Source organism: Sinorhizobium sp. KGO-5, assembly GCF_036245905.1.
In the GTDB taxonomy this organism is placed as follows: domain Bacteria; phylum Pseudomonadota; class Alphaproteobacteria; order Rhizobiales; family Rhizobiaceae; genus Sinorhizobium; species Sinorhizobium meliloti_A.
The window spans coordinates 294,440-470,000 of sequence record NZ_BDIZ01000001.1; the positions used below are offsets into that span (position 1 = coordinate 294,440).

Here is a 175,561-nt window from a genome sequence, read left to right on the forward strand (position 1 = left end):
TTCCTTGAAAGGACCGGCCGACTACGTTTCGCAGGCGGACCGCAAGGCCGAGCGGATCATCCGTGAGGAGCTCATGAAGGCTCGCCCGACCTACGGCTTCCTCGGCGAGGAGGGCGAGGAGATCAAGGGAACGGACGGCGCCCATCGCTGGATCGTCGATCCGCTCGACGGAACCACCAATTTCCTGCACGGCATTCCGCATTTCGCGATCTCCGTCGCGCTCGAGCGCCAGGGCGAGATCGTCGGCGCGGTCGTCTTCAACCCGGCGACGGACGAGCTCTACACCGCCGAGCGAGGCGGCGGCGCCTTCCTGAATGATCGACGCCTGCGCGTCGGCGCGCGCAAGGCCCTCTCCGATGCCGTGATCGGGACCGGCACGCCCCATCTCGGCCGCGGCAATCACGGCAAGTATCTGGTCGAGCTGCGCCACGTCATGGGCGAGGTCGCCGGCATTCGCCGCATGGGCTCCGCCTCGCTCGATCTCGCCTATGTTGCGGCCGGCCGCTTCGACGGCTTCTGGGAACGGGACCTTGCCGCCTGGGACATGGCTGCCGGCCTCTTGCTCATCCGCGAGGCCGGCGGGTGGTCCACCGATGCCGAAGGCGGCAGCAAACCGCTGGAAGCAGGTTCGATCGTCTGCGGCAACGAGCATATCGCAAAGGCGCTTCGCGAGGTGATCCAGCGCCCGATTCCGTCCAAGTAACGGCAATATAGTTCGCCCGGAACGGTGCAACGTTTCCGGGACGGCAACATGCATAAAACAGCAAGCTGAAGCGCGCCGTATGTTTTCGATTTGAATGCGACGCGCTTTAGTGCCGTGCCCTTTGTTTTCCCTTCAATTCGGCGCAAACTTCCACTAGTCTCCGGGCCAATACGGATGGCCTGCGGCCATCGGCAGCACCGCTCTTCGATCGTCTCCGATTTGGGAATGGTGCAGCGATTCAGAGTGATGCGGCCGGCCTCTTGTTCGTCGGACAGGCGCGGAAACTGCCGCAAAACCGGGAGACTGGCGAACTTATGGCGAAACTGAATCTGTCCGGGTGGCGCGATCGCGAAGACGTGGAGGAGGACTACGGTCCGCACAAGCTTTCGAGCCCGATGCCCTATTTCTGGACGATGGTCCTTTTCCTGATCATCGTCGGTTTCGTCGCTGCAATCCTCTTCCGCCAGGCAAGCGAGGCCTTCGCCGGCAATCCCGGCCTCAACGGGCTGATCCTGGGCGTGCTCGTGATCGGTATCCTGCTGGCGTTCAACCATGTCCTCAGTCTCAGACCCGAGGTTCGCTGGTTCAACTCCTTCCGTGCCGCCGGCAGCGCCGATAAGGTCGGGCGCGATCCGGTGCTGCTTGCGCCAATGCGTGCTCTCATCGGGGGGCGCCAAACGACGGCAATCTCGACGGCCGCGCTCCGGTCCATCCTGGATTCAATCGCTGCGCGCCTCGACGAGTCGCGCGACATCACCCGCTATCTCGCCGGACTTCTCGTTTTCCTCGGCCTGCTCGGCACGTTCTGGGGCCTGCTCGGCACCATCGGTTCCATCAACACCGTGATCCAGTCGCTGGATGCGGGAAGCGGCAGCACCGACGATCTCCTGAGCTCCCTCAAGAGCGGCCTTTCGGCGCCTCTCACCGGCATGGGAACGGCGTTCTCCGCCTCGCTCTTCGGTCTTTCCGGTTCGCTCATCGTGGGCTTTCTCGATCTGCAGGCGGGACGCGCGCAGAATCGCTTCTATACGGAGCTCGAGAATTGGCTTTCGTCGGTAACCGACGTCAGCTCCGGTTTTTCCTCGCCGGGCGACATGACCGACGGCGCTCCGGTGGAAGAGCTGCGGCGGCTCACCGACCAGCTTACGCGCCTGACGCATGACGGCGGCGTGAACCAGCGCACCACCGCGGCCATGGCGAGCCTCGCCGAAGGCATCCAGGGCCTCGTCAAGAACATGCGCGGCGAGCAGCAGATGCTGCGCGACTGGATCGAGGCGCAGCAGGAGGAAGCCAAGGCGATGCGCAAGACGCTCGACCGGCTGACGGCGCGCATCGGCCAGGCCGACCGGATCACCGTGCAAAGCGAGAAGGCCGCAGGACAGGCGAAGCTCAGCCGCATCGAAGACGGCGGAGGGGATTGACCATGGCGCTTTCCCGACGCCGCGATCCGCGGGCGATCAACTACTGGCCGGGCTTCGTCGACGCACTCTCGACGCTGCTCATGGCGATCATGTTCCTGCTCAGCGTTTTCGTCACCGCGCAGTTCCTGCTCGGCCGGGAGATCAGCGGCAAGGACGAGGTGCTCAACCGGCTGAACAGCCAGATCAACGAACTCACCCAGCTCCTGGCGCTCGAGAAAAGCGGCAAGCAGGATCTCGAGGATTCGCTCGCCAACCTGCAGGCGTCGCTTTCACAGTCGGAAGGCGAGCGGTCCCGCCTGCAGGCCCTGCTCGACCGGGGCGCCGGCAGTGCCGAAGTCGCCGACGAAAAGATCGGCCGGCTTGGCTCCGAGCTCGAAAACGAGCGGCAGGTCAGCGCCCGGGCCATGAGCCAGATCGAACTGTTGAACCAGCAGATCGCAGCGCTTCGCAGCCAGATCGCCGCCATCGAAGGCGCACTCCAGGCATCGGAGGCGAAGGACGATGCCTCGCAGGCCAAGATAGCCGATCTCGGCCGCAGGCTGAACGTCGCCTTGGCGCAGCGTGTCCAGGAGCTCAACCGCTACCGTTCGGACTTCTTCGGCAGGCTGAGGGAAATCCTGTCGGATCGGGAAAACATCCGCATCGTCGGCGACCGTTTCGTGTTCCAGTCGGAAGTGCTCTTTCCATCGGGCGGCAGCGACCTGAACCCGGAAGGGCAGACCGAGATGGCGAAACTTGCGACAGCCCTTCTCGACCTTGCCAAGGAGATCCCGGCGGAGATCAACTGGGTGCTGCGCGTGGACGGCCACACGGACGACGTTCAGCTGTCGGGGATAGGGCGCTTCCGGGACAATTGGGAACTGTCGTCCGCCCGCGCGACGTCCGTCGTCAAGTTCCTGATCTCGAAAGGCGTCCCGGCCGACCGGCTGGTGGCGGCCGGCTTCGGGGAGTATCAGCCCATCGCACCGGGCGAAAGCCAGGAAGCACGCGCGCAGAACCGCCGCATCGAGCTCAAGCTCACGGAGAAATAGGCGCGGGCGAGCCGACGAACAGTGCTTCTGCGCCGTGATCGAACTGGAGCCGTGCAAGCTTCGCATAAAGCCCGCCCTGGCGGATCAGCGATTCGTGGGTTCCTTCCTCGACGATACGGCCGTGCTCCATTACCAGAATGCGATCCGCCTTGAGCACGGTGGCGAGCCGATGGGCGATGACGAGCGTCGTACGCTCCTGCATCAGGTTCTCAAGCGCCTTCTGCACCAGCGTTTCGCTCTCCGCATCGAGCGCCGAGGTGGCCTCGTCGAGAAGGAGGATCGGAGCGTTTTTGAGGATGGCGCGGGCGATCGCGATGCGCTGGCGTTGACCGCCCGAAAGGGTCACCCCGCGCTCGCCGACCAGCGTGTCGTAGCCCTGGTCCAGCCTGCCGATGAACTCTTCGGCCTGCGCCGCGACGGCGGCGGCGCGCACCGCTTCACGGCTTGCGTCCGGCACGCCGAAGGCGATGTTGTCGTGCACCGAGGTGGCGAAGATGGTCACGTCCTGAGGCACGATCGCAAGTCTCTCCCGCAGATCCTCGGGATGGACGGCGCGTATGTCCGTACCGTCGACGCGGATGGTGCCTTTCGCCGGGTCGTAATAACGCAGGAGCATCGAGAAGACCGTGCTCTTGCCGGCGCCGGACGGGCCGACGATGGCCACCGTCTCGCCCGGTCTTACCGCAAAGCTCAAGCCTCGGAGGCTCTTATAGTCCGGCCGGGCGGGATAGGCGAAGTGGACACCGTCGAACTCCACCGCACCGGCGGCAGGGACGGGCATTGCGACCGGATGCTCGGGCGCCCCGATCTCCGGCACTTCGTTCAGCAGCTCGTTCAGACGCTCGGCGGCCCCCGCCGCCTGAGAGAGCTCGCCCCACACTTCCGAGAGTGCGCCGAGGCTGCCTGCCGCAAAAACGGAATAGAGCAGGAACTGACCGAGCGTCCCCGCGGAAAGCGAGCCCGCCAGGACGTCCCGCGCACCGAACCAGAGCACGGCGACGACGCTTCCGAAGACCATGGTGATGGCAAAGGCGGTCAGCACCGAGCGCGCTTTGGTCGCAGCGCGCGCGGCGCGATAGGCCGCCTCCACAGCGCTGCCGTAGCGCGAGCGCGCGCTCTCCTCACCGTTGAAGGCCTGCACGGTGCGGGTGGCGGCGATCGCTTCCCCGGCATAGGCGGAGGCGGCCGCGAGCATGTCCTGCGCTTCGCGGGAACGCCGGCGTACCGAGCGTCCGAAGCCGACGAGGGGGAAGACGATGAGGGGGATCGCCGCAAGCACGAGGCTCGAAAGCTTCGGGCTCGTATAGACCATCATGCCCATTGCGCCGAGACAGAGGATAAGGTTGCGCAGCGCCACCGATGCCGTCGCACCCACTGCCGACTTGATCTGAGTCGCGTCGGCCGTCAGCCGCGAGACGATTTCGCCGGACTGATTGACGTCGAAGAATGAGGCCGAGAGCTGCATGACGCGTGCGAAGACGTCGCGTCTGAGATCGGCGACGATGCGCTCGCCGAGCGAGATCACGAAGTAATAGCGGGCGGCACTGGCAAGGGCGAGGACCACTGCAAGCACCATCAGCATGGAGAAATAGGTGTTGATGAAGCCGGAATCGGAGCTGGAGAAGCCGTGATCGATCATCCGTCGAACGGCCAGCGGCAGGGTCAGCGTGGTGGCCGCTGCGACGGTCAGAGAGACGGCGGCGCCGATCGCGAGGCCGCGGTAACGTGAGAGATAAGGCAGCACGGTTGCGAGCGGGCGGATGGACCTGCGCGCCGGCGGTTGTTTTTCTTGTCTTGGCACATAGCCCCCCGTTCGCCTGTCACGGGGCCACAGGCCTGTGCGCCGCCGAGGCGCCAGAGCTGTGCGACTGCGATCTGCTGGCGCCCCGGACCGTGCCGATCCGACGAACCATGCAGAGATCACAAGTCTTCCGCGCGGCACTTGTTATCCCGCAGACCTTCATGTATAGGCACGGCATCGAATTGGGAAGCCGCGGCCCAAGAGCGGTCTGCGGCTTCATTTACGTGTTCGGTCCCAAAGTCGCAATGCCTTGCGACAATTGGACCCTGGAACTCTAGGAAGATTGTTATGAAGGCAGACATCCATCCCGACTACCACACGATCAAGGTTGTCATGACCGACGGCACCGAATACGAAACCCGCTCGACCTGGGGTACGGAAGGTGCGACCATGAACCTGGAAATCGACCCCAAGTCGCATCCGGCCTGGACCGGCGGCAACCAGCAGCTCGTCGACCGCGGCGGCCGCGTCTCCAAGTTCAAGAAGCGCTTCGAAGGCCTCGGCCTCTGATTTCAGCCGCTCGACAGCGTGTTTCGAAGCCCGGCATTGCCGGGCTTTTTTGTTGGCTGCCGCTCTTTCCTGCCCGGCTTTGGGCAGGTGCTTTGTCGCTCAAGTCGTCCGTGCATGGATTCTTAGGCTTGACCCTGGGCTTGACCCGAGGATCCAACCGCAATCACGCCCGCGCCAACAAAAAACCCGGCACATGGCCGGGCTTTGGCTTACAGCGGCAGGATTCTGCCTCGCTCAACTCGCTCCGAAGGCCGTCTGCAGCAGCTTTATCTGCGCCTTGACGCCGTTCTGGTTGTCCGGAACGAAGGTCGTCGCTTCCTGCGGCCGATAAATCTCGCGGTCGAGCAATGCGACCCGGTTCTGCAGCCGGAGCGACCGCTCGATGAGCTCGCGGAAGCTCTCCGGCAGATCGTTCCAGCCCGGCGCGCTGCGGTCGACGTTGAAGCTGTCGAGTCGCACCTTGCTCTTTTCCGACAGCACCTGCTCGCGGCTCATCTCGCCATTGTTGACGGCGCGCTGCAGCAGGAGCCATGACGCCATCTGCATCAGCCGGGTGGTGAGGCGCATCGACTCGGCAGCATAGAGAACGGATGCCATGCGCGGCAGCACCTTGGCGGCGGTGCGTCCAGGGCCATCGAGATAGCTTGCCGTTTCCTCGACCAGGCCCATCCCTTCAGCGTAGAGCGCCTTGAACTGCGCCGAAGACGCAGCGTGACCGGCGAAACTGACGGTATTCAATCCTCTTTCGGACATGCCTGTATTCCCTGGTTCCAACGCATCACAACTGTCAGGAAACGGGCGGCTCTGGGAAAAGTTTCCTGAGGCCCCTCCATGCTCGAAGAATGATCCCATACCGCATTCCGCGCAAGAGCATTCTTAAGAAAGGGTTAATCTCCACACTTCTTTGGAGACCGCCCTGTCGCAAAGCAAAAAAAGAGCCGCGTGAAGCGGCTCTCAAGGTAAAACAGGGAGAAAAATCAGACCCATTCGCCAGTCGGTGAAATTGTCTGAGTCCGGAAGGACCGGATGCTCGGACAATCGCAGAAAATGCTTAATTTGCGGTTAAAGCCTAAGCATTCTTCTGGATTAAAGTGCCGAACCATTCCATCCCGCGCTCACCGGAAAAGGCTTTCGGCGGCCGAACGGCTCGCCGACTTGCGGTGCCTTTCCGCTTCGAGTCTTGCAATTTCCTCCGTCAGAAGCGCGATGCGCGCGGTCAGTTCGTCCACGGAGAGCAGCGAAAGATCGCTGCCGATCTCGTGCTCGGTCTTCTTTTTCGGTTGGTCATCGTCAAACAGGCTCATTCGATCTCTCCTCTTCCTGGGGATCGTCGGCGCCTTCGTCCGGCAGTTCCTCCAGCGGAGCCGCACGCGGCGAGAGCTGCAGGCTCTCCGGCGTCGTCGCCGTGCCGGCATTGACCGGCGAGAAGTTTTCGCGCTCGGCCGCGGGCACCGGTGCGCGCCGGCGGCTGCGGACGATCGCATAGGCAGTGATGAGCATATGCGCACAGGCCGTGATCATGAAGAGGCCATAAGGCCCGCTGGCGGTCATTATCGGCCCGCCGATCGTCGGGCCGATAATCGTGCCGATGCCGTAGAGCAGCAGGAGCCCGCCCGAAACCTTCACGAAATCCTCGGGGGTCGCGAAGTCGTTGGCGTGGGAAACCGCGATCGGGTAGAGCGCATTGGCGGCTGCGCCGTAGATCGCGATCAACGTCAGAACGATCCAGACCTGGCCGGGCTCGACGAGGAAGATCAGGAGGCCGGCGAAAGCGCCGACCCCGGCGAGCGCGGCAAGCACATAGCGGCGGTCGATGCGGTCGGAGATGCGGCCGGCCGGCAGTTGCATGACGGCGCCCGAGAAGATCGCCACGCTCATCATCGCCGCGACGGTGCTGTCCGACAGCCCGGCCTGGCGGCCGAAGACCGCGCCGAGCGTGCCGAAGGCGCCGTTGGCGATGCCGATGAGCAGGATGCCGAGGAAGGAAACCGGCGAATTGCGGTAGAGGCCGCGCAGGTCGAGGCGGACCTGTTTCAGCGGCTGCGGCGAGGCGGCCCTGGACAACAGCGTCGGCAGCATCGCTACGCAATAGAGAATGCCGCAGATCATGAAGAAGAAGGTCGTGGACGTCTCGCCGAAGGGAATCATCATCTGGCCGCCGACGACGCCGAAAAGGGTGATGGCGATATAGAGCGAGAAGATCACGCCGCGGCTCTCATTGGTGGCGCGCTCGTTCAACCAGCTTTCGATGATCATCGACGTTCCGGCAGTGGAGAAACCCGTCACCGCGCGCAGCGCCAGCCACCAGACCGGGTCGATCAGAATGCCCGTCAGCAGCGAAACGATGGCGATCAGGGCCGTGAACACGCTGAAGGCGCGCACATGCCCGATGCGCTTGACGACATTCGGAGCGAAGAAGCAGCCAAGTACGAAACCGGTGGCCCAGAGCGTGCCGAACAGACCGAGTATGGTTGTCGGATAGCCCTCCGCGGTGCCGCGCACCGGCAGGAGCAGGCCCTGCAGACCGTTTCCGAGGAAGAGAAACAGGGTGCCAAGCAGCAGCGCGGCAACGGGAAGCAGGTTATTTCTCATCGTCCACCCGGAATTCGTTCGCCCTTCGGCGTGTCGTGACGAGGACCGCCGCTCTGCCGATGGAAATCAATACCACCGGTCATTGCAAATCGACGGCGAAAACAATAGCCCTCTATGCGACGAAAAGTGACGTCCGTATGACGTCGCTCCCATTGCAGCGGATCTTCCCGGAAATGAGCGAATGTCAAAGGCACTGACGGTTCTCCTGCTGCTGGCCATGTGCGTCCAGCTCATCAAGCCGCTCGGCTATCCGGGACTGAGGCAGCGCCGCGATTTCTGGAAGATTGCCGTCTTCGCCATCGTCGTGATGATGGTCACGGTGCTCGTGCGTCCCTGAGCCTCCTGCGTGCCGCACGAGATTTAGAAATCCGGCGGCTTCGGCGTTCCTTGAGAAACAGCAACTTGGGAAAGGGCCGCGCTATTGTCGCGCTCAAGTTGCTCTATCTCCGCACGACATGACGACAGGAAAAGGTTAAATTACCGTGCTCGGCCACAAGATGAAGATCGAGGCTCTGTTGGAACGTCGTCTCACCGCCATTCTCGCAGCCGATGTCGTGGGCTACAGCCGCCTCATGGGAGCGGATGAGGCCGGCACGCTCGCGGCGCTGAAGCGCCATCGCCGCGAGCTGCTGGAACCAAAGATCGCCGAACATAAAGGCCGAATCGTCAAACTGGCGGGAGACAGCATGCTCGTCGAGTTTTCGAGCGTGGTGAACGCCGTTGCCTGTGCCGCCGCGATTCAGCGCGGCATGCTCGCCTGCAACGAAGGCTTGCCGAAGAGCAGGCGCATCGAACTCAGGATCGGCATCCATCTCGGCGACGTGATCGTCGAGGACGGCGACATCTTCGGCGATGGCGTCAATGTCGCGGCGCGCCTCGAAGGGCTTGCCGATCCTTCCGGCATCGCCGTTTCTGCGTCCGTGCGGGACCATGTCGGCTCGAGACTCGATGTCGGTTTCATCGACAAGGGCGAATACAGCCTGAAGAACATCGCATCGACCGTCCGCGTCTATACGGTGTCGCTCGGCGGCAATTCGCTCGGCAAGCGTGGGGAGCCGTCCGGCGTCGTCGACCGCGGCTACGAACTATCGATCGCCGTCCTGCCCTTCACCAATATGAGCCATGATCCCGAGCAGGAATATTTCTCCGACGGCATTACAGAGGACGTCATCACCGACCTTTCGAAGATTTCGCGCCTGCACGTCGTCGCCCGCAACACCGTCTTCACTTACAAGGGCAAGTCCGTGAAGGTTAAGCAGATCGCCCATGAACTCGGCGTTCGCTTCATCCTCGAAGGCAGCGTGCGCAAGGCGGGCGGGCGCGTGCGCATCACCGGCCAGTTGATCGACGCGCAGACCGGCGGGCATCTGTGGGCCGACCGCTACGACCGCGATCTGACGGATATTTTCGCGATTCAGGACGAGATCACTCATGCCATCGTCGACCAGCTCAAGATAAAGCTTCTGCCGGAGGAAAAGAGGGCGATCGAAAGCGACCCGACGACCTCGGTGGAGGCCTATACGTACTATCTCCGCGGTCGTCAGTTCTCCCATACGTGGACCCGGCCCTATCTGCTGCTCGCACGCCGCATGTTCCTGAAGGCCGTCGAACTCGACCCGAACTATGCGCGTGCCTATGCCGGCATCGCCGAGTGCGAATGTGCGATCAGGGACTGGCACGAAAAGGAGTTCCCGCTGGAGAGCATACTCGACATGAGCGCCAGGGCGCTCGCGCTCGATCCGAACCTGGCGGAAGCGCATGCCTCGCGCGGGCTCGCATTGAACCACCACGGCCAGACGGAGGAGGCAAGCCGTGAGTTTCTGCAGGCTCTGGCGCTCGATCCTTCGCTCTATGAGGCGAATCTCTATTATGGCCGTTTCCTCTTTGCGCAGGGCCGATTCCGGGAAGCGATCGGGTTCTTCGAGCGCGCGGCGGAAATCCGGTCGGACGATTACTTTTCGCCGATCCATTTGATGGGTTGCCACCTGTCCCTTGGTATGGAGACCGAGCGCCAGCGCTGGGCGCGGATCGGCATCGAAAGAGCGCAAAGCGCAATGGAGCGGAACCCCGAAAATGCCAGCCCGGCGCATCGCGGTGCATTGGCGCTGGCGCATATGGGCGAGGCGGAACGTGCGAAAGAATGGGTATCTCGCGCGCTGGCGATCGATCCGGACGATATCGTCGCGCGGTACAATGCAGCCTGCGTCCATTCGCTCCTCGGTGAGGGCGAGCGCGCGCTGGAACTGCTGGAAACCGTGGTGCCGCTGAGCTCCAGCTACCATGTCCAGTGGTTCAACCAGGATCCGGACCTGGACCTCATACGCGACGATCCGCGCTTCCGCGCGCTCCTCGACGCGCTCACAGAGTGCAAGGTCGGGAGGCGCTGAACATTCCGGCGATCAGATCAAGATCTCCCCGCGCATCGCCGAAACGCAGTCGCCCGAGACGCTGACGTTGCGGACTGTGCCGTTCCTCTTGTCGACACCGACCGTGATGAGGCTGCGGCGCCCCATTTCCACGCCCTGTTCGATGACGAGTTCGGCCTTCGCGTCGGCCTCGGGAAGCAGCGAGACGAGGTAAGCGCCGAGCGCCGCCGAGGCGCTGCCGGTTGCCGGATCCTCGATGACGTTGTCGAGCGGAGCGAACATGCGTGCCCTTATATGGCCGGGCCGCTCGCGCGTATGGGCATAGAGAAACAGGCTGAAGCTGTCTTCCGCAAGCGGATAGCGGCTATTCGCCTGCTCGAAGGCCGAGACGTTCGGCCGCGCTGTCGAAAGGGCTTCGACGTTGCGCACCTCAGCGACCGAGAAGGGCAGACCGACCGAAATGCGCACCGGCGGATGAGTTCGGTCGACGAGGTCGTCCTGGCGCAGCGATGCGCAGGCGGCAATCGTCGCGGCGTCTATGGCGGGTCCGATTTGCAGCGCCTGCGGGGCGACGATCCTTGCGCCCGTGACGATGCCGTCACTGCCGAGAAGAGTCACTTCGACAAGGCCCGCCTTTTCCTCGAAACGCAATGCGCTGCCCGGCTTGCGGCCAAAGACTTCCCGTTGCCGGCCGAGCACGAAGGCTGTGCCGACATTCGGGTGGCCGGCGAAAGGCACTTCGGTCGTCGGCGTGAAGATGCGCACGCGCGCGGTGTTCTCCGGATTTTCGGGCGGAAGGACGAAGGTGACTTCGGAATAGCCGAACTCCGTGGCGATCGCCTGCATCTGGGCGTCGCTCAAGACCCGTGCATCCGGGATGACGGCAAGCTGATTGCCGGCGAAACGGTCGGTCGTGAAGACGTCGACGGTAATGAAGGAGACGGTGTTCATGGGGCCCTCCGGTCGGTCGCAGATGGCGTAGATTTAAAGTCGTCGCCGGCGCCGCTGAACAGCGAACTTGTCTCCCTGACAATTGTCGAGGCAGCAAGGGGGCGCCATAAAAAAGGCCCGGCGGCATCGCTGTCACCGGGCCTCTCCTCGCTCCCTCTAACTATTCTGGCGCTCAGGCGGCTTTTTCGAAGTCCTTCGTCCAGCTTCCCTTGGCGGCGAGGCTGCACATCTTGGCGCGATGGGCGAAGGCGCGCTGGCCGGCCGCGACGTTTTCCGACTTGCCGCCCCAGGCATTGAGCGCTTCCTGCTGCAGTGCCCGGCCATAGGAGAAGGTAAGCTTCCAGGGCAGGTCGTGCGCCGCGTTCATGGCTGAAAGGTGCGCCGTCGCCTCTTCGGTCGACTGGCCGCCGGAAAGGAAGGCGACGCCGGGAACAGCCGCCGGAACGGTGCGCTTCAGCACCTTGATGGTGCGTTCGGCGACCTCATCGACGGACGCTTTGCGCGCCTTCTTGCCGTCGATCACCATGCTCGGTTTCAGGATCATGCCTTCGAGGCTGACGCGGAGTTCGCCAAGTTCCTCGAAGACGGTGCGAAGGACCCATTCGGTGACCTCTTCCGAGCGCTCGATCGAGTGATCGCCGGGGGCTCCATCCATCAGCACTTCCGGCTCCACGATCGGTACGATCTTCGCCTCCTGGCACAGCGCGGCATAGCGGGCGAGCGCATGGGCATTGGCCCTGATCGCGCCCCAGGTCGGAAGAGCGTCGGAAATCGCAATCACGCCCCGCCATTTGGCGAAGCGGGCGCCGGCTTCATAATATCTGGCAAGGCGGGCGGCGAGCCCGTCGAGGCCTTCGGTTACCGTTTCGTTCGGGAAATGGGCCATCGGCTTGGCACCGGTGTCGACCTTGATCCCCGGGATCGAGCCCGCATTGCGGATGACGTCGGTGAGGGGCGTGCCGTCGGCAGCCTTCTGGAACAGTGTTTCCTCATAGAGGATGACGCCGGAGATATACTCGCGCATCGCATCGTCCGAGCGCAGCAGCATCTCGCGATAGTCGCGGCGCGACGTCTCGGTGGACTCCAGGCCGATGCTGTCGAAGCGCTTCTTGATCGTCGCGGTCGACTCGTCGGCCGCAAGCAGGCCGCGGCCGTTTGCCACCATGGCAACCGCAATGTCTTCCAGTCTTTCGCTCATATTCTTCTCCTACACGCAGCGCTGACCAGCAATCGGAACAGCGAATGAAACCAATCTCGGAGCGAGGCGCAGAACCGTCTTTCGCGCCCCGGGAACAAAGCCGCGTTAACAGAAGATACCGTGCGGGAAAATGGCAGTAAAACGGGCTAAAACGATTTAAATAATTTTAATCGTTTGAAAAATCGTGATTATTTTGGGTGGCTTAGTTCCGGCGCGAAGGTGCATGTCACCTGCATGACGAGGCGTTCGAATCTGGATCAGCTTGTCGGGTTCGGCTATCGAGGCGATAGGCGCGTCGCATGAGTAATCAATGCGACGCACCTTGCATGCAGAGCACCGTAGCGGGGCTCAGTTCCGCTGCCGGAGAATATCGACGCCCGGCAGGGGCTTGCCTTCCATCCATTCGAGGAAGGCGCCGCCGGCGGTCGAGACATAGGTGAAATCGTCCGCGACCTCGGCATGATTGAGCGCTGCGACCGTGTCGCCGCCCCCGGCGACGGAGACGAGCGAGCCTGCGCGCGTGCGGGATGCCGCGTGTTTCGCGGCTGCCACGGTCGCCCTGTCGAACGGCGCGATCTCGAAGGCGCCGAGCGGGCCGTTCCACACGAGGGTTTCGGCGCGGGAGATCCATTCGTTGATGGCATCGATCGATTTCGGCCCGACGTCGAGCACCATGGCGTCGGCAGGGATGGCGTTGATATCGACGGCCTCGTTGTCCGCACCGGCCTTGAACTCACGGGCAACGACGCCGTCGACCGGAAGAACGATTGCGCATCCCGCTTCCGAGGCGGCCGCGAGGATAGCCTTGGCGGTCTCCGCAAGATCGTGCTCGCAGAGCGACTTTCCGACATCGACGCCTTGCGCCGCGAGGAAGGTGTTGGCCATGCCGCCCCCGATGACGAGCGCGTCGACCTTCTTCACGAGGTTCTGCAGAAGGTCGATCTTGGTCGAGACCTTGGCGCCGCCGACGATCGCAACCACCGGGCGCTTCGGATTGCCGAGTCCCTTTTCAAGCGCTTCGAGCTCCGTCTGCATGGTGCGGCCGGCATAGGCGGGAAGGTGATGAGCAAGCCCTTCGGTCGAGGCATGGGCGCGATGGGCGGCGGAGAAGGCGTCGTTGACATAGATGTCGCCATTGGCGGCGAGCGCCGTCACGAAGTCCGGATCGTTCTTCTCCTCGCCTTTGTGGAAGCGGGTATTCTCGAGCAGCAGCACTTCGCCGTCGTTCAATTCGGCAATGGCGTTGGCGGCCTTGTCGCCGATGCAGTCGGCAGCGAAATAGACGCGCTGGTCGAGAATCTCCTCGACGGCGGGGGCGATCGCCTTCAGCGACATGCCGGCGACGGGCTCGCCCTTCGGCCGGCCGAAATGCGCGAGCAGAACGACTTTCGCGCCCTTCTCGGAGAGTTCGCGAATGGTCGGCGCCACGCGCTCGATGCGGGTGGTGTCGGTCACCTGATTGTCCTTGACAGGCACGTTCAGATCGACGCGCACGAGAACGCGCTTGCCGGCGATGTCGGTCAGATCGTCGAGAGTCTTGAAAGTCATCAGATGGTCTCCGGTGATAGTCTCTGGAATAGGGTAGGGTAGTCGATGACGAGGCCATCCTCGTCCACTGGCAGGTCCGCCGTGAAGCTGCCGTCCGCCGCCTCGTAACGGTAGAGTTTGCCGTCGTCGAGGCAGGTGTAATGCTGACCGTCGACGGTCGGTTCGAAGCTGTCGAAGGGCACGTAAAGCATGTCGAGCCTGGCGGTGCCGGATTGCCGGGTGAGGCCCAGGCGGCGGATCGGCAGCGTGTTCGTAAAGGGCGTGCCGGCGAGGTCGATATCGACGCAGCCGTCGAATTGCGGCAAGGCCGTTCCGTCTGCTTTGCGCCAATGGCCGTGCCCATCGGACATGAGGTGCAGCCTCAGCCCTTGGGTCGTCTCTATGAGAAAGGAAAAGACGCGCCAGGCGGCATCGCAGTCGATCCGGTAGCGGACGCCATAGGCCGTTGCGCCGCGTTCGCCGATGAGAACGCTTTCGGCGCGGATGGCCGCGCCGAGCGATGTGTCGAAAGTCCTGAGCGTCAGATGTTCGAGCCCTTCCCCTTCGAGCGGGCGCCAGCGCACCGTCGTTGAGGAAAGGGCCCGGAACATCGGTCTTAGAGGAGCTTGCTCAGGGCAACCGCCGTATCCGCCATGCGGTTCGAGAAGCCCCATTCATTGTCGTACCAGGACAGGATCGACACGAACTTGCCTTCCATCACCTTGGTCTGGTCCATGTGGAAGACCGAGGAATGCGGGTCGTGGTTGAAGTCGACCGAGACGTTCGGCTGAAGCGTGTAGCCGAGAACGCCCTTGAGCGGGCCGTCGGCGGCAGCCTTGATGGCGGCGTTGATCTCTTCCTTGGTCGTCTCGCGCTTGGCGACGAATTTCAGGTCGACCACCGAGACGTTCGGGGTCGGCACGCGCACCGAGATACCGTCGAGCTTGCCCTTGAGCTCCGGCAGAACGAGGCCGACCGCCTTGGCCGCACCCGTGGAGGTCGGGATCATCGACAGCGCCGCGGCGCGGGCGCGGTAGAGATCCTTGTGCATCTGGTCGAGCGACGGCTGGTCGTTGGTGTAGGAGTGGATCGTGGTCATCATGCCGTGATCGATGCCGATGGCATCGTGCAGCACCTTGGCGACCGGTACCAGGCAGTTGGTCGTGCAGGATGCGTTGGAGATGACGAGATGATCCTTGGTCAGCTTGTCGTGGTTGACGCCGTAGACGACGGTCAGGTCCGCACCGTCGGCCGGGGCCGAGACGATGACGCGCTTTGCGCCGGCTTCCAGGTGAGCGGCTGCCTTGTCACGGGCGGTGAAGATGCCGGTGCACTCCATCGCGATGTCGACGCCGAGTTCCTTGTGCGGCAGTTCCGCCGGATTGCGGATGGCGGTCACCTTGATCGGCTTGCCTTTGTTGATGACGATCGCGTCGCCGTCGACCTTCACGTCGGCCGGGAAGCGGCCGTGGATGGAATCGAAGCGCAGCAGGTGAGCATTGGTCTCGACCGGACCGAGGTCGTTGATGGCAACGACTTCAATGTCGGTGCGGCCGGATTCGACGATGGCGCGGAGAACGTTACGGCCGATGCGGCCAAAACCGTTAATGGCGACTTTCACTGTCATATCGGGTCTCTCCCTGTCAGAATGCGTGGGGTGGAAAGGAGGGCATCGGGGAATGTCCTCCTGGCTTGATCAGGACAGCTTGGCTTCGGCGGACGCAACCACGACTTCCGGCGTAATGCCGAAGTGCTTGTAGAGATCCTTGTAGGGGCCCGAAGCACCGAAGCTCGACATGCCGATGAAGATGCCGTCATTGCCGATGAAGTGGTCCCAGCCCTGGCGGATGCCGGCTTCGACGGCGATCTTGACCGGCGACGTGCCGATGATTGCCTGCTGGTAGTCTTCGCTCTGCTCGGCGAAAAGCTCGAAGCAGGGGACGGAGACGACGCGCGTCGCAATGCCCTTGGCGGTCAGCGTCTGGCAGGCCTTGACGGCGATCTCGACTTCCGAGCCGGTGGCGAAGATCGTCACCTGCGCATCGCTTGCGGAGATCAGGTCATAGGCGCCGCGGGCGCAGAGGTTCTGCTCCTCATATTCCGTGCGCACCGCCATCAGGTTCTGGCGGGTGAGCGCAAGACCGGAGGGGCGCTTGCGGTTTTCCAGGGCAAGCTGCCAGCATTCGGCGGTCTCCGTCGCATCCGCGGGGCGGAACATCAGAAGGTTGGGGATGGCCCGAAGCGCGGCCATGTGCTCGACCGGCTGGTGGGTCGGCCCGTCCTCGCCGAGACCGATGGAATCATGCGTGAGCACGTGGATGACGCGGATGCCCATGAGCGCGGCAAGGCGGATCGACGGGCGGCAGTAATCCGAGAAGATCAGGAAGCCACCGGAATAGGGGATGAGGCCGCCATGCAGCGCCATGCCGTTCATTGCGGCCGCCATGCCGTGCTCGCGCACGCCGTAGTGGATATAACGGCCGGAGAAATCGTCCGGGGTGATGGAGTGTGTCTGGCTCGTCTTGGTATTGTTGGAGCCGGTCAGGTCGGCGGAGCCGCCGATCGTCTCGGCAAGTACGCCGTTGATGACTTCCAGCGCATCCTCCGAAGCCTTTCGCGTCGCCGGCGAGGGCTTGGTCTCGGCAAGCTTCTGCTTGTAGGCGCCGATCGCCGAGGCGAGGCTGCCTTCGAGCTCGCCGGAGAAGCGGCGGACGAACTGCGCCTTCTTCTCCGCCTCTGCGGCTTCGAGCCGCTCTTCCCATTCCTTGCGCGCCTTGGCCGACCGCAGGCCTGCGATGCGCCAGGCGTCGAGCACGTCGGAGGGAACCGTGAACGCTTCGGCTTCCCAGCCGAGCGCCTTGCGGGTGGCGGCGATTTCCTCGGCGCCGAGCGGGGAGCCGTGGACCTTGTGCGTGCCGGCCTTGTTCGGCGCACCGAAGCCGATCACGGTCTTGCAGGCGATCATGGTCGGTTTGTCGGACTTCTGGGCTTCCTCGATCGCGGCGGCGATCGCTTCGGGATCATGGCCGTCGATGGCGATCGTGTGCCATTTGCTGGCGCGGAAGCGGGCGTGCTGGTCGGTCGAGTCGGCAATGGAGATCGGACCGTCGATCGAGATGTTGTTGTCATCCCAAAAGACGATCAGCTTGTTGAGCTTCAGGTGGCCGGCAAGCGCGATCGCTTCCTGACTGATGCCTTCCATCAGGCAGCCGTCGCCGGCCAGCACATAGGTATAATGCTCCATCAACTCGCTGCCGAACTCCTCGCGCAGCTTGCGTTCGGCGATCGCCATGCCGACGGAATTGGCAATGCCCTGGCCGAGCGGACCGGTGGTCGTCTCGATGCCGGCGGCGTGGCCGTATTCCGGATGGCCCGCCGTGCGCGAACCCAGCTGGCGGAAGTTCTTGATCTCGTCGATGGTGATGTCGTCGTAGCCCGTGAGGTAGAGCAGCGAATAGAGCAGCATGGACCCATGGCCGGCCGACAGGACGAAGCGGTCGCGGTTCGGCCAGGCGGGGTTTTTAGGGTCGAAGCTCAGATAGCGGGTGAACAGCACTGTTGCGATATCGGCGGCGCCCATCGGGAGGCCGGGGTGGCCGGAATTTGCCTTCTCGACGGCGTCCATGGAGAGGAAGCGGATTGCATTCGCCATCCGGTCGTGTTTTTCGCGAGAGATCATGACTGTTCCGTTTGCGTTCGGTGGTCAGGGGACGGTCTCTATCCTCCAAAGACCGCATGAGAAGCGGCAGACACATAGCAGGTGCGTGAGCCGAGTCAATAAATACGGGCCCTCCGCGACCAAATGCGGCGGCCCCCGCGCGGTGTCTCTCGAACGGCAGGAACGCCGCCGGCCGGTTGCCGGTTCGGGAGGCGAAATCGACCATCCACAGCTTCCGCAGTTCAATGCCGCGCTTGGCATTGTTGAGACTTGCGTAATAGGTTTAAAAAGAAAAGGGCCGAAGTGATGAAAGCTCTACGATTCGGCCTTGGAGCGAGGCCCGTCCAGGCAAGGTGCAAGCGCTCCGCACTTTGTTTTAGGGCAGGGCGAAGCCGCTCCCCCTAGAGAGGTATCGGAAGACATGCCGGCAAAGACGGTCAAGGCGGCGATCGACGAGTTGCGCAACGCGGTTCAGTCACTTGAAATCGCGATCGACGGCCGCTTCGACAAGGAAAAGGATGTGAGCGAGTTCGAAGGCGAGGTCAGGCGGGTCAATGAGGACCGGTCTCGCCTGGCACAGGAACTCGACCAATCCCAATTCCGCGCCAACCGGTTGGAAGAGGTCAATCGCGAGGTATCCCGTCGTCTCGTGACGGCGATGGAGACCATTCGCGCGGTGCTGGATCGCTGAGGTTCTGAACGTATGGCGCAGGTGACGGTAACGATCGACGGCAAGGCCTATCGCATGGCCTGCGAGGAAGGGCAGGAAGAGCACCTCGGCGACCTCGCGACCAGGTTCGACCAGTATGTCGGCCATCTGAAGGCCCAGTTCGGCGAAATAGGCGACCTCAGGATCACCGTCATGGCAGGCATCATGGTCATGGACGAGTTGAGCGAGGTCAATCGCCGGCTGAAGAGTATCGAGGCCGAAGTGGACGATCTGAAGAGAGGCCGCGACACCGCGCTTTCGGATCACACGAGAAGCGAGGAGGCGCTTGCCTCGGCGCTCGGTGAAGTGACGGCGCAGATTCAGGACATCGCCGCCAAGCTCAACGGGCGGCCGACTCCCCCGGCAAATTGAGTCCGGCCTGCGATTTCGCAGAAATTATGCAGCTCCACGGCATCCGGCTCTGGTGAAAAGCCCCGGGACGCTCTATATCTGCCGGGCGATCTGCGCTTCCCGACAGGAACCACAATCCCCGGGGCCATACACGATCTCAAGGGAACTGTCCCTGGCCGGACCCGTGGGTCCGGGCATACGGTGCCCACCTACCTAGTAGGTACCCGGGATCGTAAACTCTCCATCGGTCGTCGTGGATCGCACTTCTTCCCTTTCCTTCTCGCTCGGTGCCCGGAACGCGCGGCGGATTGCATCCGCCATCGCCTCGACCGTCGGCGACCGGTTCCCGCGTCTCGTCCGCAGCACGACATTCGACATATCGATGATGCCGAAGCCATCCGCCTCGGTAAGCTCGCGGCAGCCGGGCGGTATGGTGCTTCGCGACAGGGGCGCAATGGCGAGGCCTGAAACGACGGCGGCGATGAGCCCGCCGCTCGTGCGGCTCACATAGGCGACGCGGTTCTCGATATTCCGGGTCGTCAGGCTGCGCAGGGCCAGGTCGTCGCACCAGCCGCCTTCCGCATAAGTATAGGTCGCGATGGGCAGGGGCTGCCGCAAATGGGTGCCATGCTGCTCGGAGGTCGCCCAAACGGTTGGGTTTACCATCAGAACCTCGCTGCGGGTTCGTCCGCCCGGCTCGAAGACGACGGCGATGTCGAGTTCTCCGGCCGCGAGCGCTGCCGAGTTGGCCATGGAGGTTTCCTGACGCACCGTCACTTCGACGCCGGGATGAATGGCCGCGAAAGCGCCGAGCGCCTTCGGCAGGGTGGAATTGACATATTCCTCGGAAATCCCGATCCGGACGGACCCGTCGAGCGCCGGTGAGCGCATCGCCGCAGCCGTATCGTCGAGAAGGGTAACGATCCGGCGCGCATTGTCGACAAGGCGCCGGCCCTCAACGGTCAGTATCACGCCACGCGAATGGCGTTCGAAGAGCGCGGATCCGATGAGATCCTCAAGCCTGCGGATCTGCATGCTGACGGCCGATTGGGTGCGCCGCACCATGTCGGCAGCGCGTGTGACATTGCCGGTGTCGGCCACCGCCAGGAAGGTTCTGAGCAGGTCGCTGTCGAGCGGTGCGGTCATGTCGCTGCCATAAGAAATGCTGATGACAGGCATGGTTGCAATTCATTTGTCACATGTCAAGGACGGCGCAAAGATGGACCTGTCGCCATCCTTCCGAGGTCCTCGCCATGCCCGTTCTGGTCGTCTCAGCACAGCCCGTCAGAAGCTCCTCCCCGCCGCTTGCGACGGCCCTTGCGCGCTGGCGGCTGTGGCTTTCGCTTCGCACGCAATGGGCGCTGGTGAGCCGCCGCGGCGACCGGCACCTTCTGGCAGACGCCGCTATCCCCGCCACGTATCGCCTCGGATGCGAGGAAGACCGGCGCCACCGTGACGCAGTCCGGCATCTGCACTGGATGCTCTGAGGCAACTTCCTTCGAGAATTGGCAGCCCTAAGCCATTGTGGCACACGCACGAGTCGCGAAGTATTGCGAAAGCGGCGCCCGCATGGTTCCGCTTCGGGGTCGTTTTGCGCTATGGCATGGCGTTGAGGTTGATCACCGCGGCAATATTCGCCCGCAGGGGAAGGTTGGATGTCACCCAAGGATCTGAAAGCAGCTTTGAGGAAGGAGCGCCTGGCGCTCCGCGATGCCATGCCGGCGGAAGCGCGTATCGAGGCGAGCCTTGCCATGGCCGATCATGCGGCCGAGGTCATCGCGCTCGATCCCGGACACGTCGTCTCGGGCTTCTGGCCGATCCGTTCGGAGGCCGACGTCCGGCCGCTGATGGTGCGGCTCAGGGATCGCGGTGCGCGCCTCTGCCTGCCGGTGATCCTGGACAGCAAGGCCATCGTGTTCCGGGAACTGCTCGATGGCATCGCGGTCGTCGAAACCGGCTTCGGCACCACCGGCCCCGGCCCCGATGCGCCGGAAGTCGATCCGGACATCATGCTCGTACCGCTCTCGGCCTTCGATGCCGTGGGCCATCGGATCGGCTATGGCGCCGGCTATTATGATCGGGCGATCGACCGGCTGCGCCGCAAAGGCCACATGCCGCGCCTGATCGGGATTGCATTCGACTGCCAGGAAGTGGCATCAGTGCCGGCTGAACCGCACGACGTGGCGCTGGACGCCGTATTGACGGAGAGCGGTTTTCGGCATTTCTGAGCGGGATGAGGATTTTGCGCGGATTCCGCCACATCCTGCTTAAAATTCATTGAACCGACCACGTGCATGAATTGGAGTCGATCCAGATTGCCTTGGTCCAAGCGGGATTGAACGGCATGCGACTTCTGTTTCTGGGGGATATGGTGGGCAAGACGGGCCGCATGGCCGTCTGGGAGCGCCTCCCGGGACTCGTGAGCGATCTCAAGCTCGACTTCGTCATCGTCAATGGCGAGAACGCTGCCGGCGGATTCGGCATAACCGAAGACATCTTTCTCGAGACGATCAGCGCCGGTGCCGACGTAGTGACCACCGGCAATCACGTCTGGGATCAGAAGGAGGCGGTGGTCTTCTGCGAGCGGCACGATCAGTTCCTGCGGCCGGCAAACTATCCTGGCGGGACTCCGGGTCGCGGTTCCAATCTCTTCTTCGCGCGAAACGGCGCCCGCGTTCTGGTTGCCAATGTCATGGGGCGCGTCTTCATGCATCCCGAGCTCGACGATCCCTTCAAGACGGCCGAGGCGATCCTCGACGCCTGCCCGCTCGGCGAGCAGGCCGATGCAGTCGTCTTCGATTTTCACGCCGAGGCCACGAGCGAGAAGCAATGCTTCGGCCACTTCGTCGACGGGCGTGCCAGCCTGGTGGTCGGCACGCACACCCATGTGCCGACGGCGGACCATCAGATACTCAACGGTGGCACCGGCTATATGAGCGATGCCGGCATGTGCGGCGACTACGACTCGTCCTTGGGGATGGACAAGGAAGAGCCGCTCAACCGCTTCATCTCGAAGATGCCCAAGGGTCGCTTCGAAGCGGCATCCGGCCCGGCGACCATCTGTGGCGTCGGGATCGAGATTTCGGACCGGACGGGGTTGGCGGAAAAGATCGCGCCGCTCAGGATCGGCCCGCGCCTAGCTGAGACGATCCCGCAATTCTGGGTTTGAGCGGCTGGGCTTCCTCCGTCTGCGCATCCATTTCCGGATGCGGGCGCTCTGTTCGGATCTCCTTTTTTCAAGGGTGACAGACCCGCCAAATGGTGGCAGGTTAGCGACCAAAATGAGAGCCGCACCGCACGCGGCCGCTATTCGTAAGTTTCCATGCCAATAATTGAAACGGGATGCGGTCGGAGGCGCTCATACTTTCGCTCATCCCGGCGTACAGCGCCGCGCGTTCCTCAGACGCGCAGAGGTCGCTGCAGCATTTTGATTGCTGCATGTGTCTTCCTTTGACCGAAAACGATCAAGGGAAACATGCAGGTAATGCAGCCGGAGTTCCATAGCGTCGCAGCTCGGTCGGGCGCACAGAGTCGCTGTGGCGCTCCGGTATCCAAAGGCGCCGCACCAATTGCAGTCCCGGTGCCGGCGATCTGACGTTCAGATATCTGGAGAGCGTGCATGTTGCGAAAGTGGCGTCTGCCGGCCATCGCCGGCTTTTTCGTCTCCCTTCTCGTTTCGGTCCCGGCAGGCGCGCAGGATGCGCAGTTGCCGACGGTGACCGTCGCCAAACCGGTCGTGCGCGATGTCGTCGACGCCGACGAATTCATCGGCCGCTTCGAAGCGGTCGACCAGGTCGCGATCCGCGCACGGGTCGGCGGCTATCTCGATCAGGTCTTCTTCACCGACGGCGCCATGGTGAAGAAGGGCGACAAGCTCTTCGTCATAGACCAGCGGCCGTTCCGCACCGCCCTTTCCCAGGCGGAAGCCTCGCTCGAGGCTGCGCGATCGACCCTTGTCTTCGCGGAGACCACGTTCAAGCGAACGGAATCGCTCGCGGGATCGGGCACGCTCTCGGTGTCCAGGCTCGATGACGACCGCCGTGCGCTGCTCGCGGCCCAGGCGAATGTGCGCGGCGCCGAGGCGGCCGTCGAGCGCGCAAAGCTGGATCTGGATTACACGACCATCACGGCGCCGCTGAGCGGACGCGTCGACCGGCGTCTCATTTCCCCCGGCAATCTGGTACAAGCGGACCAGACGGTGCTGACGACGATCGTCTCGCTCGATCCGATCGATTTCTATTTCGACGTCGACGAGCGCCGGCTGCTCTCCTATGCGCGTACGGCTCGGGACCGCGGCAGCGCTTTGCAGGAGGGGGCGGGCTCCATCCCGGTGCTGGTCACGATCGCCGACGCCAACGAGCCGCCATTCGAGGGCAAGCTCGACTTCGCGGAGAACCGGGTCGACAACCAGACGGGTACGATGCGGGTGCGCGCGCGCCTCGCAAACCCCAAATTGATCCTGCAGCCCGGCCTGTTCGGCCGCGTAGAAGTGGAGGGATCGAACACCTACCGGGCGGTTCTGGTGCCTGACGAGGCAATCGCCGCCGACCAGAACGAACGCATCGTCTACACGGTCGGCGAGGATGGCAGCGTCGCAACCAAACCGGTGCGTCTTGGTCCCAGGCTCCACGGTTACAGGGTCATCCGCAGTGGCTTGACGGGGGAGGAGACGATCGTCGTCAACGGTCTCATGCGCGTCCGGCCGGGCGTAAAGGTCAAGCCCGAGCTCATCGTCCTGCCCCCCGAGGCCGCGCAATCGGCGGAGAATGCCCAATGAGGTTCGCGCATTTCTTTGTCGACAGACCGATCTTCGCGTCGGTGCTTTCGATCGTTCTGCTGATCGTCGGCAGCATCGCCTATTTCCAGCTTCCGGTGGCGCAGTATCCGGAGATCGCGCCGCCTACCATCGTCGTGCGCGCCTCCTATCCGGGCGCGGATGCTGAGACCGTCGCCAATACCGTTGCCACCCCGCTCGAGCAGGAGATCAACGGCGTGGAGAACATGCTCTACATGTCCTCCTATGCCACCGCTGACGGCTCGATGGCGCTGACGATCACCTTCAAGCTGGGGACCGATCTCGATCAGGCGCAGGTGCTGGTGCAGAACCGTGTCTCGATCGCCGAGCCCCGGCTTCCCGAGGAAGTCCGGCGCATCGGCGTAACCACGACGAAGAGCTCGCCGGACCTGATGATGGTCGTTCATCTGCTTTCGCCGAACGACCGCTATGACCAGCTTTATGTTTCCAACTACGCCCGCACGCGCATTCGCGACATATTGGTCCGGCTGGACGGAGTCGGCGACGTTCTTCTGTTCGGCGAGCGTGAATATGCGCTGCGCATCTGGCTCGACCCGCAGAAGCTCTCCGCCTACGGCATGACTGCAGGCGATGTCGTCTCCGCGCTGCGCGAGCAGAACGTCCAGGTCTCGGGCGGATCCATCGGCGGTCCGCCGATGTCGAGCGACAGCGCCTTCCAGTATACGGTGACCACCGACGGCCGCTTCAGCGACGCTCGCCAGTTCCGCTACGTCATCGTCAAAGCGACCGAAGAAGGCAGGCTCGTCCAGTTGCAGGACGTCGCCCGCATCGAACTCGGTGCGCGCGAATACGTGACCAACAGCTATCTCAACGGCAGCCCCGCCGTCGCGCTCGGCATCTTCTCCCGCCCCGGCAGCAATGCGCTCGCTGCGGCCGACGCGATCCAGGCGACGATGACCGAACTTTCGCGGGACTTTCCCGAAGGGCTCGAATACAGGATCATCTACAATCCGACGGAATTCATCTCGGAATCCATCGACGAGGTCTACAAGACGATCGGGGAAGCCGCGCTCCTCGTCGCTCTGGTCGTGATCGTGTTCCTGCAGTCGTGGCGCACGGCGATCATTCCGATCGTCGCCATCCCCGTTTCGCTCGTCGGCACATTCGCGCTTCTCTATGCCTTCGGCTTTTCACTGAACATGCTGACGCTGTTCGGCCTGGTTCTCGCGATCGGCATCGTGGTCGACGACGCTATCGTCGTTGTCGAGAACGTCGAGCGCAACCTTGCGCGCGGGATGACGCCGCGAGAGGCGGCGCATGTGACGATGGACGAGGTGGGCGCCGCGGTCATCGCGATCTCGCTCGTCCTGACGGCAGTGTTCGTGCCGACCGCGTTCATTCCGGGTATTGCCGGGCAGTTCTACCTGCAATTTGCGGTGACGATCGCAGTCGCGACGGTGATCTCCGCGGTCAATTCCCTGACGCTCTCGCCGGCGCTTGCCGCAATCCTGTTGCGGCCGCACGAGAACCACGAGCATGAGAGCCGCAATCCCCTGACGCGGATCGGCCGCGGTTTTGCCAACGGCTTCAACCGCGGCTTCGACCGCATGGCCGATGGGTATGCATGGACGGTGCGCCACCTCGTCAGGACGCGGATCGCCTTAGCCGGGGCGCTCGTCGTCTTCGTCGCCCTGCTCGGAGCCACCTGGTACATGGCACAGGTCGTGCCTCGCGGCTTCATACCCACGATGGACCAGGGCTATGCCATCGTCGTCATTCAGCTTCCGGACGGTGCCTCTCTCGAGCGCACCGATAAGGTCGTCCGGCGGGCCTCGGAGATTATCCGGGAGGTACCCGGCGTAAAGGATGCTGTCGCCTTTGCCGGTTTCAACGGCGCGACCTTCACCAATGCATCCAATTCCGGCGTGATATTCACGCCCTTCGACAGCTTCGAAGAACGCCTCGAGCAAAAGCTGAGTGCGGAACAGATCATCGGCCAGATCTTCGGTGCGATGCAAGGCATTCAGGAGGCTTTCATCATCGCCGTTCCGCCACCCTCCGTGCGAGGCATCGGCAATTCGGGCGGCTTCAAGATGCAGATCATGGACCGCCAGAGCGCCGACATGCGCCGGGCGCTCGGGCTCGCCCATCAGATGATGGGAGCGGCCAACCAGACGGAGGGGCTGACCGGCGTCTTCACCACCTTCACGGCCTCCAGCCCGCAATTCTTCCTGGCGATCGATCGCGACAAGGCGCGGGCGCTGAACGTGCCGATTCCCAACATCTTCGAGACACTCTCGATCAATCTGGGGACGTCCTACGTCAACGATTTCAACGCCTTCGGCCGCGTCTATCAGGTCCGTGCCCAGGCCGACCAGCAATTCCGGCTGGAGCGGGAGGACATACTTGCGCTTAAGGTACGCTCCGCCTCGGGCGCCCTGGTGCCGCTCGGCACGCTCGTCGAGATCCGCGATACGAGCGGACCGGCGCTCGTCCAGCGCTACAACATGTATGTCTCGGTCCCCGTTCAGGGCAATCCGGCGCCGGGCGTTTCGACGGGCAGCGCCCTCGACAAGATGGAAGCGCTTGCAGGTCAGATCCTGCCGCAGGGCACCACCTTCGAATGGACGGAACTCGCTTTGCAGGAGCGCCAGACCGGCAACACTGCGGTCTTCATCTTCGCGCTTTCGGTGGTCTTCGTTTTCCTGGCGCTCTCTGCGCAATACGAAAGCTGGGTGCTGCCGCTGGCCATCATCCTGATCGTGCCGCTTGCCGTGCTCGCGGCGCTTCTCGGCGTTTCGATCCGGGGCTTCGACAACAATGTGCTGACCCAGATCGGGCTTATCGTCCTGATCGGTCTTGCCGCGAAGAACGCGATCCTCATCGTGGAATTCGCCCGCCAGGGCGAGGAGGAGGGCAAGACGCCCATCGAGGCGGCGATCGATGCGAGCCGGCTCAGGCTGCGGCCGATCCTGATGACCGCTTTCGCCTTCATCCTCGGCGTCGTGCCGCTGGTCATCGCCACGGGACCCGGCGCCGAAATGCGCCAGTCGCTCGGCACGGCGGTCTTTGCCGGCATGCTCGGGGTCACCGTCCTCGGCCTGTTCCTGACGCCGGTCTTCTATGTGGCCCTGCGCTCATTGCGGCGCAAGCGTGCACCGGCTGCCGCGCCGGCGCCGGCGCCGGGGGAGTGAAGAGACCGGTGCATCGGCAATGACGCAATTGTGAGCGGCCGCCGGTCGTTAGACGCTGGACGCGACCGCGACCTTGAATGATCCTGCGTGCCGCCCGGCATGAGCAGCAATGCGCTATGCGGGCGGAGTACCAGAGCAAGTTTTTCTTCCCGCACATGCGAGAGGTGAAGGATGCTGCTGCGATACCTTGCCTACACCGTGACCGTCATCTGGATAATCCATGCGCTCTGGCCGACACCGGCGCACGCGCAGCAGGCGGAAGCCCATGTGAGCCAATGCCAGGCGATCGCGGCAGCCACGCCGGCGGCGACGTTCGCCAGCTTCTCGGCCCCCGCCGCCGCTCCCGTGGCCTCTGCCGACACAAGCGAGGTGACGATCACCTTTCTCGGTCATTCGACCTTCCTGATCGAAACGCCGGGCGGAGTTTCGATCGCCACCGACTACAACGGCTGGTTCCGCACGCCGTCCCCGCCAACGGTGGTGACGATGAACAGGGCCCATTCCAGTCATTACACCCTGGCGCCGGATCCGGCGATCCGGCATGTCCTGCACGGCTGGGGCGACAACGGCGAGCCGGCGGATCATGACCTCGTCGTCGGCGACGCCTATATCCGCAATGTGACCACGGATATCCGTTCGGGTTTCGAGGGAATGGAACGGGACGGCAATTCGATCTTCATTTTCGAGATTGCCGGGCTCTGCATCGGCCATCTCGGCCATCTGCACCACGAGCTCGACGAAAGCCATTACCGGCAAATCGGCCGGCTCGACGTGCTCATGGTGCCGGTGGACGGCGGTCTGACGATGGGAGCGGAGAGCATGAGCCGCGTCGTCTCGCGGCTGCGCTCGGCGCTGATCCTGCCGATGCACAGGCCCATGACCAACAACTTTCTGGCGATGTTCGGAGACGACTTCGACAAGCGCTTCGCCACGGAACCTTCCGTGAAGGTGTCGCTGCGCTCCCTGCCGAGGAGACCGCTCATCTATGTCCTGCAGGGTGTTTGAGGACCGCCGCAGCGCATTTCCGTCTCCTGAAAACACGACGCGCCTGCTGGACTGGACGCGGCAATGAAACTATAAGGCGCCCGATCTCACCAAAATCACGCATGCAGAGGGCGTCATGGCTGGCCATTCACAGTTCAAGAACATCATGCACCGCAAGGGCCGTCAGGATGCGGTGCGCTCCAAAATGTTTTCCAAGCTCGCGCGCGAAATCACCGTCGCAGCAAAAACCGGCCTTCCCGACCCGACGATGAACCCGCGCCTGCGTCTGGCGATCCAGAACGCCAAGGCGCAGTCGATGCCGAAGGACAATATCGAACGCGCGGTCAAGAAGGCTGCGGGCGGCGATGCCGAGAATTACGAAGAAGTCCGCTACGAGGGCTACGGCCCGGGCGGCGTCGCAGTCATCGTCGAGGCGTTGACGGACAACCGCAACCGCACCGCCTCCAACGTACGCTCCACCTTCACCAAGGCGGGCGGGGCGCTCGGCGAAACCGGTTCGGTTTCCTTCTCCTTCGATAGGGTCGGTGAAATCACCTACAAGCTTTCCGCCGGCGACGCCGACAAGGTGATGGAAGCGGCAATCGAAGCGGGTGCCGACGACGTCGAGACCGACGAGGAAGGCCACACCATCACCTGCGGCTTCGAGGATATCGGCGAAGTATCGAAAGCGCTCGAAGGCACGCTCGGCGAGGCGGAGACCGTAAAGGCCGTCTGGAAGCCGCAGAATACCGTGCCGGTGGATGAGGAAAAGGCACAGTCGCTGATGAAGCTCATTGACAATCTCGAAGATGACGACGACGTCCAGAACGTCTATTCGAACTTCGAGGTCTCCGACGAGGTTCTGGCGAAGCTTTCCGCCTGAGCGTTCGGAATATCCGTTGCAATTGACCCGCATCGCTCCGAGCGATGCGGGTCAATTGCTGTTCGCGTCAGGCGGCGGCGAGATCGCGTTGCGCTTGGGCAAACAGCTTCACCGACCGCAACCGCGCTTCCATGTCGAAGATCGGCATTGAGACGATCAGCTCGTCCGCCCGGGTGAGATCCACGAATGCCTCGATCTTTCGGCGGATCGTCTCGGGGCCGCCGACCACCGCGTAGCTCATTGCATGGTCGACGAAAATCTTCTCGTCCTGGCTCCAGAGGCCGTCCATCGATTTGACCGGCGGCGGGAAGCGCCCGCGGGCATTGCGGCGAAGCGCGACGAAGGATTGCTGCATGGAGGTGAAGAGGTGGTTCGCCTCATCGTCGGTGTCCGCGGCGACACCCATGACGCCCACCATGACATGCGGCTTGTCGAGCTGGGGCGACGGGGTGAAGCGCTCGCGATATATTTCGAGTGCGGAAAGCAGCATGTCCGGCGCAAAATGCGAGGCGAAGGCGAAGGGAAGGCCGAGCATGCCGGCGAGATGGGCGCTGAAATGGCTCGAACCGAGCAGCCAGATCGGCACGTTCGAATCCGCGCCCGGAACGGCGATGATCTTCTGGTCTTCGGTCGCCGGGCCGAGCAACGCCTGCAGTTCGACGACATCGTTGGGGAAGTTGTTGGCGCTCGCCTCCATGTTGCGGCGGAGCGCTTGCGCCGTTCTCATGTCCGTGCCGGGCGCGCGGCCGAGGCCGAGATCGATGCGGCCGGGGTAAAGCGCCGCAAGCGTGCCGAATTGCTCGGCTATGACGAGCGGTGAATGATTGGGCAGCATGATGCCGCCCGAGCCGACGCGGATCGTCCGCGTGGCCGAAGCCACATGCGAAATCACGAGAGACGTCGCGGCGCTGGCAATGCCTTTCATGCCATGGTGTTCGGCCAGCCAGAAGCGCTCATAGCCGTTCTCCTCCGCGGTGATTGCCAGCCGCCGCGAATTTTCGAGCGACTCTGCGATGCTGCCCCCTTCGGTGATGGGCGACAGGTCGAGAATGGAGAAGGGGATCATGGCGGGGCTTTCAATTAAGAGAAATTGATCTTCCGCAATGTAGGTTCAAGTTTCCTTACGCCAAGGGTGCACCGGCGCTTTTAGGCAAGGCGCGACCATTTCTGTGCAATGTTTTTGTTTTGTTCACTTTTTGCTGGCAGCGTCCCGCCGACCGAAATAGGGTGAAGCATGCAGACTACGATTCGCATCATCGGCATCGATCCGGGCTTGAGGCGCACCGGCTGGGGGGTCATCGAAACACTCGGCAATTCGCTGCGTTTCGTCGCTTCCGGCACCGTCACTTCCGATGGCGAGATGGACCTTGCCTCCCGCCTCTGCCAGTTGCATGACGGGCTTGCCGAGGTGGTGCACGGCTATCAGCCGCACGAGGCCGCTGTCGAACAGACCTTCGTCAACAAGGACGCGACGGCGACGCTGAAGCTCGGCCAGGCGCGCGGCATCGCCATGCTGGTGCCGGCCCGGGCGGGCTTGAGGGTCGCGGAATATGCGCCAAACGCCGTCAAGAAGGCCGTGATCGGCGTCGGCCACGGCGAAAAGCAGCAGATACACATGATGCTGAAGGTGCTGATGCCCAAGGCCGAGTTCAAAGGCAACGATGCCGCCGACGCGCTCGCCATCGCCATCTGCCACGCCCATAACAGGCAGGCGGTGACGAGCCGCCTTGCGGCGCTTGCGGGGTAGGCCGGGCAACGGCATTTCTTCAAAGACGACGGACCAACACCATCCAGAGAGACCAGATGATCGGCAAGCTCAAGGGCACGATAGACGAGATCGGCGAGGATCACGTGGTTCTCGACGTGCATGGGGTCGGGTATGTCGCCCATTGTTCGGCGCGTACGCTCGGAAAGCTCGGAAGCGCCGGAGAGGCGGCCGTTCTCTTCATCGAGACCTATGTGCGCGAGGATCAGCTGAAGCTGTTCGGGTTCTTGAGCGCGTTGGAGCGCGAATGGTTCCGCCTGCTTCAGAGCGTTCAGGGTGTGGGATCCAAGGTGGCGCTGGCGGTGCTCTCTACGCTGACCCCCGGGGAACTCGCCAACGCGATCGCCTTGCAGGACAAGACGTCGATCTCGCGCGCGCCGGGCGTGGGTCCGAAAGTTGCCGTGCGTATCGTCACCGAACTCAAGAACAAGGCTCCGGCCTTTGCCGGCGAGATGGCACCGTCGATCGGCCTGAAGCAGGAGCTCGGCGAAGGCGTTGCCGCGGCGCCGGTTGCGGACGCGGTCTCGGCGCTCACCAATCTCGGCTATTCGCGAGACCAGGCGGCCAACGCCGTTGCGGCTGCGCTGAAAAACGGCGGGGAGGGCGGCGACAGCGCCAAGCTGATCCGCCTCGGCTTGAAGGAGCTGTCGCGGTGAGGAAGCGGCGAGCCTTCCTGCGGCCACAAAAGCATTGGAGTAGAGGGACGCTGGCCGTTCTCGCTGGATTGATCCGGGCGCCGCTATTATGGTTGAGCGCGGCAGCGACGGTGACCGCGCCTCAACGCCGGTGCCCCTATGGCCGCGGACAGCCCGAAACGGAAGCAATGACATGAGCGAAGCCGCACGTCTGATCGCGCCGGAAAAGCGAGGCGAAGACCTCGATGCGACCATGCGCCCGCAGACGCTCGACGACTTCACCGGCCAGGCGGAAGCGCGCGCCAATCTGAAGATTTTTATCGAGGCGGCGCGCAATCGCGGCGAAGCGCTCGACCACGTACTCTTCGTCGGCCCGCCCGGGCTCGGCAAGACGACGCTGGCGCAGATCATGGCGAAGGAGCTCGGCGTCAATTTTCGCTCGACTTCCGGGCCGGTGATCGCCAAGGCCGGTGACCTTGCGGCGCTGCTCACCAACCTCGAAGAGCGCGACGTGCTCTTCATCGATGAAATCCACCGCCTCAATCCGGCCGTCGAGGAAATCCTCTATCCGGCCATGGAGGATTTCCAGCTCGACCTCATCATCGGCGAGGGGCCGGCGGCCCGTTCGGTGAAGATCGATCTCGCGAAGTTCACCCTGGTGGCGGCGACGACGCGCCTCGGACTGCTGACGACGCCGCTGCGCGATCGCTTCGGCATCCCCGTGCGGCTCAATTTCTATACGGTCGAGGAGTTGGAGCTGATCGTCCGGCGTGGCGCGCGGCTGATGGGTCTCGGCATGACCGACGAAGGCGCGCGCGAGATTGCCCGCCGTGCGCGCGGCACGCCTCGCATTGCCGGCCGTCTCCTGCGCCGGGTGCGCGACTTCGCCGAAGTCGCACGGGCGGAGGCCGTGACGCGGAAGATTGCCGACGAGGCGCTGACCCGGCTGCTCGTCGACAGCATGGGTCTCGACCAGCTCGACCGGCGGTATCTGACGATGATCGCCCAGAATTTCGGCGGGGGGCCGGTGGGGATCGAGACCATCGCCGCCGGGCTTTCCGAGCCGCGCGACGCGATCGAAGACATCATCGAGCCCTATCTGATCCAGCAGGGCTTCATCCAGCGCACGCCGCGTGGTCGCGTGCTCACGGCGAATGCCTGGAAGCATCTCGGCCTCAATCCGCCACGGGATGTCGAGGCAAGCCAATTCCGGCTGACGCTCGAGGACGATTGAAATGATCACCCGGCGGGGCTTCATGAAGGTCCTCGGCGGTGGATTGGCGAGCGCCGTGGCCCTCGGCAGCTACGCCTTCGCCATCGAACCGCTTGCGCGTCTGAGGGTGGCCCGCTACGCCGTGACGCCACCGGGCTGGACGCCCGGCCTTAAGCTCCGCCTGGTCGCGCTCGCGGATATTCACGCCTGCGAACCCTGGATGTCTGCGCGCCGCATCACATCCATCTGCGAGCGCGCCAACGACCTCGGCGGCGACGTGACAGTCCTTCTCGGCGACTACGCTTCCGGCATGAATCTCGTGACGCGGTATGTCCATGCGAGCGAGTGGTCGAAGGCGCTTGCCACGCTCACGGCGCCCCTTGGCGTCCATGCGATCATGGGAAATCATGATTGGTGGGAAGACATGACGGCCCAGAAGAACGGCGGCGGCGATACCTTCGGCCATCGGGCATTGGCCGGGGTCGGCATTCAGGTGCACAGCAATCGCGCGGTCCGCCTTGAGAAGAGCGGCTTCCCTTTCTGGCTCGCAGGGCTCGAGGACCAGCTTGCGCTCCTGCCGGGACGGAAATGGAAACGCGCGTGGATGGCTGGGCTCGACGATCTCGATGGCACGCTTGCACAGGTGACGGACGAGGCGCCAGTGATCCTGCTCGCGCACGAGCCGGACATTTTTCCGAAGGTGCCCTCGCGGGTCGCATTGACGCTGTCCGGTCACACCCATGGCGGACAGGTGCGCTTTGCCGGCCACTCGCCCGTCGTGCCGTCGCGTTTCGGTGACCGGTACGCCTATGGTCATATCGTCGAGCATGATCGCAACCTCATCGTCTCGGGCGGCCTTGGCTGCTCCATCGCGCCGATCCGTTTCGGCGTGCCGCCGGAGATTGTGGTCGTCGATCTCGGATGAGTGGAAATCGCCCCCATCCGCCTGCCGGTCACCGTCTCCCCGCAAGTTCCCGGATCGTCGCAGCCAGTCTTTCCCTTCCGCCCGGCATCCAGCCGAGAGCGCGCAGCTTCTCCGTCGACATCGTCTTGAATTCGGCGGCTTCCGCTGCCGGCGGCAGCGGGTGCGGACAGCCGGTTGCGGCCTGGAGAAAGGAAAGAATCTCGCGGTTGTCGGTCAGCACGTCGGAGACGTTGAACACCTGACCGGATATTCTCGCCGGTTCGGTCTCGAGCATGAGGCGGACGGCCTGGGCGACATCGTCGCCATGGACTTCCGTGCCGATGCGCCCTGGTACCGGCCGGCCGGCAATGTAATCGGAAAAGAGATCGCTCCACTTGTGTTCTCGTCCCGAGCCGGCGGGACCATAGACACCGGTGACTCGCAGGCTCGTCGTGACGAAACTGTGGTCGGTCATCGATTTCAAAGCGTTCTCGGTGGCGAGCTTTACCTGTCCGTAGAGCGTGTCCGGAGCGGCAGGTGAGGTCTCTGCGACAAGGGGCGGCGCCGTGTCGCCGTAAACCGCGCGGCTCGACAGGAAAACGCAGCGGCGTACGCCGGCGGCGCGCGCTTCCTCGAAAAGGCGAACGGAGCCGTCGAGATTGGCGCGGCGGAAACCCCGGGGGTCATCACCCTCGCCTCCGCGATATCTGCCCTCGACATGCTCGAAGGCGGCATGGACGAAATAATAGATATCGCCGAACGCGCCGGCCTGGTCCGCATCCGCATCGAGACACAGAGGCACATGGGACACCCGTTGCGAATACAAGCCAGCAGGGGGCGGAGAGCGCCCGCCGACCGTGACTTCATAACCGTTTGCCAGCAGGTGCTCGACGATGAAGCGGCCGACGAATCCGGTGCCGCCGGAGACGAGAACGCGGGTCATGGCGACGTCGGACCCGCCTGCGGCGGATTGGCAAGACCGGCAATATCCGGAATTTGATTGCCGGTCAGATAGGCGTGCCAGAGATCGATCAGCGGGCGCAGCACGTCCGCGCGCGGATGATCCTTCTCCCACGGCTTTTCATACTGGTAGTGAAGCACCCCGATCGAGCGCCAGTCCCAAAGCCCAGGCAGGTTGAACCACACATATTGCAGCATGTTCATCGTCACCGGCAGTCCATGCCAATCGGGGAAGAAGCTTTGCAGAAAGGTCTGGTCCGTGCGCGGCCAGAAGGCGTCCGGCGCATCGAGGGCCGCGAGCATCTTCTCGAAGGTCGCGACGGCCGGCTCGGCGACGAAGACGCCGGAGTTCAGGCGGTGGAAGTCCGCGAGACTCTCATAGACGTTCGGCGCCGCGGCAAATTCCGGATAGAGAAACAGCTTGTCGATGTTGCGCAACACGATCGCGTCGGCATCGATGAAGATGCAGCGTTCGTATTCCACGAGTTGCCACAGCCTTATCTTGCAGAAATTGTCGAGCGGCGAATGGAAATCGGGCTTGCGACCTTTGGTGAAGGGTGCCTGCTCATGCACGTTGCGGCGTTGATGCCGGGCGTTGAATTCGTCCGAGAGCGGCAGCAGATCGGTTTGGATCAGGCGGCAGTCGAATTCGCGCAGCGGCTCGAGAGCGGCGGCATCCACCCCTCCGGTGTGGAGCACGACGATATCGGCGGGCGTGCGGGTGAGGCGGATCGATCTGAGCAGGGCCCGCGCACCGAGCGCGTAGTCGCTATTGGTGACGAGCGTCACGAAAGCGTGGCGCGCAGTCACCGTAGAGGAGGGGCTGAGCCCCTCCGGACTGGCGAAGACGCGGCTCATGAAACGGATTTCAGCCGCTTGCCCTCCGGATCGTGGTTGATCAAGGGGGCGATGTCCTTCGTCCAGGCGGAAATGGCCGGCACGCGCGAGCGATCGACGCGATAGGCGAATTTCTTCGCCACATCGACGATCTCCGAAAGCAGTCCGTCTTCGAGCCGAACCGGATTGAGGCCGAGCGCGAGGAATTTCTCGTTCTGCACCACGAGCTCGTTCTCGGCCGCTTCCTTGCGCGGATTGGGAAGCCAGGCGATTTTCGCGCCGGTCATGCGTGCGACCATCTCGGCGAGATCGCGGATGCGATGCGTTTCCGTCATCTGGTTGAATATCTCGACACGGCTGCCGCGCGCCGGCGGGTTCTTGAGCGCGAGTTCGATGCAGCGCACCGAGTCCTGAATATGGATGAAGGCACGCGTCTGGCCCCCGGTTCCGTGAACCGTCAGCGGATAGTCGATTGCTGCCTGGATCAGGAAACGGTTGAGGACGGTTCCGTAATCGCCGTCGTAGTCGAAGCGGTTGATGAGCTGCTGATGACGCCGCGTCTGTTCCGTATGCGTGCCCCAGACGATGCCCTGATGCAGATCGGTGATCCTGAGGCCGTCATTCTTCGCATAAAACTGGAAGAGCAGCTGATCCAGGCACTTGGTCATGTGATAGACGGAGCCCGGGTTGGAAGGATAGAGGATTTCCTGGTTCACCGTCTCTCCGCCCATGGTCTCGATGCCGACGGGCAGGTAGCCTTCAGGGATCGCGGCCCCGATCGTGGAATAGCCGTAAACGCCCATCGTACCGAGATGCACGAGATGCGCATCGAGGTCGAGTTCGACCAGTGCATTGAGGAGGTTGTGGGTCGCGTTGACGTTGTTGTTGACCGTGTAATTCTTGTGCCTGTCGCTCTTCATCGAATAGGGAGCGGCCCGCTGCTCGGCGAAGTGGACCACCGCATCGGGCCGATGCTCCGCCAGCCAATTCTTCAGGAGTTCGTAGTCGCGGGCGAGATCGATCAGATTGAAGTGGATACGCCGGCCGGTTTCGGCGTGCCAGATCCGCGTGCGCTCCTGGATGGAATCCATCGGCGTCAGAGATTGCACGCCGAGTTCCGTGTCGATCCAGCGGCGGGAGAGATTGTCGAGGATGTGAACGTCGTGGCCCGCATCGGACAAATGCAGGGCGGTGGGCCAGCCGACGAAACCATCACCGCCGAGGACTGCGATCTTCATGCACGATTCTCCTGCTCGGGAAGAGGACAGGGTCCTGATAGGATAGGATTGTGACAAAGCTGCAGTGCTTGCAAATGTCTTTTTGTTCCTCCACAGGAAAACGCGAAAAATCCTCCCGGAGAATGCCATGTCACTGATTTCGCTTGCCGGCGAGCTGACCGAGACCGGCCACCGACTGATCCAGCGGGTCTATTACGAGGACACCGATTTTTCCGGCGTCGTCTACCATGCGCGCTATCTGCATTTCATGGAGCGCGCCCGGACCGACTATCTGCGGCTTCTCGGCGTCGAGCAGGCGTCGCTGGCGATCGAAGGCGACGTGGAAGGCCTCGTCTTCGTCGTCCATCGTATGGAAATCGACTTCAAGGCGCCGGCGCGCATGGACGACGTCCTGACCATCGAGACCGCGACCGAAAAGGCCGGCGGCGCAAAAATGATCCTGCAGCAGCAGATCAGGCGCGGCGACGCACTGCTGATCGCGGCCAAGGTAATCATTGCGGTCATCAACGGTCAGGGGCGGCCGAGGCGTCTGCCGGAGGCACTGGCAACGAAATTCCTTGCTGCGCAGGCGGCTTCCGGGTGAGCGGCCGGCTCACTCGACCGAGTTCAATATCTTCTTCGTCAGCGACTGACTGATCTTGCCGATCTCCCGCCACGGATCGGTTCCGGATTCTATCCGCTCGACAATGTCCGGAATGTGAAACCCGTTGGCGGCCTCGAGCCCTTGGAGTTCGTCCCAGCCGACCGGAGTGGCCACCGGTCCGCCGGAGCGCGCGCGGGTGGAATAGGGTGCGATCGCCGTGGCGCCGCGATCGTTTCTCAGCCAGTCTATGAAAATCCTTCCCTTGCGCTTCGCCTTCGACATGGTGGCGACGAAATTATCCGGATCGCGCTCGGCAATAGATCGCGCGAGCGCTTTGGCGAAGCCTTTGGCCTCCTCCCATTCGGCATGGGGGCGGAGCGGAACGATGACGTGGACGCCCTTGCCGCCGGTCACCATGGGCACTGTCTTCAGGCCGATCTCGGCGAGCTCGTCGCGAAGCTTGACGGCTGCCGCCTTGACCGTCTCGAAGTCGACGCTCGGATCGGGGTCGAGATCGAAGACCAGACGGTCGGGTTTCTCCAGTCGATCGATGCCTGAACCCCAGATGTGAAACTCGAGCGTTCCCATCTGCACGGCGGCGACGAGGCCCTTGGCATCGTGGATGTACATATAGTTCTCGGTGTCGCCCGATGACTCGGTGATCGGCACTTCCCGGATCGCCTCGGGGAAGCCGTCGCTCGCGTGTTTCTGAAAGAAGCAGTGCCGATCGCCGCCCTGCGGGCAGCGCACCAGCGAAACGGGGTGATCGGCGGCAAAGGGGAGCATCCTCTCGGCGACGACGGCATAATAGCGGGCGAGATCGATCTTGGTGATGCCCTGGCCTTCGAAGAGCACCCGGTCCGGATGCGAGATGCGGATACCGAGGACATCGCCGTCTCCTTGCACAGCCGGCGTCTTGCGCGGCTTGGCCGAGGTTTTGCTTTTGGCGGTCTCCGGCTCCGCTTCCGCCGGCTTCGCTGTCTCCAGTTTCACGGCCCTGGCCTCCTTGTCCTCGCGCAATCCCTCGAATGAACCGTGGCGGACATGTCCGTCAGCCGTGAACTCGGCGAAATCCACCTCCGCCACCAGGTCCGGCTCAAGCCATACCGAATTTCGCATTCTCTCTCGCGGCACGCTGTCGAAGGGCGACGTGTCGCGTCTGCGCTTCGCGAAGGCCGCAGCGAGTTCCTTCATCGTCTTCCCGTTGAATCCGGTGCCGACGCCGCCACGGTAGATCAGCTTCCGGCCTTCGAACGTCCCGACAAGAAGCGAGGCAAAGGCACGTCCTTTCTTCGAAGATGGGGTATAGCCACCGATGACGAACTCCTGGCGCTTCGTGCATTTCACCTTCAGCCAGCTTCGGCTGCGCCCGCTGCGATAGGGGGCATCCGCCTCCTTGGCGATTATACCCTCCTGGCCTGCCTTGCATATCGCGGAAAGCACGTGCTCGCCATTGCCGCGGACATGCTCGCTGAATTGTATGGTCGAGGTGGTGCCGAGCGTTTGGAGCAGCGCTTCGAGCCGTTCCTTGCGTTCCACGAGCGGCTTACGGCTCAAATCCTTGCCGTCGAGCTCGATGAGGTCGAAAGCGTAAAGCCGTGTGCTGGCCCCCGTTCTAAGCGCTTTCTGCAAGGCCGAGAACGTCGATCCGCCTTCCGACAGCGCCACCACTTCGCCATCGATGAGGGCCGACCGGCAGTCGAGTTCGGCAAGGGCCGCGGCAATTGCCGGGAACTTCTCGGTCCAGTCGAGGCCGTTGCGCGTGTAGCAGCGCACGGTGCCGGCGCCGACGGCGCAGACAAGACGGTAGCCGTCGAACTTGGCTTCGTTCAGCCATGCATCGCCGGCAGGCACCTTGGTCACCAGAGTCGCCAACTGCGGTGCCTTGAAGGCGGGCAGCTTACCGGAGGCTTTTCGCGTGACAGGCTTGGCCGCATTGCCGGTTTCGGCGATCGCGCCGGCCTTGAGATTGGCCGCGATGCTCTCGTTGGAATGCCAGACCCGTGCCTGCTTCTCGCCTTTGCCGTTGGCGATCTCCTCCATTGTCCGGCCGGTGACGATGCTGGTGATGTTCTCGTTGATCAGGCTCTCGCCGTCTTCGGAGGCGATCTCGTCCTTTTCCTTGACGAGCAGCCAGTTCTCGCGCTTTTCGCCTTCGCGCGGCCGCATGCGCACCAGGGCCCAGCCGCCCTTCATTCGGCTGCCATGCAGCTTGAAGGAGATCTTGCCCTTCTTCAAGGCTTTCGACGGGTCATCCTCCGGCTCCCACCAGCCGGTATCCCAGAGCATCACGGTACCGCCGCCGTACTCTCCCTTCGGTATCGTTCCTTCGAAATCGCCATAGGCAAGCGGGTGGTCTTCGGTGCGCACGGCCAGGCGCTTGTCTTCGGGGTTGAGGCTCGGGCCGCGGGTCACCGCCCAGCTCTTCAGCACGCCCTCCCATTCCAGGCGGAAGTCGTAATGCAGGCGGGTCGCAGCGTGCTTCTGGACCAGAAACCGCATCCTGTCGTCCCCGCTGCGCCGCGCGACCGCACCCTTGGGTTCGCTGGTCCGCGTGAAATCGCGGCGCCGGTTATATTCGGAAAGCGGTTGATTGCGAGCGGCCATGGATCGTCAGCCCGATTTCGGCTGGAAGGCTGTATGTTTCGGGGGCCAGGGGCTCATGGCACCGAAACGTGCGACCCGGTGCGAAGTTCCGTATCGCTCAAGCTCAGTCGAACTGCGCGCGCGGTAATACTCCCTTAACCATAATGGTGTCTTAATCCGTGTATCAGGATTTGTGCAGTGCACGTCATCCTTTGACCAAAATTGACGGCAAGAAGGCAGGCTGACGCGAGTAGATCGCAATGCCGCGATCGGTGGCAATACCGGGGCATTCCTGCTGCAGGACGTTTGGGCGACCCGGTCTCGAGCATGAGTTGCTCTGCCGGGTGTTTGGATTCGGGGACTGAAATCGATGGAACAGGTTGGATTGGCCGCGACGAGCGACGTGACCCTCTGGTCGCTCTTCATGCAAGCGGGCTTGGTCGTGAAGCTGGTCATGCTGGGGCTCATCGCCGCCTCGGTCTGGACCTGGGCGATCGTCGTCGACAAGAGCCTCAATTACGGGCGCGTCCGCCGGCAGCTCGACAATTTCGAGCAGGTATTCTGGTCGGGTCAATCGCTGGAGGAGCTCTATCGTACCCTCTCGGACAGGCAGACGAGCGGAATGGGCGCGATCTTCGTTTCGGCCATGCGCGAATGGAAGAAAAGCTTCGAGCGCGGCGCGCGCGCGCCGATCGGCCTGCAGATGCGTATCGACCGCGCCATGGACGTGACGCTCGCCCGGGAATCCGAAGCGCTCGAGGCAAGGCTCGGCTCGCTGGCGACGATCGGCTCGGCTGCACCCTTCATCGGCCTTTTCGGTACCGTCGTCGGTATCATGACCTCGTTCCAGGCCATCGCCGGTTCCAAATCCACCAACCTCGCCGTCGTAGCGCCCGGTATCGCCGAAGCGCTGCTGGCGACCGCCATCGGTCTGCTCGCCGCTATTCCTGCCGTTATCGCCTACAACAAGTTCACCGCGGATGCCGGCAAGCTGACGGCACGCATGGAAGCCTTTGCCGACGAGTTCTCCGCCATCCTGTCGCGGCAGATCGACGAGAAGCTGCAGCCTTCTCGTCAGGCCGCGCAATAACGACCTCAAAGCACGGAGACTACGCTGATGGGTATGGCAGCTGGCGGAGCCAAGGGGTCGGGCGGCGGGCGCCGCCGCCGTGGCGGCAGAAGAAGCGCGATCAGCGAGATCAACGTCACGCCGCTCGTCGACGTCATGCTGGTTCTCCTCATCATCTTCATGGTGGCCGCGCCGATGATGACGGTCGGCGTGCCGATCGATCTGCCGGAAACGCAGGCGAAGGCCATGAACGCCGATACCCAGCCGATCACCGTTTCGGTCAACCCGGCGGGCGAGATCTTCCTGCAGGAGACTCCGATCGCGATCGACGAGGTCGTGCCGAAGCTCGAGGCGATTGCCACGACCGGCTACAATGAGCGCATCTATGTGCGCGGCGACACCAGTGCCGATTACGGCACCGTGATGAAGGTGATGGCACGCATCTCCGCGGCAGGCTTCAAGAACCTGGGTCTCGTAACGCTTCAAGAACAAGAGAAGTGATCGTCCGAATGAAGGGCAGTATCGCTACATCTGCTGTCCTCCACGCTCTGGTTCTCACCTGGGCGCTGGTGTCGCTTGGCAGCCCGGCCGATTTCGAGGTCGCGGATGTCGAGGCGCTGCCGGTCGACATCGTGCCGGTCGAGTCGATCACGCAGATCCAGCAGGGCGACAAGAAGGCTCCGGCCAAGGAAAAGGCATCGCCCGTTCCGACCAAGAAGCCGACGCCTGTCGAAAACGCCGAGAATGTCGGCGAGAACGACGTCGACCTGAAGACGCCGCCCACGCCCAATGTCAAGCCGGTCGAAAACGAGTCGGCCGCAGCGCCGCAGAAGACCGAAAAGGCACCGCCGACACCCGATCCGGTGAAGGAAGCGATCGAGAACGTCGAGGAGAAGCCGGCGGCCGAGCCGGCCACGGAAGTGGCGGCACTCCCCGAACCCAAACAGGAAGTAAAGCCGGACACGAAGCCGGAACCGGCACCGGCGGAAGAACAGCCTGCGGAAAATCCCGAGGCCGAGGCTCTGCCGGACAGGGTGCCGACGCCGCAGTCGAAGCCCAAGGTCGAAAAGCCCGCGCAGACGGCCAAGACGCCCGAACGCAAGAAGGACGAAGCCAAGAAGGAGCAGAAGAAGGCGTCCTCCCAGAAGGAGAGCGACTTCAATGCCGACGAGATCGCGGCGCTGCTCAACAAGCAGGAATCCTCCGGCGGCGGCGCCAAGCGCTCGACCGAGGAGGCGGCCCTCGGCGGCAAGAAGACGACGAGCGGCAATACGCTTTCGCAGAGCGAAATGGACGCGCTTCGCGGCCAGATCCAGAACAACTGGTCGATCATTCCCGGCATGGCCGACGCGGCGGATGTCCGCATCAAGGTAACGATGCGGCTCGACCCGAACGGCGACCTGATCGGCGAACCGGAAGTGGAAGCCAGCGGCGGCTCGGATGCGGCGCGGCGGGCACTCATGGGTGGTGCACGCCGGGCCATCCTGAAGTCTGCTCCCTTCAAGGGGTTGCCGGCCGACAAATACGATTCGTGGAGCGAGGTCGTGGTCAACTTCGACCCGAGCTCGATGCTCTAGACAGGTTGGGCTGGTTGTGGGCGGATCATTGCGCCTCATCCTGCTCGGAACACGAAAGGCTGAAAGGCTTTATGGAAATGCTGAGACGCAATTTTTTCCGCCTCCTGATGGTGCTGGTCGCCGGCTGCGGGCTCATTGCCTCGCCGGCAAATGCGCTCGTCGAGATCAACATCAACAAGGGTAACGTCGAGCCGCTGCCGATCGCGATCACGGACTTCCTGCAGGGCGATCTCGCCCGGAAGATCTCCGACGTCGTTGCCGCAGACCTGAAGCGCTCCGGGCTCTTCGCGCCGATCGACAAGGGCGCCTTCATCGAGAAGATCTCCAATCCCGATGCCGCGCCGCGTTTCGAGGACTGGAAAGTGATCAACGCGCAGGCGCTCGTCATCGGCCGCGTCACGCAGGAAGGCGACGGCAGGCTGAAGGCGGAGTTCCGCCTCTGGGATACCTTTGCCGGCCAGCAGATGCTCGGTCAGCAGTTCTACACCCAGCCGGAGAACTGGCGCCGGGTCGCCCACATCATCGCCGACGCGATCTATGAGAGGATCACCGGCGAGAAGGGCTATTTCGACACGCGCATCGTTTACGTCGCCGAAAGCGGGCCGAAGAACGCGCGCAAGCGCCAACTTGCCATCATGGACCAGGACGGGGCCAATTCCCGGGCGCTCACCAATGCCAACGACATCGTGCTGACGCCGCGCTTCTCGCCGAACCGTCAGGAAATCACCTATATGTCGTTCGAGAACCAGCAGCCGCGCGTCTATCTGCTGCAGCTCGAAACGGGGCAGCGCGAGGTGGTCGGCAATTTCCCGGGCATGACCTTCGCCCCGCGTTTCTCCCCGGATGGCCAGCGGGTGATCATGAGCCTGCAGCAGGAAGGCAACGCCAACATCTATACGATGGATCTGCGCTCGCGCACGACGACGCGGCTCACCAATACCGCGGCGATCGACACCTCTCCTTCCTATTCGCCGGACGGCAGCCGGATCGTCTTCGAAAGCGACCGCGGCGGCAGGCAGCAGCTCTACGTCATGGGCGCCGACGGCTCCGGCCAGACGCGCATTTCCTTCGGCGACGGCTCCTATTCGACGCCCGTCTGGTCTCCACGCGGCGACCTCATCGCCTTCACCAAGCAGTCCGGGGGCAAGTTCTCGATCGGCGTCATGAAGCCGGACGGTTCGGGCGAACGCATTCTCACCACCGGCTTCCACAATGAAGGCCCGACCTGGGCGCCGAACGGCCGCGTTCTCATGTTCTTCCGCCAGAACGCCGGTGCGGGCGGTCCGCAGCTCTATTCGATCGATCTGACGGGCTACAATGAACAGCTCGTCCAGACGCAGGGCTTCGCCTCGGACCCGGCCTGGTCGCCGCTGATGGAATAGGGCCGCCGGCAGGCCCGATCGAGAGAATTGATGAGATTCAAAGATTTCGGGCCGATACGGCCCGAAATTCTTCGTGATCGCGCGTCCACAGTTATGGCAGGGAATGAGGCGAATGTGCCGCTTTCTCGCCGCAAAGTGCTGGTGTAGCAGGCGCCCCGACGCACATTGTCGATTTGTTAACCATATCCGTTGAAAAGCAATTAACCGCTTCCGGTTACAGTCTGGCAACCGTGAATTTGACACTTCTCAAGGAGACCCGGCCCATGAGCCGAATTGACACCCCGGCAGCAAGCCGCATGCAGACCATCGCCCGCAATCCGGTCATGATCGCGCTCGTCATGACGCTTGCCCTTGCTGGCTGCGCTTCCAAGAAGAACCTGCCGAACGATGCTGCCGGCCTCGGACTCGGCGCAGGCGCGGCGACCCCGGGCTCACAGCAGGACTTCACCGTGAACGTCGGCGACCGCATCTTCTTCGATACCGACTCGACATCGATCCGAGCCGACGCACAGGCGACGCTCGACCGCCAGGCGCAGTGGCTGGCAAAATATCCGAACTACGCAATCACCATCGAAGGCCATGCCGACGAGCGCGGCACCCGCGAATACAACCTCGCGCTCGGCGCCCGCCGCGCTGCCGCGACCCGCGACTATCTCGTCAGCCGCGGCGTCCCTGGAAACCGCATGCGCACGATCTCCTACGGCAAGGAAAAGCCGGTCGCCGTTTGCGACGACATCTCCTGCTGGTCGCAGAACCGCCGTGCCGTTACCGTTCTCGGCGGCGCCGGCAGCTGATTATTCGGCATCGGGGGGATTCGAGGGGCGGCCTGCGGGCCGCCCTTTCTTTTTTACCACACTTTGGCCGAACTCCGTTGCTTTTTCACGGGAGTTGGAAAACTGTGCGGCACCCCACCTCGGATTCGACGAATGTACTGCGCAAGGCGATTCAGGGGCGGGAGAATCGGTTACGAACAGGACAAATGAAATGAAGAAATTTGTCGTGGCAGGACTGCTTGGCCTCGTGACCCTTGCGGGTCTCGGCTCTACAGCAGATGCCATGCCGCTTTCCGGGCTCTTTGCCCGTACGACGCAGACCGATGCCGGCAGCAAGGGCAACCTTCCGGTAATGAAGGTGCAGTCATCCGATATCGCACGGGTCGGTCAACTCGAGGAACAGATCCGCTCTCTCAACGGGCGTATCGAGGAAATGAGCTTCCAGCTCCTGCAGATGCAGGAGCAGATCCGGAAGTTCCAGGAGGACAACGAGTTCCGCTTCCAGGACCTGGAAAACGGCAGGTCCTCCTCCAAGAAGAGCGGCGCGCTTGAAACGCCGAAATCGAATGATCAGGCGTCCGTCACCCCCGGGGTGACGGATAGCCGGCCCTCGGGCGCTCCGGCTGCCGGCGGCGCCGATAGGGCGGGTGTCGATCCCAGCGGGCCAGGCGCAGCGCCTGCGCCGACGACGCTGGGTCAGATCATCTTCGACGAGAACGGCAATCCCGTCTCTGCAACGGCGGGCGTTGAGCCCGGGGCCAACGCGACTCTGCCCGGCGTCGACACAGGACTTGCGACCCAGGGCGGCGGCCTCAACGACAATCCGGGAAGCGTGTCGGACAGCGGACAGGCGACCGCGTCTCTCAGCGATCCGGGCGATCTCTACCAAGCAGGCTACAGCCACGTGCTTTCCGGTGATTACAGCATCGCGGAGCAGGAATTCCGCGATTATCTCGATGCCTTTCCAAGCGGCGACAAGGCGGCGGATGCGAGCTTCTGGATGGGCGAGGCACAGTATTCGCAAGGCAAGTACAGCGAGGCGGCCAAGACCTTCCTCAACGCGCATCAGAGCCACGGCAAGTCACCGAAGGCTCCGGAAATGCTCTTGAAGCTCGGCATGTCCCTCGGCGCACTCGACAACAAGGAGACCGCCTGCGCCACGCTGCGCGAGGTCAACAAGCGCTATCCGAAAGCATCACCCGCCGTGAAGGCGAAGGTGGCGAGCGAGCAGAGCCGTTTCGGCTGCTGAGGCGGGCCAAGATGCCCCATGCCGTCCTCGATACGGCCCGAAATTTTCTCCGATCCTTTATCAGGCCCTGCAGGATTCTGGTTGCCGTCTCCGGTGGCAGCGACTCGATGGGGTTGCTTGTAGCCCTGCATGCGGCGATCGCCGCAGATGAGCGCCGTGGATTTTCCCTTGCCGCCTGCACTGTCGACCATGCGCTGAGGCCGCAGTCGGCTCGCGAAGCAGAAGATGTGGCGGCTTTTTGTGCCGCGCTCGGTATTGCCCACCGCGTGTACCGCTGGGAGGGCGCGAAGCCGTCGACCGGCATTCAGGCGGCGGCTCGAAACAAACGCTACGAATTGCTGGCCGAGGCCGCGGGGGCGCTTGGCGCCGATTGCATCGCGACCGGTCATACGCGCGACGACCAGCAGGAGACCGTCGCCATGCGCGTTGCCCGCGGCAGAAGCGATGGTGCTGGAGACGGGGGGCAGGGCGAAGGGCATGGCGCCGCCGGCATGGCCGCGGCCATGTTGTACGGACGGCGGATCTGGGTGTTGCGGCCGTTTCTCGGCTTGGCGCGCGCCGACATCCGCAGCTTTCTCCAGGCATGCGGCGTCTCCTGGATCGACGATCCGAGCAATGCCAACCCCGCCTTCGAGCGGGTCCGGGTGCGTGCCCGGATAGCGACATCCCAGGGGATGCCGACGCCCTTGTGCAACGGGCGCCAGCGCGCCGCCTCTTCCGCCAGAGCCGCCGCCCTGATCGAGAAGCGCATCCGCGTTCACGAGGCGCTCGTCGCGGAGATTTCGGCACGGCATGCCGGGGAGATCGACGATGCGGACTGGCGCCGTGCGCTCCTGACGGTCGCGTCGGTTCTCGGCGGGCGCGACCACATGCCCGCTCGCGCCACGGTGCAGCGGCTTTCGCAGTTCCTGCGATCGGGTGAGCCTGGCCGCATGACGGCGGGACGGGTCGTCTTCGACCGGCGGGCATGCGGTCTCTATCTCTATCGAGAGGCACGCAATCTGCCGGGGCTCGCCGTCGGACCGGGCGGGCAGGGCATTTGGGATGGGCGGTTCACGGTAAAGAGCGGCGGGTCAGCGGTTACGGTCGCCGCGGACGCTTCGGGGAGGCTGTGGACTCAGAGGCTTATTGACGCAGGGCTGCCGACGGGGATTGCCAAGCGCGGATCCACGGTGGCACCAGAAATCGCGTCGGCGGACGGCGCGGGGCTCGCCTTCGGCGAGGCTCCGGCGAAAGTCGAGTACCACATCCCGCTTTACGACACCTTTTTGCCGGGTTTCGACAGGATCATGGCGGATGCGGTCGCCGTGTCGTTTGGGCGTGATCGATACCCCGCGCCGCCGGTGCACGATGTTTTGATAGAAATGGAAACGTAACCGGCGGTTTTCCTTGGCAAGGTCACCCCGGACACCTATGTTAGGACCAACAATACAGTCCGGCGAATGCGCGGGCTGCGACAGGTTCCGGGGAGTTCGATGAACCCTAATTTTCGAAATTTTGCCCTTTGGGCAATCATAGCGCTTCTCCTGATAGCGCTATTCAGCATGTTCCAGCAGCCGACCGAACGAGCAGGCTCGCGTGAAATTCCATTCTCGCAGTTCCTCAAGGACGTAGACGCGAGCCGCGTGAAGGACGTGGTGATCACCGGTTCGAAGGTGATCGGCAGCTACACCGAAAGCGGGGCGACTTTCCAGACCTATGCGCCCGCCGTCGACACGGCGCTGACGGAGCGGCTGGAAGCCAAGGACGTCACGGTCACGGTTCGGCCGGAGACGGACGGCTCGTCGGGCTTCCTCAGCTATATCGGAACGCTGTTGCCGATGCTCCTGATCCTCGGCGTCTGGCTGTTCTTCATGCGGCAGATGCAAGGTGGCTCGCGCGGCGCGATGGGTTTCGGAAAGTCCAAGGCAAAGCTTTTGACGGAAGCGCATGGCCGCGTGACCTTCGACGACGTCGCTGGTGTCGACGAGGCCAAGCAGGATCTCGAGGAAATAGTCGAATTCCTGCGCGACCCGCAGAAGTTCCAGCGCCTCGGTGGCCGCATCCCGCGCGGCGTGCTGCTGGTCGGACCACCCGGCACCGGTAAGACGCTGCTTGCCCGCTCGGTCGCCGGCGAGGCGAACGTCCCCTTCTTCACGATTTCGGGTTCGGACTTCGTCGAAATGTTCGTGGGTGTCGGCGCATCGCGCGTCCGCGACATGTTCGAGCAGGCGAAGAAGAACGCCCCCTGCATCATCTTCATCGACGAAATCGATGCGGTCGGCCGCCATCGCGGCGCCGGTCTCGGCGGCGGCAACGACGAGCGCGAGCAGACGCTGAACCAACTGCTGGTAGAGATGGACGGCTTCGAGGCGAACGAGGGCATCATCCTCATCGCAGCCACGAACCGGCCGGACGTGCTCGACCCGGCGCTTCTGCGTCCGGGCCGCTTCGACCGCCAGGTCGTCGTACCGAACCCGGACATCAACGGCCGCGAGCGGATCCTGAAAGTGCATGTCCGCAACGTGCCGCTCGCACCGAACGTGGACCTCAAGGTGCTGGCGCGCGGCACGCCGGGCTTCTCGGGCGCCGATCTCATGAATCTCGTCAACGAGGCTGCGCTGATGGCGGCGCGGCGCAACAAGCGCCTCGTTACCATGCAGGAGTTCGAGGACGCCAAGGACAAGATCATGATGGGCGCCGAGCGCCGCTCTTCGGCCATGACCGAAGCCGAGAAGAAGCTGACCGCCTATCACGAGGCGGGCCATGCGATCCTCGCGCTCAACGTGCCCTCGGCCGATCCGTTGCACAAGGCGACGATCATTCCCCGCGGCCGTGCGCTCGGCATGGTGATGCAGCTTCCCGAGGGCGACCGCTACTCGATGAGCTACAAGTGGATGATCTCGCGCCTCGCGATCATGATGGGCGGACGCGTTGCCGAGGAACTGACCTTCGGCAAGGAGAACATCACCTCCGGCGCATCCTCCGATATCGAGCAGGCGACGAAGCTTGCCCGGGCGATGGTGACGCAGTGGGGCTTCTCCGACCAGCTCGGTCAGGTCGCCTATGGCGAGAATCAGCAGGAGGTTTTCCTCGGCCATTCCGTCGCGCAGCAGAAGAACGTTTCGGAATCGACCGCCCAGAAAATCGACAACGAAATCCGCCGGCTGATCGACGAGGCCTATGAGACGGCGCGCCGCATCCTCATCGAAAAGAACCATGAATTCGTGGCTCTCGCGGAAGGATTGCTCGAATACGAGACGCTGACCGGCGACGAGATCAAGGCTCTGATCCGCGGCGAGAAGCCGGCGCGCGATCTCGGGGACGACACACCACCGCATCGCGGCTCTGCAGTGCCTTCAGCCGGCACGAAGAAGGAAGCCGGCACCAAGGGCGAGGAGCCCGAAGGTGGGTTCGAACCGCAGCCGCAATAGGTTCCCACACATGCGCAAATCCAATGCCGCCGCTCCGGAAGGAGCGGCGGCATTTTTGGATGCTCGCGTTTCAGTGCAACAGTGGTGCGCCCAAGCGTTGCTCAGGGAAAGATCCGGTTGTAACGCGCTGTAATGATTTCTGATGTTATGATCGGTGCCGTATATTGCGGTTTTATGGCAAATATGGCGCAGATTTGCGGGCGGGTCGCGGAACTATGAAAACCAAGAGCGGAACACGCAGGCGCACGCGGCCGGCACAAGAGGCGACGCCGAAGCAGGACAATGGAGTTTTTATGAAGCGCAGATATTTCGGCACCGACGGCATTCGCGGCCAGTCCAATATATTTCCGATGACGCCGGACCTCGCCATGCGGGTCGGCATTGCAGTAGGAACGATTTTCAGAAACGGCGCTCACCGCCACCGGGTGGTGATCGGCAAGGACACGCGCCTGTCCGGCTACATGCTCGAGAACGCGATGGTCGCGGGCTTCACGGCAGCGGGGCTCGACGTCTTTCTGCTCGGCCCGATCCCGACGCCCGGCGTTGCCATGCTGACACGGTCGCTGAGGGCCGATATCGGCGTGATGATCTCCGCCTCGCACAATGCGTTCCGCGACAACGGCATCAAGCTCTTCGGGCCCGATGGCTACAAGCTCTCGGATGACATCGAACAAAAGATCGAAGAACTGTTGGAGCAGGATATGTCCGGGCAGCTGGCCAAGCCGGAGGATATCGGCCGGGCCAAGCGCGTCGACGGTGACATCTACCGGTATATCGAGCAAGCCAAGCGGACGCTGCCGCGCGACGTCACGCTGAAAGGTCTTCGGATCGCCATCGATTGCGCAAACGGTGCCGCCTACAAGGTCGCGCCCTCCGCCCTTTGGGAACTGGGCGCCGAAGTCGTTACGATCGGAACCGAACCGAACGGCGTCAACATCAACCTTGAGTGCGGATCGACGCATCCGGCGGCGCTTCAGAAGAAGGTGCACGAGGTGAGGGCGGATATCGGCATCGCGCTCGACGGAGACGCCGACCGTGTTCTGATCGTCGACGAGGAGGGGGCGGTCATCGACGGCGACCAACTCATGGCGGTCATCGCCGACAGCTGGGCGGCAGATGGCATGCTCAAGGGCGGCGGCATTGCCGCGACCGTCATGTCGAATCTCGGCCTCGAACGCTACCTTCAGGCGCGCCGGCTCAAGCTCCACCGCACCAAGGTGGGCGATCGCTACGTCGTCGAGCAGATGCGTCAGGACGGCCTGAACGTCGGTGGCGAACAATCGGGCCACATCGTACTTTCCGATTTCGGCACCACCGGCGACGGCCTCGTCGCGGCGCTGCAGATCCTCGCGGTCGTAAAGCGCCAGGGCAAGACTGTGAGCGAAATCTGCCGTCGTTTCGAGCCCGTGCCGCAGGTCCTGAAGAACGTTCGCGTTGCGGCCGGCAAGCCCCTGGAGGATGCCGGCGTGCAGCAGGCGATCGCCGATGCGGAGGCGCAGCTCGCCAAGAACGGGCGGCTGCTCATCCGGCCCTCCGGCACCGAACCGCTGATCCGCGTCATGGCGGAGGGCGACGACCGCGGTCAGGTCGAGCGCATCGTCGACGAACTCGTCAACGTGATCGGCGGCGTGCGCAACGCTGCCTGATTAGAAATAGCCGCTGCCCCTCATCCGCAGGCGGATGTGGGGCAATCGCTGTACGTAAATATACCGACCGAATACTTCCAAAAGTTAATATTCAAGGTAAATTTTTGTAGTTAATCAGGGATTAACCTTTCCCCTTCATCATGCGTCGAAGCATACAAAACGGCTGCGACTATGATCCGTCAGCCGTTCAAGAATACACTAATGTATTGGGGTTGGGGCATGAAGAAGATTTTTAGGGGCGTTGCTGCGGCTCTGCTGAGCGGCACGCCGGTTTATGCAGCGGACGTCTATCAGCCGCCCGTAGAAGCACCGTTCGTCGAGCAGCCGGTGGAGGTGGTCGAAGCCAGCGGCTGGTATTTGCGCGGCGACGTCGGTTACGCGTGGAACGATTTGCGCGGTGCCCACTATTTCCAGGGCTCGAACAGCAATCTGGTCGATTTCGACCGCGCCGATGTGGATGATTCCTACGTCCTTGGCGGCGGTGTCGGATACCAGATCAACAGCTATCTGCGTGCCGACGTCACGCTCGACTATCTCGGCGAGTCCGACTTTAACGGCTCTACCAGCGGCGGTTGCGGGGTTGCCGTCAACTGCGTCTCGAACGATGTCGCATCGATGTCCGCCTGGAGCCTGCTGGCCAATGCCTATGTGGACCTCGGGACCTACGGTGCCTTCACGCCCTATGTCGGTGCCGGTATCGGTGGCACCCGGGTAAAGTGGGGAACCCTGCGCAACACGAGTTGCGACGTTACGGATCCCGGCAACTGCGACCCGACGATCGAGCACAAGGGCGAAAGCGATTGGCGCTTCACCTATGCGCTGATGGCCGGTACCGCCGTGGATCTCACCTGCAATCTCAAGGCCGATGTCGGCTATCGCTTCCGTCATATCAACGGCGGCAACATGTTCGGCTACAATCTCAACAGCGGCCCGGCCTACGACAAGGACATCTATGTGCACGAGGCGCGCGCCGGCCTGCGCTATTCCTTCGGCAACAATTGCGAAGCGGCCTATGTGCCGCCGGCCGAGCCGATCGTATATAAGTGATCCGGGCTAAGGCCTGTTGAGATTCGGGCCACCGCCGCCGCTTGTTTGATCGCCTCATCCCTGTGACAAGCACAGGGACGAGGCAGAGGCCAGATTGCAGTCCTGCGAAAAGTTCCCTACAGCGCCGCGCGTCTTATGAGACGCGCGAATGGCGCTGTAGCCCTTTGAGCTGCTGCATGTTTTTGTCCATTGACCGCTTTCCATGTTCCTAAGAGACATGGTTAACCCGTAGTTAACCCGTGCCTGCAATAGTTAACGCGAATGGCCAGCTTCACGCTGCAGCGCTTTGCGTCTCCCCATATATGCGCAAGCCCGCAGCACCTGGCCGAGCGAAAGGGCATGGCATGGATTGGCGACGGGGATTTTGCAGCATGGCATTCTGCGCCGGCCTGTTGGCGCCGTTCTCTGCACAGGCCGCCGACGAAGAACTGCTCGACGCGCCCGAGATCACGATTTCGCCGGAAACGACCGGCGGCGGCCTTTATCTGCGTGGCGACATCGGCTACGCAGCCTGGCTGGACGAGGGCGATCCCTTCTACCGCTCCTCTGGCGGCACGGGAGCCGTTTCCTTCGACGACGCGCGCTTCGACAAGCCGGCCTCCGCCACCATCGGCCTCGGCTATCAATTCACCGACGTCATTCGTGCCGATCTAACGGCCGAATATTTCGAGGGCCGCTTCGACGGGACGTCGCTGTCCGCCAGTCCGTGCGCGGGCGAGGGCGCGGGGACGAGGTGCGCTCTTTCCCATAGCGCCAATTTTTCCGCGCTCGGCCTGATGGCAAACGGTTATGTCGATCTGGCGACGCTTGCCGGTTTCACGCCGTATCTCGGTGCCGGCATCGGAGCGACCCGGATCGACTGGAAAACGACCCATGAGACCTCGACCTGCGTTGGGGCAGGCGGGGCCTGCTCCGGGGCGGCGGGCGGTGCTTCCTACGGCGGGCGGGACAGCTGGCGCTTTACCTATGCCTTCATGGCGGGCGCCTCCTACGACGTCACGGATCGGCTGAAGTTCGATGCCGGCTATCGCTATTCGCAGATTGCGGATGGCGACATGTTTGGCTCCGGGGGCGCGGAGGGCTATGACGACGGACTGTCGCGTCATGAGTTCCGCGTCGGGCTGCGTTTCGCGCTTTGGTGATGCAGTGCCGGTTTGCTCGAAACGGCAAAAGTTTCTTCAAACGCGACGCGACCGCTTGACTTCCTCTCCGAGCCGCAATATTCCCGGCGGCGGGACACCCCTCCCCAACGAGGGGCTTCTATCTGAGAGGATAGCATATGACGAAGCCTGCCAAGCCGGCCATGCGCCCGGCCAATACTCATTTTTCTTCTGGTCCTTGCGCCAAGCGTCCCGGTTGGACGCTCGAAGCTCTCTCCGATGCCCCGCTCGGTCGCTCGCACCGAGCAAAGATCGGAAAGACAAAGCTCAAGCAAGCGATAGACCTCACCCGCGAAATTCTCGAAGTTCCGGCCGATTACCGTATCGGTATCGTGCCCGCTTCGGACACCGGTGCCGTTGAGATGGCGCTTTGGTCGCTGCTCGGCGCCCGCGGCGTCGACATGCTGGCGTGGGAGAGCTTTGGTGCCGGCTGGGTGACCGACGTCGTCAAGCAGTTGAAGCTTTCCGATGTCCGCCGCCTGGAGGCCGATTACGGCGCGCTCCCGGACCTGTCCAAGGTCGATTTCGATCGCGACGTGGTCTTCACCTGGAACGGCACGACCTCCGGCGTGCGGGTCCCGAATGCCGATTTCATTCCCGCGGATCGCAAGGGCCTGACCATCTGCGATGCGACCTCCGCCGCCTTCGCGCAGGCGCTCGATTTCGCCAAGCTCGACGTCGTGACCTTCTCCTGGCAGAAGGTGCTTGGCGGAGAGGGCGCTCATGGCGTGCTGATCCTCAGCCCCCGCGCAGTCGAACGGCTGGAGACCTATGTCCCCGCCTGGCCGCTGCCGAAGATCTTCCGCATGACCAAGGGCGGCAAGCTGATCGAGGGTATCTTCACCGGCGAGACGATCAATACGCCGTCCATGCTCTGCGTCGAGGACTATATCGACGCGCTTCTCTGGGCGAAGTCGGTCGGTGGCCTTGAGGGTCTGATGGCCCGCGCCGATGCCAATGCCGAGGTCATTCACCGTTTCGTTGCGGCCAATGACTGGATCGCCAACCTCGCGGTGAAGCCCGAAACCCGCTCCAATACGTCGGTCTGCCTGAAGATCGCCGACAATGATGTGTCGGCGCTCGACGCGGACGCACAGGCCGCCTTCGCCAAGGGGGTCGTGGCCCTCCTCGAGAAGGAAGGCGTCGCATTCGACATCGGCCATTATCGCGATGCGCCGTCCGGGCTTCGCATATGGGCGGGCGCGACGATCGAGACGTCCGACATGGAAGCGTTGATGCCGTGGCTTGCCTGGGCTTTCGAGACCCAGAAGGCGACGCTTTCGCAGGCTGCCGCCTGATCCGATGCGATCCGCTTCGCTCTCCCTGAGGGCGAAGCCTAATCCCCAATGGTTCAGACCTGTTTTTCAAGGAGGCCTTCATGGCACCTCGCGTTCTCGTATCCGATGAACTGTCGGAAACCGCTGTCCAGATATTCCGCGACCATGGCGTGGAAGTGGATTTCCAGCCGAAGCTTGGCAAGGACAAGGAGAAGCTTGCCGAGATCATCGGCAATTACGACGGCCTTGCCATCCGCTCCGCCACCAAGGTGACCGAAAAGCTGATCGCCGCCGCGACCAATCTCAAGGTCGTCGGCCGCGCCGGCATCGGCGTCGACAATGTCGACATTCCCGCCGCTTCGCGCCGCGGCATCATCGTCATGAACACGCCCTTCGGCAACTCGATCACCACCGCCGAGCATGCGATCGCGTTGATGTTCGCCGTTGCAAGGCAGCTTCCCGCCGCCGACGGCTCGACCCAGGCCGGCAAGTGGGAGAAGTCGAAGTTCATGGGCGTCGAGATCACCGGCAAGGTGCTCGGGGTCATCGGCGCCGGCAATATCGGCTCGATCGTCTGCGCCCGCGCGATCGGTCTCAAGATGCACGTCATCGCCTATGATCCGTTCCTGTCGAAAGAGCGGGCAGAGGAAATGGGCGTCGTCAAGGTCGAGCTCGACGAACTCCTCGCCCAGGCAGACTTCATCAGCCTGCACGTGCCGCTGACGGACAAGACCCGCAACATCCTGAACGCGGAGGCGATTGCGAAGACCAAGCCGGGCGTGCGTATCATCAACTGCGCCCGCGGCGGTCTCGTCGATGAAAGGGCGCTTGCCGAGGCCCTCAAGTCCGGCCACGTCGCCGGCGCAGGCTTCGACGTCTTCGAGGTCGAGCCCGCCACGGAGAGCCCGCTCTTCGGCCTGCCGAACGTCGTCTGCACGCCGCATCTCGGCGCATCGACGACCGAGGCGCAGGAGAACGTCGCTCTGCAGGTCGCCGAGCAGATGTCGGAATATCTCGTCAAGGGTGCGGTCACGAACGCCATCAACATGCCGTCGATCACGGCGGAAGAGGCGCCGATCCTGAAGCCCTTCATCCGGCTCGCGGACGTTCTCGGTGCCTTTGTCGGACAGGTCACCGAAAGCGCGATCAAGGAGATCGAGATTCTCTACGACGGCTCGACCGCGGCGATGAACACCAAGGCGCTGACGAGCGCGGCGCTCGCCGGCCTGATCCGCCCCCAGGTGGCCGACGTCAATATGGTTTCGGCGCCGGTCATGGTCAAGGAAAAGGGTGTGATCCTTTCCGAGGTCAAGCGCGACAAGACCGGTGTCTTCGACGGCTACATCAAGCTGACTGTCAAGACGGCGAACCAGACCCGCTCCGTCGCAGGGACCGTCTTCTCCGACGGCAAGCCGCGCTTCATCCAGATCAAGGGCATCAATCTCGATGCGGATGTCGGCAATCACATGGTCTACATAACCAACACCGACGTTCCCGGCATGATCGGCTTCATCGGATCTACCCTCGGCGACGCGGGCGTCAACATCGCCAATTTCCAGCTCGGCCGTGAGAAGCAGGGCGGCGATGCGATCGCGCTGCTTTACGTCGATGGCCCGGTTTCGGAGACCGTGCTCGACAAGCTGCGGGCGAACGAAGCGATCCGCCAGGCAAAGCCGCTGGTGTTCAATATCGACTGAGCCGCACTCGGGCTTTCAAATTGCCCCTTCCCGCAGGCGTCCGCAGGGGAGGGGCTTTACCATATATGTCACCGCGGCAGCTTCGGCCGGCCGCGTTCGGCAATGGCGATGCCGCCGAGGACGAGCGCCAAAGCCGCGAGATGAAACGGGTGGAATATCTCGCCGACCAGAAGGACGGAGAGAAGGGTCCCGAACACGGGAATGGCGTTGATGAACAGGCCGGCACGATTGGCGCCGATCATCTCGACGCCGCGAACATAGAGAACCTGCGACATCAGCGAGGGGAAGATCGCCGCATAGATCACGATCGCCCAGCCGGTCGCATCCGGCATGATTGCCGTACCTTTCCCGATCTCCCACAAGAGAAGCGGTATGGCGCTCAGCAGCGCCCCGAAGGCCGGGGCGGCTATGAAGCTCTGCCAATGCATTGCCGGTTTCCACCGCAGCGCAACCGTATATGCGGCATAGACGATACAGGCGAGGATCATCAGCGCGTCACCGAAATTGAAGCTCAGGCGCATGAGGCTGGCGAGATCGCCATGGGCGGCGGTAATGAGCACGCCGATCAACGTCACGGTAAAGCCTATGACCTGGGCGAGCGACGCCTTCATCTTGAAAAGCGCGAAATTGAAGATGAAGATCAGCATCGGAATGCCGGCCTGAAGGATGACGGCATTGATGGCGCTGGTGTACTGCACCGCGGAATACAGGAACGCATTGAACATGGTGAAGCCGACGGCGCCATAGGCAAGCAGCTGCAGCCAGTGCTGGCGGATCTTTTGCCAGTCACGGCGGATCTGCGGCGTCATCAGGGCCAGGATGACCGCAAGCGCGAGCAACCAGCGCAGGGTCGTCAGCATCATCGGGCTGACGTGCCCGACGGCCATCTTGCCCGCCACTGAATTGCCGCCCCAAAAGAGCGCGGTAATACCGAGATAGAAATAGGCCCTGGCGTTCACGATGATACGGTCCGTGTGGGGTGGAGGAGGATTGCCGGAATGGCACGAGAGTTCGAGATATAGGCGTTAGATCCGCGGTTTGTCATTCAAAAAGGGCTGGCCACCGTTCATAACGGGGTCGCTTTCCGAAAGACAACACAGTATAGATGCGCGGGTTTGAGAACAGCGCAACGTCCGCATGCGCGTGTAAACAGGAAGAGAATTATGACGAATGTCGTGGTGGTCGGATCCCAGTGGGGCGACGAAGGCAAAGGCAAGATCGTGGATTGGCTCTCGGAACGCGCCGACATCGTGGTGCGCTTCCAGGGCGGCCACAATGCCGGCCACACGCTGGTGATCGACGGCGTCAGCTACAAGCTGTCGCTGCTGCCTTCGGGTGTCGTCCGCCCCGGCAAGCTCGCCGTCATCGGCAATGGCGTGGTGATCGACCCTCATGCATTGCTCGCCGAGATCGACAAGCTTGCGGCCCAGGGCGTCAAGGTCACGCCCGAGAACCTGCGCATCGCCGACAATGCCACGCTCATTCTCTCGCTGCACCGCGAGCTCGACGGCATACGCGAGGACGCGGCTTCGAACAGCGGCACGAAGATCGGCACGACCCGCCGCGGCATCGGTCCGGCCTACGAGGACAAGGTCGGCCGCCGCGCGATCCGCGTCATGGATCTCGCCGACCTCGACACGCTGCCGGCAAAGGTCGATCGGCTGCTGACGCATCACAACGCGTTGCGCCGCGGCCTCGGCGAGGCCGAAATCAGCCATCAGGCGATCATGGACGAGTTGTCGTCGGTTGCCGAGCGCGTGCTGCCGTTCATGGACACGATCTGGCTGCTGCTGGACCGGCAGCGCCGCAAGGGCGCACGGATTCTCTTCGAAGGCGCGCAGGGCACGCTGCTCGATATCGATCACGGCACCTATCCCTTCGTGACCTCGTCGAATACGGTCGCAGGTCAGGCCGCCGCCGGGTCGGGCATGGGCCCCGGCGCGCTCGGCTATATCCTCGGCATCACCAAGGCCTACACGACGCGGGTCGGCGAAGGGCCGTTCCCCACCGAACTCGACGATGAGATCGGCCGCTTCCTGGGAGAGCGCGGCCATGAATTCGGGACGGTGACGGGGCGCAAGCGCCGTTGCGGCTGGTTCGATGCTGCGCTGGTGCGCCAGTCGGTGGCCGCTAACGGCATCACGGGCATAGCGCTCACCAAGCTCGACGTGCTCGACGGGCTGGACGAGTTGAAGATTTGCGTCGGCTATACTCTGGATGGACAGCAGATCGACCATCTTCCCGCAAGTCAGGCACAGCAAGCTTCGGCAAAGCCGGTCTATATCACGCTCGAGGGATGGAAAGAATCGACGGTGGGCGCCCGCAGTTGGGCCGATCTTCCGGCGCAGGCGATCAAGTATGTTCGCCAGGTCGAGGAACTGATCGGCGCGCCGGTCGCGCTACTTTCGACCAGCCCGGAACGGGACGACACGATACTTGTGACGGACCCTTTTGAGGACTAGTGTCGGCGCAAGGAAAGCGGCGACGCGGCAATTGCCGCGGGTCTGGAAATTGAGAAAGTACTGATGGCGGATTTTGTTGCAGTTATTCGCAGGACGGTCGACGGCCTGTCGGAAAACACACTGGAAATGCGAGGCAGGGTCTACGAGAAGGCGCGCGGTGCCGTGCGCCGCCAGCTCGAGAGCATGAACCCCCGGCCGTCGGACGACATGATCAACCGCCAGCTCAACAAGCTGGAACAGGCAATCTCCGAGGTTGAAAGCGAGCACGCCGAAGCCCTGCCGCCGGTCGAGGAGACCGAAGCTCTCGAGCCGGATACGCTCGAAGCACCGCCGGGCGAGGAGGCCGCCACACCGGTAACACAGGAGGCGGAGCCCGAGGCACTGCCGGCCGCATCCGTCGAAACGGAGCAGACCGCCCCAACGCCGGTCGAAGAGCCTGCTTCGGACGCCGCCCCCGAAGAGCCCGAAGATCTTGTGCAATCGGCCCCCGATGAGGAGCCGCCCGCACCGGTTGCCGAGGCCCCCACGGTCGACATGCGCGACGAGGCACCGCTTCACGAAGAGGAGCCGGCCGACGCTGCCGCCGCCGTTCCGCAACGGGATGAGCCGGCCGAGGAACAGCAACCGGCCGCCGAAGCCGATGCGCAGCAGGAACATCCTGCCCAAGACGTGACGGCCGCCGAGCCCGATCCGCAGGATGTCAGCCGCGATGAGGCTGAGGTCGAATCATATCCGGCCGAGCCGGCACCGGACGAGGCGACGCCGGTGGAGGTCCAGGCCGATGATGTGCCGGACAGGCGGGGACCATCCGAGTGGGCTTTGCCCGAATGGGAGGATACCACCCCCTCGCCACGGCCGAGCGAGGTCCCGGTCGAGCCGGAAGACCATAGGCAGGACGAGACGTCGCCGGCCGAGCCCGAGCGGCTGGGGATACATCCGGTCGAGCCGGAAAAGGCCGAAACGGAACAGCATAGCGGCGAGGCGGATGCAGCGCGCTCCTGGTCATTCGACGACAGCGATCCCTTCGCCCAAGGTACCGAAGGCAAGAAGGACCGGCCGGCCGACGAGCCGGAAATTTCCGAATGGTCGTGGCCCGTCGAGAAGGCTCCGGCCGCCGCGAACCAGGAAGAGCGTGCCGGCACTGCCTGGGATCATGTCGACGATCTGCTCGGTTTCGAGGACGACGGCCGGACGGCGAATGGTTCGGCGAGCGACAAGGACAAAGACAGCAGCCTTGCCGCGCCGCCTGCGGTTCCCGCTCGCCCCGCGTCCTATCGCGCCACGCCCAAGCCCAGCCGGTTCAGCATCAAACGCCTGGCGATCGGCGGGGCGGTCGTGCTTCTCCTCGGCGCCGGCGGCTACGCCTACTGGCAGAATAGAGAGGCGGGCAATGCCTGGCTCACGGGCATGGTCGCGAAGATCATGCCGAGCGATCCCGCCGAGACGCCGGCACCGGCGACACCCGGTGGCGAGGCCGAGCCGGCGAACCGACCGGCCGAACAGTCCGGCACCGAGGAAAATACGGCGCTTTCCGATGCTGCTTCCACCAAGTTCACCCAGCGGCTGCTTGCCGATGGAACGGAAAGGGACGAGGGACCTGCCGTCGCGACCGAGACGGCCGCTTCTCAGGAAGGCAAATCCGTCGCTGCACGGACGCATGCGGTAGAGCCGCCGAACGCCAATGCCGGCGTGCAACAGGCGGCAGCGGATCAGACGGCCACGCCGGTGCCCGGCCAGACCGCCAGCGAGGCAGCACCGCAGCCCGAGGTTTCCGTCGCCGATGGCGAGAAGATGTTCCTCTATGAAGAGAGGCTCGGCCAATCCTCGCCGACCGCGATTCCCGGCACCGTTGCCTGGTCGATCAAGGAGGAGTCGCCAGGCGGCGATGCCAAGCCCGAACCCGCCATCCAGGCGCAGATCACGGTTCCCGATCGTGGCCTCACGGCTCTGATGACCATCAAGCGCAATGCCGATCCGTCCTTGCCGGCAAGCCACGTGATCGAGTTCGTGTTTTCGCTGCCCGAGAGCTTCGAGGGCGGCGCTATCGACGGCGTCCAGCGCGTCTCGATGAAGCGAACCGAGCAGGACCGCGGCGATCCGCTGATCGCCGTTCCGGCGAAGATCACCGACGACTTCCACATGATCGCACTCAACGATTTTGCCGAAGCGGTCAGCAACAACACCGAGCTTCTGCGCAGCCGCAGCTGGATCGATATCCCGATCACCTACCGCAATGGCCGCCGCGCTCTCCTTACCCTGGAGAAAGGGCAGGGCGGAGCGGACGCCTTCAACAAGGCCTTGCAGGCTTGGGGAAGTCCCGGCAGCACAGCTTCCAGCGGGCAATAGTCTAAGGCCTGTTGAGATCCGGGCTACCCGCCGCCGCTTGTTTGATACCCGCATCCCTGTGCTCGTCACAGGGATGAGGGTTGAGAGGGTGCGGTCCCCCGGCGCGCTTCATAAACCGGGAAGATAGCGAGGCGGCGCGGAAGGTCGCGGGTCACGCCCGTGTAAAGCGTCCTGCTTCGCTTCTATGCGAGAATGTAGTAGCCGCACATCCCCGGTCCCTCATTCCTGTGCTTGTCACAGGAATCCAGCCAGACCAAGTCCTTGGGCTGGAAAGGCTCTTGCGCGCCGCAGACGCGGCGCTGCTGGATCTCTGTGATGAGGATGAGGAGAGATTGTAGCCCTCCGAAAAGTGTTCTACAGCGCCGCGCGTCTTACGAGACGCGCAAAGGTCGCTGTAGCACTTGAGCTGCTGCTCGGTCGGTACTCATGGAATTCCAGCGCATCGCCATCCGTGCCGACAAAACCCACCAGAGCTTCAACGCCATTATCCATCTCGCGGCCGCCGCCCATCCGGAAGTGCGCAGTGTCAGAATACATGAAGACATGAAAAATCCCGGCTGGATCTCCAGCCGGGACTTTCGTTGTGGGGGTGAATGCGTGGGCCTTTAAGCGCCTTCAACCACGCGCAGCGCACTGGCTCGTTCCAGCGCGGCCTTGCGCACGGCCTCCTGCACCTTTTCGAAGGCCCGAACCTCGATCTGCCGCACGCGCTCGCGGCTGATGTCGAACTCGGTCGAGAGATCCTCCAGCGTTATCGGCTCCTCGGTGAGGCGGCGGGCCTCGAAAATCCGGCGCTCACGGTCGTTCAGAACCTTCATGGCATTGGCCAGCAGTGCGCGGCGGCTCTCGAGCTCGTCCTGTTCGATCAGGATTTGTTCCTGATTGTCGTGATCGTCCACCAGCCAATCCTGCCACTGGCCGGAATCGCCTTCGCTCGCCTTGATCGGCGCATTGAGCGAAGCGTCGCCAGAAAGGCGACGGTTCATCGAGACGACCTCTTCCTCACTGACCTTCAGGGTCGTGGCGATCTCCTTCACCTGTTCCGGCTTGAGATCGCCTTCATCGAGAGCCTGAATGCGGCCTTTCAGCCGTCTCAGGTTGAAGAACAGGCGCTTCTGGTTGGCCGTCGTGCCCATTTTGACCAGAGACCACGAACGCAGGATATATTCCTGGATGGCAGCCTTGATCCACCACATGGCGTAGGTCGCGAGGCGGAAGCCGCGATCGGGCTCGAACTTCTTGACCGCCTGCATCAGGCCGACATTGCCTTCGGAAATGACTTCGCCGATCGGCAGACCGTAGCCGCGATAACCCATCGCGATCTTGGCAACGAGGCGAAGATGGCTCGTTACGAGCTTGTGCGCGGCCTTGCGGTCGTCATGCTCCTGGTACCGCTTGGCGAGCATGTACTCTTCCTGCGGCTCGAGCATGGGAAATTTGCGAATTTCGTCGAGATAGCGGTTGAGACCGCCCTCTCCAGCAGCAATGGTCGGCAAGGTATTGCGGGCCATGAAGCACCCCCTTTGTGCGTCGCCGGCCTCCGGGACGGCAGGCCGGGCCTGTGGGTCTTCATCCAAGACCCCACGAGGCTAATAGATAAGTGCGGCGAAAGCATGATTCAAGGAATCCAGTTTCACGCTGTCGTGAAACTGGAGAAAGAAATCGGCGGGTTGAAACGCCTATAAGATTGGAATCTTCACACGCAAATTCAAGGGGCTCCGACCCGCAGCGCCGCGATCAATTCCTGCATGTCCGCCGGCACGGGCGTTTCGAAATGCATGGTTTCGCCGGTCGCGGGGTGTTCGAACTGCAGCATGAAGGCGTGCAGGGCCTGTCGTGGAAAGCGGTTGACGGCGGCTCTCGCCGGTTCCGGCAGCAGATTGGCCTTGGTGCGGAAGGCCGCGCCGTAATCCGGATCGCCGATCAGCGGATGACCGATATGGGCCATGTGCACGCGGATCTGGTGGGTACGCCCGGTCTCCAGATGGCACTCGACGGTGGAGGCGAGAGAGGTGCCGTCCGGTTTCTCGTGATAGCGCTCGACCACCTCGTAATGTGTGATCGCCTCGCGTGCATCGTCGCTGTCTTCGCGTTTGACGGCCCGTTTCGTCCGGTCGCCGGCCCGCCCCAGCGGCGCGTCGATCTTGCCCTTCAATTGGCGCGGCCGGCCCCAGACTACGGCGCGATAGGCGCGCTCGAGCGGCCCGCTGCGGCCGTGGTCGGCGAACTGATCCGAAAGGTGGCGGTGTGCGGCATCGTTCTTCGCGACCACCATGACGCCGCTCGTGTCCTTGTCGAGGCGATGCACGATACCGGGGCGCTTGACGCCGCCGATGCCGGAAAGGCTGTCGCCGCAATGGTGGATGAGCGCGTTGACGAGAGTTCCCGTCCAATTGCCGGCCCCGGGATGCACGACCAGGCCGGCCGGCTTGACCAGTACGATCAGGTCGGCATCCTCGTAAAGCACGTCGAGCGGGATCGCCTCACCCTTGGGTTCGGGATCCTCCGGCTCGGGCAGGGCAATCCGGAAAGAGTCGCCGGGGTGAACCTTTCGCTTCGGTTCGGTGACGGTCGCGCCGTTGATCGAGACGGCTCCTTGTTCGATCAGGCCCTTGATGCGATTGCGGGAAAACTCGCCCGCAAGCGCTTCCGTCAGGAAGGCGTCGAGGCGCCCGGCCGCGTCATCGCCTGCCGTCAGGACTTTCCTATTGCCGGGCGCTTGTTTAAAGGGATCGTTCATTCCGTTCCAATTCCGATAGAAAGCCGACCATGACCGCAATCGAGCCTGAAGAACAGGAAGACAAGCCGCTTGATCCAGCGATGGAGAACGTCCGTCGCAAGATGGTGCGCCTGCAACTCGTCTCGGCCGGCGTGATGCTGGTGATGCTTATGGCCGTCCTCGGAGCCATTGTCTACAAGCTGACCCGCACGGACGGAAGGGCCGAGGCGGCGCAGCCGGCCTTGAGCGTGCCCGGCGATGCTCCGGTAAGCGCCATTGCGGCGCTGCCGGCCGGCTTCTCGGTGAGCAATGTGGCGCTTTCCGGCTCGCAGCTCGTCTTCTACGGCAGTCTGCCCGGTGCGGAGCCGCGTGCGATCGTTTTCGACATCAGGGCCGGCCGCATCGTTGCCGACGTCACTGTCAGGACCAATTGACGATATGACTGATCCTCTCCTTCGCATCGACGATCCGGCGGACCCGCGCATAGCCGGGTTCCTGTCGATCAAGGAGCGCGATCTGACGGGACGGCAGGGCCGCTTCATCGCCGAGGGGACCGTCGTGCTCAGGATGCTTGCGGCCGCGCATCGCGAAAGGCGCGGCATCGCAGCCGAGGCGATCCTGCTCCTCGAGAGCCGGGTGGCCGGTATCGCGGACCTGCTCGCGCAGTTTCCGCCGGACGTTCCGGTCTATGTGGCGACCGGGCGCGTCTTCGACGCGATCGCCGGGTTCAACATGCATCGCGGCGTGCTGGCGCTCGGCCGGCGCGATGCTGCGCCCGGCCGCGATGCGCTGATTGCAGGATTACCGCAGTCGAGCCTCGTGCTGGCCGCCTGCGGCATATCGAACCACGACAATATGGGGTCGCTCTTTCGCAACGCTGCGGCCTTCGGGGTCGATGCAGTGCTGATGGACTCGATGAGTTGCGATCCGATGTACCGCAAGGCAATCCGCGTATCCGTGGGGTCGGTGCTGACGCTGCCCTTCGCGCGCGAGGGTACAGCGGCGGAGCTGATCGGACGTCTTCAGACGGCAGGTTTCGTCCTCTGGGGTCTGTCCCCGCGCGGCACCGCCGACATCACCGCGATCCCGCCGGCGCCGCGCACCGCATTGCTGGTCGGCACCGAGGGCGAGGGGCTGCCCGAAACGATACTTTCGGAAATTCGCACGGCCCGCATCCGGCAACGGCCCGGCCTGGACAGCCTCAACGTGGCGATGGCGGCCGGCATCGCGCTTCATCAGGTTGCAAGCATCAACGGCAGGGTTTGAGCGGAACGGGGGCGTTTCGGCACGATCGGTGCGGATGCTGCCGCCGGCATCCCCGGCCTGATCTCATTCGGGCTCCAGCATCTCCTTCACCCGCCGCGCCAGGCTCCTTCGGCCTGCCCGCCCTTCGGCATCTTCGCCGGCAAGAAGGCCGTGTATGGGCGAGGTGTTGCCCTCGCGCGTCGCCGTCAGGGTGACCATGCCTGCTGCGATTTCGGCCATCTCCTCGCGGAGCGCCTCATCGTGAGCAGCCGATTTGGAACCGACAAGGCGTTCGGAAAGCGCTGTCGCCCGGTTTCTGAGATCGTCGGAAAGTGCGGCCGTGTCGAGGCCATCCGTCGCGGCGTCGTGCTCGTCCGCATGCTTCGAACGCTTCGCACCGCGCGTTTTGACCTGCGACCTCAAATGGGCGATCTCTGCCGCGCGTTGTTCGAGGGCACTCTCGCGATGGGCGTTGGCCGCCGTTTCGCGGGCGAGGCGGTTTTCGAGTTGATGCATGCGTGTCTCGTCCTGGGTGAGGCGCTGCTCCATTTCCCCGGCGCGGGCGGTTTCCGCCTCCAGGTTGGCGCGCAAGGTCTCGCGCTCGTCGTGGATCGCTCGCATCCGGCTCTTCAGGTGCTCGATTTCGGTGTCGCGCGCCGCAAGGTCTATCTTGAGGCCATCGAGGTCCGCGCTCTGCTTGTCGATCCGGCTCTGCAGCGCGCGGACGGTCTCGGAATGCGCGCCGTTTTCTCGTGCCGAGCTTTTGGCAGCCGCCTCCATGCTTTCCAGGCGTTGTTCCAGCCGACGGATGGTAGAGCGCATGGTGGCCGCCTCGACGTTCATATCCGCCAGCTGCGCCTGAAGTTCGGTGTTTTCGCTCACCAGATGGCGCGTGTCCCTCAGGGTCCTTTCGTGCTGCACCATCAGCGCGACAGCCTTGTCGCGCTCGCGGCGCAGCGCCTGAAGCGTCTTGGCGTTTTCGACGGCATAGGTCGCGCGCGCCGCATCCCTTTGCGCGCGCACTTCCTGCGGGCTCAGAGGCATCGTTGCCTTCAGCCTGTCCTCCGCAAAGCGCACGATGCGCCTTTGGATGGCAGGGGCGACGAGAAGGCCGATGACGACCGCCGTCAGGAAGCCCAGGGCAAAGAGGAGCGCATATTCAATCACGTGCTGGCCGTTTCAGTGTGGACCGGGTCTGCAGCAGGCAGTCATTCGCGTTCATGCAGTAAGCATGATGCGGGAAATGCTGCAACAATTACCGCAAGCTTGCACGTCTTTTCGGGCAGGGTTCATCGGCGCCGTGGCGCGGGCGCTTCAGAAGGGGTTCCAGGTCGGCTGCTGCGTCAGCTTGAGATAGCCGACATTGATGCCGAGTCTCGCGCCGATGCCGGTGCGGATCGGCACCACCACGACATGTTCGTCCGTCAGCACCGTCATGCCGACGCCGGCGACCACGTAAGCCGAACCGGAGACGCCGCCGAAGCGCTTGTAGAGAGCGGGCACGCTCGGCAGATTGTAGACGAGCATCATGGCGCGGCTGCCCTGGCCACCCCAGTCGAGCCCGAGCGACGGGCCCTGCCAGAAGACGCTGTGCTGCCCCACATTCTTGGTATGGAGCTCGCCCTCGCCATAGGTGACGCCGGCGATGAAGGCACCGGATCCTTCCTGGCCGAGGATATAGCCGTTCGGCAGACCATAGCGCTCGAAGGCGCGCTCGACGACCTTGGCAAGGCCCCCGGACGTTTCGCCGAAGAAACCGTGACCGGCGTCGACGATCTCCTGCATCGTGTACTGGCTGGAGTTTTGGGATTGCGCCTGTGCGCCAGAGGTGCCGGCGATCAGGGTGCTGGCCACCAGGGCCATCATGGTCACAATAGCGCGGACAGCCATCAGGGTGGTCTTCATCATCGGCTGCATCGTTTCCTCCGTCGGGGCGCGAAAGCGGCTCGCGCGCCGGCCGTCATGACCGGCTCTTCCATCGGCTGCGCCGTCGGTGCCGGCACGGGCCATTTTTCACAAGCATGCGCGCGGAACGCACTAGCATTTGGAACGAGTGCACCTTATCGGCTTCCAGGAACCCACCTGAAATCGGGGTGCTCCTACAATTTGAACGGATCATCTTAACAATCGGTTTACCAAATGTGATGTCATTATGGCTTATCGACATATGGCACGACCGCCCGCCTCATGATCTTACTCACGACCGTGCGGGAGCTGCGTCGGGCTTATGCGCGCCCGGCGCCGCGACAGCCCGTGATCCGGTTTGAAGCGAGCAAGGAAGAATGATGGCAAAGAATCCGAATCTGACGTTGACGGGACACGATCTGGCCGCGCTGCTGTGCAGCCGCGTCTGCCACGACATCATCTCGCCGGTCGGCGCCATCAACAACGGTCTCGAACTCCTCGACGAGGGCGGCGCCGATGCGGATGCGATGGACCTGATTCGCACCAGCGCGCTCAATGCGTCCGTACGGCTGAAATTCGCGCGCCTTGCCTTCGGGGCATCGGGCTCGGTCGGCGCCTCGATCGACACCGGCGAGGCCGAGAAGGCCGCCAAGGATTTTGCCGCCTCGGAGAAGAAGACCGAGGTCAACTGGAACGGACCGCGCGCGATCATCGCCAAGAACCGCGTCAAGCTGCTCCTGAACCTGTTCCTGATCGCTTATGGCTCGATCCCGCGTGGCGGCGTCATCGACATCACTCTGGAAAATCCGGAGTTCGACGCGATATTCACCCTCAGTGCCAAGGGGCGGATGATGCGCGTGCCGCCGAAGCTGGTGGAGCTCATCTCCGGCACGCCGGAAGAGGCGGTCGACGCCCATTCGATCCAGCCCTATTACACCGTGCTCCTGGCGGAAGAGGCCGGTATGGCGATCGACGTCGTATCGACCGGCGAAGCGATCGTCTTCACCGCTCGCGTCGTAGCGCCCGAAACGGTGAGCGCCTGAGGCGGAACCGCGCGCGGCTTTCGGCAAATCTGACCGTTTCCATCGTCTCATTGCTCTGGTGACGGGAGGACTCATTCGCTCTCCCGCATGCTTCACGACCGCATCGCTCCAACCGACGGGAAGCACCGGCGGATTTCAGCGGGCGGGTGATGCCGCGTCACCGCGGTAACTGTTTCTTTGCCAAATCCGTATAGGATTGCTTGATGGAGATGGTTTCGCGTGTGGCGAAGCGGGAAGGAGATGGACGTGCGGCGCTTGATGATTGCTGACGGATCGGATGTTGTGCGCAAGGTCGGGAAGCGCATCCTGTCGGGAATGGGATTCCTGGTTTCCGAGGCGCCGAGCAGCCTTGAAGCGCTGGTGCGATGCGAGGCCGAACTGCCGAACATCCTTATCGTCGACGCGGGCCTAGACGGTGCGCTCGACCTGATCGGCAATATCCGGCGCCTGCCTGAGGGCGCTTCGGTGCGGATCTATTACTGTGTCGTCCAGGCCGATCTCAAGAAGATGATGGCCGGCAAGCGGGCCGGTGCCGACGATTTCCTGCTGAAGCCTTTCGACCGCAAGATACTGACGAGTGTTTTCGCCGGTCAGTCCATGGCAGCCTGATACAGAGCCGCAAGCATTCATCTGCGCGGGGTTCTACCCTTGATCCCTGTTTGTGCCGGAAATTCGGCCAGCCCCGAGGCTTTGACCTGTGTGGCGGCCCCCGAAGGGCAGCCACACTCAACCGGCTTTCTCTAAGATCTCGACCATCTTTGCCCGCCAATCCGTTTCCTGCTTTCTTTCGAACACAGTGCGGGGCAGGCGAAGGGTAACCACAAAAAACCCGCCCAGACTAGGCGGGTTCGGCTGCTTTTGGGGACAGGGGGCGGATGCGGGTTTTCGCGGCCCGGTAATGCCGGAAATCAGGCGGTTTCCAGGTAGTCGCTGCCTTCCGGCTCGCGCAGCACATAGCCGCGGCCCCAGACGGTTTCGATGTAATTGGCGCCGCCGGCGGCATTGGCGAGTTTCTTGCGCAGCTTACAGATGAAGACGTCGATGATCTTCAGCTCCGGCTCGTCCATGCCGCCGTAAAGGTGGTTCAGGAACATTTCCTTGGTGAGCGTTGTGCCCTTGCGCAGCGAGAGCAGCTCCAGCATCTGGTATTCCTTGCCCGTCAGATGCACGCGCTGGCCGCCGACCTCCACGGTCTTGGCGTCCAGGTTGACGATCAGCTCGCCCGTCGAGATGACCGACTGGGCATGGCCCTTGGAGCGGCGCACGATCGCGTGGATACGAGCCACCAGCTCGTCCTTGTGGAAAGGCTTGGTCATATAGTCGTCGGCGCCGAAGCCGAGGCCGCGGACCTTGTCCTCGATGCCCGCCATACCCGAAAGGATGAGAATCGGTGTTTTGACTTTCGACAGACGCAGCGTTCGCAGAACTTCGTAACCGGACATGTCCGGCAGGTTCAGGTCGAGGAGAATGATGTCGTAGTCGTAAAGCTTGCCGAGATCGACGCCTTCTTCACCGAGATCGGTGGTGTAGACGTTGAAACTTTCGGACTTGAGCATGAGCTCGATGCTCTGAGCCGTCGCGCTGTCGTCTTCGATCAGTAGAACCCGCATAGTCTTCCCCTTTTCCGCCGCCCAAGGTTGTCGTGGCATCCTTACGCGATACGGATCCAGTCGTTGCCTGATTTGGAGGCTGCCACCAAATGGTTAACAAATTCTGATTCACTCTGGCAAGGTGTATCGAAAATGTTAAATATTTTTAGCAGTCCCCTGATTCAAAACGTAAATCTGAAATTGCGCTCCTCATGTGATATATGAGGGAATGCCGTTAACTGACTCTACCGACTCGTAAATGCTCGAAAGTCCACATTTCATGCATCAGCATTTACGGAGCCTTAAATCATCGCACCTATGATTAACGATGCCCGTAAACGAAAGGTTACCAGCGGTAGGCATTTGTTAAGGCCGCGGTCGATTTTTGTTTCCGGCTCGGTTGGGCCGGCACAACGGGCCGCAGATCGCGACGATTCCGGGAGTCCGGGATCTAAATGTGGTCGGCTAGAAGGAGTTAGAGCGGGATGCGGGCGGAGATCTTCGTCACACCTTTCCCTTATTCCGCTCGGGAACAGTAACCGGGGTCTCGGTATCCACGGGAGTATTGCGTATGAAAGCACGTGAGAGCCTAGTCCGACTGAAGGAATTTCAGGTTCGGGAAAAGCAGCGCCAGCTCAGCCAGCTTCAAATGATGATGGCCGAGTTCGAGCGCATGACCAAGGATCTGGAGAACCAGATCGTCTTCGAGGAGAAGAAGTCGGGAATTTCCGACCCTTCGCACTTCGCCTACCCCACCTTCGCCAAGGCTGCCCGCCAGCGGGCCGATAATCTCCAGGTTTCCATTCGCGAACTGAAGATGCAGCAGGATGCGGCCGAGCTCGCGCTCGAGGAGGTGCAGGCGGAATATGCGAGGGCGGCAGCGCTCGAGGAGCGGGATACGGGCGCGCGGCTGCGCGCCTGAGAGAGCAGCTACGGCACCGCGTATCTGATGAGACGCGCGGTGCCTTGGAGCGCCGTGCGTGGGAATGCACGCACAAAGAACGCTCCAACTATTGAACCGGCGCAGCGTGCTTTCGGAAAATCGATTCCAATTTTCGGGCCGATGGGTAGGACAAGGGGGTCCCTTGCACCGTCAGCCCTGGATTACATCCCGCCACTCCGGATGGCGCATGACCTGGGCGCGCATGAACGGGCAGAGCGGGATGATCTTCCAGCTGCCCTTGCGGGCCTCTTCGATCGCGTGGAGGGCCAGCGCCTGGCCGACGCCCTTGCCGCGCAAGGCGTCCGGAACGAAGGTGTGGTCCACGATTATGAGATGCGGCGACGACCTGGAATAGGTCATCTCCCCGGTGTGGCCGTCGAGCGTCGCCGTGTAGCGGCCTTTGGTATCCGTTTCTTCCTGGGCGATGTCCATCGGGCGTCCTTCGTTGCCATGCGTTGGTGGCGATACCGTAGCTGCAGCATGATGTGCTGGATGGTTTTATCGTCAAATCGGCAAAAACGAAACCGGCGGCTCGGGAGCACCCCAGCCGCCGGCTCGAATTATGGCCCTGCAGGGATCGATCAGTGGCGATATTGCTGGATGCGCGTCGTGCGCAGGCCGGCGAGACCATGGTCATTTATCGAGGATTGCCAGGAGAGGAATTCCTCTACGGTCAGCGTGTAACGCTCACATGCCTCTTCGAGGCTCAACAGGCCACCACGCACGGCGGCGACGACTTCAGCCTTCCTGCGGATGACCCAGCGCCGGGTATTGGCCGGCGGCAGGTCCGCGATCGTCAAAGGACTGCCATCGGGGCCGATGACATATTTCACGCGTGGACGCATCATTTCGGTCATGGGACTCTCTACACAAACTCAAGACCATATGGCTGTGACCTTAGCTTGCCACATTTAATAATTGCCTAAACCCTCGATAACCATTTGATCATCATTTGAGCGGCCTCGGCCACGGATGGTTCGCAAGGGCGGCTGTTCGTGACGCAAGGGAACGGCGGGCCTTCCACGACTTTTCGCCAGGCAGGCCATGCAATCACCACATTTCGCTTCGACTGGAGCGCAAGGGCGCCGGATCAAACGGGCCTCCACGTGCACGAGCCCGGGCGTCACGCAGTTTGCGGGCTCATGCCCGCGGCGCAGGGCGGCGCTCTCAGCCCCACCAGGCCAAGACCGCCTTAGTCTCCATAGCGGCGGCAACGCCGGCAGCACGGTGACCGGAATGAAGGATTCGAACGAACCGGCCTCGCGGCGTGAGGCCGAAACGAACATGCCTTTCGAGATCGACCCCGCCTCGGTACGCACGGAGTACGAGCTCCTGCATCTGCTGCGGCGGCTGATCTCGCGCTACGGCTTCGCGCATTTCATGATTGCGCGCCTGCCTCTCGCCGACGAGCAACGCTTTTCCGAGCGTCTCGTGCTGAGCAATTGGCCCGCCGAGTTGGTGCGGCAGTATGATGCCGGCGAGACGTTCCAGACGAGCGAGCTGGTCGAACGGCTGCGTCAGACGAAGCTGCCCGTCACCGGCGGCCCTGAACTCATGGAGCCCGCGGGCAAGGGCGCCGGCAAGGCCGAGGTTTTCCGCCTCCCGCCCCATGCCGGTATGGGTCACTTCGCGGTACTGCTGCACACGACCTATGGCGAGCCTTTTGTGGCAGTGCTCTCCGGCACGCGGGACGAGCCGGCCGGCGCCGAGCGTGCGACGCTCTATCTGGCGCTATTGCAGCTTTTCGAATGCCTCGAGCGCACCTTCGATGCCGGCAGCGGCGCCCGCGAGAAGCTCTCGAGCCGGGAGGTCGAATGTCTGCGCTGGGCGGCGGCGGGAAAGAGCAGCGACGAGATCGCCATCATTCTCGGAATATCCGCCTATACGGTGAGCAGCTATTTCAAGAGCGCGACCCGTAAGCTCGACGCCGTCAACCGCATGCAGGCGATCGCCCGGGCGATGCGGATGAAGCTGATCTGACGGATCGAGCGCTCGGCCGACGTTCCGCGTCCGCTCTTGCCGTGACGGGCGCAAGTTTCTATATGTCGCGGCACGGAAAAGTCTGATGCATGCCGCCCGGCACCGAGAGCGGTTTTGGGTGACTATATGCACGAAGAAAATACCGCAAGGGCGTAAACCCTTCAGAAAACGCCGCGCCGCCCTCATGTGTCGCCGTGCGGCCTCAAGCGTGAAACAGGGTGCCGGCACAGGAGCCGCCCCGGATGCCGGATTGGATCCCGTGAACAGTCTCGATTTTGACCGCAAGCCCGAAGATACGCGCGTCGTCGTCGCCATGTCCGGCGGCGTCGATTCTTCCGTCGTGGCGGGGCTTCTCAAACGCGAGGGCTACGACGTTCTCGGCATCACCCTGCAGCTTTACGACCATGGCGCGGCGGTGCACAGGGCCGGCTCCTGCTGCGCCGGTCAGGATATCGACGACGCCCGGCGCGTGTGCGAGACGATCGGCATTCCCCATTATGTCCTCGATTACGAGGCGCGTTTCCGCGAAACGGTGATCAACCCCTTCGCCGAAAGCTATATCGCCGGCGAGACGCCGATCCCGTGTGTCGCCTGCAACCAGACGGTCAAGTTCGCCGACCTGCTCGCGACCGCCAAGGAACTCGGAGCCGATGCGCTCGCCACCGGCCATTACATCCGTTCGCGGCCGAGCCCGAAGCCGCGTTATGCCGGCCAGCGCGCGCTCTATCGGCCGGCCGACGCCGAGCGCGACCAGAGCTATTTCCTCTTTGCGACAACGCAGGAGCAGATCGACTATCTGCGCTTCCCGCTCGGCGGTCTTCCCAAGAGCGAGACCCGGGCGCTCGCCGAGGAGATGGGTCTTGTCGTCGCCAAGAAGGCCGACAGCCAGGACATCTGTTTCGTGCCCCAGGGCAAATACAGCGACATCGTCTCGAAACTGAAGCCGAACGCGGCGCTTGCCGGCGAAATCGTCCATCTCGACGGTCGCGTGCTGGGCGCGCACGAGGGCATCCTGCATTACACGATCGGTCAGCGCCGCGGCATCGGTGTCGCGACCGGCGAGCCGCTCTATGTCGTCTATCTTGACGCCCGTTCGCGCCGCGTGATCGTCGGCCCGAAGGAGGCGCTGGAGACGCGCCGCGTCTACCTGCGCGACGTAAACTGGCTGGGTGACGAGGAACTGGAGGCGGCAGCCGGGCAGGGCTTCGAATGCTTTGCCAAGGTGCGCTCCACCCGCCGCCCGGCCCCGGCGGTGCTCAAGAGCGATGCCGAAGGGCTCTATGTCGAGCTCGTCGAAGGCGAGGCGGGTGTCGCGCCCGGCCAGGCCTGCGCGCTCTATTCCGGCACGGGCGAGGATGCGCGCGTCTATGGCGGCGGCTTCATCCGCAGGTCCGAGCGCGAGCCGGCCGCGGAAGCGGCGCTGAAGGCGCTTTTGCAGGCGCCGGCGGCAGCGTAAAGCGGGGGATTCCGGCGTGGCGGGAAAACATCGCTTTTTCCCGAAGACATTGCTTGACACTAGCCGGAACAGCGCCTTATAAGCCGCCCGACCAGCCAAGACGGGCTTCGTTCAGAAGCTTCACGGCACCGGCGGCGGAGTAGCTCAGTAGGTTAGAGCAGAGGAATCATAATCCTTGTGTCGGGGGTTCGAATCCCTCCTCCGCTACCATCTTTATCACCGATAATTCGGAGTCGATGACCCGTTCGCGTTCGACGAGATGGTATGGCTCAACGAGGCAATCTGAGGGAATCCCCCATTCCCTGTGAAGCTTGCGGATCATATCGACAGTGAGAGCACGCCTCTTATTCAAAACCTCAGAGGCACGCGAACGGGAACCAAAAAGCTCAGCGAGATCGGTCTGTGTACGACCGAACATCTCCATGTGGGCCTTTATCAGATCGACTGGCTCTGGTGCCTCAATGGCATAGTGCTCATTCTCGTAAGCCTCAATGAGGGTCGAGAGAATATCGAAGCGGTCTGCTTCCTCGGTCCCGATTTCCGGCTCGTTGTCAAAATACTTTGAGACCTCTGCAATAGCCCATGCAAGGTCATCATCGTTCCTGATGGCGCGAATGTTATCCATTCATTGTCTCCCGGTCTATGTCGTCGTACTCTTTATGAGTGCCAACAAACTTGATCAGCACTCTTTTGAACGGATATGCGACGTGGACGATAAGGCGATATTTGTTGCCTGAGATGTCGAATATGATGCGGTTGTCGCTCACAAAATCGACATTGGCGCCGAACATCGCCATCACATCGGCCGAAGCTGCTGCCGCTCAATCACTCGAGGGTTCTGGTTTCCTCTCCGATATGCCCGCGCCTCGCAATCGCGCGACGTCTTGGGCGTCCGCATTAGCACCCTCTCCCAGTCCACCGCATGCCAAATGCCATTCAAGGGCGGAACCAATCCGCTCCCCTGCCGTTCAGATATGAGTTTAAGCAAACTCTCAAATGAGAGCCTGGAGGAGAAGTCATGAACATCGGCAGGCTTTTCGCGGCCGGGTTGATTTTGGGCGGCGCGGCTGCTGCTGTACCTTCTGCTTCGTCAGCCCAGTCATTCGACCTGTATATCGGTCCGGACGGTCCGCAGCTGCGTGATCGCAGATACGACGATGACGACTATGATTATCGTCCGTCTCGCGGCTGCAGCGAGCGTCAGGCCATCCGTCGCGCCTATCGGCTTGGAATCCGCGATCCGGATATCCGGTCGATCACGCGGCGCGAGGTTGCGGTCGACGGCGTCGGCCGGCGCGGTCGGCTTACGACCGTCTATTTCGCAAATCGGCCGGGATGTCCTCGCATAGGTTGAGCCTCTTCTGCTAGTATAGCCGAACGGCCGCTGTCATACGGTGCCGCGCGTTTCCGGACGCACGGCGCCGTTCAGCACGCTGCAACAAACGGCAGCGCTCGGGCAACGCGGCTGCATTGTCTGTATGTATGAGCCGCGACGGAACTTCCCGGCGCCGGCTTTGTTCGCAATTCCGGGAAAGTGCGCGGCGTTTTTCGCCCGGAGTTGCGGCAACGAAAGGTTAGAGCATTGGCGGAGCGGAAATGCTCCAGATCACGATGTTTTTAGGTCTGGTTGACCCAAAAACACAACCGTGATCGATTCCAAGAAGTTGGAGCGGGATGCGGGCGGAAAATCGCTCACACTTTTCCTCATCCCGCTCCGGGTCGGTCAGGAGGATCGCATGCCGGCGCCGAAAGAGATGGATTCCGCATTGACCAGTCTTCCCTTGAGAATCGGGGCCTATATCCCCGACGATCTCCTGGAGGACTGGTTCGCCCCGGGAACGGGAATGAACCCGCCCTCGGAAACGGCTTTAACCGAGGCAGCCGCATACGGGCGGCGATTCGAGTGCGAATTCAAATATTATCCCGAGCGAAAGGAAGGGGTCTTCTGGAAATGGGTACCAGCCATCTGAACGAAGGCAATCTGGAGGCGAAGGCCATCAATGCCGTTATCGAAGAACTTCAGCGGCAGGCGGCAGAAAACCCTTCGAAGCTTCAGGTCCGCCAGGCGGGAGACAAGCTCGCGGTCAACGGAGAAATCGACGTCGACGCGGTGGTGATGGTGGTCGTGGGGTCGATGGCAGGAGGCCCTTGAGGCCCTTGAGCCGCTTTCGGCCTTTTGGCCCTATGCCCTTGTCCGAGCCGGTCCGTTTGGGCCTCGCGAGCGCGTGCCGTTCGAGCCCGCGCGAGGGGAAGGGCTCACGAAGGGTTATCCTTGTCGCCCGTGGCGCTCGGCGGATTTTCGTCGATGGTTTCGATGCCGTCGGCATTGACCTTGGTGTCCTCGATCCTGGTGGAATTGGTCGAGGGGAAGCGGTCGACATAGACGTAGAAAATCGCACTGGCGATTATGATGACGGCGGCGCCGATGAGCGCCAGTCGCTCCCAGGTTCGGGTCATGACATCACCTCCGGTCGGTCATGGTCGAAACCGCAGCCGCGCGCAAAGGTTCCGGCCCCGGGAGCGTCCGCCGGACTTGACGCGACGCGGAACCATTTGTGCCCGTCCGGCGTTAGTACCAACGCAGTTGGGAGGCGCAGGATGAAACACGCAGAAATTGGAAAGCTCGACAAATCCCAGGCCAGGCATGTCTGGGATGTGGCGGAGTATTGCAGGCGCACCGGCATCCACAAGGCCGAGGAACGCCGCCTGATCAGGGTTCTCGGGCGATTTGCATCCAGCCACGAGCTTCAGATGAACATCGTGCGTCCTCAGACGCGCATGCGCTGACATCTCCGCGTTTCCATCGCCGTCTAATCGTTCGCTGTTCCGTCGAAACAGCGATACACGCAGCAGCAGCCGCAGGAGGCGCACGTGTGGGCAACTCTCACCGGTGCAGTTCTTTTTATCAGCGGGCTTCTCTACATGGCATGGGAGGCGCTCGGGCGGCGGCGGCTGAGCCAGCCGCCGCAAGGCAATTCCAAGCAGACGCTTGAGCCGCGCGGGCAAGGGCTGCGCTTTCTGAGCCCGCTGCGCAACTGGCTGGGCGTCGTGCTCATGGTTGTCGGCGGCATTCTCCTGCTCTTCGGCATGCGCTGAAACGGCGTGCCTCCCTGTTTCCGGACGAGACAAAAACGGATGATGGCGCGGCGTTCAGGCCGGGCCGATCTCGATCAGGAAAACTTCCGATGCGATGTCGGCTGAGAGCGTGAGCGTGGCCGGCTGGACGAGAACCGCCGCGTCGAGCCCGTGCAGGGTTGCGGAAACGCCTTCGGTCACGAGCGCAACGCTGCCGCGATGACAGAAGAGAACGAGATCGCGGGCGCTCGTAGCCACCGGCTGCGAGCCCTCGACATGAATCCTGCGCACGCGGTGTTTCAATGCCTGGCGGCGTGTCATCACATTGAGATCGGTGACCGGGCCATCCGCGAGGGTCGCGGATGTCGGCAGATCGGCAGGAAAGGTGAGGGGGGCGTCCGAGGCGGTCAGCAGTTTCGGTTGCCGGCCCTCGATCGCGAGCGTCATCCCGCTACCCTCCAGGATCGACAGCGTGCGGTCGATCCCAGGAAAGATCGAGAAGGCGCCATTGGTGGCGACGGTCGCCATGCTTATGCGCCAGTCGAAATCGGCAATGGTGGCACGGTCCGGAGAGACGGCGATTTCCACCGTCTCTCCGCCGCCGTTCTTCCACGGCATATGCCTGTACTCGCTCGAGCGCAGAATTCGCATCATCGTCAGCCGAGCCATCCCATCGACGTTCCGATCCAAATGATCGGCGCCGTCACCAGTATGCTCAATACGACGCGAATATACCAGATCACGAGAAGATCGCGAAAGCTGAGCGGGATCGAGGTCGCCAGCATGCAAGGGACCGAGGCAGACAGGAACAGAACCTGGCTGACCGATACCACCGCGGCCAGGAACTTCACCTCGGGCACGGCCTCCTTGAGCAGGATAGCGGGCAGGAACATCTCGGCGAGACCGGAGGCGAGCGCCTTTGCCGCCTGCATCGGCTGGCCGAACTGCGCGAGCCAGGTGAAGGGGTAGAGCGTCAGGCCGAGAATGTCGAAGATCGGCGTGAACTTGGCGGCGAGAAGCCCGATGAGCCCGACTGCCATGATGCTCGGCAGGATCATCGCCGCCATGCGCAGTCCGTCGAAGAAGCTTTCGCGCAGCAGCGTCGACAGGCTCTTGGCGATTGCCGCCTGCTCAAGGCCGGTCTCCACGGCGACGCTCAGGCGGCTGCGCCCCGGGGGCAACGGCTGGTCCCGATCGCCCTCGTGCGCAAGTCTGGAAAGCGGCCAGATCCGGGCGGTGATCGCAGAAACGATGAACGTGACGACGAGCGTCGTCCAGAAATAGAAATTCCAGATGTCCATGAGCCCCAGCGTCTTCGCCACGATGATCATGAACGTGGCGGACACGGTGGAAAAGCCTGTCGCGATGATCGCCGCTTCGCGCACCGTGTACTTGCCTTCGCGGAACACGCGGTCGGTGATGAGGAGCGCAAGGGAGTAGCTGCCGACGAAGGAAGCGACGGCGTCGATGGCGGACCAGCCCGGCGTACGCCAGATCGGCCGCATCACGGGCTGGACGAGCACGCCGGTGAATTCGAGAAGGCCGTAGCCGATCAGAAAGGCGAGTGCCAAAGCGCCGATGGGTACGATCAGCCCGACCGACAGCACCAGCTTGTCGAAGAGGAAGGGCAGCATGTCGGGCGCGAAGAAGATCGCAGGCCCTATGCCGGCGAGATAAAGGCCGGCAAGCACCAGTCCGAGGACGCGCAGGACCGAAAAGACGGCATCGGTCGTCGTCTTGCGCCAGGTCCCCTTCACGATGGGTCCGAAGGCGCCGTACGCCATCAGCAGCAATACGAAGCCGATCGCCACCGGCCGTGCATGGGTCGATATGGCCGTTGCCGCATGGTCGAGCAGGATCGTCGACTTGCCGGCGATTTCGACCGGCACGAAGAACAGAAATATGCCGATGAGGCTGAAAAGAATGAGCCGCAAGGCTGCGCCGCCGCGCGAGCCCCCTGCCTCGGTGGTGATGTGCGTCATGTCGTCTCCTCCCTTCCCGTTCAGAGCGGGGTTACAGGCTGGCCTTCGCCGGCGCGGCTCGCATCAACAGCCGCATCCGGTCGAAGTCTTCGTTCATCGGGCGATCGTCGCGATAGGCTGGAATCGCCGAGCGTATGCGCCCGTAAAGGGCAGCAGTGCGTTGCGCCTTGCCCGGTCCCTGCGGCTGCAGCTCATAGGCCTGAGCGGACGCAAGCAGTTCGATCGCCAGAATCCGCTCGAGATTGTCGACGATCGAGAGCGCTTTCCAGGCCGCCGGTGTCGCGTGGGTGAGCATGTCTTCCTGAAGCGCGGAGGTGATGCCGCCGTCGAGGCTGGCCGGCGCTGCGAGCCGCCGGTTCTCCGCCACGAGCGCGGCAGCCGTGTACTGCGCGATCATGAACCCCGAGCACACGCCGCTGTCGCCGGCGAGGAAGGCAGGCAAACCGCTCACCAGAGGGTTCACCAGCCGGTCGATGCGGCGCTCGGAAATTGCTGCGACCTCCGCCACCGCGACGGCGAGGCTGTCCATTGCGAGGCCGAGCGCGGCACCGACGGCATGGGCCTGCGAATGCACCTCGGGTGCCTCCGGCGCACCGGCAACGGCCGGGTTGTCGGTAACGCTTGCAAGTTCGCGATCGACGATTTCGGCTACCTGGACGAAGGCGTCGCGGGCGGCGCCATGCACCTGCGGCACGGCCCTGAGACTCAGCGGATCCTGGGTGCGGGTGCCGGCAGTGCCTGCCAGCATCGGGCTGTCCGCCAGCCAGTCGCGCAGGCTTTCGCCGACTGCGTTCAGGCCAGGGGATCGGCGCAGAGCCAAGGGCAATTCGGCAAAGGCATTGGCCTGGCTGCCGAGGTTTTCGTAAGTCATCGCCGCGGCTGCATCCGCCCAGGCGAAGAGCGTTTCCGTGCGTGCGAGCGCCAGCGCCGCCAGACCGGTGGCGCATGGGGTTCCGTTGACGAGGCTGAGACCTTCTTTCGCTTCGAGCGGCAACGGCGCAAGCCCCAGACGGGCGAGGGCATCGCCGCCGCTCAGTCTTTCAGTCCCGTGCATGGCCGAGCCGTGACCGATCAGTACGAGGCCGATCGCGGCGGCGTGGGTCAGATATCCAACCGAACCACGCGACGGAATGAGAGGGATGATGTCGGCGTTGAGCAGCGCCAAGAGTGTTTCGATCGTCTCGATCCGCACGCCGGAATAGCCGTGGGCGAAGTTGGCTATCTGTGCTGCCATGACGGCCCGTGCTTCCACTCGACCCAGCGGATCTCCGACGCCGCAAGCGTGGCTCAGGATGATGTTGCGCGAAAGCGCCTGCTGGTTCTCACGGCTGATGACGACATCGCAAAGGGCGCCGACGCCGGTATTGATGCCGTAGCCGCGGATGCCGCGGTCCACCAATGCGTCGACGATCCGGCGGGCATGGGCGATCCGCCGGCGCGCGGGCGCCGACAGGTCGAGGCGGGCGCCCTCGGCGATCGAAGCGATCTCGCGCCAGGTAAGCGGCCCATCGATCGAAATCATCTCACCCATGGGTCTGCGGCCTTTCGTGCCGGCGCTGGACGAACCGGGCAACATAGTCGTTGGCAGGGTTGTCGAGGATGTCGCCCGGTGTGCCGACCTGAACGACCTGACCGTCCTTCAGGATCGCGATCTCCGACCCGATGCGCAGGGCCTCGTCGAGATCATGGGTGATGAAGACGATGGTCTTTGCAAGATTCTGCTGGAGTTGCAGCAATTGGTCCTGCATGTCGCCGCGGATCAGCGGGTCGAGGGCACTGAAAGCCTCGTCCATCAGGATCACATCGGTGTCGGCGGCGAGCGCTCGTGCAAGGCCGACGCGCTGCTTCATGCCGCCCGAGAGCTGATGGGGAAATTTCGCGTCGTAGCCGGACAGGCCGACCGTTTCGATCCATTTCATGCCGATTTCGCGGGCATCGTCCTTCGACACGCCGCGCACGCGCTGGCCGTAGACGACATTCTGGAGCACGGTCCGGTGCGGCATCAGGGCAAAGCTCTGAAAGACCATGCTGACGCGCCGCATGCGAAAGGCACGCAGCGCCTTCGCACCCAGGTCGAGGATGTTGTCGCCGTCGAAAAGGACCTCGCCGCTCGTCGGTTCGATCAGCCGGTTGAGGTGGCGCACCAGCGTCGACTTGCCCGATCCGGAAAGCCCCATGATCACGAAGATCTTTCCGGCGCCGATCTTCAGGCTGACATCGTTGAGGCCCACGCTGCAGCCGGACCTCGCCAGGATATCGGCCTTATCGAGGCCGTCCTTGAGCATGGCAAGCGCCTTCTTGGCGTCATGCCCGAATATCTTGTAGACGTTCCGGATCTCTATATCAGCCATTGCGGGCGTCCTCCGTCCGGGGTTTGCCGAAGCCTTGCGTGATGCGGTCGAGCACGATCGCGAGAATGACGATGCCGATGCCGGCCTCGAGGCCCTTGCCGACGTCGAGCGTCTGAATACCGTTCAGCACCTGTTCGCCGAGGCCGCGCGCGCCGATCATCGAGGCGACGACGACCATCGACAGCGCCATCATGATCGTCTGGTTGAGGCCGGCCATGATCGTCGGCGTCGCAAGGGGCAGTTCGACGCCGAAGAGGATCTGTCGCGGACTGCCGCCGAACGCCGTCGCAGCTTCGACGACTTCCGCGTCGACCTGGCGGATGCCGAGATCGGTGAGCCGGATCAGCGGCGGGACGGCGTAGATGATGGTCGCGAGGATAGCGGGCACCTTGCCGAGCCCGAAGAGCATCAGCGCCGGGATGAGATAGACGAAGCTCGGCATGGTCTGCATGACATCGAGCACCGGCAGAGTGATGTTGCGGACGGTGCGGCTCTTCGCGACGAGAATCCCCATGGGCACGCCGATCACTACCGAGACGATGGTCGCCATCAGCATCAGCGCGAGCGTCTGCATCGTCAGGTCCCAGAGTCCGAGGACGCCGACGGCAACCAGCAACGCGCCGACCGCCAGCGTCAGCGACCAGCGCCGCGAACTCCGCCAGGCAAGCGCCATGAAGGCGAGAATGACGAGCCACCAGGGCAGGCCGCGCAGGATCCATTCAATGAACAGAACGGCCTTCAGGATGACGGCGCTGATCGCCTTGAAGACCCAGCCGTAATTGGTGACGAGCGCCTGGATGAAATCGTTCACCGGCGCGCGGATCGAGAGATTGAGAGAGTCCGGAAACATCGGATATCGTTCCTTGTTCAGGGCGGCGGCGGGAAGCCAAGACCCTCCTGGCCCGGGGAAGCAGCCCTTTCCCTACCATCGCAACGCGCCCCGCCTGGTGGCGGGGCGCTGGCGATTGCCGGCCGGAAAGGCCGCTTTTACTTGAGACCGGCTTCGATCTTGCCGCGCGCCTCTTCCGAGACCCACTTGCTCCAGACGTCGCCCTTGGTTTTCAGGAATTCGGCGGCAGCCGCCGTGGCGTCGACCTTGTTGTCGGCCATATAGGCGAGGCTGGCGTTGACCTCCTCGAGCGGGAATGTTGCCTTTTCCAGAATTCCGACGATTTCCGGCGCTTCCGAAGCGAAGGTGCTGTTCACGCCATAGGCCACGTCGACGGAAGGGAAGGCGCAGCCTTCGTCACGTTTGCCGTTGGCACTGCTCAGTTCTTTCCAGCAGGCTTCGTTATAGGCCGGCTCTTCGAGCTGGATCAGCTTGAATTTCCCCATGATCGCGGTCGGCGACCAGTAATAGAAGAGGATAGGCTCACCCTGGAGATAGGCGGAGGTGATCGCCGCATCCAGCGCCGTTCCCGTCCCCGGCCGGAAGTTCACATAGGCCTCATCGAGCTTGTAGGCCTCGAGCTTGGCGGTGCTCACGCCCTCGCAGGTCCAACCGGAGGGGCAGTTGAGGAACCGGCCTTTGGATGGCTCCTCCGGATCGGCGAAAATCTCGGCGATCTTCGGATCGGTAAGCTGTGATACGCTTTTCAGGTCCGGCGCCTTGGCTTCGATATTGCGAGCGGGATCGCCGTGGACGACATAGTCGGGCACGAACCAGCCTTCGCTGGCACCTACGAAGGTCTTGCCGACGGCCACCACCTTCTTTTCTTCGACCGCCTTGTTCCAGACGTCCGAACGGCCGAGCCATTCCTCGGCGAAAATCTGCACGTCGTTGTTGGCGGTTGCCTGTTCGAGAGTCACGGAATTGCCGGGGATCGAGTCGACCTGGCAGTCGTATCCCTTGGCAAGGATCGTCTTCATGACCTCGGTGATGAAGGCGCCGCTTTCCCAGTCGATGCCGGCGAAGGTCACGGTCTTGCCGTCGCCGCAATAGGAAGCATTGGCGCCGCTGGCGGAAGCCGCCAGCATCAGGCCGGCGGCAGCGAAGGTGAGTCTCATTGTGCTGATCGACATGCGCATTCCCCCTTTTTTTAATCGCGATTCGATTGCTATTTGAGCTTGTTCAGAACGCACGCGAAGGCGCGATCGATGTCTTCCTCCCGGTCATGCCGTCCGTCGCGGATCTTCCATTCGCCAGCGATCATGACGTCGCGAACCGTATCCCCGCCGAGTGCGAACAGCCAGCGGTCGAGAATCTGGTTGCCGCTTGCCGCGGCGATATAGGGATTGGATCCGTCGAGAACGACGAGGTCGGCCATCGCGCCGACGCGGATGCCCGGCTCTTCCATTCCGGCGGCATGTCCGGCCGCTTGGGCGCCGCCGGCAAGCGCCGCATCGAAGATTGTCCTGCCGACGGAGGCGCCGGGCGCGGCGAGCCGGTTGCGCCTGCGGTCGCGCAGGCGCTGCCCGTATTCGAGGAGCCGAAGCTCTTCCGCGACGCTCGTCGCGACATGGCTGTCGGTTCCGACCCCGAAACGTCCGCCTGCCGCAAGAAAATCGACCGCGGGAAAAATTCCGTCGCCGAGATTGGCCTCGGTCGCGGGGCAAAGGCCGGCGACCGCTCCCGACCGGGCGAGCCGGTTCGTCTCGTCGGGCGTCATGTGCGTCGCGTGGATCGCGCACCAGCGCTCGTCCACCGGCATGTTGTCGAGAAGCCATTCGACCGGGCGCCGGCCGCTCCAGGCCAGGCAATCCTCCACTTCGCGGGGCTGCTCGGCGACATGGATGTGGATGGGGCCGCTGAGGGGAGATGATTCCAGGATCGCGCGCATTTCCTCCGGCGTCGCCGCCCGCAGCGAATGGATCGCATAGCCAAGCCTCGCGCCTGTCGCATTGCAAGCGGGCGAGAGACGATCGAGCAGCGCGAGGAAGCGGTCGGGATCGTGCAGGAAGGGACGCTGCCCCGCGCTCGGCGCAGCTCCGCCGAAATTGGCATGGGCGTAGAAGACCGGCAGATGGGTGAGGGCGATACCGCTCGTCTGCGCGGCTCTTAGTATCCGCAGCGACATTTCCGCCGGGTCCGCGTAAGGCGTGCCGTCGAGCTGATGGTGAAGGTAGTGGAATTCGACGACACGGCCGAAGCCGCCTTTCAGCATTTCCACATAGAGCTTGGCGGCGATTGCCTCGAGATCGTCCGGGTCGACCAGACCGACGGTGCGATACATCTCCTCGCGCCAGGTCCAGAAGCTGTCGTCGCCTGTTCCGGCCACTTCCGCAAGGCCGGCCATCGCACGCTGGAAGGCGTGGGAATGCAGGTTCGCCATCGCCGGCACGACGGGTCCGGACAGATGCTCGTCGCCCGGTGCCTTCGATTGCCCTGCTTCCACCGCGAGAATGCGTCCCGCGGGGTCGACGGAGATCGCGACGTCCTTGGACCAACCGGTCGGCAGCAGCGCCTGTTCGGCAAACAGTCGATGAGCGGACAAAGCTGTCATGAGCGCCGTTCCTGTGCGTGGTTGTATATGGAACTATAGATATTTTCTTGTGGCGCGCAAGCTGGAAATAAAGGAAAACAATCGCTGATTTGCCGGGCCGGCGGCGCCCGGCCGCAACGGAGCATCGCATGGCGGTATCGGGTCGTAAGAGCGACAGGGCGGTTTTCGACGACGGGCCGGTACCGCGCTATGAAGCGGTCAAGCAGTTCATCCGCAGCCGCATCGAAAGCGGCGATTGGCCGCCGCACCATCGCATACCGTCCGAAAACGATATCGTCGCCGATCTCGGAGTCAGCCGGATGACCGCCAATCGCGCACTTCGCGAACTGGCGAGCGAGGGTGCGATCACGCGGGTCCAGGGGGTAGGGTCCTTCGTGGCTGCCCACAAGGGCAGCACGGCCCTTCTCGAGGTGCGCAATATCGCCGACGAGATTCGCGAGCGCGGCCACAGGCATACCTCGCGGATCACGCTCCTCGAGGAGGAGCAGGCAAGCACCGGGGTCGCAGAGGCGCTCGGGCTTGCGACGAACGCGCGGGTCTTTCACTCGATCATCGTTCACGCGGAGGACGACGTTCCGATCCAGATCGAGGACCGTTTCGTCAATCCTGCAATCTGCCCCAATTACCTGGAACAGGATTTCACCAGCATGACCCCGAACGTCTATCTGACGTTGGTGGCGCCGATCACGCGGACGGAGCAGATCGTCGAAGCCGTTCTGCCGAAGCCGTGGGAATGCAAGCTCCTTTCGATCGGCCGCGGCGAACCGTGCCTGATGATCCGTCGACGGACCTGGTCGGAAGCTGCGAATGTGACGGTCGCGTGGCTCACCTATCCGGGTACGCGCTATCGTCTTGAAGGTGTTTCGCAGTAAGAAGGACACCTTCGCAGAGACGGGAAGGAAATGATGGAAGACGAATTGCTGAAGCGCCGCACGCAGCTTGCGAGACCGGACGTGTCGATCGAAGAGGCGCAGGCGATCCTCGCCCAACATTACGGCCTTTCCGGCGATCTTACGGAACTCGGCAGCCAGCAGGACCGCAACTACCGCGTCGACACAAGCGAGAGACGTTTCGTCCTCAAGATCGCGCGTGCCGAATATGCGCGGGCCGAGATCGAAGCCCAGAATGCCGCTTTGCGGCATGTCGCCACCAGGCCCGATGCTCCCAAAGTGCCCGAAGTGATGTCCGCTTTGAGCGGCGAGGAAATCGTTGCCGCATCCGTTCGCGAGGAAACCTATCAGTTCCGGTTGCTCACCTATCTCGACGGCACGCCTCTGACGCGCCGCAGGCACCTGGCCGTGGAAACCGTGGCGGCACTTGGCGACCTTGCAGGTCGGTTGGCCGTCGCACTCAGGGATTTCGATCACCCGGGGCTCGAGCGGGAGCTGCAATGGGACCTCAGAAGGGCGGGGCCGGTCGCGCTTCACCTGCTTTCGGCCATGAGCGACATCGATCTGCGCCAGCGCATTGCCGAGGCGATGGTCGGCGCCATGCGCAGGGTTCAGCCGCTGATGCCGGAGCTGCGCCTGCAGGCGATCCATCAGGACGTCACCGACGACAATGTCGTGAGCCGCGCGAACAGGAGCGGGCGTCTCATCCCCGACGGTGTCATCGATTTCGGCGACGTGCTGAAAGGATGGGTGGTCGCCGATCTTGCCGTTACCTGCGCATCGCTGCTGCATCACTCGGACGGAGACCCCTTCCATATCCTGCCGGCGGTGAAGGCGTTCCATGCCGTCTGCCCTTTGACGGATGCCGAATTGAAGGCGCTCTGGCCGTTGATCGTCGCGCGTGCCTGCGTTCTCGTGGCAAGCACGGCGCAGCAGCTCGAGGTCGATCCGGAAAATGCCTATGTCGAAGGCAATGCCGCGCATGAGCGGGAAATCTTCGACGTTGCCGTTTCCGTGCCTCTCGAACTCATGGAGCATGCGATCGGAGAGGGCGTGGAGAGGGCTCCGCAGCTTTCTCCGCCCGAGATGGGCGGTCGGCTGCTGCCCGAGCTCGACCCTTCGGAAATAGGCATCGTCGATCTTTCCTCGCTCGGCCCGCACCTTCCTGCCGATCGCTGGCATTACGAGGACACCGAAGCCCTGCTCCTGCAATCGGCGGCGCGCGCGGCCGGTGCCGCGGCCACGCGCTATGGCGAGTACCGGCTGACGGAAACCAGGCTCCTGCAGGCAAGCGCCCCCCGGACATTCGCCCTGCACGTGGATTTATGCCTGCATGGGCAGACTGCCGTGCACGCGCCTTTTGCCGGCCGGCTCCACCAGCGCGGCGGCAAGCTGATCTTCTCGGGCGAAGGTCTCCATCTCCATCTTTACGGCGTCGAGGCAGCCGACCTCGCCGAAGACGCGTTCGAGGCGGGAGCACGGATCGGCGTGGTCCCCGGCGATCCGTCGGCCCTGGGGTTCATGCGCGTCCAGCTTTGCACGACGCCGGAGGTGGACCCGCCCGCCTTCGCTGCGTCGCATCAGGCGGAGGCATGGCGCCGGCTGTGCCCGTCGCCCGCACCGATCCTGGGCTTCGATTGCGACGCGGCCTTGCCGGACGCGGCCGGGCTCCTCGAGCGCCGCCGCCGGCACTATGCCCGGCCGCAGAAGAACTATTACCGCACGCCGCCGCAGATCGAGCGCGGCTGGAAGGAGCATCTCTTCGACGTCGAAGGGCGCGCTTACCTCGATATGGTCAACAACGTCACGCTCGTCGGCCACGGGCATCCGCGCCTGTCGGCTGCGGTCGGGCGGCAATGGTCGCTGCTCAACACCAATTCGCGGTTCCACTATGCTGCCGTGACGGAGTTTTCCGAGCGGCTTGCGGCGCTCGCGCCGGAAGGTCTCGACACTGTTTTTCTCGTCAACAGCGGATCCGAGGCGAACGATCTCGCCATCCGGCTCGCCTGGGCCAATTCCGGAGCGCGCAACATGATCTCGCTGCTGGAGGCCTATCACGGCTGGACGGTCGCGAGCGACGCGGTTTCCACCTCGATCGCTGACAATCCGCAGGCGCTGACGACGCGTCCGGACTGGGTCCATCCCGTCGTCTCGCCGAACACCTATCGAGGCCCGTTCCGCGGGGAGGGTTCGACGGGCGACTATGTCGACGCCGTGTCTCGAAAGCTCGCGGAATTGGACGAGAAAGGCGGGAAGCTCGCCGGCTTCATCTCAGAACCGGTCTACGGCAATGCCGGCGGCATTCCGTTGCCTTCCGGCTATCTGGAAGCGGTCTACGCCATGGTCCGGGAGAGGAGCGGCGTCTGCATCGCCGACGAGGTGCAGGTCGGCTACGGGCGGCTCGGTCATCATTTCTGGGGTTTCGAGCAACAGGGCGTCGTGCCCGATATCATCACCGTCGCCAAGGGCATGGGCAACGGCCATCCGCTGGGCGCGGTCATCACGCGGCGGGAGATTGCCGATGCGCTGGAGAAGGAAGGCTATTTCTTCTCTTCCGCCGGCGGCAGCCCCGTGAGTTCCGTCGTCGGATTGACCGTCCTCGACATTCTGCACGACGACGCCCTGCAGGAAAATGCCCGCGCGGTGGGCACCCATCTCAAGAGTCGGCTCGAGGCGCTCGGGGACCGGTTTCCTCTCGTCGGCGCCGTTCACGGCATGGGGCTTTACCTGGGCGTCGAATTCGTCCGCGACCGCGAAACGCTCGAACCGGCCACCGAGGAAACCGCGGCGATCTGCGACCGCCTTCTCGATCTCGGCATCGTCATGCAGCCGACCGGAGACCATCTGAACGTCCTGAAGATCAAACCGCCGCTTTGCCTCGCCCGGGAGAGCGCCGATTTCTTCGCCGATATGCTGGCCAGGGTGCTCGAAGAGGGATGGTAGGAGAAAGGCGCCGCCGGAATTCCCTGCGGCGCCTGCTTTGATCCGCTGCATGTCGTGGTCCTTCAATCGGCTGCGATCGAAGGAAACATGCAGTAGGTCAGCGGACCGGCGGCGCGTAGATCAGGCCGCCGTGGTTCCAGAGCCTGTTGAGGCCGCGATCGATCCTGAGCGCGCTCTCCTTGCCGAGGTGACGCTCGAATATCTCACCGTAATTGCCGACCGCAGCCACCGTCTGGTAGGCCCATTTCGGATCGAGCCCGAGCGCCTTTCCGGCTTCGTTGTCGATGCCGAGGAAGCGCTTTTGTGCGGCGGTTCCGCTTTCGAGGAGCGAAGCGGCATTGTCCCGGGTGATGCCCAGCTCCTCTGCCTCGATCATCGCGAAGAGCGTCCAGCGAACAACCTTGAACCATTGATCGTCGCCCTGGCGGACGGCGGGGCCGAGCGGCTCCTTGGAAATGACCTCCGGCAGGACGACAAAGCGGTCAGGATCATTGAGCGTCAGCCGCTGCGAATAGAGCGCGGAGGCATCGGTGGAATAGACGTCGCAGCGGCCGGAATTGAAGGCCTGGATCGTCTGGTCCGCCTTTTCGAAGGCGATCACCTGATACTCGATCCTGTTGGCGCTGAAATAATCCGCCATGTTCTGTTCGGTCGTGGTGCCGGTCTCCGTGCAGACGGAGGCGCCCGAGAGCTCCTTGACGCTCTTCACGCCGATATCGCTGCGCACCATGAAGGCCTGGCCGTCATAATAGTTCACGCCGACGAAGCTCATGCCCGGATCCGTGTCGCGCGAAAGCGTCCAGGTGGTCTGGCGCGAAAGCAGGTCGACCTCGCCGGACTGGAGCGCGGTGAAGCGCTCCTTGGTCGAAAGCGGCACATATTTCACCTTCTCCGGGTTGCCGAGGGTGGCGGCCGCGACCGCGCGGCAGAAATCGATGTCGAAGCCGGACCACTCGCCCTTATCGTCCGGGGCGGAGAAGCCGAGCACGCCCTGGCTCACGCCGCAACGCAGCTCGCCGCGCTGCTTGACGACGTCGAGGGTTGCGGCCTGCGCCGTCGTGCCGGCAAGAAACGCCGTCGCAAAGAGTGCCAAAATGCCGGTTTTCATCGTCCTGTTCTCCTCCGTTATAAGACGCAATCATTGAGCTCCAGGACGCGCGTCGCGCCCGGAGTGGTCTGGTTCTTCGGTAATGCCTCTACTTCGTAATTATCCGGCTCGCGCCAGCACCGCCTCGAACGTTTCCTCGAGCACGGCGATCAGGTGATCCGCGTCGCGCTTCGAAAAGATCATCGGCGGCCGCATTTTCAGGACGTTGTCATGTGGGCCCTCAGTGCCCATCAGCACGCCGCGCTGGCGGGCTCCGTTCGCGACGGCCCGGGCGATCTCCGTCGCCGGCGCCCTGGTTCTGCGGTCGCTGACGAGCTCAATGCCGAGGAACAGGCCGAGGCCGCGAACGTCGCCGATGACCTCGTAGCGCTCCTGCATGGTCCGGAAGGCGGCGAGAAGATGATTGCCGATATCGAGCGCATTGCGGCGCAGGTCCTCGCCTTCGATGACGTCGAGCACGGCGAGACCGACGGCGCAGGACACCGGGTTGCCGCCGAAGGTGTTGAAATACTCCATGCCGTTGTCGAACGAGGCCGCGATCTCACGCGTCGTGACGACCGCGGCGAGTGGATGACCATTGCCGATCGGCTTGCCCATGGTGACGATATCAGGAACGACGCCTTGCGTCTCGAAGGCCCACCAATGGCTGCCGACCCGGCCGAAGCCGACCTGCACCTCGTCGGCGATGCAGACGCCGCCGGCCTCCCGAATCATTCGGTAGACCTCCTTGAGGTAGCCATCCGGCAGAAACACCTGGCCTGCGACGCTCGGAACGGATTCGGCGAGGAAGAAGCCCGGCGCTTCGCCTCGGGCGCGCATCGCCGCGATCAGCTCGGCCACGTTTTCGGCGAAGCGCCTGCCGTGTTCCTCCAGCGGCCAGGCGGCCGGCGCGTGGTAACTGTCCGGAACGGCCGCCACGTGAACATGCGGCTTCTGGCCCTTTCCGCCCTTGCGGCGGAACTTGTATGCGCTGAGATCGATCAGCTCCTGCGTCGTACCGTGATAGGCCCAGTCCAACACGACGGCGTTTTCTTTGCCCGTGTGCGCGCGCATCAGGCGCAGGGCGAGACTGTTGGCTTCGGAGCCGCTGTTGGCGAAGGCGGCGACGGCGAGTTCCTTCGGCATCGTGGCCGTCAGCCGCTCGGCATAGGCGACGATGTTGTCGTGCAGGTAGCGCGTGTTGGTGTTGAGCGTCCCTGCCTGCCGGGCCAATGCGTCCACCACGGCCGGATGGGCGTGGCCGATGTGGCAGACATTGTTGAAGCAGTCGAGATAGGCGCGGCCGCGATCGTCGATCAGCCACACGCCTTCGCCGCGCACGAACTTGATCGGTTTCTCGTAGGAAATCGACAGGTTCGGCAGCAGCAGCTCTTTCCGTTGCCTGATGATGTCCTCGTGGGGGCGGCCGCTCCGGTCGTAGAATTCCGGCGCGATGCCGGCAAATGTGCTCGCGTCGGGGAAGAGCTCCGCCCAGACGTCGAGATAGCGCTCCTCGCCGACGCCGAGGATGTCCGTCGCTGCGAGACTTGTGTCGGTGGAGATCTGCAGATGCAGATGCGGCGCCCAGCCGCCGTTTTCTTCCGGAGCGCCCATTTCTCCGACAAGCGCTCCCGCCTCCAGCCTGTCGCCGGCCTTCAGCCGGCTGACGGCCTCATGGGCAAGATGGCCCCATAGCGTCAGGAAAGGCGGGCAGCCGTCCGGTTCATGGCGCAGAGCGATAAGGCAACCGTATCCGAGCGGATCCTTCTCGATCTCGACGCTCGCGACGGTGGCTGCAAGCGGCGTATGGACCTGGGTGCCCGCGGCCATGAAGAGGTCAAGACCCAGATGGCGCGTGCGGCGAGTCTCTTCGACTAGGCGGGAGACGAACATCTCGCCCGAATAGACGGTGCGGGCTTCACCCCAGGGGCCGATGCCGAGCTCGACACCGGCCCTGCGGCACTGCTCTTCCCAGACCGACTGCGCGTCATGCGGCCGGCCGGCCGCCGAACTGACGGTCATCGGATGCGCCGGATCGCCGTAGGGGACGAGAGCGGCCGGATAGGCCGCGGCTGGACGATCGAGAAGCGGCAGGAGGCTCTTGCGATTTCCGACGATCCAGGAGGCGACGGCGCGGGCTCCGGCGACTGTCTCGAAACCGCAGGCCTTTCTCAGGATCGCCGTTGAGAAACGCGGGTTCATCGCATCGAGTTTGCGCAGCAGCGCCCAGGCCGGCCTTTCGCTGATCGCGAGATAAGGGTTGTCGGCGGTATGCGCCCGGCGTGATGCGGAGATCGTCACCGAGGTGACCAGCCGCATCGCAATCAGGTCGAAGAGGAGATCGACTTCTTCTTCGAGGAGTGGGTATTCGGCATGGTAGCCGTTGGCGATCGCAGCCGCAGCGCCGATCGGATCGGGGTGGTCGAGGCCGGCATAGGCGGCGGCGATCGCGACTTCGGCGATGACGGGCGCGTAGAGGGCGTCGCCAAAGTCGATGATGCCGGAAATGCGGTCGTGGTCGTCTTCATCGATGAGGACGTTCCAGTCGTTTGCGTCGTTGTGGATGACGGCGGAGCGCAGCATCGGGAGCCGCGGGGCGACCCGCTCGTCGAAGCGGTCGAGAAAGCGCTGGAGAAGAGCACGATCCTGGAGATCGGCCACATATGCGAGCCGTCCGGCAGAACGTCCGGCATTGCGGATGTCCCAGTCGAGATCGCGCAGGGCGCCCGCATGCATGAAGCCTTTAAGCGAGGCATCGAAGCGGCCGAGCATCCGGCCGAGGGAGTGAAGTGCTCCATCGCTCCGATCGGACTGTGCGAGCGGAGTTCCCGGAACCCAGGTGACCAGCCGCAATCGATGGACGATCCCGCGTCTCGTGGTCGTCGCGAGGTTCTCGCCGGACAGTGTCGGTTGCAAATGCGGAACCGGCAGGTCTCCTGCATTTTCGCCGGCGTGCTTCAGCAGCGCTGTCTGGAAGTCGCTTTCGATTTCCGGTTCGGCGCCGTTGACGATCTTCAGAATGTAGCAGCGGCCATCACCGGTATTGACCTTGAAGTTCTGGTCCCGCTCGCTGTCCAGCGGCTGAAGTGACCCATCCAGGGCGAAGTGCTGCGCGAGGAGGGCTTGCGCTTCCTCGATCGTGAAATCCGGCGTCGTTTTCAGCATGTCGTTCATGGAGACCCCCGCTCTTGTCACGAGAGTTGCACGCCCGTTCGGCATGTGCATCCGGCATTTCGCCGGTTGCACCGGCACTTTGGTTATAATAACCGTCATCTTGCCGGCGGCGCTCGACAGCCGCCCGGCAGTCCCTCTGGCCGGCCGCAGGAGGCAGGATATCGACGCGACAGACCGAACGATCCTCAGCATATTGAGCCGCGAGGCGCGTATTCCCATGAAGTCGCTTGCCGGGCGTATCGGATTGTCGCGCAGTGCGACGGCCGAGCGTGTCGCGCGGCTGGAGAAGGCCGGCGTCATTCGCGGCTATCGCGCCGACATCGGCCAGCTGGAGGAGGGGGAGATCGAGGCTTTCCTGCTGGTGACGCTGAAGCGGACGCCCTCGCTCGGCGTGCTCGACCGGCTAGCCGGGTTTTCCTCCGTCAGACGCGTTTTCTCGGTCAGCGGCCAGCTCGATCTCGTCGTGGAAGTCAAGGTCGCTTCGATCAACGCGCTGAACGAACTGCGCAACGAAGTCGCGCAGCTCGACAATGTCGAGGATCTGACAACCTCGATCGTGCTGCGCCGCGATATCGAACGAAGCTGAGCAGCTACGCTCTTCCGGACGGAAAACCGTCCGACAGTTTTCCTGGAACTGCTCTAACCCTCGCTCAGCATCTCAACCTCGCCGATTGTACGGCCGATGAGGCTTCGGCGGACGCGGCCGACATCGCGCATCGGCGGCTCGCCGAAATGGCGGGCATATTCGCGGCTGAACTGGGACTGGCTCTCATAGCCGACCTTGTGGCCGGCATCGCCGGCATCGAGACGCTCCTCGAGCATCAGCCGCCTTGCCTCCTGCAGGCGCAGTTGCTTCTGGTACTGCAGCGGGCTCATCGCCGTGATCGCCTTGAAATGGTGATGAAGCGAGGAGACGCTCATGCTGACGCGGCTTGCGAGGTCGTCGATGCGCAAGGGGCGGGAATAATGTTCCTTCAGCCAGGACACCGCGCGGCCGATCTGGTGCGGCTGGCTCTCCGTGGTCGCCATCTGGCGGAGCCTGGCGCCGTGCGGTCCGAGCAGCAGGCGATAAAGCAGTTCCTGCTCGATCAGCGGCAGCAGCACCGCGATATCATCCGGTCTGTCGAGGAGCCGCAGCAGCCGAAGCGCCGTGTCCTCAAGATCGGGTGTGAGCTTGCTGACCGTCATGCCGCGCGGCGAACCCGGGGCTTTCGCAGCCTCCGGGCCGATTGCGTCGAGGAGCGCCGGAAGCCTCGTCGTATCGATCTGGAAGGCCATGCTGAGATAGGGTTCCTCGGGCGAGGCGAGCGATATCTGAGAGAGAACCGGCAGGTCGATGGAGGTCAAAAGGTAGTCCGAGGCGCCGTAGACGAGGGTTTCCTCACCGAGCACGACACGTTTCGCCCCTTGGACTATGATCGCCAGGCTCGGCTTGTAGGCGGCGCAATTCGGCTTCGCGGAAACGGAATGCCGGTGAACGCTCAGCCCTGGTATAATCGTCCGGTGATCGCCGTCCTCTCCGGCGATCCGGGCAATGATGTCGATCATTTCCTGACGCGGCATGCGCTGTGATTCTGTCATCTTCGGTGGACTTTCCAATAGCTTAGATCCGTGCGGAGACAGGGGGTCAGATAGGTTGTCGGTGCTATTCCGCCAGCTGCCTTCGGCGATTCTCGCAGAATCGTGCAAAAGTCTTGCAGGATCGCACTAACGCAATGGCCTTGTGAGGCAGCATAGTCCGCCCTGCCGCCTGCGGTCCATAGACCGATGGGCGCGCCACTCCCAGACATGCCACTCCCAGACATGAAGGACAGACCCATGGCCATTGCAAGAGGATATGCGGCGACGGACGCGTCGAAGCCGCTCGCACCCTTCACCTTCGAGCGTCGCGAACCGCGCGACGACGACGTGGTGATCGACATCAAATATTGCGGCGTCTGCCATTCCGATATCCACCAGGCGCGTGACGAATGGGGCAATTCGACCTTCCCCATGGTGCCGGGCCACGAAATCGTCGGCATCGTCAGGGCGGTCGGCTCCAAGGTCACCAGGTTCAAGATCGGCGATCGGGTGGGGGTCGGCTGCTTCGTCGACTCCTGCACGACCTGCGCCAAGCGCGACCACGATCTGGAGCAGTATCTGCCGGGCCTGGTGGTGACCTACAACGGCGTCGAGGCAGATGGAACACCGACCCAAGGCGGCTATTCCGACCATATCGTCGTCAAGGAAGGCTATGTACTCTCCATCCCGGACAACCTTCCGCTCGACGCTGCCGCACCGCTGCTTTGCGCCGGCATCACGCTCTACTCGCCGCTGCGTCACTGGAAGGCCGGCCCCGGCAAGAAGGTGGCGATCGTCGGCTTGGGCGGTCTCGGCCATATGGGCGTGAAGCTCGCCCATGCGATGGGCGCGGAGGTTACGGTGCTCAGCCAGACGCTTTCGAAGAAAGAGGACGGGCTTAAGCTCGGGGCGGATCACTACTTCGCGACGAAGGATCCGGAGACATTTACAAAGCTCGCAGGCAGCTTCGACCTTATCATCTGCACGGTCGCGGCCGAAATCGACTGGAACGCCTATCTCAACCTCCTGAAGGTCGATGGCGATCTGGTGCTCGTCGGCATTCCGGAGAATCCGGTGCCGGTCCATGCCTTCTCGCTGGTGCCGGCACGCCGCAGCATTTCCGGCTCCATGATCGGTTCTATCAAGGAGACGCAGGAAATGCTCGATTTCTGCGGCGAGCACGGAATCGTTTCGGAGATCGAGACGATCCGCATGGAGCAGATCAACGAGGCCTATGAGCGGGTGGTGAGAAGCGACGTGCGCTACCGCTTCGTGATCGACATGGAATCGATCAAGGCGTGATCGATTCCGATAGGTGAGACGCGGGATGCGGGCGGAAACCGCACACTTCTTAATCCCGCTCTGGCGGGCCGCTGCCGCTACTCAAAGCAGCGGCAGCGGCCCGTCATTCTTGATCTCTTCCATCACCGCATAGGTCCGGGTCTCCTTGACGCCCGGGAGCGTCCAAAGCACCTGGCCGAGGAAGTTGCGGTAGGCGGCCATGTCCTCGAAGCGGGTCTTGACGAGATAGTCGAAGCCGCCCGCGACCATGTGGCATTCGAGCACAGCGGGCGCCTGCTTTATGGCGGCCGCGAACTGGTCGAAGACTTCCGGCGTCGTCTTGTCGAGCATCACTTCGATGAAGACCAACAGCCCGAAGCCGAGCTTGTGGGGGTCGAGACGCGCACCGAAGCCGGAGACGTAACCTTCCTTCAGCAGCCGCCTCAGACGTTCGCTGGTCGCCGTCGGGGAAAGCCCGATCCGGTCCGCCAGCTCCAGATTGGTAATCCGCCCGTCCGCCTGCAGGATATTGAGGATTCTCCGGTCCGTCTTGTCGATCTGGTGCATGGTCGCCTCCCGCTTTCCGTGCCTCAGGCGGCAAGCCGTGTTTCGGCGAGCTTCACCCAGTAGGAAATTCCGTGCGGAATGGCTTCGTCGTTGAAGTCGTAAGCCGGGTGATGCAGTCCCGCCGTATCGCCATTGCCGATGAAGACGAAGGCGCCCGGCCGGGCCAGCAGCATGTAGGAAAAGTCCTCGCCGCCCATCATCGGGTCGAGCGCTGCGTTGACGTTGCCTTCGCCGGCGACCGTCGCGGCGACGGCGAGCGCGTGACCGGTCTCGGCGGCGTGGTTTACGGTCACGGGATAGTTGCGGCCGTACCAGACGTCGACGGTGGCGCCGTAGGCACCGGCGATGTTCTCGGCGATCTGGCGGATCCGGGCTTCGCCGGTGTCGCGCACTTCCGGCGTCAGCGCGCGCACGGTGCCGGCGAGTACGGCCTGTTCGGGGATGACGTTGTGGGCGAAGCCGGCATTGAACTTGGTGACGGAGACGACGATGGAGGCAAGCGGATCGACGGTGCGCGAGGCGATCGTCTGCAGCGCGTTGACGATCTGGGCGCCGATGGCGATCGGGTCGATCGTCTTGTGCGGCTGAGCGGCGTGGCCGCCGCGGCCCTTGACGGTGATGGTGAACTCGTCGGTCGAGGCCATGATCGGGCCGGCGCGGCTGCCGAAGTGGCCGACCGGCATCCCCGGCATGTTGTGCATGCCGTAGACCTCTTCGATCGCGAAGCGCTCCATCATGCCGTCCTTCACCATCTCGTTGCCGCCGCCGCCGCCTTCCTCGGCCGGCTGGAAGATCACCGCGACATTGCCGGCGAAGTTACGCGTTTCGGCAAGATACTTCGCCGCGCCGAGCAGCATGGCCGTATGGCCGTCATGGCCGCAGGCATGCATCTTGCCGGGGGCCGTCGAGGACCAGGACCTGCCGCTTGCTTCGGTGATCGGCAGGGCGTCCATGTCGGCCCTGAGCCCGACGGTGCGGCCCGGGCCGCGATTGCCGCGGATGAGGCCGACGACCCCGGTCCGGCCGAGGCCGGTCACGATTTCGTCAACGCCGAATTCCCTCAGTTTTTTTTCGACGAAGGCTGCCGTATTTTCCACCGCGAACAGGAGCTCCGGGTTCTGGTGCAGATGGCGCCGCCATTCGGTCACTTCGTTCTTGAGCTCGGCGGCACGGTTTAAAATCGGCATTGTTCGTTCCTGTCGTCTGTTCGTTCACTTCGGTTCGACACGCGAGTCCCGACGCTTCAGCGTCGGCTGGAGTCTCGCCGCTGGAGTGTCCGGGCGGTGGATTGGCGCGGCAGCCCGATGAATGGGCTTTGCCATCTCCTTGCCATATAGGCTAAATAGCGGGACGATACGAGGCAACTCCGGAATTTCGAGGTTTGGATTGTGGCAATAGCACGATTCCCGTTGGGCGACAGATTGGGCAGGGTAGGCATGCTTGCGGGAGCTTGCGCGGTCGTACTGGCTGCGGCGCTGCCTGCATCGGCCAATCCGCGGCTGGTGATCGACGTCGATACGCTCAAGGTCTACGAGCATCAGGACATCTTCCAGAAATGGTATCCGGCGTCGCTGACCAAGCTCATGACGGCCTATACCACGTTCCGTGCCATCCAGGCGGGGCAGCTGACGTTGGAAAGCCCGGTGGTCATGACGAAGAACGCCGCTTCGGAGCCGCCGAGCAAGATGTTCTACAAGCCCGGCCAGAAGATGACGCTCGACAGCGCGTTGAAGATGATGCTGATCAAGTCGGCGAACGACATCGCCGTTGCGATCGCCGAGACGGTCGGCGGATCCGAACAAGCCTTCATCGACAAGATGAACGCCGAGGCGCGCCGCATCGGCATGACCTCGTCGCATTTCATCAATCCCAACGGCCTGCCGGGCAAAGGGCAATATACGACCGCCCGGGACCTTGCGGTGCTCGCGCTTACGCTGAAGCGCGAATTCCCCCAATATGCTTCCTATTTCGCGCTGGAAGGCTTCACCACCGGCAAGAAGGACTATCCCAATTACAACATGCTGATAGGCCGCTTCGATGGCGCGGACGGCATGAAGACGGGGTTCATTTGCGCCTCGGGCTTCAACCAGGTCTCCTCGGCGAGCCGCGGCGGCCGCAGGGTGGTTTCGGTCGTGCTCGGCGAAGACAGCCTTGCAGCGCGTGCCGACGAGTCGGCCAGGCTCCTGCAGATGGCTTTTACCACGGTGGGCACGGGCAAGCCCTCGCTTGCGGAGATCGTGCCGTATGGCGAAACCCGCGGGGTGGTTGCCGATATCAGCAAGGAAATCTGCTCGAAGCAGGCGGCGAAGGTGCGCAGCGAGGGGCGTGACGAGGCCGGCCGGCAGAAGCTGCTTTCACCCTATATCCACGAGATCGACCGCCCGCTGAAACTTGCCTTCGCCGGCCTCATACCCGGCAGCGACGACAAGACGGCAAAAGCCGGCAGCGATGCCACGGCACAGGGCGATGCGGTCGAGATCGCCAATGTGCCGATTCCGATCCCGCGCCCGAGCTTCTGAACGGAGTCTTTCATGAACGGTCCAATGCCGGTGGTGCCGGTCTCGATCCTCACCGGCTTTCTCGGCGCGGGCAAGACGACCCTTCTGAACCGGGTGCTCAAGGATCCGGCGCTTGCCGACACGGCCGTTATCATCAACGAATTCGGCGATGTCTCCATCGACCACCTCCTGGTCGAGGCTTCGAGTGACGGCGTCATCGAGCTTTCCGACGGCTGCCTGTGCTGCACCGTGCGCGGCGAGCTCGTCGATACGCTGGCCGATCTCATGGACCGGATGCAGACCGGCCGCATCAAGCCGCTGAAGCGCGTCGTCATCGAGACCACCGGGCTTGCCGATCCGGCACCGGTGCTTCAATCCGTCCTCGGCAATCCCGTGATTGCCCAGAATTTCCGGCTGGACGGAGTCGTCACCGTCGTCGATGCGGTCAACGGCGAGCAGACGATCGCCAATCATGTGGAGGCCATGAAGCAGATCGCGGTGGCCGACCGGCTGGTGATCAGCAAAAGCGGGCTCGCCAAAGATGAAGGGATCGGCAGGCTCGAGGCGCAGCTCAGGGATCTCAACCCGCGCGCGCCGATCATCGACGGCGACACGGAAAAGGCGGGCCGGGCCGACCTCTTCGCCTGCGGTCTTTACGACGCCTCGACCAAGGTCGCCGATGTCGGGCGCTGGCTTCAGGACGAGGCCCATGCGGACGACCACCGCCACCACCACCACCACCACCACCACCATGACGACCACCACGAAGATGGTCACGGCCATGGGAACCACCATCACGACGTCAATCGTCATGGTTCGGACATCCGCTCATTCAGCATCGTGCATGACCGGCCGATCGAACCGATGGCGCTAGAGATGTTCATCGACCTCCTGCGCTCGGCTCATGGAGAAAAGCTGCTGCGCATGAAGGCGATCGTTTCCGTCGCGGACAATCCGGAGAGGCCGGTGGTGCTGCACGGCGTGCAGACGGTCTTTCACGCGCCGGAACGGCTTGCCGCCTGGCCCGACCCGGCCGATCGCCGGACGCGAATGGTTCTGATCACCAAAGGCCTCGAGGAAGCATTCGTGCGCGACCTCTTCGACGCCTTCACCGGCAAGCCCCGCGTCGACCGACCGGATGCGCAGGCGCTCGCGGACAACCCCCTGGCGGTGCCGGGGATGAAGTTCTGACGGCTCCGGTGGGCTTGAGAAAGGAATGGGTCTTGGCCAGTTCGACCGTATTCATCAGTAACCGTAGCCAGGCGGTGCGGCTGCCAAAGGCCGTCGCCTTTCCCGAGAGCGTGCATCAGGTCGATATTCTCAAGATCGGCCGCAGCCGCGTGATCGTACCCCAGGGCAAAAGGTGGGACGATCTGTTCCCCAACGGGCCGCACGTCAGCGAGGATTTCATGAGCGAGCGTAAGCAGCCGGTGGCGGAAACGCGCGACTCTTTCTGATGCTCACCTAAATGCTCGCAGCGAAGGGCTAATTGTCGTGGCCAGCGAGTTCGTCCGCATGCCGGGTGTAAGGGTCGAGAGCTGGCTGTGACAGATCCGAAGGCGCGGTGCGCCGCCAAGCGCTCCCGCTTCGGAGCCAGCTTTTTGACACTATCCGGTTCAGGTCGGCACGGAAAACCGTGGCACATTTTTTATGTTGGTTAGCACCGCTTGCGAATGAGGAAACGATGTCCGTCTGCGAGCGGCTCAGCCTGCTCCAGCCGGTGCCCGTCCTCGTTGCAGAAATGCGGGATGTCTATCACGGCCAGGGGGTCGGTCGTTTCGATCTCGATGAGCGCGCCGGGCGCCAGGTTTTCCATTCGCTTGCGCGTCTTCAAAACGGGAAGGGGACATTTCAGCCCCCTCAAATCGTAGCGTAGCCTCGCTTCCTCGGGCATCAATTGCCCCAGAGTTTCCAGAACGGGCGCTTCTTCGGCTGCTCGGCGGGCTGCTGTTCTGGTGCTTGCGCTTGCGCATTTCCGGCGGGAGCGGCGGCCACCTGAGCATTGTCCTGCGCCGGCGGTGCTGTCTGTTGCCCGCCGGCGGCGGCTTGCGGCTGGCCCGGTGCGGGCTGTTGAGCGGTTGGCTGGCCTGCGGCCTGCTGCGCGGGAGCGCCGGCGGCGGGTGCGGCTGGCGCGGCCGCCGGCTCGTTGCGAGAGAACAGGCCCCAGAGCGACTTCCTCGCGGGCTCGGCTTGTACCGCTGCCTGCTCCACGGGGCGCTCGAGCGGGTTGGCCTGCGGCACCGGCGGGCCCTTGCCTTCGCGGGCCGCCTTTTCCAGCGCTTCCTTCTGGATCAAGGTTGCCCGCTTGGCTTCCTCGGCCTCTTTCTGTTCGGCAAGCTTCTTTTCGAGATCGCTTACCTTGAGCAGCTTGCCCGCATCGAGCGAGGTGCCGGTCGGCGCATAGGCAAGCTCGCGGCCCTTGCGCTGATCGGCGACCACCGCCTTGCGTTCGGCCTCGGTCGGCTCGTACCAGACCATGCCCTCTAATTTCTTCAAGGCCTTCTCGTAGTCGCGCCGATAGTCCTTGTCGTAGCTCGCCATCGCCATCTGCAGCGCCGGCGGCGTCGTCATCGCAGGGCACTGGCCGGCCGCATTGAACTGCCCCTCAGCCTGCTGATTGAAGACGTATTTCCTCTCGCAGACATTCACTGCCGGCGGGCGCTTGGTCACTTCGAACTGGTCGTAGCCGGCCTTCAGCATCTTCCAGAATTCGATGTTCGGATTGTCGCGGTGGCGCGCCATGTTTTCCGCCGTCATGCGGAAGGGAAAGGCTTGAAGCTGCACGCTTTCCTGGCCGCCCTTGAACGCGTCGCGCGCGAGCGCGAAGATCTCGATGATCTGCTCGTTCGTCATCGAATAGCAGCCGGCCGAAGAGCAGGCACCGTGGATCATCAGATGGGTGCCGGTGCGGCCGTTAGCCTTGTCATATGTGTTCGGATAGCCCGTATTGATCGCCAGGTAATAGCTCGAATTCGGGTTCATCTGGTGCGGATAGAGCGGGTAAAATCCCTCCGGCGCCTGCCGGTCTCCCTCCTTCATCTTAGGCCCGAGCTTGCCCGACCATGCGCAGATCTTGTAGCTCTTCAGAAGCTGGAACCGGTTCGCCGTGTTCGCCTTCCAGACTTCGAGCGTCCCTTCTTCCTTGAAGATGCGCAACAGGATCGGGGACGTCTTCTGCATGCCCAGCTCGCGCATCTTGCTGACCATCTTGCCCGAAAGCTGATACTCGGTCTTGTTCTTGACGGACGACAGGTTGACCGAATCGAGCGTCTCGTTGGTGCAGCCCGCAAGAGCGGCTGCGACAGCGGCGGTGAGGACAAGGTTCCTGAAACGCATCGGCAAAAGCCCGTTCTAGCCACATTCTATCCGTGCACGCCTGTTCCACGAAGGACAGGCGTCAACGAATCAGTACGTCATTATTCTTCACGAAATCTTAACCGTGCAGGCGCCCCCTGCGAATGGCCACCTCTCATGACCTGATGAATATGGCCAAGATTTGGCCACAGTCCGATTTCCGGTTGCCGACCGCCTGGAATAATCGCAATGGTTCGGATTGGAACGGCCCGGATCGGATCGGAACGGACCGAGCCGTGATCAGAGGTTACGGCCGATATTCAGATATTTCTGCCGCCGGTCGGCCCGCAATTCGTCGCCATTGCGTGCGGAAAGCTCCTTGAGAGCGTCGCCGATCACGGTTTCCGTGCGGCTGATGACCGCGTCCGGGTCGCGGTGGGCTCCACCGACAGGCTCCGGGATTATTCCGTCGATGACGCCGAGCGACTTCAGGTCTTCGGCGGTGATCTTCATGTTGCTGGCGGCTTCCTTGGCGCGCGTCGAGTCGCGCCAGAGGATCGAGGCCGCACCTTCCGGGGAGATCACGCTGTAGATCGCGTGCTCCAGCATGTAGACGCGGTTGCCGGTCGCAATCGCGATCGCGCCGCCCGAGCCGCCTTCGCCGATCACCACGGTGACGATCGGCACCTTGACGTTGAGGCACATTTCGGTCGAGCGGGCGATCGCCTCGGCCTGGCCCCGCTCCTCGGCGTTGACGCCCGGATAGGCGCCTGCCGTGTCGACCAGCGTTATCAGCGGCAGGCCGAAACGGTCGGCCATCTCCATTATGCGCGTCGCCTTGCGATAGCCCTCGGGGCGGGGGCTGCCGAAATTGTGCTTGATGCGCGACTTGGTGTCGTTGCCCTTCTCCTGTCCGATGACGGCGACCGGCGTGCCGTGAAAGCGGGCAAGCCCCGCCTGGATCGCGTCGTCATTGGCGAAGTTCCGGTCGCCGGCAAGCGGCGTAAACTCGGTGAAGAGGCGCGAGGCATAGTCCAGGAAATGCGGACGCGAGGGGTGGCGAGCGACCTGGGTCTTCTGCCAGGGGGACAATTTGGAATAGATCTCGACCATCGCATCGCGGACGCGCCCTTCCAATCGGGCGATCTCGTCTGATGTGTTAACGCTCTCGTCTTCGCTGGCGAGCTTCTTCAGTTCGAGAATCTTGCCTTCGAGATCAGAGATGGGTTTTTCGAAGTCGAGATAATTGTGCATCAGACGCGTTTCCGATCGTTTTTCGACAAGGGCCGCCCTGCCAAGTCATTCCATCAGGCGGACCTAATCCTGTTTTTTCGCCTGTTTGGCAAGGGGGTGATGGTTCTGCACGAGGTCGTGAAGCCGTTCTTCCAGCACATGCGTATAGATTTGTGTCGTGGAAATGTCTGAATGGCCGAGCAGTTCCTGCACGGCGCGAAGGTCGGCGCCGTTGGCGAGCAAATGACTGGCGAAGGCATGGCGCAGCACGTGCGGCGAAATCGCCGCCACCCGGATGCCTGCCCGCGCCGCGAGGCTCTTGAGGTCGCGGGCAAAGACCTGCCGCGGCAGATGGCCGGTCTTGCCATTGGAGGGGAACAGCCAGGGGCTGTCCGCACCGTCTTCCTGCAGTTGTTCGCCATAGGCGCGCATGGCGCGGATCGCCGCCTGCGACAGCGGTACGAGCCTTTCCTTGTTACCCTTGCCGCGAATTATGAGGAAACGCCCGTTCTGCGCAAGCACGCTTGCCGGAAGCGACACGAGCTCGCTGACGCGCATGCCTGTCGCATAAAGGAGTTCGATCAGCGCGTGCATGCGCAAATTCGCCATCGCATCGCCCTTGCCGGATTTCGCCTCCGCTTCCGCCTGGCCGATCAGCCGGGTGACGTGCTCGATGCTCAGCGTCTTGGGGAGTGTGCGGGCTTTCTTCGGCGCGTCGAGGATGCCCGTCGGGTCGTCCGTGCGCAGCCCCTCAGCATAGAGGAACTTGTAAAATTGCCGGAGCGCCGAGAGCCGCCGCGCTTGCGATGACGATTTGAAGCCCTGGCCTGCGAGATGGGAGAGATAGCTTCTGAGATCGTCGGCCGAGGCGTCGGTGAGCCCGGTGCCGCGCGTGCGCAGGAAGGAACGCGCGTCCTCGAGGTCGCGCTCGTAGGATTGCAGCGTGTTTACCGCCGCTCCACGCTCGGCGCTCATCATTTCCAGAAAGGATTCGACGTAGGCTGCAGACATATCCATCATTGCGGCTTGTTGACCCGTTCCGAGGGAATGCGCACCGTCACGTCCCGCTCAACCGGGTCGACGAAAGTGACGAGCGCCACCATCGCGCCATAGACCATGCCGGCCCCGACGGCGCAGATGAACAGGAAGCGGAAGAGGGTGGGCATTCAAGTCTCCTCTGCATGGCGCCGAAAGGGAACGGTACGGCATCGGATCATGCCGTCTGTTCGAAGCGTTACCACGATCGCTGCAGTCGAGCAGGGCGTTTCGCTGGCGCGGATGCGTGATCTATATGAACGGGCCCGCCCTGAAGTTCAAGAAGCCGGCGCGACACCAAGCGACGGCTTGACGCTCCCCCCCGTTTTGTCGATACCGGAGAGGAATGGGGAATTTGAAGCGCAATGAACGATGTGACCGAACCGGTTTCCGCGACGCTGGCCGAAAGAGCGAAGCGCACTCTCGGTAAGCGTAATCTCGTTTTCATCGGCCTGATGGGGGCGGGTAAATCGGCAATCGGTCGGCTGACCGCCCAGGCCCTTGGCGTTCCTTTCGTCGATTCCGACCACGAGATCGAGCGGGTCTCGCGCATGACGGTCAGCGATCTCTTCGCGACTTACGGCGAGGAAGAGTTCCGGGCGCTGGAAGCCCGCGTGCTGAAGCGCCTGCTCAGGTCCGGCCCGCGGGTGGTGTCGACCGGCGGCGGCGCCTATATCAATGAGCGCTCGCGGCGGCATATCAAGAAGGGCGGCCTGACCATATGGCTCAACGCCGAGCTGGACGTGCTATGGGAGCGGGTGAACAAGCGCGACACGCGGCCGCTTCTGAAGACCGAGAATCCGAAGCAGACGCTCGAGAACCTAATGCGCGCGCGCTATCCGATCTATGCCGAGGCGGACCTGACCGTTCTCTCGCGCGATGTGAAAAAGGAAGCGATGGTCGAGGAGGTTCTCGCCGCCATCGCCGATCATCAGAAAGCCTGAAGCCATGACCAGCCATGTGATGCCAACCGCCGAGCGCAGGGTCCGCGTCGATCTCGCAGAGCGTTCCTACGATATTCTCATCGGCTCCGGTCTGATCGCCGCGGCAGGCCGGGAGGTCGCTTCCCGGCTCAAGGGCCGGAAGATGGCGGTCATCACCGACGAGAACGTCGCGCCCCGCTACCTCGAACCGCTTATGGCGAGCCTCGGGGAAAGCGGCATCGAGGCTGTCTCCCTGATCCTGCCGGCAGGCGAGAAGACCAAGAGCTTCGAGCATCTGATCCCGGTTTGCGAGGCCATCCTCGGCGCCAGAATCGAGCGCAACGACGCGGTGATCGCGCTCGGCGGCGGCGTGGTCGGCGATCTTACCGGCTTTGCCGCCGGTATCGTCCGCCGCGGTTCGCGCTTCATCCAGATCCCGACATCGCTGCTGGCGCAGGTCGATTCCTCGGTCGGGGGCAAGACAGGGATCAATTCGCCGCACGGCAAGAACCTGATCGGCGTCTTCCATCAGCCGGACCTCGTCCTCGCCGATACCGCCGCGCTCGACACGCTGAGCCCGCGCGAGTTCCGCGCAGGCTATGCCGAGGTCGCGAAATACGGGCTGATCGACAAGCCGGATTTCTTCGAATGGCTCGAGGAAAACTGGCAGGCGGTTTTTGCAGGCGGACCCGCCCGGATCGAGGCGATTGCCGTCAGCTGCCAGGCAAAGGCCGACGTCGTTGCCGCGGACGAGCGCGAAAACGGACGTCGCGCGCTCCTCAATCTCGGCCATACCTTCGGCCATGCGCTGGAGGCCGCCACCGATTACGACAGCAAGCGGCTGGTGCATGGGGAGGGCGTTGCGATCGGCATGGTTCTGGCGCATGAGTTCTCAGCCCGGATGAATCTTGCGAGCCCTGACGATGCGCGGCGCGTGGAGGCCCATCTGAAAACCGTCGGCCTGCCGACGCGCCTGGCCGACATTCCCGGGGCGTTGCCGCCGGCCGATCGGCTGATGGAGGCGATCGCCCAGGACAAGAAGGTGAAGGGAGGCAAGCTCACCTTCATCCTTACGAGGGGCATCGGCCAGTCCTTCGTGGCGGACGACGTGCCCTCCTCGGAGGTGTTGAGCTTTCTTACGGGAAAGCACCCGCGATGACCGATGTGCTACTGGGCTTTCTGACGGAATATTGGCTGTCGCTGCTTTCCGTTATTTCCCTTCTCGTTATTTCCGCCTTTTTCTCCGGCTCGGAGACGGCGCTGACCGCAGCCTCGCGCTCGCGGATGCATACGCTGGAGAACAACGGCGATGAGCGGGCCGGCATGGTCACCCGGCTGATCGAGCGCCGCGACCGTCTGATCGGGACGCTGCTCATCGGCAACAACCTCGTCAACATTCTGGCCTCGTCGCTGACGACGAGCCTGCTGATCGGCCTCTTCGGCGATTCGGGCGTGGCGATCGCCACCGTCGCCATGACGGTACTGCTCGTCATCTTCTCCGAGGTCCTGCCGAAGAGCTGGGCGATCGCGTCGCCGGACCGGTTTGCGCTGGCGGTTGCGCCTTGGGTCCGCCCCTTCGTTGTCGTCGTGGGTCCGGTATCCTCCCTCGTCAACGCAATCGTCAGGCGCATCCTGCACCTCTTCGGCATCAATCTTTCTTCCGACTTGCCGATGCTCACCGCGCATGAGGAACTGCGCGGCGCGGTCAATCTGCTCCACCGCGAAGGGTCGGTCATCAAGGCGGACCGCGACCGGCTCGGCGGGGTGCTCGATCTCGGCGAGCTCGAAGTTTCCGACGTCATGATCCACCGGACAGGCATGCGGGCGATCAATGCGGATGACCCGCCCCAGACCTGCGTGCGCGAGATCCTCGAAAGTCCGTTTACACGCCTGCCGTTGTGGCGCGGCTCGGCCGACAACATCATCGGCGTCGTCCATTCCAAGGACCTGCTCCGGGCGCTCGCCGAGCCGAATGTGGAGCCCGAGACGCTCGATATCGTCAAGATTGCGCAGAAACCCTGGTTCGTTCCGGATTCGACCAATCTCAAAGACCAGCTCAATGCCTTCCTGCGCCGCAAGCTGCATCTTGCCATCGTGGTCGACGAATACGGCCAGGTGCAGGGGCTCGTCACGCTGGAGGATATTCTCGAAGAGATCGTCGGCGACATTGCCGACGAGCACGACATCGACATCCAGGGCGTACGTCAGGAAGCCGACGGTTCGATCGTCGTCGATGGTTCCGTGCCGATCCGCGACCTCAACCGGGCGCTGGACTGGTCGTTGCCGGACGAGGAGGCGACGACAGTTGCCGGCCTCGTGATCCATGAATCGAAGAGCATTCCGGAGGAACGGCAGGCTTTCACGTTCTATGGGAAGCGTTTCACCGTGATGAAGCGCGTGAAGAACCGGATCACCAAGCTGCGCATCCGCGCGGCCGAGGACGAGGGGCAGGTGGGTTAGGCACTTCAAAGAGACGTGCGCAACGGCGGCTCAGCGACGCACCCTCTGCCTTTTGCACTTCACCACCGCGTCGGTTCCCCCGGCGCTGCGGGTTCCACCGCCAAAGCATGGAGGCCGGCATCGAGCTCCGGCTTCAGCAGATCGTTTATCGCGCGATGGCGCGCCACACGGCTCATGCCGGTAAAGGCGCTCGAAACGATGCGGACGCGCATATGCGTTTCGCCGCCGCCGTCGAATTCCGGCTGGTGACCGGCATGCTGACCGCTCTCATTGATCACCATCAGCCGCTCGGGATGGAAGGCTTCCACGAGCTTCTCTTCGATGCGGCGTTGCAGCGACATATTTTCAGTCCCATTTCCCTGTTTTGCTGCGGGGGCTGGAGCCAGGCGGCAGCATCATCCGCGCAATGCAAAATGCCCGCACAAAGCCAGCAACATTCCGTTTTGTCAATTCTTGTTGTGGCCCTCTGCAAACCCCATAATGTGCGTCATGAAGCTCGATTCAAAATATTTCGACCGCATCCGAACGCGCCCCCGGGGTCAAGCGCGCGTGGAGCCGTCCGCGCCGGTGTGCCAATGGGATGGCTGCGACAAGACGGCGGTCCATCGGGCTCCCGTCGGGCGCAATGCCGAGGGCGAGTATTTCATGTTCTGCTTCGAGCATGTGAAGGAGTACAACAAGGGCTACAATTATTTTTCCGGCCTCTCCGACACCGAAATCGCCCGCTACCAGAAGGAAGCGGTGACCGGCCATCGTCCGACCTGGACGGTCGGCGTCAACAAGAGCGCCCGCAACGGCCCGACACAGTCGCAGACGCGTTCCGGCTCCGCCGGCGCACAGGCGCGCATGCGAGATCCTTTCGGATTTTTCAACGAGGCGCGCGCCCGACAGGCACGGCACGAGCCGCGCCTGCGCAAGCTGAAGACGCTCGAGGCGAAGGCCTTCGAGACGCTGGGCCTTGCGGCCTCGGCGACGACCGCCGACATCAAGGCGGCATACAAGGAGCTCGTCAAGAAGCACCACCCCGACGCAAATGGCGGAGACAGGGGATCGGAAGACCGCTTCCGGGCGGTTATTCAAGCCTACCAATTGTTAAAACAGGCTGGTTTCTGCTAACAACCCGGATTATGACAGAAGCACTATCTGCAGGCGAATGCGCGGGTGCCGGCGGGCGTCCGCTCTGGAGTTATGATGAGCAAGATTGACCTCGACATTTCCAACCTCCCCGACACGACGGTCTCTGTCCGGGAGGCTTTCGGCATCGACACGGATTTGCGCGTTCCGGCCTATTCGAAGGGCGATGCCTATGTGCCCGAAATCGACCCGGACTACCTCTTCGATCGCGAGACGACGCTCGCCATTCTCGCCGGCTTCGCCCACAACCGGCGCGTGATGGTTTCCGGTTATCACGGCACCGGCAAGTCGACCCATATCGAGCAGGTCGCGGCGCGGCTCAACTGGCCATGCGTGCGCGTCAACCTCGACAGCCATGTCAGCCGCATCGATCTCGTCGGCAAGGACGCGATCGTCGTCAAGGACGGGCTTCAGGTGACCGAGTTCAAGGACGGCATTCTGCCCTGGGCCTATCAGCACAATGTCGCGCTCGTCTTCGACGAATATGATGCCGGCCGGCCCGACGTCATGTTCGTGATCCAGCGCGTGCTGGAGTCCTCCGGCCGCCTGACGCTGCTCGACCAGAGCCGCGTCATCCGCCCGCACCCGGCCTTCCGATTGTTTGCGACGGCAAACACCGTCGGTCTCGGCGACACGACCGGCCTCTATCACGGTACGCAGCAGATCAACCAGGCCCAGATGGACCGCTGGTCGATCGTGACGGCGCTCAATTATCTGCCGCACGACAAGGAAGTCGATATCGTTTCCGCCAAGGTCAAGGGTTTCGTCGCCGACAAGGGCCGCGAAACGGTCTCCAAGATGGTTCGCGTCGCCGACCTGACCCGTGCCGCCTTCATCAACGGCGACCTGTCGACCGTCATGAGCCCGCGTACAGTCATCACCTGGGCCGAGAACGCCTATATCTTCGGCGACATCGCCTTTGCGTTCCGCGTGACTTTCCTCAACAAGTGCGACGAGCTGGAGCGGGCGCTGGTCGCCGAGCATTATCAGCGCGCCTTCGGCGTCGAACTCAAGGAGAGCGCTGCCAACATCGTGCTGGAAGCGACCGCCTGAAAATCGATGTGCTCGCATAACGGCCGATCCGGTTGAAGAAGGAATTGTCGTGAGTTCGAATTCCAAGGCGAAACCGACTACGAGGGAAAACGCCGCCGAACCGTTCAAGCGGGCGCTTTCCGGCTGCATCCGGTCGATCGCCGGCGATGCGGAGCTGGAGGTCGCTTTCGCCAATGAGCGGCCCGGAATGACAGCCGAACGCATCCGGCTGCCGGAGCTCTCCAAGCGCCCGACCCGCCAGGAACTGGCGGTGGCGCGCGGCCTCGGCGATTCCATGGCGCTGCGCAAGGCCTGCCACGATGCTCGGGTCCATGCGACGATGTCGCCGCAAGGGGCGGACGCGCGGGCGATCTTCGATGCGGTCGAGCAGGCGCGCGTCGAGGCGATCGGCGCACTCAGGATGCCGGGCGTGGCGGGCAACCTCTCCTCCATGCTCGATGAGAAATACAGCAAGGCGAATTTCGCTGCCATCGACGTTCAAGCGGACGCGCCGCTCGAAGAGGCGGTGGCACTGCTCGTGCGCGAGAAATTGACCGGGGAGAAGCCGCCGGAGTCGGCTGGTCAGGTCCTCGACCTCTGGCGCGACTTCATCGAGCAGAAGGCCGGTCCCGACATGCGCAATCTGGCGGGTACGATCAACGACCAGCAGGCTTTCGCCCGCGTCGTGCGCGACATGCTGTCCTCGATGGATGTTGCCGAGAAATACGGCGAGGACGATAACGAGCCGGACGAGCAGGAGAGCGAGACCGACGAGGACCAGCCGCGCAGCCAGGAGCAGGACGAAAACGCCAGCGACGAGGAAGAAGGCTCCGACGCCGCGCCCGCCGACGAAAACCAGTCTGCCGAGGAGCAGATGGAAGAAGGCGAGATGGATGGCGCGGAAATTTCCGACGACGATCTCCAGGACGAGAGCGACGAGGACAGCGAAACGCCCGGCGAGGTGAAGCGGCCGAACCATCCCTTCGCGGATTTCAACGAGAAGGTCGATTATTCCGTCTATACCCGGGAGTTCGACGAAACCATCGCCTCCGAGGAGCTCTGCGACGAGGCGGAACTCGATCGGTTGCGCGCCTTTCTCGACAAGCAGCTCGCCCATCTCCAGGGCGCGGTCGGACGCCTCGCAAACCGCCTGCAGCGCCGCCTGATGGCACAGCAGAACCGCTCCTGGGAGTTCGATCTCGAAGAGGGCTATCTCGACTCCGCCCGCCTGCAGCGCATCATCATCGATCCGATGCAGCCGCTCTCCTTCAAACGCGAGAAGGACACGAACTTCCGCGACACGGTCGTCACGCTCCTGATCGACAATTCCGGTTCGATGCGCGGCCGCCCGATCACCGTCGCCGCGACCTGCGCCGATATTCTTGCGCGCACGCTGGAGCGCTGCGGCGTGAAGGTCGAAATCCTGGGTTTCACAACCAAGGCGTGGAAGGGCGGACAATCGCGCGAGAAATGGCTTGCCGGCGGCAAGCCTCAATCGCCGGGCCGCCTCAACGACCTGCGTCACATCATCTACAAGTCCGCCGACGCGCCCTGGCGTCGAGCGCGCCGTAATCTCGGCCTGATGATGCGCGAGGGACTGCTCAAGGAAAACATCGACGGCGAGGCGCTGATGTGGGCGCATGATCGTCTTCTGGCGCGGTCCGAGCAGCGACGCATCCTGATGATGATCTCGGACGGAGCGCCCGTCGACGATTCCACCCTTTCGGTCAACCCCGGAAATTACCTCGAGCGGCATCTGCGCGCCGTTATCGAGCAGATCGAGACGCGCTCGCCGGTCGAACTGCTTGCGATCGGCATCGGCCATGACGTCACACGCTACTATCGCCGCGCCGTGACCATCGTCGATGCGGACGAACTGGCGGGGGCGATGACGGATCAGCTTGCGGCGCTCTTCGAGGACGAGAGCATGCGCCGCCGCCCGGGCGGAGCACGTCGCGCCGGTTAACGGATTTCCGGCCGCGGCCACCCGTAAGGTCATTCTTCAGATGTTCTGCCGAAACATTGCCGTGCTTTTCCTGCTGATTTCGGCTGCTGTCGCGCGCGCGGAGCCGGCGCGCGAGATCGTTCCGGTCAAGAGCCGGCAGATATCTCAGTTCAAGGTCGGCTCCGGTCAAACGGTCTTCGGCGCGCTCGAGTTCATGGGCGGCATCGAGATGACGTCGGCCAACCCTTTGTTCGGTGCGCTGTCGGCGATCCGGTTTCTGCCGGACGGCCAGTCCTTCGTCGCGGTGATGGACACCGGCCATTGGGTCGAGGGGGCCGTCATCCGCGACGATGCCGGCGGGCTCGAAGGGCTGACCGATGTCAAGGTCACGCCGATGACCGACGCGACGGGCGAAGCGCAGCTCGAGAAATGGCGCGTCGATTCCGAAGGGCTGGCCCTGCGCGAAGGTCAGGCGATCGTCAGCTTCGAGCAGTCGCCACGCATCGAAATCTATCCTTTTCCCGGCTTCGCCGAGGCGCGTCCCCTGGGGCAGATGACCCTGCCGTTCTCCGTCGAAGAGCTGCGCAGCAATGGCGGCATCGAGACGATCGCGATCGCGCCGAAGAACGGCCCGCTTCGCGGCGCGGCCGTGGTCGTCTCCGAGCGCAGCGTCGACAAGGCGGACAATCTTTTTGCGGGAATATTGGAGGGGCCGATGAAGGGCGCCTTCACGGTCGTGCGCGCGGATCCCTATTCGGTAACCGACGGCGCCTTTCTGCCGAATGGCGACCTGCTTCTCCTCGAGCGGCGATTCAATTTCGCCTCCGGTCTCGGCATGCGTGTTCGCCGCATCGCCGCGGGGGACATTCGGCCAGGCGCAGTGGTCGACGGCGACGTCATGCTCGAAGCGGACATGAGCTATCAGATCGACAATATGGAGGCGCTCGACGTCATCTCGCGGCCTGACGGCGAGATCCGGGTGATCCTGGTCTCGGATGACAACCACTCGATCCTCGAGCGAAACCTGATGCTCGAATTCCGGCTGATCAAGTGACACGGGGCCAATGCCCCGCCGCGCCAATGCTTTGAACCACGCACTTCCGCATGTGGAAGCGCTCTGAGGGTTTCAGGCCGTTGCTTTTACCGCCGGCATGGGTTTGACGACGCTCATCAGCGCGCCATAGGGAAGCAGCAGGACGATACCGCAGAGGATCTTGACCGCGAGATCGCCGAGCGCCCAGGAAATCCAGCGCGGGGCGTCGACGCTGAGCAGGCCGAGAACGGGCGCGGTTTCCAGCGCAAAGCCGTCATTCGCACCCAAGAACACGAAGAACGGGGCGAAGGCGAAAGAGAAGAACATCGCCGTATCGAGGGCCGAACCGATCAGCGAGCCCGCGAGCGGCGCCTGCCACCAGGTCTGGCGCCTGAGCCGGTTGAAGACCGAGATATCGAGAAGCTGGCCGACCAGAAAGGCTGAACCGGAGGCGATCGCGATGCGCGGCGTCGCGGCGAGAACGGAGAGCATGACGGCGACCGCAAAGCCGGCAACGACGACGCGGCGCGCGATTCGCGGCCCGAACTGGCGATTGGTCAGGTCTGTGACGAGGAAGGCGAAGGGATAGCTGAAGGCGCCCCAGGTCAGGAGGTCGCCCAGTTGCATCCCGGCGATCGAACCGGGGAGCGGATACTGGACGAGGAAGTTCGACGCCACGACCACGAAGGTCATCAGCGTCACATAAAGGTAGAACGTACGGTTGATCAGCATTTTTTTATCCTGGGTTATGCCACCAGTTGACGGATGCGCAGGCAGGTGCTTGCGCGGCGATGGACGACACGAGAAAAAGGCTTGCCGGGTAAACCCGCAAGCCTCTTCAAGATATCGGCAGAAGTACCGGCGCTATCAGGCGGCTTCGGCAGCCTTCTTCACGATCTGACGACGCAGCAGGCGGGCGCGCATGCTGAGCTCGTTCTCGTCGGCCTTCAGCAGGAAGGCGTCGAGACCGCCGCGGTGTTCGACCGAGCGGAGAGCCGCAGCGGAAACGCGCAGGCGGAAGCGCTGGCCGAGGGCATCGGAAATCAGCGTGACGTTGCACAGGTTCGGCAGGAACTTGCGCTTGGTCTTGTTGTTGGCATGGCTGACATTGTTGCCCGACTGGACGCCCTTGCCGGTCAATTCGCAACTACGGGACATGGTACACCTATTCTCTTATCGCCGCCGGACAATGCGGTAGCGGGCCCAGAGCCCAGGCCGCGTTCCTGTTGGCCATTATTGGAAAGTCGCGGTTCTATAGTCACAGGTGGCCCGCCAGTCAAGTCAAACCTTTGCATTCCCGAGCGATCGGGGCGATTTCGCCTGTTCCGCACTCATAAGCACGGCCGTTCCGGCGCGCAAGACGCATTCCAAGAGAGCGGCCGATGCGCTATCTTTTCCATGAGGACTGCGCCAGATTTCGAGCGGGCGCATTTATGCCGCAAACCGCCTGCATTCCGGGGGATTGCGACATAAATGCGCCGGCTGTCTTCGGATCGGCAAGTCGCTGAAACACTGTGAACCGCTGCATGGAGTTTTGAGCCGGTCCGGTATCAGGGCCATGCAGCAGAGAATGGGGCTTTCGGGCATGAAGTTGTGCATTGGTTTTCGCGCGCCGGCACTCCTGGCCGCCATGATGTTTTCCACAGCCCCGCTTGCTGCGGAAGTCTCGCATCAGACGGACTACAGCATCGCGCTCGCCGGCCTGCCTTTGGCGCGCGCATCGTTCCACACCGAGGTCGAAAAGAATCGCTACACGATTTCGGGAACCCTGAATTCCGCGGGCCTCGTGGATATCATCAGCCGCACCACGGGGCAGACGCGTGTCTCCGGAGTAATCGACCGCGACCATCTCCGGGCAAGCGAATATTCCATGTCCTACCGCAGCGGCCGGAAGGGCCGGGCCATCAATGTGAGCTTCCGAAACGGCAATGTCGTGCGCGCGAGCATGGTTCCGAAGCGTAATCCACTGCCGAAGAACTGGGTGCCGGTCACGAGCCGGGACATGCGCAATGTGCTGGACCCGCTTTCCGGTCTGCTCATTCCGGCAAAAGCCCGGGTCTGCCCCAACACGCTGCCGATCTTCGACGGGGAATCCCGGCTCGACATAAGACTGTCTCCGAAGGGAACGCGAAACTTCAAAACCAGGGGATTCGAGGGCGAAGTGATCGTCTGCGGCATCCGCTTCGTACCGAAGGCGGGGTACCGGAAGGGCCGCGAGGACGTCGAATATCTGCGCCGCCTGGGAACGATGGAGATCTGGTACGCGAGGGCGAACGGCGTGGACGTCTATGCTCCGGTCTATGCCCGCATACCGACGAAGATCGGAGCGGTCACGGTTTCGGCGACGCGCTTCGGCGATTGAGCCCGCCGGCGGGATTCCCAGGGCTCTTGCTGACGGGTCCCCGAGAATCGCACTCCCTCTTTCCGGAATCACCTAAGCGCGATAGATCAGTGCGATTCGGTGGGGTGCCGGCCGCGTCCGCCGAAGTCTACATGTTTGATCAGCAGGGCCGCGGAGGGGGGAATGAAGTTCAAGGCAACGCTGATCGGTTTCACCGCGATCCTCATGTGGTCGCTGCTGGCGCTCTTTACTGCCGCATCCGGCAAGATGCCGCCGTTCCAACTCTCCGCCGTCTGCTTTCTCATAGGCAGTCTGCCCGGCATCGCCGTCCTGGCGTCGAAGCCCGAGCGCCTCGCACTTCTGAAGCAGCCGGCAAGGGTGTGGATCATCGGCATTGCCGGTCTCTTCGGCTACCACTTTCTTTATTTCACGGCGCTTCGCAATGCGCCGGCCGTGGAGGCGGGGCTCATCGCCTATCTCTGGCCGCTCTTCATCGTTGTCGGCTCGGCGCTGCTGCCGGGCGAGAAGCTTCGCTGGCACCATGTTGCAGGCGCCCTTGCGGGGCTCGTCGGAACGATCCTGATCGTTGCGCGCAACGGCATCGCCTTCGATGACGCCTATGCACTCGGTTACGGCGCAGCATTCCTCTGCGCCTTTACCTGGTCCGGCTATTCGCTGATCACGCGCCGCTTCGACGCGGTATCCACCGATGTCGTGACCGGTTTCTGCCTTGCGACGTCCGCCCTGTCCTTCCTCTGCCATCTCGGACTCGAAACGACGGTCTGGCCTGAAACCACCTTCGAGTGGCTCGCCGTGGCGGGGCTTGGCCTGCTGCCGGTCGGTGCCGCCTTCTATGCCTGGGACTACGGCGTGAAGAACGGTGACATCCAGTTCCTGGGCGTTGCGAGCTATGCGGCGCCGGTGCTTTCGACCCTGATCCTCATTCTGTTCGGCTTTGCCGAGCCGTCCTGGCGGATCGTGGCTGCCTGCCTGCTGGTGACGGGCGGCGCCGTGCTTGCGGCAAAGGATATGATCTTCCGAAAGGGCAGGGCCACGCTGCCTGCGGAGTAGAACTCACTCCTCAGCCGGCCGCCAATCGGGGTGCGCCATTTCGAAGGCGGCGAAGTCGAAGCCGGGTGCGACGGTGCAACCGACGAGCGTCCACTCCCCAAGCGAAGTGGCGGATTGCCACCAGCCGGCGGGAACGACCTGTTGCGGTCTTTCGCCGCTGAGCAGGTCGGGACCGAGCCGGGTCTGCGAAGCGGGCCTGCCCGGCTCGGCGATGCTGAGCGCGAGCGGCGCGCCGGCGTAGTAGTGCCAGACCTCGGCGGCATCGTGGACCCGGTGCCAATGCGAACGGTCGCCCCGTTCGAGAAGGTAGTAGATGGCCGTCGAGTGGCCACGCGCGCCACCATTGGCGTCGCGGAATGTCTCCCCGTACCAGCCGCCTTCCGGGTGCCGGGCGAGACCCAGCGTTTCAATGATAGCCGCCGCCGTCATGTCCCGAGCCGCCATTTAAAAATTGTCCTTACGCTTTCGTATTTCCGCGAAGACGGCGGCATCGCTCGCCTTTTCCATGCCGAGCAGCGCGCGGATCTTCGGATCGCCGGCGCGCAGGAACGGGTTCGTCCGTTTTTCGAGGCCCATCGTCGTCGGCGCGGTGAAGCCGCCATCTGAGCGAGTCTCCTCGATCTCGGCCGCACGCTCCTTCAAAGCCGTATTTTCCGGATCGACCGTGACGGCGAAATGTGCATTGGCAAGGGTGTATTCATGGCCGAAATAGATGGCCGTGTCGTCGGGAAGCGCCATCAGCCGGCTCAGCGATTGCCACATCGTTTCGGCCGTTCCCTCGAAGAGACGGCCGCATCCGAGCGCGAAAAGCGTATCGGCGGCGAAAAGCAGCCTGTCCTCGGGCAAATGGTAGCAGACGTGGCCGGAGGTGTGCCCCGGCGTTTCGATGACATCGACAGGATGGCCGGCGAAGTCGAAGCGTTCGCCATGTCCCACGGATCTGTCTATGCCGGGGATCTTCGACGCTTCGTTCTTCGGCCCGATGATGGTGAGGCCGAAGCGTTCCTTCAGGCTGGCATTCGCAGCCACATGGTCACCGTGGTGATGCGTGGTGAGGATATGCGTCAATTGCCATCCGCGCCGTTCGAGCGCGTCGAGGATCGGCCGCTCCTCCGGTGCATCGATCGATGCCGTAGAGCCGCTAAGCCGGTCGTGGAGGAGCACACCGTAATTGTCGGTGCGGCAGAGAAAGAGATCGAGTTCGAGCGCGGCCATGTTTTGGTCCTCCGATCGGTGTGGGGCATCGGAAAGCGGCGATCCCGCCCGGTTCGAATGTAGCGAGGCTCGCCTTGAAGTCTACCGCCTGGAGTCTAACATGTTGCCCATGCACACCGATATCGTCGATCTCCGCCAATTCTATCACTCCGAGCTCGGCCGCATGGCGGAACAGTCGGTCAGCTCAGCCCTTGCTTCCATCTGGGCACGCCTGCCCGAGGAAAGGCTCCTTGGGCTCGGCTATGCGGTGCCCTATCTCGAGCGCTTCCGTGCCGATACGGAGCGGACCTTCGCCTTCATGCCGGCCGGGCAGGGTGCGGTGAACTGGCCGGTCGCAGACCTGTCCTCGACGGCACTGGTCTTCGATGAGGAATTGCCGCTGCCCGATGCCTCGATCGATCGCGTATTGATGGTTCATTCCCTGGAATTTGCCGAAAGCCCGCGCGAAACGATGAAGGAGATCTGGCGCGTGCTGGCGCCCGGCGGACGTCTGATCATCGTGGTACCGAATCGCCGCGGCGTCTGGGCACAGATGGAGCACACGCCCTTCGGCTCGGGGCGCCCCTATTCCCGCGGCCAGCTGACGGCGCTCTTGCGCGAGACCAACTTCACGCCCGGCGCCACGACGGAGGCGCTCTTCTTTCCGCCCTCGAAGCGCAAGCTTGCCCTTCGGCTGCGCCACGGTCTGGAACGGTTCGGCCGATCGCTCTGGCCGGTCTTTTCGGGGGTGATCATCGTCGAGGCGCAGAAGCGGCTTTATCAGGGCCTGCCGGTGGCCGCACGCGCCTCGCGCCGCGTCTTCGTCCCGGTGCTGGCGCCGCGGGGCGTGCCCAGCACGCGCAGTCGGACAACGAAAGCGCCGTAGGTCGCAGTCTGCCGCCCGTCACCGCTTTGCCTCCTCCCACCGGCCGCCGTCACGTCGCACTCGACAAATATCACCGTCCCCGGTATTGGCTGGACCGCATTCTTCCCGTGAAAGCTGGTCCGATGAATCTTGCCCTGAAAAGCCCTGCGCCGCGTTCCGGCATCCTGGACATCGCCGCCTATGTGCCGGGCAAGGAACATGCGCCCGGCGTCGCCAAGGTTCACAAGCTGTCGTCGAACGAAACGCCGCTCGGCGCGAGCCCGCGCGCGATCGAGGCTTTCCGGAAGGCGGCTTTCAATCTCGAACGCTACCCGGACGGTCAGGCGAATGCGCTCAAGGAAGCGATCGCGGCGGTTCACGGGCTCAACCCCGCCAACGTCCTTTGCGGCAACGGGTCGGACGAACTGCTCGGTCTTCTCTGCCATACCTATCTCGGTCCCGGCGACGAGGGGATCGTCACCGAACACGGATTTCTCGTCTACAGGATCCAGATCACCGCGTCGGGCGGGATACCCGTCACGGTCAAGGAGAGAGACGAGCGCGTCGATGTCGATGCGATACTCGCGGCCGTGACCGAGCGGACGAAGATCGTCTTCATCGCCAATCCGGCAAATCCGACCGGCACCTATATCCCCGTCGACGAGGTCCGGCGTCTGCATGCGGGCCTGCCCGCCGGCGTCCTGCTGGTGCTCGATGCGGCCTATGCGGAATATGTACGGCGCAACGACTACGAGGCGGGACTGGAGCTCGTTTCGTCCAACCGCAACGTGGTGATGACCCGAACCTTTTCGAAGATCTACGGCCTTGCCGGTCTGCGCATCGGCTGGATGTACGCGCCGCGCGACGTGGTGGAGGCGTTGGACCGCGTCCGCGGTCCCTTCAATCTCAACGCGCCCGCGATCGCCGCCGGCGCCGCGGCGATCCGCGATCAGGCCTTCGTTGCCGCGGCGGCTGACCACAATCACACCTGGCTGGCAAAGGTCGGTCAGGCACTGACGGATATCGGCCTGCGCGTCACCCCCTCGGTCACCAATTTCGTGCTGATTCACTTCCCTGAGGAAGCGGGCATGTCGGCCAGCGACGCGGATGCCTATCTGACGAGCCGCGGCTTCATCCTGCGCGCCGTCGGCGCCTACGGTTTCCCCAACGCGCTGAGAATGACGATCGGCTCGGAAGAAGCGAATGAGGGCGTGGTCGCGGCACTGACTGAATTCATGGGACGGAAATGATGGCTCAGCAGTTCGAAACCATAGCCCTCATCGGCATCGGCCTGATCGGATCGTCCATCGCCCGGGACGTTCGCGAGAAGCAGCTCGCCGGTACGATCGTGGTCACGACGCGCAGCGAAGCGACGCTGAAGCGCGCCGGCGAGCTGGGCCTCGGCGACCGCTACACGCTTTCGGCGGCCGAGGCTGTCGAGGACGCGGATCTCGTCATCGTGTCGGTGCCTGTGGGGGCATCCGGCGCAGTCGCCGCCGAGATCGCAGCCCATCTGAAACCGGGTGCGATCGTCACCGATGTCGGTTCGACCAAAGGATCGGTCATCGCGCAGATGGCGCCGCACCTGTCCAAGGACGTCCATTTCGTGCCCGGTCACCCGATCGCGGGTACCGAGCATTCCGGCCCGGATGCCGGCTTTGCGGGCCTCTTCCGCGGGCGCTGGTGCATTCTGACGCCGCCGGCCGGCACGGACGAAGACGCGGTCGCCAGGCTCAGGCTGTTCTGGGAAACGCTCGGATCGATGGTCGACGAGATGGATCCGGAACATCACGACAAGGTGCTGGCGATCGTTTCGCATCTCCCGCATATCATCGCCTACAACATTGTCGGCACCGCGGACGATCTGGAAACGGTGACCGAGTCCGAAGTGATCAAATACTCGGCCTCGGGGTTCCGTGACTTCACCCGCCTTGCCGCTTCGGACCCGACCATGTGGCGCGACGTCTGCCTGCACAACAAGGACGCGATCCTGGAAATGCTCGCCCGCTTCTCCGAGGATCTCGCCTCCCTGCAACGCGCGATCCGTTGGGGCGACGGCGACAAGCTCTTCGATCTCTTCACCCGCACGCGGGCGATACGCCGCTCGATCGTTCAGGCCGGTCAGGACACCGCCATGCCCGATTTCGGCCGGCACGCGATGGATCAGAAGTAGGCTACGGGAAGCCGGCTGCGAAGACCGTCGCTCACAGAGCCGGCAGCATACCGATCGGAACGAAGGCGAGGAAGGCGGTCCCGTCGCGGACGTTCAGTTTGACCGTCGTTTCGTTCTTGCCGCCGGCAAGCGCCTTCAACATGTTGGCGACGTTGTCGATCAGGTCGGTTTCGTCCGGAGCGATCTTCACGAAGTTTTCCCGCCAGGCGTCGATATTCGCAAGCGTGAGAGAGAATTCCCCCGAAATCAGCCCCTGATCATTCACCGAAAAGGGCCCGGTGAGTTTTGCGCTCATTCCGGAGCCCGCATCGAGTGTCAATTGCCGCAACTCGCCTCTGGTGCCGCGGAGCATATGGGGCGGCAAAGCACCCGCCTGAAGCCATTCTGCCTTATCCACAACGGTCAGGTCCATTGCGACATCGGCCGGTGCGGCAAGACTGGGTCCCTGGTCCGGACGCAGGTCGAGCTTTTCGATGCTGAGTGCCGCGTCCAGGTTACCGTCGTTCTGGCGCAGATGGAGCTCGCCATGGCTGGCGCCGAAGCCGAGGCCCTCGCCCGTCAGGGGGGAGCGCGCGGTGCCGGTCAGATTGTCATAGGCCACTGAGGTCCGGTCGATGCCGGAGAGGGTCGCGGCGACACTTGCGCGGAGCAGCGTCCAGTCGGCGGAAATGGTGACGCCGGGAGAAACACGGATTTCGGCAGGGCCGTCGAGCTCGAGGACCGCACGCCCGGGCTGATAGACCTGCGCCGCCGTTCGCAGGGCACCGAAGGATGCGGAGGCGCCGCGGCGCGTATCGTCGAGGCGAACCTTGTCGCAGAACAGACCGAGGCGGAAGGGAAAGCCACGCACCTCCATCTCGGCGCATTCGCCGCTGAAGCCGATCGACTGCCCCTTCGTCAGATAGGCGGTCAGCCGCTTTTGGATCTGGTCGGCGGCGAGAAACCAACCGGCGGAATAAAGGCCGATCACGAACACGATACCTGCTGCCAGCCACAAGAACTTCCTGCCGGTAGGCGATGGCTTGGCGACGGCGGTCACAGTCATGTTGTCGGGTACTCCACACTAAATCACGACGGTTTCAGGTCGGGTGGACCAGAAACTCATCTCGCTCTTGCCGCCGGGAGCGGCCTTTCGGGTGGCCGACTCCCATGCGGCGAACTAACCTTCATCCGCAATCGCGACACGGGCTATCGGCGCGACCAGTTCGATTGCAAGAGAATTGCTGCACAATTTTGTCCTTCGACCGGTACGGTCCCAGGAATTATGCAGTAAAAATTTCGGTACGCCGCAGGAGCGTCGAACACTGATTCGGTAGACTGATTCGGTGGCCGGCCGGCGGCATGTTTGAATGGCAGCGGATATGGACGAATTTTGGGTCTTTGGCTACGGGTCGTTGATGTGGAATCCGGGCTTTCGCTTCGAGGAGAAGCTGACGGCGCGCGCTTTCGGCTACCGCCGATCCCTCTGCGTGCGCTCCTGGGTTCACCGCGGGACTGAACGGCACCCCGGCCTGGTGCTCGGGCTCGACTACGGCGGCTCCTGCGTCGGGACGGCATTCCGCGTGGCGCCTGCGCAAAAGGCGGAGGTGATCGACTACCTGCGCGAACGCGAGCTGGTCACGCACGTCTACAAGGAAAGGATCATGCCGGTGCAACTTTCCAGCGGACACCGCGTGCCCGCGCTGACCTATGTGATCGACCGCTGCCATGTCCAGTATGCCGGTGCGCTGAGTGCGGAGGAGGCGGCCGCGACGGTTGCCGTCGCCGCCGGCAAGTCGGGGCCGAACAGCGAATACGTTCTCAACACGCTCGAACATCTTCGCGAAATGGGTATCCGCGACCATTGGCTGGAGGAAGTTGCCGCGAAGTTGAGGGCCGGCGGAGCTGCGTCGGTCCGGGCCTGAAGGGGAGGCTACCGTGCCCCGAGTTCGCGCAGCCGCTGTTCGGCGCTGGGCGGCAACGGCAGGTGCGGATTGGCCCGCACGGTTTCGATGAGGAGGTCGTCGCTCGCAGCCTCGGTAACTTCCACCAGCTTCGCCAGAAATGCGTCCGGATCCAGCCCGGCCTCGATCGGCGGGAGGACACGCACTTTGAAGTGGCCAGGGAAACGGAGGAACTTGCGCCGCGGCCAGAACAGCCCCGGATGCATCGCGACGGGAACCACCGGCACCTGGAGATCCCGATAGAGCCGGGCAATGCCGTATTTGTACTCCGGCGGAGCGCCGGGCGGACGGCGCGTCCCCTCGGGATAGATGATCAACTGACGCCCGGTCGCCATCTCGTTTTTCGTGCGGTCCATCACCTCAGTCATCGCCTTGCCGCGCGCGGCGCGGTTCACCGGAACCATGCGCTGCTTGACGATGTACCAGCCGAACAGCGGTATCCAGGTGAGTTCCCGTTTGAGAATATAGAAGGGATCGTCGAGCCAAGGCAGGAGCGCATAGGCATCCCAGAAGGACTGATGCTTCGGCGCGAAGATGTAGGCGCCCTTCGGAATGTTCTCGAGGCCCTCGATCTCGAAGGTCGTACCGACGATCTTCGCGAGCAGCCAATGGTTGCTGCGCGCCCAGTTCTTGGGCACGAACCAGGCCGTCTTGCGCGGCACAAGGAAATAGAACGGCGTCAGCACGATCATCTGCACGATCAGGTTAACGTAGAAGACCAGATTGAAGAGGATCGAACGCAGGATGATCATCAGGCAGACTCTCGGGTGCGGGTGCGGGTGCGCCACGCTGCCTACACGAATATGCGGCGGAGGAAAACAGCCTCGCGACGGGAGCGCCTTTCTCCGGCGGCGCTATTGCCCGGCCGGCGCAACAGGCAAGGGCTCCGTCCTGAGGCCGTTCGTCCAGCGGGCGCCCATCACATCGCGCAGCGAGGCGACGGAGTATTTGCCGTATTCGAGCAGAATGGCCTTCAGCACCAGCGGATTGCGCAGCCAGTTGGTCGTCTTGAGATCCGAATTGACGACCGGGTAGGCAATGAATTCGGTTTCGGGCCTGGCGCGGCGCAGTTCGAGCAGGCTGCGCGGCATGTGGTAATTGTTCGTCACCACGAGGATCGTCCGATAACCTCGGTTGCGGATCCACTGCGAGGTTTCGGTGGCGTTGCCGATCGTATCGATCGCCGCACGACCGATATCGACGCAGCACTTGAACAGGTCGGTCGAACTCTGCGTATTGCGCCGGATCTGGCTTCGTGTCGTCGACGGATGAACACCGGAAATCAAGAGCCGCTTTCCGGCGCCGAGTTTCAGGAGATCGACAGCCTGGTCTATTCGCTGGAAGCCGCCGGTCAGCACGACGATCGCATCCGCTTTCGGAGTGGCAGGCGGTTGCAGCGAAGCGACGGTGTCGGCGAATTGCAGGAAGCCGGCGATGAATATGGTGAGAAAGGCGAGCAGCACGAAGAAGCCGCGGCGCAGCACTTTGCGCAACAGGCTGCGGGACTGGCGACGGCGCGCGGCCCTCTCCAGCCATTTGCCCCTTTCGGCCATCCCGCTCCCGCGTAGTTCTCCCGCCTTCATGATTCTCATCACATAGCCGCAGATTGCGGCAGGGAATAGATCGATTGCGGGCAATTCATGGTCTTCCGGCCGATTTCAACCCTGAAAGGTGTCGGTCCGGCCCGGATCGGATCGGATAAGGTCGATTTCGTAGATCGTCCGCATGACTGTAAGGCGCGCCGTCAAGGTCGTCAGCAGAGCAATGACGACGATAATGGCGAAGATGCCGAGATAGCCGGTGTAACCGATGGCGAAGGTACCGAACAGAGCGGTCGCCTGATCCGTTTCAGGGGTTGCAAGCGTCTGCGACTGCCAGAAGCTCGCCAGCGCAAAGGACAGCGCAGCGAGAAGGCCGCCGGCGCCGGCGCCCTTCAGACTGATTCGGAGAAAGTGCTTCTGGAATTCGGCGGCGACGAAACTCGCTTCCGCCCCGACGAAATGCAGGACCTCGACGATATGACGGTTGCCGGAAAGGGCGCCGCGGGTGGCGAAAACCACCGTCAGCACCATTGCGGAGAAGACCAGTACCAGGACGCCGGTGCCGATCATCGTGGTCGTGCTCGCCATCGCAACCAGGCGATCGACCCAGGTGCGGTGATCATCGAGAAAGGCCTGCGGGATCGTTTCGGTGAGCGCCTTTCGCATCGCGGCGAAATCGGGGGGATTGCTCTCGTCGATCGTGATGACGACGAGCCGCGGCACGGGCAGTTCGTTCAGGTCGAGTCCACCACCGAGCCACGGTTCCAGGAGGCGCGCGGTCGCCGCGCGGTCGATGATCGTGCCGCCTGTCGTGCCGTTGAAGGTCAGGGCCAGATCACGGGCATCGGCGAGCGCCCTCTCCATGTCGAGGTTGTCGTCCGGCTTGATCTGGATGGTGATCTCGCGGGAGATCTGTGATTGCCAGCTCTGGGCGGTCGCCCGCACCATGCTGACGCCGCCGAGGGTCAGGCAGGCCAGAAAGGACATGATGGCGATGACGCACATGAGCGCGTGGCCGGAAACGTTGGCCGAAGGCACGATCGGCCCGGTCGGGCGCACGCGCATCTCGCTGCGACGCTGCTGTTGTTGCGGCGGAGGGGTAGGCTCGCTGCGGGCAACGCGGTTCTCATTCATAGATGTCGAGCCGTCCCTGTGACAGGATCATGCGCCGGGCCTCGACCTGATCCATCAAGGACAGGTCGTGCGTGGCGATCACCACCGCGGTCCCGAGCCGATTAAGTTCCATGAAGAGATTGAGCAATCGGCGCGCCATAGGCGGATCGACGTTGCCGGTCGGCTCGTCGGCAAGCAGGATCTCCGGCCGGTCGATCAGCGCCCGTGCGATGGCGGCGCGCTGCTTCTCGCCGCCGGAGAGCACGGGCGGCAGCACGTTGATGCGCTCGCCGAGTCCGACCCATTTAAGGAGTTCGAGCACGTCGGAACGGTAGCTCGACTCCTCCTTGCCGCGGACCCGGAGCGGCAGGGCGACGTTTTCATAGGTCGTCAGGTGGTCGAGCAGGCGAAAGTCCTGGAAGACGATGCCGACCCGACGGCGCAGCATCGGAAACTCCTCACGGGGAATGGAGGAGATGTTGCGGTCGAACATGCGGATGAGGCCGCGCGTCGGCTTGAGCGACAGGAAGAGGAGGCGGAGCAGCGTCGTCTTGCCGGCGCCTGACGGACCGGTGAGGAATTGGAAGGAACGGCGCGGGATATCGAATGTCAGGTCCCGGAGGATTTCCGGTCCCATGCCATAGCGCAAGCCGACGTTTTCAAAATGAATCAATGGGACAGCCCAGTCTCTCGTCACGACCCTCGCCAAATCCGCCGAAGGCCGGATTATCGCAGCTCCACCCGTCTATCAGATGCGCGACGGCCGGTGAAGCACTTGAAGCACCGCATGTCTGCCTGCACCGGTTCCGAATTCAGGAACATGCAGTAGGACTGCGCTTCTGCCAAGGCAAAACCGTGCGTGACACCAGGGTTAAGTAAGGGTTAACGTTCCATGAAAAGACGCCGCTTTCGCGGCCTCGTTTTCAAAAAATTAACCATTTCGGTTTACGTCTCGTCAGGATTCGAAGCAATGCCTTGCATCCATCGCGGATGGCATGTGCATCGAGCGAAGACGTACGGCGCTGCAGGCAAGACGTCCGGCGCCGCGTTCGGGGAGCGCCCATGCAGGCATTTCGCGCAAAGACCGCGGGCATCGACCTCATTCCACCGGAGCGCGCCTCGCGTTCGGGCGCCGCTCAGCCGAGGCGCCTCGACTATATCGATGTCGAGTTCGAAACGGTTGCGCCGACCGCACGGCGCAGCCCGTATCCGGTGTTCAACGACAAGCGCCGGGCCAGCGCCCGGCCGAAGGCCGGCGCGGAGGCCGCCCCGGGAATGCGGAGTGCAGCACGGCGGATCCTGGTCGCGGCCGGGACCAGGATCGATGCGATGTCGCCCCGGCGCTTTGCCGGCCTGGCCGCCTTTCTCGGACTTACGGTTTTCCTGCTGATCGCCGGTTTCGGGGGCGACGGACGGGCCGACATGCACCCGCTGCCGATGGAGGGCGGAAAAGGCGGTGCTTCCGATCGCTGAATGTGCTAAGCGCGGCTAAAGAAGGGAAGGCCGGTGTTCTTCCTTGCGAATGGAGATACCCGTATGCCCGTCGTCCGCGGCAAGAATATCGAAGTCCTCTACAGCGCCGAAACCATTGCGGCGAGAAATCAGGAAATGGCCGGCGATATCGTTCGCGGGCCGCACAAGGATCTCCTGGTCATCTCGATCCTGAAGGGCTCCTTCATCTTCGCCGCCGATCTGATCCGCGCCATGCATGCGGCAGGCCTTGCTCCGGAGGTCGAGTTCATCACGCTTTCGAGCTACGGAACCGGGACCGAATCCAAGGGCGTCAAGATCACCAAGGATATCGACAGCGACGTGCGTGACCGCGACGTGCTCCTCATCGACGACATTCTGGAGTCCGGCCGGACCCTTCGTTTCGCCAAGGAACTGCTCCTGGAGCGCGGCGCACGAAACGTCACGATCGCGGTATTGCTCGACAAGCGGGTGAAACGCCGCGTCGATCTCGAAGCGGATTATGTCGGCTTCGAATGCCCGGATCATTTCGTGGTCGGCTATGGAATGGATGTCGCCTACGCGTTCCGCGAACTGCCGTTCGTCGGGGTTGTGACCGGCGACGCGACGTAACCGGCGCGCCGTTTCTGTCGTGGCCCCGTCACAGGGGATCGTTCCGGCGCGCTGAATGATTAAAATGCCTCCTATCGCGTTTACCGGAATCAAACGAAAAGCTGTTTGTTTGGAAGACGTATCGCGGTCGCATGAGGCGGCGGACGATACGCAGATCCAACGGAGCGTCCATGGCATCCAATCGCCGCGCCGCTCCCCGCAGAAATAATACGGGAGGCCATGATGGCGAAAATCCTGATCACCGAGGATGAAGACGGCCTGCGCTCGTTCGTCGCACGCGCGTTGCGGCTCGACGGGCACGAAACGGTTGAAGCCGGGGACGGAGCAGATGGGCTTGCCTGCCTTCGCGATCAGCCGTTCGATCTCTTGCTATCCGATATCCGGATGCCGGTCATGGACGGCATTGAGCTTGCGCATCAGGCGTCCGCCGCTTTTCCGGCATTGAAAATCCTGTTGATGACCGGCTACGCCGAGCAACGCGAGCGTGCCGACGACCTCTCCGGCAAGGTCGTCGACGTCATCGAGAAGCCATTTTCACTGCCCGACATTCGCAAGGCCGTCGCGCTCGCGCTGGCCGCCTGACGCCGATCGTAAACCTTTGATGCGGGACGCGGGAAGAGGGGCTTCGGAGAGGCCGCCCGACCCCTCGTCCCGCAGACCCATCACCGCATGTCGAGCAGCCGCTCGAGATACTGCCGCTCCAGTTCCGGCGACAGGCTGTCACCCAACTTGCGACGGATCTCTTCGAGGATCTGCCGGGCGCGCTGCGTGTCGATCTCGTCGGGCACCTTGACCTGATCGCCGAAATCGGGGCCGGCGTTCTGCTGCCGGCGGCCGAGAGGGTCACGCCCGTTCTGGCCATATTGCGGAACGCCTTGTCCGGGACCTTGTCCCTGTCCCTGGGCTTGCATCTGGTTCATCATGTCCTGCGCTCCCTCGCGCAGGGCCTGCAGAGCCCGGCCCTGGCTGCCGACCGCCTGCTCGCCCTGGCCCTTCCCGAGAGCGCCGGCGGCACCTTCCATCTCGCGCTGCGCCTGACCGAAGCCCTTGCCGGGCTTGATGCCCAAATTCTCGAGACCCTTCTGCAGGTCGCCGAGTTGCTTGCCGAGCGATTCCTGCTGCTCTCTCAATTGCTTGAGAGCTTCCTTCAATTGCTCGGCGGTCATGTCGTCCATGGGGTTGGGTTGGCCGTTGGGGTCACTCCGCTGCCCCGGATCCTGGGGCATGTCCTGTCCGAAAAGTTCCTCGTCCTCGCCTTCGAGCGGATCGCCGCGCTGCATCCGGTCGCGCAGTGCCTGATCCAGTTTGAAAGTTTCGTCCATCAGCTGCTGCTGCCGCTGCATAAGCTCGCCGAGCTTATCCATCTGCTGCCGCATGGCGTTGTTCTGCTCGCCCATCTGCTGCTGCATGCGTCCGGCCTGGAGATTGTTCATCATTCTCTGCAGTTCGGAGAGCATCTGCCGCGCCTGATCGCGCGCGCCGGAGCGGGCCAGATTTTCGATCTGGTCCATCATCTTCTGCAGATCCTGCTGGCGCAGCACGTTGTTCATCTCGGGATTGGCGGCGACGGCGGGGTTCTTCGCGGCCTGCTCGGCGAGCGCCTGCATATACTCCTGCATCGCCTGGCGAAGCTCGTCCATCAGGCGGGCGATTTCCTCGTCCGAGGCGTTACGTTCGAGCGCGTCCGACAGCGCCTGCTGCGCGTCGCGAAGCCGCCGGTCAGCGAGCGACAGGTCACCGTCCTCGATGCCGAGCGCGATTTCCCACAGGTGGTCGGCGGCATCGCGCAGCATGTCGTCGTTCCGGGCGAGCTGCATGCGCGTGCGTGCCGATTTCAGCAGCAGGAAGTGGGTGGCGTTGGGAATCGTCTCCTCGGGATAAAGCGTCAGCGCATCGTTGAGATCGATCGCGCGCGGCAACTGGTTGGCGTCGAGCGCGAAGACCTGGCGCTGTTCTGCGACGGCAGCGGCGAGGGGTTCGAAGAAACGGCGCGCCGGCAGAACGATCTCCTGCGGCACGCTTCGTCCCTCCTGGCCGGCTGCATCACGAGCGACGAGCGTGATGCTCACGCGCTTTCCGGCAAGCGGATGCTCACTCAGATTGCGGCTCGTGGTACCCTTTGCTTCACGGGCATTGCGACGCGGCAGATCGAGGCGATATTCAGGAGGGCCGTAGAGCGGATGGGCGTCCTTCGCGGGCTCCTCGATGGGCTTTATCTCGGCCCAGGCCTGTGCGATGCCGTAATCGTCGTGGGCCAGGTAGCTGATGTCGAGCGCCGCATTGACCGTTGGATGCGGTTCGCCGTCGAAAGCGATGTCGGGCACGCTGTCCGGCGTGATCTTGAAGCTCCAGCTCTGGCCGCCGACGGAGAGCGTTCCGTCCTTGGCGATCTTGTAAACATGATTGCGGACCGCATTGGGAGTTGCCTGGGGCGTTTCCGGTTTGGCTTTTTCCGGCCCGGATGTCGTCTCCGCCTTGGCGTCCGACTGAGGGATAACCAAGGGTTCGTCGCCCGCGGCTGCGTAGCTGACCGGTTCCTCGGCCCCGGCGCCGGTTATCCGGACCGTAAGATCGCTGAACTGAGGTATCGTGATCTGAGGCTTCTCCTGCGGATCCTGCTCCTTGTCCTCGGCCGGGGCCGTCGCGTCCTGTCGACCCGTAAGAAAGATCGGCGCGCGGCCGGTATAGGCGGGCGGTGTCACCCATGCATCGATACGGATGTCGGCCGTCGCTGCCTCTTGCTCGGGCAGGCGGAAGGCATCCGAAACCAGTCCGGCGCGATTCGAATAGGAATAGGCGAAGGCGACGCAGGCAAGGAGGACGGGGACGGCCCTCAGCGCCCACGGGTCATGCCGTGCGATATCGGGGCGCGGCAGACCCGTGTCGAGTTCCCTGACCATACGCGCCATACGCGCCTGATGTTCGCGCCAGAGTGCGGCGCCGAAAGCGCCCTCCGTCGCGGGCGCATCTTCCTGCACGCGGATCGCCTGATGCGGCAGCCGGTTGCGCTCCTCCAGCATCCGGTCCGCCTCGGGCGTTTCGGGCCAGCGAATGCGGGTCAGCGGCAACAGGGAGATGAACAGCCCTATGACGAAAGCGAGAAGAAGGGCGGCATGCAGCCAGAACGGCGCAGCGCGAAAGAGGCCGACCCAGCCGGCGGAGAGAAACAGAAGAACGAGCGAAGCGGGGACGAGCATGCGCGGCAGCAGCTCTTCGGCCAGAAGAACAAAACGGGCGAGGAATCGCTTCGCCGCCAGCATCCTGGCGAACGACTGCGGTTTTGGCGTTTCATCCTGCCGGAATTGCGTCATCCGCCGAAACTTCCTTTCGATCCTTCGACCGCAGGCGGTCAATGGTCAGGATAACATTGTTTGTGGCGAAGACGAGGGCGGCCCGTAAAACAATGCGTGATCGCCGCCGGCAACCCCAATCGTGACAGCGTCGCTCGAGGTCAGTCGAGCCAGTCGGGCATCGAGTCGAGGCCGATCAGCTCGTCGTAGCCCCGGCGCGGGCGGATCACGTGGAAACGATCGCCCTTGACGAGCACCTCGGGCACCAGCAGGCGGCTGTTATAGGTTCCCGCCTGTACGGCACCGTAGGCGCCCGCCGAGCCGATCGCGAAAAGATCGCCGGGCTTCGGCATCGCCATCTCCCGGTCGAGCGCCAGATAGTCGCCGGTCTCGCAGACCGGCCCGACGACATCGGCCTTGATGCGCGGTGCGCTGGCCGCGGAAATCCTCACCGGGCGTAACTCGTGATAGGCCTCGTAGAGCGTCGGGCGGATGAGATCGTTCATCGCTCCATCGACGATGACAAAGGTCTTGTCGCCGCCGTCCTTCACATAGACCACTTCGGTCACGAGAATGCCGGCATTGCCGACGATCAGCCGGCCCGGTTCGGTGACGATCTTGCAGTCGAGGCCCTTGAGCTGGTTCTTGACGATATCGGCATAGGCGTCCGGCAAGGGCGGCGGGTTGTTGTCTTCACGGTAGGGAATGCCGAGACCGCCGCCGATATCGACGTGCTCGATCACATGCCCGTCGGAACGCAGCGTATCGACCAGTTCGCGCAACAGCTTGAAGGCGTCGTCGAAAGGCTGCAGCTCGGTGATCTGGCTGCCGATATGCATATCGATCCCGGTCACCTCGATGCCGGGAAGCTCGGCGGCGTGAGCATAGACGCTACGGGCCCGCTCCCAGGAAATGCCGAACTTGTTTTCCTTCTTCCCGGTCGAGATCTTTGCATGTGTGCGGGCATCGACGTCGGGATTGATGCGGAAGGAAACCGGCGCTCGTCTGCCGGCGCGTACGGCCCTCTGGTTCAGGACCTCCAACTCCGGCTCGGATTCGACATTGAAGCAATAGATGCCTGCCTCGAGAGCAAAATCCATCTCGCGCGCGGTCTTGCCGACGCCCGAGAACATGATCCGGCTTGCCGGAATGCCCGCTGCAAGGGCGCGGCGCAGTTCACCCTCGGACACCACGTCCACGCCTGCGCCGAGACGGCCGAGCGTTTTCAGCACGGCCTGGTTCGAATTGGCCTTCATCGCATAGCAGACCATGGCGTCCACATCGGCAAAGGCTTGCGAAAAGACCCTGTAATGGCGCTCCAGCGTGGCGGTGGAATAACAGTAGAACGGCGTGCCGACGGCGCGCGCGATCTCCGTCAGAGGCACGTCTTCGGCGTAAAGAATTCCGTCACGGTATTGGAAATGATTCACGGTCTTTCCTCGGCTCAGAGGAGGGGGTCAAGCAGGAATGGGCGGTCGTCGACGGTTTGCTTCGGTGCGACAGTACCGGCGGGCGTTTTCGTATTGATAGGTGCGGTGGCCCCCGGCCGGTCGAGGTCGCCCTTACGCCCGCAGCCGGCGAGAACCAGCCCCGGGATTGCCAGAAGAAGCGCGATTCGGGCGGCCTTCCTGAATGTCATCGTCATTTCCCTTTGCCGAAGCTGAGAGCCGATTGATCTTGGAGCGCGGGGGCGGCAGGAACATGTTCCCTGTGCCGCTCCGGTGCGATGTCTTACCGATTTTTCAGCGCCTTGTGCACCCTGTTTCTGCGCAGGAGAGAGCAGCATTCTGCAACGGAAAACCGTTGCACACTTTTCCTGAAGCGCTCTAGTTGCGCGCCCGCCACCAGGCGATCTGCTTGCGGACCTCTAAGGGCGCAGTGCCGCCGAAACTGGTGCGGCTTGCCACGGAGGCCTCGACCGTCAGGACGCCGTAGACCTTGTCCGTTATCGCGGAATTGATCGCCTGCAGCTCGGCGAGCGGGAGGTCGGCGAGGTCGCATCCTTTCTGTTCCGCAAGCGCGACGACGCGGCCGGTCACATGGTGGGCGTCGCGGAAGGGCAGGCCTGCCTCGCGCACCAGCCAGTCGGCGAGATCGGTGGCGGTCGAGTAGCCGGAGCCGGCTGCGGCCTTCATCCGGTCGGCGCGTATCGTCACGTCGCGGATCATGCCGGTCATGGCCGCGATTGCGAGTTCGAGGCTCTCGGCCGCATCGAAGACCTGTTCCTTGTCTTCCTGCATGTCCTTGGAATAGGCGAGGGGAAGACCCTTCATCACAGTGAGCAGCGCAACCAGCGAGCCGTTGACGCGCCCGGTCTTGGCGCGCACGAGCTCGGCCGCATCGGGATTCTTCTTCTGCGGCATGATCGACGAACCGGTCGAAAAGGCGTCCGACAGGCGGATGAAGCCGAATTGCGGCGTGGACCAGATGACGATTTCTTCCGCGAGCCGCGACAGGTGGGTCGCCGCGATCGCGGCGATCGACAGGAATTCGAGCGCGAAATCGCGATCGGAGACGGTATCGATGGAATTGCGCGTCGGCTCGCGGAAGCCTAACGCCTTGGCGGTCATGTGCCTATCGATGGGGAAGCCGGTGCCGGCAAGCGCGGCTGCGCCGATCGGGCTTTCGTCCATGTGCTCGATCGCGTGGCGAACGCGCGCGCGGTCGCGGCCGAACATTTCCACATAGGCCATGCAGTGATGTCCGAAGGTGACCGGCTGCGCCGTTTGCAAATGGGTGAAGCCGGGCATCACCGTGTCGGCATGCTCTTCGGCGCGGTCGAGAAAGGCAGCGATGAGACCGGTCAGCGCCTTCTCGGTCTTCTGCAGCTCCTCTTTCACCCACAGGCGGAAATCGAGCGCCACCTGGTCGTTGCGCGAGCGCGCCGTGTGGAGGCGCCCGGCGGCCGGGCCGATCAGTGCCGCCAGCCGCGCCTCGATGTTCATGTGGATGTCTTCCAGGCGGCGCGAGAACTCGAATGCGCCACTGTCGATCTCTGACAGGATCGTGTCGAGGCCGTGAACGATCTTGTCTTTGTCTTCGGCGGAAATGATGCCTTGATGCGCCAGCATCGTTGCATGCGCTATTGAGCCGCGGATGTCCTGGGCATAGAGCTTCTTGTCGAAGCCGATCGAGGCATTTATCTCCTCCATGATCGCGTCCGGGCCCGAGGCGAAGCGACCGCCCCACATCTGGTTGGAGGATTTCGTCTCGGAACTGCCGTCAGCCATCAGGATGCCCGCCTTGGAGAATGAAATGCCAGACCAGAAGAAACGCCCTCCGGCCCTTAAATTGTTCGCGCTCGCCGCCCTTCTGGGCGTGATCGCCGGTGCGGCTGCGGTATACGTGAAGGAGACGGGGTCTGGCAATGGCGGCGTCGCGCCGACGGCGGATGCGAGCTGCCCGCTGGCCGGGCAAAAGGTTGCTTCGCTCACCCCGCTGATGCGCGGTCAGGTGGCGGCGATGACGCCGGCGGACAACGCGCGCCCGATCGGCGGCCTCGATTTCGCAGGTCCCGATGGCAAGCCGCTGACGCTTGCCGCCTTTGCCGGCAAGACAGTCCTCGTCAACCTCTGGGCCACCTGGTGCGTGCCTTGCCGGGAGGAGATGCCGGCGCTCAACGCCCTGCAACAGGCGCTCGGCGGCGACCGTTTCGAGGTGGTCGCAATCAACATCGACACCGGTGCCGACGACAAGCCGAAGGCATTTCTCGACGAGGTCGGCGTTCATGCGCTCGGCTACTACCGCGATGCCTCGATGGGAGTTTTCAACACGCTCAAGAAGGAGGGGCTCGCCTTCGGCCTTCCCGCTACCTTGCTTCTCGACGAAAAGGGCTGCCTTTTGGGGTCGATGAACGGGCCGGCCGTATGGGACAGCGATGACGCGAAGAACCTCATCGAAGCGGCGCTCGCTCCGCCTGCGGGAAGTTGAGGGGGCGCCGCAGGAGCCTTCCCCTGATCTGAAAGGTCAGCGCGTCGGTACGGGCACCTCGCCCCGGTAGTCGTAGAAGCCGCGGCCGGACTTGCGGCCGAGCCAACCGGCCTCGACATATTTCACCAGCAGCGGGCAGGGGCGATACTTCGAATCCGCCAGGCCGTCATGCAGCACCTGCATGATCGACAGACAGGTGTCGAGGCCGATGAAATCGGCGAGCTGCAACGGACCCATCGGATGGTTGGCGCCGAGCTTCATGGCCGTGTCGATGGCATCGACGGTGCCGACGCCTTCATAGAGCGTGTAGATAGCCTCGTTGATCATCGGCAACAGGATGCGATTGACGATGAAGGCGGGAAAATCTTCGGCGACGGTGACGGTCTTGTCGAGATGCGCGACGAATTCCTTGGCCGCCTTGAAGGTCTCTTCCTCCGTGGCGATACCGCGTACGAGCTCCACCAGCTTCATGACCGGGACCGGGTTCATGAAGTGGATGCCCATGAACCGTTCGGGACGATCGGTCGCGGAGGCGAGCCGGGTTATGGACAGGGACGATGTGTTGGTCGCCAGGATGGCATCCGGCCTCATGACCGGGCAGACCTGACCGTAGATCTTGCGCTTGACGGTTTCGTCTTCGGTGACCGCCTCGATGACGAGATCGGCCTGCGCGAGGTCGTTGATGTCGCCTGAGCCCTTGATCAGGGAAAGCGCCCGCTTGCGGTCCTCGTCGCTCATCTTGCCGGAGGAGACCTGCCGGGCAAGATTGCCGTTGATGGTGGCAAGCCCCGCCTCGATTCGGTCCGCGGCGATATCGTAGAGCTGAACCTTATATCCGGCGGCTGCCGAAACATGGGCAATGCCGCAGCCCATCTGTCCTGCGCCGATAATTCCCACCGTCTTGATCATTGAAGCGAACACCCATGTTCAACAGGTTGCGGCAATGACGCTGCCGCAAATGCAAAATTACCGGGCCGGCAGGGCCGGCCCGGTATGATTGTTAATGCCATGTCGGCGCTTTTTCCAGCTTTTTCGTGTCGGTAGCCGGTGCGTCAAAGCGCCTTTTCGAGTTCCGGCAGGACGTCGAAGAGATCGGCGACGAGGCCGTAGTCGGCGACCTGGAAGATCGGCGCTTCCTCGTCCTTGTTGATGGCGACGATCACCTTGCTGTCCTTCATGCCGGCGAGGTGCTGGATCGCACCGGAAATGCCGCAGGCGATGTAGAGGTCGGGGGCGACCACCTTGCCGGTCTGGCCGACCTGCCAGTCGTTCGGCGCATAGCCGGCATCGACGGCGGCGCGTGAGGCGCCGACGGCGGCGCCGAGCTTGTCGGCAACCGGGAGGATGACTTCCTTGAACTTCTCCGAGGAGCCGAGCGCCCGGCCGCCGGAGATGATGATCTTCGCCGAGGTCAGTTCCGGCCGGTCGGAGGACGACAGCGCATCGGAAACATGGGCGGAAAGGCCGGGATTTGCCGCGGCGGCAACCGTCTCGACCGGGGCCGAGCCGCCGTCTTGAGCAGCGGCAAAGGAGGCGGTGCGCACGGTGATCACCTTCTTCGGCTCGCTCGTCTGCACCGTCTGGATGGCGTTGCCGGCATAGATCGGCCGTTTGAAGGTATCGGGCGCGACGACCTCGATGATCTCCGAAACCTGGGCGACGTCGAGAAGGGCTGCGACCCGTGGCATGACGTTCTTGCCGACCGACGTGGCGGCGGCAACGACGGTGTCGTAATTGCCGGCGAGCGAAGCGATCAGCGCGGCCAGCGGCTCGGCGAGATTGTTGGCGAGCGAGGCGTCCTCAGCGACCAGCACCTTGGCGACGCCCGAAAGCTTGGAGGCTTGCTCGGCAATCCCTTTGACGTTCTGACCGGCAACCAGCACATGCACGTCGGTTCCGGTCCCACTGGCGATCTTCGTTGCCGCCGTCAGCGCCTTCGCGGTCTGGTCGGAAAGGTGGCTGTTGTCGTGGTCAGCCAGAAGCAGAATGGCCATGGTAGAATTCTCCCTTTCGATCGAGCTCAACGATCCGTTCCGGATCGGAGCTCATGAGTCTGAAGTGGTTCATGCGTTTGCCCGGAAGCCGGTGTCCGCTTTCCGGACGCATGAACTTAAAGCACGCCGGCTTCGGTCTTGAGCTTCTCGACGAGCTCGGCGACCGTCTTCACCTTGACGCCGGCCTTGCGGCCGGAGGGCTCTTCGGTCTTCAAGACTTTCAGCCGCGGCGCCGTGTCGACGCCGAAATCGGCCGGGGTCTTCTTGTCGAGCGGCTTCTTCTTCGCCTTCATGATGTTCGGCAGCGAGGCATAGCGCGGCTCGTTGAGGCGCAGATCGGTGGTGACGACCGCCGGCAGCTTCAGTTCGACCGTCTGCAGGCCGCCGTCGACCTCGCGGGTGACGTTGATCTTGCCGTCGCCGATCTCGACCTTGGAGGCAAAGGTGCCCTGGGCCCAGCCGAGCAAGGCCGACAGCATCTGGCCGGTCTGGTTGGAATCGTCGTCGATCGCCTGCTTGCCGACGATGATCAGCCCCGGCTGTTCGGCCTCGGCGACTTGCCTGACGATCTTGGCCACAGCGAGCGGCTCGACCTGGTCTTCGGTCTCGACCAGGATCGCCCGGTCGGCGCCCATGGCGAGCGCGGTCCTGAGCGTCTCTTCCGCCTTGGCCGGGCCGATCGACACGACCACCACTTCACTCGCCTTGCCGGCTTCCTTCAGCCGCAGCGCCTCTTCGACCGAGATCTCGTCGAAGGGGTTCATCGACATCTTCACATTGGCAAGCTCGACGCCCGTTCCATCCGCTTTGACCCGGATCTTGACGTTGTAGTCGACGACCCGTTTCACCGTCACAAGTATTTTCATGGATTCTTTCCCTCCAAGAACGTTCGCAGGAAAATGCGCCTTAACAAGGCGGCCTGATTGTCGGTTGGCGACATCGATACGCGTTTTTGCTCCATAGACAAGCCGTTCTTCACGCTAAATCGCGATGAACCAACGCCAATTCGATATGACCGGCTTATTCATACTTACGTTTACGTACAGGTAAAAAAATCCGCTGGCAAGCGGAGCCGCAAGGCCGGCTTCTATCGGGCATCACCACCAACGCAGGGCATGCAATCCCTTGAAAACTCGACCTTTATTTCTCGGGCTCCCCTCGAAAATCAACCCGGCCGGCCCCATTGCGGAGCGGGCTTCGAAGCGCCGGCGGCTGCCGGCAACGTTTCATCGGGCGCTCTCGTCCTGTGCTCCACGGCGCGTGGAGTGACGATGATCCGATCGAACAGCGGCACACCGCGGCGTCGCAAAACGACAACGAGCAGGAGACCCGCGACGATGCCGCCGACATGCGCACTCCAGGAAACGCCGCCGCCGGGGTCGGCCACGAACATGAAGAACTGCTGGCCGATCCAGAAGGCGAGCGGAATGGCGGCGGGGAGCGGCAGCGGGATGCGGAAGAGCACGAGCACCCAGACCCGCACCTTGGGGTGCAGGAGGAAATAGGCGGCAACGACGCCGGATATGGCGCCGGAGGCGCCGATCAGCGGCGCCTCCGAGGCCGGATCGAGGAGCCCATGGGCCAGCGCTCCGGCCGCCGCGCACAGAAGATAGAAAACGAGAAATCGGAAATGCCCGAGCGCGTCCTCGACATTGTCGCCGAAGACCCAGAGGAAAAGCATGTTCATGGCGAGGTGCATGAAGTCGCCATGCAGAAACGAGTAGGTGACGAAGGTGAATTCGTCCGGAACGATCACCAGCGAGGGATCGAGGGCGGCATACTCGAAGATGATCGCGGGGATATAGCCTAGCCCGAGGATCGCAGCATTGGCGAAATCCTCGGTTGCGACGGGTCCGGTAGCGAGCCAGGCAACGAAATTGATGACGATCAGCGTGATCGTCACATACTGCATTCTTATGTGTTTCAGCTCGTTCCTGTCATGCAGCGGTATGAACATGCGATCCCCGAGACGACCCGCGCCGAAACAAAAATACGTTATCTGTTGTTGCCGGGGACCCAAAGGACATCGGCGCGCCCCTTGTCGTTCGCCCAGCGGGCCGCGACGAACAGGAAATCCGAAAGGCGGTTGACATAGGCAATCGCCTCCGCGCTGACGGCCTCGCCTTCCATCGATGCGAGTGCGACCATTTGCCTCTCGCCGCGCCGCGCTACGGTACGGGCAACATGGAGCGCGGCCGAAGCGGCGCTGCCGGCCGGCAGGACGAAGGAGCGCAGCGGTTCGAGGTCGGCATTCAGCCGGTCGATCTCCCGTTCGAGGCGCTCGACCTGGGCAGCGACGATGCGAAGCGGCTCGTATTCGGGCTTCTCGCCCGTATCCGGTGTGGCGAGATCGGCGCCAAGATCGAAGAGATCGTTCTGGACGCGCATGAGCATCGCGTCGAGATCCGGAATCGCATGCGTGTGCTGGCGGGCGAGGCCGACAAAGGCATTCGTCTCGTCAATGGCGCCATAGGCCTCGACCCTGAGGTCGCTTTTCAGGCGGCGCGGGCCGGAGACGAGGCCGGTGGTGCCGTTGTCGCCTGTCCGGGTGTAGATCTTGTTCAATTTCACCATGATGCTGTCGCTTTACCTCAGCTCGGACGGCCGCCGCCGGTCACCCAGAGCGTCAGCATGATCAGCACGATGGCGATGGCCTGGAACAGCACGCGGGCCTGCATGAGTTTGTTGGAGGTGTTGCCGCTGCCGCCCCTGGCCATGTTGAGCAGGCCGCGGATCAGCACGATCGCTACCAGGCCCATGACGAGCAGGGTCAGACCGGTAAGGAAGCTGTTCATGGCGTAAATCCTTGTGGTTCGGTCAGCCGAGACGACCGATGATGCGGTAGAACAGTGCCGCCGGCAGGAGCTTTTTGAGAAGCGCTCCCTGCCTGGCCGGCCTTGTCACTATATAATGCGGCCGCGGACGGCGTGCCGTCAAAGCGTGTTTCAGTACGGCATAAACGGCGTCGGGCCCGAGCTTGCCGGCTGCCGGTTTGCTCTCGCCGCGCAGGCGCCGCATCTGCCGCTCGTATTCCGCGCGATGGACGGAATTCTCAAGATCGATGAACCGCTCGATATAGGCGATCGCATTGGTCGTGAATTTCGAGGCGATCGGGCCGGGCTCGATCAGGCTCACGCCGATGCCGCTGCCGGCGAGCTCCATCCTCAATGTGAGCGAAAGCGCCTCGAGCGCGAACTTAGAGGCATTATAAGCGCCGCGCCAGCGATAGGGCACGAGGCCGAGAATGGACGAGCACTGGACGATGCGGCCATGCCCGCGGGCGCGCATCGCCGGGATGACGCGCCGCGTCAGGTCGTGCCAGCCGATGACGTTGGTTTCGAGCTGGAGCCGCAAGGCCTCCGTCGGCAGATCCTCCACCGCGCCGGCCTGGCCGTAGGCGCCATTGTTGAAAAGCGCATCGATTCGTCCGCCGCTCAGCGCCATCACGGCTTCCACCAGCGCGGCAATCGTCTCCGGCCGGGTATAGTCCATGATGAAGGTCTCGATGCCTTCGGCCTCCAGCGGCGCCTGGTCCTCCGGCCGGCGCACGGTCGCGAAGACCCGCCAGCCGTCCCGCTGCAGCGCCCGGGCGCAATAGGCCCCGATGCCTGACGAGCAACCGGTGACGATGATTGTGGGGCGATCCGGCATCCATGCGATTCCTGTAGAAATCCAAGCCCCATTTCCCATATTCATCGTTGGGATACAATTGAATTGCAAAGGCGATGGCTGGGACCGGAACGTGACGTCAAGGCCGTTCGCAGGTACTGCGCCGGCTGGTCCTCATCAGGAGCGGGATTGGTGAAAGAGTGGGAGACGGAATGCCGGCATTCGTTCGCATCATCTGGAAGGTCGTGTTTGATGCGCTCTGGCATTTCAGCGAGGACGATGGCTGGGCGATGGCCAGTCACGTGGCGCTTTCTTCCCTTATGGCCGTCTTTCCCTTTCTGATCTTCGGCACCGCGCTCGCCAGTTTTCTGGGCGCCGATCAGTTCGCGCAGACGGCAGTCCATCTGATCTTCGACACCTGGCCGGAATCTATCGCCAAGCCGGTCGCCGATGAAGTCGTGCGCGTTTTGACCATCCCGCGCGGCAGCCTGCTTACGATCTCCGTTCTTGCTGCAGCCTATTTCGCGTCGAACGGCGTCGAAGCATTGAGGATCGCGCTCAATCGCGCCTATAGGGTTGCCGAAAGCCGCTACTGGTATGTGACGCGGCTTGCGAGCCTCGGCTTCGTGCTCGGCGCCGTGCTCATTCTGGCCGCCCTCAGCCTTCTTCTGGTCGCGGTGCCTCTGGCGGTCCGCAATGCGGATCAGTGGTTCCCCTGGCTGGATACGCTGATGGCGGCGGTGGACGATTGGGGCTTGCCCCTGACACTGACCATGCTGACGGCAGGCTTGCTCGTCGCGCATCTGTGGCTGCCGGCCGGCCACCGCAACGTCGTCGACGTCCTGCCCGGCATCTTCCTCACGCTCGTGCTGTGGTCCGTCGGCGGCTACGCCTTCGCCTCCTACATCGCCAATTTCTCCAACTACGTGACGACCTATGCCGGGCTCGCTTCCATCATGATCGTCCTGGTCTTCCTCTACATGCTTGGCGCGATCTTCATCATCGGCGCGGAAATCAACGCTGCCATCCTGAAATACAAGGTGAAGCTCATGGTCAGGCGCAGTTTCCAGGGGGGCCGAGGAGAGTAAGGCCGCGGATTTCTCTCCTCATCGCTCGCCGAGAACCATGGCCCTGACATCCGCAGGCCTGTGCCCCGAAGCCCTGAAGGAGGCGATGCCGGTGTCGCTGTTGCTCTTCGACAGTTTCCGTCCGTCCGGCCCGAGAGCGAGGCGATGATGGTGATAGACCGGCTGCGGCAGGCCGAGAAGGCTTTGCAGCAGGCGATGCACCGATGTCGCGTGGTAGAGGTCGCGCCCGCGCACGACATGGGTGATCCCCTGCAGGGCATCGTCGACCACGACCGAGAGATGATAGCTCGACGGCGCATCCGAACGCGACAGGATGACGTCACCCCAGGCGGCCGGATCGGCGCCGACCGAGGCCGCTTCGCCCGATTGGTTCGACCCCGTTTCTCGCCAGGTGAGTGGCCCGCCGGCCCGCCGCAGGGCCTCTCCCATGTCGAGACGCCAGGCATAGGGGCGGCCGCTCGCCAGGAGAGCGGCCTGCTCGTCCGGCGTGAAGCCGCGCTCGCGGCCGGGATATAGGGGTGTCCCGTCCGGATCGCGCGGCCACGCTTGCCCCTTCGCCTCTGCCGCGGCCACCGCCGCCCTTATTTCACCGCGCGTCATCACGGCGGGATAGACGAGGCCCATCGCGTTCAAGCGCTCGAGCGCAGCGGCATAGACGCCGAGATGTTCGGATTGGCGCCGCACCGGCTCTTCCCAATCGAGACCGAGCCAGGCGAGGTCCTCGAAGATCGCCTCCTCGAATTCCGGCCGGCAGCGCGTCCGGTCGATATCTTCGATCCTCAGCAGGAAACGGCCGCCCATGGCTTCCGCCATGTCGTGATTGAGGATCGCCGACAGGGCGTGGCCGAGATGCAGGAGACCGTTCGGACTCGGCGCGAAACGAAAAACCGGTTGTTCTGGTCGTGAAATCGGCATTCTTTTCCTTTGCCATGGAAGCGTTGTAAAGATCACCCGCTTTCTACAGGGCCGTGCGTCTTGCTGCGCACCAAGGGCTCTGTAGCACTTTGTATTCCTGCATGCTTCGTCCGTAAATCGGCGACGATCCCGGACACATGCAGTGGGAGGATGCATGCGGATCATCCGCACACACGAGGATATAGAGGCCGGTCTTGCCGGTCTGGTGATGCTCGATGCCCGGCTCGAACACGTCATCGACAAGGCGGGGCCGGTACCGTTGAGGCGCACCGACCCCGGTTACCGCGGCCTCGCCAACATAATCGTCTCCCAGATGGTCTCGAAGGCGAGCGCGGCGGCGATCTGGAACCGGATGGAGGCCTCGCTCGGCGAGATCAGCGCAGACGCGGTGCTTGCGCTCGACGACGAAGATTGCCGACGCTTCGGCTTGTCCCGGGCCAAGGCCGATACGCTGAGAAGGGTCGCCGCTGCCGCGATTGCGGGCGAGATCGATCTCGATGCCATCTGCAATGCCGAAGCGGTCAAGGCAATTCACGAACTGACGGCGATCAAGGGCATCGGCCGTTGGACCGCCGAGGTCTATCTGCTCTTCTGCGCCGGCCATCCGGATGTGTTCCCGGCCGGCGATGTCGCCCTGCAGAATGCCATCGGCCATGCGCTTGGGCTCGAACTGCGACCGACGGCAAGCGAGGTCGATTCGCTCGCGGGCGGCTGGTCGCCATGGCGCAGTGTCGCCGCGCGGCTTTTTTGGGCCTATTATGCGCAGGAGATGCGCCGCGATGCGCTTCCCGTGACGCCTTGAAGAAAAAAGCGGATCCTTTGCTCCCTTTTCTTTGTGGCTTCACAATCCTGTCGCAACGCGCCTAATATAGAAGAGGCAGATGCCGAATCGCTCAGGAGAATACGCTTGACGATTGCAGTCTCACCTCAGGCCCTGCCGGCGCTCGTGTTGAACGCCGACTATAGGCCGCTGAGTTATTATCCCTTGTCGCTCTGGTCCTGGCAGGACGCGATCAAGGCGGTCTTTCTCGACCGTGTGACTATCCTCGCCGAATACGAACACTCCGTCTCGTCGCCGAGTTTCTCGATGCGGCTGCCGAGCGTCGTCTGTCTGAAGAGCTATGTCCAGCCGTCACGCCACCCGGCCTTCACCCGGTTCAACGTATTCCTGCGGGACAAATTCGAGTGCCAGTATTGCGGCTCGCCGGACGACCTGACCTTCGATCACGTGGTCCCGCGTGCGCATGGCGGCCAGACCACCTGGGAAAACGTCGTCGCCGCCTGTTCTCCCTGCAACTTGCGCAAGGGCAGCAAGCTGCCGAAGCAGGCCGGCATGTTCCCGCACCAGAAGCCCTATCACCCGACGGTTCAGGATCTGCACAATAACGGCCGGCTTTTCCCGCCCAACCACCTGCATGACAGCTGGATGGATTATCTCTACTGGGATGTCGAGCTGCAGCCGTAAGGTTAAGACGCCCGACCCTGAGCTGACGCCTTCAAGGCACCACGCAGCGCGATCGCCGCGAGGATCAGGCTCGCGATGACGTTCCAGCCTGCGAAAGAAAGCCCGAGCACGCGCAGCGCCGCATCCGTGCAGGAGGGCGCGTGCTTCGCATCCAGATCGCCGAGCAGGTCGCCGACATCGGAAGAAATGCCTTGCGCCGTGGTGGCGCAGGTCGAGGGGCCTTCCCAGAAGTGCCACTCGGCGCCCGCATGGTACACACCGAGGCCCGCACCGACCAGCATCAGTATGCCGACGCCGAGGAGCAGCGTGCGGGTGGTCCAGCCGGGCAGCTTCAGCACGCTGGTTGCGATGGCGAGAACTCCGAGCGGAATGCCGTAATAATAGGGATCGCGCTGAAGCAGGCACAGCGCGCAGGGGATATAGCCGCCGATATGCTCGAAGCCGAGCGCACCGCCGACGGTCGCCGCCATGCCGATGGTGACGAGTACGGCGCAAATGAGTTGCCGGCGCTGAGCGAACGAATCTGCAAACATGCACACCCCTCGGCGCGCGGAGCGGCGAACATGCCGCCCGGGCGCCAGTGAAATCGAACGCCGCCTTCTTAGGCAGGATCGCCGGCTCTGTAAATCGGGTCGCATGTTCGGCCGCCTGCACGCTTTTGTGATCGTATGGAGCAGCCGGCGGCACTTTTCGTGGGAGCACTCCGCCAAATTCACACGATCGGCAAAATTCGCAACTTCGCGGTTGACCGGCCCGAAATCGATCGTGTAAATCGCAAGCGCTGATATCACGCATGCCTCTAGCCCCATTGGCGGAATTGGTAGACGCGCTCGACTCAAAATCGAGTTCCGAAAGGAGTGCTGGTTCGACTCCGGCATGGGGCACCACAACTACTTTATAGTGTTGGTTTCATTGCGCTTTTATCTTCTGGCGTCTGATAGTCCTCGCGCCATTCGCAAAACTTCATCTTATTCTGATCTGTTTTCCGTCTATTCCGCCGGAGTAGTCCTCGGTTCTCGACGCGACCAATAGCTGCGCCGGCGGGCCTGTATGTCTGCGATACTTTTGAAAACAGTCGAAGAGGCACCTGCACGAGGGTTGCGAATACTAACTTCGGTTGTATTTTTACGATCAACCTCCACCTCGAGCACACGCGGCGGAGGGGGCTTATCCGGGTCGCAGTTTCACGTCTCCCGGTACTCGGTCCGGGTACTGCGTCGGCGTCTCACGGCGCGTAAATACCGGGCAAGCGCAAGTCGGACATCAGCAAGCCTAGAGCTTCATATCGAGGAAGTGTCATGACTAGATCGCTACTTGATCGACTTTTTTCAGCTGCAGCCGGCATCACAGTGGGACTGACGGTTATCTCCGTCGCCCATGCGCAGCAAGCGACACCCGCAACCCCACCAGACAAGCCAAATATTTTGGTAATCTTCGGAGACGACATCGGTTTGACGAACATCAGCGCCTATGCGGATGGCATCGTGGGCTACAGGACACCGAATATCGACCGCATTGCTGAGGAAGGCCTGCGCTTCACCGATTACTACGGCGAGAATAGCTGCACGGCGGGCCGGTCGACCTTCATTACCGGCCAGGCCTGCCTGCGCACGGGTCTCTGCAAGGTCGGTGCACCCGGAGCGCCCGTAGGGCTCCAGGCCGGTGACATCACCATAGCCCAGGCCTTAAAGCCGCTGGGTTATTCGACCGGCCAGTTTGGCAAAAACCACTTGGGCGACAGGGACGAGTTCCTGCCGACGAACCATGGCTTCGATGAATTTTTCGGTAATCTCTATCACCTCAATGCGGAAGAGGAGCCGGAAGCAGCAGCGTGGCCGAAGGACGATGAAGAATTCCTGAAGGTGTACAATCCCCGCGGCGTGGTGAAATCGTCGGCCGACGGGAAGATCGAAGACACCGGCGCGCTCAATCGCAAGCGCATGGAACCATCGACGACGAAACGACCGCCGCCGCGATCGATTTCATCCGGAGGCAGGTCAAGCAAGGCAAGCCCTTCTTCACCTGGATGAACACGACACGCATGCATGCCTTCACCCATGTCCGCGAATCCATGCGCGGCCAGAGCGGCATGCCCGGCAATGAATATGCCGACGGGATGATCGAGCATGACGGCGACGTCGGCGATCTGCTCAAGGCGTTGGACGATCTCGGCATCACGGACAACACGATCGTCGTCTACACGACCGATAATGGTCCGAACCAATGGTCATGGCCAGATGCCGCATCGACCCCGTTCCGCAGCGAGAAAGACACAAACTGGGAAGGTGCCTTCCGGGTACCGGCAATGGTCCGCTGGCCCGGGAAGATCAAGGCAGGTCAGGTCTCCAATCAGATCGTCTCCGGCCTGGACTGGTTCCCGACGCTTTTGGCGGCGGCGGGTGACCCAGACATCAAGACCCGTCTGCTGAACGGCTGGAAGCCCGAGGGGAGCACGACGACGTTCAAGAACCATCTCGATGGCTACAACCAGCTGGACTACCTTACCGGCAAGTCGGACAAGAGTGCCCGTTCCGAATTTTTCTATTTCGATGACGACGCCAACCTGGTGGCCACACGCTACGACGATTGGAAGGTGGTTTTTCATGAACAAACTGCCGGCGGAGGATTCGCCGTCTGGCAAACGCCGCTTGTGACCTGGCGCGTGCCCAAGCTGTTCAACCTTCGAATGGACCCCTATGAGCGTGCGGACCTGGTGTCCGATCAATACAACGACTGGCTTGTAAGAAACGATTTCCTGCTGGTGAAGGGTCAATTGAAGGCTGCAGCGTTCCTGGAGAGCTTCATCAAATATCCGCCTAGCCAACGCGGAGCCAGCTTCAACCTCGAAGGTGTGCGGGCCAAAGTGGACAAGGCGATCGATCAATCGTTCAAAGACCGCGGCATCGAGCAATAGCGTCGATGGCCGATCGAACCGGAAAGAACGCACCGACCCCGGTGCGTTCGCCTCTCCCCAAAATCCGCGCCCACGGTGGGCACCACCATTGAATTCCCCCGCGCTCAAATGCTAGCTGCATTGCAGCAAAACCCAGCTGCAGCAAGCTCATGCTCCCGAAGATCGAAGACTATGACGAACTCTACGGCGAATTCCGCTGGCGGATACCCGATACCTTCAACATCGGCGTAGCCGTCAGCGATGCCTGGGGCGCGCGGGAGCCGGGGCGCGTCTGTCTCCAGCATTTCAGCTCGGACGGGGCGCATCTTGCGTTGACCTATGGCGCCTTTGCCGCCCGTTCGTCCGCTTTTGCCGGCGGACTTGCCGCACATGGGGTGAAGCCCGGCGATCGCGTTGCCATCCTGCTGCCGCAGGGGTTCGAGGCGGCGATAGCCCATGCGGCAATCTACAAGCTGGGCGGCATCGCGCTGCCGCTTGCTCTGCTTTTCGGCGCCGAGGCGCTTGCCTACCGGCTGAAGGATGCGGGTGCGGCAGCGATCGTCACCAATCGCTTCGGCCATGAGCGGCTAACGGCGATCCGGGAAGAGCTGCCGGATTTGCGCCTGGTGGTGCTTGCCGACGAACAGCACGAATCCGGCACCGTGCGGTTCGGTGAACTCGTGGCCCGGGAGGGCCGATTCGATCCCGCGGAAACGAAGCCGGACGATCCCGCTCTGATGATCTACACTTCGGGGACCACCGGGCCGCCGAAGGGAGCCCTGCATGGCCATCGCGTGCTGCTCGGCCATTTGCCGGGATTCCAGTTCCATCACCACTTCCTGCCGCAGCCTGGCGACCGGATGTGGACGCCTGCCGACTGGGCCTGGGCGGGCGGTCTCCTGAACGCTCTGCTGCCGTCGCTTTTCTTCGGCGTGCCCGTGGTGTCCTCGCCGGCGCAGAAATTCGATGCGCATACCGCGTTCCGGATCATGGAGGAAATGGAGGTGCGCAACGCCTTCATCCCGCCGACGGCGCTCAGGCTCCTCAAATCCGTCGAGCGGCCGCGCGATCGCTACGCGCTCAAGCTGCGCACCGTCGGTTCGGCCGGCGAGGCGCTCGGGCGGGAGACCTTCGAATGGGCAAGGGCGGCGCTCGGCGTCGAGGTGAGCGAATTCTACGGCCAGACGGAATGCAATATCGTCATCTCCTCTGCGACCGATCTCGGCGTGGCGAAGCCCGGCTCCATGGGCAAGGCGGCACCGGGTCATCAGGTCGCGATCATCGACGGCGAGGGGCGGGTTCTGCCGCCCGGCGCGGTCGGGCAGGTGGCGATCAGGCGTCCCGATCCGGTGATGTTCCTCGGCTACTGGCGCAACGAAGAGGCGACCGAGTCCAAGTTCATCGGCGACTGGATGACGACCGGGGACCAGGGCGCCATGGACGAAGAGGGCTATTTCACCTTTTTCGGACGTGACGACGACGTCATCACGTCGTCAGGCTATCGCATCGGCCCGGGCGAGATCGAGGATTGTCTCGCCGGGCATCCGGACGTGCAGCTCGCCGCGGCAGTCGGCAAACCGGACCCGCTCCGGACCGAGATCGTCAAGGCCTATGTCGTGCTGAAACCCGGCGTCTCTGCCGGCGACGAGACCGCGGCAGGGATCCGCGACTGGGTGAAGAACAGGCTGTCGATGCATGAATATCCGCGCGAGATCGCTTTCGTCGACAGCCTGCCTTTGACCACCTCGGGCAAGGTGATCCGCCGGCTTCTGCGGGAGAAGGCGGCGGCAGAGGCGCGCGCCGTGTCCGGCGGCTGATGTTCGGCTGAAAGATCAGCGGCCTGCCAGCGCCCGGATCTTTTCACGCAGCAGCCGGGCCATGTTTCGGGTATTGCGATAAAGGTGGAGCTGCGCGGCGACCTGACGCACGTCGCGGTCGCGGTTCTGTGCCAGCCCGATCACGAGCGTGCCCATTTCCTCTCGCTCCTGCCACAGGCGGCTCATCACCGGATGATCGGGCACGGCGCAGGAGTCGGAGCGGATGATATTGGCATCGTCGAGATGCCATTCCGTGAGCTCCGCGACAAGCAGCTTGCCCGGAGAGTATTTCGCATAGCGCTCGTCATAGGCGGTCTTCCAGGCATAGGCTTCGCCGGCCATCAGCAGAACGACGATGGTCGCGATCGCCTTGCCGTCAAGATCGAGCGTGTGAATGCGGACGCTGTCGGCCTCGGCCAGATTGTTTACCGCTTCCCTCGCGAAAGCGGCGCGGAACCGGTCCATGATCATGGCGCTGCGTTCGCGGCCTTTCCAGCCGGACGCTTCGAGGACCAGGAACTCCTCCATGCGCAGGCGGATCTCATCGGGTCGGCGCGCGACATTGTAGGCCAGCGACCCCTGCCTCGCGAGATTGTTCCATTGCCGCTTCAGCTCCCTCAGGCGCTGGGGGCTCACGGCCTCGCGCAAATAGGTGGGGCCGTCCAGCAGGCTTTCGAGCATCGGCCGGCTGAATGTATCCGTCACCGTCAGCGGCAGGTTTTCGCCGATCGCAACGGCACGGGCAAGCTGCGCAAATTTGCCGTTCAACCTGATGTCCGGAAAGACGAGCACCGGCGGCAGGCCGGCGGAAGGTGCGGCCAGCGCCTCGTAAAGATTGCTGATCGTTTCGGCCGCGTCCTCCGCGTCGAGGAGGGGCGTGCCCAGCGGCCCGAATGGATTGGACCAGGCGCGAATAATGGTCGCGCCGATCGAAAAACCCGGCTTCTCTATCGAGAACGGCATGAGAAAGCGGATTCGGCTTCTCTGCTCGCTTTGGTCGCGGATGACCGCAAGCCGGATCACCCGGTCCTCGAGGCGCGGCATGGCCGGCGCGAGAAAGCGCCCGGTAAAGAAGACGTTCTGCTCGATGGCGCGATTGGAGAGAAAGTCGAGCTCCCGCTGCAGGTCGTATCCCGCTCTCGCCGGATAGACCGCGAGGTGCCGTCCGGGCCTTCCGACCATCAATGTCCGCTCGGACTGCAACGTATCGGGACCGGATTGCGCGAGGCTGCCAAGCAGGCGGTTGGCGCTGCCGTTCACGTCTGCGGGAAGGACATTGCCGATCATGGCTCAAATCGCCTCGTTCTTGTTGTTCATCGTCCCCGCGCCGGCAACAGCCAGCAGGGGAAAGCCGAAAGTGCGCCTTACGGCGAAATGCAGGATGGCTGCCTCCACGAACATCGCGCCGGCAGTGGCGGCAGCTGCGCCCGTCAGGCCGAAGACCGGGATGAGTGTCACGTTCAAGGCGATGTTGACTCCGAGCGCTGCCGCATAGAGCAGGACGCAGAGCTTTTGCCGCCCCGCCATCGTGAGCAGCGTTTCGGCGGGTCCGACAAAGGCCTTGGCGAGAATTCCCGTCAGCAGGATCGCCATCAAGGGGGCGCCCGCCGTGAACGCCGGGCCAAACAGCGAAAGCAGGATGTTGCCGGCTGCGAGTACGCAGCCGCCGATCACCAGGGATGGCCAGAAGGACCAGCGCGCGCTTTCGACGGCGATTTCCGCCAGCTGCCGGCGATCGCCTGCGGCCATTGCCGCAGAGAAACGCGGACCTGCTGCCGCCTTGACGGCGAACATCACGAAATGGACGAGCGCCATGGTCTTGGCCGCCGCAAAATAAACCGCCACATCGTCGGGTTTCAGATAGAGGCCCACAATGACGACGTCGGAATTGGTGAGCAGGAACCCGAAACCGTCGACCAGAAAAATGGGAAGGGAGACGCTGAGCCACCGCCCGAGCTCGATCTTCATCGGCCCGCGCACGTAATGGCGGCGGAGCCGCCATGCCATCGTCACGAATTGTCCGAGCGTGGTGACATAGGCCGCCCCCAGCGCAGCGCCCATGGCTGTCGTCGCATCGCGCGGAAGCCCGGCAGCGATCGCGATGACCATGAAACCGAGGATCAGCAGCGGCCGCACGAGATAGGTCGGGCTCATCGCGACGATGGGCCAGCTATGCGCCCGCGCGGTGCCGTCCAGTACGTCGCCGAGCGCGATCATCGGCAGAGTGAACAGGCCGAGATAGAGGGGAATCACATAGTAACTTTCGATGGCGGAGCCGAAGAGCCAGAGGCCGGCTCCGCCGACTGCGGCGAGAACGGTCGCGGAAAGCATCGCAAAGACCCGCGCCGTCGTGGTCAGACCGCGGATGTTCGCAAGCGCCGCGGTCGTATGGTATTCCGGCAGAAAGCGGATCACGGTCGCATGGAAACCGAGGCAGGACAGGTTTCCGAAGAGGACGACCAGCACCCAGACGAAAATGAAGATGCCGTATTCGAACTCGCCGACGAGGCGCGCAAGGACGATTTGCGAGACGAAGGCGATGGCTGCGCTGACGATACGGATCAGAAAGGCGATGAGCGCCACGCGCTGTGCACGGTTCCTGGGATCGTCCCCCGCAAGAAGCGACGCGAGGCCGTGCAAGAGAAGAGGCAGGCGATATCTCAGCGCCGACGGCAGCATTCGTCCGGCCGATTGACATACCGCCATGAACACGAGGACACCCTGACATTACGCAATACTGGGCTTCACTTCTGTCAGATCAGCGTTAACAAAGGGTTCAGCACCCTCGCTTGAGGGCGAGGAAGCCGGGCTTTTGCCCGACTTCCTCTTCAATCATGCCCGGGCGTGCCTCCTGGACAGCAACTGCCGGCGCGCGATCAGCACGACACCGGCCATTGTCGAGGCATAGACCACGAGCGGCCACGCGCTGTCGCCCGGCAGTCCGATCACGAGCAGTGTCCCCGCCGTCCCGACGATGAGGCTTTGGACGCAGAAATAGACTGCGACCGCCGAACCCGCCATGTATCCGAACCCTTCGAGCGCGCCGTTTGCAGTTACCGATCCGGTGAAGACGATGCCGACCGCCATGACCCACATCGACGCGACGAACGTCCAGGACGAAAGGGTGCCGAAGCTCTGCCCGGCGGCCAGGAGCGCCGCTCCGAGAAGCAACATGCACATGCCCCGCAGGAGGCTGCCCGAAGTTCCCCATCGGGAGACGAACCGCCTGGCAAAGCGCGCCGTGATGATCATCACGATTGCTACAGTTGCAAAGGCGAGGCTGAACTGCAGCTCCGAATATCCTGCCCTGTCGATCAGAACGCGCGGAGAGGTGGAAAAGAACACGAAAAACGTGCCCATGGCGGCGCTGAAGCCGAGGGTATAGGTCCAGAAGGCGAGGCTGCGGAAAAGGGGCCCGAATGCGCGCCGCGGCAGCGCTGCCGCCGAAGGGCGGGTTTCATGCCAGCGAGGCAGTGCCTGCACCAGCGCGATTACGGCAAATGCACCGAGCGTAACGAAGATCGAGCGCCATCCGAACCTCTCCGCCAGCATGGCGCCGCCTATCGGTCCCAGAGCGGGAACGAATGCCAGAATGGAACTGAACAGGCTGTAGATAACCGCGCTTTCCGGGCGGTCGGCATAGACGTCCCGGATCGTCGCAAAGGTGGCCACCAGGGCCGCAGATGCGCCAACCGCCTGCAGGAAGCGGAAGGCGACGAATGGTATGGCGCTGGAGGATGCCGCAAGGCAGAACGACGCCGCGGCGAACAGCATCGCTCCGCCGATCAGGACAGGCCGCCGTCCGATGCGATCGGAGACGGGCCCGAAGACGATCTGGCCGAGGCCGAGCATCACCATATAGAGGCTCAGCGTGAGCTGGACCACGGCAGGACTGGTCCCGAGAATACCGGGCATCGCCGGAACGATCGGGAGATAGATATCCATGGCCAGGGAGGCGAGGATATCGAAGGGCGCCATCAGCAGCAGCGCTGCCGGCAGCGAATAGCGCCAGACATGAGGTTTTGTAGGCATGGAAAGACATCCGCTCAAATGAGGAACATTCGGCGGCGGTCTGCCTTCGGCACGGGGGTCGGCTCGACAGACGCCGCAACAACAAGGAAAAAGCGTTGTTGCGGCTTACTTGTCCGAGGACTTTTGAGCTCCCATGCTACGGCTCCATGCACATCTTGAGGTGAGGTAAGTTGCCTGCCGTGTCAGTGGCAGGCAGACAATCGTTCGCGCGCCCGACCGGACGCGCAGCACCGCGGGTCAGGCTTCGTAAATGCCGTGGCAATGCTTGTATTTCTTGCCCGAGCCGCACGGGCAGGCTTCGTTGCGTGCGACTTTGCCCCAGGTTGAAGGGTCGGCCGGATCGCGGTTCGCAGGCGCGACCGCCAGCAGCGTCTCCCCGGCCTGCGCGAAGTCGTCCTCGCCGGTCAGCGGATCGATGTGGTGCGCCTGCATCGGTGGCAGCGGCTGCGGTTCCTCGGGCGCCTCGCGGACCAGCTCGACGCGCATCAGCTGTGCCGTGACCGCCTGACGCAGATTACCGAGTAGCGCCTGGAACAGCTCGAAAGCCTCGGACTTGTATTCCTGCAGCGGATCGCGCTGGGCGTAGCCGCGGAAGCCGATGACCGACCGCAGGTGGTCGAGGTTGACGATATGCTCGCGCCAGAGATGATCGAGCGTCTGGAGGACGACGGAGCGCTCGACATATTGCATGATTTCGGGGCCGAAACGCTCCGCGCGCTCGGCAGCCGCCTTGTCCACTGCGGCAGTGATGCGCTCGCGGATATCGTCCTCGGCGATGCCTTCTTCGGCGACCCATTCGGCGATCGGCAGGTCGAGATTAAAATACTGCTGGACGTCGGCCTTCAGCCCCTCGGCATCCCATTTTTCGGCATAGGCCCGCTCCGGAATGCGTTTGGCGACGATTTCCTCGATCACTTCGTTGCGCATGTCGGTCACCGTATCGGTGACGCTCTCCGCGTCCATCAGTTCGATGCGCTGCTCGAAAATGACCTTGCGCTGGTCGTTGAGCACGTCGTCGTATTTCAGGAGATTCTTGCGGATGTCGAAGTTGCGCGCCTCGACCTTCTTCTGGGCGCGTTCGAGCGCCTTGTTGATCCAGGGATGGACGATTGCCTCGCCTTCCTTCAGGCCGAGCTTCTGCAGCATTCCGTCCATGCGGTCGGACCCGAAGATGCGCATCAGATCGTCCTGAAGCGACAGGTAGAACTTGGAGCGGCCCGGGTCGCCCTGGCGGCCCGAGCGGCCACGCAGCTGATTGTCGATGCGGCGGCTTTCGTGCCGTTCGGTGGCAAGAACGTAGAGCCCGCCGGCGGCGAGCGCCTTTTCCTTGAGCTTCTGAACCTCTTCCCGGATCGCCTTTTCGCGCGCTTCGCGCTCCGGGCCGGGCTCGACATCGGCCAGCTCCTGCTGGATACGCATGTCGGGGTTGCCGCCGAGCTGGATGTCGGTGCCGCGGCCGGCCATGTTGGTGGCGATCGTGACCGCGCCGGGGACGCCGGCCTGCGCGACGATATAGGCTTCCTGCTCGTGGTAGCGGGCGTTCAGCACCTGGAACTTGGAGAAGCCGCTCTTCTTCAGCATATCGGCGAGAAGTTCGGATTTCTCGATGGAGGTGGTGCCGACGAGCATCGGCTGGCCGCGCTCATGTGCAGATTTGATCTCGTCGATGATCGCCTTGAATTTTTCGCCGACGGTGCGGTAGACCTCGTCGTCCTCGTCGACGCGCTTGATCGGCAGGTTGGTCGGCACCTCGAGAACTTCGAGGCCGTAGATGTTGCCGAATTCCTCCGCTTCCGTCGCAGCCGTACCGGTCATGCCGGCAAGCTTGTCGTACATGCGGAAATAGTTCTGGAAGGTGATCGAGGCGAGCGTCTGGTTCTCGGGCTGGATCTGCACCTTCTCCTTGGCTTCGAGCGCCTGGTGCTGGCCTTCGGAGTAGCGGCGACCGGGCATCATGCGGCCGGTAAACTCGTCGATGATGACGATCTCGCCGTTGCGTACGATGTAATCCTTGTCGCGGGTGAAGAGCTTGTGGGCCTTGAGCGCGTTGTTGACGTGGTGAACGATCGCCACGTTCTCGATGTCGTAGAGCGACTCGCCCTTCAGCAGGCCGGCCTCGCGCAGCATGTTCTCGAGCTTCTCGGTGCCTTCTTCCGAAAAATTGGCCGAGCGCTGCTTCTCGTCGATTTCATAGTCTTCCGGCGACAGGCGCGGAATGAACTCATTGATGGTGTTGTAGAGATCGGAGCGGTCGTCGAGCGGGCCGGAGATGATCAGCGGGGTGCGCGCCTCGTCCACCAGGATCGAGTCGACCTCGTCGACGATGGCGAAGAAGTGGCCGCGCTGCACCATCTGGGAGCGCTCGTACTTCATGTTGTCGCGCAGATAGTCGAAGCCGAGCTCGTTGTTCGTCGCATAGGTGACGTCGCAGGCATAGGCGTCGCGGCGCTGTTCGTCGGAGAGACCGTGGACGATGACGCCGGTGGTCATGCCGAGGAAGCCGTAGATGCGGCCCATCATGCCCGCATCGCGCTGGGCGAGGTAATCGTTGACGGTGACCACATGCACGCCCTTGCCGGCGAGCGCGTTGAGATAGACCGGCAGGGTGGCGACGAGCGTCTTGCCTTCGCCGGTCTTCATTTCCGCGATGGCCCGCTCATGCAGGATCATGCCGCCGATCAGCTGGACGTCGAAGGGGCGCAGCCCGAGGACGCGGAGCGCAGCCTCGCGCACGACCGCAAAGGCCGGCACGAGAATGTCGTCCAGGGTCTTGCCGCCGGCGAGCTCACTGCGAAATTCCGCCGTCTTCGCCGCCAGGGCCTCGTCGCTCAGCGCCTTCATTTCGGCTTCAAGAGCATTGATGGCGTCCACCCGGCCCTTGTAGCCGCGGACGCGGCGATCGTTGGCGGAACCAAACAACTTGCGGGCAAAGCCGCCGAGACTGACCATGCAAATGGTCCTTTCCTTATTTGTCGCCTGGTGTTTCAGGCGCGCGGTCGAAAACCACGTCACGCCGCGAAACGCCCGGAAACTGTTCTGGACGCGAGGTTGCGTGACAGATAAGAGGGGGGTCGGATTATGTCAACGCACTTGCACGGCCGGACGGCTACAGAACCGCCACATTCTGGTTGTTGTGCAGCCCCTGGGCCCGGAGGCAATCGCGCTGGCGGCCAATGGTGAAAGGTTAGAAACATGTCTAGATACAAGACCCTTGCGGCGGCACTGGTCGCGGTGATCGCGGCGGGTGTCGCCCGCGCCGAAGGGACCGACCCGGTCATTGCCAAAGTCGGGGACCAGGAAATCCACCAGTCGGAACTTGATCTCGCAATCACGAGCCTCGATCCGCAGCTCCAGCGGATGCCCGACGAGCAGAAGCGCGCAGCAGCACTTTCGGCCGTCATCGACGTGAAGCTTCTTTTGAAGGACGCCGAGAAGGAAGGGCTTCAGAACGACGAAGCGTTCAAGCAGCGCGTCGCATTCCTGACCGAACGCGAGTTGCACAACGCCTTCTTCAAGAAGCACGTGGTCGATGCCGTAACGGCGGAAGATGTGAAGGCGCGCTACGACAAGGAAGTCGCAGCAATTCCGCCGCAGGAAGAGGTCAAGGCCCGCCATATCCTCGTCAAGACCGAAGACGAGGCGAAGGACGTCATCAAGGAACTCGACGCGGGCAAGAACTTCGCCGACCTTGCCAAGGCCAAGTCCACCGACCCGAACAAAGAAGAGGGCGGCGATCTCGGCTACTTCACCAAGGGCCGCATGGTACCTGAATTCGAGACGGCCGCCTTCGCGCTGGAAAAGGGCGCCTATACGAAGACACCGGTCAAGACGCAGTTCGGCTTCCATGTGATCCTCATCGAGGACAAGCGTCCCCAGGCTCCGCCGACGCTCGAACAGGTCGAGCCGCAGGTTCGCCAGCTCGTCATGCGCGACAAGTACCTCGAGCTTCTGAATTCCGCCAAGGAGAGCACTGCCGTCGAAATCTCCGATCCGGCGCTCAAGAAGGCCTATGACGAGGCCGGCAAGCCGCAGGAAACCAAGTAATACGGCCGGGCGCCCTCTTAGGGAGGCGCGCCCCCGCGCGGAGGCTGAGGTCGCTCGCATTTGCTCCGCTCCGCCTTCAAAGATCCGGATGCCCGACGGCTGAATGCCGTTCGGGCATTTCGCACAACGTTCGAGGCTTCTGAAAAGCAGGTTCAATCCATGTCCGGTTCCGTCTCTCCGCTTGCTCCGAAAACCTTTGCCGAAATGCCGGCCCTTCGCGGCGTACGCATGGCGACCGCTGCCGCAGGGATCAAGTACAAGAACCGGACTGACGTGCTGATGATGCTCTTCGACCGGCCGGCATCCGTGGCCGGCGTGTTCACGCGGTCGAAGTGCCCCTCAGCTCCGGTCGACCATTGCCGGCAGAACCTGCCGGGCGGCATTGCGCGCGCCGTCGTCGTCAACTCCGGCAATGCCAACGCGTTCACCGGCAAGAAGGGCCGGGAGGCGACCAGGCTCACGGCCGAGGCCGCGGCAAAGGCCGTTGGCTGCAGCGAGGCGGAGGTCTTCCTGGCGTCGACGGGCGTCATCGGCGAGCCGCTCGACGCCACCAAGTTCGCCGGTGTTCTGGATAAACTTGCCGCGTCCGCCACCCAGGACTTCTGGTTCGAAGCGGCCAAAGCGATCATGACGACCGATACCTATCCGAAGGTTGCCACCCGCAGCGCCGAGATCGGCGGTGTCAGGGTCACGATCAACGGGATCGCCAAGGGCGCCGGGATGATCGCGCCCGACATGGCAACCATGCTCTCCTTCGTCGTCACCGATGCGGACATTGCGCCGGCGGCACTTCAGGCACTGCTTCAGGCAGGCGTCGAACCCACCTTCAATTCGGTGACGGTCGACAGCGACACGTCCACCTCCGACACGCTGATGATGTTTGCGACCGGTGCGGCGGCGGACGACGGCCAGGCTAAGGTCGAGGACGCGGCCGACCCGCGTCTCGACGGGTTCCGTGCCGCGCTCGACGATCTGCTGCGTGATCTGGCGCTGCAGGTCGTGCGCGACGGCGAGGGCGCGCGCAAGATGGTCGAGGTGACGGTCGAGGGCGCGGAAAACGATGCCGCCGCCAAACGCATCGCGCTTTCGATAGCCAATTCGCCGCTCGTCAAAACGGCGGTTGCGGGCGAGGACGCCAATTGGGGACGCGTCGTCATGGCCGTCGGCAAGTCGGGAGAGATGGCCGAGCGCGACCGGCTGGCGATCTGGTTCGGCGATATCCGAGTCGCAGTCGAGGGCGAGCGCGATCCGGCCTATTCGGAAGCGGCCGCGACTGCGGTCATGCAGGGCGAGACCATTCCGATCCGCGTCGATATCGGTCTGGGTTCGGGCCGCGCCACGGTCTATACCTGCGACCTGACCAAGGAATATGTCGAAATCAACGGCGATTACAGAAGCTGACACGGTTGAGGCGTTGAGAGCGGTTGCGGCCGGACGGCCGCGCGCTCTTCCCGGCCCCGCAGCATTCAAGGCTATGGACATGACAACGAACGGCAGAGAGCCGCCCGGCAACGGGGCGGGGAACGGGGAAACGGTCGCGGTCGATTTACCGAGCGTGCGGCGTCTGGAGGCCGTCGGTTTTCGCGCCTGGCCGGCCTCGTCGGTGCAATATGACGGCAGCTGGCTTATCCGTCTGACGGCGGGGCACCCTTCCAAGCGCCTGAATTCCGTCAACCCGCTGGATCCGTCCGACTATCGCGACATAGCCATCCGCCTGGAGAAGGCTCGCCGGCTTTTTGCGCAATCCGGGCGCCCCCTTACGGTTCGTCAGACGCCGCTTACGCCGCCGAAGATGATCGACCATATGGATGGCGAGGGCTGGACGTCGTTCGCGCACAGCCTGGTCCTGACGCTCGACCTGGCGGATCGCGATTTCAGCGAAGGCATCGACCATCTTCCGATCAAGGATATCGGCCGTTTCGTGGATGCCCGCATCCTGATCGGCGGGGATCCTCCGGAAGCCAAGCAGGCGCTGACCGGGATCATCAACGCCATCAAGCCCGAGTGCGGCCTGTTCCTGTTCGAGGACCGTAAGACCGGGCCGACGGCGGTGTCGCTCGTCGTCCACGACAATGATCTTGCCGGGATCATGCAGTTCGCGGTTTCCGAAGCGGTGCGCCGACGCGGCGTCGGCAGCGCTCTCCTCGACGCCTCGCTCCGTTGGGCACGTCTCAAGGGCGCAAAGAAGGCCTGGTTGCAGGTGGAGGCCGACAACCAGGCTGCGATCGAGCTCTATCGCAAGGCCGGTTTCACCGAGGTCTACCGCTATCTCTATCGAACGCCGAAGGTCTGACGGACATGCAGGGTAGGAAGATCGTGCTCGTTGCCGCCTGCGCGCTCGTCGATTCCGATGGACGCGTTCTGCTGGCGCAACGCCCGGAAGGCAAGCCTCTCGCGGGCCTGTGGGAGTTCCCGGGCGGTAAGGTCGAGAGTGGCGAGACCCCGGAGGAGACGTTGATCCGCGAGCTCGAAGAGGAGCTCGGCATCCGCACCAAAATCGCCTGCCTCGCGCCGCTCACATTCGCGAGCCACGGCTACGACGACTTTCACCTCCTGATGCCGCTTTACATCTGCCGCCGCTACGAGGGGTTTGCCGAAGGCCGCGAAGGCCAAGCTATCAAGTGGGTGCGCCCGAAGGCGTTGCGCGACTACGCCATGCCGCCCGCCGACGAGCCGCTGATCCCGTTCCTGATGGATTTGCTCTAAGAGCACTTGCGGGAAAAGTGTGTAACGGCTTTCCGTGCGGACGTGCGTAGCTTCGAAGTTGGAGCGTCAAGAACCCCGCTGTTGGTGCGCAATCCCGCGAAATTCGATAATTCGTTAATCGAACGTTTATCACCCTTGGGCAAGATGGGGTCGGTTCCGGCGCGCGTCACCTCGACGGCGCCGTTTTCGGGCAGGTGTGGTCAGGACGAGGCTTTGGGAAGGGTGCTTCGCCCGCCGCTCTTTACGTGTTGCATGAGGCTGGGATGGTGGACGAGGATTTCTGGAGGACGGTTCAGGACAAGGATCTGGTGACGAGCCAGTCCCGCCGGACAGGCGTGCTCAATCTGTCGCTGCTGTTCGGCACGGCGGTCATCGCGCTGACGCTCATCCTGACGCCGATGCTGTCGTCCAAGGGCGACAAGCGAATGCTTGCGAACACGCCGATCGACTACGACAACATCTCGACGGGCTCCATACCCTCGGGCGGTACGGCCAAGCGCTACACCGTTCGGCGCAGCGTGCTTCAGGAGATGCCGGGTGCCGTCTGCATCATCGACGCCGATGGCAGCAGGAGTGGATGCTGATCGCAGCGGAGCGCCGAAAGGCACCGCTTGCGGTTGACCTGTGGCGAGGCGACGCCTCGTTTGCCGTTGAAACGTTGCGTGCTTGCGTTGAAGCGCCGAAACGCCTCGACCTTTTGAAACGACGCACTTCGGACGGAAACCGTTATACGCTTTTCCGGCAAGTGCTCTGAGCGGCTGGAGGACCAATGGAGACGCTGAGACGCCTGTTTCGAGACCGCGACGGCGCTACGGCGGTTGAATACGGACTCCTGGCCGCGCTGATCTCGGTCGGCCTTCTCATCGGCCTGCAGAATTTCTCCGGCGCACTGCTCGGCATGCTGAGCTTCGTCACCAACACGATCGAGGCAGCCTGGACCTAGAGCATTTCAACGTGTTCATAGAAACACTCCAACCATTTGATCCAACGCACTTCCGGACGGAAGCGTTACGCACTTTTCCTGGAGGTTGCTCTAAGAGCTCAGATCACGGCTCGCCTTCATCCTTGAGTTTGTGCTCGCTCGCGCCAAGCGCGTCGGACAATCTCTGCTTCGCCGAGCCGGGTTTGAGCGGCTTCTGCTGACTCTCGTGCGGCGCCCAGCCCGAAAGATAAATGATCGAAAAGGTCGCGCGGATGCGCCCGTCCGGATCGGAGAAGCGCTGCGCGTAGATTTCTGCGGCTCTGAGAAAGAAGCGCCGCGGCATCGGCTTGCGGTTGCGCGACGCCAGCGGGTTCGTCATGCCCATTGCGCGCAAGTCGCGGATGAGGCCGAAGACCGAATCGTAGCGGACGGTGTACGTCTCGGTATCCGCCACCGGCAGGGCAAAGCCCGCCCGCTGCAGAAGGGCTCCCATGTCGCGCACGTCGGCGAAGGGGATTACCCGTGGGCTCGCCCCGCCCGTCAGTTCCGCCTCGGCTGCGAGAAGCGCCTCCCGCAGTTCCTGCAGCGTGCCACTGCCGGGTATAGCGGCAAGGAACAACCCGTCGGGCTTCAGCACGCGGCGCGCCTGGATGAAGACGCCGGGCGTATCGTTGGTAAGATGGAGCGACAGTGGCGACACGAGGAGACTGAGCGACGCCGGGTCGGCCGGGATACGCTCCAGAGGTGCTTCCGTCACCGGCTCGTCGACCGAACCGAAGGCGCTGTCGGTTTCCACCCGCTCGATCGCGCCGACCTTGCCGGTCGTGGAAAGGCTGCGTGCGGCGGCACCCGTATAGCCGTGCAGCTCCATGGCCGTTTCGAACTGCCGTTCGACGACGCTTACGCGCTCGGCAAGTTCCTGTGCGACGATGTCGAGCAGGAAGCCCGCCTTCTCGTCGCCCTGGCGCAGTGCGCGCCGGCGGTGCGCCTCGACGAGGCTCTGGTCAAAGATGATTTCCACGACAGTCTCTCCGAAATCGCGGGGTGCGACAGAAACCCTACAGCGCCGCGTGTCTTGTCGGACGCGCAGAGGCCGCGGCAACGCTTTAAAACTTGCTGCCCCCTTCGTCCTCTGCTCAGTTAGGGTCTAACGCGACAGACAGCAACACGAATCAAGTCAAGCGCATGAAACGGGGCGGGCAGGAAAACCAGGCGATGGATTGGGCGGGCATGCTCCGCCGGATTGCGGCCCAGGCGGTCGATCTCGTCTTTCCGCCCGTCTGCTCGGGATGCGGCCGGCTGACCGGCCATGCCCATGCCGTCTGCGCTTCCTGCTGGGCAGGCATGCCGCTCATCGAGCGGCCCTATTGCGAGGTTCTGGGCTTGCCCTTCGCCTATGATCCTGGCGAGGGCGCGGTTTCGCCCGAGGCCATCGCCAATCCTCCGGTCTTCGACAGGCTGCGCTCGGTGGCCATTCACGAAGGAATCGTCCGCGATCTCGTGCATGGCTTGAAATACCGTGATCGCACCGACCTTGCGCCCATGATGGCCGAGTGGATGATCCGCGCCGGCGACGGTGCCGTGGCAGCGGCGGACATGATCGTGCCGGTTCCGCTCCATGCGCTCCGCCTCTGGAGGCGCAAGTTCAATCAGGCGGCGGAGCTTGCACGCGTCATTGCCGAACGTTCCGCAAGAGCCTATCGACCGGAGGTCCTTCGCCGCACCAAGCGCACGAGCCGCCAGGTCGGGCTTGGCGCCAGGGCACGCGAGGAGAATGTCCGCGGCGCCTTCGCAGTCCCCGAAGGCGCGAAGCGGGAGCTCGCGGGCAAGCGCATCGTTCTCGTAGACGACGTCTATACGACCGGCGCGACCGTTGCCGCTGCGACACGCGCGCTGAAGCGTGCGGGCGCCGGAGACGTCACGGTTTTGACCTTTGCAAGGGCCATGTCCGGTCCTATATGACAAGAAATGTCCGGCGATCGATGCCGGTGAAGGAGCAGTTGGAGACCATGGCTTCGGTCGTCATTTATACGCGTCAGTTCTGCGGCTATTGCACGAGGGCGAAGAAACTTCTGGAAAGCAAAGGTGTCGACTTCACCGAGTATGACGCCACTTATGCGCCTGAACTTCGCCAGGAGATGATGGAAAAATCCAGGGGCGGCAGAACGTTCCCGCAAATCATCATCAATGATGTTCCCGTCGGCGGCTGCGACGAGTTGCATGCGCTCGATCGCGCCGGCAAGCTCGACGATATGCTCGCGGCCTGAAGTGGCATGTCACGACTGTCCTGCCCATCCGAAAAAGAGATGAGTGCTGCGATGCCGGATCGTTCTGATCCAGAGTTCCGCTTGGGAGAAAGAAAGCGATGACCTTCAAGGCAGCCGCCGTCCAGATGTGCTCCGGTGTCGATCCCGCAAGAAATGCGGAGACGATGGCGAAGCTGGTGCGCGAAGCCGCTTCGCGGGGTGCAACCTATGTCCAGACGCCGGAGATGACCGGAGCGGTCCAGCGCGACCGGACGGGTTTGCGGTCGGTGTTGAAGGATGGGGAGAACGACGTCGTCATTCGCGAGGCATCCCGACTTGCCCGCGAGCTCGGCCTCTACCTGCATGTCGGCTCGACGCCGATCGCGCGCGCGGATGGAAAGATTGCCAATCGCGGCTTCCTGTTCGGGCCTGACGGCGCGAAGATCTGTGACTACGACAAGATCCACATGTTCGACGTGGATCTGGAGAATGGCGAGAGCTGGCGCGAGAGCGCCGCCTATCATCCGGGTCATACCGCGCGTATCGCGGATCTCCCCTTCGGCAAACTCGGCTTTTCGATCTGCTACGATATCCGTTTCCCCGAGCTGTTTCGTCAGCAGGCCGTGGCCGGAGCCGAGATCATGACGGTGCCGGCTGCGTTCACGCGCCAGACCGGCGAAGCGCATTGGGAAATCCTGTTACGCGCTCGGGCCATCGAAAACGGGCTCTTCGTTATTGCCGCCGCTCAAGCGGGCACGCATGAGGATGGCCGGCAAACCTTCGGCCACTCGATGATCATCGATCCCTGGGGCAGGGTGCTGGCCGAAGCCGCTCCGACCGGCGAGGAAATCATCGTCGCCGAGATCGATGTGGCGGCGGTGCACGCGGCGCGCGAGAAGATTCCCAACCTCAGGAACGCGCGCAGCTTCGTGTTGGATGAGGTGGTTCCGGCGGGAAAAGGAGGCGCTGCAGCGTGATCCACTACAATCTTGCCTGTGACGAGGGCCACGACTTCGAAGGCTGGTTCTCCTCGAGCGACGATTTCGACCGGCAGGTCGAGCGGCGCCTGGTCGCCTGCCCCAGTTGCGGTTCCGTTTCCGTCAGCAAGAAACTGATGGCGCCCGCCGTCTCAACGGCGCGCAAGAAGGAGGCGCGCCGCGAGCTGGTGATGGATCAGGCGCAGAAGGAAGCGGTCGCCAAGCTCAAGGAACTGGTGAAATCGATCCGCGAGAACGCGGAAGACGTCGGTGAGCGCTTCCCGGACGAGGCGCGCAAGATACATTACGGCGAAGCCGACCAGCGCGGGCTGATCGGCAAGGCGACGGCGGAAGAGGCGATTGCCCTCATCGAGGAGGGAATCGAGATCGCCCCACTGCCGGTGCTGCCGGACGACACGAACTGACGATAACAGGGCTCAGATCGGCCGTTTCGCCACGATCATGTAATTGACGTCCATATCCCTCGACAGGTTCCACTGGTTGGCCAGCGGATTGAAGAAGACGCCGGTGCGGTCGGCAATCTCCATGCCGCTTGCGGCGAGAGGCTTTTCGAGCTCCTCCGGCCGCACCAGCTTTTCATATTGGTGGGTACCGCGCGGCAGCCAGCGCAACACGTTTTCGGCCGCGAAGATCGCGAGTGCTGCCGCTTTCAGCGTGCGGTTGATGGTTGCGACGAACATCAGGCCGCCCGGGCGCACCATATGCGCGCAGGTGGTCATGAAGAATTCGACGTCCGCGACATGCTCGACCACCTCCATGTTCAAAACGACGTCGAAGCTCTCGCCGGCTTCGGCAAGGGCCTCGGCCGTTACGGCGCGATAATCGACGCTGACGCCGCTGCCGGCCGCATGCGTTTTGGCGATGCCGATGTTCTTTTCCGAGGCGTCGGCCCCCACGACGTCCGCTCCCATCCGGGCCATCGGCTCGGAAAGAAGCCCGCCGCCGCAGCCGATATCGAGGACTCGCAGCCCTTCGAGCGGCTGCCGGCTCTTCGGATCGCGGCCGAAATGCTGCGAGACCCTGTCACGTATATAGGCGAGGCGCACGGGATTGAATTTGTGCAGCGGGCGGAACTTGCCGGTCGGATCCCACCATTCGGCCGCCATGGCCGAGAAGCGGTCCACCTCGCTCTGGTCGATCGTCGTGCGCGCCGTCTCGCTCATGAGAGCCTCCTTGCCTCGTTCTTTCGGTGCCGCGCGTCCTCATCGGGCGCGCAAAGCTCGCTGTAGCTCATCGATCCGATGCTGAAGTCGGACGATCGGCGGGGGATGTCAAGGGCCTGAGGCTCGCACCCGGCGAGCGTCGAGGCTCCAGGCGCCTGCGCCGGCGAAAACCAGATAGAGATAGATGAAGCTGAAGAGAATTGCGGCGCTGCCCATATTGTTGGCGGGCCACATGCTCATCGGCGCATGAAAGCCCCAATAGGCGACGGCCATCATGCCCGACAGGATGAAGGCCGCCGCGCGGGTGAAGAGCCCGACGAGCACCAAAGCGCCGCCGACGAGTTCCAGGATGCCGGCCACCAGGAGGATCGGCTTCATTTCCGGCGGCGGCAGCGGATGGGTCGATGCCGGGACGTTGAAGAGGAGCACCATGCCGGCATGAACGAAGAGCAGAGCGGTCACGATCCTGAGCAGGGCGAGCGCCTGCGGCGCATAGATGGAAAGACGGTTCTCCATAGCCTCCTCCTTCGCCGATCACGCCGGTTCCGGCCGGTAATGCAGGATGACGACACCGGACTTCAGCGGGCGGACATGAGTAAGCTCAAGCTTCGTCCGCTCGGCAACGTTTTGAAAGAGGGGCGTGCCCTTGCCGAGCAGCACCGGATTGATGCCGAGACGGTATTCATCGACGAGCCCTTGAGCGATCAGCGTCGAAGCGAAATCGGCGCTGCCGAAAATGAAGATTGCGCCGCCTTCGCGTTCTTTCAGGCGCCTGACCTCGTCGGCGGCCTCGCCGGAAACAAGGGTCGTGTTGTTCCAGTCGGCACTTCTGAGCGTCCTGGAGAAGACGTATTTCTCGACGCCGTTCATGAAGGCGGCGATATGATCCTCCGACGAGGGCCAATAGGCGGCCATGAGTTCGTAGGTGGTGCGGCCGAAGAGCAGCGTGCCGGCCTCGAACTGCGTCTCGCGGATATAGGCGTCGAGTTCGTCTTCGAAAACGAACCAGCCGATGTCATGCCCCGGCGCCTCGAAAAACCCGTCGACACTGACCATGTCCCACATGATGACTTTGCGCATTGTCCTTCCTCCCATTGGGCGGCCACCGCCCTGCGTCTGAAGTGAGATTGACAGAACCAGTATCGAAATGCAAGTAGTTTTGAATCGAAATCGGTTCCCCCTGGCCGAGAGTCATGCTCTTGGCCACCGCTTTGACGGCCATTGCACGCAGCCCGCTGATCCGCTAAGAGACGCCGCGACTTTCCGCTCCCCGAGGCGGTGACTGGCCGATGTCCGAGAAGTCTCCTTCAAGCTTTTTGATCGTCAGGCGCCGGCGGGGGCGTTTTCCTGTCGCGTCTACGGCGACGCGCGTCTTCTTGGACGCTCCAAGGTCGCCGCATCGGGCGCGCAAACATGGTGGTACGGTAGAGGCGAAATGGCACGCATCGTGATGAAATTCGGCGGGACCTCCGTCGCAGATTTGAACCGCATCCACAATGTCGCCCGCCATGTGAAACGCGAGGTCGATGCCGGCCACGAGGTTGCCGTCGTCGTTTCCGCCATGTCCGGCAAGACCAACGAGCTGGTCGGCTGGGTCGAAAACATGCCGAAGGTCGCGGGCTCGAACGCCCCGTTCTACGATGCGCGCGAATATGACGCGGTCGTCGCCTCAGGCGAACAGGTGACCTCCGGCCTGCTTGCGATCGCGCTGCAGTCGATGGGCATCAACGCCCGCTCGTGGCAGGGCTGGCAGTTGCCGATCAAGACCGACAACGCCCATGGTGCGGCCCGCATTCTCGAAATCGACGGCGCCGACGTCATCCGACGCATGGGCGAGGGTCAGGTGGCGGTCGTCGCCGGCTTCCAGGGTCTCGGTCCGGACAACCGCCTGGCGACGCTCGGCCGCGGCGGCTCGGACACCTCCGCCGTCGCGATCGCAGCCGCCGTCAAGGCCGATCGCTGCGACATCTACACCGACGTCGACGGCGTCTACACGACCGACCCGCGCATCGAGCCGAAGGCCCGGCGTTTGAAGAAGATCGCTTTCGAGGAAATGCTGGAAATGGCGTCTCTCGGCGCCAAGGTGCTGCAGGTACGCTCGGTCGAGCTCGCCATGGTGCACAAGGTACGCACATTCGTGCGTTCTTCTTTCGAGGACCCCGATGCGCCGGGCATGGGTGATCTCATGAACCCGCCCGGAACGCTGATTTGTGATGAGGATGAGATCGTGGAACAGGAAGTCGTAACCGGCATCGCCTATGCCAAGGATGAAGCACAGATCTCGCTGCGCCGCCTGGCCGACCGGCCGGGCGTTTCCGCCGCGATCTTCGGGCCGCTTGCGGAAGCCCATATCAATGTCGACATGATCGTCCAGAACATTTCGGAAGACGGCTCGAAGACCGACATGACCTTCACCGTGCCGTCCGGCGACGTCGACAAGGCCCTCAGGGTTCTGGGGGATAACAAGGAAAAGATCGGCTATGACGTCATTCAGTCGGAGTCGGGCCTCGTCAAGGTCTCGGTGATCGGCATCGGCATGCGCAGCCATGCGGGCGTCGCCGCTTCCGCGTTTCGGGCACTTGCCGACAAGGGGATCAACATCAAGGCGATCACCACCTCCGAAATCAAGATCTCCATCCTGATCGACGGACCTTACGCCGAATTGGCCGTTCGCACTTTGCATTCCGTCTACGGTCTGGATAAGAGTTAAACGGCAGGCATTTGATTTGGGATTCGCGACCCGGCGCCGCGCGTCTGAAAAGACACGGAAGACGTCGCTGTAGTGATTGGAACTGCTGCATGAACTTGTCCCCGGATCGATTTCGCTTCGAGGATGCATGCAGAGGCCGCGGCGTCCCGCATGGGCCCGACGTTTATTCTTATTCAGGAGACCCCACGCGATGAGAGACCTTTCCGCAGGTCCGCGCGTTCTCCTCAAGCGGTTGCGCGAGCTCATGGCGGAACCGCTCGAGCCGCAGGAGCGCCTTGACCGGATCGTGCGCCAGATAGCGCAGAACATGGTTGCGGAAGTGTGCTCGGTTTACGTGCTGCGCTCCGATGGCGTGCTCGAACTTTACGCGACCGAAGGTCTGAACAAGACGGCGGTGCACCTGGCGCAACTGAAGATGGGACAGGGTCTCGTCGGCACGATCGCGGCTTCGGCGCGGCCGCTCAATCTCTCCGATGCCCAGTCGCACCCGGCCTTCACCTACCTGCCCGAGACGGGCGAAGAGATTTATCACTCTTTCCTCGGCGTTCCGATCCTGCGCACCGGCCGCGCGCTCGGCGTCCTCGTCGTGCAGAACAAGGCGCAGCGCAACTATCGCGAGGACGAGGTCGAGGCGCTGGAAACGACCGCCATGGTGCTCGCCGAGATGGTTGCGACTGGCGAGCTCAAGAAGATCACCAAGCCCGGGCTCGAGCTCGATCTGTCCCGCCCGGTGACGATCGAGGGCAACAGCTACGGCGAAGGCATAGGGCTCGGATATGTCGTCCTGCATGAGCCTCGCATCGTCGTCACCAATCTGCTCAACGAGGACACGGAGCAGGAACTGCAGCGGCTTGCGGAAGCGCTCGGGTCGCTGCGCATCTCCATCGACGACATGCTGTCGCGCCGCGACGTCTCGATGGAGGGCGAGCACCGCGCGGTTCTCGAGACCTACCGCATGTTCGCCCACGACCGCGGCTGGGTGAGAAAGCTCGAGGAGGCGATCCGCAACGGCCTGACGGCGGAAGCGGCGGTGGAGCGGGTGCAGAGCGAGACCAAGGCGCGGATGATCCGGCTGACCGATCCGTATCTGCGCGAGCGGATGCACGATTTCGACGATCTTGCGAACCGGCTGTTGCGCCAGCTTTCGGGTTATGGCGCCAAGCTTTCGGCTGCCGATTTCCCCAATGACGCGATCGTCGTCGCGCGCGCCATGGGCGCTGCGGAGTTGCTCGACTATCCGCGCGAGAACGTGCGCGGTCTCGTGCTGGAGGAGGGGGCGGTCACCAGCCATGTGGTCATCGTCGCCCGCGCCATGGGCATTCCGGTGGTCGGCCAGGCGGCAGGGGCAGTGGCGCTCGCCGAAAACCGCGATGCGATCATCGTCGACGGCGACGATGCGAAGGTGCATCTGCGGCCGATGGCCGATCTGCAGCGCGCTTACGAGGAGAAAGTGCGCTTCCGTGCGCGCAGGCAGGCGCAGTTCCGCGCTCTCAGGGATGTCGAGCCTCTGACGAAGGACGGTAAGCGCATTACGTTGCAGATGAATGCCGGGCTGCTGGTCGACTTGCCCCATCTGAACGAGGCTGGTGCCGAAGGTATCGGTCTCTTCCGGACCGAACTGCAATTCATGATCGCTTCGACCATGCCCAAGGCCGAGGAGCAGGAAGCTTTCTACCGCAACGTCATGAAGCAGACGGCGGGGAAGCCGGTCACATTCCGGACGCTCGATATCGGCGGCGACAAGGTCGTTCCCTATTTCCGTGCCGCGGAAGAGGAGAACCCGGCGCTCGGCTGGCGCGCCATCAGGCTGTCGCTCGATCGGCCGGGTCTCCTGCGTACCCAGTTCCGGGCAATGCTGAGAGCGACGGTCGGCGCCGAGCTCAAGATGATGCTGCCGATGGTAACGGAAGTCGCGGAGCTGAAGAGCGCGCGAGAACTCCTGCAGAAGGAGATCGAGCGCCAATCGAAGCTCGGCGAACAACTGCCGCGCAAGCTGCAGTTCGGGGCGATGCTGGAAGTGCCGGCGCTGCTTTGGCAACTCGACGAACTGATGGCCGAAGTCGATTTCGTTTCGGTCGGCTCTAACGATCTCTTCCAGTTCGCCATGGCGGTCGACCGCGGTAATGCCCGTGTTTCCGAACGTTTCGACATTCTCGGCCGGCCGTTCCTGCGGATTCTCCGGGAGATCGTGCGGGCCGGCGAGCGCAACAACACGCCCGTGACGCTTTGCGGCGAGATGGCAAGCAAACCGCTTTCGGCCATGGCGCTGCTCGGGCTCGGCTTCCGGTCGGTTTCGATGTCGCCGACGGCTGTCGGGCCGGTCAAGGCAATGCTCCTGGCGCTGGATGCCGGCAGGCTCAACGAACTCCTTGAGGCGGCGCTCGACGACGTCAAGTCCGACACGTCGATCCGCCAGCTCCTGGTCGATTTCGCTGCGGCGAACGGCATACCGGTTTAGATTGAACAAGAGGGCTCTCGTCTCCGTCCGGACGCGGTCCGGGCGAGGCGAGTGCATTTGGAGTGAGATTTGGCAAAGCTTCCCGTTGAAAAGATGCGCGAACTGGAGCGGCGGTTCGGCGAAATCGAGGCGCGCATGTCCGCCGGCCCGTCGGCCGACGTTTACGTGAAGCTGGCCTCGGAATATTCCGAGCTGCAGCCGGTCGTGTCGAAGATTCGCGCCTATGAAAAGGCGACGGCCGAGCTTGCCGACATCGCAGCGATGCTTGCCGACCGGGCGACCGACAAGGAGATGCGCGACCTCGCGGAGATGGAAAAGCCCGAAGTCGAAGAGAAGATCGAAGCGCTTGAGCAGGAAATCCAGATCCTGCTCCTGCCGAAGGATGCGGCCGACGAAAAGAGCGCGATCCTCGAAATCCGGGCCGGTACGGGTGGCTCGGAAGCCGCCCTCTTCGCCGGCGATCTCTTCCGCATGTACGAGCGATACGCGGCGGGCAAGGGCTGGCGCGTCGAAGTGCTGTCCGCGAGCGAGGGCGAGGCCGGCGGCTACAAGGAAATCATCGCAACGGTATCGGGACGCGGTGTCTTCTCACGGTTGAAATTCGAGTCCGGCGTCCACCGGGTGCAGCGCGTGCCGGAGACGGAAGCCAGCGGCCGGATCCATACGTCGGCCGCGACGGTCGCGGTGTTGCCGGAGGCCGAAGAGATCGACATCGAGGTCCGCCCGGAGGATATCCGCGTCGATACGATGCGTTCCTCGGGAGCAGGCGGACAGCACGTCAACACGACCGATTCGGCCGTGCGCATAACCCATATTCCGACCGGCATCGTCGTCACCAGTTCGGAAAAGTCGCAGCATCAGAACCGTGCCAAGGCGATGCAGGTGCTGCGCTCCCGGCTCTATGACATGGAACGGCAGCGCGCCGACAGCGAGCGTTCGGCCGACCGCAGGAGCCAGGTAGGTTCCGGCGATCGTTCCGAGCGCATACGCACCTACAATTTCCCGCAGGGACGCCTGACCGACCACCGCATCAATCTCACGCTCTACAAGCTCGATCGAATGATGGAAGGTGAGATCGACGACGTGGTGGATGCGCTGCTCGCCGACCATCAGGCAAGCCAGCTCGCGCTGCTCGGCGAAAGGCAGAACTGAGTTTCAATGGCCCAAACCCTCGACAGCCTCCTAGCCGAGAGCCGCGACAGGCTGAAGGCCGCCGGCCTCGAATCGGCGGGGCTCGATGCACGCCACCTGATCTCCGGCCTGCTCGACCTTGCGCTAGCCGCGCTCCTGACGCGAGGAAGAGAGCTCGTCAGCGACGAGGATGCGGCTCGCATTCGTGCCGCAGTCGAGCGCCGCGCGGCGCATGAGCCGGTCTACCGGATCCTCGGCGAGCGGGAATTCTTCGGCATGAAGCTCAAGCTCTCGAAAGAGACGCTGGAGCCGCGTCCGGACACCGAGACCCTGGTCGACTGCCTGGTTCCCCATGCGCGGCGAATCGCTTCAAGCAAGGGGAGTTGTCGCATCGTCGACCTTGGAACGGGCACGGGTGCGATTTGTCTTGCTCTTCTCGCAGCGGTACTTGACGCGCACGGCCTCGGTACCGATATATCGGAAGACGCTCTGGCGACAGCACTTGAAAATGCGCGCAGGAATGGCTTGGCGGCGCGCTTCGGAGCCGTTCGAAGCAATTGGTTCGAGGCGGTGGATGGGCGGTTCGATATCATCGTCTCAAATCCGCCTTATATCCGGTCCAATGTAATACCGGAGCTTGAACCGGAAGTGAGATACCACGATCCGGTCGCCGCACTTGATGGCGGAGAGGATGGGCTTGATGCCTATCGTGCCATTGCTTCTCATGCTGGTCGCCATCTCGAAACAGACGGCGTAATAGGCTTGGAAATCGGTTTCGATCAAAAACGAGCGGTAACGGCGCTATTCGAAGCGCAGGGCTTTCGTTTGCTCTCTGCCGCGAAGGACCTCGGCGGCAACGATCGGGTCCTGATGTTCCAGCAGGATATTGAGCGCAGCAATAACCGTTGAAAAAATGCTGCACTCGCACTTCTCTTTTCCGGAAGAGCAAAGAAAGGGCTTGGAATCCCGAAGGAAGCGGGCTAGTTTCACCCCGCGCACTGGGCAGAAGGTCATGGACCAAGGATTCGTTCCAGTATGACCTGGCCACGGGGATTGCTCTCAAGAAAGAGTTGCTAGGGTTCGACAGTGCCTTGTGCGGGTACCTGTTAATTTAACGTTGACCGGCGCCGAGATCGCGAAGAGGCGATCTGTCATGGCGCATGTTTTCTCAGGTGCGGACTTTCCGCACCGAGAGCGGAACCACATGATCATCATTATCAAGAAAATTCAGGTGAATGGACTATGAGGCCAGGACAGCAAAACAAGCGCGGCCGTGGGCGGAATAACAACAACAGCGGAAACAACAACAACAACAATCGCAAGGGATCCAATCCCTTGACGCGGACCTACGACAGCTCCGGCCCGGATGTGAAGATTCGTGGTACCGCACAGCACATTGCCGAAAAATATGCGGCCCTTGCTCGCGACGCGCAGAGCTCCGGCGACCGCGTAATCGCCGAGAACTATCTGCAGCACGCCGAGCATTACAACCGCATCATCGCGGCTGCGCAGGCTCAGATGCAGGACCGGTTCCAGCGCGACGAACGCCAGGACTATCAGGAACGTGACTCTTCCGATCGCGATCAGGACGATCTGGATCAGGGCTATGCAGAGGAAATGCCGGCCGCTCCGGCGGCCGCAGCGGCTCCGGCCAACGAGCCTCAGCCGGTCATCGACGGTTCGGGTCCTCAGCCGGTGATCGAGGGCATGCCTGCCGAAGTCGCCATGGAAGAGGAAGCGCAGGGATCGGCCGGTCGCTCGGCCTCCCGTCGCCGCAGCACGAGCCGGCCTCGCCGGCAGCCGCGCCGCGGCGCGCAGGAAGAGGCAGGGGGCGATGCGCAGCCCGAAACCGACGGCAGCACCCCGGCGCTCGCCGCCTCGGAATAACCCTTCCGCAGCGATTCTCTTAAAGGCCCAGCCCGTAACGGCTGGGCTTTTTGCTTTCGCAAGATCTCGACGCCTGCCGCATCCACCGTGAGCGCATTCGCGCGCGATTGTCTCTGCTGCCTCCATTTGCCGCTCTTTAATTCCGAAGAGCGCTGCACCATATTTCGCTTCGAAGGCTTGCCGAATGCGGGAGCCTGATCCTGAAACGCCGGCCAGTGCCACGATGATGGGCTCGCCGGGCTATGGAGGTAGAGAATGGATATCGAAAAATATTCGGAACGCGTCCGCGGTTTCCTGCAGTCGGCGCAGACCTATGCACTGGCCGAAGGGCACCAGCAATTCACGCCGGAGCACGTCCTCAAAGTATTGCTCGACGACGATCAGGGCATGGCGGCTTCGCTTATCGAGCGCGCCGGCGGCAATGCGCGCGAAGCCAAGGTCGGTACGGCCGCAGCTTTGGCGAAGCTTCCCAAGGTGACCGGCGGCAACGGCTCCGTCTATCTGTCGCAGCCGCTCGCCAAGGTGTTCACCGCAGCGGAAGAGGCCGCCAAGAAGGCCGGCGACAGCTTTGTAACCGTGGAACGCCTGCTTCTGGCACTGGCGATCGAAAGCTCGGCCGCGACGGCGTCGATCCTCTCCAAGGCCGGCGTCACGCCGACGAAGCTCAACCAGGTCATCAACGAAATCCGCAAGGGCCGCACCGCCGACAGCGCCAATGCCGAACAGGGCTTCGATTCGCTCAAGAAGTACGCGCGAGATCTGACCGCCGAGGCGAGGGAAGGCAAGCTCGATCCGGTGATCGGCCGGGACGACGAGATCCGCCGAACGATCCAGGTGCTCTCGCGCCGGACGAAGAACAATCCCGTGCTGATCGGCGAGCCGGGCGTCGGCAAGACCGCGATCGCGGAAGGCCTGGCGCTGAGAATCGTCAACGGCGATGTGCCTGAAAGCCTGAAGGACAAGCGCCTGATGGCGCTCGACATGGGCGCGTTGATCGCCGGTGCGAAGTTCCGCGGTGAATTCGAAGAGCGGCTCAAGGCCGTGCTGAACGAAGTGCGCTCGGAAGGTGGCGAGATCATCCTCTTCATCGATGAAATGCATACGCTGGTCGGTGCAGGCAAGGCGGACGGGGCTATGGATGCCTCGAACCTCCTGAAGCCCGCGCTCGCCCGCGGCGAGCTGCACTGCGTCGGCGCGACGACGCTCGACGAATACCGCAAGCACGTCGAGAAGGACGCGGCCCTTGCCCGCCGGTTCCAGCCGGTCATGGTCGAGGAGCCGACGGTCGAAGATACGATCTCGATCCTGCGCGGCCTGAAGGAAAAATACGAGCAGCATCACAAGGTGCGGATCTCCGATTCCGCGCTGGTTGCGGCCGCGGCCCTTTCCAACCGCTACATCACCGATCGTTTCCTTCCCGACAAGGCGATCGACCTCATGGACGAGGCAGCCTCGCGTCTCAGGATGCAGGTCGATTCGAAGCCTGAGGAACTCGACGAACTCGACAGGCGCGTCATTCAGCTGAAGATCGAACGGGAAGCCTTGAAAAAGGAGACCGACGTTTCTTCCAAGGATCGCCTTGCCAAGCTCGAACTCGATCTGTCTTCGCTCGAAGAGGAGGCAGCCGCATTGACGGCGCGCTGGCAGGCCGAGAAGCAGAAGCTCGGGCAGGCAGCCGATCTCAAGAAGCAGCTCGACGAAGCGCGCAACGAGCTGCAGATCGCGCAGCGCAACGGCGAGTTCCAGCGGGCAGGGGAGCTTGCCTACGGCGTGATCCCGAATCTCGAAAAGGAACTGACGGAAGCGGAAAGCCAGGATGGCGCCAGCGCCAACCCGATGGTCCAGGAAGTCGTGACCCCCGACAACATCGCCCACATCGTATCTCGATGGACCGGCATTCCGGTCGACAAGATGTTGGAAGGCGAGCGCGACAAGCTGCTCAGGATGGAAGACGAGCTGGCGAAATGGGTCGTCGGTCAGGGTGATGCCGTGCAGGCCGTCTCGCGGGCGGTTCGCCGTTCGCGCGCAGGGCTTCAGGATCCGAACCGGCCGATCGGCTCCTTCATCTTCCTGGGTCCGACAGGGGTCGGCAAGACGGAGCTCACCAAGGCGCTTGCCCGCTTCCTCTTCGACGACGAGACCGCGCTGATGCGGATCGACATGTCCGAGTACATGGAGAAGCATTCGGTCGCCCGCCTGATCGGCGCGCCTCCCGGCTATGTCGGTTATGAGGAGGGTGGGGCGCTGACGGAATCCGTCCGCCGCCGGCCCTATCAGGTCGTGCTGTTCGACGAGATCGAGAAGGCGCATCCGGATGTCTTCAACGTTCTGCTGCAGGTGCTTGACGATGGGCGTCTGACCGACGGTCAGGGGCGCACGGTCGACTTCAAGAACACGATGATCATCATGACCTCGAACCTCGGTGCGGAATACCTGACCGCACTCGGCGAAAACGATGACAGCGATGCGGTTCGCGATCAGGTCATGGAAGTGGTGAGAGCCGCTTTCCGTCCGGAATTCCTGAACCGCGTCGACGAGATCATCCTGTTCCACCGGCTGCGCCGTTCGGAGATGGGCGCGATCGTCGACATTCAGCTCGAAAGGCTGCGCAAGCTCCTCGCGGATCGCAAGATCACGCTCGAGCTCGAGGACGATGCACGCGTTTTCCTGGCGGACAGGGGCTACGATCCGGCCTACGGCGCTCGCCCCCTGAAGCGGGCGATCCAGAAATACGTGCAGGATCCGCTGGCCGAAAAAGTGCTGCAGGGCGAGTTCCCGGATGGCTCGGTGATCAAGGTCGTTGCCGGTTCAGACCGTCTGAACTTCAAGCGCGGGGCGGGGGCGAACCAGGAAGCCGCGTAAGCCTCGCATTCCGACAGCCACGAAGGCCGCCCTCCGGGCGGCCTTTTTGTTGCAAGTTCGCGATACCGTCGATGGGTCGACTACTTGCTTGCGACCTCGTTCGCATCGTCGCCGAGAAGCTCGTCGATGCGTTCGCGTTCCTTCTCGAACTTCGCCAGCGCCTCGCCCCCGAGCGATTTTCCTCCCGGCAGCCGGATACGCAATGGATCCACCTTATTGCCGTTGACGATCAGTTCGTAGTGGAGGTGCGGGCCGGTGGAGAGGCCGGTCGTTCCGACCCAGCCGATCACCTGACCCTGGACGACCTTCGTTCCCGGCTTGACGCTTTTGGCGATCGCGCTCTGGTGATTGTAGGAGGACACATAGCCGTTGGCGTGGCGGATCAGCGTCTGGTTGCCGTAGCCGCCGGAGTCCCAGCCGGCCTTCTGCACGACGCCGTTTCCGGCCGCGATGATCGGAGTGCCGCGCGGAGCGGACCAGTCGACGCCGGTGTGCATGCGCGAGAAGCCGAGGATCGGGTGGCGGCGCATGCCGAAGCCGGAGCGGAAATGGCCGTTCGGAACGGGATTGCGCAGCAGGAACTGGCGAATGCTCTTGCCGTCCTTGTCGAAATAATCGATCGAATTGTCGTCCGGATCCTGAAAGCGGTAGAACCGCGTCTCGGCGTCGCCGAATTTGGCGTTGACGTAGAGCAGTTCCGAATCTTCCGTTGCCCTGCCGCTTTCATCGGCGACCGAGAAGAAGGCTTCGAGCGAATCCGTCGGCTTCAGCTGAGCCTGGAAGTCGACATTGCTCGCCAAAAGC

168 protein-coding genes, 2 tRNA genes, 1 other RNA gene and 4 pseudogenes (2 of these 175 cut by a window edge) are annotated in these 175,561 nt (G+C 63.1%); 99 read left to right on the forward strand and 76 right to left on the reverse strand.

The annotated features are described in order from the left end of the window. From BHD07_RS01295 to BHD07_RS01305, 3 genes are all read left to right on the forward strand, one after another. Nucleotides 1–703: the 3' portion of an inositol monophosphatase family protein gene (locus BHD07_RS01295; protein ID WP_018096807.1), read on the forward strand. 98 nt of this gene lie to the left of the window's left edge; 703 of the gene's 801 nt are visible here — the last part of the coding sequence; its start codon lies off the left edge, out of view; it ends in the stop codon at nt 701–703. 314 nt (nt 704–1,017) lie between these two features. Then, entirely contained in the window at nt 1,018–2,124 is a 1,107-nt protein-coding gene (locus BHD07_RS01300; protein WP_100672959.1) for a MotA/TolQ/ExbB proton channel family protein, read from the forward strand. 2 nt (nt 2,125–2,126) lie between these two features. Beyond that, nucleotides 2,127–3,155 (forward strand): peptidoglycan -binding protein, encoded by a 1,029-nt coding sequence (locus BHD07_RS01305; RefSeq protein WP_100672960.1) that lies wholly within the window; start codon nt 2,127–2,129, stop codon nt 3,153–3,155. Here BHD07_RS01305 and BHD07_RS01310 read toward each other — a convergent pair. Next, nucleotides 3,142–4,956, reverse strand: a complete 1,815-nt coding sequence (locus BHD07_RS01310; protein WP_100672961.1) for an ABC transporter transmembrane domain-containing protein — start codon at nt 4,954–4,956, stop codon at nt 3,142–3,144. The genes BHD07_RS01305 and BHD07_RS01310 overlap by 14 nt on opposite strands. Nucleotides 4,957–5,244: 288 nt before the next feature. Between BHD07_RS01310 and rpmE the strand changes: the two genes are divergently transcribed. Next, the gene (gene rpmE / locus BHD07_RS01315; protein ID WP_010970183.1) at nt 5,245–5,466 is read left to right on the forward strand and encodes a 50S ribosomal protein L31; all 222 of its coding nucleotides are present in this window, start codon (nt 5,245–5,247) and stop codon (nt 5,464–5,466) included. Between the two features lie 234 nt (nt 5,467–5,700). On the opposite strand, the gene rcdA is transcribed toward rpmE, so the two are convergent. From rcdA to BHD07_RS01330, 3 genes are all read right to left on the reverse strand, one after another. Further along, on the reverse strand, nt 5,701–6,219 hold the full coding sequence (gene rcdA, locus BHD07_RS01320; protein WP_100672962.1) for a protease adaptor protein RcdA: 519 nt from the start codon (nt 6,217–6,219) through the stop codon (nt 5,701–5,703). A gap of 362 nt (nt 6,220–6,581) precedes the next feature. Next, nucleotides 6,582–6,770 (reverse strand): DUF1192 domain-containing protein, encoded by a 189-nt coding sequence (locus BHD07_RS01325; RefSeq protein WP_100672963.1) that lies wholly within the window; start codon nt 6,768–6,770, stop codon nt 6,582–6,584. Further along, nucleotides 6,757–8,058, reverse strand: a complete 1,302-nt coding sequence (locus tag BHD07_RS01330) for an MFS transporter (protein ID WP_100672964.1) — start codon at nt 8,056–8,058, stop codon at nt 6,757–6,759. The genes BHD07_RS01325 and BHD07_RS01330 overlap by 14 nt, the downstream gene beginning before the upstream one ends. Nucleotides 8,059–8,239: 181 nt before the next feature. Here BHD07_RS01330 and BHD07_RS01335 point away from each other — a divergent pair, with 181 nt between their 5' ends. Both BHD07_RS01335 and BHD07_RS01340 read left to right on the forward strand, forming a co-directional pair. Then, nucleotides 8,240–8,395: a hypothetical protein gene (locus tag BHD07_RS01335; protein ID WP_018096818.1), complete on the forward strand. Its 156-nt coding sequence runs from the start codon at nt 8,240–8,242 to the stop codon at nt 8,393–8,395. A gap of 145 nt (nt 8,396–8,540) precedes the next feature. Next, a complete protein-coding gene (locus BHD07_RS01340; RefSeq protein ID WP_100672965.1) occupies nt 8,541–10,445 on the forward strand; it encodes a TPR end-of-group domain-containing protein in 1,905 nt (634 codons plus the stop codon). Between the two features lie 12 nt (nt 10,446–10,457). Here the strand turns inward: BHD07_RS01340 and BHD07_RS01345 are convergent, their stop codons facing one another. The 6 genes from BHD07_RS01345 to tkt all read right to left on the reverse strand — a co-directional run bounded on the left by BHD07_RS01345 (nt 10,458) and on the right by tkt (nt 17,779). Next, nucleotides 10,458–11,375, reverse strand: coding sequence for a PhzF family phenazine biosynthesis protein (locus BHD07_RS01345; protein ID WP_100672966.1), 918 nt, complete (start codon nt 11,373–11,375; stop codon nt 10,458–10,460). Between the two features lie 172 nt (nt 11,376–11,547). Beyond that, the gene (locus tag BHD07_RS01350; protein ID WP_100672967.1) at nt 11,548–12,573 is read right to left on the reverse strand and encodes a class I fructose-bisphosphate aldolase; all 1,026 of its coding nucleotides are present in this window, start codon (nt 12,571–12,573) and stop codon (nt 11,548–11,550) included. A gap of 348 nt (nt 12,574–12,921) precedes the next feature. Next, a complete protein-coding gene (locus tag BHD07_RS01355) occupies nt 12,922–14,121 on the reverse strand; it encodes a phosphoglycerate kinase (RefSeq protein WP_018096822.1) in 1,200 nt (399 codons plus the stop codon). Then, nucleotides 14,121–14,711, reverse strand: coding sequence for a putative glycolipid-binding domain-containing protein (locus BHD07_RS01360; RefSeq protein WP_100672968.1), 591 nt, complete (start codon nt 14,709–14,711; stop codon nt 14,121–14,123). The genes BHD07_RS01355 and BHD07_RS01360 overlap by 1 nt, the downstream gene beginning before the upstream one ends. A gap of 5 nt (nt 14,712–14,716) precedes the next feature. Continuing rightward, the gene (gene gap / locus BHD07_RS01365) at nt 14,717–15,727 is read right to left on the reverse strand and encodes a type I glyceraldehyde-3-phosphate dehydrogenase (protein WP_100672969.1); all 1,011 of its coding nucleotides are present in this window, start codon (nt 15,725–15,727) and stop codon (nt 14,717–14,719) included. A 69-nt stretch (nt 15,728–15,796) separates the two neighbouring features. Further along, a complete protein-coding gene (gene tkt / locus BHD07_RS01370; protein WP_018096825.1) occupies nt 15,797–17,779 on the reverse strand; it encodes a transketolase in 1,983 nt (660 codons plus the stop codon). 400 nt (nt 17,780–18,179) lie between these two features. Between tkt and BHD07_RS01375 the strand changes: the two genes are divergently transcribed. The 3 genes from BHD07_RS01375 (at nt 18,180) to ssrS (ending at nt 19,082) form a co-directional block, all read left to right on the forward strand. Continuing rightward, nucleotides 18,180–18,449, forward strand: a complete 270-nt coding sequence (locus BHD07_RS01375) for a DUF4164 domain-containing protein (RefSeq protein WP_018096826.1) — start codon at nt 18,180–18,182, stop codon at nt 18,447–18,449. Between the two features lie 12 nt (nt 18,450–18,461). Beyond that, complete coding sequence (locus BHD07_RS01380; protein WP_100672970.1) at nt 18,462–18,839, forward strand: cell division protein ZapA; 378 nt, start codon at nt 18,462–18,464, stop codon at nt 18,837–18,839. An 84-nt stretch (nt 18,840–18,923) separates the two neighbouring features. Next, nucleotides 18,924–19,082, forward strand: a non-coding RNA gene (ssrS, locus tag BHD07_RS01385) — 6S RNA. Between the two features lie 90 nt (nt 19,083–19,172). On the opposite strand, the pseudogene BHD07_RS01390 reads toward ssrS, so the two are convergent. Beyond that, nucleotides 19,173–19,883, reverse strand: a pseudogene (locus BHD07_RS01390) (LysR family transcriptional regulator); the annotation flags it as partial. Between BHD07_RS01390 and BHD07_RS01395 the strand changes: the two are divergent. The 8 genes from BHD07_RS01395 (at nt 19,825) to BHD07_RS01430 (ending at nt 28,635) form a co-directional block, all read left to right on the forward strand. Beyond that, on the forward strand, nt 19,825–19,977 hold the full coding sequence (locus BHD07_RS01395; protein WP_234819246.1) for a hypothetical protein: 153 nt from the start codon (nt 19,825–19,827) through the stop codon (nt 19,975–19,977). The pseudogene BHD07_RS01390 and the gene BHD07_RS01395 overlap by 59 nt on opposite strands. Before the next feature lie 94 nt (nt 19,978–20,071). Next, nucleotides 20,072–20,305, forward strand: coding sequence for a hypothetical protein (locus tag BHD07_RS01400; RefSeq protein WP_100672971.1), 234 nt, complete (start codon nt 20,072–20,074; stop codon nt 20,303–20,305). Between the two features lie 168 nt (nt 20,306–20,473). Further along, nucleotides 20,474–21,046: a 5-formyltetrahydrofolate cyclo-ligase gene (locus BHD07_RS01405; RefSeq protein WP_026168795.1), complete on the forward strand. Its 573-nt coding sequence runs from the start codon at nt 20,474–20,476 to the stop codon at nt 21,044–21,046. A gap of 116 nt (nt 21,047–21,162) precedes the next feature. Further along, nucleotides 21,163–21,987, forward strand: a complete 825-nt coding sequence (locus BHD07_RS01410) for a TIGR00282 family metallophosphoesterase (protein ID WP_100673060.1) — start codon at nt 21,163–21,165, stop codon at nt 21,985–21,987. Nucleotides 21,988–22,437: 450 nt separating this feature from the next. Continuing rightward, nucleotides 22,438–23,595 (forward strand): efflux RND transporter periplasmic adaptor subunit, encoded by a 1,158-nt coding sequence (locus tag BHD07_RS01415; RefSeq protein ID WP_100672972.1) that lies wholly within the window; start codon nt 22,438–22,440, stop codon nt 23,593–23,595. Then, nucleotides 23,592–26,768: an efflux RND transporter permease subunit gene (locus tag BHD07_RS01420; protein ID WP_100672973.1), complete on the forward strand. Its 3,177-nt coding sequence runs from the start codon at nt 23,592–23,594 to the stop codon at nt 26,766–26,768. Before BHD07_RS01415 ends, BHD07_RS01420 begins: the two co-directional genes overlap by 4 nt. A 171-nt stretch (nt 26,769–26,939) precedes the next feature. Continuing rightward, a complete protein-coding gene (locus BHD07_RS01425) occupies nt 26,940–27,773 on the forward strand; it encodes an MBL fold metallo-hydrolase (RefSeq protein WP_100672974.1) in 834 nt (277 codons plus the stop codon). Between the two features lie 115 nt (nt 27,774–27,888). Beyond that, nucleotides 27,889–28,635: a YebC/PmpR family DNA-binding transcriptional regulator gene (locus BHD07_RS01430; RefSeq protein WP_100672975.1), complete on the forward strand. Its 747-nt coding sequence runs from the start codon at nt 27,889–27,891 to the stop codon at nt 28,633–28,635. A 67-nt stretch (nt 28,636–28,702) separates the two neighbouring features. On the opposite strand, the gene BHD07_RS01435 is transcribed toward BHD07_RS01430, so the two are convergent. After that, a complete protein-coding gene (locus BHD07_RS01435) occupies nt 28,703–29,701 on the reverse strand; it encodes an LLM class flavin-dependent oxidoreductase (RefSeq protein WP_100672976.1) in 999 nt (332 codons plus the stop codon). Between the two features lie 168 nt (nt 29,702–29,869). Here BHD07_RS01435 and ruvC point away from each other — a divergent pair, with 168 nt between their 5' ends. From ruvC to BHD07_RS01455, 4 genes are all read left to right on the forward strand, one after another. Then, the gene (gene ruvC, locus BHD07_RS01440) at nt 29,870–30,382 is read left to right on the forward strand and encodes a crossover junction endodeoxyribonuclease RuvC (protein WP_018096835.1); all 513 of its coding nucleotides are present in this window, start codon (nt 29,870–29,872) and stop codon (nt 30,380–30,382) included. A 56-nt stretch (nt 30,383–30,438) separates the two neighbouring features. After that, entirely contained in the window at nt 30,439–31,056 is a 618-nt protein-coding gene (gene ruvA, locus BHD07_RS01445) for a Holliday junction branch migration protein RuvA (protein WP_003535964.1), read from the forward strand. 172 nt (nt 31,057–31,228) lie between these two features. After that, nucleotides 31,229–32,269 carry a Holliday junction branch migration DNA helicase RuvB gene (gene ruvB, locus BHD07_RS01450; protein WP_100672977.1) on the forward strand — a complete coding sequence of 347 codons (1,041 nt, stop codon included), beginning with the start codon at nt 31,229–31,231 and terminating at the stop codon, nt 32,267–32,269. A gap of 1 nt (nt 32,270) precedes the next feature. Then, on the forward strand, nt 32,271–33,173 hold the full coding sequence (locus tag BHD07_RS01455; protein ID WP_100672978.1) for a metallophosphoesterase: 903 nt from the start codon (nt 32,271–32,273) through the stop codon (nt 33,171–33,173). 28 nt (nt 33,174–33,201) lie between these two features. Here BHD07_RS01455 and BHD07_RS01460 read toward each other — a convergent pair whose 3' ends face one another. The 3 genes from BHD07_RS01460 to BHD07_RS01470 are packed head-to-tail and all read right to left on the reverse strand — an operon-like array spanning nt 33,202 to nt 36,187. Continuing rightward, nucleotides 33,202–34,095, reverse strand: coding sequence for an NAD-dependent epimerase/dehydratase family protein (locus tag BHD07_RS01460; protein WP_100672979.1), 894 nt, complete (start codon nt 34,093–34,095; stop codon nt 33,202–33,204). Beyond that, complete coding sequence (locus tag BHD07_RS01465; RefSeq protein WP_100672980.1) at nt 34,092–34,970, reverse strand: glycosyltransferase; 879 nt, start codon at nt 34,968–34,970, stop codon at nt 34,092–34,094. Before BHD07_RS01465 ends, BHD07_RS01460 begins: the two co-directional genes overlap by 4 nt. Further along, nucleotides 34,967–36,187, reverse strand: a complete 1,221-nt coding sequence (locus tag BHD07_RS01470) for an NAD-dependent epimerase/dehydratase family protein (protein WP_100672981.1) — start codon at nt 36,185–36,187, stop codon at nt 34,967–34,969. Before BHD07_RS01470 ends, BHD07_RS01465 begins: the two co-directional genes overlap by 4 nt. A 127-nt stretch (nt 36,188–36,314) precedes the next feature. Here BHD07_RS01470 and ybgC point away from each other — a divergent pair, with 127 nt between their 5' ends. Further along, nucleotides 36,315–36,770, forward strand: a complete 456-nt coding sequence (ybgC, locus tag BHD07_RS01475) for a tol-pal system-associated acyl-CoA thioesterase (protein WP_100672982.1) — start codon at nt 36,315–36,317, stop codon at nt 36,768–36,770. A gap of 9 nt (nt 36,771–36,779) precedes the next feature. Here the strand turns inward: ybgC and ligD are convergent, their stop codons facing one another. Continuing rightward, nucleotides 36,780–39,377 (reverse strand): DNA ligase D, encoded by a 2,598-nt coding sequence (gene ligD / locus BHD07_RS01480; protein ID WP_100672983.1) that lies wholly within the window; start codon nt 39,375–39,377, stop codon nt 36,780–36,782. Nucleotides 39,378–39,726: 349 nt separating this feature from the next. Between ligD and tolQ the strand changes: the two genes are divergently transcribed. From tolQ to serA, 13 genes are all read left to right on the forward strand, one after another. After that, entirely contained in the window at nt 39,727–40,446 is a 720-nt protein-coding gene (gene tolQ, locus BHD07_RS01485) for a protein TolQ (protein WP_003527594.1), read from the forward strand. A gap of 27 nt (nt 40,447–40,473) precedes the next feature. Further along, the gene (gene tolR, locus BHD07_RS01490; protein ID WP_100672984.1) at nt 40,474–40,926 is read left to right on the forward strand and encodes a protein TolR; all 453 of its coding nucleotides are present in this window, start codon (nt 40,474–40,476) and stop codon (nt 40,924–40,926) included. A gap of 8 nt (nt 40,927–40,934) precedes the next feature. Continuing rightward, nucleotides 40,935–42,002 (forward strand): cell envelope integrity protein TolA, encoded by a 1,068-nt coding sequence (locus BHD07_RS01495; protein ID WP_100672985.1) that lies wholly within the window; start codon nt 40,935–40,937, stop codon nt 42,000–42,002. A 71-nt stretch (nt 42,003–42,073) separates the two neighbouring features. Beyond that, entirely contained in the window at nt 42,074–43,384 is a 1,311-nt protein-coding gene (tolB, locus tag BHD07_RS01500) for a Tol-Pal system beta propeller repeat protein TolB (protein WP_018096845.1), read from the forward strand. 263 nt (nt 43,385–43,647) lie between these two features. After that, nucleotides 43,648–44,178, forward strand: coding sequence for a peptidoglycan-associated lipoprotein Pal (pal, locus tag BHD07_RS01505; protein ID WP_018096846.1), 531 nt, complete (start codon nt 43,648–43,650; stop codon nt 44,176–44,178). 190 nt (nt 44,179–44,368) lie between these two features. Then, nucleotides 44,369–45,406: a tol-pal system protein YbgF gene (ybgF, locus tag BHD07_RS01510; protein WP_100672986.1), complete on the forward strand. Its 1,038-nt coding sequence runs from the start codon at nt 44,369–44,371 to the stop codon at nt 45,404–45,406. Between the two features lie 11 nt (nt 45,407–45,417). Further along, nucleotides 45,418–46,782 carry a tRNA lysidine(34) synthetase TilS gene (gene tilS / locus BHD07_RS01515; protein WP_100672987.1) on the forward strand — a complete coding sequence of 455 codons (1,365 nt, stop codon included), beginning with the start codon at nt 45,418–45,420 and terminating at the stop codon, nt 46,780–46,782. Nucleotides 46,783–46,881: 99 nt separating this feature from the next. After that, nucleotides 46,882–48,819, forward strand: coding sequence for an ATP-dependent zinc metalloprotease FtsH (gene ftsH, locus BHD07_RS01520; protein WP_100672988.1), 1,938 nt, complete (start codon nt 46,882–46,884; stop codon nt 48,817–48,819). 293 nt (nt 48,820–49,112) lie between these two features. Next, on the forward strand, nt 49,113–50,465 hold the full coding sequence (gene glmM, locus BHD07_RS01525; RefSeq protein WP_100673061.1) for a phosphoglucosamine mutase: 1,353 nt from the start codon (nt 49,113–49,115) through the stop codon (nt 50,463–50,465). Between the two features lie 171 nt (nt 50,466–50,636). Next, on the forward strand, nt 50,637–51,512 hold the full coding sequence (locus tag BHD07_RS01530) for an outer membrane protein (RefSeq protein WP_198516772.1): 876 nt from the start codon (nt 50,637–50,639) through the stop codon (nt 51,510–51,512). A 371-nt stretch (nt 51,513–51,883) separates the two neighbouring features. Further along, nucleotides 51,884–52,654: an outer membrane protein gene (locus tag BHD07_RS01535; protein WP_198516773.1), complete on the forward strand. Its 771-nt coding sequence runs from the start codon at nt 51,884–51,886 to the stop codon at nt 52,652–52,654. Between the two features lie 137 nt (nt 52,655–52,791). Next, on the forward strand, nt 52,792–53,970 hold the full coding sequence (locus BHD07_RS01540; RefSeq protein ID WP_018096853.1) for a phosphoserine transaminase: 1,179 nt from the start codon (nt 52,792–52,794) through the stop codon (nt 53,968–53,970). An 80-nt stretch (nt 53,971–54,050) separates the two neighbouring features. Further along, nucleotides 54,051–55,646 carry a phosphoglycerate dehydrogenase gene (serA, locus tag BHD07_RS01545; protein ID WP_100672990.1) on the forward strand — a complete coding sequence of 532 codons (1,596 nt, stop codon included), beginning with the start codon at nt 54,051–54,053 and terminating at the stop codon, nt 55,644–55,646. Between the two features lie 68 nt (nt 55,647–55,714). Here serA and BHD07_RS01550 read toward each other — a convergent pair whose 3' ends face one another. Continuing rightward, nucleotides 55,715–56,605, reverse strand: a complete 891-nt coding sequence (locus BHD07_RS01550) for a DMT family transporter (RefSeq protein ID WP_100672991.1) — start codon at nt 56,603–56,605, stop codon at nt 55,715–55,717. A gap of 204 nt (nt 56,606–56,809) precedes the next feature. Here BHD07_RS01550 and BHD07_RS01555 point away from each other — a divergent pair, with 204 nt between their 5' ends. The 3 genes from BHD07_RS01555 to BHD07_RS01565 all read left to right on the forward strand — a co-directional run bounded on the left by BHD07_RS01555 (nt 56,810) and on the right by BHD07_RS01565 (nt 61,063). After that, complete coding sequence (locus BHD07_RS01555) at nt 56,810–58,108, forward strand: adenylosuccinate synthase (protein ID WP_018096856.1); 1,299 nt, start codon at nt 56,810–56,812, stop codon at nt 58,106–58,108. Between the two features lie 63 nt (nt 58,109–58,171). Continuing rightward, entirely contained in the window at nt 58,172–60,454 is a 2,283-nt protein-coding gene (locus BHD07_RS01560) for a hypothetical protein (RefSeq protein ID WP_338277266.1), read from the forward strand. A 426-nt stretch (nt 60,455–60,880) separates the two neighbouring features. Continuing rightward, nucleotides 60,881–61,063, forward strand: coding sequence for a hypothetical protein (locus BHD07_RS01565; RefSeq protein WP_338277268.1), 183 nt, complete (start codon nt 60,881–60,883; stop codon nt 61,061–61,063). On the opposite strand, the gene rpoH is transcribed toward BHD07_RS01565, so the two are convergent. Both rpoH and BHD07_RS01575 read right to left on the reverse strand, forming a co-directional pair. Continuing rightward, complete coding sequence (gene rpoH / locus BHD07_RS01570; RefSeq protein WP_003527567.1) at nt 61,060–61,965, reverse strand: RNA polymerase sigma factor RpoH; 906 nt, start codon at nt 61,963–61,965, stop codon at nt 61,060–61,062. The genes BHD07_RS01565 and rpoH overlap by 4 nt on opposite strands. 197 nt (nt 61,966–62,162) lie before the next feature. Further along, nucleotides 62,163–63,194, reverse strand: a complete 1,032-nt coding sequence (locus BHD07_RS01575; RefSeq protein WP_018096860.1) for an RluA family pseudouridine synthase — start codon at nt 63,192–63,194, stop codon at nt 62,163–62,165. A 29-nt stretch (nt 63,195–63,223) separates the two neighbouring features. On the opposite strand from BHD07_RS01575, the gene BHD07_RS01580 reads away from it, so the two are divergent. Next, nucleotides 63,224–63,607 (forward strand): hypothetical protein, encoded by a 384-nt coding sequence (locus tag BHD07_RS01580; protein ID WP_018096861.1) that lies wholly within the window; start codon nt 63,224–63,226, stop codon nt 63,605–63,607. Between the two features lie 4 nt (nt 63,608–63,611). Continuing rightward, nucleotides 63,612–64,439 (forward strand): TrmH family RNA methyltransferase, encoded by an 828-nt coding sequence (locus BHD07_RS01585; protein ID WP_100672993.1) that lies wholly within the window; start codon nt 63,612–63,614, stop codon nt 64,437–64,439. A gap of 63 nt (nt 64,440–64,502) precedes the next feature. On the opposite strand, the gene BHD07_RS01590 is transcribed toward BHD07_RS01585, so the two are convergent. Together BHD07_RS01590 and BHD07_RS01595 are read right to left on the reverse strand one after the other, a co-directional pair. After that, on the reverse strand, nt 64,503–65,585 hold the full coding sequence (locus BHD07_RS01590; RefSeq protein WP_338277274.1) for a hypothetical protein: 1,083 nt from the start codon (nt 65,583–65,585) through the stop codon (nt 64,503–64,505). Nucleotides 65,586–65,732: 147 nt separating this feature from the next. Beyond that, nucleotides 65,733–66,335 carry a DUF1134 domain-containing protein gene (locus tag BHD07_RS01595; RefSeq protein WP_029963813.1) on the reverse strand — a complete coding sequence of 201 codons (603 nt, stop codon included), beginning with the start codon at nt 66,333–66,335 and terminating at the stop codon, nt 65,733–65,735. 368 nt (nt 66,336–66,703) lie between these two features. Here BHD07_RS01595 and chpT point away from each other — a divergent pair, with 368 nt between their 5' ends. Next, nucleotides 66,704–67,366, forward strand: coding sequence for a histidine phosphotransferase ChpT (chpT, locus tag BHD07_RS01600; protein ID WP_198516775.1), 663 nt, complete (start codon nt 66,704–66,706; stop codon nt 67,364–67,366). A 240-nt stretch (nt 67,367–67,606) separates the two neighbouring features. Then, nucleotides 67,607–67,975 (forward strand): response regulator, encoded by a 369-nt coding sequence (locus tag BHD07_RS01605; protein WP_010970151.1) that lies wholly within the window; start codon nt 67,607–67,609, stop codon nt 67,973–67,975. A gap of 299 nt (nt 67,976–68,274) precedes the next feature. On the opposite strand, the gene ctrA is transcribed toward BHD07_RS01605, so the two are convergent. Further along, nucleotides 68,275–68,976, reverse strand: coding sequence for a response regulator transcription factor CtrA (ctrA, locus tag BHD07_RS01610; RefSeq protein WP_003527557.1), 702 nt, complete (start codon nt 68,974–68,976; stop codon nt 68,275–68,277). Nucleotides 68,977–69,526: 550 nt separating this feature from the next. Between ctrA and BHD07_RS01615 the strand changes: the two genes are divergently transcribed. Beyond that, nucleotides 69,527–69,877 carry a hypothetical protein gene (locus BHD07_RS01615; RefSeq protein WP_003527555.1) on the forward strand — a complete coding sequence of 117 codons (351 nt, stop codon included), beginning with the start codon at nt 69,527–69,529 and terminating at the stop codon, nt 69,875–69,877. Nucleotides 69,878–70,048: 171 nt separating this feature from the next. Here the strand turns inward: BHD07_RS01615 and BHD07_RS01620 are convergent, their stop codons facing one another. Continuing rightward, a complete protein-coding gene (locus BHD07_RS01620; protein WP_018096866.1) occupies nt 70,049–70,330 on the reverse strand; it encodes a GNAT family N-acetyltransferase in 282 nt (93 codons plus the stop codon). A gap of 149 nt (nt 70,331–70,479) precedes the next feature. Continuing rightward, nucleotides 70,480–70,755: a CtrA inhibitor SciP gene (gene sciP / locus BHD07_RS01625; RefSeq protein WP_003527546.1), complete on the reverse strand. Its 276-nt coding sequence runs from the start codon at nt 70,753–70,755 to the stop codon at nt 70,480–70,482. Nucleotides 70,756–71,134: 379 nt separating this feature from the next. Between sciP and BHD07_RS01630 the strand changes: the two genes are divergently transcribed. The 3 genes from BHD07_RS01630 (at nt 71,135) to BHD07_RS01640 (ending at nt 73,544) form a co-directional block, all read left to right on the forward strand. Beyond that, entirely contained in the window at nt 71,135–71,878 is a 744-nt protein-coding gene (locus BHD07_RS01630) for a helix-turn-helix transcriptional regulator (protein ID WP_100672996.1), read from the forward strand. Between the two features lie 259 nt (nt 71,879–72,137). Further along, nucleotides 72,138–73,334 (forward strand): tRNA 2-thiouridine(34) synthase MnmA, encoded by a 1,197-nt coding sequence (gene mnmA / locus BHD07_RS01635; protein ID WP_013844832.1) that lies wholly within the window; start codon nt 72,138–72,140, stop codon nt 73,332–73,334. A gap of 133 nt (nt 73,335–73,467) precedes the next feature. Beyond that, nucleotides 73,468–73,544: transfer RNA gene (locus BHD07_RS01640), tRNA-Met, on the forward strand. On the opposite strand, the gene BHD07_RS01645 is transcribed toward BHD07_RS01640, so the two are convergent. Then, entirely contained in the window at nt 73,501–73,959 is a 459-nt protein-coding gene (locus tag BHD07_RS01645; RefSeq protein ID WP_275598086.1) for a helix-turn-helix domain-containing protein, read from the reverse strand. The two genes, BHD07_RS01640 and BHD07_RS01645, sit on opposite strands and share 44 nt — an antisense overlap. After that, nucleotides 73,952–74,149: pseudogene (locus tag BHD07_RS01650) on the reverse strand (type II toxin-antitoxin system HigB family toxin); the annotation flags it as partial. The gene BHD07_RS01645 and the pseudogene BHD07_RS01650, both read right to left, overlap by 8 nt. A 203-nt stretch (nt 74,150–74,352) precedes the next feature. Here BHD07_RS01650 and BHD07_RS01655 point away from each other — a divergent pair. From BHD07_RS01655 to BHD07_RS01665, 3 genes are all read left to right on the forward strand, one after another. Beyond that, nucleotides 74,353–74,688 (forward strand): hypothetical protein, encoded by a 336-nt coding sequence (locus tag BHD07_RS01655; protein ID WP_100674148.1) that lies wholly within the window; start codon nt 74,353–74,355, stop codon nt 74,686–74,688. A 382-nt stretch (nt 74,689–75,070) separates the two neighbouring features. Then, nucleotides 75,071–75,304 carry a hypothetical protein gene (locus BHD07_RS01660; protein WP_100674216.1) on the forward strand — a complete coding sequence of 78 codons (234 nt, stop codon included), beginning with the start codon at nt 75,071–75,073 and terminating at the stop codon, nt 75,302–75,304. Further along, complete coding sequence (locus tag BHD07_RS01665) at nt 75,286–75,486, forward strand: hypothetical protein (protein ID WP_018096871.1); 201 nt, start codon at nt 75,286–75,288, stop codon at nt 75,484–75,486. Before BHD07_RS01660 ends, BHD07_RS01665 begins: the two co-directional genes overlap by 19 nt. A 104-nt stretch (nt 75,487–75,590) precedes the next feature. Here the strand turns inward: BHD07_RS01665 and BHD07_RS01670 are convergent, their stop codons facing one another. Next, nucleotides 75,591–75,791: a hypothetical protein gene (locus BHD07_RS01670; RefSeq protein ID WP_018096872.1), complete on the reverse strand. Its 201-nt coding sequence runs from the start codon at nt 75,789–75,791 to the stop codon at nt 75,591–75,593. Nucleotides 75,792–75,932: 141 nt separating this feature from the next. On the opposite strand from BHD07_RS01670, the gene BHD07_RS01675 reads away from it, so the two are divergent. Both BHD07_RS01675 and BHD07_RS01680 read left to right on the forward strand, forming a co-directional pair. Continuing rightward, nucleotides 75,933–76,121, forward strand: coding sequence for a hypothetical protein (locus BHD07_RS01675; RefSeq protein ID WP_018096873.1), 189 nt, complete (start codon nt 75,933–75,935; stop codon nt 76,119–76,121). A gap of 84 nt (nt 76,122–76,205) precedes the next feature. Next, a complete protein-coding gene (locus BHD07_RS01680; protein ID WP_100674149.1) occupies nt 76,206–76,430 on the forward strand; it encodes a hypothetical protein in 225 nt (74 codons plus the stop codon). Nucleotides 76,431–76,484: 54 nt separating this feature from the next. Here BHD07_RS01680 and BHD07_RS01685 read toward each other — a convergent pair whose 3' ends face one another. From BHD07_RS01685 to hutF, 7 genes are all read right to left on the reverse strand, one after another. Further along, complete coding sequence (locus BHD07_RS01685) at nt 76,485–77,078, reverse strand: HutD/Ves family protein (RefSeq protein WP_018096875.1); 594 nt, start codon at nt 77,076–77,078, stop codon at nt 76,485–76,487. Further along, nucleotides 77,066–78,391 carry a YjiH family protein gene (locus tag BHD07_RS01690; RefSeq protein ID WP_100674150.1) on the reverse strand — a complete coding sequence of 442 codons (1,326 nt, stop codon included), beginning with the start codon at nt 78,389–78,391 and terminating at the stop codon, nt 77,066–77,068. The genes BHD07_RS01685 and BHD07_RS01690 overlap by 13 nt, the downstream gene beginning before the upstream one ends. Nucleotides 78,392–78,422: 31 nt before the next feature. Next, the gene (locus tag BHD07_RS01695; protein WP_338277299.1) at nt 78,423–79,922 is read right to left on the reverse strand and encodes an HAL/PAL/TAL family ammonia-lyase; all 1,500 of its coding nucleotides are present in this window, start codon (nt 79,920–79,922) and stop codon (nt 78,423–78,425) included. Continuing rightward, nucleotides 79,915–80,742 carry a quaternary amine ABC transporter ATP-binding protein gene (locus tag BHD07_RS01700; RefSeq protein WP_275597393.1) on the reverse strand — a complete coding sequence of 276 codons (828 nt, stop codon included), beginning with the start codon at nt 80,740–80,742 and terminating at the stop codon, nt 79,915–79,917. Before BHD07_RS01700 ends, BHD07_RS01695 begins: the two co-directional genes overlap by 8 nt. Beyond that, nucleotides 80,735–81,592 (reverse strand): ABC transporter permease, encoded by an 858-nt coding sequence (locus BHD07_RS01705; protein WP_018096879.1) that lies wholly within the window; start codon nt 81,590–81,592, stop codon nt 80,735–80,737. Before BHD07_RS01705 ends, BHD07_RS01700 begins: the two co-directional genes overlap by 8 nt. A gap of 137 nt (nt 81,593–81,729) precedes the next feature. Continuing rightward, complete coding sequence (locus tag BHD07_RS01710) at nt 81,730–82,764, reverse strand: ABC transporter substrate-binding protein (protein ID WP_338277302.1); 1,035 nt, start codon at nt 82,762–82,764, stop codon at nt 81,730–81,732. Nucleotides 82,765–82,799: 35 nt separating this feature from the next. Beyond that, nucleotides 82,800–84,185, reverse strand: a complete 1,386-nt coding sequence (gene hutF / locus BHD07_RS01715) for a formimidoylglutamate deiminase (protein WP_100674155.1) — start codon at nt 84,183–84,185, stop codon at nt 82,800–82,802. Nucleotides 84,186–84,313: 128 nt separating this feature from the next. Here hutF and hutC point away from each other — a divergent pair, with 128 nt between their 5' ends. Further along, nucleotides 84,314–85,057, forward strand: a complete 744-nt coding sequence (gene hutC, locus BHD07_RS01720) for a histidine utilization repressor (RefSeq protein ID WP_018096882.1) — start codon at nt 84,314–84,316, stop codon at nt 85,055–85,057. 30 nt (nt 85,058–85,087) lie between these two features. After that, nucleotides 85,088–88,018, forward strand: coding sequence for an aminotransferase (locus tag BHD07_RS01725; RefSeq protein WP_338277306.1), 2,931 nt, complete (start codon nt 85,088–85,090; stop codon nt 88,016–88,018). A gap of 97 nt (nt 88,019–88,115) precedes the next feature. Here the strand turns inward: BHD07_RS01725 and BHD07_RS01730 are convergent, their stop codons facing one another. After that, nucleotides 88,116–89,126 carry an amino acid ABC transporter substrate-binding protein gene (locus tag BHD07_RS01730; RefSeq protein WP_338277308.1) on the reverse strand — a complete coding sequence of 337 codons (1,011 nt, stop codon included), beginning with the start codon at nt 89,124–89,126 and terminating at the stop codon, nt 88,116–88,118. A 99-nt stretch (nt 89,127–89,225) separates the two neighbouring features. Continuing rightward, nucleotides 89,226–92,279 (reverse strand): aminotransferase class III-fold pyridoxal phosphate-dependent enzyme, encoded by a 3,054-nt coding sequence (locus BHD07_RS01735; RefSeq protein ID WP_338277309.1) that lies wholly within the window; start codon nt 92,277–92,279, stop codon nt 89,226–89,228. Between the two features lie 43 nt (nt 92,280–92,322). Between BHD07_RS01735 and BHD07_RS01740 the strand changes: the two genes are divergently transcribed. Further along, nucleotides 92,323–92,865: an Lrp/AsnC family transcriptional regulator gene (locus BHD07_RS01740; RefSeq protein ID WP_198516873.1), complete on the forward strand. Its 543-nt coding sequence runs from the start codon at nt 92,323–92,325 to the stop codon at nt 92,863–92,865. Nucleotides 92,866–92,918: 53 nt separating this feature from the next. Here the strand turns inward: BHD07_RS01740 and BHD07_RS01745 are convergent, their stop codons facing one another. Next, a complete protein-coding gene (locus BHD07_RS01745; protein WP_275597397.1) occupies nt 92,919–93,860 on the reverse strand; it encodes an AraC family transcriptional regulator in 942 nt (313 codons plus the stop codon). 237 nt (nt 93,861–94,097) lie between these two features. Here BHD07_RS01745 and BHD07_RS01750 point away from each other — a divergent pair, with 237 nt between their 5' ends. Then, complete coding sequence (locus BHD07_RS01750; RefSeq protein ID WP_100674159.1) at nt 94,098–95,141, forward strand: NAD(P)-dependent alcohol dehydrogenase; 1,044 nt, start codon at nt 94,098–94,100, stop codon at nt 95,139–95,141. 81 nt (nt 95,142–95,222) lie between these two features. Here BHD07_RS01750 and BHD07_RS01755 read toward each other — a convergent pair whose 3' ends face one another. Further along, the gene (locus BHD07_RS01755) at nt 95,223–95,687 is read right to left on the reverse strand and encodes an Lrp/AsnC ligand binding domain-containing protein (protein ID WP_010970133.1); all 465 of its coding nucleotides are present in this window, start codon (nt 95,685–95,687) and stop codon (nt 95,223–95,225) included. 23 nt (nt 95,688–95,710) lie between these two features. Further along, nucleotides 95,711–96,874, reverse strand: a complete 1,164-nt coding sequence (locus BHD07_RS01760) for a M20 aminoacylase family protein (protein ID WP_338277319.1) — start codon at nt 96,872–96,874, stop codon at nt 95,711–95,713. Between the two features lie 249 nt (nt 96,875–97,123). Here BHD07_RS01760 and BHD07_RS01765 point away from each other — a divergent pair, with 249 nt between their 5' ends. The 4 genes and pseudogenes from BHD07_RS01765 to BHD07_RS01780 form a co-directional block, all read left to right on the forward strand. Then, the gene (locus BHD07_RS01765) at nt 97,124–98,206 is read left to right on the forward strand and encodes a D-alanyl-D-alanine carboxypeptidase family protein (protein WP_338277321.1); all 1,083 of its coding nucleotides are present in this window, start codon (nt 97,124–97,126) and stop codon (nt 98,204–98,206) included. 12 nt (nt 98,207–98,218) lie between these two features. Beyond that, nucleotides 98,219–99,376 (forward strand): CobW family GTP-binding protein, encoded by a 1,158-nt coding sequence (locus BHD07_RS01770; protein WP_338277323.1) that lies wholly within the window; start codon nt 98,219–98,221, stop codon nt 99,374–99,376. Nucleotides 99,377–99,408: 32 nt separating this feature from the next. Next, nucleotides 99,409–99,642: a type II toxin-antitoxin system VapB family antitoxin gene (vapB, locus tag BHD07_RS01775; protein WP_338277325.1), complete on the forward strand. Its 234-nt coding sequence runs from the start codon at nt 99,409–99,411 to the stop codon at nt 99,640–99,642. Nucleotides 99,643–99,652: 10 nt separating this feature from the next. Further along, nucleotides 99,653–99,733 (forward strand): annotated as a pseudogene (locus BHD07_RS01780) (VapC toxin family PIN domain ribonuclease); the annotation flags it as partial. 109 nt (nt 99,734–99,842) lie between these two features. On the opposite strand, the gene BHD07_RS01785 reads toward BHD07_RS01780, so the two are convergent. The 5 genes from BHD07_RS01785 to BHD07_RS01805 all read right to left on the reverse strand — a co-directional run bounded on the left by BHD07_RS01785 (nt 99,843) and on the right by BHD07_RS01805 (nt 103,878). Then, the gene (locus tag BHD07_RS01785) at nt 99,843–100,079 is read right to left on the reverse strand and encodes a sulfurtransferase TusA family protein (protein WP_275597401.1); all 237 of its coding nucleotides are present in this window, start codon (nt 100,077–100,079) and stop codon (nt 99,843–99,845) included. Then, nucleotides 100,079–101,521, reverse strand: a complete 1,443-nt coding sequence (locus tag BHD07_RS01790) for a murein L,D-transpeptidase family protein (protein ID WP_338277328.1) — start codon at nt 101,519–101,521, stop codon at nt 100,079–100,081. Before BHD07_RS01790 ends, BHD07_RS01785 begins: the two co-directional genes overlap by 1 nt. Nucleotides 101,522–101,779: 258 nt before the next feature. Next, a complete protein-coding gene (locus BHD07_RS01795; RefSeq protein WP_003527479.1) occupies nt 101,780–102,733 on the reverse strand; it encodes an acetyl-CoA carboxylase carboxyltransferase subunit alpha in 954 nt (317 codons plus the stop codon). 63 nt (nt 102,734–102,796) lie between these two features. Further along, nucleotides 102,797–103,732 (reverse strand): site-specific tyrosine recombinase XerD, encoded by a 936-nt coding sequence (gene xerD, locus BHD07_RS01800; RefSeq protein WP_338277334.1) that lies wholly within the window; start codon nt 103,730–103,732, stop codon nt 102,797–102,799. Beyond that, on the reverse strand, nt 103,729–103,878 hold the full coding sequence (locus BHD07_RS01805) for a hypothetical protein (protein ID WP_018096896.1): 150 nt from the start codon (nt 103,876–103,878) through the stop codon (nt 103,729–103,731). Before BHD07_RS01805 ends, xerD begins: the two co-directional genes overlap by 4 nt. A gap of 234 nt (nt 103,879–104,112) precedes the next feature. Between BHD07_RS01805 and BHD07_RS01810 the strand changes: the two genes are divergently transcribed. Genes BHD07_RS01810 through BHD07_RS01820 form a run of 3 tightly spaced genes read left to right on the forward strand, consistent with a single transcriptional unit; the run spans nt 104,113 to nt 107,130 of the window. After that, nucleotides 104,113–104,691 (forward strand): shikimate kinase, encoded by a 579-nt coding sequence (locus BHD07_RS01810; RefSeq protein ID WP_003527461.1) that lies wholly within the window; start codon nt 104,113–104,115, stop codon nt 104,689–104,691. 4 nt (nt 104,692–104,695) lie between these two features. Then, a complete protein-coding gene (aroB, locus tag BHD07_RS01815; RefSeq protein ID WP_338277336.1) occupies nt 104,696–105,829 on the forward strand; it encodes a 3-dehydroquinate synthase in 1,134 nt (377 codons plus the stop codon). Then, nucleotides 105,826–107,130, forward strand: a complete 1,305-nt coding sequence (locus BHD07_RS01820; protein ID WP_100674168.1) for an HlyC/CorC family transporter — start codon at nt 105,826–105,828, stop codon at nt 107,128–107,130. Before aroB ends, BHD07_RS01820 begins: the two co-directional genes overlap by 4 nt. Nucleotides 107,131–107,189: 59 nt before the next feature. On the opposite strand, the gene BHD07_RS01825 is transcribed toward BHD07_RS01820, so the two are convergent. Beyond that, entirely contained in the window at nt 107,190–107,471 is a 282-nt protein-coding gene (locus tag BHD07_RS01825; protein WP_100674169.1) for a BolA family protein, read from the reverse strand. Nucleotides 107,472–107,610: 139 nt separating this feature from the next. Between BHD07_RS01825 and BHD07_RS01830 the strand changes: the two genes are divergently transcribed. The 4 genes from BHD07_RS01830 (at nt 107,611) to BHD07_RS01845 (ending at nt 112,295) form a co-directional block, all read left to right on the forward strand. Continuing rightward, nucleotides 107,611–108,246: a J domain-containing protein gene (locus BHD07_RS01830; RefSeq protein ID WP_100674170.1), complete on the forward strand. Its 636-nt coding sequence runs from the start codon at nt 107,611–107,613 to the stop codon at nt 108,244–108,246. A gap of 75 nt (nt 108,247–108,321) precedes the next feature. Further along, nucleotides 108,322–109,317 carry a cobaltochelatase subunit CobS gene (cobS, locus tag BHD07_RS01835; RefSeq protein ID WP_003527456.1) on the forward strand — a complete coding sequence of 332 codons (996 nt, stop codon included), beginning with the start codon at nt 108,322–108,324 and terminating at the stop codon, nt 109,315–109,317. Between the two features lie 49 nt (nt 109,318–109,366). Next, nucleotides 109,367–111,262 (forward strand): cobaltochelatase subunit CobT, encoded by a 1,896-nt coding sequence (gene cobT / locus BHD07_RS01840; protein ID WP_338277340.1) that lies wholly within the window; start codon nt 109,367–109,369, stop codon nt 111,260–111,262. 40 nt (nt 111,263–111,302) lie between these two features. Further along, nucleotides 111,303–112,295, forward strand: a complete 993-nt coding sequence (locus tag BHD07_RS01845) for an esterase-like activity of phytase family protein (protein WP_338277342.1) — start codon at nt 111,303–111,305, stop codon at nt 112,293–112,295. Between the two features lie 72 nt (nt 112,296–112,367). Here the strand turns inward: BHD07_RS01845 and BHD07_RS01850 are convergent, their stop codons facing one another. After that, nucleotides 112,368–113,006: a VUT family protein gene (locus BHD07_RS01850; RefSeq protein WP_338277343.1), complete on the reverse strand. Its 639-nt coding sequence runs from the start codon at nt 113,004–113,006 to the stop codon at nt 112,368–112,370. A 135-nt stretch (nt 113,007–113,141) separates the two neighbouring features. Further along, nucleotides 113,142–113,432, reverse strand: coding sequence for a 50S ribosomal protein L28 (gene rpmB / locus BHD07_RS01855; protein ID WP_003527451.1), 291 nt, complete (start codon nt 113,430–113,432; stop codon nt 113,142–113,144). 412 nt (nt 113,433–113,844) lie between these two features. Between rpmB and BHD07_RS01860 the strand changes: the two genes are divergently transcribed. After that, nucleotides 113,845–114,636, forward strand: coding sequence for a DUF3108 domain-containing protein (locus BHD07_RS01860; protein WP_198516874.1), 792 nt, complete (start codon nt 113,845–113,847; stop codon nt 114,634–114,636). A 162-nt stretch (nt 114,637–114,798) separates the two neighbouring features. Further along, a complete protein-coding gene (yddG, locus tag BHD07_RS01865; protein WP_338277346.1) occupies nt 114,799–115,686 on the forward strand; it encodes an aromatic amino acid exporter YddG in 888 nt (295 codons plus the stop codon). Nucleotides 115,687–115,689: 3 nt separating this feature from the next. Here the strand turns inward: yddG and BHD07_RS01870 are convergent, their stop codons facing one another. Both BHD07_RS01870 and gloB read right to left on the reverse strand, forming a co-directional pair. Beyond that, nucleotides 115,690–116,130, reverse strand: coding sequence for a cupin domain-containing protein (locus BHD07_RS01870; protein ID WP_338277348.1), 441 nt, complete (start codon nt 116,128–116,130; stop codon nt 115,690–115,692). Beyond that, nucleotides 116,131–116,901, reverse strand: a complete 771-nt coding sequence (gene gloB, locus BHD07_RS01875) for a hydroxyacylglutathione hydrolase (RefSeq protein ID WP_324762265.1) — start codon at nt 116,899–116,901, stop codon at nt 116,131–116,133. It lies immediately after the preceding gene. 100 nt (nt 116,902–117,001) lie between these two features. Between gloB and BHD07_RS01880 the strand changes: the two genes are divergently transcribed. From BHD07_RS01880 to BHD07_RS01890, 3 genes are all read left to right on the forward strand, one after another. Beyond that, a complete protein-coding gene (locus BHD07_RS01880) occupies nt 117,002–117,766 on the forward strand; it encodes a class I SAM-dependent methyltransferase (protein WP_100674177.1) in 765 nt (254 codons plus the stop codon). Between the two features lie 122 nt (nt 117,767–117,888). Next, a complete protein-coding gene (hisC, locus tag BHD07_RS01885) occupies nt 117,889–118,995 on the forward strand; it encodes a histidinol-phosphate transaminase (protein WP_338277353.1) in 1,107 nt (368 codons plus the stop codon). After that, on the forward strand, nt 118,992–119,918 hold the full coding sequence (locus BHD07_RS01890; protein ID WP_100674179.1) for a prephenate/arogenate dehydrogenase family protein: 927 nt from the start codon (nt 118,992–118,994) through the stop codon (nt 119,916–119,918). The genes hisC and BHD07_RS01890 overlap by 4 nt, the downstream gene beginning before the upstream one ends. Before the next feature lie 31 nt (nt 119,919–119,949). Here BHD07_RS01890 and BHD07_RS01895 read toward each other — a convergent pair whose 3' ends face one another. Then, entirely contained in the window at nt 119,950–120,963 is a 1,014-nt protein-coding gene (locus tag BHD07_RS01895; protein ID WP_100674180.1) for a DUF2125 domain-containing protein, read from the reverse strand. A gap of 304 nt (nt 120,964–121,267) precedes the next feature. Between BHD07_RS01895 and BHD07_RS01900 the strand changes: the two genes are divergently transcribed. Next, nucleotides 121,268–121,822 (forward strand): gamma-glutamylcyclotransferase, encoded by a 555-nt coding sequence (locus BHD07_RS01900; protein ID WP_100674181.1) that lies wholly within the window; start codon nt 121,268–121,270, stop codon nt 121,820–121,822. Between the two features lie 8 nt (nt 121,823–121,830). Here the strand turns inward: BHD07_RS01900 and BHD07_RS01905 are convergent, their stop codons facing one another. The 4 genes from BHD07_RS01905 to ftsE all read right to left on the reverse strand — a co-directional run bounded on the left by BHD07_RS01905 (nt 121,831) and on the right by ftsE (nt 125,152). Continuing rightward, the gene (locus tag BHD07_RS01905) at nt 121,831–122,613 is read right to left on the reverse strand and encodes a lysophospholipid acyltransferase family protein (protein WP_100674182.1); all 783 of its coding nucleotides are present in this window, start codon (nt 122,611–122,613) and stop codon (nt 121,831–121,833) included. A gap of 102 nt (nt 122,614–122,715) precedes the next feature. Next, complete coding sequence (locus BHD07_RS01910; protein WP_100674183.1) at nt 122,716–123,414, reverse strand: YdcF family protein; 699 nt, start codon at nt 123,412–123,414, stop codon at nt 122,716–122,718. Nucleotides 123,415–123,519: 105 nt separating this feature from the next. Beyond that, nucleotides 123,520–124,536, reverse strand: a complete 1,017-nt coding sequence (locus BHD07_RS01915) for a cell division protein FtsX (RefSeq protein WP_100674184.1) — start codon at nt 124,534–124,536, stop codon at nt 123,520–123,522. Beyond that, complete coding sequence (gene ftsE, locus BHD07_RS01920; RefSeq protein ID WP_234704940.1) at nt 124,529–125,152, reverse strand: cell division ATP-binding protein FtsE; 624 nt, start codon at nt 125,150–125,152, stop codon at nt 124,529–124,531. Before ftsE ends, BHD07_RS01915 begins: the two co-directional genes overlap by 8 nt. A 425-nt stretch (nt 125,153–125,577) precedes the next feature. Here ftsE and BHD07_RS01925 point away from each other — a divergent pair, with 425 nt between their 5' ends. The 3 genes from BHD07_RS01925 (at nt 125,578) to BHD07_RS01935 (ending at nt 127,179) form a co-directional block, all read left to right on the forward strand. Continuing rightward, nucleotides 125,578–125,988, forward strand: coding sequence for a hypothetical protein (locus tag BHD07_RS01925; protein ID WP_100674185.1), 411 nt, complete (start codon nt 125,578–125,580; stop codon nt 125,986–125,988). 63 nt (nt 125,989–126,051) lie between these two features. Beyond that, nucleotides 126,052–126,597 carry a hypoxanthine phosphoribosyltransferase gene (gene hpt, locus BHD07_RS01930; protein ID WP_100674186.1) on the forward strand — a complete coding sequence of 182 codons (546 nt, stop codon included), beginning with the start codon at nt 126,052–126,054 and terminating at the stop codon, nt 126,595–126,597. A 222-nt stretch (nt 126,598–126,819) separates the two neighbouring features. Next, complete coding sequence (locus BHD07_RS01935) at nt 126,820–127,179, forward strand: response regulator (protein ID WP_026168803.1); 360 nt, start codon at nt 126,820–126,822, stop codon at nt 127,177–127,179. Between the two features lie 80 nt (nt 127,180–127,259). On the opposite strand, the gene BHD07_RS01940 is transcribed toward BHD07_RS01935, so the two are convergent. The 4 genes from BHD07_RS01940 to argH all read right to left on the reverse strand — a co-directional run bounded on the left by BHD07_RS01940 (nt 127,260) and on the right by argH (nt 133,117). Next, nucleotides 127,260–129,908, reverse strand: coding sequence for a TIGR02302 family protein (locus BHD07_RS01940; protein ID WP_100674187.1), 2,649 nt, complete (start codon nt 129,906–129,908; stop codon nt 127,260–127,262). A 140-nt stretch (nt 129,909–130,048) separates the two neighbouring features. After that, complete coding sequence (lysA, locus tag BHD07_RS01945; RefSeq protein WP_100674188.1) at nt 130,049–131,317, reverse strand: diaminopimelate decarboxylase; 1,269 nt, start codon at nt 131,315–131,317, stop codon at nt 130,049–130,051. Nucleotides 131,318–131,331: 14 nt separating this feature from the next. After that, nucleotides 131,332–131,532: an LPS translocon maturation chaperone LptM gene (gene lptM / locus BHD07_RS01950; RefSeq protein WP_198516870.1), complete on the reverse strand. Its 201-nt coding sequence runs from the start codon at nt 131,530–131,532 to the stop codon at nt 131,332–131,334. 181 nt (nt 131,533–131,713) lie between these two features. Next, on the reverse strand, nt 131,714–133,117 hold the full coding sequence (argH, locus tag BHD07_RS01955) for an argininosuccinate lyase (RefSeq protein WP_100674190.1): 1,404 nt from the start codon (nt 133,115–133,117) through the stop codon (nt 131,714–131,716). 25 nt (nt 133,118–133,142) lie between these two features. Here argH and tlpA point away from each other — a divergent pair, with 25 nt between their 5' ends. Continuing rightward, nucleotides 133,143–133,817 carry a thiol:disulfide interchange protein TlpA gene (tlpA, locus tag BHD07_RS01960; protein ID WP_100674191.1) on the forward strand — a complete coding sequence of 225 codons (675 nt, stop codon included), beginning with the start codon at nt 133,143–133,145 and terminating at the stop codon, nt 133,815–133,817. Nucleotides 133,818–133,853: 36 nt separating this feature from the next. Here tlpA and BHD07_RS01965 read toward each other — a convergent pair whose 3' ends face one another. From BHD07_RS01965 to BHD07_RS01995, 7 genes are all read right to left on the reverse strand, one after another. Continuing rightward, nucleotides 133,854–134,726: a 3-hydroxybutyryl-CoA dehydrogenase gene (locus BHD07_RS01965; RefSeq protein WP_010970098.1), complete on the reverse strand. Its 873-nt coding sequence runs from the start codon at nt 134,724–134,726 to the stop codon at nt 133,854–133,856. 143 nt (nt 134,727–134,869) lie between these two features. After that, a complete protein-coding gene (locus BHD07_RS01970) occupies nt 134,870–135,811 on the reverse strand; it encodes an electron transfer flavoprotein subunit alpha/FixB family protein (RefSeq protein ID WP_100674192.1) in 942 nt (313 codons plus the stop codon). A 116-nt stretch (nt 135,812–135,927) separates the two neighbouring features. Continuing rightward, nucleotides 135,928–136,677, reverse strand: coding sequence for an electron transfer flavoprotein subunit beta/FixA family protein (locus BHD07_RS01975; RefSeq protein WP_100674193.1), 750 nt, complete (start codon nt 136,675–136,677; stop codon nt 135,928–135,930). Between the two features lie 299 nt (nt 136,678–136,976). Further along, a complete protein-coding gene (locus BHD07_RS01980) occupies nt 136,977–137,768 on the reverse strand; it encodes a rhomboid family intramembrane serine protease (protein ID WP_100674194.1) in 792 nt (263 codons plus the stop codon). A 38-nt stretch (nt 137,769–137,806) separates the two neighbouring features. Further along, on the reverse strand, nt 137,807–138,385 hold the full coding sequence (locus tag BHD07_RS01985; RefSeq protein WP_018096927.1) for a cob(I)yrinic acid a,c-diamide adenosyltransferase: 579 nt from the start codon (nt 138,383–138,385) through the stop codon (nt 137,807–137,809). A gap of 17 nt (nt 138,386–138,402) precedes the next feature. After that, nucleotides 138,403–138,606 (reverse strand): twin transmembrane helix small protein, encoded by a 204-nt coding sequence (locus BHD07_RS01990; RefSeq protein ID WP_018096928.1) that lies wholly within the window; start codon nt 138,604–138,606, stop codon nt 138,403–138,405. 22 nt (nt 138,607–138,628) lie between these two features. Continuing rightward, nucleotides 138,629–139,462 (reverse strand): SDR family oxidoreductase, encoded by an 834-nt coding sequence (locus BHD07_RS01995; RefSeq protein WP_100674195.1) that lies wholly within the window; start codon nt 139,460–139,462, stop codon nt 138,629–138,631. 170 nt (nt 139,463–139,632) lie between these two features. On the opposite strand from BHD07_RS01995, the gene BHD07_RS02000 reads away from it, so the two are divergent. After that, nucleotides 139,633–140,508: a YihY/virulence factor BrkB family protein gene (locus BHD07_RS02000; protein ID WP_018096930.1), complete on the forward strand. Its 876-nt coding sequence runs from the start codon at nt 139,633–139,635 to the stop codon at nt 140,506–140,508. A gap of 18 nt (nt 140,509–140,526) precedes the next feature. Here the strand turns inward: BHD07_RS02000 and gluQRS are convergent, their stop codons facing one another. Beyond that, nucleotides 140,527–141,423 carry a tRNA glutamyl-Q(34) synthetase GluQRS gene (gene gluQRS / locus BHD07_RS02005; RefSeq protein ID WP_338277375.1) on the reverse strand — a complete coding sequence of 299 codons (897 nt, stop codon included), beginning with the start codon at nt 141,421–141,423 and terminating at the stop codon, nt 140,527–140,529. Nucleotides 141,424–141,577: 154 nt separating this feature from the next. Between gluQRS and BHD07_RS02010 the strand changes: the two genes are divergently transcribed. Both BHD07_RS02010 and BHD07_RS02015 read left to right on the forward strand, forming a co-directional pair. Further along, nucleotides 141,578–142,225, forward strand: coding sequence for a DNA-3-methyladenine glycosylase family protein (locus BHD07_RS02010; protein WP_100674197.1), 648 nt, complete (start codon nt 141,578–141,580; stop codon nt 142,223–142,225). Between the two features lie 105 nt (nt 142,226–142,330). Further along, nucleotides 142,331–142,888, forward strand: a complete 558-nt coding sequence (locus tag BHD07_RS02015; RefSeq protein WP_003533486.1) for an HNH endonuclease — start codon at nt 142,331–142,333, stop codon at nt 142,886–142,888. Nucleotides 142,889–142,890: 2 nt separating this feature from the next. Here the strand turns inward: BHD07_RS02015 and BHD07_RS02020 are convergent, their stop codons facing one another. Continuing rightward, nucleotides 142,891–143,421 (reverse strand): disulfide bond formation protein B, encoded by a 531-nt coding sequence (locus BHD07_RS02020; RefSeq protein WP_338277381.1) that lies wholly within the window; start codon nt 143,419–143,421, stop codon nt 142,891–142,893. 269 nt (nt 143,422–143,690) lie between these two features. Here BHD07_RS02020 and BHD07_RS02025 point away from each other — a divergent pair. The 3 genes and pseudogenes from BHD07_RS02025 to BHD07_RS02035 all read left to right on the forward strand — a co-directional run bounded on the left by BHD07_RS02025 (nt 143,691) and on the right by BHD07_RS02035 (nt 147,598). After that, nucleotides 143,691–143,775, forward strand: a tRNA-Leu gene (locus BHD07_RS02025). A gap of 411 nt (nt 143,776–144,186) precedes the next feature. Then, nucleotides 144,187–145,802: pseudogene (locus tag BHD07_RS02030) on the forward strand (arylsulfatase). A gap of 149 nt (nt 145,803–145,951) precedes the next feature. Beyond that, nucleotides 145,952–147,598 (forward strand): AMP-binding protein, encoded by a 1,647-nt coding sequence (locus BHD07_RS02035; protein WP_338277383.1) that lies wholly within the window; start codon nt 145,952–145,954, stop codon nt 147,596–147,598. Between the two features lie 15 nt (nt 147,599–147,613). Here BHD07_RS02035 and BHD07_RS02040 read toward each other — a convergent pair whose 3' ends face one another. From BHD07_RS02040 to secA, 4 genes are all read right to left on the reverse strand, one after another. Then, a complete protein-coding gene (locus BHD07_RS02040; protein WP_338277384.1) occupies nt 147,614–148,885 on the reverse strand; it encodes a GNAT family N-acetyltransferase in 1,272 nt (423 codons plus the stop codon). 3 nt (nt 148,886–148,888) lie between these two features. Further along, nucleotides 148,889–150,277 carry a lipopolysaccharide biosynthesis protein gene (locus BHD07_RS02045; protein ID WP_338277386.1) on the reverse strand — a complete coding sequence of 463 codons (1,389 nt, stop codon included), beginning with the start codon at nt 150,275–150,277 and terminating at the stop codon, nt 148,889–148,891. A gap of 153 nt (nt 150,278–150,430) precedes the next feature. After that, nucleotides 150,431–151,630 (reverse strand): CmlA/FloR family chloramphenicol efflux MFS transporter, encoded by a 1,200-nt coding sequence (gene cml, locus BHD07_RS02050; protein WP_338277388.1) that lies wholly within the window; start codon nt 151,628–151,630, stop codon nt 150,431–150,433. Between the two features lie 237 nt (nt 151,631–151,867). Continuing rightward, nucleotides 151,868–154,579: a preprotein translocase subunit SecA gene (gene secA / locus BHD07_RS02055; RefSeq protein WP_127708895.1), complete on the reverse strand. Its 2,712-nt coding sequence runs from the start codon at nt 154,577–154,579 to the stop codon at nt 151,868–151,870. Nucleotides 154,580–154,822: 243 nt separating this feature from the next. Here secA and BHD07_RS02060 point away from each other — a divergent pair, with 243 nt between their 5' ends. The 7 genes from BHD07_RS02060 to BHD07_RS02090 all read left to right on the forward strand — a co-directional run bounded on the left by BHD07_RS02060 (nt 154,823) and on the right by BHD07_RS02090 (nt 159,323). Further along, the gene (locus BHD07_RS02060; RefSeq protein WP_338277392.1) at nt 154,823–155,674 is read left to right on the forward strand and encodes a peptidylprolyl isomerase; all 852 of its coding nucleotides are present in this window, start codon (nt 154,823–154,825) and stop codon (nt 155,672–155,674) included. Nucleotides 155,675–155,833: 159 nt separating this feature from the next. Beyond that, nucleotides 155,834–157,075, forward strand: a complete 1,242-nt coding sequence (gene argJ / locus BHD07_RS02065) for a bifunctional glutamate N-acetyltransferase/amino-acid acetyltransferase ArgJ (protein WP_275599900.1) — start codon at nt 155,834–155,836, stop codon at nt 157,073–157,075. 73 nt (nt 157,076–157,148) lie between these two features. Next, a complete protein-coding gene (locus BHD07_RS02070; protein WP_198516872.1) occupies nt 157,149–157,967 on the forward strand; it encodes a GNAT family N-acetyltransferase in 819 nt (272 codons plus the stop codon). Nucleotides 157,968–157,972: 5 nt separating this feature from the next. Then, a complete protein-coding gene (locus BHD07_RS02075; RefSeq protein ID WP_338277397.1) occupies nt 157,973–158,380 on the forward strand; it encodes a (deoxy)nucleoside triphosphate pyrophosphohydrolase in 408 nt (135 codons plus the stop codon). Nucleotides 158,381–158,643: 263 nt separating this feature from the next. Continuing rightward, complete coding sequence (locus BHD07_RS02080; RefSeq protein ID WP_018096955.1) at nt 158,644–158,964, forward strand: hypothetical protein; 321 nt, start codon at nt 158,644–158,646, stop codon at nt 158,962–158,964. Beyond that, on the forward strand, nt 158,958–159,134 hold the full coding sequence (locus BHD07_RS02085; protein WP_018096956.1) for a hypothetical protein: 177 nt from the start codon (nt 158,958–158,960) through the stop codon (nt 159,132–159,134). The genes BHD07_RS02080 and BHD07_RS02085 overlap by 7 nt, the downstream gene beginning before the upstream one ends. Nucleotides 159,135–159,149: 15 nt before the next feature. After that, the gene (locus tag BHD07_RS02090) at nt 159,150–159,323 is read left to right on the forward strand and encodes a Flp family type IVb pilin (protein WP_338277400.1); all 174 of its coding nucleotides are present in this window, start codon (nt 159,150–159,152) and stop codon (nt 159,321–159,323) included. A gap of 103 nt (nt 159,324–159,426) precedes the next feature. On the opposite strand, the gene BHD07_RS02095 is transcribed toward BHD07_RS02090, so the two are convergent. Beyond that, nucleotides 159,427–160,323, reverse strand: a complete 897-nt coding sequence (locus BHD07_RS02095) for a methyltransferase domain-containing protein (protein ID WP_338277402.1) — start codon at nt 160,321–160,323, stop codon at nt 159,427–159,429. A gap of 194 nt (nt 160,324–160,517) precedes the next feature. Between BHD07_RS02095 and BHD07_RS02100 the strand changes: the two genes are divergently transcribed. From BHD07_RS02100 to BHD07_RS02115, 4 genes are all read left to right on the forward strand, one after another. After that, complete coding sequence (locus BHD07_RS02100; RefSeq protein ID WP_338279295.1) at nt 160,518–161,264, forward strand: ComF family protein; 747 nt, start codon at nt 160,518–160,520, stop codon at nt 161,262–161,264. A 20-nt stretch (nt 161,265–161,284) separates the two neighbouring features. After that, nucleotides 161,285–161,569 (forward strand): glutaredoxin 3, encoded by a 285-nt coding sequence (gene grxC, locus BHD07_RS02105; protein ID WP_026168806.1) that lies wholly within the window; start codon nt 161,285–161,287, stop codon nt 161,567–161,569. 98 nt (nt 161,570–161,667) lie between these two features. Then, the gene (locus BHD07_RS02110) at nt 161,668–162,525 is read left to right on the forward strand and encodes a carbon-nitrogen hydrolase family protein (protein ID WP_338277404.1); all 858 of its coding nucleotides are present in this window, start codon (nt 161,668–161,670) and stop codon (nt 162,523–162,525) included. Next, nucleotides 162,522–162,950, forward strand: a complete 429-nt coding sequence (locus tag BHD07_RS02115) for a DUF1178 family protein (protein ID WP_018096962.1) — start codon at nt 162,522–162,524, stop codon at nt 162,948–162,950. Before BHD07_RS02110 ends, BHD07_RS02115 begins: the two co-directional genes overlap by 4 nt. 12 nt (nt 162,951–162,962) lie before the next feature. Here BHD07_RS02115 and ubiG read toward each other — a convergent pair whose 3' ends face one another. The 3 genes from ubiG to BHD07_RS02130 all read right to left on the reverse strand — a co-directional run bounded on the left by ubiG (nt 162,963) and on the right by BHD07_RS02130 (nt 164,789). Further along, on the reverse strand, nt 162,963–163,709 hold the full coding sequence (ubiG, locus tag BHD07_RS02120; protein WP_338277407.1) for a bifunctional 2-polyprenyl-6-hydroxyphenol methylase/3-demethylubiquinol 3-O-methyltransferase UbiG: 747 nt from the start codon (nt 163,707–163,709) through the stop codon (nt 162,963–162,965). A gap of 108 nt (nt 163,710–163,817) precedes the next feature. Further along, nucleotides 163,818–164,225: a DoxX family protein gene (locus BHD07_RS02125; protein ID WP_100674210.1), complete on the reverse strand. Its 408-nt coding sequence runs from the start codon at nt 164,223–164,225 to the stop codon at nt 163,818–163,820. 18 nt (nt 164,226–164,243) lie between these two features. After that, entirely contained in the window at nt 164,244–164,789 is a 546-nt protein-coding gene (locus tag BHD07_RS02130) for a dihydrofolate reductase family protein (RefSeq protein WP_100674211.1), read from the reverse strand. Between the two features lie 355 nt (nt 164,790–165,144). On the opposite strand from BHD07_RS02130, the gene BHD07_RS02135 reads away from it, so the two are divergent. From BHD07_RS02135 to clpB, 6 genes are all read left to right on the forward strand, one after another. Next, nucleotides 165,145–166,419, forward strand: a complete 1,275-nt coding sequence (locus BHD07_RS02135; RefSeq protein WP_003533520.1) for an aspartate kinase — start codon at nt 165,145–165,147, stop codon at nt 166,417–166,419. Between the two features lie 190 nt (nt 166,420–166,609). Then, complete coding sequence (gene ptsP, locus BHD07_RS02140) at nt 166,610–168,877, forward strand: phosphoenolpyruvate--protein phosphotransferase (protein ID WP_018096966.1); 2,268 nt, start codon at nt 166,610–166,612, stop codon at nt 168,875–168,877. A 69-nt stretch (nt 168,878–168,946) separates the two neighbouring features. Further along, nucleotides 168,947–170,029, forward strand: a complete 1,083-nt coding sequence (gene prfA / locus BHD07_RS02145; RefSeq protein ID WP_018096967.1) for a peptide chain release factor 1 — start codon at nt 168,947–168,949, stop codon at nt 170,027–170,029. A gap of 6 nt (nt 170,030–170,035) precedes the next feature. Then, a complete protein-coding gene (prmC, locus tag BHD07_RS02150; protein ID WP_338277416.1) occupies nt 170,036–170,917 on the forward strand; it encodes a peptide chain release factor N(5)-glutamine methyltransferase in 882 nt (293 codons plus the stop codon). A gap of 333 nt (nt 170,918–171,250) precedes the next feature. Beyond that, the gene (locus tag BHD07_RS02155) at nt 171,251–171,895 is read left to right on the forward strand and encodes a DUF4167 domain-containing protein (protein WP_324762233.1); all 645 of its coding nucleotides are present in this window, start codon (nt 171,251–171,253) and stop codon (nt 171,893–171,895) included. 255 nt (nt 171,896–172,150) lie between these two features. Beyond that, nucleotides 172,151–174,757, forward strand: coding sequence for an ATP-dependent chaperone ClpB (gene clpB, locus BHD07_RS02160; protein WP_338277418.1), 2,607 nt, complete (start codon nt 172,151–172,153; stop codon nt 174,755–174,757). Between the two features lie 80 nt (nt 174,758–174,837). On the opposite strand, the gene BHD07_RS02165 is transcribed toward clpB, so the two are convergent. Then, a protein-coding gene (locus BHD07_RS02165) for a M23 family metallopeptidase (RefSeq protein ID WP_275597439.1) crosses the window boundary here: on the reverse strand, nt 174,838–175,561 show its 3' portion. 1,217 nt of this gene lie beyond the right edge of the window; 724 of the gene's 1,941 nt are visible here — the last part of the coding sequence; the start codon falls outside the window, past its right edge — the gene reads right to left on this strand; the stop codon is at nt 174,838–174,840.

Coding starts and splice junctions, on each gene's coding strand:
- BHD07_RS01300 (WP_100672959.1), top strand. CDS start 1,018: ATGGCGAAACTGAATCTGTCCGGGTGGCGCGATCGCGAAGACGTGGAG.
- BHD07_RS01305 (WP_100672960.1), top strand. CDS start 2,127: ATGGCGCTTTCCCGACGCCGCGATCCGCGGGCGATCAACTACTGGCCG.
- rpmE (WP_010970183.1), top strand. CDS start 5,245: ATGAAGGCAGACATCCATCCCGACTACCACACGATCAAGGTTGTCATG.
- rcdA (WP_100672962.1), bottom strand. CDS start 6,219: ATGTCCGAAAGAGGATTGAATACCGTCAGTTTCGCCGGTCACGCTGCG.
- BHD07_RS01325 (WP_100672963.1), bottom strand. CDS start 6,770: ATGAGCCTGTTTGACGATGACCAACCGAAAAAGAAGACCGAGCACGAG.
- BHD07_RS01330 (WP_100672964.1), bottom strand. CDS start 8,058: ATGAGAAATAACCTGCTTCCCGTTGCCGCGCTGCTGCTTGGCACCCTG.
- BHD07_RS01335 (WP_018096818.1), top strand. CDS start 8,240: ATGTCAAAGGCACTGACGGTTCTCCTGCTGCTGGCCATGTGCGTCCAG.
- BHD07_RS01345 (WP_100672966.1), bottom strand. CDS start 11,375: ATGAACACCGTCTCCTTCATTACCGTCGACGTCTTCACGACCGACCGT.
- BHD07_RS01350 (WP_100672967.1), bottom strand. CDS start 12,573: ATGAGCGAAAGACTGGAAGACATTGCGGTTGCCATGGTGGCAAACGGC.
- BHD07_RS01355 (WP_018096822.1), bottom strand. CDS start 14,121: ATGACTTTCAAGACTCTCGACGATCTGACCGACATCGCCGGCAAGCGC.
- BHD07_RS01360 (WP_100672968.1), bottom strand. CDS start 14,711: ATGTTCCGGGCCCTTTCCTCAACGACGGTGCGCTGGCGCCCGCTCGAA.
- gap (WP_100672969.1), bottom strand. CDS start 15,727: ATGACAGTGAAAGTCGCCATTAACGGTTTTGGCCGCATCGGCCGTAAC.
- tkt (WP_018096825.1), bottom strand. CDS start 17,779: ATGATCTCTCGCGAAAAACACGACCGGATGGCGAATGCAATCCGCTTC.
- BHD07_RS01375 (WP_018096826.1), top strand. CDS start 18,180: ATGCCGGCAAAGACGGTCAAGGCGGCGATCGACGAGTTGCGCAACGCG.
- BHD07_RS01380 (WP_100672970.1), top strand. CDS start 18,462: ATGGCGCAGGTGACGGTAACGATCGACGGCAAGGCCTATCGCATGGCC.
- BHD07_RS01395 (WP_234819246.1), top strand. CDS start 19,825: ATGAGATCCTCAAGCCTGCGGATCTGCATGCTGACGGCCGATTGGGTG.
- BHD07_RS01400 (WP_100672971.1), top strand. CDS start 20,072: ATGCCCGTTCTGGTCGTCTCAGCACAGCCCGTCAGAAGCTCCTCCCCG.
- BHD07_RS01405 (WP_026168795.1), top strand. CDS start 20,474: ATGTCACCCAAGGATCTGAAAGCAGCTTTGAGGAAGGAGCGCCTGGCG.
- BHD07_RS01410 (WP_100673060.1), top strand. CDS start 21,163: ATGCGACTTCTGTTTCTGGGGGATATGGTGGGCAAGACGGGCCGCATG.
- BHD07_RS01415 (WP_100672972.1), top strand. CDS start 22,438: ATGTTGCGAAAGTGGCGTCTGCCGGCCATCGCCGGCTTTTTCGTCTCC.
- BHD07_RS01420 (WP_100672973.1), top strand. CDS start 23,592: ATGAGGTTCGCGCATTTCTTTGTCGACAGACCGATCTTCGCGTCGGTG.
- BHD07_RS01425 (WP_100672974.1), top strand. CDS start 26,940: ATGCTGCTGCGATACCTTGCCTACACCGTGACCGTCATCTGGATAATC.
- BHD07_RS01430 (WP_100672975.1), top strand. CDS start 27,889: ATGGCTGGCCATTCACAGTTCAAGAACATCATGCACCGCAAGGGCCGT.
- BHD07_RS01435 (WP_100672976.1), bottom strand. CDS start 29,701: ATGATCCCCTTCTCCATTCTCGACCTGTCGCCCATCACCGAAGGGGGC.
- ruvC (WP_018096835.1), top strand. CDS start 29,870: ATGCAGACTACGATTCGCATCATCGGCATCGATCCGGGCTTGAGGCGC.
- ruvA (WP_003535964.1), top strand. CDS start 30,439: ATGATCGGCAAGCTCAAGGGCACGATAGACGAGATCGGCGAGGATCAC.
- ruvB (WP_100672977.1), top strand. CDS start 31,229: ATGAGCGAAGCCGCACGTCTGATCGCGCCGGAAAAGCGAGGCGAAGAC.
- BHD07_RS01455 (WP_100672978.1), top strand. CDS start 32,271: ATGATCACCCGGCGGGGCTTCATGAAGGTCCTCGGCGGTGGATTGGCG.
- BHD07_RS01460 (WP_100672979.1), bottom strand. CDS start 34,095: ATGACCCGCGTTCTCGTCTCCGGCGGCACCGGATTCGTCGGCCGCTTC.
- BHD07_RS01465 (WP_100672980.1), bottom strand. CDS start 34,970: ATGAGCCGCGTCTTCGCCAGTCCGGAGGGGCTCAGCCCCTCCTCTACG.
- BHD07_RS01470 (WP_100672981.1), bottom strand. CDS start 36,187: ATGAAGATCGCAGTCCTCGGCGGTGATGGTTTCGTCGGCTGGCCCACC.
- ybgC (WP_100672982.1), top strand. CDS start 36,315: ATGTCACTGATTTCGCTTGCCGGCGAGCTGACCGAGACCGGCCACCGA.
- ligD (WP_100672983.1), bottom strand. CDS start 39,377: ATGGCCGCTCGCAATCAACCGCTTTCCGAATATAACCGGCGCCGCGAT.
- tolQ (WP_003527594.1), top strand. CDS start 39,727: ATGGAACAGGTTGGATTGGCCGCGACGAGCGACGTGACCCTCTGGTCG.
- tolR (WP_100672984.1), top strand. CDS start 40,474: ATGGGTATGGCAGCTGGCGGAGCCAAGGGGTCGGGCGGCGGGCGCCGC.
- BHD07_RS01495 (WP_100672985.1), top strand. CDS start 40,935: ATGAAGGGCAGTATCGCTACATCTGCTGTCCTCCACGCTCTGGTTCTC.
- tolB (WP_018096845.1), top strand. CDS start 42,074: ATGGAAATGCTGAGACGCAATTTTTTCCGCCTCCTGATGGTGCTGGTC.
- pal (WP_018096846.1), top strand. CDS start 43,648: ATGAGCCGAATTGACACCCCGGCAGCAAGCCGCATGCAGACCATCGCC.
- ybgF (WP_100672986.1), top strand. CDS start 44,369: ATGAAGAAATTTGTCGTGGCAGGACTGCTTGGCCTCGTGACCCTTGCG.
- tilS (WP_100672987.1), top strand. CDS start 45,418: ATGCCCCATGCCGTCCTCGATACGGCCCGAAATTTTCTCCGATCCTTT.
- ftsH (WP_100672988.1), top strand. CDS start 46,882: ATGAACCCTAATTTTCGAAATTTTGCCCTTTGGGCAATCATAGCGCTT.
- glmM (WP_100673061.1), top strand. CDS start 49,113: ATGAAGCGCAGATATTTCGGCACCGACGGCATTCGCGGCCAGTCCAAT.
- BHD07_RS01530 (WP_198516772.1), top strand. CDS start 50,637: ATGATCCGTCAGCCGTTCAAGAATACACTAATGTATTGGGGTTGGGGC.
- BHD07_RS01535 (WP_198516773.1), top strand. CDS start 51,884: ATGGCATTCTGCGCCGGCCTGTTGGCGCCGTTCTCTGCACAGGCCGCC.
- BHD07_RS01540 (WP_018096853.1), top strand. CDS start 52,792: ATGACGAAGCCTGCCAAGCCGGCCATGCGCCCGGCCAATACTCATTTT.
- serA (WP_100672990.1), top strand. CDS start 54,051: ATGGCACCTCGCGTTCTCGTATCCGATGAACTGTCGGAAACCGCTGTC.
- BHD07_RS01555 (WP_018096856.1), top strand. CDS start 56,810: ATGACGAATGTCGTGGTGGTCGGATCCCAGTGGGGCGACGAAGGCAAA.
- BHD07_RS01560 (WP_338277266.1), top strand. CDS start 58,172: ATGGCGGATTTTGTTGCAGTTATTCGCAGGACGGTCGACGGCCTGTCG.
- BHD07_RS01565 (WP_338277268.1), top strand. CDS start 60,881: ATGGAATTCCAGCGCATCGCCATCCGTGCCGACAAAACCCACCAGAGC.
- rpoH (WP_003527567.1), bottom strand. CDS start 61,965: ATGGCCCGCAATACCTTGCCGACCATTGCTGCTGGAGAGGGCGGTCTC.
- BHD07_RS01575 (WP_018096860.1), bottom strand. CDS start 63,194: ATGAACGATCCCTTTAAACAAGCGCCCGGCAATAGGAAAGTCCTGACG.
- BHD07_RS01580 (WP_018096861.1), top strand. CDS start 63,224: ATGACCGCAATCGAGCCTGAAGAACAGGAAGACAAGCCGCTTGATCCA.
- BHD07_RS01585 (WP_100672993.1), top strand. CDS start 63,612: ATGACTGATCCTCTCCTTCGCATCGACGATCCGGCGGACCCGCGCATA.
- BHD07_RS01595 (WP_029963813.1), bottom strand. CDS start 66,335: ATGCAGCCGATGATGAAGACCACCCTGATGGCTGTCCGCGCTATTGTG.
- chpT (WP_198516775.1), top strand. CDS start 66,704: ATGGCAAAGAATCCGAATCTGACGTTGACGGGACACGATCTGGCCGCG.
- BHD07_RS01605 (WP_010970151.1), top strand. CDS start 67,607: ATGGACGTGCGGCGCTTGATGATTGCTGACGGATCGGATGTTGTGCGC.
- ctrA (WP_003527557.1), bottom strand. CDS start 68,976: ATGCGGGTTCTACTGATCGAAGACGACAGCGCGACGGCTCAGAGCATC.
- BHD07_RS01615 (WP_003527555.1), top strand. CDS start 69,527: ATGAAAGCACGTGAGAGCCTAGTCCGACTGAAGGAATTTCAGGTTCGG.
- BHD07_RS01620 (WP_018096866.1), bottom strand. CDS start 70,330: ATGGACATCGCCCAGGAAGAAACGGATACCAAAGGCCGCTACACGGCG.
- sciP (WP_003527546.1), bottom strand. CDS start 70,755: ATGACCGAAATGATGCGTCCACGCGTGAAATATGTCATCGGCCCCGAT.
- BHD07_RS01630 (WP_100672996.1), top strand. CDS start 71,135: ATGAAGGATTCGAACGAACCGGCCTCGCGGCGTGAGGCCGAAACGAAC.
- BHD07_RS01645 (WP_275598086.1), bottom strand. CDS start 73,959: ATGGATAACATTCGCGCCATCAGGAACGATGATGACCTTGCATGGGCT.
- BHD07_RS01655 (WP_100674148.1), top strand. CDS start 74,353: ATGAACATCGGCAGGCTTTTCGCGGCCGGGTTGATTTTGGGCGGCGCG.
- BHD07_RS01660 (WP_100674216.1), top strand. CDS start 75,071: ATGCCGGCGCCGAAAGAGATGGATTCCGCATTGACCAGTCTTCCCTTG.
- BHD07_RS01665 (WP_018096871.1), top strand. CDS start 75,286: ATGGGTACCAGCCATCTGAACGAAGGCAATCTGGAGGCGAAGGCCATC.
- BHD07_RS01670 (WP_018096872.1), bottom strand. CDS start 75,791: ATGACCCGAACCTGGGAGCGACTGGCGCTCATCGGCGCCGCCGTCATC.
- BHD07_RS01675 (WP_018096873.1), top strand. CDS start 75,933: ATGAAACACGCAGAAATTGGAAAGCTCGACAAATCCCAGGCCAGGCAT.
- BHD07_RS01685 (WP_018096875.1), bottom strand. CDS start 77,078: ATGGCTCGGCTGACGATGATGCGAATTCTGCGCTCGAGCGAGTACAGG.
- BHD07_RS01690 (WP_100674150.1), bottom strand. CDS start 78,391: ATGACGCACATCACCACCGAGGCAGGGGGCTCGCGCGGCGGCGCAGCC.
- BHD07_RS01695 (WP_338277299.1), bottom strand. CDS start 79,922: ATGGGTGAGATGATTTCGATCGATGGGCCGCTTACCTGGCGCGAGATC.
- BHD07_RS01700 (WP_275597393.1), bottom strand. CDS start 80,742: ATGGCTGATATAGAGATCCGGAACGTCTACAAGATATTCGGGCATGAC.
- BHD07_RS01705 (WP_018096879.1), bottom strand. CDS start 81,592: ATGTTTCCGGACTCTCTCAATCTCTCGATCCGCGCGCCGGTGAACGAT.
- BHD07_RS01710 (WP_338277302.1), bottom strand. CDS start 82,764: ATGTCGATCAGCACAATGAGACTCACCTTCGCTGCCGCCGGCCTGATG.
- hutF (WP_100674155.1), bottom strand. CDS start 84,185: ATGACAGCTTTGTCCGCTCATCGACTGTTTGCCGAACAGGCGCTGCTG.
- hutC (WP_018096882.1), top strand. CDS start 84,314: ATGGCGGTATCGGGTCGTAAGAGCGACAGGGCGGTTTTCGACGACGGG.
- BHD07_RS01725 (WP_338277306.1), top strand. CDS start 85,088: ATGATGGAAGACGAATTGCTGAAGCGCCGCACGCAGCTTGCGAGACCG.
- BHD07_RS01730 (WP_338277308.1), bottom strand. CDS start 89,126: ATGAAAACCGGCATTTTGGCACTCTTTGCGACGGCGTTTCTTGCCGGC.
- BHD07_RS01735 (WP_338277309.1), bottom strand. CDS start 92,279: ATGAACGACATGCTGAAAACGACGCCGGATTTCACGATCGAGGAAGCG.
- BHD07_RS01740 (WP_198516873.1), top strand. CDS start 92,323: ATGTGCATCCGGCATTTCGCCGGTTGCACCGGCACTTTGGTTATAATA.
- BHD07_RS01745 (WP_275597397.1), bottom strand. CDS start 93,860: ATGACAGAATCACAGCGCATGCCGCGTCAGGAAATGATCGACATCATT.
- BHD07_RS01750 (WP_100674159.1), top strand. CDS start 94,098: ATGGCCATTGCAAGAGGATATGCGGCGACGGACGCGTCGAAGCCGCTC.
- BHD07_RS01755 (WP_010970133.1), bottom strand. CDS start 95,687: ATGCACCAGATCGACAAGACGGACCGGAGAATCCTCAATATCCTGCAG.
- BHD07_RS01760 (WP_338277319.1), bottom strand. CDS start 96,874: ATGCCGATTTTAAACCGTGCCGCCGAGCTCAAGAACGAAGTGACCGAA.
- BHD07_RS01765 (WP_338277321.1), top strand. CDS start 97,124: ATGCTTGCGGGAGCTTGCGCGGTCGTACTGGCTGCGGCGCTGCCTGCA.
- BHD07_RS01770 (WP_338277323.1), top strand. CDS start 98,219: ATGAACGGTCCAATGCCGGTGGTGCCGGTCTCGATCCTCACCGGCTTT.
- BHD07_RS01785 (WP_275597401.1), bottom strand. CDS start 100,079: ATGCCCGAGGAAGCGAGGCTACGCTACGATTTGAGGGGGCTGAAATGT.
- BHD07_RS01790 (WP_338277328.1), bottom strand. CDS start 101,521: ATGCGTTTCAGGAACCTTGTCCTCACCGCCGCTGTCGCAGCCGCTCTT.
- BHD07_RS01795 (WP_003527479.1), bottom strand. CDS start 102,733: ATGCACAATTATCTCGACTTCGAAAAACCCATCTCTGATCTCGAAGGC.
- xerD (WP_338277334.1), bottom strand. CDS start 103,732: ATGATGGATATGTCTGCAGCCTACGTCGAATCCTTTCTGGAAATGATG.
- BHD07_RS01805 (WP_018096896.1), bottom strand. CDS start 103,878: ATGCCCACCCTCTTCCGCTTCCTGTTCATCTGCGCCGTCGGGGCCGGC.
- BHD07_RS01810 (WP_003527461.1), top strand. CDS start 104,113: ATGAACGATGTGACCGAACCGGTTTCCGCGACGCTGGCCGAAAGAGCG.
- aroB (WP_338277336.1), top strand. CDS start 104,696: ATGACCAGCCATGTGATGCCAACCGCCGAGCGCAGGGTCCGCGTCGAT.
- BHD07_RS01820 (WP_100674168.1), top strand. CDS start 105,826: ATGACCGATGTGCTACTGGGCTTTCTGACGGAATATTGGCTGTCGCTG.
- BHD07_RS01825 (WP_100674169.1), bottom strand. CDS start 107,471: ATGTCGCTGCAACGCCGCATCGAAGAGAAGCTCGTGGAAGCCTTCCAT.
- BHD07_RS01830 (WP_100674170.1), top strand. CDS start 107,611: ATGTGCGTCATGAAGCTCGATTCAAAATATTTCGACCGCATCCGAACG.
- cobS (WP_003527456.1), top strand. CDS start 108,322: ATGAGCAAGATTGACCTCGACATTTCCAACCTCCCCGACACGACGGTC.
- BHD07_RS01845 (WP_338277342.1), top strand. CDS start 111,303: ATGTTCTGCCGAAACATTGCCGTGCTTTTCCTGCTGATTTCGGCTGCT.
- BHD07_RS01850 (WP_338277343.1), bottom strand. CDS start 113,006: ATGCTGATCAACCGTACGTTCTACCTTTATGTGACGCTGATGACCTTC.
- rpmB (WP_003527451.1), bottom strand. CDS start 113,432: ATGTCCCGTAGTTGCGAATTGACCGGCAAGGGCGTCCAGTCGGGCAAC.
- BHD07_RS01860 (WP_198516874.1), top strand. CDS start 113,845: ATGGGGCTTTCGGGCATGAAGTTGTGCATTGGTTTTCGCGCGCCGGCA.
- yddG (WP_338277346.1), top strand. CDS start 114,799: ATGAAGTTCAAGGCAACGCTGATCGGTTTCACCGCGATCCTCATGTGG.
- BHD07_RS01870 (WP_338277348.1), bottom strand. CDS start 116,130: ATGGCGGCTCGGGACATGACGGCGGCGGCTATCATTGAAACGCTGGGT.
- gloB (WP_324762265.1), bottom strand. CDS start 116,901: ATGGCCGCGCTCGAACTCGATCTCTTTCTCTGCCGCACCGACAATTAC.
- BHD07_RS01880 (WP_100674177.1), top strand. CDS start 117,002: ATGTTGCCCATGCACACCGATATCGTCGATCTCCGCCAATTCTATCAC.
- hisC (WP_338277353.1), top strand. CDS start 117,889: ATGAATCTTGCCCTGAAAAGCCCTGCGCCGCGTTCCGGCATCCTGGAC.
- BHD07_RS01890 (WP_100674179.1), top strand. CDS start 118,992: ATGATGGCTCAGCAGTTCGAAACCATAGCCCTCATCGGCATCGGCCTG.
- BHD07_RS01895 (WP_100674180.1), bottom strand. CDS start 120,963: ATGACTGTGACCGCCGTCGCCAAGCCATCGCCTACCGGCAGGAAGTTC.
- BHD07_RS01900 (WP_100674181.1), top strand. CDS start 121,268: ATGGCAGCGGATATGGACGAATTTTGGGTCTTTGGCTACGGGTCGTTG.
- BHD07_RS01905 (WP_100674182.1), bottom strand. CDS start 122,613: ATGATCATCCTGCGTTCGATCCTCTTCAATCTGGTCTTCTACGTTAAC.
- BHD07_RS01910 (WP_100674183.1), bottom strand. CDS start 123,414: ATGGCCGAAAGGGGCAAATGGCTGGAGAGGGCCGCGCGCCGTCGCCAG.
- BHD07_RS01915 (WP_100674184.1), bottom strand. CDS start 124,536: ATGAATGAGAACCGCGTTGCCCGCAGCGAGCCTACCCCTCCGCCGCAA.
- ftsE (WP_234704940.1), bottom strand. CDS start 125,152: ATGGGACCGGAAATCCTCCGGGACCTGACATTCGATATCCCGCGCCGT.
- BHD07_RS01925 (WP_100674185.1), top strand. CDS start 125,578: ATGCAGGCATTTCGCGCAAAGACCGCGGGCATCGACCTCATTCCACCG.
- hpt (WP_100674186.1), top strand. CDS start 126,052: ATGCCCGTCGTCCGCGGCAAGAATATCGAAGTCCTCTACAGCGCCGAA.
- BHD07_RS01935 (WP_026168803.1), top strand. CDS start 126,820: ATGGCGAAAATCCTGATCACCGAGGATGAAGACGGCCTGCGCTCGTTC.
- BHD07_RS01940 (WP_100674187.1), bottom strand. CDS start 129,908: ATGACGCAATTCCGGCAGGATGAAACGCCAAAACCGCAGTCGTTCGCC.
- lptM (WP_198516870.1), bottom strand. CDS start 131,532: ATGACGATGACATTCAGGAAGGCCGCCCGAATCGCGCTTCTTCTGGCA.
- argH (WP_100674190.1), bottom strand. CDS start 133,117: ATGGCTGACGGCAGTTCCGAGACGAAATCCTCCAACCAGATGTGGGGC.
- tlpA (WP_100674191.1), top strand. CDS start 133,143: ATGCCAGACCAGAAGAAACGCCCTCCGGCCCTTAAATTGTTCGCGCTC.
- BHD07_RS01965 (WP_010970098.1), bottom strand. CDS start 134,726: ATGATCAAGACGGTGGGAATTATCGGCGCAGGACAGATGGGCTGCGGC.
- BHD07_RS01970 (WP_100674192.1), bottom strand. CDS start 135,811: ATGGCCATTCTGCTTCTGGCTGACCACGACAACAGCCACCTTTCCGAC.
- BHD07_RS01975 (WP_100674193.1), bottom strand. CDS start 136,677: ATGAAAATACTTGTGACGGTGAAACGGGTCGTCGACTACAACGTCAAG.
- BHD07_RS01980 (WP_100674194.1), bottom strand. CDS start 137,768: ATGTTCATACCGCTGCATGACAGGAACGAGCTGAAACACATAAGAATG.
- BHD07_RS01985 (WP_018096927.1), bottom strand. CDS start 138,385: ATGGTGAAATTGAACAAGATCTACACCCGGACAGGCGACAACGGCACC.
- BHD07_RS01990 (WP_018096928.1), bottom strand. CDS start 138,606: ATGAACAGCTTCCTTACCGGTCTGACCCTGCTCGTCATGGGCCTGGTA.
- BHD07_RS01995 (WP_100674195.1), bottom strand. CDS start 139,462: ATGCCGGATCGCCCCACAATCATCGTCACCGGTTGCTCGTCAGGCATC.
- BHD07_RS02000 (WP_018096930.1), top strand. CDS start 139,633: ATGCCGGCATTCGTTCGCATCATCTGGAAGGTCGTGTTTGATGCGCTC.
- gluQRS (WP_338277375.1), bottom strand. CDS start 141,423: ATGCCGATTTCACGACCAGAACAACCGGTTTTTCGTTTCGCGCCGAGT.
- BHD07_RS02010 (WP_100674197.1), top strand. CDS start 141,578: ATGCGGATCATCCGCACACACGAGGATATAGAGGCCGGTCTTGCCGGT.
- BHD07_RS02020 (WP_338277381.1), bottom strand. CDS start 143,421: ATGTTTGCAGATTCGTTCGCTCAGCGCCGGCAACTCATTTGCGCCGTA.
- BHD07_RS02035 (WP_338277383.1), top strand. CDS start 145,952: ATGCTCCCGAAGATCGAAGACTATGACGAACTCTACGGCGAATTCCGC.
- BHD07_RS02040 (WP_338277384.1), bottom strand. CDS start 148,885: ATGATCGGCAATGTCCTTCCCGCAGACGTGAACGGCAGCGCCAACCGC.
- BHD07_RS02045 (WP_338277386.1), bottom strand. CDS start 150,277: ATGCTGCCGTCGGCGCTGAGATATCGCCTGCCTCTTCTCTTGCACGGC.
- cml (WP_338277388.1), bottom strand. CDS start 151,630: ATGCCTACAAAACCTCATGTCTGGCGCTATTCGCTGCCGGCAGCGCTG.
- secA (WP_127708895.1), bottom strand. CDS start 154,579: ATGGTCAGTCTCGGCGGCTTTGCCCGCAAGTTGTTTGGTTCCGCCAAC.
- BHD07_RS02060 (WP_338277392.1), top strand. CDS start 154,823: ATGTCTAGATACAAGACCCTTGCGGCGGCACTGGTCGCGGTGATCGCG.
- argJ (WP_275599900.1), top strand. CDS start 155,834: ATGTCCGGTTCCGTCTCTCCGCTTGCTCCGAAAACCTTTGCCGAAATG.
- BHD07_RS02070 (WP_198516872.1), top strand. CDS start 157,149: ATGGACATGACAACGAACGGCAGAGAGCCGCCCGGCAACGGGGCGGGG.
- BHD07_RS02075 (WP_338277397.1), top strand. CDS start 157,973: ATGCAGGGTAGGAAGATCGTGCTCGTTGCCGCCTGCGCGCTCGTCGAT.
- BHD07_RS02080 (WP_018096955.1), top strand. CDS start 158,644: ATGGTGGACGAGGATTTCTGGAGGACGGTTCAGGACAAGGATCTGGTG.
- BHD07_RS02085 (WP_018096956.1), top strand. CDS start 158,958: ATGCTGATCGCAGCGGAGCGCCGAAAGGCACCGCTTGCGGTTGACCTG.
- BHD07_RS02090 (WP_338277400.1), top strand. CDS start 159,150: ATGGAGACGCTGAGACGCCTGTTTCGAGACCGCGACGGCGCTACGGCG.
- BHD07_RS02100 (WP_338279295.1), top strand. CDS start 160,518: ATGGATTGGGCGGGCATGCTCCGCCGGATTGCGGCCCAGGCGGTCGAT.
- grxC (WP_026168806.1), top strand. CDS start 161,285: ATGCCGGTGAAGGAGCAGTTGGAGACCATGGCTTCGGTCGTCATTTAT.
- BHD07_RS02110 (WP_338277404.1), top strand. CDS start 161,668: ATGACCTTCAAGGCAGCCGCCGTCCAGATGTGCTCCGGTGTCGATCCC.
- ubiG (WP_338277407.1), bottom strand. CDS start 163,709: ATGAGCGAGACGGCGCGCACGACGATCGACCAGAGCGAGGTGGACCGC.
- BHD07_RS02125 (WP_100674210.1), bottom strand. CDS start 164,225: ATGGAGAACCGTCTTTCCATCTATGCGCCGCAGGCGCTCGCCCTGCTC.
- BHD07_RS02130 (WP_100674211.1), bottom strand. CDS start 164,789: ATGCGCAAAGTCATCATGTGGGACATGGTCAGTGTCGACGGGTTTTTC.
- BHD07_RS02135 (WP_003533520.1), top strand. CDS start 165,145: ATGGCACGCATCGTGATGAAATTCGGCGGGACCTCCGTCGCAGATTTG.
- ptsP (WP_018096966.1), top strand. CDS start 166,610: ATGAGAGACCTTTCCGCAGGTCCGCGCGTTCTCCTCAAGCGGTTGCGC.
- prmC (WP_338277416.1), top strand. CDS start 170,036: ATGGCCCAAACCCTCGACAGCCTCCTAGCCGAGAGCCGCGACAGGCTG.
- BHD07_RS02155 (WP_324762233.1), top strand. CDS start 171,251: ATGAGGCCAGGACAGCAAAACAAGCGCGGCCGTGGGCGGAATAACAAC.
- clpB (WP_338277418.1), top strand. CDS start 172,151: ATGGATATCGAAAAATATTCGGAACGCGTCCGCGGTTTCCTGCAGTCG.